The sequence below is a fragment of the Stenotrophomonas maltophilia group sp. SKK55 genome, from assembly GCF_057179845.1.
In genome coordinates this window covers 472599-698251 of record NZ_JBXUHP010000018.1, presented here as the reverse complement: position 1 = coordinate 698251, position 225653 = coordinate 472599, and the positions used below count along the sequence as shown (strand labels likewise).

The window sequence follows — 225653 nt, the reverse complement described above, 5'->3', positions numbered from 1 at the left end:
GTATGGCCTGCGGGCCGGGCTGCGCGCGTGGCGCGGTGGTAGCGTATTGGCCGCCGCCGAGGCGCAGGGCGGCAGCGGACGGAAGGTGCTGCTGACCTGCCTGGCGTTCACCCTGCTCAACCCGCACGTCTATCTGGATACGGTGGTGCTGCTGGGCAGCCTGTCCACGCGCTACCCGGGCGATCTGCGCTGGGCCTTCGCCGCCGGGGCCTGCGTGGCCAGCGTCGCCTGGTTCTGCACGCTGGGCTATGGCGCGCGATTGTTGCAGCCGGTGTTCCGCAGGCCAGGTGCCTGGCGGGTGCTGGATGCCGCCGTGGCGGTCTTCATGTTCTGCCTGGCGACACTGTTGCTGTTGCGTCCGCTCTAGGCCGCGTCGACCGCGCACAGTGGCGCTTCGCCGGGGCGCAGGGTCAGTACGCGTACACCGTTGCGGGTGACCGCCACCGTGTGCTCGAACTGCGCCGACAGCTTGCCGTCGCGGGTGTAGACCGGCCATTCGTCCGGCTGCTGGCGGATGGCCGGCTTGCCCTGGTTGAGCATCGGCTCGATGGTGAACACCATGCCCTCCTCCAGCACCCTGCCGGCGTTGGGATGGCCGTAGTGCAGGATCTGCGGTTCCTCGTGCATTTCCTGGCCGATGCCATGGCCGCAGTATTCCTTCACCACGCTGTAGCCGTGGCTGCGCGCGTGGCGGGCGATGGCGTGGCCGATGTCGCCCAGGCGTGCGCCGGGGCGCACCGCAGCGATGCCTTTCCACATCGCCTGGTAGGCGGTCTGCACCAGCCTGCGCGCGGCGTAGTCGACCTCACCGACCAGGTAGGTGGTGCTGGAGTCGGCGATGTAGCCGTTCTTCTCCAGGGTGATGTCGAGGTTGACGATCTGGCCATTGCGCAGCACGTCGGTGGTGCTGGGAACGCCGTGGCAGACCACGTTGTCGATCGAGGTGTTGAGCACATACGGGAAGCCGTACTGGCCCTTGCTGGCCGGCCGCGCCTGCAGTTCATCGACGATCATGCGTTCGACGAACTCGTTGATCTCCATCGTGCTGCGGCCCTGCAGCGGCAGCCGGTCGAGCGCGGCGAACACCTGCGCCAGCAGGCGCCCGGATTCGGCCATCAGCGCGATTTCGTGCGGCTGCTTGATCACCGCCACGTCAGGCCCGTCCGGGTGCCAGCGCCTGTGGCTGCACGCCGGCGGCGCGCAGTTCGCTGGCGACGATGTCCTGGAAGCTCAGCGTGGGGTTCATTTCGCACAGCATGCCGACCCGGATCCAGAAGTTGGCCTGGGCGTTGATCGAGCGACTGGAGACGGTGCAGGCACGGCGCAGCTGGTCGTGCAGGGTGTCATCGATGTTGACGATGCCCATTGGCGGTCCTGGAGCAGGGAATGTACGAATCGTATATGTTTCGTATATTTGCCTCAAGCCCGCGTTGTTCAGTCCAGGTGGGTGGCAAAGCGCAGGCGGTTGCCGTCGGGGTCGCGCAGCAGTATTTCGCGGCTGCCCCAGTCGGTGTCATGCGGTGGCTGCTCGATCGGCACGCTGGCGGCGCTGAAGGCGCGGTACACGCTGTCGACGTCGTCGACGATGAAGTACACCGCGCTGCCGACCTCGCAGTCACCGCTGTGCTCGGTGAGGAAGATCGTCTGGCCATCGCGGGTGAGCTGGGCGAACAACGGGAAGCCGGCTTCGAAGCGGTGTTCCCAGTCGACCACGAAACCCAGCCCCTGCACGTAGAACGGCAGGGTGGTGTCTGCGTGGCGCATGCGCAGTTGCGGGATGACGGTCTGGGGCATGGCGGCGGCTCCGAGGTGGGAACCCAGTGTAGTGCCGGCCAACGGCCGGCATTGCCGACGCGGTCAGCAGGCCGTCGGTGCGGCGGCGATTGCCGCCAGCAGTTCGCGGTTCACCTGCTGGTGACGCGCCTGCCAGACGGGAAGATCATCGGCGCTGATGTCCGGCTGGCCATCCAGCGACGACAACCAGCGCTTGAAGCGGCTCTGGTAGTTCGCCAGCGAGACTTCGCCGGTGATGTCACTGCCGACCAGGCCACCGGCGCGCAGTGCTTCGATCACCACCAGTGCGTGTTCCAGCTGGAAGCGGCCCTGGTCCCAGTTGCTGCGCGCAACGTCCTCGGCGAATACATCCTTGTCGATCGACAGGTAGGTCGGCTGTGGGGATGTGGCCTGCTCGGCGGCGAACGCGGCGACCAGTGCCTCCGGGTGCTCGAAGCGTCGGAACGCACGGCCCATGCCGAGGCGGTGGCCCCAGCCCACGTCCACGTCCATGCACCAGTACGTCAGGCGTCCACCCATCAGCGGTCGCCAGTGGTTCTCCCAGGCATGACCGGGGCCGATGTCGCTGGAAGTGATGCCGAGCACATGGATGTGCGAGATCTGCGGCAGCTTGCTGGCGGCGTTCACCCACGAGCCGCAGTGCATGCCGAGCGGGAACCGCATGTTGTCCGGATGGTTGTCCAGCACCACCAGCTGGAACGGGGCCTGCCCATGCATGCGGCGCAGCAGTGGCAGGCTCAGGTGGTGGAAGTCGCCACTGCCGAGCATGACGGTTCCGAGCAGGGCCGGCAGCGGTGCCAGCACGTCAGCGGCGAAACGGTCGAGGGTGGCATTGCTGCAGGCAAAGCGCAGCGGGTCATGCCACTGCGGCAGGGCCAGGGTCTGCGCCTGTGGCAGCGGCAGCACGCCACCGTCCAGGTCCAGGATCAGCGGGGAACGCAACGGCATCATTCAACCGCCTCCATCAGGTTCGCCCTGCAGATAGGGTGCCAGCCGGCGCAGCGCAGCGCGCAGCAACGGGGAACGAGCATGGATCGCATGTCGGGTGGAGGTGAAGCGCGCACCCAGTTCGGCCTTGATGCGCGAGTCGGTCCAGCCGGCCACGTAGTGGCTCAGGCCGTGCTGCTGCGCGTACTCGAGGTTGTGCATCCAGCTCACTGCGTACAGGTTGTGCTCGCGCGACTGCGGATAGGCCAGGCCGATGTACTTGTCCACCAGTTTGCCGGCATGCACGTAGCACAGGTTCCAGCCGATCAGCCGGCCCTGGTGGCGGTACAGGAACATCCGTCCCTGGCCCTGGCTGTCGGCCAGCAGGTACTGGAAATAGGGCAGGTCGAGCTGGTCGAAATGCACCGCGCTCTGCGCGTATACGCCGAGGTACAGCGCGTACAGTTCGGCCTGCAGTTGCGGGTCGGCCAGGGCCGGGTTGCCGGTGGCGATGCAGTCGATCTGCAGGTCATCGCGCGAACGCAGCTTGCGACGGATGTTCTTGCGGCGCGAGGATGACAGGCGGCCGAGATAGTCCTCGAGCGAATCGAAATCGATCGCCACCCAGGCCAGCGGCATGCCTTCCAGTTCGACGAAGCCGCGTGCCAGCAGCGCCTGCAGGAAGGCGCCGCTGTGTGCGTTGGCGGCGTCGTCCAGCAGCGGTGAATCGATCGCCAGGTCCTTCACCACCAGCAGCCGGGTATCGCCGATCGCGTGACGTGTCACGTCCTCGGCCAGCGCCTCCGGCGCCACGTGCGCCGGCAACGGGGTGTACTCGGTGCTGGTGGCACCGACGAAGCGCGTCTTCCAGGTGATCCAAGGCCGCCACAGGCGCGACAGCGGCAGGCCGAGCAGCCTGCCGCGCAGTTCGTCGTCCATCGTGGTGGTCAGGTCCAACGGGGCACGGAAGGTCGGCAGGCCGCTGGGAAGGCGACCCGCCTCGAATCCGAGCGGCGGGTGGGCCAGGAAGCCCTCCAGCAGCGCGGCCGGTTCCAGCGCGGTGCTGGATGCGCGTGACGTCATTTCCATCGGCACGGGAACCGGCAGCGCATCGACCTCAGCCCTTGGCCTTGGTCAGCGCCTGGTCGAGCAGGGTGATCGCCAGGTCGATCTCTTCGTAGCTGATGTCCAGCGACGGCGCGAAGGTGATCACGTTCTTGTACCAGCCACCCACGTCGAGCACGAGGCCCATGCGTTTGCCGTCGTGCAGCAGGTCACCGGCCAGGCCGATGTCGACCATGCGGTCCAGCAGCTCCTTGTTCGGGGTGTAGCCGTCGGCCTGGCAGATTTCCGCACGCAGCGCCAGGCCCAGGCCGTCGACGTCGCCGATTTCCGGGTGGCGCTTCTGCAGGCCGCGCAGGCCGTCGAGGAAGTACGCGCCCTTCTCCGGCACGGTGCGCTCGTAGTCCATTTCCTTGCCCAGCTTCAGCACTTCCAGGCCCAGGCGGGTGCCCAGCGGGTTGGAGTTGAAGGTGGAATGGGTGGAGCCCGGCGGGAACACGGTCGGGTTGATCAGCTCTTCGCGCGCCCACAGGCCCGACAGCGGGTTCAGGCCGTTGGTCAGCGCCTTGCCGAACACCAGCACGTCCGGGGTGACACCGAAGTGCTCGATCGACCACAGCTTGCCGGTGCGCCAGAAGCCCATCTGGATTTCATCGACGACCATCAGGATGCCGTACTTGTCCAGCACGCGCTTGAGGCCGGTGAAGAAGTTGCGCGGCGGAATGACGTAGCCGCCGGTGCCCTGGATCGGCTCAACGTAGAACGCGGCGTACTCGGCCTGGCCGACCTTGGGATCCCACACGCCGTTGTACTCGCTTTCGAACAGCCGCTCGAACTGCCACACGCAGTGGTCGGAGTACTCGTCCGGGGTCATGCCCTTCGGGCGACGGAAGGGGTACGGGAACGGGATGAACATCGCGCGCTCGCCGAAGTGGCCGTAGCGGCGGCGGTAGCGGTAGCTGGAGGTGATCGACGACGCACCCAGGGTGCGGCCGTGGTAGCCGCCCTCGAAGGCGAACATCAGGCTCTTGCCGCCGCGCGCGTTGCGCACGATCTTCAGCGAGTCTTCAATGGCCTGCGCACCGCCAACGTTGAAGTGCACGCGGCCGTCGAGGCCAAACTTCTCGTGCATGTCCACGGCAATGGTCTTGGCCAGCTGCACGCGGGTCGGGTGCAGGTACTGGCTGGCGACCTGCGGCAGGGTATCGATCTGGTCCTTCAGTGCATCGTTCAGGCGCTTGTTGCTGTAGCCGAAGTTGCACGCCGAGTACCACATCTGCAGGTCGAGGTAGGGCACGCCTGCGCCGTCGAACATGTAGCTGCCTTCGCCGCGCTGGAAGATCTTAGGCGGATCGACGTAGTGGACGGTATCGCCGAAGGAGCTGTAGCGGGCTTCGTCGGCCAGCAGCTGCGCATCGGAGGCAGCGTTCTTGTCAAAAATGTTCATGCAGTTCGGTTCCGTGAAGGACGTTCGAAAGGGGTAACAGGGGAGCGCGCCTGGAAGGGAGTGCTCAGGCGGTGGCCAGCAGCAGGGGCAGTGCGGCGGGCTGCGGGCTGGCGTCGAGGCGACGTGGCTGCAGCAGGCTGCCATCGAGCAGGCGCGGCAGCAGTGCGATTGCATCGTGGAAGGTGTCGATGGCGGCATGCTCGATGCCGGCATGGGTGCAATGGGTGATCAGGCGGCGCTTGGCGAACACGAAGTCGGCATCTTCGGATACACAGAAATCCGAACTGCCGTCGCCGATCATCAGCACGCGCGGTGCTTCGTTGGCGCGCGCCTGCGCGGCGCAGGTGCATTTGCAGGTGCCACTGCGGCAGCCTTCGGCCTGGTAGGGCGATTCCAGTTCCCAGTGGTCATCGCACCAGCGCAGGTGGTTGGCCACCACCGGCAGCTGCGCCAGGCCGTGGTTGGCGAGAATGCGATGGATCGCATAGTCCAGGCCGTCACTGACGATGCGCAGCGGAACGCCCAGCTGTCCGGCACGGCTGACAAAGGCGGCGAAGCCCGGATCGATCTGCACCTGGTCCAGATGGGCATCGAGCGTGGCCGGGTCCAGCTTCAGCAGCCGCACCTGGCCCTGCATGCATTCACGCGAGCCGATCTTTCCCGCCTTCCACTGGTCTTCCAGTTCCTGCCAGCCCGGCTGGCCGTACTTTTCCAGCAGCGAGTCGATGACATCTTCGAGGCTGATGGTGCCGTCGAAGTCACACAGGATGCTCCAGCGCATGGGCAGGTCCGTCGATGAAAGAAGCGTCCGGCACGATGCCGGGGCAGGCTCAATGTAGGCAGGCCGCCTTTCTCGTTCCTTTCCTGTTGAAAGGCTTTTTTTACGGGCTGGGAAAGCGTTCAGGAAGATGCATGGATGAATGCGCGGCGCGCAGGCCATGCATGCACGTGCGGGTCAGGCACGGGCCAGGACCTGCAGTATTTCGGCCGTCTCCTCACGGGTCTGCCAGGCGCTGTTGCCAAGGGTGAGCATGCGTGCGGCGAAGTCACGTGCATTGGGCACGTCCTCCTGCGGCACGATGCCACGCAGGTAGGCGTAGTCGGGCAGGGCACGGATGAACATACGGCTGGCGCCGAGGCCGCGCGGCCACAGTGTGTCCAGTGCGGCGTCACGCGCGCGCTGGCTGGGCAGCAGCAGCATCAGCATCGGCCAGGTGCCGCCGCTACCGGCCAGGCCATCGACCACCTCCACCGCCGGCAGTTGTGCCAGCTGCACGCGCAACTGCAGTGCGCGCAGGCGCCCGGCCTGCAGGAACGCCGGCAATCGCCGCGCGGCATGGGCACCGATGTTCTGCCGCCATCGGCTGACCCGGTGCTGCGGTATGTCCAGCGGGAAAACATCACCGACCGCGTCTTCCAGATCGCCACGCTGCAGTGCGTTGCGCAGCGGATTGCCGTACACCAGCGACAGCAGCGAGGGGCGATAACAGGCGGCAAGGCCAAGCAGCTGCACGCTGCGAAGCAGCTCCCAGCGCAGGTTGAAGCGCACGTGTTCGGCGGCATGCTCGGCCAGTTCGGCGCGCAGTTCGTCATCGCGGCTGACCAGCAGGCCGCCTTCGTGCAGGCTCAGCCCCTTGCCGGCGGCCAGGCTGAAGAATCCGATGTCGCCACGCAGGCCGACACTGCTGTTGCCCACCCGTGCGCCCAGCGCCTGTGCGGCATCTTCGATGACCCAGGCGCCGGCGCCGCGCGCGATGTCGCAGGCCCGTTCGACATCGGCGATGCGACCGCCGAGGTGGGTCGGCAGGATGGCCAACGTACGCGCATCGGCCAACCGCTTGAGCTGGCCGGGATCGAAGTCGAAGTGGCCGCGCCGGGTATCGCACAGCTGCACGCGCAGGCCGAGGCTGTGCACCGCGATCGGCACCAGCGGACAGGTGTAGGCCGGCATGATCACCGTGTCGCGCCTGGGCGCGCGCTTGCGCAGGGTGCGCAGGGCGATCAGCAGCGCGTGCGTGCCGGAACAGGTCAGCTGCAGCGGCGGCGTGCCCAGCTGGTTGGCCAGGATCCCGCGCAGGTCACCACCACCGGGAAGGAAGTCGCTGGCCTGCATCGGCAGGCCGGCGGTCGGTGGCAGTTCGCGCGCGAACAGGCTCATCGCAGCCCGCTCACGAGGTGCTTTCGGCGGGACTGTGCGGGTCGTCCGCTTCCGCGCGGCCGAGGCAGACGATGCCGGCCACGATCAGCACCGCACCGACCAGGTGGTGCAGGGTGAGCGGCTCTTTCAGCAGCCAGGCCGACAGCAGCAGCACACTGATCACTTCCAGGTGCGAGGCCGCGAATGCCGGGCCGATCGGCGCATGCCGCAGCAGGCTCATCCAGGTGAAGAACGCACCCACGTAGCCCAGGATGGCGCCGTACACCCATGGTTGCGACAGCACGCGCAGCAGCCAGGTGGTGTTGGCCTCGACCGGCAGCGCAGCATCGCCGGCGTACTTGAAGCACAGCTGGGCCAGGGTGTCGAAGGCCATCAGCAGGGGGAAGCCGATCACATACAGGCGCCTCATGAGCCGGCCCCCACCACCGCCACGCCTGCTGTGACCAGCAGCATCCCGGTCACCCGCAATGGCGTGAGCTTCTCGCGGAACAGGATGCGGCCGGCGATCATCAGCGCCACGATGTTGATCGAGCCCAGCAGCACGCCCTTGGACAGCGGAACCAGTGACAGGAACGCGATCCAGGCGACAAACTCAAGCACGTAACAGGCGATGCCGATCCACAGCCAGGGGCGGCTGAGCATGTGCTTCCAGCGCTGCAGTCCCTCGCCCTCCTGCGGGTCGCTGGCGGCGGCCTTGAAGGCGAGCTGGCCACCGGTATCGAGCACGACATTGGCCAGCCACAGCAGCGTGGCAAGTGCCCCCATCTCAGGCCACCGCCTTGAGGACGCCGCTGTGTTCACCGATCCCGGTGAAGAAGCGCGCGCTGCGGCGGATCACCTCGCGGCGTTCGCGGTCGATCGTGATCATGTGGTAGCTGTCCTCCAGCACCACCAGTTCCTTCGGGCCACTGACCCGCGACATCACCAGTTCGGCATTGCCCATGCTGGCCACGTCGTCTTCGCGGGCGTGCATCACCAGGCACGGGGCGGTGACCTGGTGCAGGTGGCGGCGGGTCCAGTTGCTCAGCGCACGCATCTCAGCCAGCGCATGCCAGGGATTGCCCGGAAGGCCTGCCGCCGCGCTGTCGCCGGACAACATGGCGGCGCTGACCTGCGCACGCAGGCGCTCGTCGCGCAGGCCGTACGGCGGTTCTTCCATGAACATGCGGTCGCGGCCGATGTTGAAGCGCTTGAACCACGGTAGCAGGAACGAGAGGCGGGCGACGGCGGGTATGTTCCAGCCGTCGTAGCGGAACGTGGCGCCATACACGCCGACGCCGGACACCCAGTCCGGTCGTCGAGCAGCAAGTGCCAGGGACAGCACCGCGCCCATCGACAGGCCACCGACGAACAGCTGGTCGACCTTGCCGCGCAGGCTTGCCGCCGCATCTTCCACGCCCTGGTACCACTGTTCCCAGGTGGTCGCCAGCAGGTCATCCACGGTGCCGCAATGGCCGGGCAGCTGCACGCCGTGTACGGTGAAGCCGGCGTTGTTCAGCCCTTTGCCCAGCATGCGCATTTCCGCCGGGGTACCGGTCAGGCCGTGGACCAGCAGCACGCCCTGCGGGCCACCGGGGAGGAAGAAGTCGTGCGAGTCGGTCACCTGGCGGCTCCGGGACGGCAGTGGGGAGGGTCAGGATCGCAACCGCGATTTTCGCCAGCCTTTCAGCGCCCCGGTCCGGGTCAGGGGCCCTTCAGCAGCGGCAGCGTGATGGCGACCTTGAGCCCGCCGCCGGGGCGGTTGAGGAAGGTCAGGCGCCCGCCGAAGTGCTCCACCGCCTCGTGGGCGATGGCCAGGCCCAGGCCGGTGCCGCTGGCGGTGGTGCCGGGGGCGCGGAAGAAGCGCTCGCCCAGCCGCGGCATCACGTCCTCGGGTACGCCGGGCCCGTTGTCCTCCACGTACAGTTCGACGTCGTTGTCATCCAGCGCGTGCACGCCGACGGTAACGGTCGCATCGCGGCCGGCATAGCGCAGCGCATTGTCGATCAGGTTGTCCAGTGCTTCCTGCAGCTGGGCACCGTTGCCGAGCACGCGCAGCGGCTGGGGGCTGCCGCGGTAACCCAGATCGATGCCATCGCGGATCGCTTCAGGCACGCGTGTACCGACCCACTGCGGCACCCGTTCGCACAGGTCCAGTACCTCCACCGTCTCCGGCACGGTCTGGGCCCGGCTCAGCGCCAGCAGCTGGGTGCTGACCCGCGCGGTGCGCTGGTTGAGCCGGCGGATGTGCTGCAGTGCCTCGCGCACCGTGTCCGGGTCGCCATGCGCCAGTGCCTGGTCCACGTGCAGGGCCATGCCGGCCAACGGCGAGCGCAGCTGGTGCGCGGCGTCGGCGATGAAACGGTTCTGCAGGGTGATCATTTCCGCCTGGCGGGCAAACAGATCGTCGATGGTGCTGATCAGTGGCTGGATTTCTTCCGGCACGTCGGCGTCGGAGATCGGCGCCAGTTCGCCTCGGCGCTGTGCCAGGCGGGTCCTCAGCGGAGTCAGGATGCGCAGGCCGTAGGTCACGCCGAACCAGACCAGCGCGGCAGTGCCCAGCGCCAGCATGGTCATCAGCGGGATGATGATCATCAGGATCTCGCGCGCGCGCTGGCGTCGTTCGGCCATGCTTTCGGCCACGGTCACCGCCAGCTGGTCCTGCGGATCGTTCATCGCACGCGTGCAGACGGTGGCCATGCGCACCGGCTGGCCGTTGAGAATGCCATCGTACAGGGTGGGGTCCACGCCGGTGCATTCCTGCGAAGGCGCGTAGGCACTGAAATCTGCGTTGCCGCTGAGCGTCCCCTGGCGGCTGCTGTCGACGTTGAAATAGCGATGGCCGTCGGGTTCGTACTCGATCAGGAAGCGTGCCTGCGGAGACAGGTCGCTGGTCACCGGCATGGTGCTCAGCATCTGTGCGAACGAGTGCGTGTCGTCGATCAGGTTGCGGTCGTGGATGCGGTTGGAATAGTCCAGCGCAACGTAATAGGCCAGGATCGTATTGAAGGTGAGAAGGCCCAGCATCGGCAACGCCAGGAAGGCGAGCAGGCGCCGGCGCAGGCTGGGCGGTCCACTGATCACGGCGCGCTGTCGTCCTGCGCGTCTTCCAGCATGTAGCCCAGCCCGCGCACGGTGCGGATGCCCATGCCGCCCGGCTGCAGCTTGCGGCGCAGGCGGTGCAGGGCGATGTCCAGGCCGTTGTCGGTCAGGTCCTGGCCCCAGTCGCACAGCGCTTCCACCAGCTGCGCGCGTGACACGATGCGCTCTGCACGCACCGCCAGCGCCGACAGCAGGCCGAACTCGCGTGCGGTCAGTTCAAGTGATTGGTCGTCGATCCATACGCGGTGCCCGGCCAGGTCCAGGCGCAAGCGGCCGATGCGCAGGTCCGGATTGCCATTGCTGGTGACCCGCCGCAGCTGTGCACGCACGCGGGCTTCGAATTCGTCCAGTGCGAACGGCTTGACCAGGTAGTCGTCGGCACCGAGGTCGAGCACGCGCACCCGCTCGGCCAGGCCGTCGCGCGCGGTCACCACCAGCACCGCCAGGCCATCGCCGCGCTGGCGCAGTCGTTGCAGCACGTCGCGGCCATCCAGTTGCGGCAGCCCCAGGTCCAGCACCAGCAGTGCATACTGGGTCGAGCCCAGTGCTGCATCGGCGTGCGCACCGTTGTCGACGTGGTCGACCACGTGCCCCTGCCGGCGCAGCGAGGCGCACAGGCCGGAGGCGATGTCCGGGTCGTCTTCAGCAATCAGAACGCGCATGCGCGGGGCTCCTGTAACGGTCAGGCCCACCGGCTGGACGGGGCGGGCCTCTCGGCTGCCGAAGGGTAGCCGCAAACCGGGTGAAGGTGGAGCGCGCCGGCACCTCCCGGCGCCGTCACGCTGTCCCTCCATTCAGTCCTGCAGCCCCGGCTCACCCAGCGCCAGCGGCATCCGGGAGCCATCCAGCAGGCCACGGCTGAGCTTGCCCTCCTCGATGAACAGCAGTTCGCCGTTCTCGCCGTTCTTGATGCTGCTGTCGATGGCGATCACGCGGTCGCCGTGGAAGCTGCTGACGTGTGGCATCGAGGTATGGCCGACCACGATGCGCTTGAGCTGCAGGCGGTCGAGCACGGCCTGCACACCCGCGGTGTCGAGGCGGCCATCGAAATAGCCGCGGTACCAGATCGGGCTGGTCTTGCCGTCATACAGCGGTGTGGTGGCCGGGTCGGCCTTCACTTCGGCCTTGGGCAGGCCCAGCGAGGCCTGGTAGGCCGCGTTGGTGCGTGCCGGGTCCAGCGCCAGCTGCACCGCCTCGGGCGAGATGCCGCCGTGCAGGAACAGGGTATCGCCGATCTTCAGCAGGACCGGTCGGGTGCGCAGCCACTGCCCGATCACCGAGTCGGCGCCATACAGCTGCGGGTAGCTGCGGCCCAGCAGCTGGGCGCTGCGCAGGTACTTCGGGTTGACGTAGCGCAGGTCGTCGTACAGCACCATGGTTTCGTGGTTGCCGAGCACGAAGTGCACGGCGCCACCGGCGGCGGCCGCCTGCTGCTGCAGGCCGTAGAGCAGCCAGAACGCCTCGGTCACCTGCGGGCCGCGGTCGAACACGTCGCCGGCGATGACCAGGGTGTCCTTGCCCAGCGCCCAGCGATCCTCCGCGTCGATCACGTGGTGGGCACGCAGCAGGCGCACCAGCAACCCGTACTGGCCGTGGATGTCGGACAGCGCGACGATGCGCGGTGTGGCCGGCAGCACCGACACCGAGGCTGCATTCGGCGCAGCCACATGCACGGTGTGTTCGTAGCCGCAGCGCGGTGCGATATCGGTCCCTGTTGCTTCGGAGGCAAGCGTGCGCGATTCGACCTTGTCGGCGCAGATCCATTGGGCCTGCACCTGGTCGCCCTGGCGGAACACATAGGGGCCATCGGCCTGCACGTGGTCGGCGGGTGCGGCCACCTCGCGGGCCTGCGTGGTTCCGGCGCTGCAGGCCAGCAACGGCAGCAGCAGGGCGGTCATCAGGGAAGGGCGATAGCGCGACATCGTCGGTATCCGGCGGCGGAAACATCCGATGCTAACCGGCGCGACCGGGTCGCGGTGTGCGCGAATGGGCGGGTCAGGCGCTGTGCCCGTCGTCCCTGAGCTTGCGCACACGGGTGGCGGCGGCCTGCAGGGGCCGACCGTCGCGCCCGCGCGGCTGCATGTACGGCAGCGGGCGACGTGTGCTCGATTCGATCAGCTGCGAATGGGCCTCACCGGCAGCGAAGCGATGGCGTTCGCCCCACTGGCGCAGCGCGACCAGCAGCGGGAACAGTTCCTGGCCGGCGGCGGTGAGCACGTATTCCTGGTAGGCCGAGCCGTCGGAGGCCGGTTGCAGTTGCAGGATGCCGGCCTCGACCAGCCTGCGCAGGCGATCGCTGAGGATGTTGCGGGCGGCGCCCAGGCTGCGCTGGAAGTCGCCGAAGCGGCTGACGCCGTCGAAGGCATCGCGGATCACCAGCAGTGCCCAGCGATCACCGAGCAGGTCGGCGCTGCGGGCAACGGGGCAGGGGCTGTCTGCGTGCACGGCGGTCTCCGTCCTATGTGGTTGCAGTTTAAAACCAAAGTGGCTAGCCTGCATCCGGTTTCAATATGAAACCAGATGACGAATGCCATGCCGATTCCACGCCCCCTGCTGGTGCTGCTTGCGGTTGCCGCCGGCGCCAGCGTTGCCAACGTCTATTACGCGCAGCCGCTGCTGGATCAGCTTGCACACGCCTTCGCGCTGGAGCCGGCGGTTGCCGGCGCGGTGCTGGCCGCGACCCAGGCCGGCAGCGTGCTGGCATTGCTCGGGTTGCTGCCGCTGGCTGATCGCGGTGACCGGCGGCACCTGCTGCGTCTGCAGCTGGCGGCACTGGTGGCAGCCCTGCTGTGGCTGGCAGCGGCACGCACGGCCGGTTGGCTGTTGTCGGGCATGCTGCTGGCCGGGCTGTTGGGCACGGCGCTGACCCAGGGCCTGATCGCCTACACCGCCACGCTGGCACCGCCCGAGCAGCGCGGTCGCATGGTTGGCGTGGTGCAGGGCGGAGTGTTCATCGGCCTGCTGCTGGCGCGCGTGGTGTCGGGTACGGTGGCGGCGGCCTTTGGCTGGCAGAGGGTCTACCTGCTGTCCGCGGTGGTGATGGCGGCATTGGCGGCGCTGCTGTGGCAGCGCTTGCCCGCAGTACCGGTGCCGTCGGTCCCTCCACCCTGGCATGAGCTGCTGGGCTCGATGCTGGGCATGCTGCGCCGAGATCGAACGCTGCGCGAGCGCGGTCCACTGGCGTTGCTGCTGTTTGCCGGACTCAACGTGTTCTGGGCGGCGGCCCCCTTGCCGCTGTCGGCCCCACCGCTGCAGTGGTCCACTGCGGCCATCGGTGCGCTCGGCCTGGCCGGGGTGGCAGGTGCATTGATGGCGTCGCGGGTCGGGCACTGGATGGACCGCGGTTTTGCCGATCGGGTCAGTCTTGGCGCGCTGCTGTTGATGCTGGTCGCGTGGTGGCCGCTGCTGGGCCTGCCGCAGTCGCTGTCGTTGCTGCTGCTGGGCGTGATCGTGCTCGATCTGGGTGGGCAGGCGCTGCATGTCTCGAACCAGGCGCTGCTGCTGCGCGCGCCGGGCGAGCAGCATGGACGCCTGGTGGCGCTTTACATGCTCTTCTATGCGGTGGGTAGTGGTGTCGGTGCGGCTGCCGGGCCCTGGATGCAGGCCCGGCACGGCTGGCCTGCCGTGTGCCTGCTGGGCGCCGGCATCGCGCTGCTGGCGCTGCTGTGGTGGGCGGCGTGGCGGAGGCGGGCGGTGAAAGCAGCGGCTGGCGCGCGAATCGGTAGAGTCGACTGTTAGTCGACTGCTCCTCGTTCCGACGGCGAAAAGCTCCGCGCTGCGCGCGGTAGTCGACTAACAGTCGACTCTACCCGCCACCGGGATTTTTCATTTCCGCCAGTTCAGCGCTGCAACGCGCGCCGCCCCGGGGCTTCCTGCAGGTCCGCGCTGGCCACCACCACGCGGTTGCGGCCGCTGCGCTTGGCCTCGTACATCGCCGCGTCGGCACGTGCCATCAACCGCTCGTAGTCCGGGTGGCCATCATGGCCGGCCACGCCGATGCTGGCAGTCAGCGACAGAGCCTGGCCGTTGGCCAGTGCCACTGGCGACTGCGCGATCTGCCGGCGCAGGCTCTCGGCGATCACCGTGGCCTGTGACTCACTGGCGGCAACCAGCACCACCACGAACTCCTCGCCGCCGTAGCGGAACAGGTAGTCGCTGCCGCGGGTCAGCTGGCCGAGCAGGCCGGCGACGTGCTGCAACGCGCGGTCGCCGGCATCGTGGCCGTGGCCGTCGTTGATCGCCTTGAAGTGATCCAGGTCGAGCAGCAGCAGCGAGAACGGCGTGCGGTTGCGCGTGGCCAGCTCGATCTCCCTGCGCAGCACGGTAGGCAGGAAGCGGCGGTTGAGCAGGTTGGTCAGGGCATCGCTGCCGGCATCCAGTTCACCGATGCGTTCAAACAACAGCGTCATCAGGGTACGGATGGCGGCCAGGTCCTCGCGGATGGCCGGCAGCACCGCCAGTCGTTGCGCCGGGGTGTCATGGCTTGCCCGCTGCAGGTTGCCGTCGATGCGGGCCATCAGTTGGCCGACCTGCTGGGTTTCGCTGCTCTCGCCGAAGCTGGGGATGCCCTTGTGGGTGAACCACAGGCCGAATTCCGAGGTCGCCAGGCTGGCGCTTTCGCTGGCCTGCACGTGGCCGGCGAGTGCGTACAGCAGGGCGTTCTCCCAGTCCAGCAGCAGTGCACGCTGGCGCTCGCGTTCAGTACCGACATTCTGCACCAGCGAGAACAGCCGATAGGCAGCATCGGCACGGGTGGAGCGCTCGCGTGCATGGGTGTAGGCCAGGGTCATGCCTTCCATGGCGATGTCCATGATCGCGCTGAGGCAGTCGATGGCGGCGAACGCGGTGGCGCTGTCGGGCGCGTCGTCGCGCAGGCGCACGAACAGCTCGTGCTTGAGTACGCGCGCGCCGCGGGTGACCAGGTCGACCGGAATGCCGACCCGGGCATGCACATCGCCGATCACCCGTTGCGAGGCAACGGTGGCGGCAATGCCGTCGGCATCGGTGGTCAGCAGCTGCACCAGCCAGCGCTGCATGGCCGGTTGCAGGCGTTGCTTGACCTGATCGTGGGACAGGAAGCGGCGTGCACGCCCGTCCTGCAACAGCACTTCGTAGAAGCGTTGGGCCAGCGCCGGCGGGGCATCGGTTGCGGCGGCGTGCAGCAGCGCGGTGGCGGCAGGGCCGGCCTGTTGCAGGCAGTGCTGCCAGGCCTCGGCCAGCGGTTGGCTGGCATCGTCCAGTTGGGGTGGTTCCACGTCGATCTCTGACTGCGTACGGCAAACCACGGGTATCGGCCGCGGTGGCGTGCGGTTGATGGTGGGCAAGCCGGCCAGTTTAAGCGCGATGCAGGGTCGTCCGGCGCGCAGGGCACACCACGCCTGCGGTATCAATGAGCGAACGCATTTGAGAATCACTCTCATTGATGGGAGAATGCGCGCACGGATCGGGCCGCAGGCGACTGCAGCGACGCTCCGCCTCCCCCTCGTCGTTGCCTCAAGCCCTTTGCCAGAGGCCCCGTTGCCCTGCCAGAAGGTCCAGATCATGTCTCCTGCCGTTGTCCTCTCGCCGCGCCCGCTGGCGCTCGCCGTTGCCGCCCTGCTGGCGGGCAGCGCCCTGACCGCCCAGGCTGAAGCCGACGCCACCGATATCGACACGGTGCACGTCACCGCCTCGCAGATTGCCCGCCAGGCGTTGGGTACCTCGACCATCACCGCCGAGGACATCGCCAGGCGCCCACCGGCCAACGACATCGCCGAACTGCTGCGCACCATGCCGGGCGTCAACCTCACCGGCAACAGCGCCTCGGGCCAGTACGGCAACAACCGCCAGATCGACCTGCGCGGCATGGGCCCGGAAAACACCCTGATCCTGGTCGACGGCAAGCGCATCGGTGCGCGCGATGCGGTGCGCATGGGCCGCAGTGGCGAGCGCAACACGCGCGGCGACACCAACTGGGTGCCGGCGGAGATGATCGAGCGCATCGAAGTGCTGCGCGGACCGGCGGCGGCACGCTATGGCTCCGGTGCGTCCGGTGGCGTGGTCAACATCATCACCAAGCGCCCGACCGGCGACCTGACCGGTGCGGTCGACCTGTACGGGCTGGTGCCCGAACACAGCGCCGAAGGTGGCAGCGAGCGCGTCGGCCTGCAGCTGAGTGGGCCGATGACCGACACGCTCTCGTTCCGCCTGTACGGCAACCTCAACAAGACCGACGCCGATTCACTCGATCTCAACCGCCGGTACGCCACCCAGCCGAACGCAGTGCCACCGGCTGGCCGCGAGGGCGTCAAGAACCGCGACATCAACGCGCTGCTGCGCTGGGACGTGACCGCCGACCAGGTGGTCGAGTTCGAGGCCGGCACCAGCCGCCAGGGCAACATCTATGCCGGTGACCGCGCGGTCAGCACCACCGGCACTTCGACCGGCATCGATCTGGCCGCCCTGGCCGACGGCAAGGCGGAAACCAACCGCATGTACCGCAACACCGGCGCGATCACCCATCGTGGCCGTTGGGGCGATGTGACCTCGCGGGTGACCGCCGCGGTGGAGGCGGTGAACAACTCACGCATCAATGAAGGCCTGGCCGGTGGCCCGGAGGGCAGCTTCAACGGCACCGACTGGTCGACCTCGCGCCTGCGCAACTACCAGCTGGATGGCGAAGTGAGCTTTCCGACCACGCTGGGCGGCGCCGAGAACATCTGGACGCTGGGCTTTGAATACCTGGACAGCCGCCTGACCGACCCGTACTCGATGAGCCAGTCCAGCAGCAGCGGCGGTGGCATCCCGGGGCTGTCGGCCGATCGTGCGCGCGGCAAGGCCGATGCGCAGACCACGGCGGTGTTCGTGGAAGACAACATCTACCTGGGCGAGCGCTGGATCGTTACCCCGGGCCTGCGCTTCGACCACCACAGCCAGTTCGGCAACAACACCAGCCCCAGCCTCAACGCGCAGTTCCGCATCAGCAGCGACTGGGTGGTGAAGGGCGGCATTGCCCGCGCGTTCAAGGCGCCGAACCTGTATCAGTCCAATCCGGACTATCTCTACTACACCCGCGGCAACGGCTGCCCCAATGCGCTGCCGAGCCTGGGCGCCGGTTGCTACATGCGCGGCAACGCGGACCTGAAGGCGGAAACCAGCCTGAACAAGGAACTGGGCATCGAATGGGCACCGCAGAGCGGCTGGCAGGCGTCGTTGACCTACTTCCACAACGATTACAAGGACAAGATCCAGGCCGGCTACACCCAGATCGGGCTGACCGCCGACACCAAGGGCCGCATCTTCCGCTGGGAGAACGCGCCGAAGGCGATCGTGCAGGGGCTGGAAGGCAACCTGGTCATTCCGCTGCTGGGCGAGCAGGGCAACCGCCTGAAGTGGAGCAACAACTTCACCTACATGGTGGAAAACGAGAACAAGACCACGCACCAGCCGTTGTCGGTGATTCCGAAGTACACGATCAACACCATGCTGGACTGGCAAGCCACCGACAGGCTGTCCGTGCTGCTGACCGGCACCTTCTACGGCAAGCAGGAACCGGCCACGACCAACATCAACAACGACCCGCGCTGCACCGGCAGCTGCGATGCATCGATCGCGCTGCAGGATCGTGGCGCGTACAACATCTGGGGCGTGAGCGCGCGCTACAAGGTGACCGAGACGGTCAGCTTCGGCTTCGGCGTGAACAACCTGGCCGACAAGCGCCTGTTCCGCGAGGCCAACAGCAGCGATGCCGGTGCGGCGACCTACAACGAACCGGGCCGGGCCTACTGGGCCAGCCTTCGCTTCGGCTTCTGACCGCAGGCCGGCGTCGGTCTGCAGCCCTCGCCGGGCCATGCCCGACGAGGGCTCGTGTGGCCTGCAATGTTATAAACATCGTAATAGTCTCCTCCGCCGGCACCGCGTAGCCTGCACCGCATCGCAAAGGAGCTGTTGCCATGGGCCACGACCACGATCACCTGCCATCCCAGATCCGCCACGAGAAGCCCTTGTGGTGGGCACTCGGCCTGACCACCACCTTCCTCGTCGTCGAAGTGGTGGGCGCGTTCTGGACCAACAGCCTGGCGCTGTTGTCCGACGCCGCGCACATGGCCACCGATGCGCTGGCGCTGATGATCGCGCTGGTCGCGGTACGGTTGAGCCGGCGCCCGCCGGATGCGCGCCGCACCTACGGCTATGCACGGCTGGAAGCGTTGGGCGCGATGATCAATGGTGCCATGCTGTTCGTGGTCGCCGCCTACATCCTGTGGGAGGCGGTCGGCCGCTTCCGCCAGCCGCAGGAGATCGCCTCCTCCGGCATGCTGGTGATCGCGGCTGCGGGCCTGGTCATCAACCTGATCTCGATGCGCCTGCTGCAGGCGGGCAGTGGCGAGAGCCTCAACGTGAAGGGCGCCTACCTGGAAGTGTGGGCCGACATGCTCGGCTCGGTGGCAGTGATTGCGGGCGCATTGTTGATCAAGTGGACCGGATGGAAACCGATCGACCCGATCCTGGCCGTGCTGATCGGCCTGTGGGTGCTGCCGCGTACCTACGTGCTGATGCGTGAAGCGATCAACGTGCTGCTGGAAGGCGTGCCCAAGGGCATGGACGTGGACAGGTTGCGCGACAGCCTGTCCGGCCACGCCGCAGTCCTGGACGTGCATGACCTGCACGTGTGGGCGCTGGCTTCCAGCACCCCGGCGCTGACCGCGCACATCGTGATGCGCGAGGGCACCGATGCCGATGCGCTGCGCCGTGAGCTGGGCGGACGCCTGCATGATGACTTCGGTATCGAGCACGTGACACTGCAGATCGAAGCGGACCACTGCGGCGAAGCCTGTGGCGGGCCGGCGCCGGCCAAGGGCGGCGGACACGAGGGCCATGAAGGCCACGACCACGGCGAGGACGCGCAGGGCCATCGTGGCCATGTGCATCGTTGATCGAAGATGACGCGCGCGCCGGGAGACGCCCGGCGCAGCTATTCGTCCCGCCGCGAGGCCAGCCGATCCGCCAGCCGGGTTGGCTCCGGCAGCCGATAGCCACGCAGGGTGTGCTGCACCCAGCCCAGCGCGGTATCGGCACTGATCCGATGGCCACCGGCCACGAACAGCGGCTTGCAGCGAACCTTGCTGCGCAGCACCCAGCCCAGCTGCTCTTCGCCGTCCAGCAGTGGTGTATGCGCGCCGGCCTCGGCGCCCGGTTCGACGAACCTTCCCACCAGTTTCGATTTCGCCACGCCGATGCTCGGCAGGTCGGTGACCACGCCCAGATGCGCGGCCACGCCCAGCCGGCGCGGATGGCTGATGCCGTGGCCATCGACGAACACCACGTCCGGTGCCCGCGGCAGCAGCGCCAGCGCGGCCAGCAGCGCCGGCAGCTCGCGGAAGCTGAGCAGGCCGGGGATATAGGGCATCACCGTGGGGATGCGCGCGATCTCCTGCGCCACGGGCTGCAGCGTCCTTGCATCCAGCAGCACCGCCGCGGCGCGGGTAATGGCACCGTTGTCCTCGAAGCCGACGTCCAGCCCGGCCAGCCAGCGCACGTCACGGGGCAGGCGGTCCTGGCGTTCCACGCGGGCGGCCAGTTGCAGCTGTTGCGCGCGGGCAGCGGTGACGCTGCCTTCCCAGCGCCCGGGGTCGATCACCGTATTCATTGGCTCCAGCATCGCATGCGCGGCGCCACGGCACGGTGAGCGGCCACCGGGGCTACAATGGCGGCCTGCCTTTCCTCGCGTTGGAGACCCTGCAGTGACCCGTAAACTCGTACTGTTGCGCCATGGCCAGAGCCAGTGGAACCTGGACAACCGCTTCACCGGCTGGGTCGATGTCGACCTGACCGAGCAGGGGCGACGGGAAGCGGCTGCCGCCGGTCGCCTGATGCGCGAGGAAGGCCTGCAGTTCGACGTCGCCCATACCTCCGTGCTGAAGCGCGCCATCCACACCCTGCAGGGTGCGCTGGCCGAGCTGGAGCAGGACTGGCTGCCGGTGAACAAGTCCTGGCGCCTCAACGAGCGTCACTACGGCGGCCTGCAGGGCCTGGACAAGGCCGAGACCGCTGCCAAGCACGGCGAAGAGCAGGTGAAGGTGTGGCGTCGTTCGTACGACATCCCGCCGCCGCCGATGGACCTGGAAGATCCGGGCCACCCGATCCATGACCGCCGTTACGCCGGGCTGGACCGCAACGCGCTGCCGGGCACCGAATCGCTGGCCACCACCCTGGACCGCGTGCTGCCGTACTGGCACGACGCCATCGCGCCGCAGCTGAAGGACGGCAAGACCGTGCTGGTCACCGCCCACGGCAACTCGCTGCGTGCGTTGTACAAGTACCTCAACAACGTCTCGCGCGAGGAAATCCTCGAGCTGAACATCCCGACCGGCATCCCGCTGCTGTTCGAACTGAACGATGACCTGACCGTGCAGTCGTTCCGCTACCTCGGCGACCCGGAAGCGGCGCGCAAGGCCGCCGAAGCCGTAGCCAACCAGGGCAAGGCGAAATAAGAAGCAGAAGGCCGGCGCAAGCCGGCCTTTCTTTTTGTAGAGCCGAGCCCACGCTCGGCTGACGCTGTCGCAACCCCGGTAGAGCCACTTCATGGTGGCTGCATGTTCCGGCTACGACGGATCCAGCAGGCGCACCTTCGGCGACTGCAACGCAGCAATGTCGATGACGTGGTCCTGGCATATCACCTGGTAATGCGTGAATGGGCCCGGGTAACGGGTATCAGCGAAGGTGGCACGGCCCAGATATTCAAGGAACTTCGAATGGCTGTAGCGGCGGAACAGGTTGCCGCTCCAGGCTTCGGAGTCGTCCCAGCTCTGGTAGGACTCGTTGTGCACGGCGTAGCTGATGTAGTGGTCCCAGATCAGTTCAAACCGCTGCGAGTGGGGTACCACCTCTATCGCACGCACGTCATCGATTGAACGTCCATGACCGAGCTCCACGCGGGAGGGCTTACCGACCACCCGGCCCTCCTCGACGACCAGGCGCAGACGATTCGCTTCCGGCTCGCCAATCTCAGCAAGAAACAGAAACTCACAGGTGTCGAGGGCCAGCAGCAGCGCAGGTTCGTCCATGGTCATGAGGTCCAGTGATCGCAGAGGCCAGAGCATACCGGCGCGCGGCGGGAGCTGCGCCGTGGGCTCTGTGACCTTTGGCCGGTCCCCAACCTCACGCCCCCGGCTACCCTGTGAAATTACCCGCAGGAGAGCCTCATGAACGTCCGCAACCTGGTCCCGCTGGGCCTGACCATCGCCATCGCTGCCTCGCTGGCCGCCTGTGGCAAGAACGAAACCGCACCGGCGGCCAGTGCCGACGCCAAGCCGGCCTTCGACCTGTCGCAGATCAAGACGCCGCTGATCTCGCTCAACAGCGCCGACCTGGATCCGGCCATTTCGGCCTGTACCGACCTCAATGGCTTCGTCAACAGCAAGTGGCTGAAGGCCAACCCGGTGCCGGGCGACCAGACCACCTGGGGCAGCTTCGAGATCCTGCGCGAGCGCTCGCTGGAAGTGCAGCACGCGCTGGTGCAGCAGGCCGCCGCCAGCCAGGCCAATGCCGGCTCGGTGAAAGCCAAGATCGGTGACATCTGGAAGACCGGCAACGACGAGGCCAAGATCGAAGCCGCCGGCCTGGCGCCGCTGCAGCCGCAGCTGGACAAGATCACCGCGCTGAACGACACCGCCGCCATCACCCAGTACCTGCGCGACAGCCAGGCCGAAGGCAAGGGCGTGTTGTTCTCGCTGTTCGCCAATGCCGACTACAAGGATTCGGCCAACGTCATCGCCTATGTCGGCCAGGGCGGCCTGGGCCTGCCGGAGAAGGGCTACTACTTCGACGATGCGCAGGCCAAGATCCGCGACGCCTACGTGGCCTACATCGCACAGGTGCTGACCCTGTCCGGCGTGGACGCGGCGCAGGCCGCCGAGCAGGCCAAGGCCGTGATGGCCTTCGAAACCCGCCTGGCCAAGGCCTCGATGTCGCGCATCGAAATGCGTGACCCGGCCAAGCGCTACAACCCGCTCAGCGCCGCCGACGCCGACAGGCTGACCCCGAACTTCAGCTGGACCGCGTTGTTCGACACCCTGAAGGTACCGGCCGCGCAGAAGTTCTCGCTGGCCCAGCCGGGCTTCTTCGGTGAAATGGACAAGATGCTCGCCGACGTGCCGGCCAGCACCTGGCAGGCCTACCTGCGCTTCCACACCATCGACGATGCCGCGCCGTACCTGAGCAGCCAGTTCGAGAAGGCCAACTTCGATTTCTACGGCACCACCCTGCGTGGCCAGAAGGAAATGCAGCCGCGCTGGAAGCGCGTGCTGGAGTCGGTCAACGGTGGCATGGGTGAGGCCCTGGGCCAGCTGTACGTCGACGCCGTGTTCCCGGCCGAGTCGAAGGTGGCCATGCAGCACCTGGTGGAGAACCTGTCGCAGGCATTGAAGGCGCGCCTGGAGCAGCTGCCGTGGATGGGCGAGGAAACCAGGAAGAAGGCACTGGAAAAGTGGGCCAGCTTCACCCCGAAGATCGGCTACCCGGACAAGTGGCGTGACTGGTCGGGCCTGCAGACCAACGGCGACAGCTACCTGGGCAACATGCAGGCAGCACGTGCGTTCAACTACCGCTACATGCTGGACAAGATCGGCAAGCCGGTGGACAAGACCGAGTGGGGCATGACCCCGCAGACCGTCAACGCGTACTACAACGCCACCAAGAACGAGATCGTGTTCCCGGCGGCGATCCTGCAGGCGCCGTTCTTCGACGCCAAGGCCGATCCGGCGCTGAACTACGGCGGCATCGGTGCGGTCATCGGCCACGAAATGATGCACGGCTACGACGACTCTGGCAGCCAGTTCGCCGCCAACGGCAACTTCGACAACTGGTGGACCGACGCCGACCGCAAGGCCTTCACCGAGCGTACCGACCAGCTGGTCGCGCAGTTCGACGGCTACGAGTCGGTGCCGGGCGTATTCGTGAAGGGCAAGCTGACCCTGGGCGAGAACATCGGCGACCTGGGCGGCCTGACCGTGGCCTACGACGCGCTGCAGATGGCGCTGAAGGAAGACCCGAAGGCCAATGTCGAAGTTGACGGCTATAGCCAGGATCAGCGTTTCTTCATGAACTGGGCCACCGTGTGGCGCCGCAACTTTACCGATGGCGAGCTGCGCGTGCGCCTGAACACCGATCCGCACGCGCCGGCCAATTTCCGTGCCAACGGTGCGCCGTCGAACATGCCCTCGTTCGCTGCTGCATTCCAGTGCAAGGCGGGTGATGCGATGGTGCGCGCCGACGACAAGCGTGTGGTGATCTGGTGATCGATCACCCGTGACGCGTGGAGCGAAAGGCCCGGCGAACGCCGGGCCTTTCGTTTGCCCGGCCGATCTCAGGCCAGCGCCGGTTCCCGCTCCAGCATGCGATGGAAGCGTTGCAGCACGTACGGATCCACCAGCCCGCCGGCCTGCTCGTCGATGATCCGCAATGCGGCCTCATGCTCCATCGCGTCGCGATACGGGCGCACGCTGGTCATCGCATCGTAGGCATCGGCGATGGTGACGATGCGCGCGCCCAGCGGGATGGATTCGCCGCGCAGCCCATCGGGGTAGCCGCTGCCATCGAAGGCCTCGTGATGGGCGCGGATCAGCCGCGCCACCGGCAAGGCGTCGCTGCGGCCGGTGGCCAGGAAGATGTGTTCGCCGCGTACCGGATGCTCGCGCATGATCGCGCGCTCCTCGTCGGTATGCCGGCGGGGTGCCAGCAGCACGTCATCGGGTATGCCGATCTTGCCGATGTCATGGAAGCGCGCGGCCAGGCCGATCTGCGCACGGGCCTCGTCATCAAGATCGCAGTGCGTGGCCAGGCGCTGCGCGAGCAGGCCAACGCGGTCGCAGTGGTGGCGGGTGTAGGCGTCGCGCATCTGCAGCGACATCGAGAGGGCATCGATCAGGCAGGCCTGCGCGTGCAGCAGGTCGGGGGCGGGTACGGCGTCAGGTACGGCGTCAGGGAACATGGTCATCCGCCCGCACCGGGTGGGGACCGGTGCGGGGTGTTCGGGGGGCGATCAACCCGGGGCGAGGGTGGTCAGAAGGGCGCGGGCCGCATTGAAGCGGTCTTCCGGCAACGGCAGCGGGTGCTTGATGCGCAGCTTGTCCGGCCCTTCCATGGCATAGAGGTTCGGTTGTTTCTGGATCAGCTGGATCACCGCCATCGGATCGATGTTCGGCTTGGACTCGAACACGATGCGGCCGCCGTTCTCGCCCAGGTCGAGCTTGCGGATGCCCAGCGTATTGGCTTTCAGCTTCAGCTCGGCGATGGCGAACAGGTGCTTGGCTGCATCCGGCAGCAGGCCGAAGCGGTCGATCATCTCCACCTGCAGTTCGCGCAGCGCATCGCTGTCGCGCGCGCTGGAAATACGCTTGTACAGGGTCAGGCGGGTGTGCACGTCCGGCAGGTAGTCTTCCGGGATCAGCGCCGGCACATGCAGCTCGACCTCGGCGCCGCGCACTTCCTCACCGGCATCCAGGTCAGGCAGCTTGCCCTGCTTGATGCTGCGTACCGCGCGTTCCAGCAGCTCGGTATACAGGCTGAAGCCGACCTCGGCCATCTGCCCGCTCTGGTCCTCGCCAAGCAGTTCACCGGCGCCGCGGATTTCCAGATCGTGGGTGGCCAGGGTGAAGCCGGCGCCCAGCTCGTCCATCGAGGCGATCGCTTCCAGGCGCTTCTCGGCGTCGGGAGTGATCGCGCGGCGGTCGGGGGTGATCAGGTAGGCGTAGGCACGGTGGTGCGAACGGCCGACGCGGCCACGCAGCTGGTGCAGCTGGGCCAGGCCGAAACGGTCGGCACGGTTGATGATGATGGTGTTGGCGTTGGGGATGTCGATGCCCGATTCGATGATCGTGGTCGACAGCAGCACGTTGAAGCGCTGCTTCTGGAAATCCAGCATCACCTTTTCCAGTTCGCGCTCGGGCATCTGCCCGTGGGCGATGCCGATGCGTGCCTCCGGCACCAGCTCGGACAGCTCGCGCTGCATGCGGCCGATGCTCTCCACGTCGTTGTGCAGGAAGTACAGCTGGCCACCGCGCGCCAGTTCGCGCTGGAAGGCTTCGCGCAGCAGCGCGTTGTCCCACTGGGTGATGAAGGTCTGCACCGCCAGCCGGTTTGGCGGTGGCGTGGCGATGATCGACAGGTCACGCAGGCCGGCCATGGCCATGTTCAAGGTGCGCGGGATCGGCGTGGCGGTCAGGGTCAGCAGGTGCACATTGGCGCGCAGCGCCTTCAGCGCTTCCTTCTGGCGCACGCCGAATCGCTGCTCCTCGTCGACGATGACCATGCCCAGGTCCTTGAACTTCACGTCCGGCTGCAGCAGGCGATGGGTGCCGACGATGACGTCGATGGTGCCAGCGGCCACCTTCTCCAGTTCGGCCTTGATTTCCTTGCTGGTCTTGAAGCGCGACAGCACTTCGACCTTCAGCGGGTAATCGGCGAAACGGTCGCGGAAGTTGCGGTAATGCTGCTCGGCCAGCAGCGTGGTCGGCACCAGCACCGCCACCTGCTTGCCGGCACTGGCCGCAGCAAATGCAGCGCGCACCGCCACCTCGGTCTTGCCGAAGCCGACGTCGCCGCAGACCACGCGGTCCATCGGCTGGCTGCTGGCCAGGTCGCGCAGGGTGGCATCGATCGCGGCCAGCTGGTCGGGGGTTTCCTCGAACGGGAATCCGGCGGCGAACGGCTCGTACATCGCGCGGTCGACCTGCAGTGCCAGGCCGGCACGCGCCTGGCGGCGGGCCTGGATCTCCAGCAGTTCGGCGGCCACATCGCGCACCTTCTCGGCGGCCTTGCGCTTGGCCTTGCTCCATTGCTCGCCACCGAGCGAATGCAGCGGTGCGGTTTCCGCCGAAGCGCCGGAGTAGCGGCTGATCAGGTGCAGCTGGGCGACCGGTACATACAGGCGGTCGCCCTTCGCATATTCGATCTCGAGGAACTCGCCGGGCATGCCGCCGACGTCCATCGCGATCAGGCCACGGTAGCGGCCGACGCCATGATCCTCGTGCACGATCGGCGCACCCTCGGTCAGCTCGCCGAGGTCGCGGATGATCGCCTCCGGCTCGCGGCCGGCACGGCGCGTGCGGCGGGTGCTGCCGGCGCGCTCGGGGAACAGCTGGCGCTCGGTCAGCACCGCGATGCGCGGATCGTCCAGCGCGAAGCCATCTTCCAGCGGCGCCACCGCGATCGCGAAGCGCGCATCGCTAGCGAGGAAACTGGGCAGGTCGGCCACCACCGGCGGCTTCAGCTCGGCGGCCTGCAGCACTTCCAGCAGTGCCTCGCGGCGGCCGGGCGAATCGGCGGCGATCAGTACCCGGCCCGGATAATGGCCGAGGAAGGATTTCAGCGCATCGCCGGCGGGGGCTTCGCGTGCGGCCACCGGCAGCGGGGGCAGCGGCTGGTCGCCCAGCGCGTGCGCGTCTGCGATGCGTGCGTGGTCGGCGGCCCATACCTCGATGCGCGGGGCGTCATTCAGGCGCTCGCGCAGCAGCTCCGGCGACAGGTACAGCGCCGACGGCGGCAGCAGCGGCCGTTCCACATCGTGGCGGCGCTGCTCATAACGCTCGCCGGTCTGCGCCCAGAACGCCTCGGCGGCTTCGCCGGCACCGGCACAGACCACTGGCAGGCTGCCGCTGGGCAGGTAGTCGAACAGGGTTGCGGTGCGCTCGAAGAACAGCGGCAGGTAGTACTCGACGCCGGCCGGCGCCAGCCCGGATTTCAGATCCTGGTACAGCGCGCTGCGCCGGGTATCGACATCGAAGCGCTCGCGCAGCGTGGCCAGCACGCGGGCGATGCTGGCCTCGTCCATGGGCACTTCGCGGCCCGGCAGCATGTGCACGGCCTCGACCTTGTCCAGCGAACGCTGGCTTTCCGGATCGAAGGCACGGATCGAATCGATGTCCTCGTCCAGCAGTTCCACCCGCAGCGGCTCGCCGGCGCCCATCGGGAACACGTCGAGCAGGCCACCGCGCACGGCGAAGTCACCCGGGTCCATCACCTGCGGCACGTTGCGGTAGCCGGCGCTTTCCAGGCGGCGCTTCTCGGCTTCCAGATCCAGGCGCTGGCCGACCTTCAGGTCGAAGCTGCCACCAATGACGTAGCTGCGCGGGGCCAGCTGCTGCAGCAGGGTCTGCACCGGCACGATCACCAGGCCACGCTTCAGCGTGGGCAGGCGGTGCAGGGCAGCCAGGCGCTGCGAGATGATGTCCGGATGCGGGCTGAAGCGGTCGTAGGGCAGGGTTTCCCAGTCCGGGAAGGCGACCACCGGCAGGGCCGGGTCACCACCGAGCAGGGTCTGCAGGTCGGCTTCGAGCTGGTTGGCGCCGTGGTTGTCACGGGCGATCACCAGCAGCGGAGCGTCGTGCACGCGCGCTGCCTGGGCCAGGTACCAGGCCAGTGCGGTGGGCGAGGCGGGGGCGCGCCACCAGGCGCGGAGCTGGCCGGCGCGCGGCAGCGGCGGGGCGGGGTATGAGGTACGCGACATGGACCCCGGATTTTAGCAGAAGCCCGATCCGGCTCCTGTGCGTCGTGCCGGCCGGTTGCCGGCAGCCTCATGTGCCGTTGGCGGAGCGGAATGCCGGCCAGCGGCTGGCACTACCGGGAGACGTGGCCGGGCAGGGCCCGGCGCATCCGTCAGTTGTCCAGCTCCAGCACCATCCGGACCAGGCCTTCGGCGCCGGTCGGGTGCGGCACCGGCTTGAAGCCCAGCGACGCGGCCAGCTGCTTCATCGGTTCGTTCTCGGCGGCAACGTCGCCGTACAGGCGGTCCAGGTACTTGCCACGGCCCCACTTCACCAGCTTGCGCATCAGCTGCCGTCCCAGGCCTTGCCCGATCAGGAAGCGGCTGATCAGGATCGCGTACTCGGCTTCACGGGTGCCGGGGATGATCGAGGCCCGGGCGACCGCGCCGACCACCGCTTCGCCAGCGGGCAGGGACTCGGCTGCGACCAGGGTGATCTCGGTCTTGGGGTTGGGGTGGGTCAGGCGCTGGGTGGTTTCCGGCGACAGCTCGGTCACCGCCTGCAGGAAACGATCACGGATTTCTTCCGGCCCGAACAGGCTGAATGCCGCTTGCAGCGGTGCGCCATCTTCCGGGCGGATGGGGCGGATCAGCAGCTCGTGGCCGCTGGGAGCCTTGAAGATCTCATGCCAGGGCGGCATGCGGTTGCGAGTGGCCATACCGGGTGATTCCTTGGTGGTCCATCGATTGTGGCATCACCGGGGCTGCGTTCCGTGAACGAAAGGCTCACGGCGGTACAGCCTCGTGAAGGCCGTTATTCGGGGGCTTTGAGCCAGTCCAGGCGGGTGCTGGCCCCGGGTTCGCCCAGGTGCTGGCGCAGCGCCGGCAGGGCCGGACCGACCACGCGGTCGAACTGCCACGGCGGGTTGAGCAGCAGCATGCCGCTGCCGTTGAGGCGCAGCGGCGAGTCGTCCGGGCGCACCAGGAACTCGATCGTCATCGCCGATTTCACCGGCAGGGCGGTGGCCTTGCGCAGGAAGTGCAGGATGGTGCGGCGCTGCTTGATCGGGAACCAGACCGCACAGGTGGCCTGCGGCCAGCGTGCCAGGGTCTCGGTCAGGGCGGCCAGGATGTTCTGGTATTCGGCGTCTTGGGCCTCGTACGGGGGGTCGATCAGCACCAGGCCTCGGCCGATCTTGCTGCCGTTGAACCTGGGCGGCAGCAGCGAGCGCAGCAGGGCGTAACCATCGCCGGGGCGCACGTCGACGCGGCTGTCATGGGCAAACAGGGCCTTCAACGTGGCCGCTTCGGCTTCCTGCAGCTCGCAGACCGCCATGCGGTCCTGCGCACGCATGGCCTGTGCGCTCAGCAGCGGCGAGCCCGGGTAGTTGGTCAGTGCGCCCACGGGATTGTCGGCCTGCACCGCCTTCAGGTAGCGCTCGACCACCTCCGGCAGCCTGGGCTGGGCCATCAGCCGCATGATCCCGGACTCGGCCTCGAGGGTCTTGCGGCTCTCTTCGCTGGCCAGCAGGTAACGGCCGGCACCGCCGTGGGTATCGAGCACGAAGAACGGGCTGTCCTTGCGCTTGAAGCTGTCGATCAGGGCCAGCTGCACGATGTGCTTGAGCACATCGGCGTGGTTGCCGGCATGGAAGGCGTGGCGATAGTTCATGGGCGGCAGTGTACGGGGCGGCGGCCGCAGCGGCTATGCTGCGCGCCATGACAGCTCCTGTTGCCCATGTCCTGGTCGTCGAAGACGAAGCCGCCATCGCCGAAACCGTGCTTTATGCGCTGCGCAGCGAGGGCTATGCCGCCAGCCACTGCCTGCTCGGTGGCGAGGCCCTGAAGCGCCTGCAGGCCGGGGATATCGACGTGGTGGTGCTGGACGTGGGCCTGCCCGACCTGGGCGGCTTCGAGGTGTGCCGGCGGCTGCGCGCGCAGCCCGGGCCGGCGGCCCAGCTGCCGGTGATCTTCCTGACCGCCCGCAACGATGAAGTGGACCGCGTGCTGGGCCTGGAACTGGGCGCCGACGATTACATGACCAAGCCGTTCTCGCCGCGTGAGCTGGTGGCGCGGGTGCGTGCGCGCCTGCGTCGCGCCGCACCGGTCGCGGCAGCCCCCGGCGCCGATGCGGGCTGGCAGGAACATGGTGCCTTCGCCATCGACCGCGAAGGCCGGCGCATCCGCTTCCGCGGCCACGCGCTGGACCTGACCCGCTACGAGTACGCGTTGCTGGAAGCGCTGCTGCAGCGGCCGGGCGCCATTCTCAGTCGCGCCCAGTTGATGGATCGCGGCTGGGACAGCAGCGCCGACAGTGCCGACCGCACCGTCGACACCCATGTAAAGACGTTGCGCGCCAAGCTGCGCGCAGCCGGTGCCAGCGACGATCCGATCCGCACCCACCGTGGCCTCGGCTACGCGCTGGAGGTCTAGCCGATGCGCCTGGTCCTGAAGCTGTTCCTCGGCTTCTTCCTGATCACCGGCATCGCCGCGTTCTTCGTGATGCGCGTGTTCGTCAACGAAGTGAAGCCGGGTGTGCGCCAGGCGATGGAATCGACCCTGGTCGATGCCGCCAACGTGCTGGCCGAGATGGCGGCGGCCGATGTCAAGGACGGCACCATCCGTAGCGGCAGCTTCACCCGCAACCTGGCCAAGGCGCGGCAGCGTGACCTGAAGGCGATGGTCTGGCGCTTTCCCAAGCGCTCACTGGACTACCGGGTGACCATCACCGATGCCAAGGGCATCGTCATCTACGACTCGCTGGGCCGCGACCTGGGGCGTGACAATTCGCGCTGGAACGATGTCTACCGCACCCTGCGTGGCGAGTACGGCGCCCGCTCCAGCCCGGAAGTGCCAGGCGAAGAAGGCGATACGGTGATGCATGTGGCGGCGCCGGTATACGACCCGGCCGATGGCCGCACCCTGATCGGCGTGCTCAGCCTGGCCCAGCCCAACCGCAGCATCGATCCGTTCATTGCGGCCAGCCAGCGCGCCATCATCGAGCGCGGCGCCTGGCTGATCGGATTGTCGGCGCTGGTTGGCGTGCTGGTGACGATGTGGCTCACCACGGGCCTTGGCCAGCTCAGCCGCTATGCACGGGCGGTCAGCGCCGGCGAACCGGTGCCACCGCCGCGGCGTCGCCGCGACGAGATCGGCGACCTGGGCCAGGCACTGGAAACGATGCGCCGCAAGCTGGAGGGCAAGGCCTACGTCGAGCAGTACGTGCAGTCGCTGACGCATGAAATGAAGAGTCCGTTGGCGGCGATCCGCGGTGCCGCCGAGCTGCTGCAGGAGCCGCTGCCGGAGGCCGACCGCGTGCATTTCGCGCGCAGCATCGTCGATCAACAGGAGCGGCTGACCGAAACGATCGACAAGCTGCTGGCGCTGGCCGAAGTGGAACAGCACGGCTGGCTGCAGACCCGCGATCCGATCGCGCTGCCAACCTTGCTGGCCGACGCAGCGGCGGCCGCGCAGGTGCGCGCGCAGGCGGCAGGCGTGCAGGTGCGCATCGGCAGCGTGCCCGACATGCGCGTGCAGGGTGATGCCTATCTGCTGCGGCAGGCGTTGCACAACCTGATCGACAACGCCATTGCCTTCTCACCGCCCGGCGCGGACATCGCGCTGCAGGCCGAGGTGGACGGGCCGGGCGTGCGCCTGCAGGTAGCGGATCGCGGTGCCGGCATTCCCGACTACGCGCGCGAACGGGTGTTCGAACGCTTCTATTCGCTGGCACGCCCCGGCAGCGGCCGGCGCAGTTCCGGCCTGGGCCTGCCGTTCGTGCAGGAAGTGGCTCGCCTGCATGACGGACGCGCCAGCCTCGACGCCCGCGATGGCGGTGGCACGGTGGCAAGCCTGTGGCTGCCGTTGGGTGCTGCGGGCCAGCGCCCGCGCCGCTGACTTCACACTCGCTTCAAATTCGCCACAAACCCTGCTCACCGCAGCGGTGCATCCTGCAGCCCTCTCCAACGAGGATGGACCATGAAATCCCTGAAGATGCTGCTGCGGTTCGCCATTGTCGGCGGGCTGATCCTGTTGTTGCTGGTGCCGCTGATGATGATCCGCGGGGTGATCACCGAACGCAGCCAGTACCGCGACGAGGCCTTTGCGCGGGTGGCCGACAGCCGTGCGGGCACGCAGCAGCTGGTGGGCCCGGTGCGGGTGGTGCCGTGGGTGGAACGCAAGCAGGTTGAACTGGTTGACCCGCTGGGCGTCAAGAAGACCGAGGTGCAGGTCACCGAGGGGCACTGGCTGCAGATGCCGGCGTCGCTGGAGGTGGGCGGTGAGATGCTGCCGAGCCAGCGCGAAGTCGGCCTGTTCAAGGTGCCGGTGTACAGCTGGAACGGCCAGATGAAGGCGAGCTTCGCCGCTGACGATTATCCGGTGAAGGCAGGGCGCACGTATGGCCAGCCGTATGTGGCGGTGGGAATTTCCGATGTGCGCGGCCTGGTCGGTACACCGAACCTGCGCGTGGATGGCAAGCAGCTGCGCCTGCTGCCGGGCGTCGGCGTGGCCAGCGAAGTCGGCCGTGGCCTGCATGCGCCGGTGGCCGGTTTCGCTGCGGATCAGGGCGGCACGCTGGCGGCCAGCACCGTTGAACTGGAGCTGCGCCTGGATGGCAGCCGCATGCTGTCGGTGGTGCCGGTAGGCGATGACACCCACATCGCGCTGCGTTCGAGCTGGCCGCATCCGTCGTTCAGCGGTGCGTTCCTGCCCAACGAGCGGCGCGTTGATGCCCAGGGATTCGACGCGCGCTGGGCGGTGTCCTCGCTGGCCTCCGACGCACAGCGGCAGCTGCGCAATGAAGGTTCGGTCGACTCGCAGGCAGTGACGGTGTCGCTGGTCGATCCGGTCGATACCTACACCCAGGCCGACCGTGCGTCCAAGTACGGCGTGCTGTTCGTACTGCTGACCTTCGTCGGCTTCATCCTGTTCGAGCTGATCAAGTCGCTGCGCATCCACCCGCTGCAGTACCTGATGGTCGGCCTGGCGCTGGCGATCTTCTTCCTGCTGCTGATCAGCCTGTCCGAACACATCGCGTTCTGGAAGGCCTACCTGGTTTCGGCGGTGGCCTGTATCGGCCTGCAGGCGGTGTACCTGGCCAACGTGCTGGGCCATTGGAAGCGCGGCCTCGGCTTCGCGGCCCTGCTGACCGTGCTGTACGGCGCGCTGTATGGCCTGCTGGTGTCGGAGAACAACGCACTGCTGATGGGGTCGCTGCTGCTGTTCGTGATCCTGGCGCTGGCGATGTGGGTGACCCGCCGGGTCGACTGGTACGCGCTCGGCGCGGACCTGAAGTAAGGAGCACGCCATGGGCTGGCGCCAGGGATTGCGGCAACGGGCACAGCAGGGCATTCCGGCCCTGCTGGAAGTGGATGCACTGCTGCAGGCACATGGCGTGCTGGCGGCCCTGCCGGGGGCGCGGATCGCCCCCGGCCTGGTCCGCTTCCAGCTGGCGGCGGTGACCCGCGAAGGATTGCAGGGGCAGGGATTGCGTTGGCTGCAGGGTGCGCGGCAGGGACGCGGCGCGGTGGCCGGCCGGGTGCCGCGCTATCGGCCCTGGAAGGCCGGCGCGGAGGCATTGGCCGAGATCGGCATCGGCGGTCTTCCGGATGACTGGCCGGCACACGCGGCGGTGTACGGCTGCAGCAGCATCGACCGGCGGCACTGGTTGCTGTTGCTGCCGGAGCGGGCGCAGTTGTGGTTGGGATGGAGCGGGTGATTCGGCTTTGCGGGTACGAACCAACACTCTCCTGTGGGTGCGAACCTTGGTTCGCATGCTTCCGCGCCGTCCATGACCGATGGGACGGTATCGCCGCGCCCCGGCTGGCTAGACTCGATGGGTTGACGATCGAGCCGAAGGGCAGGGGTGCGATGTGTTGAAGTGGGGCGTGCTGGCCGCAGCGCTGGTGCTGGGTGGCAATGCAGGGGCGCAGCAGCGCGAGACGGTGGACCTGGACATGGTCAGCCGCATCCGCCAGGAGGCGTTCCACCGTTCGCAGGTGATGGACACCTTCAGCTATCTCACCGAGCGCATCGGCCCGCGCCTGAGCAATTCGCCGGCGATGGGCCGCGCCAATGCGTGGACCCGCGGCAAGTTCAACGAATGGAAGCTGGACAATGTCCACGACGAAGCCTTCGATGACTTCGGCCGTGGCTGGGAATTCACCTCTGCCAGCGTGGAAATGCTGGGTGACCGCGTGCAGCCGCTGCATGCGCTGCCCAAGGCCTGGACCCCCGGTACGAAGGGCCCGGTCGAAGGCGAACTGGTGCAGGTTGACATCAAGAAGCCCGAAGACATCGAGAAGTACCGCGGCAAGCTGCGCGGCAAGATCCTCCTGCTGGGCGAGGCACGCGAATACAAGCGGGGCACCGAGCCCGATTCGCACCGCCACGACGCCACCTCGCTGGAGGGCCTGCAGGAGTTCACCCTGTCCAAGGACAAGGACGCCACCGCCGAGCGCGCCAAGCGGGTCAAGGAGTACCAGGAGCGCCAGCAGCTGGCGGCCAAGGTCAATGCGTTCTTCGTCGAAGAGGGCGCGCTGGCCTCGATCAGCATCAGCAGCTGGGACAACGGCATCATCCGCGTTGCCGGCGGCGGTTCGCGCAAGGCCGGTGAGCCGGTGGGCATCCCCGAACTGGCGATGATCAGCGAACACTTCAATCCGCTGGTGCGCGCGCTTCAGGCCAAGCAGACGGTGCGCCTGCGCGTGGATGTAGCGGCGCGCTTCACCGACGAGGCCGACCAGCCCGGCTACAACACGCTGGCCGAGATCCGCGGCAGCAGCAAGCCCGATGAAGTGGTGATGATCGGTGCGCACCTGGATTCGTGGCACAGCGGCACCGGTGCGGCCGACAACGCCGCCGGCGTGGCGGTGATGATGGAGGCGATGCGCATCCTCAAGGCCACCGGCGCCAAGCCCAGGCGCACCATCCGCGTGGCGCTGTGGAGCGGCGAGGAGCAGGGCCTGATCGGCTCGCAGGCCTACGTGGCCAAGCACTTCGGCAAGTTCCCGGAGCCGACCGACCCGGCCCAGAAAGCGCTGCCGGCGTCGCTGCGCGAGCCGACCGGTGCACTGCAGAAGACCCGCGATTACAGCAAGTTCCAGGTCTACTTCAACATGGACAACGGCTCGGGCCGCTTCCGTGGCATCTACGCGCAGGAAAACCTGGCGGCGATGCCGATCTTCGAAGCCTGGCTGGCGCCGTTCCATGACGTGGGCGCCACCACCGTGGCCACCCGCAACACCGGCAGTACCGACCACATCAGCTTCGATCGCATCGGCCTGCCGGGCTTCCAGTTCATCCAGGACCGGCTGGACTACTTCACCAACGTCCACCACAGCCACCTGGACACCTGGGACCACGCCGAACCGGAAGACCTGAAGCAGGCCGCGGCCATCGTCGCTTCGTTCGCCTACAACGCCGCAATGCGCGAGCCGTCCTTCCCGCGAAAGGCAGAACCGTAAAAAGGGACGGAGGGGATCAAGTCGTATCTCCCCTCCACTGCCCGGTTGCAGCCCCCCGGGCTGGGCAATCGCGACTTGATCCCCTCCGTCCCCTTTTTCCGTCGGGGGCGGTGGGCTGGTAAAATCGGGGGATTCCCGTTCCTCGAGCCGTCCATGACCTGCCGCACCCGCTTCGCCCCCAGTCCCACTGGCTACCTGCACATCGGTGGTGCCCGCACCGCGCTGTACTGCTGGCTGGAGGCCCGTCACCGCGGCGGTGAGTTCGTGCTGCGCATCGAGGACACCGACCGCGAACGCAGCACCCAGGGCGCAATCGACGCCATCCTGGAGGCGATGGAGTGGCTGGGCCTGGACTACGACGAAGGCCCGATCTACCAGACCGACCGCGTCGCCCGTTACCAGGAAGTGGCCGAGCAGCTGATCGCCGAGGGCAAGGCGTACTACGCCTACGAGACCCGCGAGGAGCTGGATGCCATGCGCGAGGCCGCCATGGCCAGGCAGGAAAAGCCGCGCTACAACGGCGCTGCGCGCGATCTGGGCCTGCCCTACCGGGACGACCCGAACCGCGTCATCCGCTTCAAGAACCCGCTGGAAGGCACGGTGGTGTTCGATGACCTGATCAAGGGCCGCATCGAGATCGCCAACAGCGAGCTGGATGACATGGTCATCTTCCGCCCGGACGGCTACCCCACCTACAACTTCGCGGTGGTGGTGGACGACTGGGACATGGGCATCACCGAGGTCATCCGCGGCGACGACCACATCAACAACACCCCGCGCCAGATCAACCTGTATGAAGGCATCGGCGCGCCGGTGCCCAGGTTCGGCCACATGCCGATGATCCTGGACGAGCAGGGCGCCAAGCTGTCCAAGCGCACCGGTGCGGCTGACGTGATGCAGTACAAGGACGCCGGCTACCTGCCCGATGCGCTGCTGAGCTACCTGGCCCGCCTGGGCTGGTCGCATGGTGACCAGGAGCTGTTCAGCCGCCAGGAACTGATCGACCTGTTCGACGTGAAGGACTGCAATTCCAAGGCCTCGCGCCTGGACATGGCCAAGCTGGGCTGGGTCAACCAGCACTTCCTGAAGACCGAGGAGGTGGCCGTGATCGTGCCGCACCTGGTCTACCAGCTGCAGAAGCTGGGGCTGGACGTGGCCGCCGGCCCGGCTCCGGAGGATGTGGTGATCGCCCTGCGTGAACGCGTGCAGACCCTGAAGGAAATGGCCGAGAAGGCCGTGGTCTGGTACCAGCCGCTGACCGAATACGATGACGCGGCGGTGGCCAAGCACTTCAAGGCCGGAGCCGAGGTGGCGCTGGGCAAGGCCCGCGAGCTGCTGGCCGCGCTGCCGGAATGGACCGCCGAGTCGGTGGGGGTGGCCCTGCATGACGCGGCCGCAGCGCTGGAAATCGGCATGGGCAAGGTCGCCCAGCCGCTGCGCGTGGCCATCACCGGCACCCAGGTCAGCCCTGACATTTCCCATACCGTGTACCTGGCCGGCCGCGAGCAGGCCTTGAAACGCATTGATGTGGCCATCACCAAGGTAGCAACGGCCTGAGGCATCCTTGCCAGGCCCGAACCGGAGAACACGCATGCCCGCCAAGACCGCCACTGCCTGTACCGCCCCGCACCACCACGTCCACGACGCATCGGATTTCGTGGCGGTGGTCGAGCGTGTCTCGCGCGAACGCGGGCTGCGACTGACCCCGATCCGCGCCAATGTGCTGAAGCTGATCGCCGAGGCCGGCAAGCCGGTCAAGGCCTACGAGCTGCTGGAATGGGTGCGCAACGGCAAGGGCGTGGGCGCTGATGCTCCGCCCACCGTGTACCGCGCGCTGGACTTCCTGATGGCCAATGGCTTTGTGCACAAGCTGGAGTCGGTGAATGCCTTCGTGGCCTGCCATCATCCAAGCAGCGCTGCGCATTCGGTGCCATTCCTGATCTGCAACAGCTGCCACAGCGCAGTGGAGCTGGAAGACCGCGAGATCGTCAGCCAGCTGGAGAAGCGGGCCAAGGAACTGGGCTTCCAGCCGCAGGCACAGACACTGGAAGTGCACGGTCTCTGCGCGCGCTGCGCGGGGTAACGCAATGGTAGTGCCGGCCGCTGGCCGGGATCCTGAGTGGGGTCAGATCCCTTTGCCATTGGCAAAAGGGATCTGACCCCGTTTCATGACAAGGGCTAGTCCTTCGGTTTGCCTGCCGTATCCACCCGCACGATCACCGACATGCCGGGCCGCAGCTGCGCGGCCAGCTTCTGGCCGTCATCGATCGATATCCGCACCGGCAGCCGCTGCACCACCTTGGTGAAGTTGCCGCTGGCATTGTCCGGGCGCAACACGCTGAACTCCGATCCGGTGGCGGGCGCGATCTCCTGCACGCGGCCCCTCAGCACTTGGCCCTGGAAAGCGTCCACCGAGAACGTGGCCGGCTGGCCGATCGCCATGCCCCAGGTCTGGCCTTCCTTGTAGTTGGCCACCACCCACAGTGTGTCAGGTACCAGGAACAGCAGCTGCGAACCGGCGGCGACATACTGGCCCACGCGCACGCTGGCTTCACTGATCTGGCCGTCGCGCGGTGCGTGGATCACCGTGTTGGCCAGGTCGATGCGGGCCAGTTCCAGCTGCGCCTGTGCGCTTTCCACCTGGGCCTCCAGGCTCTTGCGCGCGACCTGGGTCGACACCAGTGTTTCCTCGGCGATGCGGATCTGCGCCTGCGACTGCTGCACGCTGGCCTGCGCCGAGGCTTGGCTGGTGCGGAACTTGTCGCGGTCATTGATCGACACCAACTGCTGCGCGGCCAGTTCCTCGTAGCGCTTCAGCTCGTTGCGCGAGCGCTGCAGTTCGGCCTGGCCGGCCGAGAGCGTGGCGCGCGCCGAGGCGATCTGCGCACGGTTCTGCGCCTGCGACTGGTCGGAGTTGGCCAGCGCCGCGCGCGCACTGTCGAGCGTCGCCTGCGCCTGGGCGACGCGTTGGGCATAGATGCGGTCATCGATGCGCAGCAGCGGCTCGCCCTGCCTCACATGCTGGAAATCCTTCACCAGCACTTCGGTCACATAGCCGTTGACCTGTGGCGCCATCACGGTGATCTGGCCGCGCACATAGGCGTTGTCTGTCACCATCACGCTGCTGGTGAACGGCCACAGGTGCCAGGCGCGCAGGATCAGCGCAATGCCCAGCAGGGCCACCACCACCATCACCACCACGCTGCGCGCGCTGGGCTTGAGATACTTCGGCGCGACTGCCGGTTCAACGGGCGTGGGCGCAGGTGCCGCGTCGGTCGGCGGCGGTGGCGTCACATTGTCGGCGTCGTCGGATCGGGGCGGAACGGGGGGCATGGCGGAGGACTCAGCGGTGCGCGGCCGGGGTGGCCGCAACGGGTGAAGTGGGGTGGCGCTTGCGCCATTGCTTGAGCAAGGCGGTGCGCAGCGACAGCAGCAGCAACCAGCACAGGAAACCGATCGCCAGCCAACCGCTCAGGGTGAACACATCATTGAAGCCGCGCACATTGGCTTCGCGGCGCGTGGTCTGCGCCAGCTGCGCGCTGCCCTGCGCGCTGCGCAGCACCGGGTCGGTGATCTGTGCGCTGTACAGCTGTTGCTGGATGCGCAGGCGTTGTGCCACCACCGGATCGGCGGGGTCGAGCTGGCTGGTCAGCGCGCTGGAGTACAGTTGCTCGCGATGCAGCTGGAAGGTGCCCAGCACTGCCGAGCCGGCCAGGGCGCCCAGTGTCTGCGTGATCGACAGCGTCACCAGGAAGGTGATCATGTGGTCCACGCCCTGTTTCAACGCAGCGGAAATGCCGAGCATGATCAACGGGCCCATGAACATGCCGGCGCCGACCGAGGCCAGGAACTGGCTGGCGTAGAAATCGTGCGGCCGATCCATGCTGGTGCGGTGCTGGTCGAAGAAGGCGGCAGCGCCCAGCAGCAGGATCGCCATCAGCAGCTGGGCGATCAGCCGCTTCGGGCCGAAGGTCAGCGAGGCACCGGCGATGCCCACGATCACCCCGGCCAGGATCACCACGAACAGCGGCCGCATCTGGTCAGGCCCCATGCCGAGCGTGCGCATCAGGTTGACCACGCCATAGGACTGCTCGGTGGTCAGGAAGCGGATCAGGAAGGCGCCGACGATGAAATGCAGCACCGGCAGCGTCGACAGCCAGCGGATCTGCAGCAGTGGATTGCGCCGGTAGTGCTCGATGATCAAGGCGGTGGTGGACAGCACGATCGAGGCGACCAGGGCCCAGCCCAGCCACGGCGTGTTGAGCCACCAACGGGTGTAGCCCTGCGCCAATACGATCACCAGCAGCGCAACCGCCGGCGCCAGCAACGCGAAGGTAAGGAAATCCAGCGGCTCGAAGGCCTTCACCTGGATGCCGGGCGGCAGCTTCAACACCACCACGGCGGCGAATGCGCACAACGCAAGGCCGGCCTCGAACGAATACAGCTGGTGCCACTGGCCGGTATCCACCAAGCCTGGGGAAACGATCCAGGCGATCGGCACCGCGAGCTGCGAAAGGCCGACGCCGACCACCAGCAGGTTGCCGGTAAAGCGGCGCGGCAGCGCCTGCAGCATGTACAGCGTGCCCAGTGTCGAACAGGCCGCGCCGGCGAAGCCGCTGGCGGCACGGGTCAGCATCGTGGTCTCGAAGCTGCCGACGAACAGGTGCAGCACCGCCAGCGCCGCATACAGCCCCAGCCCGATTTCGGCGAACAGGCGGATGCCATACTGCTGGCGGAACTTGAAGGCCAGCAGGTTGGCGGTGACGTTGACCATGGCATAGGCCGCCACCAGCCAGCTGCCCTGGGTCGGGGTCAGCGCCAGCTGGCCCTGCAGGAACGGCAGGTTGGCGGTGACCAGCGCATTGCCGAGGCCGCCGGTGATCGCCACCAGCAGCGATACCAGCGCATAGGCCGCGCGCCGGTACGGCGGGTGCCAGGGCATCGACGCCGAGCCGGGCATGGTCGGCTTCTCATGCTCCTCCCAATCCGGAACCGGCTTCAGATACGGCTGGACCATCAGCGCGCCTCGCTGGTTGCTCCCTGGAGACCCCCGCGCAGCAGCTGCAGGGCGCGCCCGGCGAGGTGGGCGCGCTCGTCGCGGGTCTTGCCGCGCAGGGCCGCACCCAGCATGCCCGAGATCAGTGAAATATCCGTCTTCTCCAGATCGGCACGGCACAGTCCGGCGGCCTTGGCGCGGGCGATCGGCTCCTCCAGCAGGTCGCGCACGGTCTCGCGCGCCGCGCGCATGGCCGGCACGTCCGAATCGACCGCGCGCCAGTAATCGGCCAGTGCGGGCGAATCGATGATGCGCTGGGCCATGCCCTCGAACACCTCGAACAGGGCGTCGTCGCGGTCACCGAGCTGTTCGACCTGGCGCCGGATGCGATCAACCGTGCGTTGCAGCAGCGCCTGGATCAGCGCGGTGCGGTCGGGGAAGTTGCGGTACAGGGTGGCGCGGCCCACCTGGGCGCGTTCGACCACCAGGTCCAGTGGGGCAGTGACACCGTGTTGGCCGAACACATGATCGGCGGCGTCGAGGATGAGGGCACGGCGGGCAGCGGCATCGGCACGTTGGGCAGTCATGGAATTATTTTCGGACAAAAATGTCCGATTGGCGAGACATTGGGTGACGGGATTGTCCGCTTGTTGTGGTACGCACATCTTTGTGACGGGTGTGTGAGCGAGGGCGCCGCGACCTCGCTCACGCATAAAGGAACGGGGGGCCAGACGGCCCCCCGGGAGAGAGAATGGTATTCGTGGTGCGGCCCCGCCATGCGTGGAAGGGCGAGTGGGGGCAGAGCCCTTTCCCGCGGAAAGGGATCCGCCCCCCTGCATCCGATCAGAAGAACGCGCGGATGCCGAATGCGACCCCGCGGCCCGGCAGCGGCGAGTAGTCGCGCAGCAGCGAGGTATGCGGGCGCACTTCCCGGTTGGTCAGGTTGCTGCCATCCAGGAAGACTTCGTAGCTGTTGCTGGCGTTGCGGTCCCAGCGGTAGGCCAGGTGCGCATCGACCAGGGTGTAGCCATCGCTCGGTGCTTCGTTCTGCGCGACGTCCTTCTGGCGGCTGTAGCGCACCGCACCGACCGAGGCGCGCCAGCCGTCCTTCGACCAGCGCAGGTCGGCGCCGACGCGGGCCGGGGCGATGCGCGGCAGGTAGCCGGTGTTGGCCAGTTCCACGCTGTAATTGTGGTTGTGGTCGCCGTGCGGCACGGCGATGTCAAGGTTGCGGCTGCCGCTGCCATCCAGCTTGGCCTTCACGTAGTCGCCGAACAGGCGCAGGTCCCAGTCACCGGCGCCGCCCTCGAACAGGTGCACCAGCGCTTCGGCCTCGGCGCCGCGGAACACCGCGTCCTGCTGGGTCCAGGCGCGCACCGGCAGCCCCTCGGTAACGCCGGTGTCGGCCAGGTAGATGAAGTCCTTGAACTTCGTCTGGTAGACCGAGGCGGAGAAGTCCAGGCGTTCGCTGTGGGTGTGGATACCCAGTTCCACGCGCTGGCCGCGCTCGGTCTTCAGGTTGGCATCGCCGATTTCCAGCGAGCGGGTGGCAATGTGCGCGCCGGCGGCATACAGCTCTTCGTTGGTCGGTGCACGCTCGGAGCTGTCCACGCCGATGCGCAGGTCAACCGCATCGTTGAGCTTCCAGATGCCAGCGGCCGACAGGTTGGTGGCGCCGAACGTGCGGCGGCGATAGTCACCGCTCGGGTCCAGCTTGACCTGGTCGTGGCGGCCGCCCAGTTCCAGCTTGAACGGGCCGAACTGCTTTTCCTGCAGCACGAACAGGCCGATGTTCTTCGTGCCGGTATCCGGCACGAACGCCTCTTCGCCCTTGGCGCCGAAATCACTGTTGCCGAACTGCAGGCCGAAGGCGCCGTCCCAGCCACCGATCTGCTGCTGTACGGCTTCCAGACGCGCTTCGATGCCACGGTTGGTGAAGCGGGTCGACGGCGTGCCGGCTTCCAGCTCCACGTGTTCGTAGTCGGTGTAGGCCACGCGTGCGTTGATGTTCTTCAGGAACGAGACCGGGTCGTAGATGCCGGCCTTGGTCTCGAAGCGGTTCTGCACCATGTCGATGCGCACGTCGTGCTCGTCGCCGCCTTCTTCTTCATCGCCATGGTCGTGACCGTGGTCATGGCCATGATCATCACCATCGGCGTGCACGTGCGCGCCATTGGGAATGCCGTAGTTGGTACGGTAGGTGCTGGCCGATACGCCGAAATAGCCGCCGTCGCCCAGCCAGGTTGCGCCGACGCCGCCGGCGCGGGTACGGATGGAGCTGTTGTCGAGGCGGCCGCGACGCGGCTCTTCGCCTTCCTCGCCCGCGTGATCATGGTCGTGGTCGTCGTGGTGGTCTTCCAGGCTGTCGATCACCGCATAGCCGGGAATGCGGTAGTCGTCGCCATTGCGGACCAGGCCATCCACGTGCAGCACGACATTGCCGCTGACGCCATCGAGGCGGAACATGCCGCTGCGCTCGTTGTTCACCGAATTGCCACGCAGCTCGGCGCGGCCGCTGAGCGGGCGCTCGGGCAGCTCGCGCGCGATGCGGCCATCGACCACGTTGACCGCGCCACCGATGGCACCGCTGCCGAACAACAGCGTGGCCGGCCCCTTCAGCACTTCGATCTGGTCGGCCAGGAACGGCTCGATGCTGGTGGCATGGTCCGCACTGACGGTGGAGGCATCCATGTTGCCCATGCCGTTGGACAGCACGGCCACGCGCGGGCCTTCCTGGCCGCGGATGATCGGGCGGCCGACGCCGGGCCCGAAGAAGGTGCTCTGTACGCCGGGCAGCTTGGCCACGGTATCGCCGAGGGTGCCGGCCTTCTGCTCGTCCAGGCGTTCACCGGCCAGCACCTCCACCGGGCGTGCAAGGGATTCGGCATCGCCCTGCAGCGGCGACGCGGTGACCTGCACCGAGGACAGCTCGGTCAGGTGGCGGTCACGATGGGCGGTGTCCTGACCGGCTGCAAAGGCGCCGGACGGCAGCAGGGCGGCGAGGGCCAGAGCCAGGGAATGCGGCTTGAGCCGTGCGGTGTGGGTGGGCATGGATGGGTCCTTTGTTACACTGTATCAATCGCTGGGCGCACGAATCCCGTCGAGGGACGGGGAGAGGGAAAGCGTGCGGGTCAGGAGGGGATGTTATATTATTCCATAATGATTCGCCGACCCTGCTGGAAGTCATGTCCTTGTCCTCACGCCTGCGCCACCTGCTCGACCGTTTCGGTGCCACCGGTTCGATGCTGTGCGCGGTGCATTGCGCAGTCATCCCGGTGCTGCTGGCGGCAGCGCCCTCGCTGGGCCTGTCGTTCTGGCTGAGCGACGGCGTTGAACAGGCGCTGGTGCTGTTCGTGACCCTGCTTGGGCTGTTCAGCCTGGTCTGGGGTTACCGCCGCCATGGCGCGCTGCGTGCGCTGGGCTTCCTGATCCCCGGCCTGGTCGCGCTGTGGGCCGGCGTGCTGTACGAGCCGCTGCATCACAACGCCGTGCCGCATGCGGTGGTGATGACCATCGGCGGCCTGCTGGTGGGCGTTGCCCATCTGGTCAACCTGCGCCTGAACCACGGCCACGTACACGACGCCAGCTGCGCGCACTAGGCGCTCCGTGATAGGATTTTCGATCGTGCGCGGGGGCGCCCAGCAAGGCGGCCCCGCCGAACCCGTGTCAGTACGGGGTAACCAGATTTCACACTTGAGGAGTTGAAGACATGGGTAAGGGTGACCGCAAGACCGCCAAGGGCAAGCGCTACAACGCCAGCTACGGCAACGCCCGTTCGCACACCGCGAGCAAGGTCGCCGTAGGCGCCGCCGCCCCGGTCGCCAAGAAGACCGTGGCCAAGGCTCCGGCGAAGAAGGCCGTAGCGAAGAAGACCGTCGCCAAGGCCTGATCCGGCCGACCGACCGGTCCAAAGAAAACGCGGCGCCTGGCGCCGCGTTTTTTTATGCACGTTTTTGTAGAGCCGAGCCCATGCTCGGCTGGCGCAATGCAGCCGAGCGTGGGCTCCGCGCTACAACCGGATCAGCGCAGCGTCTGCTTCAGCGTTTCCGGGTTGCCGTCGTTCGGCGCGGCCGGCACCTGCAACAGGTGGGCCAGCAGCGGGTAGACGTCCACGTTGTCGAACCCGTCAATCACCAGGCCCTGGCGGAACGACGGGCCGCCGGCGACGAACACCGCACGCATGGACGGCAGCGCGTTGTCGTAGCCGTGCGAGCCGCGGTCCTGCTGTTCGCGCTTGGCCATCTTTTCCTGATGCAGGGCATCCCAGCCTTCATCCATCATGCAGACAATGGCGGGAATGCGCGGATGGTTGCCGTAGTGCAGGCGCGCCGGCAGTTTTTCTTTCTTCCAGCATTCGTAGTGCGCGTGGCGGCCGAGCAGGGCGCGTTCGGCGGCAGCTTCATGGCCGACCACCGGTGCGAAGCCGACCGACTGGCCCTGGCTGACATTGCGCGCAATCGCAGGGTCGACCATCGATTCGGTGGCGATCACCTGGCCGACCGGCACGCTGGCCATGCCATGGTCAGAGACCACGATCACGTTGGTGGCCGAGGCCAGGCCGCGCTGCTGCAGCCCATCGAGCACCTGGCCGACGATCTGGTCGGCGCGCACGATGGCGTCGGCGTACTGCTTCGACTCGGGGCCGTAGTTGTGACCTGCCTTGTCCACGTGTTCCATGTACAGCGTGGTCAGGCGGGGGGCATCGGCGTCGGTCTGTGACAGCCAATCGAGCACGATGCCAGCGCGCTGTTCCAGCGGTTCCTTGCCGTCGTAGATGCGCCACTGGCTGGGGCGTACGCCACGGATCTCCGATTCACTGCCCGGCCATGACGTGGTGGCCGAACGCACGCCAGCATTCTCGGCGCCGACCCAGATCGGTTCGCCGCCCCACCAGCCACTGGTGGTAACCGCTTCGCGATTGCTCAGCTCGAACCGGCCCAGTGCTTCATCGTCCATGCTGTTGTTGACGATGCCGTGGTGGTCCGGGCGCAGGCCGGTAACGAGGGTGTAGTGATTCGGGAAGGTCAGCGACGGATAGGACGGGGTCATCCAGCGTGCGCGCACGCCGCCGTCGATCAGTCGCTGCAGGTTCGGCGTCAGGCCGCGATCCAGCGCGTCGGCACGCAGGCCGTCGATGGAGATCAGCAGCAGCTTGGGCGGCGCCGCTGTTGCAACAGTGGTGGGAACAGAGGCGGAAGGGGCGGGTGCGGTGGTGCAGGCGGCCAAGGGCAGCAGCAGCGCCAGCGCGCAGGTCAGGCGTACGGAAGTCATCCGCGCATGATAGTGCGAGGTAATGACGCGCCCAAGACACGGCGCACTTTCGCGCGCCGTCTCCGCGCATTTTTCCTTATCCCCGCGCCTGTCGGCGCGCCCCCTTCAACAAGAAGGGGGCTTTTCTCCAGACACGTCCCTGATGCCCCATCCACGCATGGCGTGGATCTACCGTGTCGACCAAGGTCGACATCTACCAACAGTTGCGCAGAATGACGTTCGGACAGATCGCCGGAACCTGTCGAAGGCGGGGTGGGTCCGGTTGCGGGGGTGTCCGCGGCATGGGCCCGAGGCATGCCTCGGGCGGGTTGGGCAGGACGCCCAACCCCGGTCTTGCCGTGTGCGCAGGACAGCGCACACGAGCAAGCCGCGGCCAAGCCCCCATGGACGGGTTGACGGCGTCCCCCGCAGCCGGACCCACCACGCCATGCTCCGGAACGCTGCTGTTGCTTCGGCCGTTGCGGTTGCCTCTGCGGGTGCCGGGCGCAGCCCGGCCAGCCCTCTCAGGCGAACAGCGGTGCCTGGCGCTGTTCCAGCCGCAGCAGCGCGGCCTTGGTTTCCAGGCCGCCGCCGAAGCCGGTCAGTGCACCGTTGCTGCCGATCACGCGGTGGCAGGGCAGGATGATCGGCAATGGATTGCGGCCATTGGCCGCGCCCACCGCGCGGGTCGCGCTGGGCTGGCCCAGGTGCTGCGCCAACTGCAGATAGCTCCAGGTCTGGCCGAACGGAATCAACGCCAGCGCCTGCCAAACACGCAGCTGGAAAGGCGTGCCCCGTGGTGCCAGCTGCAGGTCGAACCGGCTGCGTTCACCGTGCAGGAACTGCAGCAGTTGTTCGCGCGCTTCGGGCAATGCGCCCGGCGCGTGATGCCAGCCGTCGCGCCCGCGCGCGGGGTGGCGGTTCTCCGGGAACAGCACGTGCGCAAGACCACGCTCGTCACCGGCGATGGTCAATACGCCGATCGGGCTGTCGAAACGATCGAACAACAGGGTCATGTCGGTTCTCCAACGAACGTGCCGGACAGGTGCCACAGGTGCAGCACCGCGTAGGCGCGCCAAGGGCGCCATGGTTGCGAGCGCGCTTCGGTCGCGCGTTCGCTGAGGCGCTGGCCCTGGGCGTGGCCGAGCACCTGCTGCAGTACAAGATCGCCGGCCGGGAAGGCATCGGGCTGGCCGAGTCCGCGCAGGGCAATGTACTGAGCGGTCCAGGGGCCGATGCCGGGCAGTGCAACGCAGCGGGCCACGAATTCCTCCAAGGCCTGGCCGGGCCCGAAGTCGAGCTGGCCGCTGGCGCAGGCGGCGGCCAGGGCGCGCACGGTGGCCGCGCGGCTGCGCGGCAGGCCGATGGATTCCAATGGTGCCTCGGCCAGTACCTCGGGCGCGGGGAACTGGCGATCGAATTCCGATGGCATGCCCGGCAGGTGCGCGCCATAGGCGTCGACCAGGCGCCGCGCGAAGGTGGTGGCCGCGGCCACGCTGACCTGCTGCCCGAGCACCGCGCGTACGCCCACCTCGAAACCATCCCAGCCGCCGGGTACGCGCAGTCCGGGGCGTTCGGCGATGCCACGCGCGAGCAGCGGTTCTTCGCCCAGCGCGGCATGGACCTGCTGCAGGTCGGCATCCAGATCAAACACCCGACGCACGCGGCGCACGATGTCGGGGATCAGGCGCGGATCCACCGCGCCCAATTGCAGGCGAAGCTCCGGGCGCTTCGAATCGGCGGTGACGCGCAGCAGGGTGGGGCGCTCCGGCGTGCCCAGTACGCGCTGGTAGCTGTCTTCGCCGATCAGTTCGATGCCGGGCAGGCTGCGTTTGCGCAGGAAGGCCAGCATGCGTGGGAAGTCCAGTGGTGGACGGTAGCCCAGGCGCAGCACCAGGCCGCCATCATCTGCAGCCAACGGTTGATGCTGGCGACGCAGGGCGGTCGGCGCCATCCCACAGCCCTGCAGGAACGCGGTATTGAAGCGGCGCAGGCTGTTGTAGCCGGCAGCCAGCGCGACGTCGGTCACCGGCAGCGTGGTCTCGGTCAGCAGCTGCTTGGCCAGCAGCAGGCGATGGGTGGCGTGGATCTGCCCGGGCGTCGCGCCCAGGTGTTCAACGAACAGGCGCTGCAGCTGGCGCGCGCTGAGGCCGATCTTTTGCGCGAGGTCGGCAACGGGCTGCTCCTGCAGGAAGCCGCCGTGGATCAGCGCCAGTGCCCGCTGCACGGTCTGTCCGGCCAGGGCCTGCTGGGCCTGCGGTGCCAATTCCGGGCGGCAGCGCAGGCAGGGGCGGTACCCGGCGGCCGCAGCGGCCGCGGCGGTCGGAAAGTAGGTGATGTTGCGCGGCTTCGGCGGCGGTGCCGGGCACACCGGGCGGCAGTAGATGCCGGTGCTGCGCACGGCGGTGAAGAACACGCCGTCGAAGCGTGCGTCGCGGGCCAGGCGGGCGCGGTCGCAGGCGGCGGTGTCGAGGGCGAGGGCGGTATCCATGGCGCCAGTCTAGGCCCGTGCGGGCGGCGATACTCGCCACATTCGGACATGGATGCTGAAGAGGGTTGGGCAGGGCTGCGCCCTGCACCCGCAGAGGCAACAGCAACAGCAACAGCAGGCTTCCTGTGGGAGGGCGGGGTGGGGCCGGTGGCAGGGGGCGCTGCAAGTACGTCCCTGTAGCTCGGTCGCGCCATCCATGGCGCTCACGCCCCTGCCATCGGACCCACCCCGCCTTCGACAGTTTCCCGCGGCCTGCCGGAACGGCATCCCGCTCTGGGTGTCGACCTTGGTCGACACGGTAGATCCACGCCATGCGTGGATGGAGTGGTGCAAGACGCTGTAATGAAAAGGTTGGAGCCAGAGGGTCAGAAGGGGTTCAGTGCCACGCGCTGAATGCGTCCCCCGGACGGGTAGACTGTGGCTCCTGCTCACGTGAAGACTGGTTGCCCGATGTCCGCCAAACGCCGCTGGTTGCCCCTGTTGTGCCTGGCCCTGGCGGGCTGCAGCCAGCTGGAAAATCCAGGCAATGTGACCGCTGCTGACAAGGCGGCGCGGGCGCCGGCCAGCGATGGCGAGAACATGGTGTCGATCAATGCGGCCGATGCACCGCCACCGCCAGCGCCGCCGCGCAGCCAGGCGGATCGGCCGTGGCCGCAGGCGCAGCTTGAGAATGGCCGTGCCTGGGTCAGCTGCAGCACGGAATATGCTGGCGATGCCGGTGACGGTGTCGAGCTGGAAGGCCTGCAGCGCGAGCAGATCACCCAGGCGCTGGCGCCGTGCGCCGAGCGCGGCCTGATGCGCGTGCGTTACGCCGGCAAGATCAATCCGGGCTTCGCCGAGATGATGTGGCGACTGGCCGTGGTCGCTGACGAGCAGAAGATCCACAAGCGCATCCTCGATCTGGATTCCAGCGGGGGGCAGGTGGAGTCGGCGATTGTCGCCGGTGACAGCATCGGTGAATCGGGCTGGACCATCTGGGTGCGCGAAGGCTCGATCTGCCACAGCGCCTGCGTGTTCGTGCTGGCCGCCGGTGACAACCGCCTGCTGTCGGGCAAGGTCGGCATCCACCGCATGATGCGCATCAGTTCCAAGGCCACCTCGCGCGCCGAGCTCAACCGCGAGCTGCACGAGGTCTACGACAACGTGAAGGACTACCTGCAACGCAACGGCGTGGCGGTGGGTGTGGCCGATCTGATGATGACCGTGCCCAACCGCAGCCTGCGCCTGCTGACTCCGGACGAACTGCGCCAGTACGGTCTGGATGGCACCAATGCGGTGCAGGACGATCTGGAACGGATCAAGCAGATGCGTGCCTGCGGTGACGATTTCGTGCAGCGCAAGGACGCCTTCCTGGTCGCCTTCGACCAGCAGTGCAAGCGCGAAGGCGCCGACATGGAGTCGATCAACAGCTGCGGCCAGGCGTTGAAGCAGCGCTTCGGCTTCCCGGACGCGGTCTGCCCCGACGAAAGCCCGCTGTCGGAGATCGATGTGGCGACGCTGCCCCCGGCACCGCCGGAACCGCCGATGGCCGAGCAGGCAGCCGACGATGCAGGCAAGTCTGCGGCGCAGGCCGATGCGGCGGCGGTGGAAGGCAACGCCCACGCGCGCTGACGAACCGCTCACTGCGCTGGCGTAGACTGCGGTCCTTTCCTCCAGAACCGGCGGTGTCCATGAAGCGCGTGCTCCTGCTGCTGTCCCTGCTGCCCCTGACTGCGTTGGCGCAGGCACCTGCGCCGGCCACGCCGGCACCGGCTCCGGCACGCCCGGCCCCGGCATCGCCGGCGGCCGCGAAGCCCGCCACTGCCGGTGCCCCGGCGTTGACCGCTGCGCAGCAGGCCCAGGTGCAGAAGCAGGACGCGGAAATGGGCGCGGCTGCGTTGAAGGCGGCGCAACTGGTCGATGCCAACCGCGCCGGCGAATTGTGGGATGGCGCTTCGGCCGTCGCGCGCCGTGCGGTGCCGAAGGCCACCTTCGTGAGCCAGCTGACCACCGAGCGTGCGCGCCTGGGTGCGTTGGCCGGGCGTGGCCAGCCCACCATCACCCGGGTCAAGTACAGCGCCGGTGCTGCGGTGCCGGAAGGGCTGTACATCAACGTCAGCTTCCCGACCCGTTTCGCCAACAGCGCACAGCCGGTGCGCGAGCTGGTCTCGTTCCGTTTCGACGAAGACCAGGTGTGGCGCCTGGCCGGTTACAGCCTGCGCGCGTCGGCGCCCTGAGGAGATGAGCGATGGCAACTGAACTGACGATGCTGGCCTGGTCGGTGCTGCTGGGTTTTGTCTACATCTTCGCCACCTCCACCGTGGTCACCCGCGAGCGCGGGATGAAGTGGAATGCCTCGGCACGGGATGGCGATTCAAAGCCGCTCAGCCCGCTGGCCGGGCGCCTGCAGCGTGCGCAGTCCAACTTCCTGGAAACCTTCCCGTTCTTCGCCGCTGCCGCCATCGCAGTGGTCGTGGCCGGGCGCAGCAACGACACCACGGCGCTGGCTGCGCAGGCCTACGTCTGGGCGCGTGTGGTCTACCTGCCGCTGTATGCCGCGGGCGTGCCCTACGTGCGCAGCCTGGTCTGGCTCGTATCGCTGCTGTCGATCCTGGCGCTGGTGTTCGCACTTCTGTAAGTCGGCCTGATCCAGATCAAGGCCGCTCAGGCGCGCGGCGCTATGCTGGCCCGGACTGAATCAACGGCAGGAGGCGCGCATGCGCAGGATGGACGTGGTGGTGGTCGGCGCCGGACCGGCGGGCCTGTGCTTCGCGCGTGCGCTGGCCGCCAGTGGCCTGCAGGTCGGGCTGGTCGAAGTGCAGCCGCGCCAGGCCCTGGCCGACGCCGCCTTTGATGGCCGCGAGATCGCGCTGACCCATGCCTCGCGGCAGAGCATGGAACAACTGGGGCTGTGGCAGCGCCTGCCGCAGGCCGAAGTCGCCGAGCTGCGCGATGCCAGGGTGATGAACGGCGGCTCGCCGTTCGCGTTGACCTTCGCCAGCAGCCAGGTTGATGGCCAGCCGCTGGGCTGGCTGGTGCCCAACCACCTGATCCGCCGCGCCGCCTGGGATGCCGTGCAGGGCCAGGATGGGCTGGAGCTGTTCGACGGGCGCAAGGTGCTGGGCGTGCAGGCCGATGCGCAGGGCCAGCTGGTCAGACTCGATGACGGCAGTCAACTGCACGCGCGGCTGCTGGTCGCGGCTGACAGCCGCTTCTCCGCCACCCGCCGCATGCTCGGCATCGGTGCGCAGATGCGCGACTTCGGCAAGTCGATGCTGGTGTGCCGCATGCAGGTCGAGCGCGACCATCACCACACGGCCTGGGAGTGGTTCGGCTACGGCCGCACCATGGCGCTGCTGCCGCTCAACGAGGGCCAGGCATCGGCGGTGATCACGCTGCCGCCGCGGCAGATCGAAGAACTGCTGGCGATGGACGAGGTGGCTTTCGGTGAGGCCATCAGTGCCTGCTTCGAGCATCGGCTGGGCCGCATGCAGCCGGTGGCCACACCGCAGGCGTATCCGCTGGTGGGAGTGTACGCGCACCGTTTCGTCGGCGAGCGTTCCGCGCTGATCGGCGATGCCGCGGTGGGCATGCACCCGGTCACCGCGCACGGCTTCAATCTGGGACTGGCCAGCGCACAGCGGCTGGCACAGGGCATCGTCGCGCAGCAGCGGCGCGGTGCGGACATTGCCGCCGCCGGCATGCTGGCCAGCTACCAACGCGGTCATCGGTTGGCGTCGCGGCCGCTGTACGAGGCCACCAACGCGATCGCCAGCCTGTACACCGACGATCGTCGCCCGGCACGCCTGCTGCGGGCCGCGGGCCTGCGCCTGGCGCAGGGCGTGGCGCCGTTCAGGCAGCTGATCGCCTCGCACCTGACCCAGCGCGTGGCCTGAACACTCTCGGATCAGCCAGCGGCCAGCACGCGGATCTGGCTGTCGGCGAACTCGACCACCTGGCCTGCGCGGATCTTGCAGGCCTTGCGCAGTTCGACCTCACCGTCGACCCGCACCTGGCCCTCGCTGATGACCATCTTGGCCTCGCCGCCGCTGGTGACCAGGTCGGCCAGCTTCAACAGCTGCTTGAGTTCGACGTAGTCGCCGTCGAGGTCGAATTCGAGAATCTGCATGGAGCGAGGGGTCCTGGAAAGAGGGCGCAGGCCAGCGGCCGGGCCGGGGAGAGGGCGCGTATTGTGCGCCAGCACGGGGCACGACGGCACGCGTATGGAAAGCTGTACGCCTCGTTCAGGATCAATGCGGTATCATTCCGCTCTGAGCGAGTGAAATCTCCTCCGACCGAGCAGCGCCAGGGCACGCGATAAGAAGGGCGCCCAAAGCGCGGACCATCACCCTTTTTATCGCACTGCCAGGAAGACGGCAGTGCCTTCGGAGTTCCCCATGTCCCAAGATTCCCAAGCGCCGCTGCAGTTCGCGCAGCTCGGCCTGTCCGAGCCCGTGATGCAGGCGGTCACCGCCATCGGCTACGAAACCCCGTCGCCGATCCAGGCCGCTACCATCCCGGCGATGCTGGAAGGCCGCGACGTGCTGGGCCAGGCGCAGACTGGTACCGGCAAGACCGCTGCGTTCGCACTGCCGGTACTGTCCAACATCGACCTGCAGCAGATCAAGCCCCAGGCCCTGATCCTGGCGCCGACCCGTGAACTGGCCATCCAGGTTGCCGAGGCGTTCCAGTCCTATTCGTCGAAGATCCCGGGCTTCCGCGTGCTGCCGGTGTACGGCGGCCAGCCCTACGGCCAGCAGCTGTCGGCGCTGCGCCGTGGCGTGCACATCGTGGTCGGTACCCCCGGCCGCGTGATCGATCACCTGGACCGCAGCACCCTGGACCTGTCCGAGCTGAAGACCCTGGTGCTGGACGAAGCCGATGAAATGCTGCGCATGGGCTTCATCGACGATGTGGAAGCCGTGCTGAAGAAGCTGCCGGAGCAGCGCCAGGTGGCCCTGTTCTCGGCCACCATGCCGCCGCAGATCCGCCGCATCGCGCAGACCTACCTGCAGGACCCGGTGGAAGTGACCATCGCGGCCAAGACCACCACCTCGGCCAACATCCGCCAGCGCTACTGGTGGGTGAGCGGCATGCACAAGCTGGACGCGCTGACCCGCATCCTGGAAGTCGAGCCGTTCGACGCGATGATCATCTTCGCGCGCACCAAGGCCGGCACCGAAGAACTGGCCAGCAAGCTGCAGGCGCGTGGCCTGGCCGCTGCCGCCATCAACGGTGACATGCAGCAGGCCCAGCGCGAGCGCACCATCGCCATGCTGAAGGAAGGCAAGCTGGACATCCTGGTCGCCACCGACGTGGCCGCCCGCGGCCTGGACGTGGAGCGCATCAGCCACGTGCTGAACTACGACATCCCGTACGACACCGAGAGCTACGTGCACCGCATCGGCCGTACCGGCCGTGCCGGCCGCAGCGGTGAGGCGATCCTGTTCGCCACCCCGCGCGAGAAGGGCATGCTGCGCCAGATCGAGCGCGCTACCCGCCAGCCGATCGAAGAGATGCAGCTGCCGAGCGTGGAGGCGGTCAACGACACCCGCATCAACAAGTTCACCTCGCGCATCAGCGAAACCCTGGGTGCCGGTGGCCTGGACTTCTACCGCCAGCTGCTGGAGCGCTTCGAGAACGAGCAGAACGTGCCGGCCATCGAGATCGCCGCCGCGCTGGCCAGGATGCTGCAGGGCGATACCCCGTTCCTGCTGCAGCCGCCAGTGCGTGCCCCGCGCGAAGAGCGCGCACCGCGCGAGCGCTTCGACCGTGGTGACCGCCCGGAACGTGGTGATCGCTTCGACCGCAACGAGCGGGGGCCGCGCTTCGAGCGTGGCCCGCGTCGCGACGACGCCGAAGGTGGTTTCGAGCAGCGTCCGCGCCGCGAGGTTCCGCCGCGTGGTGCACCGGAGCAGGGCATGGAGACCTACCGTATTTCGGTCGGTCACCAGCATGGCGTGAAGCCGGCCAACATCGTCGGCGCCATCGCCAACGAAGCCGGCCTGGAAAGCCGTTTCATCGGCCGCATCGACATCCACGACGACTTCTCGCTGCTGGACCTGCCGGCACAGATGCCGCCGGACGTGCTGTCGCACCTGCAGAAGGTGTGGGTGTCCGGCCAGCAGCTGCAGATGCGTCCGCTGGCGGCCGGTGAAGAGATCAACCCGGCCCCGCGTCCGTTCAAGCCGCGCTTCGACAAGCGTGGTCCGGGCGGCCCCGGTGGCCCGCGTCGTGGTGGTCCGGGTGGTCCGGGTGGCCATGGGGGCGACCGCGGCGGTGACCGCGACAGCCGCCCGCCACGTCGTGATGGCTTCAAGCCGCGCGGCCCGCGCAGCTTCTAAGCCGCACTCACAGCCGTCCAGAGCAACGCCGGCCCCCGGGCCGGCGTACAGGAAAAGGGGACGGAGGGGATTAAGTCGTATATGGCAGGCCATGCGCTTATGCCGAAAACGACTTAATCCCCTCCGTCCCCTTTTTCGCACGGTCAACACATTGCCGGTCATAGGCTGGTCCGGTTCCAAAGGAGGTTGTCACCGCAGCACATTCTGGGGGATCCGGGATGGGTAGGAGTGGCACGGACCAACAGAGCCGGCGGGTGCCGATGACCCGGGGGCTGGGACTGCGATTTGCGTTGTTGACCGGCATGGCGATCGGACTGGTCGCACTGTCGGCGTTGATCCAGGAACTGCAGGCGGCCTCCACCGCCTGGATCGCCGGCCAGGGATACTGGTCGCGCGGTCAGCAGGATGCGACCGCCGCGCTCAGTCGCTACCTGGCGCGCGGCAATGTCCAGGACCTGGACGATGCACGCCAGGCCCTGCAGGTGCCGTTGGGCGATCTGCAGGCGCGCTTGGCGCTGGAACAGGCGGAGCCTGACGAAGAGAAGGCCCGGCAGGGCTTCCTGCAGGGGGGCAACGCGCACGCCGACATTCCGCGCCTGGTGTTTTCGTTCCGCTACGCGCGCGATATCGGTGCTTTCCGCGAAGCGACCGCGTTATGGCGGCAGACCGACGGGGACCTGATGGCGCTGCAGCGCCTGGTCGATGAGTTGCAGCGGCGGCACGAGGGTGGCCCCTTGCTGACAGCCACGCGTGACCAGTACCTGCAGCAGCTGCGTGACCTGGACCAGCGGATGAAGGTACAGAGCCAGGCGTTCTCGCAGGCGCTGCTGCGGATGGCGACGCTGGTGAGGCTGGCCACGCTGATGGTCGCGGGCCTGTCGGTGCTGGCGATCAGCCTGATGGCGGTGGCCCTGGCGCGCCGCGTCGGCAAGGACCTGACCGAACACGAGAGCCGCTTCCGCGCAGCGTTCTACCAGGCCAACGTCGGCATGCTCAAGCTCGATACCGAAGGCAAGGTGATCGAGGCCAACCAGGCGATGGCCGACATCCTCGATCATCGCCGCGACGTGCTGCTGCAGCTGTCGCTGGCTGACCTGCTGATGGACGGCGAGCTGGTCATTGACGGGGTGGGGCGCATCGATTGGGACCGCCAGCTGCGCCCGAGCGAACTGCGATTCCGCCGTCGCGATGGCAGCCTGGTCTGGGGCCGCTGGAGCGGCACCGGTGTGCGCAGCGCCGGCGGCGGCCTGTCGGTGTTCGCGATCATCGAAGACGTCAGCCAGAACCATGCACTGGCGCGCGAGATCGAGCACCACGCCAGCCATGACCCGCTGACCGGCCTGATCAACCGGCGCGAGATCGAGCGACTGCTGGAACGCGCACTGCTGCAGGTGCGCAGCGAAGGTGGCACGCACGCGCTGTGCTACATCAACCTGGACCATTTCAAGCTGGTCAATGACAGCTTCGGCCATGCCGCCGGCGACCAGATGCTGCGCAGCTTCGCCGAGTACCTGGTGGCGGCGGTGCGCGATGGTGACTGGGTGGGCCGGCTGGGTGCGGACGAGTTCGCGGTGTTCCTCGCCCATGCCGGGCAGGACGAGGCCAAGCGCGTGCTGCAGCGCGTGATCCGCAATCTGGGGCAGGCGACGTTCCTGGTGAGCGAGGGCAGCCCGCAGTTGAGCTGCAGCATCGGCGTGGTCGAGGTCACCGCCGATGCACCGGATGTGAACTGGTTGATGAGCGCCGCCGACAGTGCCTGCTATGCGGCCAAGCAGGCCGGGCGCAACCGCGTGCACTGCTTCAACGAGAACCGCATGGCGCTGGAGGAACGGCGCCGGGAAGCCGAGCGGCTGCAGGGCGTCAGCCTGGCCATGGCCGAGAACCGCATGGTGCTGTATGCGCAGCGCATCGCCCGCGTCGGCGATCCCACCTACCTGCACTATGAGGTGCTGGTGCGCATGCGCGGCAGCGATGGCAGCCTGCACCTGCCGGGCCAGTTCATGCCGGCGGTGGAGCGCTATGGCATGGCCGTGGCGCTGGACCGGCACGTGCTCGGCCTGCTGTTCCGGCACCTGCAGGTGTGCCCGGCGCATGTGCGGCAGCTGGGACTGTGCAACGTCAACGTGTCGGCGCAGTCGATCGCCGAACCCGGCTTCCTCGCCTTCGTCTGCGACCTGCTGGAGCGCAATCGCGCGCTGGCCTCCAAGCTGTGCTTCGAGATCACCGAGACCGCCGCGATCAGCAACCTCAGCCAGGCGCGCGCGTTCATCGATGCGGTGAAGGCGCGCGGCTGCCGGATGGCGCTGGACGATTTCGGCTCCGGGCTGTCCTCGTTCGGCTACCTGCGCCAGCTGCCGGCCGACATCCTGAAGATCGACGGGGCCTTCGTGCGCGACATGGATACCGATCCGGTCAGCCACGCCACCGTGCGCGCGATCAGTGAACTGGGGCGAGAGCTGCAAATGGAGGTGGTGGCCGAATGGGTAGAGACCGCCGAAGTCGCCGCCGCGCTGACCCGGCTTGGGGTGCAGGGCCTGCAGGGCTATGCGGTCGAGCGACCGCAGCCACTGGAACGGATGACCCTGGCCGACCTGCGGCCGGTGCGCCTGGTGGCCGTGAAAGGTCCTCCCGCCGCAGGCTGAGTGCTCTGCGGCGACTTTGGTCTACACATGCGTTGCAGCCGCGGCTGCGATAATGCCCGCCAGGGGCGACGCGCAGTGGGCGCGGGCGTAAGCAGGAACAGGACGTGGCGTGGGCGGCAGGCAGTGGCAGTACGGAACAGGGGCGGTGCTGGTCGTGCTGCTGGTGTGGTTGGCAACGCCGTGGCCACTGTGGGCCGCCGCCGCCGAAGCCGGCCGCGATTACCTGCTGGTCGGCGCAGCCACCGATGAACCCACTCCACATCGCGCATGCACGCCGGGCATGCTGGCCGGTCACCGGCAGCAGGTGCAGGTGCCTGCGCCGCCGGGCGGCTGGTCGGGGCAACCGCAGGCCCTGGACGTGTTCAATGTGTTCGCTGGCGAAGTCCGCGTGCAGTATGGCGATCGCGAGATCTGCGGCAACATGCACGATGCCCGTACCCGAGACTCACGCTTCCGCGCAGGCATCGGGCTGGTGGCGGTGCCGCCAGCGGGCAGCCACGATCCCTTCCTGGTGTCGTGGCAGACGCCGTTGAAGGCGCGCTGGGTACCCACCCTTCGGCTGGGCGCGCCCAGTCCCGTGCAGCAGAACGATACCGCCCGCCTGCTGGTGCGCGCGGCCTGCATCGCCGTGGCGATCGCACTGGCGTTGTCGGCACTGATGGCCTTCCTCACCACCCGCGACCGCAGTTTCCTGGTCTACATCGCCGGCACCACCGTGCTGGTGCTGTGGCAGGCCATCCTCGGTGGCCTCAGCGGCTATCCGGAACCCTGGCTGCCGGTGGGCGAGCGCGGTGCCTGGTGGCTGCTGGTATTGACTGCGGCCACGCAGGCCCTGGTGCTGCCGGCGCTGTGGCGGCTGAATGGCGGTGATCGCCTGTTGCCGCGTTCGCGTCCGTTCCAGCTGCTGGCACTTTGGGGATTGCTGGTGTTGGCTGCACTGGTGCCCTGGCTGCCATGGGACAGCCTGGCCTGGGTGGCGCAGGGCCTGCAGGTGTCCTATCTGCTGGGCTGTGGCCTGGCGTTGATGGTCGGGGTGTGGGCGCGGCTGCGCGGTGACCGCTGGGCGCAGGCGGGGCTGGCGGCGCTGGCGCCGATGCTGGTGTTGATCCTGGCCGACGCCTGCCGCGCGGCGTGGTTGCTGGAATACCGCGTGGAGGCCCTGCAGCTGGCGGTGACCTGGCTGCTGATGATGGCAGCCTACGCACTGAACCAGCGGCTGGGCCGCCTGCGCCAGCAGCGCGATGAACTGCGCCAGCTGGCCGAGACCGATGGCCTGACCGGCCTGCCCAATCGCCGTGCCGGCCTGCAGCAGCTGGCCCGCCACCTGGAGCGGGTTGACCGCGAGCGTGGCCCGCTGGTGATCGGCTTCCTCGATATCGATCTGTTCAAGGACATCAATGACCGCCATGGCCACGCCGTGGGGGACCAGGTGCTGGTGGCGGTGGCGCGCGCGTTGCGTGCCGCGGTACGCAGCCAGGACCAGGTAGTGCGGATGGGGGGCGAAGAGTTCCTGCTGCTGATGCCGGGCATGCCGCGGGAGGCGGCGTCGGCGCGCCTGGATCGCCTGCGCCGGCACATCACGGAGGCGGCCCGGGCGCTGCAGGTGCCCGGCCTGGAGGTCACCGCCAGCATCGGCCTGGCGCAGTGGCGGCCGGGCGAGGATGATCTCGCCGCGCTGCTGCGCCGGGCCGACCATGCCATGTACGTGGCCAAGCGTGCCGGCCGCAACCGGGTGTTCGACGGCGAAGAACTCGATCCACCCGGCCTGGCATGAAGCGCGGCGGGCGGCGATGCCGGATAATAGGGCGATGACCACCCGACTCAACAAACACATCGCCGACACCGGCTTCTGCTCCCGCCGCGAGGCCGATCGCCTGATCGCCGCCCGCCGGGTCACCGTCAACGGCCATCCGGCCGGCACCGGCGCGGTGGTGGGCGAGGAAGACCAGGTGCTGGTGGATGGCCAGCCACTGCGCGCGCGCGTGGCCCGCAAGCCCGGCGCCCGCCGCCACGTCTACATCGCGCTGAACAAGCCGGTCGGCGTCACCTGCACCACCGAGACGTCGGTCAAGGGCAACATCGTCGACTTCGTCGGCCATGAACAGCGCATCTTCCCGATCGGCCGCCTCGACAAGGACTCCGAAGGCCTGATCCTGATGACCAGCAACGGCGACATCGTCAACCAGATCCTGCGTGCCGAGAATGGCCACCAGAAGGAGTATCTGGTGGCGGTCAACAAGCCGGTCACCGATGAGTTCCTGCGCGGCATGGCGCGTGGTGTGCGCATCCACGACCAGATGACGCTGCCATGCAAGACTTCGCGCATCGCCAAGTTCGGTTTCCGCATCACCCTGCAGCAGGGCCTGAACCGGCAGATCCGCCTGATGGCCGCCGAGTTCGGCTATCGCGTGACCCAGCTGCGCCGCGTGCGCATCGACAACATCAAGATTGGCGCGCTGAAGCCGGGCCAGTGGCGCAACCTGACCGAGCAGGAGCTGCAGGGCCTGCTGCCGAAGCAGCTGGACTGGTAAACGGCTTCTGTAGAGCCGAGCCCATGCTCGGCTGCTCTTTTGTCCGGGTGCAGCCAAGCATGGGCTCGGCTCTACATCGGCTAGACTCCGCAGTGACCTGCCGGAACGTGACGCTGCATGATCAAGCCCGACAAGCCTGCCAACGAAGCCCTTCGGCTCGAGGCGCTGTACCGCTACCGGATCCTTGATTCGCAGCGCGAGAAGTCATTCGACGACCTGGTGGCGATTGCCAAGGCGGTCTGCGGTACCTCGATGGCGGCGGTGACCCTGATTGACGTCGAACGGCAATGGTTCAAGTCGATCCAGGGCATCGACGCGGCGGAAAACCTGCGCAGCGAATCGATGTGTGGCCACGCCATCCTGCAGCCGCACGAAATCATGGTGGTCGAGGATGCGTTGCAGGACATCCGCTTCCACGACAACCCGGTGGTGACCGGCGACCCGCACATCCGCTTCTACGCCGGCGCGCCGCTGATCAGCTCCGACGGCTTGCCGCTGGGTACGCTGTGCGTGTTCGACGCACAGCCGCAACGCCTGGCCAGCGACAAGGCCGAGGCGCTGGCCGCACTGTCGCGGCAGGTGATGCTGGTGATGGAGTTGCGCCGTTTCGCGCTCGACATCCAAAACCACATGCTGGAACGCGATGATTACGAGCGCCTGCTGTCGGAGTACCACGACGTGCTGCTGGCGCAGAACGCCGACCTGGCCGAGCAGAGCCGCAACGATGCGCTGACCGGCCTGCCGAACCGCCGCGCGATGGCGGCGGCGCTGGACGAGGCAGTGGCGGTGACCGGGGATCAGCCCGCTGTGGCCTGCGTCGCGCTGCTGGACATCGACCACTTCAAGCACATCAACGATTTCCAGGGCCACGCCACCGGCGACCGCGTGCTGGCCGAGCTGGGCACGCTGCTGCGCTCGCACTTCGCCGGCCGTGGCATGGCCGCGCGCTATGGCGGCGAGGAGTTCGTGGCGGTGATGCCGGCGACCGACCTGCAAACCGCCGAACTTCAGTGCGAGTTCCTGCGCCTGGCCGTTGCTGATCTGCCGCTGGGGTTCCCGGTCACGATCAGTATTGGGGTGGCCCAGCACCAGCCCGGTGAAAGCGTGGATGAGACGCTGGCACGTGCCGACAAGGCGCTGTACCGGGCCAAGGGCAAAGGTCGCAACCGGGTGGAAGTAGCGGGCTGAAGCGCCCCGCCCGGTAGATCCACGCCATGCGTGGATGCTCTTCCCGATTCACATCGCGTCGCAGCGCCTGCGATCAAGAGCGGGCAGCATGACGCCCTGTTTCCCCGGACGCCGCCCATGCTGCAGACCCTGGCCATCGCCCACTATCGTTCGCTGCACGGGCTCGTACTGCCGCTGCAGCAGTTGAATGTGGTGACCGGCGACAATGGCAGTGGCAAGTCCAGCCTCTACCGCGCGCTGCGCCTGCTGGCCGAGACCGCGCAGGGTGGCGTCGCGGCGGTGCTGGCCCGCGAAGGTGGGCTGGGCTCGGCGCTGTGGGCGGGCCCGGAAAAAATAGACCGTCGGGTTGCTGCCGGCGAAATCCCCTTGCAGGGCGGCCCACGCCAGGAATCGGTGGGATTGAAGCTCGGCTTCACCACCGACGAATTCGGCTACGCCATCGATCTCGGCTACCCGCCGCCCAGCCGTTCGGCGTTTGCGCTGGACCCGCAGATCAAGGCCGAGGCGATCTGGGCGGGGCCGTTCCTGCGCAGCGCCAACCAGCTGGTCGATCGTCGCGGGGCGATGGTGCGGCAGCGCCATGCGCGCGGTTGGGATCTGGTGGATGACCGGTTGTCGCTGTTCGACAGCCTGTTCACCCAGGTCGGCGATCCGCAGCGCATGCCCGAAACGATCACCCTGCGTGAGTACATCCGTTGCTGGCGCTTCTATGACCATTTCCGCAGCGATGGCGATGCCCCGGCGCGGCAACCGGCGATGGCCACGCGCACGCCGGTGCTGCATCACGATGGCCGGGACCTGGCGGCGGCCTGGGTGACCATCCTCGAGATCGGCGACCCGGTTGCGTTGGCACGCAGCGTCGACGACGCGTTCCCGGGCGCCACGGTCGATTTCGAGGCGCTGGATGGACGCCTGGCGCTGCGCTTCCACCAACCTGGGTTGCTGCGGCCATTGTCGATGGCCGAGCTCTCCGACGGCACGCTGCGCTTCCTGCTGCTGGCGGCGGCGCTGCACACACCACGCCCACCGCCGCTGATGGTGCTCAACGAACCGGAGACCAGCCTGCACCCGGACCTGCTGCCGGCGCTGGCGCGGCTCATCATCGCAGCCAGTGCGCGCAGCCAGGTATGGGTGGTGTCGCACGCCAGCCGGCTGATCGCGGCGTTGGAACAGGCGCCAGGGTGCCATTCGCTGCATCTGTACAAGGAACAGGGCCGCACGCTGTTGAGCGGGCAGGGCCTGCTGGATGCGCCGGCCTGGCATTGGCCGCAGCGCTGATGCGGCCATCCACGCCATGCGTGGATGCACTCAATCGGCGATGTTGCGCGCTTCGGCCGTGCCGAGGATTTCCGGATGCTGCACCGGCTTGCGGCGGTTCAGCAGCGGATGCAGGAACACCGCGCCGACGATGATCGCCACGCCCAGGTAGAACCACGGGGTGACTTCGTGCTGCTCGCGCAGCAGCACCACCGCCAGTACCACCGCATAGACCGGCTCCAGGTTGGTCACCAGCTGCACCGTGTAGGCGCTCAGGTGGCGCAGCGCGACCAGGGCCAGGGCGAACGGCAGCAGCGTGCAGAACCCGGCCAGCACCAGCAGCAGGATCCCGTCGTGCAGATTCGGGACCACCCATAGCGGGCTGGCCAGCGCCGGCAGCAGATAGGGCATCAGCGGCGCCAGCAGGGTCAGTGTGAGGGTGCCGGCACCCAGCTCCAGCGCGGTGACCGTGAGCGGATCGGCATGGCTGACCATGCGCTTGTTGAGCGAACCGAACACCGCCACCAGCAGCGCCGAGATCGCGCCGATCAACACACCCAGGCGCATGCCATCGGGCACGCCACCGACCACCAGCGCAACACCCGGCAGCACCGCCAGGCCAAACGCCAGCTCACGCAGCTGGAACGGCCGCTTGGCCACCCACGGCTCGATGATCGAGGTGAACACCGGTGCCAGTGCGATGCAGGTGGCAGCCACCGAGGCATTGGCCAGCTTCACCGCGCCGTAGAACGTCAGCCAGTGCAGGGCGACCAGCGCGCCGATGCCGGCGTAGCCGGCGACCAGCCGCAGGGGCAGGGTACGCAACCCGCGCCAGACCCGCGGCAGCAGGGCCAGCATCGCCGTCACCAGCAGCATGCGCCACCACACCAGCGGCAGTGCGGGCAGGGTGATCAGCTTGCCGAGGATGGCCGTGATGCCCCACAGCAGGACACAGAAATGGATCTGCCACAGCGCTTTGCGGGTGTCGGGTGTGCTCATCGGCCTATTGTGAGGCAATCTTACGGTCGCCGGCGACGCCTGTGGCATGCTCGCGGAAACTCCCCAGGGGAACCCTGCAATGGCTGCCAACCGCTGCGCCCTGCGTGCATGGGCAGGCCTGACTGCACTGGTGGCCGCCACCGCGTTGCTGCTGCAATACCTGTTGTTGCTACGCGGCCCCGGGGCGGCTGCCGGGGTTGGCATGGCGACGCTGCGCTTCGTTGGTTACTTCACGATTCTCAGCAACCTGGCGGTGTGCCTGGGATGCGTCAGGCTGATCCGTGCGGGTGTGCTGAACACGACTGTCGCCGCGGTAATCGGGTTGTGCATCGGGGTGACCGCGTGCATCTACGTGCTGGCGTTGCAGGGGCTGTGGCAGCCCACCGGGCTGCAATGGTGGGTCGATGCCGGCCTGCACTACGCTGTGCCGGCGCTGTACCTGCTCGGGTGGTGGTGGCTGTTGCCGCACGGCGCGCTGCGCTGGCGCGCGCTGGGCGGCGTGCTGCTGGTACCGCTGGTCTACCTTGGCTGGGCGATGCTGGTCGCTGCAATGACCGGACAGGCGCCGTATCCATTCCTCGAACTGCAACGCCTGGGGCTGGCGGCCTTCCTGCTCAACGTGCTGCGCGTTGCGGGCGTGTTCGTGGTGGGCTGGACCCTGCTGTGGGGGCTGGACCGCTGGCGCCGTCGATGAGGCGCTGCAGGGCCATCGCTGCGGCCGGGTTGCGGGCCTTGCCGGCACCGATGCACAGCAGGTAGACCTCGCGCGGGGTTTCCGGGGCGGGCCCGGCCAGGCAGGGCAGGTCGTCCACCGGCTCGCCGCGTGACCAGCGTCGTGCGCGTTCAGCCCAGCGCTGCTGCACGGACGCAGGCAGGCCCTCGTTCAAGCGGGCCTGGCTGCGCTTGATCCGCGCGTAGACGAAGCCCGCACTGACATCGCCATGCAATGGCGCCTCGTCGCTGTCCTCGATCACCAGCGCCACGCCGTGGCGGCGCGCGGCGGCGACCAGAGCCGGTCCATGTGCCTCGGCGTTGCGCACTTCCAGAGCGTGCTGCAACGGCACGCCCTCGAGCTGCTTCGGCAGCTGCGCCATCAGCGCTTCCAATGCATCGGCGTCGGCCGGATGGCGCGGATCGAACTGCCACAGCAGCGGGCCGAGCCGGTCACCGAGCGCAAGTGCCGCCTGCAGGAACGGCGTGGCCGCTCCCACGGTGCTGGCCAGGTCGCGGCGCTGCACCAGGTAGCGTGGCGCCTTCATCGAGAAACGGAAGCCTTCCGGCGTCTGCGCGGCCCACTGCGCGCACTGGGCCGCAGTCGGCGTGCGGTAGAAGGTGCCGTTGATCTCGATGCAGCGCAGGGCGCGGCTGGCATGGGCCAGTTCCTCGCGCTGCGGCAGTCCCACCGGATAGAACATGCCGCCGCGCCACTCGGGAAACACCCAGCCACCGATGCCGCAGCGGATCTCCGCCTGCCGGGCGGTCGCGGTCACTGGTCGTGGTCCTCGCGCCAGGGGTCGTAGCTGCCGAACCACCACAGGTAGCCTTCAGGATCGGCACAGGCATAGCCGCGGCCGCCGTAGTCCTGGTCGGCAATGTCGATGACGATGCACGCCCCAGCCGCCTTGGCCCGCGCATAGTGCGCATCGACATCGGTGACGATCACGCAGGCACTCTGGGTCTGGCGGCCGCCGACTTCTCCGGGCAGGACCGCGTGTTCGCTCCATGCGCTCTGGTTGTTGGCCGAGCCGAGCATGATCATGCCGTTGCCGAAGGTGAGCTGGGCATGGAAGACCGTATCGCCATCGGCATACACGGCCTGGGCATGGAAGCCGAAGGCCCGTTGCAGCCAGTCGATGGCGGCCAGCGCGTCGCGGTAGCGCAGGCACGGAATGATGGTGGAGCCGTTGCTTGGTTGGCCGTTGCCGCCCATGACACCCCTCCTATGGCACGGGGCAGGGTGCATCGGCGACCGTTACCATCCTGCGAAACCCCGGTGACGGCCTGCACATGGCCGCGACCCCTGTTCGGAGATGGTGCTGGATGAAAACCTGGATCGGAGGAGCCGTGCTGCTGGCGTGCACGACCATGGCCAATGCGGCGACCCCGCAGCAGCTGCAGGACCTGGATGCGACCGTCGAGCGCGTGCGCACGCAGTTTGACGTGCCCGGCATCGCCGTGGCCGTGGTCAAGGACGGCCAGGTGGTGCTGGAACGTGGCTGGGGCGTGCGCGAGCAGGGCAAGCCGGAACCGGTGCAGGCCGACACCCTGTTTGCCATCGCTTCCAATACCAAGGCGTTCACCGCCACCTCGCTGAACCTGCTGGCCGAGGACGGCAAGCTGAAGATGGATGACAAGGTGATCGACCACCTGCCGTCGTTCCGCATGTCCGATCCGTTCGTGACCGGGCAGATGACGATCCGCGACCTGCTGTCGCATCGCAGCGGGCTGAGCCTGGGCGCCGGTGACCTGCTGTTCTGGCCGGCCACCTCCTACAGCAACGCCGAAGTGGTGGAGCGACTGGGCAGGGTGCCGCTGAAGGGCGGCTTCCGCGAAAGCTATGCCTACGACAATATCCTGTACGCGGTCGCCCAACAGGTGATCGAGCGCGTGTCCGGCATGAGCTACCAGCAGTTCCTGCAGACGCGCATCTTCGACAAGGTGGGGATGGCCGGCACGCGCTACAACGCCGACCACCTGAAGCCAGGTGACAAGGCGGCGGTCGGCCACGCCAAGTACGATTTCAAGGACCTGCGCACCGTTGCACCGCTGACCTGGTCGAACAATGCCGGCGCCGGTGGCATCTATTCCAGCGCGCACGACATGGCGCGCTGGATGCAGGTGCAGCTGGCCGAAGGCAAGCTGGCTGACGGCACGCCGTTGTTCAGCGAGAAGAGCCAGCAGCAGATGTGGCGGATGATCACCCCGCAGTCGATCCCGGCGCCGAGCGTGCCGGAGCTGGCACCGGCGCGGGCCAACTTCGCTGGCTACGGCGAAGGCTGGAGCCTGAGCGACTACCGTGGTCAGAAGCTGGTCTGGCATACCGGTGGCTGGCCGGGCATGGTCTCGCGGTTGACCCTGGTGCCAGGCGAGAAGCTGGGCGTGGTGGTGCTGACCAACCAGGAAGTGGGTGCGGCGTTCAATGCGATCACCCTGAGCGTGCTTGACGCTTACCTGGGCGGAGAAAGGCACGACTGGGTGGACGCCTATGCCAAGGCCGTGGCCAAGGGCCAGGACAAGGCCGACGAGGCCTGGGCCAAGCACCAGAGCGCACGCGACAAGGGCAGCAGGCCATCGCTGGCGCTGGCTGGCTACACCGGCAGCTTCCGTGACCGCTGGTATGGCGACATGCAGATCAGCGCCGAAGGCAAGGGCCTGCACCTGCGCTTTGCGAAGACCGCGCAGCTGAGCGGGCGCCTGGAGCACTGGCAGCACGACACCTTCATCGTGCGCTGGGACGACCGTTCGCTCAACGCCGATGCGTTCGTGAACTTCAGCCTGGACCCGGATGGCAAGGTGCGTGAGGTGCGCATGCAGCCGATTTCCGACCTGACCGATTTCAGTTTCGATTTCCAGGACCTGCTGTTCACCCCGGTCAAAGAATGAGGGTAGCGCCGGCCGCTGGCCGGCAACCTCATGATCCCTGGAAACGTCGCGAGGTTGCCGGCCAGCGGCCGGCACTACCGGCGCCACGGCATCGTCGGCCGGCGTACACATCCGGCGTGGGATACTCCGCCGGCTATTGATGGCGAGGGAATGCGATGTTCCGTTGGTTTGAATCCCTGATCCCGGTTTTCCCGCCCGTGGATGGGCGCATGCCACCGCGCAAGGTGCTGCCGTTCTACCTGCACTACCTGCGCCCGGTCTGGCCGGTGCTGCTGGCGACCCTGATTGCCGGCCTGCTGCTGGCGCTGGTGGAAGTGGCCATGTTCGACTACCTGGGCCGCATCGTCGACATGGTCGCCGAGCAGCCCGGTGCCGATTTCTTCAAGCGCCATGCCAATGAACTGGGCTGGATGCTGTTCATCACGGTCATCGCGCGGCCGATCCTGGTGGGCCTGCACAACCTGCTGGTCAACCAGGCGATCGTGCCCGGCCTGAGCAACCGCTCGCGCTGGCTGATGCACAACTACGTGGTTCGGCAGAGCCTGAGCTTCTTCCAGAACGACTTCGCCGGCAGTGTCGCCAACCGGGTCATGCAGACCGGTACCTCGCTGCGCGAGTCGGCGGTACAGATGGTCGATTCGCTCTGGTACATCGTGGTCTATACCGGCACGGCGCTGTACCTGTTCGCGCAGGCGGACTGGCGGTTGATGGTGCCGCTGGTCCTGTGGCTGCTCGCCTATGCGGTGATCATGGTCTACTTCGTGCCGCGCGCGAAGGAACGGGCCTGGATTGCGTCCGAAGCGCGCTCCAAGGCAATGGGCCGCATCGTCGATGGCTACACCAACATTCCCACGCTGAAGCTGTTCGCCCATGGCGGGCGCGAGCAGGCCTACGTGGCCGAGTCGATCCAGGAACTGGCGGTCAAGCACCGCGCGCAGACCCGGGTGACCACCGGCATGGACCTGACCATCGCCATCGTCAACGGTTTCCTGATTGCCGGTACCTGTGGGCTCGCGCTGTGGCTGTGGAATGGTGGCCATATCACCGTGGGCGCGATCACCCTGGCGACCGGCCTGGTGATCCGCATCCACAACATGTCCGGCTGGATCATGTGGACCATCAACGGCATCTTCGAGGACATCGGCACGGTGCAGGATGGCATCACCACCATCGCCCAGCCGCTGACCGTGCAGGACCGCGAGGACGCGGTGCCGCTGCAGGTGACCCGTGGTGGCGTGCAGTTCCAGGACATCCACTTCCATTACGGCAAGAAGGGCGGCGTGATCGCCGGCCTCGACCTGGTGGTGAAGCCGGGCGAGAAGATCGGCCTGGTCGGTCCTTCCGGTGCCGGCAAGTCGACCCTGGTGAACGTGCTGCTGCGCTTGTACGACCTGGAGAGCGGCCGCATCCTGATCGACGGCCAGGACATCGCCTACGTCACCCAGGAAAGCCTGCGCCAGCAGATCGGCGTGGTCACCCAGGATACCTCGCTGCTGCATCGCTCGATCCGCGACAACCTGCTGTATGGCCGCCCCGATGCGACCGAGGAGCAGCTGCGTGCTGCCGTAGACAAGGCGCGTGCCGAGGCCTTCATCGATACGCTGGTGGACGGGCAGGGGCGCCGTGGCTACGACGCGCATGTCGGCGAGCGCGGCGTGAAGCTGTCCGGTGGCCAGCGCCAGCGCATCGCCATTGCCCGCGTGCTGCTGAAGGATGCGCCGATCCTGGTGCTGGACGAAGCGACCTCGGCACTCGACTCGGAAGTCGAAGCGGCGATCCAGGACAGCCTGGATGAGCTGATGGGCGGCAAGACGGTGATCGCAATCGCGCACCGGTTGTCGACCATCGCGCGCATGGACCGGCTGGTGGTGATGGACCAGGGCCGCATCGTCGAGACCGGCAGTCATGCCGAACTGATCGCGGCCGGTGGCCTGTACGCACGCTTGTGGGCGCGACAGACCGGTGGTTTCGTGGCTGCGGAGCAGTGATTGCTTCAAGGCTTTTTGAACGGGGCACGGAGGCGGAGCCCAGGCAATTGCTTCGACGCATCGAGATCTGATGCGGACGTAAAGCGCCACGCTGTGGTGCAATCCGCGCGTTGCTTTCGCACAACTGACGCTAGATGTTCGGCTCGTCTTTCGTCCTCAATTCAGCGGGAGGGAGTGGAAATGAGAATCACGGATTTCCTGGTGATGGACGGTGAGGGTGACCAGATCCCTGCTGATCCGCATGGCAACCATGTGGCTTTCAACTGTTTCGAGTGCGGATACCCGGTCGTGGCTGGCTCATTGGAAAACGAGCGTGGCAGTGATGAGGATTGTCCTGCAGCCTGTCGTGGCTGTGGTGCCGAGTACTTCGTGGATCTGCGGCTGGGCTCAAAGAAAATGTACATCCATCTGCTCTGATCCGGCAGCAGCCCAAGCAGGGGCGAACAAAGAAAGCGGCCCGGGTTTCCCCGGGCCGCTCCGCTTCATCTCACACCGTCCCGATCACTCGATCGGCTGGTCCAGCATCAGCTGGCGGGCGAAACGCACCGGCGGCGCGCCGTAGGACAGCACCTGGTCGTGGTACGCCTTCAGGTTGAACTTGTCCCCCAGCTTCTCCTGCACTGCCTTGCGGGTGTCGAAGTGTTCCTGCGCACCGACGAAGTAGGTCGGCAGCTGTGCCGACGTCAGCTGCGCGCGCACCCACTTGCCGGCCGCTTCGCTTTCCTGCTGGAACGCGTCGTGGGTCATCAGGTGCATCGCCTTTTCGCGATCCCAGTTGTCCACGTGCACGCCCTGGTCGAGGATCGCGTTGGAGATCGTGCGCAGGTAGAACTTCAGCTGCACCAGGTGGAACAGCGGATCGTTGTTGAGGTAACCCTGCTCCTGCATCATGCGCTCGGTGTAGACCGCCCAGCCTTCGGCGAACAGGCCCGAACGCAGCACCGCACGCAGGGTCGAGGGGAACTTGGCCGAGTGCCAGCCTTCCAGGTAATGGCCCGGAGTACCTTCATGGATGCTGAGCAGGTGGATCATGCGCGAGTTGTACTCACGCAGGAACGAGTCGACCTGCTTCTCGTTCCAGTCGTCCGGAATCGGCGACACGGCGTAGAAGGTCTTCAGGTTCTTGTCCAGCGGGCCCGGCGAATCGCAGTAGGCCACAGCCACGCCGCGCTGGAATTCCGGCATCAGGATGATGTCCACCGGCGCGTCGGGCAGGGTCACCAGGTCGTGCTCGCGCACGAATGCGGTGGACTGCTCCAGCGCGGCCTTGGCATCGTCGACCACCTTGTCGCGTGCCGGCTTGTCGGCGTAGGCCAGTTCCAGCGCGGCCTCGATCGCCTTCTGCTGCTGCTCGTCGGTCGGCTGGGCCGGCATTTCCGGCGCACCCGGCTTGTCCTTCAGCACGGTCTGCGCGATGCCGTACATGTCCTCGCGGACGCGCTTGAGTTCTGCACGTGCACGCTCACCGATCTCCTGGCGCGACAGCGAGGAGCTCAGCGCGAACTTCAGCTTCTGGTCGTACTTTTCCGCACCGATGCGGAAATCACCCTTGGCGTTCGGCACCAGGGTCTTGTCCAGCCAGGTCTGCTGCTCGTCCACGGCCTTCTTCAGACCGTCGATGGCGGCCTGCAGGCGCTGCTGGTCGGCCTGCGGCAGTTCACCGATATGCGGGGTGATGAAAGTATCGACGATGCTGAGGATGCCCTTGTTCTGCTTGGCCACCGTCTCGGCATGGATCTTCGGCACGCGGGCCGGATCCAGGTTCTCGCGTGCCTGGGCGAAGATCGCCGGCAGCTTTTCCATGCGCGCGGTCGCCGCCTTCAGGCGCTCCGGCAGCGGCGCGAACTCGCGCGCCATCAGGCCGTAGATCGCGCTGCCGGCGATGCCGTTGTACAGCTGCGGGTCCCACTTGCCGGACTGCAGCACTTCGGCGTTCCAGATTTCCGACTGCAGCTGGTTGCGCAGGATCGCCGCGTCCACCTGGTTCTCGCGGCCCAGCTTGGCCACTTCGATCTTGTCCAGCTCGCCCAGCAGCGCCTTGTAGGCGGCCACGGTCTTCTGCTGGCCGGCGGCGCTCAGGTCGTCCAGCTCGCTGTCGTAGCGGTGGTCACCGATCTGGGTGGCGCTGACCGGCGACAGCTGCATCCAGGTGTCCAGGGCGCGCTTGGACAGATCGGCGAAGGCGGCATCGACCGCCGCGTCACCGGCCTGCTGGCTGGCGGCCGGGGTGGAAGCGGTGGTCGGGGCGTCGGCCGGCTGGCAACCGGCCAGCGCGGCGACCAGGGCGAGGGCAAGAAGATGCGGGCGCATCGGCATTCCTGTACGGGGTCAAACCCTGAGCATAGGGCCCCGTTGCTGCTTTGTCCCCGTGCCATAGGATTACCATGGGCGGATTCAAGGACCCTCCAAAGGAGCGCAGGACATGGAATACCAGGGAAGCTGCCATTGCGGCAGGATCGCATTCACCGTGCAGGCCGAGGCGCCGATCAGCGACGTCATCGACTGCAACTGTTCGATGTGCCGGCGTCGCGGCAGCCTGCTGTGGTTCGCTCCGCGTGCGGCGTTCCAGCTGGCCACCGATCCGGCTGACGTGGCCACCTACCACTTCAACAAGGCCCACATCGACCACCACCACTGCCGCCAATGCGGTATCGCCCCCTACAGCGAAGCGGTCGATCCGCGTACCGGCACACCGATGGTGGCGGTGAACGTGCGCTGCGTGCCGCAGGTCGATCTGGCGGGCCTTTCGGTGACCTCCTACGACGGAGCGGCACTGTGAGGCCGGTGCGAGCGTGGACGCGCAGGGCGGCGCTGCCGGTACTGCTGCTGGCGCTGGGCGCCTGCGCCAAGCAGGGCGACATGGTGGGGGATGCGGGCGCCACGGCCGCCGAGGCTGCCATCGCTTCGCCGGAAGGCGCATTCCTGGCCTACGAACATGACGTGCAGGTGCAGCTGGAGGCGGCGCAGATCGCACCGCGCATCCAGCAGATCGCTCAGGCCTGCCAGAGCGCGAAGTTCGGCGACTGTGCAGTGTTGCAGATCGAGCAGCACGGCGGCGAGCGGCCCAGCGGTGAAGTGAAGGTGCGCATCGCGCCGAAGGGTACCGAGCCGCTGATCGCGATGGCTGGTGAAGGCGGCAAGCTGCAGTCGCGCAATACGCGCGCCGAGGATCTCGCGCAGGCGGTGGCCGACACGGCATTGACCAAGGCACGGCTTGAGAAGGAGCACGCCCGCCTGCTGTCCTACCAGGACCGCAAGGACCTGAAGATCGAAGACCTGATGGCGATCACCACGCGCCTGTCAGAGATCGAGGCGGGTGTCGAGCAGGCCAACAAGGATGCTGCGCAGCAGCGCCGGCGCATCGATACCCAGCTGGTGGCGATCCACTTCGACACCACCTCTGGCCAGCGCAGCCGCAGCGAGATCGGTGAGGCGCTGAGCGAGTCGGGCGGCATCCTCAGCACCAGCATCGCGTTCCTGATCCGCGCTGCGGCCGCACTGCTGCCGGTGGCGGTGCTGGCCTTGATCGCAGCCTGGGGTGTGCGGGCATGGTGGCGTCGCCACCGTCGCAAGCTGCCGCCCAACCGCTGAGGTCAAGGCTGATGCGGGCCGTCAGCCGGCATCAGCCCTCGTCGGTCTCGTACTCGACGAACACATCCAGCTCCAGCGCCAGTTCCTGCACCGCATCGCGCACCTTCTGCGCGGTGCTTTCATTGCCGACTTCCACTTCCAACTCGTGGATGCCCGGGCCGATGTCATCGGACAGCCCGGCCGAACTGGAATCGTCGTCGTCCATGTGCGGCATCAGGTCGTCGGTTTCCTCGACATGTTCGATGCCGTCCAGGCCGAGCAGCAGGTCGCTGATGGCGCGGGCGTCGTCTTCGGTTCCGGTGATGCGCAGTCGCAGCATGGCCATGGCATAGGTACGTTGTGGGTTCGTCAGCAGCCTAGCCAGCGTGAGGCAAAGAACGGGTGAGGGCGCAGTCAGGCGTGCGTCGCCGGCCGCCCGAGCAGGCTGTCCGGCAATGCCGGGATCGGCGTGTGCTCGTCCTGCGCCTGTTCCAGCAACCAGTCGATGAACAGGCGCGCGGCCGGGCTCGGCGGTTGCCCTTCTGCGTGCACCACGTGGTAGGCATAGCGTGCCTTCAATGCCGGACCGGGCAGGCGCACCACCTCGTAGCGCTGCAGGTAGGGCTGGGCGATGTGGGTGCGCGCCAGCACCGCGCCCATGCCATACACCGCCGCACGCATCGCGTCGGTGCTGTCGGCGAAGGTGTGCATCGGCGGCAGGGGCGACGGTGGGCGCACGCCGGCGTGGCGGAACCAGTCACGCCAGCCCTGCGGCGACAGGTCGGTCAGCAGCGGCAGGTCGGCGATGCGCGCCGGATCAACCAGTGCTTCGACCCCGGCCAGCGCCGGTGAGGCCACCGGGAACAGGAAGTCATCCATCAGGTGCTGTGCACGCAGGCCCGGCCATTGGCCCAGCCCGTAGCGGATGCCGACTTCCGGTCCGTTGTCGTCGTAGCGATCCAGTCCGCTGCCGGTGTGCAGCTCGATGCGGATGTGTGGATAGGCCTGGGTGAAGCGTGGCAGTCGCGGCAGCAGCCAGCAGTACGAGAGCGAGCGCAGCGTGGTGATCCGCAGCGGCACGCTGTCGGCATCCGGTTGCAGGTGATGGGCCACCGCCGCGACATCGGTGAAGGCGGCGCTGGCGGCGTCGGCCAGCTGCCGGCCCTCGGCGGTCAGGCGCACGCCGCGGGCGTGGCGCAGGAACAGGCGAACTTCAAGTACTTCTTCCAGGCGGCGCACGTGGTGACTGACCGCGCTGGCGGTCAGGTGCAGCTCCTGCGCGGCCTGGGCGAAATTCTGGTGCCGTGCGGCGACCGCGAACACGGCCAATGCGGGGAGCAGGGAAGGGCGTAGCTGCATGTCGAGCCTCAAACCATATTTGTGGCTGACAGCGATACTACGCGCTTGTGCGGCGGGCGTCTGCGCCTGATCCTGTCTGCCTTGGCGAGGAACAGACGATGGACGGAGGCAGGACATGAATGCGATCCCACAGACGGCCGAGCGCGACTGGCGCACGCCGCTGGAATTGACCCTGCTGGGCGCCATCTGGGGCTGCTCGTTCCTGTTCATGCGGGTGGCGGTGCCGTCGTTCGGCCCATTCGCGCTGGTCGAGGTGCGGCTGGTGCTGGGCGCGCTGGTGCTGCTGCCGTTTCTGTGGCGCGCCCGCGCGCAGTTCCCGCCGCGCCGCTGGCTGTGGCTGGCGCCGATCGGCCTGATCAATTCGGGGCTGCCGTTCGTGCTGTTTGCCTATGCCGCCGAGCAGGCGCCGGCCGCGATCGGTGCGATCTGTAATGCGATGACGGTGCTGTTCGCCGCGCTGATCGCGTTCCTGTTCTTCGGCGAGAAGATCGGCATGCGCCGTGCCGGTGCGTTGCTGGTCGGCTTTGCCGGGGTGGTGGTGCTGGCCACGGCGAAAGTGTCCGGCCTCAGCATCGGTACCGCAGTGCTGGCCGGTGCGGCGGCTTCGCTGCTGTACGGCCTGGGCGTGAACCTGGTGAAGCGGCACATGACCGGGTTGCCGTCGGCCGCCGCCGCGGCGGCAACGCTGTCGTGTGCCTCGCTGTGGATGCTGCCGATGGCGGTGACCCACTGGCCGCAGGCGGCGATTCCACTGAAGGCCTGGGGCGCGGCGATCGCGCTGGGCGTGGCCTGTACTGGCTTGGCGTTCCTGATGTTCTATCGCCTGATCGGTCGTATCGGCCCGTCGCGGGCGTCGACGGTGACCTACCTGATTCCGCTGTTCGGTGCGGCGTTTGCGTGGTTGTTCCTGGGTGAGGCGGTGACGCTGCAGATGTTGATTGCGGGTGTGTTGATTCTGGGTAGCGTGGCGGTGAGTCAGAAGGGCTGAGACGTTTTTGCACGTGGCACGTGCTGAAGGTGCTTCACTGTTCATGGGCGTTACTTTTCTTTTCGCGCGAAAAGAAAAGTAACCAAAAGAAACGCGCCGCCAGGTCGCGAGCCGCCGTGCTTCGCACGTCGGTCCCCTGCGCTTCTCGGTGAATCAGGGGACGGTGCCGAACTCGCTGCGCTCAGACATCGGCACCTCTTTGCCCCTGATTCCCCTGCGATGCTCGGCTCGCTCAAGGCGGATCCAAGGTCAAGAGCCACAGCTGCACGACGATGTTTGGTAGTGCCGGGCCGGGCCGGGCCGGGCCCGGCGAGCGGAGCGACCGCTTCTGCCTTTGATCTTGGATCCGCCTTGAGCGAGCCGAGCACCGCAGGTCCGGCGAGGGCGAAGAGGCGCGGGTGTCTGAGCGCAGCGAGTTCCCGCGCCGTCCCTCGACGGGCCGAGGAGCGCAGGGTACCGGTGCGCAGCACCGGCTCGTGACTGGCGGAACGTTTCTTTTGGTTACTTTTCTTTGCGTACAAAGAAAAGTAACGCCCATGAACAGTGAAGCACCTTCAGCACGCGCCACGCGCAGAATCCGCGACGGCGTTACTTCACCGGCACCGGAATATTGCAGAGGTCGATATGCCCCGCCGGGCGCTTGTAGAAATCATCCACGCGATTGCGTCGCGCCTCCACCGTATCGGCGAAGGTCTTCGAGTCGGTACGCAGTACCTGGATCGGTGTGCGCTCGGCCACCGGCACGTCGCTGGCACGGCGGATCGACACGATCGGCGTACGCAGCTTCGGGTCGGTGTAGAAGCCCATCGGCGCCGGTCCGCGCGGCGTTGCGCTCAGCAGCTCCATGCCCTTCAGCACGCGACCCACCAGCGTGATGTTGCGGTCCAGCTGGCGCGGTGACTGGCCGGTCACTACGTACAGTTCGGCGCCGATGCTGCTGTCTTCCTCGTTGCTGCGGCCCGCGCCCAGCATGCCGTAGCAATGGGCCAGCCAGGCCTTGCCGGCCTGTGGGTCCTGGCCGACCGGGAAGCCGTCGACGAAACCGGTCTGCGCGGCCCAGCCATCGCGATCCGGCAGCACGCTGACCTTCAGGCCGGCGCTGGCGCGTTCGAACTCGGCCGGCAGCTTGCGCGCGGCGCTGCCGAACGGCTTGGCCTTGGCTGCGTCATCGGCGTCGGCATCGCCGAACTGCACCACGAAGTTGTCCTGCGAACGGTAGATGCTGGTGCCGTCCCAGAAATGTTCGTGGGCGAAGGTCTGGATGTTGGCCACATGCCGCGGGGCGAACTGCGGCGCCAGCTCGATGATCACGCGCCCGGCGGGCAGGTCCATGTACAGCAGGTTGGCCGGGTCGGGGGTACGCCAGTCGCTGGCCGCCGAAGCATCGAGGATCTGCTGCGGGCTGCGGTAAGGCGTGGCCGCGCTGGCCACGGCGGGCAGCAGGCAGGCGAGGGCGGTCAGGGCAAGGCGACGACGGTGCGGCATGGGAACCCCGGAACATGAACGAGGGTTCGATTCTGCGCGACTAGAGACCACATCGCCAAGCGAGATGTAGGGCAATCGCGTCAGCCTGCGCGCCGCCTCTTGGACAATCCAATGGGTCTGGAATCAACGCCTATCTTTCTTCTGCAATTAGACCGGAGTAATGGCCGAAGACAGGAACAGGTTCATAGTTGCCTGTCGGATCGTGCGTAGTTGAAGACTCTTCCAGATGATGAGGTGAAAAATTCTCCCTGGTTATCGTAAGCCGACCATCTTCATTGAAGAGGTAGCTTGTCCCTTCGGCAATGCCGTCACTCTTCTCATCGAACGTTCTATGTACCGCCATGCTCAGGAACAGATTTCCCGGCGCTACCTGCTGGAATTGATACGTCAGGCGCTCCCTTAGATGTTCATCCAGAAAGTCGACGCCAATCATTTCTTTGTCCAACAGCACATCGATAATCGCGGATGGCGTGGTGGGGGAGCCAACGAGAACCGTATAGCGAGCCTGGCTCTCATGTCTCGATTTGGCTTCGGATTCACTGATTATGTTTCGGGCGGACTTCTTTGCGCCAAACCAGAAGTCGCAATAATAAAACTCAGTCATAAGTGGATACTCCCGGGACCGTCGTGCTCGCAGGAGCTGGATCAGCCGCTGCGCTGTTGGAAGACGACGGTATGCCGCGGCTCGCAGAGGGGCAAGCAAGCCAATGGGCCTGCCGGCCAGATGGTCGGCCGACCCTCGCCAACCGGCAGAGTGACTAACGACACATTCGCTATACCGAACTTCGCACTACTGTGGACTTCAACGTAGTGGAGGGCCGGCCATGTCCGAGGACGATGTCCACCTGAAGAAGTTCCAGAAGGAGCTCAGCGCCGGAACAGTGTCGCTGGCCCTGCTGGCGGTGCTGGCCCGGGCCGGGGAGCCGCTGTACGGCTACCTCATTGCCAAGGAGCTGGAGCGGGTGGGCGAGGGCGTGCTGAGCGGCAAGCAGAGCGCGCTGTACCCGGTACTGCGCAACCTGGAGGGCGCCGGCCTGCTGGAAAGCCATGTGGAACCGTCCAGCAGCGGGCCGCCGCGGCGCTACTACCGCATCAATGAACGTGGCCGCGAGGTGCTGGCGCAGTGGCGCCAGGCGTGGCAGGCCACCCGTGATTCCGTCGATTCCGTGTTGGAGGGGGTACCGCAATGAACGACCCGAGCCTGGCAGGCCGCGCCCTGCCGACCACCATTCCGCAGTACCTGGCGCAGCTGCGCGCTGCGCTGGAAGGTGCCGATCCGGCGATGGTGCAGGACGCGTTGTACGACGCCGAGGAATACCTGCGCTCGGAGCTGGCGGCGCAGCCCGGCCGCAGCGAGGCCGAGGTGATCGCCGATGTGGCCGGCAGCTATGGCGCGCCGGACGAAGTGGCCGACATCTACCGCGAGACCGAAGTGACGGTGAACCGCGCGCTGCGTACGCCGCGTGCGGATACCGCGCCGGTACTGCGTGCCGCTGCCGAAGCCAGTGGCATCGAACCGGCCGCGCCGCCGCCGGCGCCGGTGCAACGCTCGCTGCTGGCGCGATTCTTCGGGGTGGTGGCCGATCCGCATACCTATGGCGCGCTGTTCTACATGCTGCTGTCGCTGGCCACCGGCATCTTCTTCTTCACCTGGGTGGTGACCGGCCTGTCGCTCTCGCTCGGCCTGTTGATCCTGATCGTCGGGATTCCGCTGACCGTGCTGTTCTTCGGCTCGGTGCGCGGGCTGGCGCTGCTGGAAGGGCGGCTGGTGGAAGCATTGCTGGGCGAGCGCATGCCGCGCCGTCCGCGCTACACCGACCGTAGCCGCACGTGGCTGCAGCGCATCGGCGACATGTTCACCGATGGCCGTACCTGGCTGACCCTGCTGTACTTCGTGCTGATGCTGCCGCTGGGCGTGGTCTACTTCACCATCGCGGTGACGCTGCTGTCGCTGTCACTGGGGTTCATCTGGGCGCCGGTGGCCGCGCTGTTCAGCGGTGACATTCCGGGCGTGTACGTCGACGGCGTGAACGTGTTGCCGATGGCCGCTTCGCCGCTGGTGGGCATCGTGATCGCAGCTGTGGGCGTGCTGCTGCTGCTGTTGACGATGCACCTGGCACGCGGTATCGGCAAGCTGCACGGGCTGATTGCCAAGAACCTGCTGGTGCGGTTGTAACAGGCCAGGGGTCGGATCCCTGTTCGCAGAACAGGGCTCTGACCCCGGATCCCATCATGCTGGGTCAGAGCCCTTTCCTTTGGAAAGGGATCCGACCCCACGGCGGGGAGTTACCCCGCCTTTCGCCGCAACGGAGTGACGTTGCTCTTCTTCTTCGTGGCCTTCGCCGCCGGTGCCTCGGCATGCGCAGCGAAGAAGTCGCGCACCTTCGGGTACACCACTTCGCGCCAGCGACGGCCGCTGAAGATGCCGTAGTGGCCGGCGCCTTCGACGATGAAATGCTCGCGGCGGTCAGCAGCAATGCCGGTGCACAGCGCCTGCGCTGCTTCGGTCTGGCCGAGTCCGGCGATGTCATCCAGTTCGCCCTCGATGCTCAGCAGCGCGGTATCGCGGATCGCCGACGGATCGACCTTCTCGCCATTGACCACCCACTCGCCACGCGGCAGCAGGAAGTCCTGGAACACCACGCGGATGGTATCCAGGTAGTACTTGGCCGGCATGTCCAGCACCGCGTTGTACTCGTCGTAGAAGCGACGGTGCGCGTCGGCGTCTTCCAGGTCGCCCTTGACCAGGTCGGTGTAGAAATCCCAGTGCGAGCTGAAGTGGCGGCTCGGGTTCATCGACAGGAAGCCGGCGTGCTGCAGGAAGCCCGGATACACGCGGCGGCCGGCGCCGGGGTAACTGGCCGGCACGGTGTGGATGACGTTGTTCTCGAACCACGACAGCGGGTTCTGCGTGGCCAGGTTGTTCACTGCGGTCGGGCTGCAGCGTGCATCGATCGGGCCGCCCATCATCACCAGGGTGCGCGGTGTCGGCTCGCCACGGCTGGCCATCAGTGAAACCGCGGCCAGCACCGGTACCGTCGGCTGGCACACGCTGACCACGTGCAGGCGTTCGACGCCCAGATGGCGGATGAACTCCTGGATGTAGGCGATGTAATCGTCCAGGCCAAACTCGCCTTCGCTGGCCGGCACCATGCGCGCGTCCACCCAGTCGGTGACGTACACACGGTGGTCGCGCAGCAGCGTGCGCACGGTATCGCGCAGCAACGTGGCGTGGTGCCCGGACAGCGGTGCCACGACCAGCACGAACGGCTGGTTGAGCATGGTGTGCAGCTGTTCGGCTTCATTGCTGTGGCGCTTGAAGCGCAGCAGCTTGCAGAACGGCTTGCTCACTTCCTCGTGCACGACGATCGGCACGCGCTCGCCGTCGACCTCGATTTCGTTGATGCCCCACTCGGGCTTCTCGTAATCCTTGCCGATGCGGTGGAACAGCTCATTGACCGCCGCCAGGCGATCGGCGCCGGGCATCTGCGACCACCAGTGGCCCGGGTTGGCGAAGAATCTGGCGTTGGCCTGAGCCTGGTGCACCCAGGGGGCGAGCAGGTTGCGGGTCAGTTCGTGCAGTTGATAGAGCATGACGACCGAATATGTATGGTCATATGTTGCCGCGCAGCATATCCCATCCGGGTGTCCCGCAGGTTAAGTTGGCTGAAAATAATGAATCTGGATTCACATCCGTTCCAGCGCGGCGGCGTCGCCTGCCAGGGCGGGGCCGAGCCAGCAGTGCGACCCGACCGGCTGCAGGCCGTGCCGGGCCAGCGTCCGCCGATACCAGCGTGCCGGGCGGGCCTGGAAGCCCTCGTGGTCGCCGTCGAACGCGTCTTCGGCGGCGAAGGTCTCCAGGAAGGCCACGCCGCCGGTCAGCTCGGCCACGCCGGCCAGGCCGGCGCGCAGCTCGCGGTCGGGCACGTAGTGCATCACGTCCGAACACACCAGCAGGTCGACCGGCGCGCAGGGCCGCAGCCAGGCGAAGTCGCCGAAGCGGGCCAGGTGCAGGTTGCGGGTGCGGCCGTAGCGGCGCACAGCGTACTCGCTGCTGTCGAAGCCCAGGTATTCGACCTTCGGACGCAGCTTCAGCAGCGGCGCACGCCAGGCGCCTTCGCCGCAGCCGATGTCCAGCACACTGCGGATCGGTCGTTCCAGGTAGTACTCGGCGCTGGCCACGGCCAGGGCCACCTTGCGCGCCAGGCGGGCGCTGCCGCCGATGTCGGCGCGGCGGTACCAGCGTTGGAAGTAGGCGGCGTCGTAGGTCTTGTCCATGGGGCGGTGCGCGATCGGGGAAAACGGCGCCTATCGTACGGTGTTGCGCCCCCGGGTGTGGCGGACCCGCAGTAGAGCCACGCCATGCGTGGCCGTCCTGATGCGGCGATTGGACGCGGCAGCCACCCAGGAGGTGGCTCTACTGCGACAATAGGCGCCCATCTACGCCAGCCGCCGGAGCGAGCGCATGCAGAGCTACTACTGGGTCAAGACCTTCCACATCGTATTCGTGGTGGCGTGGATGGCCACGGTGTTCTACCTGCCGCGCATCCTGGTCAACCTGGCCGAGACCGCAGGCCAGCCGGCGGTGACCGAGCGCCTGCAGCTGATGGGCCTGCGCCTGTACCGTTTCGGCCACTCGATGTTCGGCCTGGCCTTTGTGCTGGGCCTGGTGCTGTGGCTGGGCTACAAGGTCATCCCGGATTTCCCGACCATGGTCGCGCCGGGCGGCGCTGGCTGGCTGCACGCCAAGCTGGGCCTGGTGGTGCTGCTGCTGGTGTACTTCGGCTGGACCGGTCGCCTGCTCAAGGGCGTGGCCAAGGGCCGGGCGCTGCCGTCGTCGCGCGCGCTGCGCTGGATCAACGAGATCCCGCTGCTGGCGTTCATTCCGATCGTGTGGCTGGTGCTGGCCAAGCCGTTCTGAACGGGGCGCGCTGCGCGCGCGGCGCATCGCACAGATGCATCCACGCATGGCGTGGATCTACTGGGTGCAGCTGTGGCTTTTGATGTCCAGGTCCGCCATGAGCGAGCCGAGCATCGCAGGTGAAACAGGGGCGAAGAGGCGACGATGTCTGAGCGCAGCGAGTTCGGCGCCGTCCCCTGATTCACCGAGAAGCGCAGGGAACCGGTGCGTGGCACCGGCTCGCGTTCGGCGGCGTGTTCTTTGGTTACTTTCTTGCACGAGCAAGAAAGTAACAAGCCGATGAATCAGGCTGCTTCGTACGTGCCGTAACTGCGCAGGCGCGTGTAGCGCTGCTCCAGCAGTTGCTCGGTGGAGAGCTTTTCCAGCGCGTCCAGCTCGTTCAGCAGCACGGCCTTCAGGCGCTTGGCCATCTGCGTCGGGTTGCGGTGGGCGCCACCGGTCGGCTCGCGCACGACCTTGTCGACCAGGCCCAGGCTCTTCAGGCGCGGGGCGGTCAGGCCCAGTTGCTCGGCCGCTTCCTTGGCCTTGCCCGCGTCCTTCCACAGGATCGAGGCGCAGCCTTCCGGGGTGATGGTCGAGTACACCGCGTATTCCAGCATCACGGTGCGGTCGCCCACGCCCAGTGCCAACGCACCGCCGGAGCCGCCTTCACCGATCACGGTGCAGATGATCGGCACCTTCAGCTCGGCCATCTCGATCAGGTTGCGCGCGATCGCTTCGGACTGGCCGCGCGACTCGGCGTCGATGCCCGGCCAGGCGCCGGCGGTGTCGATCAGGGTCAGCACCGGCAGGCCGAAGCGCTCTGCCATCTTCATCAGGCGCAGCGCCTTGCGGTAACCCTCCGGCTTGGGCATGCCGAAGTTGCGCTTGATCTTTTCCTTGGTGTCGCGGCCCTTCTGGTGGCCGATCACCATTACCGCGCGGCCATTGATGCGGGCCAGGCCGCCCATGATCGCCTTGTCGTCGGCGAAGGCGCGGTCACCGGCCAGCTCCTGGAACTCATCGAACATGACGCGGATGTAGTCGGCGGTGTACGGACGCGACGGGTGCCGGGCCAGCTGCAGCACCTGCCACGAGGTCAGGTTGCGGAAGATCTGCGCGGTGCGCATGCGCAGCTTGTCCTGCAGCGCGTGCACTTCCGCCTCGACATTGACCGCCGGCCCGGCACTGGCGTTGCGCAGCTCCTGGATCTTGGCTTCCAGGTCGGCGATGGGTTGCTCGAAGTCGAGGTAGTTCGGATTCATCGGAAGCCGTCGTGTAAAGAAGGAGGCAATTCTAGCCGAATGCGTGCAAACCACCCGTACGCCTTCGTCTGGAAGGCGACGGTAGCGCAGCCGGGCAGGCGGCGCCAGTCAGCTCAGGGCACTACCAGGGCGCTGCGGCCCATCAACTGGCTGCGCCGGGAAACGAAGTCGTTGTAGGCCTCGTTGGCCTCCCGGCCCAGGCCGCTGCCCAGGGTGGCGGTGGCCGAGGTGAAGGCCATCTGCGCAGCGAAGTCCTGCTTGCGCAGGGCCTTCTGTTCATCGGCGGTGGTGGCCTTCAGCCACTGCGCGTAGACCTCGCGCAGCGGCGCGGCATGCGCCTCGAAGGCCGGTGCCAGCGCCGGCAGGCTGGCCGGTGCCGGTTCAAGGCTGTATGCCGGGGCCACGTAGCCGGCCGGCTGTTCGCGCTTGAACGCGCCCGGCTCGCCCATGCCTTCCTCGACGTAGGCGATGAAATCCGGTGCCGTGAACACCTTGGCGACGATCTGGCCACCACTGGAATCGACGTGGGCGACCACCTTTTCCTTCGGGAACGGTTCGCGCACGCCGTAGGTCCAGGTCTTGTCGATGAACAGTTCGTGGCTCTTCTCGAACGGGCCCTCGAAGTCGACGCCGCCCAGCTCGATGCCAGCCTTGCCGGTGCCGAAGTTCTTCAGCTTGCTCTCGTCGGTGACATAGACCTCGCGAGCGATCACGTACTCGCTCAGGGTCGGGTTGATCAGGCCGCCGCGGCCATCGACGTAGACGATGAAGCGCACATCGCCGAGCGTGTCGGTGTGCAGGCGATGCTCGCCAATGGCCAGGGAGACCGGGCGCGAGCCGTGCGCAGCCACTGGCAGGTCCTGGCCGTCGATGCTCAGCGCCAGCGGCGTGTCGGTCGGGTTGTCGATCTGGAACTCGATCTTCGACGGCGAGCAGGCGGCCAGCGCCAGTGCGGCAACGAACGGGAACAGCAGGGTCTTCATCGGCAATCGTCCTTGATGACTGGAACGGGAAAACAGGAACACGAAGGAGCCAGCCTCAGCTGGCCCACGGCGGGCTGTAGCGCACCTTCAGCGTGCGTACGGCCGGGTCGGCGCGCAGCGCCTCCATCAGCTTGGAATCGATGCGTACCGCGCTCTGCCCGGAGACATCCAGCATGCCGGCGACACCGCCGTGCGGGCCCTTCAGCAGCAGGTCCAGGCGCAGCGGCGTGCGCCCCGGGCGATGGCGGTCGAGCAGGGCATTGATGCGCTCCCAGACCGGGCGCTGCTGGCGCAGGTCCAGGCGCAGCGACAGCCGCGTGGCGTAGTTGGCGCAGACTTCGTCGAAGTCCCAGCACTGGCGGATGCGCAGCGCGTAGCCACCGTTGAACTCGTCCTCGCGCAGGCCGCCCTTGACCACCAGGATGCGGTCCTTGGTCATCAGGTGGCCGAACTCGGCCATCGCATCGGAGAACGCGCTGCACTCCACCCGGCCGCGACCGTCCTCCAGCTGGATGAAGATCTGGCTTTCGCCCTTGCGGCGCACGCCGACCACCTGGCCGGCCAGCACGGTCTGCACTTCCGGGCGCCAGCGCTTCTCGCCGCCACCGCCGCCGCTGTTGGCGCTCCAGATTTTCTCCACCGAACCCAGGTCGTTGCCTACCAGATCGCGCACATCGTCGCGCCAGGGATCGAACGGGTGGCCGCTGAGGTAGAAGCCCAGCGTATCGCGCTCGCCGTTGAGGCGCTGCAGCAGCGGCCATTCTTCGGCTTCCGGCAGGTCCAGCTGGATCGAAACGGTGCTCGGGTCGGGCCCGCCAAACAGCGAGTTCTGTCCGGACGCACGCTCGCGTGCCATCTGGTCGGTGGCCTTGATCACTTCCGGCAGCTGCAGCATCAGCGAGGCACGGTTGCGGCCGAGCTCATCGAGCGCGCCACAGTTGATCATCGCTTCCAGCGTGCGCCGGTTGAGCTTGGCCGAGCCGACGCGGGTGCAGAAGTCCAGCAGATCCTTGAACGGTCCGCCCTTCAGTCGTTCCTCGACCACCGCTTCGCAGGCGCCCTGGCCGACGCCCTTGATCGCGCCCAGGCCGTACTGGATCGTGTCCGGCGTGACCGCTTCGAACATGAAGGCCGACTGGTTCACCTTCGGCGGCAGCACGGTCAGGCCGAGGTTGCGCACCTCGTCGAGGAAGCCAACCACCTTGTCGGTGTTGTCCAGGTCCGAAGACAGCGTGGCCGCCATGAACTCGGCCGGGTAATGGCGCTTCAGCCAGGCGGTCTGGTAGCTGACCAGTGCGTATGCAGCGGCGTGCGACTTGTTGAAGCCATAGCCGGCGAACTTCTCCATCAGGTCGAAGATTTCGTCGGCCTTGGGGCCGTCGACGCCGCCCTTGGCTGCACCTTCGCGGAAGATCTCGCGGTGCTTGGCCATTTCCGCCGGCACCTTCTTGCCCATCGCGCGTCGCAGCAGGTCAGCGCCGCCCAGCGAGTAGCCGCCGACGATCTGCGCCATCTGCATCACCTGCTCCTGGTACACCATGATGCCGTAGGTGTCCTTCAGGATCGCTTCGGTGCGCGGATCGGGATAGATGATCTCTTCCTGGCCGTGCTTGCGCGCGTTGAAGGAGGGAATCAGGTCCATCGGGCCGGGGCGATACAGCGACACCAGCGCGATCAGGTCTTCGAAGCGGTCGGGGCGCGCGTCCTTCAGCAGGCGGCGCATGCCCGAGGATTCGAACTGGAACACCGCGCCGGTGTTGCCGTTGGCGAAGATGTCCTTGTAGGTGGGCGCATCGTCGAGCGGGATCGCGGCAATGTCGACCGGCGGAATGCCCGCGCGTTCGTGGCGCTTGTTGATCGCCTTCACTGCCCAGTCGATGATGGTCAGCGTGCGCAGGCCGAGGAAGTCGAACTTCACCAGGCCCACTTCTTCCACGTCGTTCTTGTCGAACTGGGTGACCGGGTTCTTGCCGAGCCCATTTTCGTCGTGTTCGGCGTACAGCGGGCAGAACTCGCTCAGCGGCTCGGGCCCGATCACCACGCCACCGGCGTGCTTGCCGGCGTTGCGGGTCAGGTCTTCCAGCTGCAGCGCCAGATCGATCAGGTCGCGGACATCGTCCTCGGTCTCATAGCGCTGGATCAGTTCGGCCGAGGCCATTTCCGAGCTCGGGCCTTCCTTGCCCTTGCCCAGCGCATCCTTCAGGTGGATGCCCAGGATGTTCGGGATCAGCTTGGAAACACCGTCGACCAGGCCATACGGGAAGCCGAGCACGCGGCCGGAGTCGCGCACCACCGCCTTGGCGGCCATGGTGCCGTAGGTGATGATCTGGCTGACGCGCTCGCGCCCGTACTTGCGGGCGACGTAGTCGATCACCTCGTCGCGGCGGTCCATGCAGAAGTCGATGTCGAAGTCGGGCATCGACACGCGTTCCGGGTTCAGGAATCGCTCGAACAGCAGGTTGTACGGCAGCGGGTCCAGATCGGTGATCTTCAGCGCCCAGGCCACCAGCGAGCCGGCACCCGAGCCGCGGCCGGGACCGATCGGGATGCCCTGGTTCTTGCCCCACTGGATGAAGTCGGCCACGATGAGGAAGTAGCCGGGGAAGCCCATCTTGATGATGGTGTTGAGCTCGAACTCCAGGCGCTCGAAGTACTCCTCACGGGTCTTGCCCGGCGCCAGCGGATTCTTCTCCAGGCGCTCTTCCAGGCCGTCGCGCGACATCTTCTGGATCCAGGTGTCCAGGGTCTCGTCGTCGGGCACCGGGTAGTTGGGCAGGAAGTAGGTGCCCAGCCGCATCTCGATGTTGCAGCGCTCGGCCAGCGCCAGCGTGTTGTCGATCGCATCGGGGATGTCGGCGAACAGCGCGCACATCTCCTCGGCCGACTTCAGGTACTGCTGGTCGCTGTACTCGTGCGGACGCTTGGGATCGTCCAGCACGCGGCCGGTGGAAATGCACACGCGCGCTTCGTGCGCGCTGAAATCCGACGGCGACAGGAAGCGCACGTCATTGCTGGCGACCACCGGCAGGCCGCGCTGGCCAGCGGCCATCAGCGCGAACTGGTTGAAGGTTTCCTCGCCCTCGCGGCCGGTACGGGTCAGCTCCAGGTGCAGGCCATCGCCGAATACGCGCTGCCAGTCGGCCAGCTGCTGCTCGGCCAGTTCATGCTTGCCGTCCAGTGCCAGGCGCCCGGCCAGGCTCTGCCGGCCGGCCAGCGCGAACAGGTTGGCGTTGCCGGCCTTCAGCCAGTCCGGGTGGATGGCCACACCGCCTTCCGGGCGATGGCCTTCCATCCAGGCGCGGGTCAGCAGCCGCGACAGGCTCAGGTAGCCCTCGCGGTCGCGGCACAGCAGGGTCATCCGCCACGGGTCCTGGCCTTCCTCGGCGATCAGCACGTCGGCACCGGCGATCGGCTTGATGCCCACGCCTTCGGCGGCCTTGTAGAACTTGACCAGGGCGAACAGGTTGTTGAGGTCGGTCACCGCCAGCGCAGGCAGGCCGAGCTCGACCGAGCGCGACAGCAGGTTGGCCTGCTTGGCCTTCTTCGGGTCCGCCTGGTCCGGCTTGGCCGGCACGCGGATGGTCGAGTCCGCCAGCGAGAACTCGGTGTGGACGTGGAGATGTACGAAGCGGGAGTTGGACATGCCGGACCAGGTTGGAGCGCGCGGGCCCCGGGTGCTGACGGAGGTTCGTCGCCGGGGTCGGGAAGCGCTGGAATGCCCGGTCAGGGTAGCGAGGGCAGGGGGTTGCCACAAGGCTTGACAGGCCCCGGAGGACGACCGGGTTCAGGCGTGCGGGAGCCCGTTTCCTGTAGAGCCGAGCCCACGCTCGGCTGCTGCGGAAAGCCGAGCATGGGCTCGGCTCTACAAGGTCAACCGAGGCACTCCCGCACCGGGGCGAAGCTGCGCCGGTGCTCCACGCAGGGGCCGTGCTCGCGCAGGGCGGCCAGGTGGGCCGGAGTGCCATAGCCCTTGTGCTGCTCGAATCCATACTGAGGGTGGCGGGCGTGCACGGCCTGCATGTAGCGATCGCGCGAGACCTTGGCCAGGATCGAGGCGGCCATGATCGCGCGGTCGATGCCATCACCGCCGACCAGCGCCTGCGCCGGCAGTACCAGGCCCTTGGGCACCACGTTGCCGTCGATGCGGGCGAAGCCGGCCACATGGGCGACCGCTGCAACGACGTCACGCATGCCCTGCAGGGTGGCCTGGTAGATGTTCAGGCGGTCGATGGTGTCCACGTCCACCAGCACCACATGCCAGGCCAGGGCGCGCTCGATGATGCGGTCATGCAGCTGCTCGCGGCGGGCAGCGGTCAACTGCTTGGAATCATCCAGGCCGTTGATGCGTGGCCGTGACGGATCGAATACCACCGCCGCCACCGCCACCGGCCCAGCCAGCGGGCCACGCCCGGCCTCGTCGACACCGGCGACCAGGCGCTCCGGCTCGATCACTGCCGTACCGTCGAACAGGGTCAGGCTGGCTGCTGCGGCGTGGCGGCGGCTCATGCCTGCGCCTGGTCGCGCATCAGCAGCTCGCCGACGGCATCGGCGGCACGCGCCGACGCGTTGCGTCGCAGTCGCTGGTGCAGGCGCACGTACGTGTCCTGCAGGTCGCTCACCCGCTGCGGGTGGTCGAACCACTGCTGGATGGCCGCGGCCAGCCTGTCCGGCGTGCAGTCGTGCTGCATCAGTTCCGGCGCCAGGTCCTGGCCGGCCAGGATGTTGGGCAGGGCGAAGCGGTCGACCTTGATCAGGCCAAGCGCCTTGACCAGTCGATAGGTCAGTTCGTTGACGCGGTAACCGACCACCATCGGCCGCTTCACCAGCATGGCTTCCAGGGTCGCGGTGCCGGAGGCCAGCACCACCACGTCGGCGGCGATCATCGCGTTGCGCGCCTGGCCGTCAAGCACGTGCGAGTAGGCCACCGGCAGCGCCGAGCGCGACAGCTGTTCTTCGATCAGCTGCCTGCAGGCCGGGTTGGCGGCAGGCACCACCACATGCAGGCCCGGAATGCGTTCGGAAACCTGCCAGGCCGCTTCGAAGAACGGCTCGCCCAGGCGCGAGATCTCGCCGAGGCGGCTGCCCGGCAACACCGCCAGCACCTTGGCCGAGGCCGGCAGGCCGAGCGCGGCGCGTGCTTCCTCGCGGTTGCCCTGCAGCGGAATGTCATCGGCCATCGGGTGGCCGACGAAGCGCGCGTCGATGCCGTGCCGGGCATAGATCGGCGGCTCCATCGGGAACAGGCACAGCACCAGGTCGGCGCTGCTGCCGATTTTCTCGGCGCGCTTTTCGCGCCAGGCCCAGACCGACGGGCTGACGTAATGCACGGTGCGCACGCCACGCTGCTTCAGCCAGCGCTCGATGCCCAGGTTGAAGTCGGGGGCGTCGATGCCGATGAAGACGTCCGGCTGCCAGTCCAGCGCACGCTGGCGGAACGCCGAGCGCAGCTTGAGCAGGCGCGGCAGGTGGCGCAGCACTTCGGTCAGGCCCATCACCGCCAGCTCGCTGGCATCGTGCCAGGTCTGGCAGCCGGCGCTGCGCATGGCATCGCCGCCGATACCGGCGAACTCGGCATTCGGGAAGCGCGCCTTCAGTTCACGCACCAGGCCCGCACCGAGCAGGTCGCCGGAGGCTTCGCCGGCAACCAGCGCGATCCGCAACGGGCGCTCGCTGAGCACCCGCTGCGCGGGAACGCTGCCGGCCATCGAGGCCAGCGGGATCACCGCGGCGCCGGCCGGCGCCTGGCCGGTCGAGCTGCTCATCGCAGCAGGGGCCTCTCGGCGTGCTCGATGAAGTCCAGCATCGCCTTCACGTCGTCGCTGTCACGCGCCTGTTCGGTCAGCTGCACCTTGGCCTCTGCCAGCGGCAGGCCCGCAACGTACAGCGTGCGGTACGCACGCTTGATGGCCGAAATGCGGTCAGCGTCGAAGCCGCGCCGCTTCAGGCCTTCGCTGTTGATGCCACGCGGGCGTCCCAGCGAATCGGTACCGACCATGGTGAACGGCGGTACATCACCATTGGTCAGCGCGCCCATGCCGAGGAAGGCATGCGCGCCGATGCGGCAGAACTGGTGGGCACCGGCGAAGCCGCTGATGATCACGTAGTCGCCCACGGTCACGTGGCCAGCCAGAGTGGTGTTGTTGGAGAACACGCAGAAGTTGCCGACATGGCAGTCGTGCGCCACGTGCGTGTAGGCCAGCATCCAGTTGTCGTTGCCGATGGTGGTGATGCCGCCGCCGCCGCCGGTGCCACGGTTGAGCGTGACGAACTCGCGGAACACGTTGCGATCGCCGATCACCAGTTCGGTGCGCTCGCCGCCGAACTTCTTGTCCTGCGGCTCGCCACCGATCGCGGCATGGCCGACGAAGCGGTTGTCGCGGCCGATCCGGGTCGGGCCGTGGATGCTGCAATGAGGGCCCACCACCGTGCCGGCACCGATTTCAACGTCGGGGCCGATCAGGGTGAAGGCGCCCACCTGGACATCGTCGGCCAGGCGTGCGGCCGGGTCGATGACGGCGGTGGGGTGGATCCGCGGTGCGTTGTCAGTCATTGCTGCCTCCAGTGGATCAGCCCTTGGCGCCGGCACACATGACCTCGGCCGACGCGACGACTTCGCCGTTGACCTTGGCTTCGCCGTAGTACCAGCCCATGTTGCGGATCAGGCGCTTCATCTGCACGTCCAGCATCAGCACGTCACCGGGCACGACCTGCTTGTTGAAGCGGGCGTTTTCCACCTTGACCATGTAGAACAGCTTGGACTGCGCATCGCGGCCGAGCGTGAGCTGGGTCATGACACCGCCAGCCTGCGCCAGCGCTTCGATGATCAGCACGCCGGGCATGATCGGGCGGCCCGGGAAGTGGCCCTGGAAGAACGGCTCGTTGATGCTGACGTTCTTCTGCGCCAGGATCCGCTTGGCCTCGACGTCGAGTTCAAGCACCCGGTCCACCAGCAGGAACGGGTAGCGGTGCGGAAGCAGTTCCTGGATCTGGCAGACGTCGATCGGAAGCTGCAGCGAATCGTTCATTCTTTCTCCTTGCCAGCAGCCAGAACGCGGCGAGCCAATGCATCCAGCTGCTTGAAGCGCGCGGCGTTCTTGCGCCACGTGCGGTTGTCGGTCAATGGGGTGCCGGACGAGTACTCGCCCGGCTCATGGATGGAGTTGCGGACCACCGACTTGCCGGTGATCACGACCTTGTCGCAGATCTCGAGGTGGCCGACCACGCCAACGTGGCCGCCGAGCAGGCAGTAGCGGCCGATCTTGGCGCTGCCGGCGATGCCGGTGCAGCCGGCAATGGCCGAGTGCGCGCCGATCTGCACGTTGTGCGCGATCTGCACCAGGTTGTCCAGGCGCACGTCTTCGTCCAGCACGGTGTCTTCCAGCGCACCACGGTCGACGCAGGTGTTGGCGCCGATCTCGCAGTCATCGCCGATGCGGACGCCGCCGAGCTGCGGCACCTTGATCCACTTGCCGGCGTCCATCGCCAGGCCGAAGCCGTCGGCGCCGAGCACGGCACCGGGATGCACGCGCACGCGCTTGCCCAGCCTGACCCGGGTGACCAGGGTCACGCGTGCGATCAGCTCACAGCCGGAATCCAGGCTGCAGTCCTCGCCGATCACGCTGCCGGTGCCGATGATGCAGTTCTCGCCGACGACGCTGCGCGCACCCACTGAGACGAACGGGCCGATATGGGCGCTGGCCGCGACCTGGGCGCTGGGATCGATCACTGCGCTGGGATGGATGCCGGGCGGGCGGGTCGGCGCGATGTCGAACAGTGCGGCAATCTTGGCGAATGCGGTGTACGGGTCCTTGGCGACGAGCGCGGCGCCGGGGGCGGCCTCGACGTCATCGGCACGCAGGACCACCAGCGAGGCCTGGCTGTCGGCCAGCTGGGCGCGGTAGCGCGGGTTGGCAAGGAAGGTCAGCTGGCCAGGTCCGGCATGGGCGAGGGTAGCCACGCCATGGATGGCGGTAGCGGGATCGCCATGGACCTGCAGGCCGAACTGCTCGGCGAGTTGCTGGGCGGTGTAGGTGGGAGTATTCACGGCGGGAGTTTAACGTGTGACGCCATTTCGGTCATGCGGGGGGCATATGCAGCCAACGGCAGGGCCCCTCGCGGCCGGCAGAGCCAGTGTCATGGGCTGGGTCGGACGGGGCGGGACTGCGGGGGGCGGCGCAAGTACGTCCATGTAGCCTTGGTCGCCGCATCCATGCGGCTCACACCCCCGCAGCCCCGCCCCATCCGACCTCCGACGGCTTGGCGCGAGTGCCAGCCACGGAAAAACAGAAAAGATCAAAAGCAGAGCGGGCGCTTCCGGCATCCAGGCCAAACGAAAACGCCGGGCAGAGCCCGGCGCTTCGCACCCCGTTTGGTGGAGAGCCCCCCTTTGTTAAGGGGGGCGCGCCAGCGGCGCGGGGGATAGGTGAAATGCGCGGGCAATTCACCGGAGGTGGATCAGTTCTGAGGAACAGAGTTCCTCAGAACTGGCCACCGAACGTGAATTGCAGGCGCTCGATCTTGTCATCGTCTTCCTTCTTCAACGGGAAGGCGTAGCTGATCGAGATCGGGCCGACCGGGGCGCGCCACAGCAGGGCCACACCGGTGGATACGCGCAGCTCGTTGGCCTTGAAGTTGTCCACGCCAGTATACACGTTGCCGAAGTCGACGAAGGCCGACACGCGCGCCGACGGGCTGTCGAACAGGCGCGGGAAGTAGGCTTCCACCGAACCGACGGTCTTCAGCGAGCCACCCAGCGGCTGGCCTTCCGGATAACCAGTGGTGACTTCGCGCGGGCCGAGGGTGTTGTCCTCGAAGCCGCGTACCGAGTTGGTACCACCGGCGTAGAAGTTCTCGAAGAACGGCAGGCCGCTGGCGGTGACGGTGCGGGTGGTGCCATCCGGATTGGTCAGCGTACGGGTGTAGTCCTTGCCGTAGGCATCGCCGTAGCCGATTTCGGCGCGGGTGTTGATCACCAGCGACGGCATGATCGGCCAGTACTTGCTGATCTGGTAGTTCAGCTTGTAGTACTCGATGGTCGAACCCGGCAGTGTGGTTTCCAGGCCCACGCGCTGGTAGGTACCGCGGGTCGGCATGAAGTAGTCGTTGCGCGAGTCGCGCGCCCAGCCCAGCTCGGTGCGCCAGGCATGGAAGGTGCGCTTACCGACGGCGTTGATGTAGTCGATGATCGACTGCGGGGTCGAGCCCTGGTAGGTGGTGATCTGGTTGCTGTCGATGCCGAACATCAGCGAGACGGTATCGGTCTCGGTCAGCGGCACACCGAACACCACCTGCGCGGCACCGTTGGTGCTGTTGTACTGCGCGGTGTTGAAGTCGGAGTAATCCAGTTCGCGCCAGGACAGGTTGTAGCCCAGCGACACGCCGTCATCGGTGAAGTACGGGTTGGTGTAGCTGAAGCCGTAGCGCTGCAGGTAGCTGCTGCGCGAGGCTTCGACCGACACGCGGTTGCCGCCGCCGAGGAAGTTGTTCTGCGACAGCTGCACCGAGGTGGTCATGCCGTAGGACTGCGAGTAACCCAGGCCGAACACGAAGCTGCCCGAGGTGGTTTCCTTGACGTTGTAGACGACGTCGACCTGGTCGTTGCTGCCGCTGACGGCCGGGGTCTCCACTTCCACCGATTCGAAGTAGCCCAGGCGCTGCAGGCGGATCTTGGAGCGGTCGATCGCGGCCTGCGAGTACCAGCTGTTCTCGAACTGGCGCATTTCGCGACGCATCACTTCATCGGACGTGCGGGTGTTGCCGCGGAACAGGATGCGGCGCACCGACACGCGCGGGCCGGGCACGACCTGCATGTTGATGGCCACGGTCTGCTCGGCGCGGTTGGTGGTCGGGATCGGGTTCACCTTGGCGAACGCGTAGCCGATGTTGGACAGCGAATTGGTGATGGTGTCCGAGCTGAACTCCAGCAGGGCACGCGAGAACGTGTCGCCGGACTTCTGGATCACCATGCGCTCGACGTCCTCCTGCGGGAGGATGGTGTCGCCGCTGACCTTGATCTCGGAGATCTTGTACTGCGCGCCCTCGGTCACGCCCGCGGTCAGGAACATGTCGCGCTTGTCGGGGCTGATCGAGACCTGGGTGGAATCGATGCTGAAATCGACGTAGCCGCGATCCAGGTACCAGGAGTTGAGCTTTTCCAGGTCGCCGGACAGCTTTTCCTTGGAGTACTGGTCGTCACGGCGGTACCACGACGCCCAGTTGTGCTCCTTGGACTCCCAGGTCTCCAGGATGTCCTTGCTCTCGAACTTTTCGGTGCCCACCAGGTTGACGTGGCGGATCTTGGCGGCCTTGCCTTCCTTGATGGCGATGGCGATGTCCACGCGGTTGCGGTCCAGCGGGCTCACCGTCGGGGTGATGTCGACGTTGTACTTGCCACGGTCGTTGTACTGGCGGCGCAGTTCCTGGGTCACGCGGTCCAGGCTCAGGCGATCGAAGGTGCCGCCCTCGGTCAGGCCGATGTCGGACAGGCCCTTGAGCAGCTGGTCGGACTTGATGTCCTTGTTGCCGGTCACGGTCAGCTTGTTGATCGCCGGGCGTTCCTTGACGGTCACCACCAGGATCGTGCCCTGGCGGTCCAGCTGCACGTCTTCGAAGAAGCCGGTCTTGTACAGGGCGCGGATCGTCTCGCCGACCTTGTTGTCGGTGATCGTCTCGCCGCGTTCCACCGGCAGGTAGGTGAACACCGTGCCCGAGCTGATGCGCTGCAGGCCATCGACGCGGATGTCGCTGACAGTGAAGGGCTCGGCTGCCTGGGCCAGGGCGGGAGCGCCGGTGACGGCGGCGAGGGCGAGGGCCAGCAGGCGGCGATTGGGGAGTCGCGTCATGTCACGTCCGGTAGGAAGGTCGATTTCATTGGTGCGGGATGCCGACGCTGTAGACGGCAACAACGTGGAAAAGTTCATCGCGGGACCAGGCCGAGGATGTCGTTGTAGAACGCCAACCCCATCAGCCCGGCCAGCAACGCCAGGCCGATGTATTGGCCGGCGGCGATGGCACGCTCGCTCAGCGGGCTGCCCTTGACCAACTCGATAAGGTAATACAGCAGGTGGCCGCCGTCCAAGATCGGGATCGGCAGCAGGTTGATGATGCACAGGCTGAGCGACAGCAGGGCAAGGAACTGCAGGAACCAGTCGAGGCCGCGCTTGGCCGAGACATTGGCCACGCGGGCGATGGTGACCGGCCCGGAAACGTTCTGCAGCGAGGCCTTGCCGGTCACGATGCGGCCCATCATGCCCAGCGAGTCGGCGGCCAGGCGGCCGGTCTCGCGCACCGCCACGGTCACCGCATCCAGCGGGCCATAGCGCAGCAGGGTGTCATAGGAGGGGCTGTAGCTGGTGGGGAAGCCGACGCCGATCTGCCAGACCGGATTGCCCTTGCCGTCCTTGCCCTGGCGCGGGGTGACTTCCAGCGCCAGGCGCTCGCCGCCACGCAGGACCTCGATCATTCCCGGCCCGCCGGCACGGCCCAGGGCCTGGATCTCGCCGATCACCTGGTCGACGCTGTCGATGCGCTGGCCGTCGATGGCCACGATCAGGTCGCCTGGCTGCAGTTGCCCTGCCACCACGGAGTCCGCAGTCAGCGACTCCACTTGCGCCGGCTGCAGCCACGACTGCCAGTGCAGGCCAGCCAGGATCGGCACCCGCCGCTCATCGAAACCCGCCGGCAGCTGCGACAGCGGCAGGGTGCGCGTGCGTACCTGGTCGGCCGTATCCAGCACTTCCAGCTTCACGTCGCGGCGGTCCATCGCGGCTGCGGTCAGCGCCATGCTGGCCTCGCCGAGGGTGACCACCTGGCGGTCGTCCACGCGCAGCACGCGGTCGCCGCTGGCCAGGCCGGCACTGGCGGCGATGCCGCTGACACGGCCGATGGTGGGCGAGTAATCCTGCTTGCCGATCACGAACATCGCCCACAGCAGCAGGATGCACAGCAGCAGATTGGCGATCGGGCCGGCGGCAACGATCGCGATGCGCTGCCAGACGGTCTTGTGGTTGAAGGCCTGGCCGCGCTCGTGCGGGTGGACTTCGACCTCGCGTTCGTCGAGGAACTTCACGTAACCGCCCAGCGGGATGGCGGCGATGGCGAACTCGGTGCCGTGCCGGTCGCGGCGCGACCACAGCGGCCGGCCGAAGCCGACCGAGAAACGCAGGATCTTGACCCCGCACAGGCGCCCGACCCAGTAATGCCCGAACTCGTGAAAGGTGACCAGCAGCCCGAGGCTGACGATCATCCACCAGACCGATCCGATGAAGTCAGTCATGCAGGCTCACAGTGGTGGGCAAGGGCGGCGGCGTCATGCTGGGCGAGGCGGTCGTTCAGGCGGCGTCGATGGCGTTCAGGGTGAGCTGGCGTGCCCGCTGGTCGGCGGACAACAGGACCTCCAGTGTATCGGCTGGCTGGGTCGGCAGTGTTGAAAGAGCGTTAGCAACCAGCTCCGGGATCGTCAGGAAACCGATCCGGCCCTGAAGAAACGCTGAAACCGCCTCTTCATTGGCGGCGTTCAGCACTGCCGGCGCGGTGCCGCCGGCCTGCATCGCCTGCCAGGCCAGCGCCAGGCAGGGGAAGGCGTCGGTATCCGGGGCCTCGAAATCCAGGCGGCCCTGGGCCAGCAGGTCCAGCCCGGCCACGCCCGATTCGATGCGCTGCGGCCAGCCCAGGCCAACGGCGAGGGTGGTGCGCATGTCCGGCAGGCCCATCTGGGCCAGGGTCGAGCCATCGACGAACTCGACCAGCGAATGGACCAGGCTCTGCGGGTGCACCAGCACCTCGATGCGCTCGCCTGGCACGCCGAACAGGTGGTGGGCCTCGATGACTTCCAGGCCCTTGTTCATCAACGTCGCCGAATCGACCGAGATCTTCGGCCCCATCGACCACTTGGGGTGGGCAACTGCCTGGGCGGGGGTGACCTGGGCCAGCTCGGCGTGGCTGCGGCCACGGAATGGGCCGCCGGAGGCGGTCAGCAGGATCCGGCGCACGCCGGCGCCGTCGACACTGGCATCGCGCGAGCGCAGGCACTGGAAGATCGCGCTGTGCTCGCTGTCGATCGGGATGATTTCGGCACCGGCACGTTCGGCCGTCCGGGTCAGCAGTTCGCCGGCCAGCACCAGCGATTCCTTGTTGGCCAGCAGGATGCGCTTGCCGGCGGCGGCGGCGGCCAGGGTCGAGGACAGGCCGGCCGCGCCGACGATGGCCGCGACCACGGTATCGCAGGCATCGCTGGCGGCCAGCTGGTCCAGCGCGGCCTGGCCGGCATGGGCCTCGGTGGCCAGTCCGGCCTCGCGCAGGCCGTCACGCAGCTCGGCGAACAGCGATGCGTCGGCGATCACCGCGTGCGCGGGTCTGTGCTGGCGGCACAGCGCCAGCAGCGCCTGCACCTGGCGGCCGGCAGCGAGCACCGTGGCCTGGTAGCGGTGCGGGTGGCGGGCGATCACGTCCAGCGTGGAGGCGCCGATCGAGCCGGTAGCGCCGAACACGGCGACCCGGCGCAGGTCTGCAGCTGCATTCATGGTCAGAACCCGAAGATTTCCTTGCCCAGCGCGAACACCGGCACGGCGGCGAGGACGCCGTCGACCCGGTCGAGCACGCCACCGTGGCCCGGGATCAGGTGGCCCGAGTCCTTGGCGCCGGCATGGCGCTTGATCAGGCTCTCGAACAGGTCGCCCAGGACCGAGGCGAACACCGCCACCACCGCGGTGATCAACAGGCCGGGCAGGTGTGCGGCATCGATGCCAGCCAGCCAGCCCAGGCCGAGGGCCACGGCGACACCGGCCAGCAGGCCGCCGAACAGGCCTTCCCAGGTCTTGTTGGGGCTGATCCGCGGCGCCAGCTTGTGCTTGCCGAAATGGCGGCCAGCGAAATAGGCGCCCGAGTCGGCCGCCCACACCAGCGCCAGCGCAGCCAGCAGCCACAGGTGGCCCTGCTGGCCCGGCGGATCGCCGCCGGCATGGATCAGCACCAGCGCGGCCCACGCCGGCACGATGGCCAGGGTACCGGCCAGCATCTTCAGGATCCGCGAGGGTGCCGACGGCTGCGCACCGAAGTTGAAGAAGCGCAACCAGACCAGCGCGGCCAGCCACCAGGCAACGCCGGCCAGCGTGGTTATCTGGAACAGGACCAGGGTGCTGCCATCGGCCCAGACCAGCAGCACCATCAGCAGCAGGTTCAGCACCAGCAGCACAGTGCGCGCCAGGGTGTCTTCGATACCGGCCAGCTTCAGCCATTCCCACAGGCCGATCAGCAGCACGGCGGCGGCGGCGGCGGCCAGCCATTGCGTAGGCAGCAGCAGGATCGCCGCAATGGCTAGCGGCGCCATGATCAGCGCGGCAAGGACTCGGGTCTTGGTCATGGGCTGGAAGTCTCGGTGGCCAGTGCGGCAATCTGGGCGCTGGTCAGGCCGAAACGACGCTCGCGACCGGCATAGGCGTCGAGCGCCTGCTGCAGCTGCCCGGCGTCGAAGTCCGGCCACAGGGCCTCGGTGAACCACAGTTCGGTATAGGCGAGCTGCCACAGCAGGAAGTTGCTGATGCGGGTGTCGCCGCCGGTGCGGATGAACAGGTCCGGCGGCGGCAGGTCGGCCAGGGCCACCTGGCTGCCCAGCAGCGATTCATCGATCTGCTCGGGCAGAAGGCGACCGGCCGCCACTTCGACGGCCAGGGCGCGCGCGGCGCGGGCGATGTCCTGGCGGCCACCGTAGCTGGCGGCGATCGACAGGGTCAGGGTGGTGTTGTCGGCGGTGCGCTGCTCGGCCAGCTGCATGCGGCTGACCAGCCCGGCGCCGAAGCGCTCGCGTTCGCCGATGAAGCGCACGCGCACGCCACGCCGGTGCAGCTCGTCCACTTCGCGGTCGAGTGCACCGAGGAACAGCTTCATCAGCGCGTCCACTTCCTCCTGCGGCCGGCCCCAGTTCTCGCTGGAGAAGGCGAACAGGGTCAGCGCCGGAATGCCCAGTTCAAGGCAGCGCTCGATGGTGCGGTTGACCGCGCGCGCGCCGGCACGGTGGCCGATCACGCGGGGGCGACGGCGCTGCTGTGCCCAACGCCCATTGCCATCCATGATGATGGCAATGTGGCGGGGCAGGGAGGCAGGCAACGGAGGCGGGACTGAAGGCATCGACTTCAGACCGACAGCAGTTCTTTTTCCTTGTCGGAAACGACCTTGTCGACGTCCTTGATGTTGGCGTCGGTCAGCTTCTGGATGTCGTCTTCGCCGCGCTTCTTCTCGTCTTCGCTGATCGCCTTGTCCTTGACCAGCTTGGCGATTTCCTTGTTCGCGTCCTGACGGATGTTGCGGATCGCGATCTTGGCGCCTTCCCCTTCCTTCTGCACCTGCTTGACCAGCTCCTTGCGGCGCTCTTCGGTCGGCGGCGGCATGTTGATGCGGATCGCGGTGCCCAGCGTGTTCGGAGTGAACTCGGCGTTGTAGAGACCCTTTTCGATCTCCTTGATCATGCCTTTGTCGAACGGGGTGACCAGCAGCGAGTGGGCGTCGGCGTTGGAGATCGACGCGACCTGGTTCAGCGGGGTGCTGGCGTTGCCATAGGCGCTGACCGTCACGCGGTCCAGCAGGGCCGGGGTGGCACGGCCGGTCCGGATGGAGGTGAGGGTGTGCTTCAGAGCGTCAATGCTCTTGGCCATGCGCGTCTGCGCGTTGTTCTTGATGTCGTTGAGCATCGCCCGGTCCTGGATGTATCTGGAATCGGGCGATTATAGGCGAATACGGGACGCTGCCGGGCCTGAATCGGCCCGGTTGTCGCTTTGCGCTCAGGCTCAGGCCGGGTCGCGGCCCTGAACCAGGGTGCCGATGTTCGCGCCGTTGAGGATCTTCAGCAGTTCGCCCGGCTGGCCCATGTCGAACACGCGCATCGGCAGGTCGCTGTCGCGGGCCAGAGCGAAGGCCGCCGTGTCCATCACTTCCAGGCCGCGGCGGATCACTTCGTCGTAGCTCAGGCTGTCGAAGCGGACCGCATCGCTGTGCTTGTTCGGGTCCTTGTCGTACACGCCATCGACCTTGGTGGCCTTCAGCAGCAGGTCAGCGCCGATCTCGATCGCGCGCAGCGCGGCGCCGGAGTCGGTGGTGAAGAACGGGCTGCCGACGCCGGCAGCGAAGATCACCAGGCGGCCCTTTTCCAGGTGGCGGATGGCGCGGCGGCGGATGTAGTCCTCGCACACGTCGTTGATCTTGATCGCGCTCATCACCCGGGCCTTGGCACCCAGCTTCTCGAGGGCGTCCTGCATGGCCAGGGCGTTGATGACGGTGGCCAGCATGCCCATCTGGTCGCCGGTTACGCGGTCCATGCCGCCGGCGGCCAGACCGGCGCCGCGGAAGATGTTGCCACCTCCGATCACCAGCGCGACCTCGGCACCGGCCTGCTGGGCTTCGATGACCTCACGGGCGAGGCGGTTGATGATCTTCGGGTCGATGCCGTAGTCCTCGTCTCCCATCAGCGCCTCCCCGGACAGTTTCAGAAGGATGCGGCGATAGGCGAGCTTGGACATGGGGACCTCGGGTGCGTGGAAATCGCGGGCGATTCTACGCGCATGCGGCGTTGTGCCAAAGTGTTTTGTGCACTGCGGCGCAGAATCCGGTGGTTCGCCCGGTCGGCCGGGGCGTCCCGTTCAGCCCAGTTCGGCGCTGGCCGTGGCCGACAGCTCGTCATGGCCCAGCGCCCCCGGCGAGCGGGCGATCACCCGGTTGCGGCCCAGGTTCTTGGAGCGGTACAGCACGTCGTCGGCCGCGCGCAGCAGGTCCTGGACGTCGGCGAAGCGCTCGTAGCCGCCTTGGGTGGCCACGCCGGCGGAGAAGGTGACGAACAGCGGACCACCCTCCAGCTCGGCCATCGGCGTGGCGACGATGTTGGCCAGCACCCGGCGGATCACGTCCAGGGCCACGCTTTCGCTGGTGTTGGGCAGCAGCGCGACGAACTCCTCGCCGCCGAAGCGGGCCACGGTGTCGCTGTTGCGCAACTGGCCCTGCAGCTTGCCGGCGAAGGCGCGCAGCACCTCGTCGCCGGTCAGGTGGCCGTGGGCGTCGTTGATCTTCTTGAAGTCGTCCAGGTCGATGAAGGCCACCGACAGTGGCCAGCCCTGGCGGCCGGCACGCAGGAATTCCTGCTCCAGCACCGCTTCCAGCTGGCGGCGGTTGAGCACGCCTGTCAATGCATCACGATGGGCCTGGTCGGCCAGGCGCTTGGCGCGCGCCTCGAATTCGTCGGCACGGCGGCGTGCCTGGTCGGCATCCTGCAGTTCGCGCAGGTTGCGCAGCGTGGCCAGTTCCTGCGCGTGATCGATCAGCTCGCGTACCCGCGCCGGCGAATTGAGGCTGGCATCGAACAGGCTGGCGATGTCGGGCAAGGCCTCGCTGATGCGGGCCAGCACCTGGTCGAAGCGCGCGCTGTCCAGCTCCAGGCGGTCGTGCACCTGCTGCAGTGCGCGCTCGCGCGCGGCATCGGCATCGTTATCCAGCCAGATGTCGGCCACTGCGCCGGACAGTTGCACGCAGACCTGGAATGGCGATTCGGCGGCGTCCTCGTCCTCGCTGTGGCTGATGCTCTCCACCAGGTAACGTGGCAGGCCCCATTGCTCGGCCACCCAGGCGCCGACGTCGGCGTGGCTGCAGCCCAGCGCCTCGCGCTCGCGGGAAACCAGGTCGATGTTGTCGCGTGCCTCGCGCAGCAGTGGCAGGTAGCGCTCCGACTCGGCCTGGGCCAGGCACAGCACGCCCAGGTCCTGCAGCAGTCCGGCCAGCATCAGCTCCTCCAGCCGGCGCAGGCCGCGCGCCTGGCCCAGTTGGCTGGCGGCCAGGGCACTGAGGATGCTGCGCTTCCACGCGCGCTGGCGCAGGTCATGATCGGCGCCACCGCCGGTCAGGCCCTGGGTGACGGTGAAGCCGAGGGCGAGGCTGATCGTGGCGTTCAGGCCCAGCATGGTCAGCGCCTGGCCGAGGTTCTCGATGCGGCGGCGGCTGGCATACAGCGGCGAATTGGCGATGCGCAGCATGCGAGCGCTCAGCGCCATGTCGATGGCGATGATGTCGGCGGCGGTGGCGATGTCCGCTTCCGGGTCCTGAGCCAGTTCGATGATGCGCAGGGCAATACCGGGTGGCGAAGGCAGGTTGCGGCAGAGCGCCAGGGCAGCTGTCAGCTCGGGAGGCATGTCGGGTCGTTCAATTCCATTGGGACAAGAATACCTAGGAATGCATCACAGTCCGCGATTTTCGTTCCTGCTAAGTGACTGAGGATTCCCTGCGACTGAGTATCGGCTTGATTCGAGCGCAACGCAAAGGTGCCGGTTGTGCGCACCAACGGTGCGCACTCACCGATGGGCCATGGGTTAATCCCTGGGCCCATGCATAAAAAAAGAGCCGCGGTTTCCCGCGGCTCCTTCTGGTCGCTTCACAGCCGGAGGGCTGGAATCAGACCTGCATCGCCTTGGCAACTTCGGCGGCGTAGTCTTCCACCACCTTTTCGATGCCTTCGCCGACGATCAGCAGCTTGAAGCCTGCCACGTCCGCACCAGCGGCCTTGACCACCTGCTCGACGGTGGTGTCGCCCAGCACGTAGGTCTGGCCGTACAGGGTCACGTCGCTGACGATCTTGTTGATCTTGCCGCTGATGATCTTTTCCAGGATGTCGGCCGGCTTGGCCTTGTCCTTCTCGGTCATCTTGGCCAGCTCGATTTCCTTTTCCTTTTCAACGAACTCGGCCGGAACGTCCGCAGCCTTGTTGTGCGGCGGCTTCAGCGCGGCCACGTGCATTGCCAGGCCACGGGCCAGCTCGACGTCGCCGCCGATCAGGTCGACCAGCACGCCAACCTTGCCGTTGGTGTGGACGTAGGCGCCGATGTTGCCGGTGGTGTCGACCTTGACCATGCGGCGGATCTGGATGTTCTCGCCCAGGGTCTGCACGGCGGTGGCGCGGGCTTCTTCAACGGTGCGGCCATCGGCCAGCGTGGCAGCCTTCACGGCTTCGACGTCGTTGGCGCCCGATGCCAGGGCGGCAGCGGCGACGGCGTTGACGAAGGTCTTGAAGTTGTCGTCGTTGGCGACGAAGTCGGTTTCCGAGTTGACTTCGACCAGCACGGCCTTGCCGCCATCCTGGGCCAGGCCCAGGCGGCCTTCGGCGGCCACGCGGTCAGCCTTCTTGTCGGCCTTGGCAGCGCCGGACTTGCGCATGGCTTCAGCAGCGGCGTTGATGTCGCCGTTGGCTTCGGTAAGCGCCTTCTTGCATTCCATCATGCCGGCGCCGGTGCGCTCGCGCAGTTCCTTGACCAGGGAAGCAGTGATTTCCACGGGATTACCTCACGAAAGAAAGGGGTTGGGCCGGCATGGTGGCCGGCCCGTGTGACACGGTCCTGTCACGCGCCAGGGGCTGCGTGCAGGGAAGGTGGACGCCGGGCGTCCACCCGGGGCCTGGATCAGGCCTGGGCGTCGTCGCCCTTCTTGGCAGCCTTCTTGGCCGGAGCGCGGCGGGCCGGCTTCTCTTCGCCTTCAGCAGCGGCTTCCGCGAACTCTTCCTCGCGCACCGAAGCGGCGTGCGGCGCAGCGGCCTTGCCTTCCAGCACGGCGTCGGCAGCGGCGCGGGCGTACAGCTGCACAGCGCGGATGGCGTCGTCGTTGCCCGGGATGGCGTAGTCCACCAGTTCCGGGTTGTAGTTGGTGTCGACCACGGCGATGACCGGAATGCCCAGCTTCTTGGCTTCCTTGATCGCGATGTCTTCGTGGCCGATGTCGATCACGAAGATGGCGTCCGGCAGACGGTTCATGTCCTTGATGCCGCCCAGCGACGCTTCCAGCTTGTCGCGCTCGCGACGCAGGCCCAGCACTTCGTGCTTGACCAGCTTCTCGAAGGTGCCGTCGGTTTCACCGGCTTCCAGTTCCTTCAGGCGGGCAACCGACTGCTTGACGGTACGGAAGTTGGTCAGGGTGCCGCCCAGCCAACGCTGGTTCATGAACGGCATGCCGCAACGCTCGGCTTCTTCCTTGATGGTTTCGCGGGCGCTGCGCTTGGTGCCCAGGAACAGGACGGTGCCGCGCTTCTGGGCAACCGACGAGATGAAGTTCATCGCATCGTTGAACAGCGGGACGGTCTTTTCCAGGTTGATGATGTGGATCTTGCCGCGGGCGCCGAAGATGTACGGAGCCATCTTCGGGTTCCAGTAGCGGGTCTGGTGGCCGAAGTGGACGCCGGCTTCCAGCATCTGACGCATGGTGACCTGGGGCATTGCAATACTCCTGATATGGAACCAGCGATTCCGCCCGCGGGATAGGTATGCGGGACGCGTGGAAGCGCGATCGGTTCCGGGGTTGGGCTTCCCTGCTGCCTCCGTGGCCGAACTCCTCGCGGAGCACCCCGGCACGGATGGGGGCAGCAGGTGTGGATTCACCGGTGACGTCCGGTGTGGACGGGCTCCCGCGCACGCAGGCGGCAGGAATCCGGTCGATTATAGCCCGCTGGGGGCGTCCGCTGCAATTGCAGGGTCAGATGCGGCCAGATCGACCTCGCGGCCGTCCTGCAGGCGGGCCCGGAAGTGGCCGCCCACATAGCCATCGGGGCGGGCAGGCAGGGGCCAGCGGCGTTCATGGCCTGCGAGGATGTAGCCGGCCAGCCCGGCCACCAGCAGCGACGATTGGCCGTTGGCCGCTGTGAACCGCAGATCGTGCAGGCGGCCATGCAGCGTACTGGAATTGCTGAGTCGCAGCATGGCCTGAGGCCCATGTGCCTCGACGCGGGCCTGCAGCCGGGCATGCAGCGCTGGCGCCGCTGGGCCGCGGAACAACGGCAGCGAGTAGCGGGGCAATCCCGGCAAGGCCGGCGCCAGTACGATCCGATAGGCCTGTTCACCCACCGATGCTGGCGGACCGCCTGGCAGCAGCCAGACGCGCTGGGTGCTGCCAGGGGCCAGGTCCAGCCGCGCGGGGCTGACCCGGATCCGGTCGCTGGGCTGCAGTCGTTCGGCGTCCAGTTGCTGCTCCCAGGCCAGCACCTGCACCTGGCCCTGCCAGCGGCCGGGCCCCGGATTGCGCAGCCATAGTTCGGCGCGGCCGCCTTCGGCGGGTAGCTGCAGGGTGGTCGGCAACAGCTCCAGCGCCGCCGAGGGCTGCGCCAGCAGCAGTCCAAGCAGGATCAGCAGCGCGCGCATCAGTAGATGAGGGTCACGGAGGGCATTGCGCTGTCGTCTGTCGCCGGTGGTGCGAGGTCGCGGACCTGGGGCGGCACCCTGGGGGCGTCACTGCGCTGGTGTGGCGCCGCGCAACGGGGAGCGCCGGCATCGTCGCTGCAGGATTCGACCACGGTCAGCCGGATCTGCAGCGTGCTGCTGCGCGGTTCGGCGCGGGCCGGCGTGCTGGCGACCAGCATCGCCCCGATCAGAAATGCGCGAACCACCTGCCACCCACCGTGCTGAAAGACTCGCTGCGCGGTATCGGCCGGATGCGCCGCAACTGTAGCGCCGAGCCCGCGCTCGGCACGGCCTTCGTCCGGTGGGTGCCGACCGTTGGTCGGTACGCAGGTCAGTAGGTGATCGTCACCGTCACCAGGTCGTTGTAGGTGCCGGCCGGGGGCTGGCCGGTGACCGGCGGTACCCGGCCGTAGATGGTCAGCTGCTGTGCGCTTCCGGTGCCGGTGCTGCTGGCCGTGTCGACCGTCAGGGTGTTGCCCCAGCGCTGGCTTCGTGCCGGATCCCGGTACAGCTCGTAGGGCAGGTAGTAGGTGCCGCTGCCGATGGTGGTGGCCATGCGCCGGGTGGTGGTGGCGGCGGGATTGTTCTGGCCGTTGTTCAGGCCGACCTGGAAGGCGGTGTTCTTCAGGCAGGTCAGGGTCAGGGTGGCGGTCTGGTCGATGTTGGCCGGGATGCCGCCGGTGACGTTGCCGAAATTCATGTTGGTGGTGACGTAGCTGCCGCACTGCGGCAGCACGTTGGCGGTGGCGGTGAAACTGAAGGCCGCGCTCGCGCTGTTGGTACCGGTGGCGCCGCCGTTGCAGGTGGCGGGAACGGTGGCGGTGCCGAGCAGGACTTCGTTCCAGGCCCAGGTCAGCACCACGCTGGCGCCGCTGAAGGTGCTGCTGTACGCGCCGGAGGCCAGGACCTGGTTGGCCGGAATCTGACCGAACAGCTGCACAGTCTGCGCACCACTGCCGCCGGTCAGCAGCGGTACGTTGTAGCTCATGGTCAGCTCCTGCGCTGGCGGCGTGCCGCGCGGGACCAGGCCAGTGACCTGGCCGAAGCTGGCGTTGTTATATAGCTGGAAATTCATCGTGTCGCTGGTGGAGGTGGCCATCGTGCGGAACGTGGAACTGCTGCCGCCGCCACTGCCTGCGCCGATGCCCACGCAGACGCGCACGCCGGTGGTGGCCAGCAGGCTCAGCGCGGCGGTGGTGCAGGTCACCGTGATGTTGAGGTTGGCCGTGCTCGGGCCGGGTGCATTGCTGTTGATGTTGCCGAACGGCAGGGTCGGATTGGCGACCGCCGTGCAGACCGCGGTGGCACCGGCCGGCGCCGCTGCCAGCAGGCCGGCCCACAGCAGCAGGACGAGCAGCAGCACCTTCATGGCGCCACCTCCGGAATGCACTGCTGCGGTGCCGGCTTCGGGCGGGCACCGGACGCCACCACCTTGGGCAGGTCCGGTACCTTCACCCGGCACGGGCCATGGCTGGTGGTGACGTACAGCACGCTGCCGGCGGCGACGTCTTCCAGATAGAGCAGGCCGTCGTAGCCGACCGTGGCCTGGCGACCGTCAGGCAGCTGCACCTCGCTGCCCACCTCCAGAGGCTGGCCGTCCATCGCCAGCAGGGTCAGGCTCAGTGACGACCGCGAACGCAGCTGGAAGGTCACGCGGGTGCCGGCGCGCTGGCGCGGCGTGACCCAGTCCTCGATGCGGTCGGCACGCATGTCTTCGGGCAGGTCCAGGGTGTCGATCGAGACCCGGTTGCGCTGCCAGGACAGCAACGGACTGACCAGCAGCAGGCCGCGATCGTCGGTGACACCGATCAGGCGGTTCTCCAGCCGCACCGGGACGCCGCCGACGCCATTGGTGCTGATCACCGCGAACGCATCGGATACCTCGCGCGTGGCGAAGGCGTGCCCGCCCATCCACACCAGGCTGCCGCTGGCACTGGCGTAGGCATGGTTGAGCCCGCCCTGGCGCGAGGCACCGAAAGAATAGCGGCCGACATCGTTGAGGATGCCGACCTCGGCCAGGCCGCCGTTGCCGTCCTCGCCGTGGCGCAGCTGCGCGCGCCAGCCGACGCCGCCGGCGCTGCCATCGCCGGGCACCGGCTGGGTCACGTCCGCGACCCAGCTCTGGCTGTCGCCGTTGCGCTGGCTGGAGAGGCTGGCCTGGCGATTGTTGCCCAGGCTGGCAGTCATCGACAGGTAGATGCTGCGGTCATCGCTGCGGTCGAGGTTCTGGTTCACTGACAGGTAGGCCGACCAGCGTTGGCTCCAGGTGCGCGACCAGAACAGGCTGGCATAGCGATTGTCGTCGCCGTCGGGGTAGCGCAGGCGCAGATAGCTGGCGCTGAGCGTGCCCAGCCGCAGCAGGTCCAGGCCGACCGTGGCCTGCTCGCTGATGCTTGGTGGCAGGTTGCCCTGCAGCGCGCCCAGGTCGCGGTAGTCGCCGTGGCTGCGCACGCTGCGCAGATTGACGTTGAAGCGACGGTTGTTCCAGCTGTAGCCCAGCGCCCATTGCCCACCCTGCAGGCCGTGGTAGTCACTGTGCGCATAGGCGGCATTGAACACGCCGGCGGCGCCGAGCAACCACCAGCCGCCAATGCCGCCCTGGGCCAGGCCGCCGCCGCCTTCGGCATGCGCCTCGCCGGTGAACGTGTCGGTGACACCGCCGCGCCAGCTGGCGCTGGCCACCGTGCGATCGTCATAGGCGAAGGAGCGCTCGCCGAAATCCCGGCGCAGGTAGCCGACGCCGACCGACCAGTCCGACAGGCCCTTGGCCAGCAGCTGCTGGGTGCCGTAGAAGCTGAAGTCCAGCGTCTGCATGCGGCCGAATGCGTCGGTCACCACCACCTGCGCGTTGCCGGTGCCGCTGATGCCGGGCTGTGCTGCGAGCTGGAAGGGACCGACCGGCACCTGCCCGCTGTACTGGCGCAGGCCATCGACATACAGCTCGACCGTGGAGGGCACCACGGCCTGGCCGAGGAAACTCGGCGTGGGCGTCAGCACGCGGTAGGGCTGCAGGCCATAGTTGCGGCCGATCTGCAGGCCACCCAGGCGCACGGGGCGGGTCCAGTCGACGAACCCGCTGTAGAAATCGCCGATCTCCAGGGTCGTTGCGCTATCGGGGAAATCCAGGCTCCAGCGCGTGTCCAGGCGCACGCTCTCGCCGCGCCAATGGCGGTCGCCGGGTTGCTGGTAGCGGCGGCTGATGGCGGTGTTCTCGAAAGTGCCATTGCCGACGCCGAATACGCGCAGCTCCGAGCTCAGGCTGAGGTTGCCGAGCGTGTCCACCCGGCTGCCGTAGACGTTGTAGTTGAGCAGCACGCCGGGCGAGGCGCTGCCGGTGGGGGCGCGCGTCTGCGGGCGGCTGAGCACGGTGGTCGGCAGTGTCAGCTGGTCCAGCGGCACGTCCAGCGCCAGGGTCTGCATGTGGGCGTCGTAGCGCACCACCGCACCGCTGATCTGGTCCAGGTAGACCGGTGCATCGCCGCTGGCGTTGAAGCCGAGCTGGCGCAGCACTTCGGGGCTGGCCTGCAGCCGGCCACGGTTCTCGGTGAACGGCAGCAGGCCGCGCGGCGTGCTGTTGAGCGACACATCCAGGTACAGCGTCTGGCTGGCGGTCAGTGGGGTGGGGGCGGGCAGGATCGCATCGGCCGACACGCCGGATACATCAGCCGCCGTGGCCACGCCGGACACATCGGCGGCCTCGGTCGCCGCGGGAGCCAGGGCAGCCAGCAACGCGCCCATCAACGCCTCAGCGAGCCGGTGGGGGCGACAGTGGCGTCTGTTCCGACTCGCCATTGAGCTTGGCCGTGATCTGGTCGTTGTCGCGGTCGATCGCCGTGCGTTCGATCGGCCAGCGCATCACCTGACCGGGCAGTACGTAGCCCAGCAGTCCAGGATGGACGATGCGTGGGCGCGTGGCGCTGCCCAGCGCGAGATCGGCGATCTGAGCGTAACTGTTGCCCGAATTGGCTACTTCGACGCCGTTGCGGCCGTCCGCCAGCTTTACCAGCCGGGCCTGCAGCTGCGGCGCCAGCGTGCCGGCCGAGGGCTGCACGAACACCGGGATCGAATAGCGCAGGACGAACTGCATGCCACCCGCGCGGATGGCCAGGTCGGGCACCTCGTCAACGATCAGGCGGTAATGTTGCTGTGCCGCTGGCGGTTCCTTGTCCGCACGCATGACCCGCACCAGCTGCTGCTGTCCGGCGGCCAGTTCCTGCATCGGCGGAGTGGCCATCAACGCATCGGTGGGCAGCAGCTGTTCCTGGCCGTCCTGCTGCACCCAGCGGAACACGCGTACCTGCAGCTTCACCGGTGAGGTGCCGCTGTTGGTCAGCCACAATTCGCCGGCACGCTGGCGGGCTTCCAGCTGCAGGCTGGTCGGGGCCACCTGCAGGCTGGTGGCGCCGGCGGCCGCGATGGCAAGCAGGTACAGGGCGAGCAGCGCCACGCCGGTGGCGCGCCACGGGCGGGATCCGGCCATGCGGGCGTGCTCCATCAATAGGTGATCGTGGCGGTAACCGTATCCAGGTAGCTACCGGCGGCCGGGTTGTTGGTGCTCAGGTTCAGGATCTGGCCGTAGACGATGTAGGGCACGGCCAGGCCTGTGCCGATGCCGGCCTGGGTGTTGGTGCCGGTTGTGGCGCCCCAGACCAGGGTATGTGCGGCATCCTGGTAGAGCTGGTAGCCGACATAGTTGTTGGCGGTCACCGCCGCATTGGTGTTCTTCATCCGCCGGGTGGTGACGTCATTGGCGGTGCTGGCGTTGGCACCTGCATTCAGTGAAATCGTGTACGGGGTCAGTGCCGAGCACTGGGCGGTGACCGTGCCCTGGCCCAAGGTGGGGGTCGCCGTGGTCGAAGCGGCGGTGCCGAAGTCGACGTTGGTGGCCGCCGCCGCGGTGATGGTGCAGGCCTTGGTGACCACCAGGGTGACATTGAAGGTGGTGGTATCGGCGGCCAGTGCCGGGCTGGACAGCAGGAACCCGGCCACGGCCCATGCCAGCGGGGATCGAACTGGGGATCGCATGAACAACCTCCCTGACCCGAAGGTCCGTTGAACAAGGCGAAGACGGCACGTTCGGTGCCGCTTTGACGACGGTGGATCCAGCTTAGGAGGCGTAAGTGTCTGTAATCCGTGATAATTAGGCAGACGAAAGAGCGGAGACCATCACGCTTTCACTTTCCTTGCCGGAACCGTGCATGACCCGGATCGGCAGTTGGGTGGCGTTCGTTCAGATTGCGGCCGGATCGGCGATAATGGGTGCCATGAGCGTGAATCTGAAAACCCCGCAGGAAATCGAGATGATGCGCATCGCCGGCCGCCTGGCCAGCGAAGTGCTCGACATCGTCACCCCCCACGTCAAGCCCGGTGTCACCACCGAGGAACTGGACCGCATCTGCCACGACCACATCGTGAACGTGCAGGGCGCGATTCCGGCCAACGTCGGCTACCGCGGCTTCCCGAAGACCGTGTGCACCTCGGTCAACAATGTCATCTGCCACGGCATCCCCAGCGAAGGGAAGGTGCTCAAGGATGGCGACATCATCAACATCGACGTCACCGTCATCAAGGACGGCTGGCACGGCGACACCAGCCGCATGTACTTCGTCGGCACCCCGTCGGTGATGGCCCGCCGCCTGGTGGAAACCACGTACGAAGCCATGTGGCGCGGCATCCGCGCGGTGCGCCCGGGCGCCACCCTGGGCGACATCGGCCATGCCATCCAGAGCTATGCCGAAGGCGAGCGTTTCAGCGTGGTGCGCGAGTACTGCGGCCACGGCATCGGCAAGGTCTACCACGACGAGCCGCAGGTGGTGCATTACGGCCGCCCGGGCCAGGGCCTGGTGCTGCAGCCGGGCATGACCTTCACCATCGAACCGATGATCAACGAGGGCACCCGCTACAACAAGGTGCTGCCGGATGGCTGGACCGTGGTGACCAAGGACCGCAAGCTGTCGGCACAGTGGGAGCACATGGTCGCGGTCACCGAGACCGGCGTCGACGTGCTGACGCTGTCGCCGGGCGAGTCGCAGGTTTCCTGACGATGCTGCCGGCGAGTTCGCTGCTGGACACGCCGGCCGCGTCGCTCAACGACCCGGACTGGGCTGCTGCGGCGCGGCAGGCGCTGCAGCAGGCCGACGCGCGCCTGTATCGCCGCTTCGACCAGGGCGACAACATTGAGCGCCTGCTGGCGCTGCGGGCGCGCGCGGCCGACCATCTGATCCGCCTGGCCTGGCAGCGTTGCCTGCCGGCCGACAGCGGCCTGTCGCTGTTCGCGGTCGGTGGCTATGGCCGGGGTGAACTGTTTCCGCGTTCGGACATCGACCTGCTGGTGTTCGGCGACCCGCCCGCACAACGGGCGCATGAAGCGGCATTGGCACGCCTGTTCGCGCTGCTGTGGGACTGCGGATTGGCGGTCAGCCATGCGGTGCGTTCTGCATTGCAGTGCCGCGAGGCGGCGGCTGACCAGACCGTGCTGACCGCGCTGATCGAGGCGCGTCCGATCCTGGCTGATGATGCAGCGCGCCGTGCGCTGCGCGAGGCCATCGACGACCGCGAGCTGTGGCCGGCGCGTGCCTTCTTCCTGGCCAAGCTGGAAGAGCTGCGCAACCGCCACCAGCGCTTCGGCGACACTGCCGACAACCTGGAACCGGATCTCAAGGATGGTCCCGGCGGCCTGCGCGATCTCAACACGCTGGGCTGGATGGCGCTGCGCGCCTTCGGCGTACGCGACCTGGAAGCGCTGGTCGGCCTGGGCCACCTGGGCGCCGACGAAGCGGCTGCGCTGAAGCGCGAGCGTGCGGTGCTGGCGCGGCTGCGCTTCGGCCTGCACCTGGTCGCGCGCCGACCGGAAGAACGGTTGCGCTTCGATTACCAGAAGACCCTGGCCGCGCGCCTGGGCTTCGAAGACGATGCCGAGAATCTCGGTGTCGAGAAAATGATGCAGGGCTTCTACCGCGCCGCACTGGTGGTGCGCCGGATCAGCGACCGCCTGCTGCAGCGCTTCGAGGAGCAGTTCGATGGCGAGGCGCAGCCGGAACCGCTGACCGTGGGCTTCTCCCTGCGCCGCGGCTACCTGGCGGCCAACGAGGCCGACTGGCCGCGCGGTGACATCGGCCAGGTGTTCGCCCTGTTTTCCAGCTGGGCCAACAATCCACAGGTGCGAGGCCTGCATTCGCTGACTGCGCGCGCGCTGGCCGAAGCACTGCCGTTGTTGCCGGCCTACGACCAGGCCGATGCCGATGCACGCGAGCAGTTCCTGTCCCTGCTGCGCGGCCAGCGCCCGGTCGACACGCTTTCGCGCATGGCGCGGCTGGGTGTGCTTGGCCAGTGGATCCCCGCGTTTGCCCAGGTCAGCGGGCGCATGCAGTTCGACCTGTTCCATGTCTATACGGTCGACCAGCACACGCTGATGGTCCTGCGCAACATCGGCCAGTTCGCCAGCAGCCGTGCCGACGAACGCTTCTCGATCGCGCACGAAGTGTGGCCCCGCCTGCGCAAGCCGGAACTGCTGCTGCTGGCCGGCCTGTTCCATGACATCGCCAAGGGCCGCGGCGGCGACCACTCGGAGCTGGGTGCGGTGGACGCGCGTGCGTTCTGCCAGGCGCATGCGCTCAGTGGCACCGATACCGAGCTGGTGGCATGGCTGGTCGAACAGCATCTGCGCATGTCGGTGACCGCGCAGAAGCAGGACATCGCCGATCCGGTGGTGATCCATCGCTTCGCCACCCTGGTCGGCAGCCGCGACCGCCTGGACTACCTGTACCTGCTGACCTGTGCCGACATCGCCGGCACCAGCCCGAAGCTGTGGAATGCCTGGAAGGACCGCCTGCTGGCCGACCTGTACTTCGCCACCCGGCGCGCGCTGCGCGAGGGGCTGGAGCATCCGGTACCGGCCGCCGAACGCGTGGCCGAGGCACGTGACAGCGTGCGCGCACTGGTGCGCGAGCAGGGTTACGACGACGCCACCATCGATCGCCAGTTCGCGGTGATGCCGGATGAGGGCTTCATTCGTCTGCGCCCCGAGCAGCTGGCCTGGCAGGCAGCCGCGCTGGTACCGGTGAAGCAGGGCCAGGCGCTGGTGAAGGTGCGCCGGATCAGTGTGGATGACCCGGCGCTGGAAGTGTTCGTGCACTCGCCCGACCGCGACGGCCTGTTCGCCGCGATCGTGATGACCCTGGACCGCAAGGGCTATGGCATTCACCGCGCACGCGTGCTGGACGGTCCGGCCGATACCATCTTCGATACCTTCGAAGTGAACCCGGCCGACACGTTTGCCGATGGCAGCAGTGCCAACCTGGAGGCGGCGCTGCGCGAGGCACTCAGTGGTGACCTGTCGCGCCTGCGGCCGTCGCGCCGTGTGGTACCTCGGCAACTGCGGCACTTCCGCTTCGCCCCGCGCATCGAGTTCCGCGATGAACCGGGCGCAACCCGTTTTGCCCTGGTCGCTCCCGACCGTCCCGGCCTGCTGGCCGATGTGGCGTTCGTGCTGCGCAACCAGGGCCTGCGCGTGCATGATGCGCGCATTGCCACGTTCGGCGAGCGCGCCGAAGACACCTTCGTGATCAGTGACGAACACGACCTCCCCCTGACTGAACCTGCCCGGCAGCAGCTGCATGACGCAATGCTGGCCTGCCTGGACCCTGATCGAAACGCCGGAGACCCCGCCTGATGGCCACCAAGCCCGCCAAGAAGACCGCCGCGACCCCGAAGAGCGCAGCGGCCCGGAAACCTGCTGCAGCCGCACCGGCCGCAAAGAAGGCCACTGCGCCGAAGAAGGCCGCTGCGGTGAAGGCCCCGGCGAAGAAAACGGCTGCGGTCAAGCGTGCTGTGAAGAAGCCGGCCCCGGCCAAGAGCGCCGAAGCCGTCCGCGCCGAGACCATCGCCCGCAAGTCGCTGCGCAAGCCGTCGGCACCCGGCGTGGAAGAACTCAGGTTCGGCATCGAGAGCGCCTTCGAGCGCCGCGCCACCTTGACCCTGCATGAGCTGGAAGGCTCGACCAGGCCGCTGGTCAACCGCGTGATCGACGGTCTCGAGAGCGGTGAATTCCGCGTCGCCGAGCCGGACGGCCAGGGCGGCTGGAAGGTCAATGAGTGGCTGAAGAAGGCCGTGCTGCTGTATTTCCGTGTCAACGACATGGCGGTGGTCGATGCACGACCGGCACCGTTCTGGGACAAGGTCGAATCGCGCTTCGCCGGCTATGACGAAGCGAAGTTCCGCCGTGGCGGCGTGCGCGTGGTGCCCGGTGCGATCGCCCGCCGCGGCACGTACTTCGGCAAGGACGTAGTGCTGATGCCGAGCTTCACCAACATCGGCGCCTACGTCGGCGAAGGCACCATGGTCGACACCTGGGCTACCGTCGGTTCCTGCGCGCAGATCGGCCAGCACTGCCACCTGTCCGGCGGCGCCGGCATCGGCGGCGTACTGGAGCCGCTGCAGGCCAGCCCGACCATCATCGAGGACCACTGTTTCATCGGTGCGCGTTCGGAAGTGGTGGAAGGCGTGGTGGTCGGCCACCACAGCGTGATCGGCATGGGCGTGTTCCTCAGCCAGAGCACCCGCATCTACAACCGCGCCACCGGCGAGATCAGCTACGGCTACATCCCGCCGTACAGCGTGGTGGTGTCCGGCTCGCTGCCGAGCAAGGACGGCACCCACTCGCTGTACTGCGCGGTGATCGTCAAGCAGGTTGATGCCAAGACCCGCAGCAAGACCAGCGTCAACGACCTGCTGCGCGGCCTGGCCGACTGAAGGTGAGTGCGCCGGAGGACCTGGCGCAGTCCGCGATCTACCTGCATCCGTCCGACAACGCGCTCGGACGGATGCTGCCGCGCCTGCTGCAGCTCCGCGCTGGACCCGGTTGCGCCGGGCACTGTCGCGGCGCTGGCCGATGCCGGTGCTGGCCAGCGACGTGCGCGACGTGATCTACGCGAGCTGGTGGGTCGATGTGCGCCATGCCCCGCCAGTGCCACCTGGCCATCACTACGTGGTCCATGCTGGACGCACGCCTTATACCGTTCTCAGCTATCGCCATGGCCACTTCGGGCCGGCGCTGGCGGGACCGCTGCGCTGCTTGATACCGTCGCCAAAGCAGAGCAACTGGCGCTGGTACCTGCGCCGTGACGATGATCCGGGCGGGACCCCGGTGGTGCTGTTCGATCGCAACGTGATGGATCAGCTGGCCTTCGTCGCCGGCGCGCGTGCTTTCAGCGATGCCATGCAGCCCCACCTGTCCGCGCGCTTCGAGCATGTGGTGCGCGCCGATGGCGATGGGTACACCCTGATCGAAGGCGGGCAGGGGAGTGCGCCTGCGCTGCACCTGCAGTGGCGGGCCGCTGCGGGCTGGGAGGACGGGGCGTGGCGGGGGGCCTTCGGTGGCCATCAGGCCCTGCTGCGCTTCCTGACCTGCCAGGATGAGGCCGTTGCGCGCACCTGTGACCGGCGCTGGGCCAGCACCCGCATCGCGCTGCCGGTGGATGTCGACAGCCTGCAGCCGCTGCAGCTGGAAGGCGAACTGCAGTGCCCGCGCCTGCAGGCGATGGACGTGGCGCTGCACGAGGGGATGGCCTTCCGGCTGCCAAGGGTACCGTTCCGGGTCGTGTCCGAGCGCCTGTTGTGAGATTCTGGGCCTCTGTTTTCCAGCATCACAGATGGCCATGAGCACCACTGTCTACGGTTTGAAGAACTGCGATACCTGCAAGAAGGCGACCAAGTGGCTGGACCGCTTCGGCGTGCCGTACACCTTCGTTGACTACCGCGACAACAAGCCGAGCCCGGAAACACTGCTGGCGTGGGCTGAGCAGCTGGGTGGCCTGGCCGCGATGGTCAACAGGTCCTCAACCACCTGGCGGCAGCTGCCGGACAACCGCAAGGCCGCCGATTCCGAGGCCGAATGGAAGCTGCTGCTGCGCGAGTACCCGCAGCTGATCAAGCGCCCGCTGGTGGTCACCGCCGACGGCACGGTCAGCCAGGGTTTCAGTGACAATGGCTTCAAGGCCCGCTTCGGCGTGGGTGACGCGTGAGCGCGGTCCTCGACCTGACCTGCGAGCTGATCGCACGGCCCTCGGTGACGCCCGATGATGCTGGCTGCCAGGCACTGCTGGCGGCACGCCTGAAGCAGGCAGGGTTCCACTGTGACCAGCTGCGTCTGGGTGAGGTCGACAACCTGTGGGCGACCCACGGCCAGGGTGCGCCGGTGCTGGTGCTGCTGGGCCATACCGACGTGGTGCCCACCGGCCCGCGCGAGGCCTGGACCAGCGATCCGTTCACGCCGCAGATCCGCGATGGCGTGCTGTATGGCCGTGGCGCCGCCGACATGAAGGGCAGCGTGGCCGCGTTCGTGGTGGCCGCCGAGCAGTTCGTCGCCGCGCATCCCGATCACCCCGGCACGCTGGCGGTGCTGCTGACCAGCGACGAGGAAGGCGACGCGATCGATGGCGTGCGCCACGTCGCACGGCTGTTCGCCGAGCGCGGCCAGCGCATCGACTGGTGCATTACCGGCGAGCCATCATCGACAGCGGCGCTGGGCGACCTGCTGCGCGTCGGGCGTCGCGGCAGCCTGTCGGCCAAGCTGCGCGTGCAGGGCGTGCAGGGCCATGTGGCGTACCCGGAGAAGGCACGCAACCCGATCCACCAGGCGGCGCCCGCCCTGGCCGAGTTGAGCGCACGGCGCTGGGATGACGGCTACGAGAGTTTCCCGCCGACCAGCCTGCAGGTCTCCAACATCCATGCCGGTACGGGCGCCAACAATGTGATTCCCGGCGAGCTCGAAGTGGATTTCAACATCCGCTACAACCCGCACTGGGATGCGCCGAAACTGGAAGCGGAGATCACCGCGCTGCTGGATCGGCATGCCCTGCAGTACACGCTGAAGTGGCATCGCAGCGGCGAACCGTTCTACACCCCGGAAGGCACCCTGCGCGCCACTGCGCGTGCGGTGCTGGCCGAGCACATCGGCCGTGCACCGGAGGAAAGCACTGGCGGCGGCACGTCCGATGCCCGCTTCATCGCGCCATTGGGCGCGCAGTGCATCGAAGTGGGGCCGGTCAACGCCAGCATCCATCAGGTGGACGAGAACGTGCGCGTGGACGATCTGGAAGCGTTGCCCGGGCTGTACCAGAACCTGGTGGAACGGCTGCTGGTGTGAGGACGGTGGGGTGAGAATGGTGGGTGCCGACCGTTGGTCGGCACGCATCCCGCCGGGGCTGCATCCCTGTAGAGCCGAGCCATGCTCGGCTGGTTTTGCCCGGCAGAAGCAGCCGAGCATGGCTCGGCTCTACTATTCCGAAAAGAGGAAGAACGGCGGCTCGACCGCCTTCTTCCAGTAACTCGGCGCGGCCATGTAGAAGTGCTGCGCTTCGGCCCTGGCGAACCAGTGCGCCGCCGCGTCGGTGTCCTTCTCCATGCCCGGCGCACCGCGGCCCAGCAGCAGCCCGGCGAAGTACTGGCCGAACACATTGCCCTTCGCACCGGCGCGCTGGTACAGCTGCAGCGCACGCGCAGGATCGCGTGGCAGGCCTACGCCCTTTTCCAGCAGCGCGCCCAGATCGACCTGTGCGTCGGCATCGCCACGCTCGGCGCGACGCTGGATCTGCGCAACCCGTGGATGCACGGTGTCACCCTGTGCGGCGACCGCATCCGGCCGTCGTGACGATGAACTCGGATAGCGCTCGTAGATCATTCCGCGCAGGTCCCAGCGCAGTGCCTGTTGCGCGTCGCCTTGCTGGCGATAGGCCTTGGCGAGTTCGTGGAACGCATGGGGATTGCCGTGGTCGGCGGCCGCCAGATAGGCACGTTCACCGCGTCGCCAGGACGCGCGCAGCACCGGTGCCGGGTTGATGTGGGGGCTGTCGGCATGGCGCAGCGTGCCGGAGATCCAGATCCTGCCCAGTGCTTCTTCCGCCCTGGTGTTGTGGAAGGTCCAGGGCGTGACCGCTGCGGCGCGCTCGTAGTAGTCGATGGCGCGCGGATCGTTGAAGTGCTCGAAGGTCTGCGCGGTATCAAAGGCACCCTCGAAGCTGCCGTCGGTGCCGCGTTGTTCCAGGCCCCGCAGCTGAGCCGGCGGCAGGGGCGACGGCCGGAGCAGGGTCTGGCAGGCGGCCAGGCCCAGGCAGGGCAGGGCGGCCAGCGCGGTGTTGCATTTCCATTACTTGTTTCACGGCGGGCCATTATGCGCGCCGGGGAGTGGTTGCCAACGCAACGGTTGCGCCGTGCCGGAAACCGGGGTAGGGTCGATGCCATGTCGATCCGCCTGGCCACCGCCGTCAATAACAACAACCGCAATAATCTGCGCGCGAATAATCGTGCGCGGCCGATGCGGGACTGCGCCCTGGGTAGATAGACAGCAACACACGCCCGGACACCAGAAAGCCCGCATCGGTCGATGCGGGTTTTTTTGTGCCCGGGCGCAGCCCCACCCGGGCCTGGATGGCCGGTCGAACACCCTCCCACCCGTGAAATTCCCCCAACAGGAGCTCCCCCATGTGTTCGATCTTCGGAATCTTCGGCCTGCAGGCCGGTGACGATCTTCCGGCCCTGCGCCGCCATGCGCTGGAACTGTCGCAGCGCCAGCGCCACCGCGGCCCGGACTGGAGCGGCGTGTATCTTGACGAAGGTGCGCTGCTGGTCCACGAGCGGCTGGCCATCGTCGACCCGGCCGGCGGCTCGCAACCGCTGCTGTCGGCCGACGGCCAGCTGGCGCTGGCGGTCAACGGCGAGATCTACAACCACCAGCAACTGAAGGCCGCACTGACCACCGCCTATGACTTCCAGACCGGTTCGGACTGTGAAGTGATCAATGCGCTGTACCGCCAGGGCGCTTCGCCGGCGCAGTGGCTGGAGCAGCTCAATGGCATCTTCGCGTTCGCGCTGTGGGACCGTGGTGCCGGTCGTGTGCTGGTGGCGCGCGACCCGGTCGGCGTGGTGCCGCTGTACTGGGGCCACGATGCCCAGGGACGTCTGCGAGTGGCCTCGGAAATGAAGGCACTGGTCGATACCTGTGCCGACGTCGCCCAGTTCCCGCCGGGCCACTATTTCGACAGTGCCAGCGGTGAGCTGGTGCGCTACTACCAGCAGCCGTGGCGCGACTACGCTGACGTGCAGGGTCGCCAGGCCGATCTGGCCGAGCTGCGCATGGCCTTCGAGCATGCGGTGGAACGCCAGCTGATGAGCGATGTGCCGTACGGCGTGCTGCTGTCTGGTGGCCTGGACTCGTCGCTGGTGGCGGCGGTGGCCGCGCGCTATGCGCGCCGTCGCATCGAGGATGGGGGGCAGACCGAAGCCTGGTGGCCGCGCCTGCACTCGTTCGCGATCGGCTTGAAGGGCTCTCCCGATCTGGCCGCCGCTGCAATCGCCGCCGAAGCGCTGGGCACCGTGCATCACGGCTTCGAGTACACGTTCGAGGAAGGCCTCGATGCGCTGCCGGAGGTGATCCGCCATATCGAAACCTACGACGTCACCACCATCCGCGCATCGACGCCGATGTTCCTGCTGGCACGGCGGATCAAGGCAATGGGGGTGAAGATGGTGCTTTCCGGCGAGGGCAGCGACGAGATCTTTGGTGGCTACCTGTATTTCCACAAGGCGCCGGATGCGCGTGAATTCCACGACGAACTGGTACGCAAGCTCGACGCGCTGCACAACTACGACTGCCTGCGCGCCAACAAGTCGATGATGGCCTGGGGCGTGGAGCCGCGCGTGCCGTTCCTCGACCGTGAGTTCCTCGATGTGGCGATGCGCTTCGATGCCGCACACAAGATGGTCGGTGCCGGTTTTGGCGGCCGCCGTATCGAGAAGGCCGTGTTGCGCGAGGCGTTCGACGGCTACCTGCCGGACAGCATCCTGTGGCGGCAGAAGGAACAGTTCAGCGATGGCGTTGGCTATGGCTGGATCGACGGGCTGAAGGCGCATGCCGAAGCTCAGGTGAGCGACCGTGTGCTGGCAGCGGCCGACAAGCGCTTCCCGCACAACCCGCCGCAGACCAAGGAGGCCTACTACTACCGTCATCTGTTCGAGCAGTTCTTCCCGAGCCGTGCGGCCGCCGAGACCGTGCCGGGTGGCAAGTCCATCGCCTGCTCGTCGCCGGCGGCGATCGCTTGGGATGCCAGCTTCGCCGCAGCTGCAGATCCGTCGGGGCGCGCGATCGCTGGCGTGCACGAGCAGGCACTGGCGTAAGCCCCGAAAAAGGGACGGAGGGGGGCCGGGGCGCTTGTGCCACTAACGACTTAATCCCCTCCGTCCCCTTTTTGTATGATCGCCCCCCTGCACATTGGGGAATGTTCATGGACGTACACAGCGGGGGCCCGGCGCCACCGACGAAGTGGGGATGGCGCTACCTGGCCTGGGCCGGGGTCCCGCTGCTGGCTGGCGTGCTGCTGGCCCGTTATGCCGGGCCGGCGGCGCCCGAGGCTGTTGCCCGCGCTACGGCCACGGCCGAAGCCACCTGGGTGCAGCATCTGGCGTCGCCGCTGGGCCTGTTCCTGCTGCAGCTGCTGGTACTGCTGCTGGTGGCCAAGGGCGCGGGGGCGCTGCTCAAGCGCATGGGACAGCCGGCGGTGATCGGCGAAATGGCCGCCGGCCTGATGATGGGCCCATTGATGCTCGGCAGCCTGTTGCCGCCGCTGCATGGAGCCCTGTTCCCGCCCAGCTCGCTGGGCCCGCTGGGCATGCTCAGCCAGTTGGGTGTGCTGATGTTCCTGCTGGTGGCCGGTGCCGAGCTGGACCTGGCGGCGCTGCGTGGACGCCGGCGTTTTGCCTTTACGGTCAGCCATGCCGGCATCGCGGTGCCGTTCGTGCTTGGCGTCGCCCTGGCGATCTGGCTGTACCCGCAGCACGGTCCGCAGGGCGTGGGCTTCACCGCATTCGCACTTTTCGTTGGCATATCGATGAGCATCACGGCCTTCCCTGTGTTGCTGCGCATCCTTGCCGACCGCGGTATCACGCAGGCGCCACTGGGGCAGACCGCGATTGCCTGCGCTGCATTGGGTGATGCCACCGCGTGGTGCCTGCTGGCGCTGATCGTGGCGGCTGCACAGGCCAGCGGATGGCTGCCGGCCAGCCTCAACCTGCTGTGCGTAGTCGCCTTCGTGGCGCTGATGCTGGGGCTGGTGAAGCCGTGGTTCGCCCGCCAGCAGATCGCGCCGGGTGGTGAGGGACGCTGGCTGCTCGGCATCCTGCTGCTGTCGCTGGCCAGTGCCCTGGTCACCGAGATGCTCGGCATCCATGCGCTGTTCGGTGCGTTCGCGGCTGGCGTGGCGGTGTCGTCAAATGTGCAGTTGCGCGAGCTGCTGATGGCGCGCGTCGAACCGTTCGCGGTGACGCTGCTGCTGCCGCTGTTCTTCGCCATGACCGGGCTGCGCATGCGCGCCGATACGCTGCAGGCCAGCGATGCCCTGTTGTGCGTGGTGGTGATCGCGGTAGCCACGACCGGCAAGCTGCTGGGCACCTTCAGTGCCGCACGCAGTGCCGGCATGCCCACCCGTGAGGCATGGCGGCTGGGTGCACTGATGAACACCCGTGGCCTGATGGAGCTGATCGTGCTCAACCTGGGTTACGAACTTGGCCTGCTCGGTGACCGCCTGTTCGCGGTGCTGGTGATCATGGCGCTGGTGACAACGGCGATGACCGGGCCAGTGCTGAACCTGATCGAGCGGCGTAGAAGCTGACCCGGTAGCGCCGCGCGGGCATTCTGTAGAGCCGAGCCCATGCTCGGCTCCGCGCCAGAAGCAGCCGAGCATGGGCTCGGCTCTACAGCGTGCAGCGCACCCTCGGGCATGTGGGTGCCGCCGTCAGCGCGCCGGCACCAGCGTCATGGTGTGCTGCGCCTTGCCCGGCAGGAACGGCGTCGGCCGGCCATGCACCCAGTCTTCGTGGCCGGCACCCCAGTAGGGCGACAGTGGATGCCCACTCTGGCCGCCGGGCATGTGCACGATGCCGTCCGCCTCGTGGCCCGGTGAAACCACCATGCGCTCGGAAGCGCCGAAGTTCGGCGTCTGCACGCGCGGCATGTCGCGGTCGCCGGGCAGGCGGTTGGCCGGCATGCACAGCCAGCGTTTGGCGATGTCCGGAAGCGCCCGTGCGATGGGATGGCAGATCGCCGCGGTATTGCGTTCGCCCCAGCTGCGTTTGGCCAGCGGTCCCTGCCTGGTCAGCTCACTTTCGGTACGGCGTGCGGCGTCGATCAGCAGTGCATCCCAGCTGTCGAAGGCCGGTGGCAGCAGATTGGCCGGCCGCTGCTGCAGCATCGGCCAGGCCACGCCTTCCAGCTGCGCCAGTCGCGGCTCCAGATAGTCATCGCCCAGCTGCGCATTGGCCGGTGCCAGCAGTGCATCGGACAGTGTTGCCATCACCTGCGTACGGAACTCGCGCACCACCCGGTAGCTGACCGAGCTAGCCGAGGCACGGCCGTCCCATTGATGGCTGACTTCCTTCAAACGCTTCAGTACAGGGTCGTCACTGCGCTCGATGACGTCGTGCAGCAGGGCCCACCAGCGCTGCAGGAACACCGCGCGATCGTCGAGCTGGATCGCCAGCAGGTCGTGCTCGTCGAAGCGCTCCTGGATCGCCAGCAGGTCACGGATCTGCCGCGCCCGCGCACCCAGGTCATAGCCGCCGTTGCCGACGCTGGCCAGTGCCTCGCCGTCGAGGACGCGTCCATTGGCGGTCCACAGGCGATGGTTGGGGGGGGCGATCAATGCCGGCGAGGCATCGCTGCGGATCGGCCACGGCGCGCAGCCCTGGTTGCTGGCGGCATTGAAGCCGGCCGGTGCACAGCCGGGGCCGCGGTCCGGGCGAGCGCCGATCAGGCGCCAGGCAATGCGCCCGCTGCGATCACCGACCACCAGGTTCTGTGCGGGGATGCCGGCACGGTCGGCGAAGTGCAGTGCACCGTCGAGGTCACCGGCGCGGGCCAGGTCAGCGAAATCCAGGCGTACGGCACCGGGCAGGTGTGCGACCCAGCGTAGGGCGTCGCCACTGCCATCGGCATGGGTATGCAGGATCGGCCCCCAGTCGGTTTCGCGCACCGCGAACAGCACGTCGGCCTGGCCGGCCACGGCGATGCGCTCTTCGTGCACGGTCACGGCGGCGCTGGCCGGTTCCGTGCGATAGTCCGCCGTGTCGATGTAGCTGTTGGTGAAACCCCAGGCGACGTGCCCGTTGCTGCCGACGATCACGGCCGGAAGGCCCGGCAGCGAGAAGCCGGTGACGTCGACCTGGCCGCCAGCGGCCTGCGGGTCGGGATAGCGCAGGCGCACGCGGAACCACAGGCTGGGTGCGCGCAGGCCAAGGTGCATGTCGTCGGCAACAATGGCGCGGCCGTCGGCGGTGAGCGCACCGCCTACCGCGAAGTTGTTGCTGCCGACGGCGTCGGCTTCTTCCTGCCCGGTGCCCGGCGTTCCCTTCAGCGTGCGCAGGTCCAGCTGGCTGGCATCGGGCAGCGTGGCGTTGCCGGTCGGTTCGCCGAACAGCGGTGCATCCCATTCAGTGCCGTCGTGGGCGATCAGTGCGTACAGCGCCGACGGCACCACCGCGCGGATGCGGCTCAGCGCAAGCTCGGTCTGGTTGCCGGGATCCTGCAGGTCGGCGTACATGGCCAGCCCGGTCAGCACGCTGTCGCTGGCCTGCCAGGGCTGCGGTGACTGCCGCAGCAGCAGATAGGCCCACGGGCGCACGGAGAGATCGGCCAGGCCCTTGTTGACGCCATCCACGTAGGCGCGCATGGACGCGCCGTTGTCGCCCAGTGCGGCCTGCAGATTCGCCTCGGTGCGTGCTCGCAGCCGGTGCACGCGCATGCGCTTGTCGGCGTCGATGGCCTTCGGCCCGAACAGCGCCGACAGCTCGCCAGCGGCACTGCGGCGCATCAGGTCCATCTCGAAATAGCGCTCCTGCGCATGCACGCGGCCCAGCGCGCGCATCGCATCGGTCTGGCTGCCGGCCGTGATGGTGACCACGCCCAGCGCATCGCGCTCGATGGTGACCGGCTTGGCCAGGCCCGGCAGTGGATGCTCGCCGTCCAGGTCGGCCAGGCTGCCGCGCAGCAGCAGCCACAGGACCAGTGCGGTGATCAGCACGATGGCGATCACTACGCCCAGCATCCAACGCCATGTACGTCGCATCGCACGTCCTTTCCGAACTCGTGGGCCGATTGTAGCCGCAGGCGCAACTGCGACTGATTCCGATTAGATCACCGTATTCTGAAATGCGGCACCCTATGCCGCATCGATTCACAGGAGCCCCCCATGAAAGGCAACCCGGACGTCATCGCCTGCCTGAAGGAACTGCTGCGCGGCGAGCTCGCTGCCCGCGACCAGTACTTCATCCATTCCCGCCGCTACGAGGATCAGGGCCTGTTCGCACTGTACGAGCGCCTGAACCACGAGATGGAAGAGGAAACCCAGCACGCCGATGCGCTGCTGCGCCGGATCCTGTTCCTGGGCGGCGACCCGGACATGCGCCCGCATGCCACGGAGCCGGGCAAAACCGTCGAAGAGATGCTGCAGAAGGATCTCGACACTGAATACGCCGTTCGGAACAATCTCGCCGCCGGCATGAAGCTGTGCGAGGAGAAGGGTGACTACGTGAGCCGCGACATCCTGCTGGCGCAGCTGAAGGACACCGAAGAAGACCATGCCTGGTGGCTGGAACAGCAGCTGGGCCTGATCAAGCGCATCGGCCTGGAGCTGTACCAGCTGAGCAAGATCGACGGCAGCGGCGCCCCGGCGCACTGAGCCGGCACCGCTTTTTGTAGAGCCGAGCCAATGCTCGGCTGCCTCGCTTCATGTAGAGCCGAGCCATGCTCGGCTGCTGTTGGATCCGAGTCGAGCCCGGCTCGACTCTACAAAAGTTCTGTCGCCCGCCAGCACCGGAGCACCGCCAGCCAGCCTTCGCCCGCCAGCCGCTCCACCGCCCGCCAGCCGACAACGAAAAAGCCGGGGAATGCCCCGGCTTTTTCGTGTCCGGGGTCAGATCCGTTTTCGACGAAAACGGCTCTGATCCCATTGGGATGGAAATCGCCAACCGAGGTTGGCGTGTACCGGGGTAATGCGTGTCAACCAAGGTTGACACCCACCTCAACCAAGGTTGACACCTGCCAGGGGCGGTGTCCGGGGTCAGAGCCCGTTCCGTTGGAACGGGATCCGACCCCGGCCTTCACTCCACCGACAACCCTTCCACCTTCTGCCAGCCGCGCGGCAGCAGGTGGCCGCGGGTGGCGCGGGCGCCGAGGTAGGCGTCGAGCTCGTTGAACTTCAGCCCCATCGTGCGCTGGCCGGCGCGTACCTGCAGGGTCTGCCCCGGGCTGATCGCCACGATGGCGACCACGCGTTCGGTGGCGAGCTTGGCCTTCGGGATCTCGATGATCTTGTTGCCCTTGCCCTTGTCCAGTTCCGGCAGGTCGTTGGCGGCGATCGCCAGCAGGTTGCCGGAGCTGGTCACTGCCACGATGCGGTCGGTGGCGACGTTGGCCACTGCCGACGGGGTCAGCACCGACGAACCGGCCGACAGGTTCAGCATCGCCTTGCCGGCCTTGTTGCGGCCGATCAGGTTCTCGAAGCGGGTGACGAAGCCATAACCGTGGCTGGAGGCCAGCACGAAGCGGGTGTCCGGCTCGGCGCTGGCCAGGGTCACGAAGCTGGTGCCCGGTGCCGGCGAGAAGCGGCCGGTCAGCGGTTCACCATTGCCACGCGCGGAGGGCAAGGTGTGCACCGGCGTCGAGTAGGCGCGGCCCTCGCTGTCGAGGAACGCGACCTGCTGGGTGCTGCGTGCGCGCACCGCGCCCTGCAGTCCGTCGCCTTCACGGTAGGACAGGGCAGATGCATCGACGTCGTGGCCCTTGGCGGCACGGATCCAGCCCTTCTCCGACAGCACCACGGTCATCGGCTCGCTCGGCACCAGCTCGGTCTCGTCGATGGCCTGCGCCGCCTGACGCTGCACCAGCGGCGAACGGCGTGCGTCGCCGAACTTCCTGGCGTCGGCGGTCAGTTCGTCGCGGATCAGCTTCTTCAGCTTGGCCTTGCTGTCGAGGATGCCGAGGATCTTCTCGCGCTCCTTGGCCAGTTCATCCTGCTCGCCGCGGATTTTCATTTCCTCCAGGCGGGCCAGCTGCTTCAGCTTGGTTTCCAGGATGTACTCGGCCTGTTCCTCGGACAGGCCGAAGCGCGCGATCAGCGCGGCCTTCGGCTCGTCTTCGGTACGGATGATGTGGATCACCTCGTCCAGGTTGAGGAAGGCGACCAGCAGGCCTTCCAGCAGGTGCAGGCGGCGCTCGACCTTCTGCAGGCGGTGCTGCAGGCGGCGGGTGACGGTGTTGCTGCGGAAGGTCAGCCATTCGCTGAGCAGCATCTTCAGGTTCTTCACCTGAGGACGGCCGTCCAGCCCGATCACGTTGAGGTTGACGCGGTAGCTGCGCTCCAGGTCCGTGGTAGCGAACAGGTGGCCCATCAGCTGGTCGGCGTCGACCCGGTTCGAACGCGGCACCAGCACCACGCGCACCGGGTTGGCGTGGTCGGATTCATCGCGGATGTCTTCCAGCCACGGCAGCTTCTTGGCGCGCATCTGTGCGGCGATCTGCTCGATCACCTTCGACGGCGACACCTGGAACGGCAGCGCCGTGATCACGATGTTGCTGGCTTCCCTGGTGAAGGTCGCGCGTGCACGCACGCTGCCGTTGCCGGTCTCGTAGATGTTGCGCAGGTCATTGGCCGCGGTGATGATCTCGGCGCTGGACGGGTAGTCCGGGCCCTGCACGTGTTCGCACAGGTCGCGCACGCTGGCGTCGGGGTTGTCCAGCAGGTGCAGCAGCGCGCTGACGATCTCGTTGAGATTGTGCGGCGGCACGTCGGTGGCCATGCCCACGGCGATGCCGGTGGTGCCGTTGAGCAGCAGGTGCGGCAGCCGCGCCGGCATCCAGGTAGGCTCCTGCAGGGTGCCGTCGAAGTTCGGTGCCCAGTCGGTGGTGCCCTGGCCCAGTTCGCCCAGCAGCACTTCGGCGATCGGGGTCAGCTTGGATTCGGTGTAACGCATCGCCGCGAACGACTTCGGGTCGTCACTGGAGCCGAAGTTGCCCTGGCCCTCGATCAGCGGGTAGCGGTACGAGAACGGCTGCGCCATCAGCACGAGTGCTTCGTAGCATGCACTGTCGCCGTGCGGGTGGTACTTACCGATGACGTCACCGACGGTGCGTGCGGACTTCTTCGGCTTGGACGCGGCATTCAGGCCCAGCTCGCTCATCGAATAGATGATGCGGCGCTGCACCGGCTTCAGGCCGTCGCCGATGAACGGCAGGGCACGGTCCAGGACCACGTACATCGAGTAGTCGAGGTAGGCGCGTTCGGCGTACTCGCGCAGCGGCAGTTGTTCGAATCCGTGGAACACGGGGCGGGCAAGTTCGGTCATGCGGCGTTGTTACCTATGTCGGGAGGCGGCGACGGTGGCCGCCGCTCGCAATCCTGTGATTATCCGGATGCGGCGGGGGATGCCAAGCCGCGCGCAGGGTCCAGCCCGGTTTCCAGGCCGTGGCCGGCCCGCGCCAGGTAGCGCCCCGGTGGCAGCCCGAAGTGGCGGCGGAACACGGTGACGAAGGCGCTGGCGCTGCTGAAGCCCAGTGCGTGGGCGATGTCGGCGACGCTGCGGCCATCGGTCAACTGGCGCAGGGCTTCGGAGAGCCGGGCCTGCTGCCGCCACTGAGCGAAGCTGAGCGTGGTCTCGTCGCGGAAGTGGCGGGTCAGGCTGCGCGGTGACAGGCCGGCCCAGTGCGCCCATTCGGCCAGGCTGCGTTCGTCGGACGGGTCGGCCAGCAGCTGCGAGGCGATCTTCAGCAGGCGCCGGTCATGCGGCATCGGCAGGTGCATGCGCTGGCGTGGCGCTGTGCGGATCTCGTCCACCAGCACCTCGATGATGTGCTGGCGTTCGGAGGTGGTGTCGTAGCCCGGTGGCCAGTCACAGATGCGCTCGGCGAGCGCCTGCGCCAGCTTGGACAGGCCCAGCACGCAGGGATCGGAGGGCAGGGTGGCACAGACCGGAGCTGCCAGCGCCATGCCCCAGCCACGCAGGGGGCCGTCGAGGGTGACCGTGTGCGGCTCCAGCGGCGGCATCCAGCCGGCCGAGCCCGGCGCCAGCGACCAGGTGCCGTGCGAGGTACGGGTGGTCAGCAGGCCGCGCTCGACGCAGATCAGCTGCGCGCGCTGGTGATGATGCCAATCCACTTCACGGACCAGCCCTTGCGGGCTGTCGAAGCGGAAACCAACCACCGGGGGACCGTCGTTGCGCTCGAACCAGTCCAGTGCTTCGTCCCTGAGCAGGCGTTTGGGGGTAGGGATTTCTGCCTTGTTCATCATGTCTGCTGGCTGAAATGTGTCATCCATTGGCTGGATTGTACTACCGGGCCACCTGACCAGGTCATTAAGGTAGGCGCCTTCACTGATCCAGCCCACTGCTGCAACACAGCATTCGATGCCAGATCGAATATTTCCATTGAGAAATATTTTTTTTGGAAGAGAATGCTCCCCCATGATCTGTCCTGCAACCACTCCCCCCAGCTTCGGCCTGCTGCTGCGCCAGGTGCGCGACGGCCTGGTCCGCCAACTCGACGCGTCCATGGCTGAAGAAGATCTGGGCATCGGCTTCACCCACTACATCGGGTTGAAGGTGCTTTCGAACATGGCGCCGTGCACCGCCAACGAACTGGCCCAGGCCATCGATCAGGTGCCCAGCGCGGTGACCCGGCTGCTGGACAAGCTCGAAGCGCTGGGCTGCGTCCGCCGCGAACCGCATGCGCAGGACCGGCGGGCATTGCAGATCGTGCTGACCGACGAAGGCCGCGCGCTGTGGGCGCGCTTGAAGCTGCGTGGCGACGCGGTGATGGATTACGCCCTGCGTGATCTTTCCGCCGACGAGCGCACGCTGCTGCTGTCCCTCCTTACCCGAATCCGCGATTCACTGACGACCCCATGAACCCGATCCCGCATTCCACTTTCCGCCGGTCCGGGCGCGCGCTGCTGGTGTCAGCGCTGGCCCTGGCCCTGGCCGCCTGTGCCAGCAGTCGTGGCCTCAACCCGCAGGGCCACGTGCTTGACGTGGACAGCCTGCACAGCGAACGCACCCTGGCCGACACCGACCTGAGCGCCACTGGCTTCCCGGCGCAGGACTGGTGGAAGGCACTGGGTGATGCGCAGCTGGACGCGCTGGTCGCAGAGGGCCTGGCCGGCCACCCGAGCCTCGACGCCGCCGATGCGCGCCTGCGCCAGGCCCAGGCCCAGGTCGGTACCGCACGTGCCGACGAACTGCCGAGCCTGTCGGTGTCCGGTGGCTACACCGGCCTGCGCCTGCCCGAATCGATGGTCGGCAGCGAGATGGGCGGCCGTTACGGCGGCAGCAGCCAGGTTGCCTTCGACTTCAGCTACGGCGTGGACCTGTGGGGCGGCAAGCGCGCCGCCTGGGAAGCCGCCGTGGACGGCGCCCACGCCGCCACCGTTGAAGCGCAGGCCGCGCGCCTGAACCTGTCCACTGGCATCACCCAGGCCTATGCCGACCTGGCCTACGCGTGGCAGCTCAACGACGTGGCCGAGGAAGAGCTGAGCCGTTCGCAGAAGTCACTTGAACTGACCCGCCAGCGCCGCAGCGCCGGCATCGACAGTGATCTGCAGGTGCGCCAGGCCGAGGCCCGTGTGCCGGCCGCGCAGCAGCAGGTGCAGGCCGCCCAGCAGCGCATCGACGCCGCCCGCACCGCGCTGGCCGCGCTGGTCGGCAAGGGCCCGGACCGTGGCCTGTCGATCCAGCGCCCGCGGCCGCTGAATCCGGTGGCACTGCAGCTGCCGGGCGTGCTGCCCAGCGAGCTGCTTGGCCGCCGCCCCGACATCGTCGCCGCACGCTGGCGTGTGGAAGCGGCCGACAAGCAGATCAAGGTTGCCAAGACCAAATTCTACCCGAGCTTCAACCTGACCGCGCTGGGCGGCGTGGTCGCCCCGAATGTGGGCGACCTGCTGAAGAGCAGTTCCACCTTCGCCTACATCGGCCCTGCGCTGAGCCTGCCGATCTTCGAAGGCGGCAAGCTGCGCGCCAACCTGGCCAATACCGATGCGCAGTACGACCTGGCGGTGGCCAACTACAACCAGACCGTGCTCGATGCGCTGCGTGATGTGGCCGACCAGGTCAACGCGGTGCGCTCGCTGGCACAGCAGGCGCAGTCGCAGCAGCAGGCGGTGGACACCGCACGCGCTGCCTTCGACCTGGCCCAGCAGCGCTACCGCGCCGGCATCGGCAGCTACCTGGACGTGCTGACCGCGCAGTCCACCCTGCTGCAGTCGCAGCAGCAGCTGGCCGGCCTGCAGTCGCAGCAGGTGCAGTCCTCGGTGCGCCTGAGCAAGGCGCTGGGCGGTGGTTTCCAGCCCACTGACGCCGACCGCGCACCGATCGCCTCCCATTCCGATTCCTCGCATTCCTGAAGATCTCCGACATGAGCCAGACCCAAGACACCGCGGCCCCGGCCGCCCCCAACCGCCGCGGCAACCTGCTGCGCGGCCTGTTCGTGATCGTCGTGCTGCTGCTTGCCGCTTTGGCGCTGTGGTACTTCATGTTCGGCCGTTGGTTCGAAGAGACCGACGATGCCTACGTGCAGGGCAACCAGGTGCAGATCACCCCGCTGGTGGCCGGCACCGTGGTCGCCATCAATGCCGATGACGGCATGCGCGTGGAGCGCGGCCAGCTGCTGGTGCAGCTGGACCCGTCCGACACCGCAGTGGCGCTGCAGCAGGCCGAAGCCAACCTGGCCAAGACCGTGCGCCAGACCCGCGGCCTGTACCGCAGCGTGGAAGGCGCGCAGGCGGACCTGAACGCCCGCCAGGTGACCCTGAAGCGCGTGCGCGAAGACTACGCCCGCCGCAAGGACCTGGCCGCCACCGGCGCCATCTCCAACGAAGAACTGGCCCACGCCCGCGACGAGCTGGCCGCGGCCGAAGCGGCCGTGGCCGGTTCGCGCGAGACCGTCGAGCGCAACCGCGCGCTGGTCGACGACACCGTGATCGCCACCCAGCCGGACGTGCAGGCCGCCGCTGCGCAGCTGCGCCAGGCCTTCCTCAACAACGCCCGCGCCGGCATCGTTGCACCGGTCTCCGGTTACGTCGCCCGTCGTTCGGTGCAGGTCGGCCAGCGCGTGCAGCCGGGCAATGCCCTGATGGCCGTGGTGCCGACCGAGCAGATGTGGGTCGAGGCCAACTTCAAGGAAACCCAGCTGCGCCACATGCGCCTGGGCCAGGAAGTGGAGCTGAAGTCGGACCTGTACGCCGGCGACGTGAAGTACAAGGGGCGCATCCAGAGCCTGGGCCTGGGCACCGGCTCGGCGTTCTCGCTGCTGCCGGCACAGAACGCCAGCGGCAACTGGATCAAGATCGTGCAGCGCGTACCGGTGCGCATCGCCATCGATGCCAAGCAGCTGGCCGAGCACCCGCTGCGCATCGGCCTGTCGATGAAGGCCGAAGTGAGCCTGCGCGACCAGAAGGGCGAAGTGCTGCCGAGCACCCCGGCCAAGGGCACGGTGTTCGACACCGACGTGTATGCCAAGCAGCTGCATGATGCCGACGAGGTGATCCACACGATCATCCAGGGCAACCTGCCGCAGCAGCAGGCGAAGGTGGGCTGAGGTCGTCATGTCCGCACAAGCTCCAGCCGCGCCCGGCGCTCCGGGCGCACCGGCGGCGCCGGCTGCGGCCTCCGGGTTCCTGCCGCCCAGCGTCGCCCTGTGCACCGTAGGCCTGGCGATGGCGTCGTTCATGCAGGTGCTCGACACCACCATCGCCAACGTCTCGCTGCCGACCATCGCCGGCAACCTCGGCGCCAGTTCGCAGCAGGCGACCTGGGTCATCACCTCGTTTGCGGTCAGCACGGCCATCGCGCTGCCGCTGACCGGCTGGCTCAGCCGCCGTTTCGGCGAACGCAAACTGTTCGTCTGGGCGACCCTCGCCTTCGTCATCACCTCGCTGCTGTGCGGCCTTGCGCAGAGCATGGGCATGCTGGTGGTGTCGCGTGCGCTGCAGGGCTTCGTGGCCGGCCCGATGTACCCGATCACGCAGTCGCTGCTGGTCTCGATCTATCCACGTGAGAAGCGCGGGCAGGCATTGGCACTGCTGGCGATGATCACGGTGGTGGCGCCGATCTGCGGCCCGATCCTCGGTGGCTGGATCACCGACAACTACAGCTGGGAATGGATCTTCCTGATCAACGTGCCACTGGGCATCTTCGCCGCTCTGGTGGTGGGCAACCAGCTGAAGGGACGCCCGGAGCAGATCGAGAAGCCGAAGATGGACTACGTCGGCCTGATCACGCTGGTGATTGGTGTCGGCGCGCTGCAGCTGGTGCTCGACCTGGGCAACGACGAGGACTGGTTTTCGTCGATGAAGATCGTGGTGCTGGCCTGCGTGGCGGTGGTGACGCTGACGGTGTTCCTGATCTGGGAACTGACCGACAAGGATCCGATCGTCGACCTGAAGCTGTTCCGGCACCGCAACTTCCGTGCCGGCACGCTGGCGATGGTGGTGGCCTATGCGGCGTTCTTCAGCGTGGCGCTGCTGATTCCGCAGTGGCTGCAGCGTGACATGGGCTACACCGCGATCTGGGCAGGCCTGGCGACTGCGCCGATCGGCATCCTGCCGGTGATCATGACGCCGTTCGTGGGCAAGTATGCGTCGCGCTTCGACATGCGGATGCTGGCCACCGTGGCCTTCATCGTGCTGTCGATGACCAGCTTCCTGCGCTCGAACTTCAACCTGCAGGTGGACTACATGCACGTGGCCGGCGTGCAGCTGATCATGGGCATTGGCGTGGCGCTGTTCTTCATGCCGGTGCTGCAGATCCTGCTGTCGGACCTGGATGGGCGCGAGATCGCGGCGGGCTCCGGCCTGGCGACGTTCCTGCGCACGCTGGGCGGCAGCTTCGCGGCCTCGCTGACGACGTGGCTGTGGGCGCGGCGTACCCAGGTGCACCATGCCGACCTGACCGAGCACATCTCGGCCTATCAGCCGGGCATGCAGGAGCAGGTCACTGCAATGGGGCGGGGCGACCTGCAACATGGCGCGGCGGTACTGAACAACATGATCAATCACCAGGCATCGCAGATGGGTTTCAACGACATCTTCTTCCTGCTGGGCTGGATCTTCCTGGCGATCATCACCTTCCTGTGGCTGGCCAAGCCGCCGTTCGGTGCAGGCGCGGGTGCGGCGTCCGCGGGCGGTGGGCATTGATCGACCATTGGCGTTGAAACGCAGAAAACCCCGCCGCAAGGCGGGGTTTTTCTTTTGGTAGATCCACGCCATGCGTGGATGGATCCCGAGGTCGTGTGGGTTCCCGAATCCCGGAAACGAAAAAACCCGCTTTCGCGGGTTTGATCATCTTGAGTCGTGGTGCCCAGGAGAGGACTCGAACCTCCACGGTTTTACCCGCTAGTACCTGAAACTAGTGCGTCTACCAATTCCGCCACCTGGGCGACTCAGGAGAGGAATTGTGCGGCACGGCAGAGAGTGTGTCAACAACATTTCACACTTTTTTCTGCGGTTGCACGCCCAGGTGGTGCAGCAGGCTGCGCATCGCCGGTGACAGCTGCGCCCACCCGGCGAAACAGGCACACAGGCGGCGTTGTGCCCACGCATCGGCAAGCGGCACCGCAACGGTATGCGTACTGCGTCGATGCTGGCGCGCGATGCTCCGCGGCACGATGCCGACACCGATGCCGTGGCCGACCATGATGCAGACACCCTCGAAGGTCTTCATGCGGATGCGCACATCGAGGCGGCGCCCGATGTCGCGGGCCTGGTCTTCGATGTAGATCTGAAGCGCATTGCCATCGGCGAGGGCAACGAAGGTCTCGCCGGCGGCATCGGCGAAGGTCACGCTGCGCAGTGATGCAAACCGGTGATCGGCAGGCAGCAGCATCACCAGCGGATCTTCGGCCACCACATGCTGCTGCAGGCCGGCAGCGTCGACCGCATCACTGATGATGCCGGCCTCGGCCTGGCCAGCGTTGATCGCACGCACGACTTCGGGGCTGGTGCGCTCCAGCAGTTCCACGTGCAGGCGCGGGCGTTCGGCCAGCCACGGTGCCAGCCGCGAAGGCAGATAGTTGGTCAGCGCAGCGGTGTTGGCATACAGGTGCAGGGTGCCACGCGCGCCGTGCGCGAATGCCTGCAGCTCGCCGCGCAGCTGCGCCTGCTGTTGCAGGATCAGGCGTGCATGGTGGGCGAGGGCGGCGCCGGCTTCGGTCAGGCTGACGCCACGCGGGTGCCGGTTCAACAACGCGGTGCCGGCGTCGGCTTCGATCGTGCGCAGGCGTTCGCTGGCTGAAGCCAGTGCCAGGTTCGCCTGCGTTGCGCCGGCCGTGATGCTGCCCGCCTCGGCAATCGCCAGGAACAGCCGCAGGTCGGCAATGTCCATCCGCATGTGATGCCCTCGTCGCAACGCCCGAGCCTTCGGGTCAGCCGAAGGGTGGGCCGGGAAGACCGCATTGTGCGCCGGGCGACGGCCCGATCCAATGAAGGCATGAATGAATCGATGTACTTCTATGTGCTGCTGGTGGTGGTGTTCGTGCTGGCCGGCGTGGTCAAGGGCGTGACGGGCATGGGGCTGCCGACGGTGGCGATGGGCCTGCTCGGTGGCGCGCTGTCGCCGGTGGCGGCGGCGTCGATGCTGTTCATCCCGACCTTCGTCACCAATGCGTGGCAGCTGCTGTCCGGGCCGTCACTGGGCCACATCGTGCGGCGCCTGTGGCCGATGATGCTGGCCGTGGTGGTGGTGACGCTGGGTTCGGCAGCGCTGCTGGTGCGGGTCGATCGCACTGGGTCGCGCGTTGCCCTGGGCCTGGCGCTGGTGGTCTATGCGGCCTATGCGCTGCTTGCGCCGGTGTTCCGCGTGCCGCAGCGGCGCGAGCGTTGGCTGGGGCCGCTGGTGGGGGCGTTGTCGGGCGTGGTGACTGGCGCCACCGGCGTGTTCGTGATGCCGGCCGTGCCGTACCTGCAGTCGCTGGGGTTGCAGCGCGAAGAGTTGGTGCAGGCGCTCGGGTTGGCGTTCACCGTGTCGACGATTTCGCTGACCACCGGCCTGGTGCTGCACGGTGCGTTCGGCATCCAGCAGCTGGGGCTGAGTGCACTGGCGGTGCTGCCGGCGCTGCTGGGCATGTGGTTGGGGCAGGTGATCCGGCAGCGCATCAGCGCACGGGTGTTTCGGGCGTGCTTCCTTGGCTTCCTGCTGCTGCTCGGCCTTGAGCTGGTGCTGCGGCCATTGTTCTGATGCCAAATTCCCGGCATGAAAAAACCCGCTTTCGCGGGTCTTTCTCATTCTCGACGTGGTGCCCAGGAGAGGACTCGAACCTCCACGGTTTTACCCGCTAGTACCTGAAACTAGTGCGTCTACCAATTCCGCCACCTGGGCGTCGAGGAGCGAGATTATGGGGTGTCGTTATGGGGGTGTCAACACCTTTTGCAGCGCCGGGGTCGGATCCCGTTTCGCTTGCGAAAGGGGCTCTGACCCCAGGGCCAGAGCGCCGGATCGCAGGCAAAAAAAATCCCCGCCGAAGCGAGGAGTTTTTTCGTTGGTGCCCAGGAGAGGACTCGAACCTCCACGGTTTTACCCGCTAGTACCTGAAACTAGTGCGTCTACCAATTCCGCCACCTGGGCGTTCCAGAGGCGCAATTGTGAAGATGAATCCGGGAGCTGTCAACGACTTCCTGAAATTATTTCATCCAACGCCTCCAGGGCGGGCGCTGACCCGTTCTGCACGCCATCAACGGCTACCATGTAGGGCGATGACTACCAAAAAACCAAGCAAGGGCGGGAGCAAGTCCCGCAGCCAAGGCCCGAAGAAGGGCCCGAAGGCGGGCGCAGCCCGCACCACCAAGCCGGGCAAGCCGCTGCCAGGCTGGTTCCCCGAATTGAATGAAGGCGGTAAGCCGCCGCGCGGCCGCAAGGTCCGCACCGCTGATGCGGCAGCACCCGGCCCGGCCCCGGGCCGCAAGCTGCCGCCGACCGGCAAGGTGATCGACGATCCCTATGCCGCCCGCGAAGCCGAGAAATACGAACAGCCCATCGCCAGCCGCGAGGCCATCCTGGCCCTGCTGGAGCGTTGCGAAGGGCCGCAGACCGCCGAGGAACTGGGCGCACGCCTGGGCCTGACCGCCCCGGACCGTGCCGAAGCACTGTCGCGCCGGCTCGGCGCCATGGTCCGCGATGGCCAGCTGGTGCAGAACCGCCGAGGCGGCTTCGCCCCGATCCAGACCCTGAACCTGGTCACCGGCGTGGTGATCGCCAACCCGGAAGGATTCGGTTTCCTGCGTCCGGTCGAGGGCGGCGACGACCTGTTCCTGCCGCCGTATGAAATGCGCAAGGTCATGCACGGTGACAAGGTGCTGGCCCGCGTGACCGGCATCGACCACCGTGGCCGCCGCGAAGGCAGCATCGCCCGCGTGCTGGAGCGCGGCATGACCCGCCTGATCGGCCGCTTCAGCGTCGAGATGGGGATCAATTACGTGGTACCCGATGACAAGCGCGTGCAGCGCAACGTGCAGGTACCGCCGGACCAGACCGGGGGCGCGCGTGATGGCCAGCTGGTGGTCTGCGAACTGACCCAGGCCCCGGACAGCCGCCGTCCGCCGATCGGCCGCATCATCGCCGTGCTCGGCGACAAGCTGACCGCATCGCTGGTGGTGGAGACCGCCATCCACGGTCACGAGCTGCCGTTCGAGTTCCCGCAGGAGGTGCTGGATGAAGCGGCCTCGGTGCCGCTGGTGGTCGAACCGGCAATGATCGGTGACCGCGTCGATCTGCGCAGCACGCCGCTGGTTACCATCGATGGCGAGGATGCCAAGGACTTCGACGACGCGGTGTACTGCGAGCCGAATGCCGACGGTTTCCGCCTGGTGGTGGCCATTGCCGATGTTTCGAACTACGTCCGCCCCGGCACGCCGCTGGACGAGGAAGCGCAGAAGCGTGCGACTTCGGTCTACTTCCCCGGCTTCGTGGTGCCGATGCTGCCGGAGACCCTGTCCAACGGCATCTGCTCACTGATGCCCAAGGTCGACCGCATGTGCTTCGTCTGCGACATGCAGATCGACCGCGAAGGCCTGGTCACGCATTCGCGCTTCTACGAGGCGGTGATGAACTCGCACGCGCGCCTGACCTACACCCAGGTGTGGAAGGCGGTGGGCGAGGACGATGCCGATACCAAGGCCTGGATGGGTGACCTGCTGCCGCAGGTGCAGCGCCTGCACCAGCTGTACAAGGTGCTGTCCAAGGCGCGCGCCAAGCGCGGTGCCATCGAGTTCGAAAGCAGTGAAGTGCGCTTCGTGCTGGACAACCGTGGTGAAGTCACCCAGGCCGGCATGCTGGTGCGCAACGACGCGCACAAGCTGATCGAGGAATGCATGATCGCGGCCAATGTGGAGGCGGCGAAGTACCTGCTGTCGCGCCATGTGCCGGCCCCGTACCGCATCCACGAGAAGCCGCCGGAAACCAAGTACGCCGACCTGCTGGAATTCCTCAAGGAGTTCAAGCTGAGCCTGCCGCCGTGGTCGAAGGTGCGCCCCGGTGACTACACCAAGCTGCTGAAGAAGATCCGCGACCGCCCCGATGCGACGCTGCTGGAGTCGGTGTTGCTGCGCAGCCAGAGCCTGGCGATCTACAGCCCGGAGAACCACGGCCACTTCGGCCTGGCGCTGGAGGCCTACGCGCACTTCACCTCGCCGATCCGTCGCTATCCCGACCTGCTGGTGCACCGCGCGATCAAGCATGCGCTGTCCGGCAAGCCGCTGGACAAGTTCACCTACAACGCCCGCGAGATGGCCGCGCTGGCGCTGCAGTGTTCCGAGCGTGAGCGCCGTGCCGACGAGGCCGAGCGCGAGGTCGACGAGCGTTACCGCGCGGCGTGGATGGAAAAGCACGTGGGCGGCCAGTTCGACGGCGTGATCAGCGGCGTGACCAGCTTCGGCCTGTTCGTCGAGCTGGACGAGTCGAAGGTACAGGGTCTGGTCCATGTGACCCAGCTGCCGCAGGACTATTACAAGTTCGACGCGACCCGCAAGACGCTGACCGGCGAGCGCCGCGGCGGCAGCTACCGGCTGGGTGACCGCGTGCGCATCCTGGTGCTGAAGGCCAGCATGGAAGAACGCAAGATCGACTTCCGCCTGGTGGAACACAAGGGTGAGGACGAGGGCGATGGCCTGCCGCCGCTGCCTGAGCGGGGCAAGCCGGCCAAGCGGAAGAAAGAGAAATATTGATGACCGTGGTAGTGCCGGCCGCTGGCCGGCATCCATGGCACCCTCGGCACCGACGGGTTGCCGGCCAGCGGCCGGCACCACCAGGAGACATCGCATGCAAGGCCAACCCGAATACAGCGGCGGCTGCCAGTGCGGCGCGATCCGCTTCCACGTGCGTGGCACGCTGACCGACAGCTCGATCTGCCACTGCCGCATGTGCCAGAAGGCCTTCGGCGCCTACTACGCGCCGCTGGTGTCGGTACGCGGTGTGCAGTTCAGCTGGACCCGCGGCCAGCCGCGCTATTTCCAGTCGTCCAACGTGGTGCGGCGTGGCTTCTGCGCCGACTGCGGCACGCCATTGACCTACGAAGCGCCCGATGGCGTGGCGGTGGCTGCCGGCGCGTTCGACGAACCCGAACGCCTGCCACCGACGATCCAGTACGGGGTCGAACGCAAGCTGCCCTTCGTCGACAGCCTGGCCAGACTGCCGGTTCGGCGTACCGAGCAGGACATCGCGGCCCTGGACTTCCTGGCCACGATCGTGTCCCACCAGCACCCCGACCACGACACGCCGCACTGGCCACCGCGCAGCCGGTGAGGTTTGTGTAGAGCCGAGCCCATGCTCGGCTGCCTTGAAGCGCGGCCGCCGCCGATGCTCTACCATAGCCACCCCCTTTCCGGTCCCCGCCCGCATGAGCAAGAACAGCCAGTGGATCGTCGGCGTCAACGCCGTCGCCTCCTCCATCGAGAACGACGCCGAGAACGTCCGCGAAGTGCTGGTCGAGGCCGGAGCGAAGAACCCGCGCCTGACCGAGATCGAGGAAAACGCCCGCCGCAAGGGCATCGACGTGCGCAAGGTGAACAGCCAGGCGCTGGACGGTGTGGGCGGCTCGGTGCGCCACCAGGGCGTGGCCGCGCGCTATGCCGCCGCCCGCACCTACAGCGAGAACGAGCTGGAAGGCCTGGTCACTGCGGCCGAGGGCAAGGCGCTGCTGCTGGTGCTGGACGAGGTGCAGGACCCGCACAACCTGGGCGCCTGCCTGCGCTCGGCCGCTGCGGCCGGTGCGACTGCAGTGATCATCCCCAAGGACAAGTCGGCCACGGTCAACGCGACCGTGCGCAAGACCTCGGCCGGCGCCGCCGACCTCATCCCGGTGGTGGCGGTAACCAACCTGTCGCGCTGCCTGAAGGACCTGCAGAAGCAGGGCGTGTGGATTTATGGCCTGGCCGGCGAAGCCACCGCGTCGCTGTACCAGCTGGACCTGAAGGGCAACATCGCGCTGGTGCTGGGCGGCGAAGCCGACGGCCTGCGCCGCCTGACCCGCGAGAACTGCGATGGCCTGGTCAAGATCCCGATGCCGGGCGAGATCGAGAGCCTGAATGTCTCCGTCGCCGCCGGCGTCAGCCTGTTCGAGGCCGTGCGCCAGCGCGGCTGATCTGTAGAGCCGAGCCCACGCTCGGCTATCGCATACCCGATCAGGAAAGCAGCCGAGCATGGGCTCGGCTCTACAGAAGCCGCTACCCCGCGCTGCCACCCAGTGCCTTGAACAGGGTCACGTCGTTGTTCAGCTGGCCCTGGCGCACGCGCGCCAGCGACAGCTCGGCATCGCGCCGGGTCTGCTGCGCTTCCAGCCAGGTGCGCAGATCGGTAGCACCCACGCGATAACGCACTTCCTGCGCGCGCTCCACTTCCACCGCTTCCTCGTACGAAGCCTGCGAGGCAGCGACCTGGCGCGCCAGCTGCTCGCGCGCGGACAGGGCGTTGTCCACTTCCGAGAGCGCGGTGTACAGCGTCTTGCGGAAATTGGTCGCGGCGATCTGATAGCTGGTGCCGGCGATATCGGTATCCAGCTGCGCGCGCTGCAGGTTGAGGAATGGCAGCGAAAGGCCGGCACCCAGCGTGGCCACCGGATTGCGCAGTACATCGCCCAGCGAGGCCGCACTGGAACCGAGGCTGCCGGTCAGGCTCAGCGCCGGGTAGTACTGGGTGGCGGTGACCCTGATGGTCTTCAGGCTGTTGCGCAGGCGGAGTTCTGCCGCACGCAGGTCGGGGCGGCGGCCGAGCAGATCGGCCGGCAGCCCCTCGACAATGCGCGGGCTGCGTGCGCCCAGCAGGTCCTGCGGTTCGTCCTGTTGTGGCCAGGGCGTGCCGTCCAGCAGCACGGCCAGTGCGTTGCGCACCTCCACCCGCTGCTGTTCCAGCGCGCTCTGCGAGGCGCGCTGCGATTGCAGGTTCTGCAGCGCCTGGCGCACTTCCAGGCGCGATACCGCACCGGCGTCGAAGCGGGCCTGCACCAGTTCGCGGGTGCGCTCCAGACGCTCCAGGTTGGCCTGGCCGGTGGCGATCGACTGGTTCAGGTAGGCCAGGTTCCAGTACTGGGTGATGGTGTCGCTGATCACCAGCAGGGCGGTATTCTGCCGGTCTTCCTCGCTGGCTTCGGCTTCCCAGCGGGCGATGTCGCGCTGGGTGCGCAGGCGTCCCCACAGATCCACCTCCCAGCCCAGCGATACGCCGGTGGAGTAGCTGCGGCGCCATTCGTCGGCCTGGTCGGTGGCGCGGCTGGCATTGCCGCTGACGCCCGATGACGAAGGCTGCGGCCACAGCGCGTTGCTGGCCAGGCCGGCCTGCAGGCGCGAACGCTGCACGGCCAGGCCGGCGGCGGCCAGGTCGCTGTTGGCGGCCAGCGCCTGCGCCACCAGGCGGTCCAGGCGCTCGTCGCCGAAGCCGGTCCACCAGGTGTCCTGGCGGATGTCGTGGCCCGGTGTGTCCAGGCTGCTGCGCGGGTCGCCGGCCGGTGCGTTGAGGGTGGCATCGCCACGCCCATACTGGGCCGCCACGTCGGGATCGGCCACCGGATAGCGGCCGACAGAGGCGCAGCCAGACAGGGCGAGCAGAACGGCACCCGCCAGCAGCCGGCGCGAGGGGGCAGGGAAGGGCAGTCGGGTCATCATCTTCATTCGCGTGCCAGGGCCTCTACCGGGTCAAGCTGCGCGGCATTGCGCGCGGGCAGGAAGCCGAACGCCACGCCGATCAGGGTCGAGCAGGCGAAGGCGGCAACAATCGAGGCGGTGGAGAACAGCACCTGGAAGTCGCTGGCGAAGCGGCCGATCATCGAGCCCAGCAGCAGGGCCAGGCCGATGCCGAGCACGCCACCGAGCAGGCACACCAGCACCGCTTCGATCAGGAACTGCTGGCGGATATCACTTTGTCGTGCACCGACGGCCATGCGCACCCCGATCTCTCGGGTGCGCTCGGTCACCGACACCAGCATGATGTTCATCACGCCGATGCCGCCGACCAGCAGCGCGATGGCGGCGATGGCGCCGATCAGCAGGGTCATCGTGCGCGTGGTCTGTTCGATGGTGTCGCGGATCTCCGCGCTGTTGCTGAGGAAGAAATCCTCGGTGCCGTGGCGCATCGTCAGCAGGCGGGTGATCGCTTCCTGAGCGGCATCCATCGGTGTGTTGTCGTCCACGCGCACGGTGATGCTGGAGACATGGCTCTGGCCGAGCATGCGCGACATCACTGTGGTGTAGGGCACCCACACGCTGAGGCTGGTGCTGCCACCGAAGCCGAAACTCTGGCGCTTGGCCACGCCGACCACGCGTGCCGGCACGTTGCCGAGCAGGATCACCTGGCCGACCGGGTCGACATCGGGGAAGAACTGGGTCTGGGTGTTTTCGTCGATCACCGCCACCTGGCCGAGGCCCCTCACGGCATCGGCATCGAAGAAGCTGCCACCGAGCAGAGTCACGCCCTTGACCCGGAAGAACTGCTCGCCGACGCCGCTGACCTGCGCAGTGGAAGACTGGTTGCGGTAGCGCGCGGTGACCGAGGTCGACACGCTGGGGGTGGCGCTGTCCACGTAACTCTGCTTCGCCAGTGCGTCGGCATCGCTGGCCTTGAGCGTCTGCACCCGCGCCGAGCGCATGTCGCCGAAACCGCGGCCGGGGTAGACGTCGATGGTATTGGTGCCGAGCGCGCTGATGTTCTGCAGGATCTGCTGCTGCGAGCCGTTGCCCAGGGCCACCACCGAGACCACCGAGGCGATGCCGATGATGATGCCGAGCATGGTCAGGAAGGTGCGCAGGCGATGGGCGTTCATCGCCAGCAGCGCCATGCGGAACGCTTCGGTGAAGCGGTCGCGGGCCGCCCGCCAGCTGTTGCCGTGGGCGACGCCGGTACTGGCTTCGCGCTGGGCGCGGTAACTCGGCGCATCCGGATTGGCGCGGTCGGCGATGATCTCGCCATCGCGGATCTCGATGATGCGCTGTGCGTGCCGGGCCACGCTCATGTCGTGGGTGACGATGATGATGGTGTGGCCTTCGGCATGCAGTTCGCCGAGGATCGCCATCACTTCCTCACCGGATTTCGTATCCAGCGCGCCTGTCGGTTCGTCGGCCAGGATCACCTCGCCGCCGTTCATCAGGGCGCGTGCGATCGACACGCGCTGCTGCTGGCCACCGGAGAGCTGGCCTGGCTTGTGATGCATGCGGTCGCCCAGCCCCAGTCGCCGCAGCAGTTGCTCGGCACGCGCGTTGCGCACTGGCCCGGGACTGCCGGCGTAAACGGCCGGCACTTCCACATTGCCGCGCGCGTCGAGGTCGCCGAGCAGATGGTAGCGCTGGAAGATGAAACCAAAATGCTCGCGGCGCAGTTCGGCCAGTTCGTCCGGCTCCATCTTTCCGGTTTCGCGGCCGGCCACCTGGTAGCTGCCGCGAGTGGGACGGTCAAGGCAGCCGAGGATGTTCATCAGCGTCGACTTGCCCGAGCCGGACTGGCCGACGATGGCGACCATCTCGCCGGCGTGAATGTCGAGATGGACGTCGCGCAGCACGGCGATCACATCGTCGCCGGCCGGGAATTCACGTCGCAGGTCGCGCAGGCGCAGCAGCGGCGCCGTCGTGCTCATCGGCGCCCCATGCCCGGGCCGCCGACCCGCATCTGCATGCCGCCGCGGTTGCCGCCGCCGGCGCTGGCACCGGCCGCAGCGGCTTCGCCGACCACCACGCGCTCGCCTTCCTTCAAGCCGGACAGGATCTCGGCCGAGGCGCCGTTGTTGATGCCCACGGTGACCTTGCGCGGCTGCGGCTGGCCCTTGTCGTCCAGCACCCGCACCATCCGCTCATCGCCACGGCGCTTCGGTCCCAGTGCCACCGCCGGCACCATCAGCACGCCCTTGGCCTGCTTGAGCAGCACCGAGACCTGCGCGGTCATGTCGATGCGCAGCGTGCCGTCCGGGTTTTCCACATCAAACAGCGCGTTGTAGTAGACCGCACTGCTGGAACTGGAACTGGACGAACTGCTGGAGCTGGAGGAGCTTTCGTTGGCGATCGAGGCCGGCGCCGGATTGATCTGGCGCAGCGTGGCGTGATACTTGCGGTCCGGGTCGCCCAGGGTGGTGAAGTACACCGGCATGCCGGGCTTGATCTTGACCACGTCGGCCTCGGAGATCTCGGCATTGACGGTGACCACGTCCAGCCGCGCCAGCATGACGATGGTCGGTGCGGTCTGGTTGGCGTTCACGGTACGGCCTTCCTCGGCCACCACCGCGACCACGGTGCCGTCCATCGGCGCGGTGATGCGGGTGTAGGCCAGGTTGGCGCGGGCGGTGCCCAGCTCGGTTTCGCGGCCCTTGATCTGCGCCTCGTAGGACTGCAGCTGGGCGCGGGCGGTCTTCAGCTGTGCTTCGGCGGCATCGTATTCCTGGCGCGAGGTGGCCTCGGCGGCCAGCATCTGCTGCTGGCGCGCGAACTCCAGTTCGGCCTGGCGCAGGGTGGCCTGCTGCACTGCGCGCTGGGCGGTGACCTGGTCCAGCGAGGCCTGCGCGTTGAGCACCTGGTTCTGCTGGGTGGTGGCATCGATCTCGGCGATCAGGTCGCCTTCCTTCACGGTGTCGCCCAGCTGTACCTTCAGCGATTTGATCTGGCCCGAGGCCTGCGCGCCGACGCTGACCAGCTTGTAGGCGTCGATCACGCCAGTGGCATCCACCGTTTGTTCGATGTCACCGCGGCTGACCGGCGAGGTTGCCACCGCCGGGGCGGCGGGCTTGCGCAGCAGCCACCAGCCGGTCGCGGCGACGATCAGGGCGAGCAGGGCGATCAGCATCAGGCGACTCCGGCGGGTCGCTGGCAGCAGGCGGAACGTCACGTCGTGGCTTCACTCTCGAGGCCGCGAAGGCGGCGTTGGTGGGCATTGTGAAGACCGGGCGATGGACGGCTCAATCCTCGGGGTATGTCTGTATGTAACACTGTCGGTGAACAGGCGTAACCACAGGTATCCCGCCCGCGGGTGGATACACTGGTACGCATTGCCCCGGATGCGGTTCAGCTGCCGACACGGGATGATCGCGACATGGAGACTGAAAACCCGATGCATCGACTGCTGATCGTCGACGACGACAACGACATCCGCACGCTGCTGGCCGAGCAGCTCGGCCGCGCCGGCTACCAGGTGAGCACTGCGGCCGATGGCACCGCCATGCGCCAGCTGCTGGACCGCGAGCACGTGGACCTGATCGTGCTGGACCTCAACCTGCCGCGCGAGGATGGTCTGACCCTGTGCCGTGACCTGCGTGCGCGTTCCAACACGCCGGTGATCATGCTGACCGCGCGCGCCGAGCCGATCGACCGCGTGCTGGGCCTGGAAATGGGCGCCGACGACTACCTGGCCAAGCCGTTCGAGCCGCGCGAGCTGCTGGCGCGCATCCGCAACGTGCTGCGCCGGACCGAGGCGCTGCCGGCCAACCTGGAACCGCTGGCGGTACGCCGCGCGCGTTTCTCGCGCTGGGTATTCGACCTGGAGCATCGCCACCTGGTCGATCCGGATGGCCGCGTGGTGGTGCTGTCCGGCGCCGAGTTCCGCCTGCTGCGGGTGTTCATCGCCCACGCCAACAAGGTGCTGTCGCGCGAGCAGCTGGTCGCGCTCAGCAGTGGCCGCAACTACGAGGCTCAGGACCGCGCGATCGACCTGCAGGTCAGCCGCCTGCGCAACAAGCTGGGCGACGATGGTGGCCCGGATGGACTGATCAAGACCGTGCGCAACGAAGGCTACGTGCTGGCCTCGTCGGTCAACCTGGAATAAACCGCGATGAAGCGCCTGCGCCATTTCCTGTCCTCGATGGTCGGGCGGTTGTTCGTGATCCTGCTGCTGGGCATGGCGGTGGCTGCGATCGGCGCGACCATGCTGGCCACCTCCAAGCGCCAGCAGGAGTTCGAGCGGCAGAACCTGAACCGCATCGCCGACCGCCTGCAGGGCTACGTCAACCTGCTGGACGGCAATCCGGAGCTGCGCGAGCGCCTGCTGGCGATCGGCGGGCCGAGCGTGCGCGCGCTGCAGCCGGGCGCACGCCTGGGGCGTGCCGACACGGCGCTGATGGAAGTGCTGGAAGACCGCCCCGGGCCGGTGTCGCGCGCGCGCGTGCACTTCGCTTCGTTCCGCTCCTGCATTCCCAAACTGCAGGAGCTGCTGCCGCCGCCGCCGCCGGGCCACCGGCGGCCGCCGCGCGAACGCGACCCCGCGTTCATCCCGCCCAAATGCCGTGCAGTGGACGTGACCCTCAACGACGGCACGCTGCTGAAGCTGGCGCTGGACTCGCCGGCGGTGGCGCACAACGGCATCCTCGCCGTGGACCCATGGTTCCTGACCCTGCTGGTGCTGGCGATTGCCGTGCTGGCCTATATCGTCGCGCGCATGGCCAGCGCGCCGCTGCAGGAACTGGCCGCAGCCGCAGAAGACCTTGGCGATGACCTGCAGCGCGACCCGTTGCCACTGCGCGGGCCGCGCGAAGTGCAGCGTGCCGCCGAAGCCTTCAACGCCATGCAGCACCGCCTGCAGCGGCACCTGGCCGAACGCACGCAGATGCTGGCGGCGATCACCCATGACCTGCAGACGCCGCTGACGCGGCTGCGCCTGCGCCTGGAGAATGTCAGCGACGAGGCCCTGCGTGAGCGCCTGATCGGCGACCTGGCGGCGATGCAGGCGCTGGTGCGCGAGGGCCTGGAACTGGCGCGCAGCGCCGAGAGTGCCGAGCAGCGCGCCGCACTTGACCTGGATTCGCTGCTGGAGAGCATTGTCGAGGACGCCGCCGAAGGCGGCGGTGATGTGGTCTTCGAAGGGGGCAGTGGTTCGGTGCTGATGCTGCGTCCGTTGGCCATGCACCGGCTGTTCTCCAACCTGGTGGACAACGCGGTGATGTACGCGCAGCGGGCACGGGTGCGGGTTGAGCGGAGCGGCGGTGCAATTACCGTGGTGGTGGCCGATGACGGCCCGGGCCTGGCCGAAGAGCAGCTGGAGGCGGTGTTCGATCCGTTCGTGCGGGTGGAGACCTCGCGTTCGCGCGAAACCGGCGGGGCCGGCCTGGGCCTTACCATCGCGCGCGCCCTGGCCGAGAAGGACGGCGCTCGGTTGTGGCTGCGCAACCGTGCCGAAGGTGGCCTGGAGGCGGTGGTGCAGTGGCCTGCCAGTGCCCAGGTGGTGGCACCCGGCCGCGCCGGCTGAGTCGGCGCGCTGCGAACGGTGACGCCGGGGCCGGGGTTTGGCCTATCATCTGCGCATCTCCCCAGTCTCCCCCCGATGAGCCAGCCCGTTCCTGCCGGCATGCCATTGCACGCTGCCCGGCTGTTCCCGCACGCTGCCGCGTCCTGCAGCCGCACCTGGCCGCCGCCGCTGCGGTGATGGGCGGGCAGGGGGACAAGAGGCGCTGGGTGGAGCGCCGCGCATCAGGATTCAGGCGGGCACTGCGGCAGGGCCTGTTGTGGCTGCTGCTGGCCCTTGCGCTGCCGTTGGCTGCGCAGGAAGGCGCGCCCCCGCTGCGCGACTACGCCATCGATGTATGGACCTCGCGCAACGGCCTGCCGCACAACTCGCTGCGCGACATCGCGCAGACGCCGGAAGGCCATCTCTGGTTCGCCACCTGCGAAGGGCTGGTGCGCTACAACGGCCTGGACTTCACCGTGTTCGACCGCAGCACGCGCCCGGGCCTGCGCGACAACGGCATCGGCGCCCTGTTCGTCGACCGCCAGGGCGGACTGTGGATCAGTGATTCGCGCGGCAACGTCAGCCACCGTGGCGGTGATGGCCAATGGCGGGTGTGGGAGCACCAGGCCGATACGCCGCAGGTGCTGATCCAGTCCATGCAGATGGACAGCCAGGGCCGGCTGTGGCTGCTGTACGAAGGCAAGGGCATCGGCTACCTGACGCCGGACAGCGGCATTGTCTACCAGGCGCCGGCGGCGGACCTGCCGATGGCGATGAGCTTCACCAGGCTGGTGGTCGATGCACAGGACCGGGTCTGGGTCGGTACGCTGGACGGGCTGGTGCTGCGCGACAACGATGGCGTGCTCAAGCGCGCCCCCGCCGCATGGGGGCTGGGTGCCGGCAGTGGCCTGTCGTGGCCCTACCGTGCGCCGGATGGCGCGTTGTGGATTGTCGCCGGTGAGCGCCTGTACCGGGTGGAGGATGACCAGCTCGTGCTGGTGCACCGCCTGCCGGGCCAGCTGCACATGACCTCGATGCTGCAGGACCGGCACGGTGACCTGTGGCTGGGCACCGAGAACCAGGGCCTGCTGCGCATCTCCGCACATGGCCTGGAGCGACTGCCGGCCGGCCTGAACCTGCCGGGCGGACGCGTGGTGAGCCTGCGCGAGGATGCCGAAGGCAGCATCTGGGTGGGCGCCAACGGCGGGCTCTATCGCCTGCGCGAAACACTGTTCAGCAGCTACACCGAGCGCGATGGGCTCAGTGGCGACTACGTGCGCACGGTATTCGAGGATCGAGATCGCCAGCTGTGGGTCGGCAGCGCCAGTGGCTTGGACCTGCAGACGCCGGATGGCCGGTTCCGTGCCGTGCCGCTGCACAACCGCGGTGGCAAGGCACCGTCCGTCCTGAGCCTGGCGCAGGGGCCGGACGGTGACCTGTGGGTGGGCACCTTCGGCGACGGGGTCTACCGGCTCGGCCGCGACGGCCACCTGCGCCACAACTACGCGGCAGCCGACGGCATGCCGGGTGGCAACATCCGTGCGATCAGCGTTGATTCGCAGGGCGTGGTCTGGGCCGGCACGCAGAAGGGCGTGGTGCGCATCGACGGCGACCAAGTGCAGGTCTCGAACGTGCCGGGCATGCCCGGCGGCCTGATCACCGCGCTTGAGCATGACCATCAGGGCAACCTGTGGATCGGCACCATCGAAGGCATCCGCGTGCTGCGCGGCGACCACGTGCAGTCGATCGACCTGGCGCCGCTGGGCGGTGGCCGCAGCGTGTTCGGCTTCCACCAGCTGGGCGACGCGATGTGGATCAGCAGTGATCGCGGGCTGTATCGCTGGCGCAACGGCAGGCTGGCGCGGGTGGGGCTCGAGCAGGGCATGCCGGTGGATGCGGTGTTCCAGCTGGTGCCGGATCGCCTTGGTAATGTGTGGATCAGCAGCAATCGCGGCGTGCTGCGCACCAATATGGCCACCCTCAACGCCGTGGCCGATGGCCGCACGCCGCGGGTGGGGGTGGAGCGTTACAACGAGATCGACGGCATGGCCAATGCACAGGCCAACGGCAGCTCCAGCCCATCGGCGATCCTGCGCCAGGACGGCACGTTCTGGGTGGTCACCGCAGGCGGCCTGAGCACGGTCGACCCGCAGCGCCTGCAGCGTTTCCGCGAGCGGCCATCGCCGCCGGCCGCGATCGAGAGCGTGCAGGTGGATGGCGCGCCGGTGCATTGGGAAGGGCCGGATCGCAACCATATTCCAGGGGGGCGCCGGTTGGCGGTGAGTTATGTCGGCCTGAGCTACCTGATGTCCGACCGGATCCGCTACCGCACGCGGCTGGACGGGCTGGATGCCGGCTGGGTCGAGCGCGGCCCGCAGCGCAGCGTTGAGTTCGTCGGCCTGCCGCCGGGCGACTACACCCTGCATGTGGCGGCCGCCCATCCCGGCGGCAGCTGGGGCCAGCAGGAGGCGGTGTGGAGCTTCACCGTGGAGCCGTTCTGGTGGCAGCGCCGCAGCGTGCAGGTGCTGGCGGGGATGCTGCTGCTGGCTGGACTGGTGGCGCTGTACCGGCTGCTGCTGCAGCAGCTGAAGGCCAGCAACCTGCGCCTGGCACGGCGGGTGGACGAAGCGACCTTCGATCTGCAGGCCAAGACGGTGCACCTGCAGGCGCTGAACCAGGAAAAGACCGAACTGGCCGAGCGCCTGGCGCGCCAGGCCGAAGCCTTCGAGCGGCAGGCCCGCGAGGATGCACTGACCGGCCTGGCCAATCGCCGCGCCTTCGACGAAACGCTGGCGCGTGACTTCGCCCGGTCACAGCGCAGTGGTCATCCGCTGTGCCTGGTGGTGCTCGACATCGATCACTTCAAGGAGGTCAACGACCGCCACAGCCACAGCATCGGCGATGCCGTGCTGGTGCAGGTGGCGTCATTGATCGCAGCGGCCTGCCGCGACTCCGACCTGCCGGCGCGCACCGGCGGCGAAGAGTTCGCGCTGCTGCTCAACGACACCCGCCTGGAGGAAGCCGCACAGCTGTGCGCGCGCTTGCGCGGCCTGTTCCATGATCATCCCGATTGGGGCGGCGTGGCGGGCCTGCGTGTCACCTTCAGCGCGGGCCTGGTAGAGCTGGATGCCGACGACCGCACCCCGGCGCTGCTGTACCAGCGCGCCGACCGCGCGCTGTACCGCGCCAAGAGCGACGGCCGCGATCGCACGAGCATCGGTTGATCGCATCCACGCATGGCGTGGATCTACTGGAGTGCCGCACCAACCGGCGGTGCCGACCAATGGTCGGCACCCACCAAAGGAGTACCCACCACAGAGGTCGTCGGCAGCCTCAACGAGCGCAGCGATCCGCTGTTGCTCCTGCTTTTCTGATCTTTCCGGGGCACCCAGCAACGTGTCCGTGGCCGGACGGGTGGGCTGCGCAGGGGCGTGAGCCGCATGGGCCTGAGGCATGCCTCGGGCGGGTTGGGCCGGATGCCCAACCCCGGTCTTGCCGTGTGCGCAGGACAGCGCACACGAGCAAGCGGCGACCGAGCTTACAGGGGTGAGGGCGCTTTGCTTGCGAAGCACTGCTTCGCAAGCGCCCGAACGCACAGCCGCCAGCGGCTGGGCCGGGCCCCGGAGGGGTACTTGCAGCGTCCCCTGCGCAGTCCACCCGTCCGGCCCAACTGATGATTCGCTTCACGCCACGAGGGGCTCCGCCGTTGGCCGCTTCAGCGCGGCCAGGCGTTGGCGATGGTGCAGAACAGCCGCGCGGTCTGCTCGGTGTCATACACCGCGCTGTGTGCCTCGTTGGCATCCCAACCCAGCCCGGCGGCGGTGGCCGCACGCGCCAGCACGGTCTGGCCGTAGGCGATACCGGCCAGGGTGACCGTGTCGAACACGCTGAACGGATGGAACGGGTTGCGCTTGTGGCCGGTGCGGGCCACGGCCGCGTTGACGAAGCCGAGGTCGAAATGCGCGTTGTGGCCCACCAGGATCGCGCGCTGGCAGCCGTACTTCTTCATCGCCGCACGCACCGGAGTGAAGATGTGGTCCAACGCCGCTTTTTCTTCCTTGGCCAGCCGGAACGGGTGGTCGAGGATGATGCCGGTCACTTCCAGCGACTTCGGATCGATTTCCAGGCCCTCGGCTGGGACCACGTGGGCACTGGCGGTCTGGCCGGGGTAGAGCAGGCCGTTCTCGTCCATCTCGATCGGCACCGCGGCGATCTCCAGCAGCGCATTGCGCTGGCTGTCGAAGCCACCGGTTTCCACATCCACCACCACCGGCAGGAAGCCGCGGAAGCGTTGTGACATCGCGCGCTGCGCCTGGGGTACTGCGGAATCGGGAGCGGCGGCAGGTGCGGAGGGGGAGTCAGTCATGCGTGAATTCTAGCAGAGCGACCCTGAGCGCCCGGCCAGCCTTCTGCGCATGGGTTCCCTGCGTGGGCGTGTGTCGACCAAGGTCGACACCTACCGGGCACCGCACGCTCAGGATTCCGGTGCCAACCTTGGTTGGCACACGGCGCACCGACCATGGCCGGCATCTAGCGCACCGCAGGCCGTGCCGTCGTGACCGATGGCTGCCACCGGGCCAACCAGGCGTCCACGCTCAGCTTGCCGGCGCCAGTGAAGATCAGCGGCAGCAGCATGGCCATGAACAGCACCGGCAGCTTGAAGTTGCCGTAGCCCTGGTCGCTGATGGCATACCCCATCGCGAGGTCACCCAGCGAATTCCATTGCATCGGCCAATGCACCGCATAGGTCGCCACCACGGTCAGCACCAGCAGGCTGGCGGCGGCGAAGCGGGTACCGAAACCAAACAGCAGGCAGGCCGCGCCAACCAGTTCGAACCAGGTGGCCAGCTGCCAGTTCAGGGCAGCAGGCAGTTGGTTGAACGGGAACGGGAAGGCGTCCTGCAGGTCGGCGAACCAGTTCTGGCCGTGCAGCTTCTCACGGCCGGATTCGAAGTATTCCCAGGCGAGCAGCAGGCGCAGGCCCAGCGGCGCCACCCAGGGGGCGAGACGGTTCAGCCGGCCGCGCGCGGCGGCCAGGAGCGGCAGGTTCATCGTTGGATCTCCAGTGGAAGAGGCGTCAGGGCGGGGGGGCGAGCGGGCCGATCACGCCGGCCTGCAGGAACTGCAGCAGCAGTGCAGCACCGGGCTCGGCCAGTGCGTCTTCGGCCAGGCCGTGCGAGGTGGCCAGCTGCTGCAGGTACGTCTGTCCTTCCAGGCCGGGCCGTTCGCCGATGCTGACCAGCAGGTGTACCGCCAGCGGGCTGAGCGCGGCGAATCGCACTTCACCGTCGGCTTCGCGGCGGACCAGCAGGCCGGTGGGTTCTGGAAGGGGCTGGGTCGGCGCATCCTCTGCACCGAGACGGTGCACCGGCCATTGGTACAGCAGCGGCCACGCCAGCGGCGAACGCCGCAGCGGCACCCGAAGCGGATCAGTATCGCCAGGCGCAGGAAGCGGTTCGGCCTGCAGCTGGTACAGCGCGGTTTCCACCCACTCGTAGTGCGCCAGTTCGGCCAATGCCGGGTGGGGCAGCTGTGGCTGCGCCTGCAGCCACTGCACAAATTCAGCGGCCAATTCGGTGAACAGCGGTGTCTGGCAGCGATGCGTGGCGAAGTAGTGGTGCACCAGGGCGCTCCAGGCCGGTTCGCCAAGCAGGCGCACGCAGACCGGGAAACCGTTGCTCAACAGGCCGAGCAGGTTGTTGAACAGCAGGTGCCGGTATACCGCGACCCGGCGTGGATCCAGGCCGGCCGGCGCAGGTACCGCCTGCGGGTCGCGCAGGTGTGCGGTGAACGCGTGCTGCTGCGCGCGCAGGGTGTCGGCGGAATCAATCATGTGCCATCCCGGCGTGCGTGGCCTGCAGGCGGCGGATGGTCTGCAGTTCGCCCTGCAGTTCCGCATACGGCGGGAAATTGAAATCGCGTTCGAGCAGGGTGGGGCGCGGGCCGATCCGTGCATAGGTACGCGCCAGCAGCGCCCAGACCGGATCGATCACCGCGCTGCCGTGGGTATCGATTTTCAGGTCCGGGGCTTCATCCAGATGACCGGCCACATGCAGGCAGACGATGCGCCGTGCAGGCAGGCCGGCGATGAAGGCATCGGCATCGTAGCCGTGGTTGCAGGCGTTGACGTAGACGTTGTTGACGTCCAGCAGCAGGTCGCAGTCGGCTTCGGCAAGCACCGCATTGGTGAACGCCAGCTCGTCCATCGCCGGTTCCGGTGCCAGGTAGTAGGACACGTTCTCCACCGCGATACGGCGGCCCAGCAGGTCCTGCACGCGGCTGATGCGCTGCGCGGTATGGCGCACGGCTTCGTCGGTGAAGGGAATCGGCAGCAGGTCGTACAGGTGGCCGTCGTCGCTGCAGTAGCTCAGGTGCTCGCTGTACAGCGGCACGCGGTGCTTCTCCAGGAACCGGCCGACCTGTTCCAGCAGCTGGGTATCCAGCGGTGCACTGCCGCCCAGCGACAGCGACAGGCCGTGGCAGCTCAGCGGATGGCGCTGCGCCAGTTCGGCCAGGGCATCACCGGCCGGGCCGCCGACATGGATCCAGTTCTCCGGTGCGCATTCGAGGAAGTCGAAGTCGCCTTCCGGGGCGTCACGCAGGTCCTGCAGCAGCGCCCGGCGCAGGCCCAACCCGGCGGCCGCCGCACGAAGCGGCGACCGCGGGTGGACGAGGCTGGCGCGGGCGTCAGTGCTTGCCACCGCACTTGCCTTCGCCGCACTTGCCTTCAGCCGACTTCTTGTCGCCGGTCTTGGCAGCCGCTGCACCAGCGGCCTTGCCCTTGTCGGCGCCACACTTGCCTTCGCCGCACTTGCCTTCGGCAGCCTTGCCCTTGTCACCGCCGCACTTGCCTTCAGCGGTCTTGCCGTCGGCGCCGCACTTGCCTTCGGCGTGCTTGGCATCGGCAGCCTTTGCCGCCTGGCCCGCCACCAGGTAACCCTGGGCGAGGTCGCTCATGCTCAGCGCCGAGGCGCTGGCGGTCATGCCCAGGCCGGCGGCCAGGGCGGTAGCGGTCAGCAGGGACAGGGTCTTGTTGGAACTGCTCATCGGTCTTACTCCTGGGTGGTGGGCAGGTGCCCGGGGTGAAACGATGGTGCAGCGATCCTACTCAACGAATCCTCGCCAAGAACTCAAATTTTCGTGAGATTTGTTACAGAGGCATCCGGAAGGTCTGCGCCGGGCAAGCACGGCGCCCACAACGCGGGCGGAACACCGCAAAAAAGGAAGGCCGCTGTCACAGGACAGCGGCCACCTTGGAGTCGACTCCGGTGTTGCAGTGCAGCGTCAGGGCTGGCCGGTGCTGGAGGTCTCGTCACGCTTCTCACGCGGTGGCAGCGGCTGCTCGCCGTGCACCAGGAACCACACGTTCTCGGCGATGTTGGTGGCGTGGTCGCCCACGCGCTCCAGGTTCTTGGCCATGAACAGCAGGTGGGTGCACGGGGTGATGTTGCGCGGGTCTTCCATCATGTAGGTGAGCAGCTCGCGGAACAGCGCCGTGTACTGGGCGTCCAGGCGGGCGTCGTCCTCGCGCAGTGCCAGTGCGGCCTCGGCATCGTTGTCGCGGTAGGCGGCGATGGCACGGCGCACCTGCTGCGCGGCCAGGCGGCCCAGCGCGCGCAGGCCCTGGATCTGCGGCAGCGGCGGCACCTTGCCCAGCGCGATCGAGCGCTTGGCCACGTTCGCTGCATAGTCGCCGATGCGCTCGATGTCGGCCGGGATGCGCAGGCCAGCGAGGATCTCGCGCAGGTCGCGCGCCATCGGCCCACGCAGCGCCAGGCGCATCACGTCGTGGCTGATCTGCTGCTCAAGCGTGTCGATCGCTTCGTCGTTGGCGATGATGCGATGGGCGGCGTTCTCGTCGCGTTTCTCGATCACGTCCATCGCCGCTTCGAGCTGGGCGACGGCCATCTCGCCCATGCGCACGATTTCGGCCACCAGGCGCTGCTGCTCCTCGTCGTAGCTCTTGACGATGTGGTCGTTGGGAAGGTTCATGGTTGTTCCGCTCTGTAGAGTCGAGCCATGCTCGACAGACGTTGTCTGGAGAGTCGAGCCACGCTCGACTGAGGTTTCAGCCGAAGCGACCGGTGATGTAGTCCTCGGTCTGCCGCTGCGACGGCTGCGAGAAGATCACTTCGGTGCGGTCGTGCTCGATCAGGTCGCCCAGGTACATGAAGGCGGTGTAGTCGGACACGCGCGCAGCCTGCTGCATGTTGTGGGTGACGATCACGATCGTGTACTCGTGCTTGAGTTCTTCCACCAGCTGCTCGATGCGGCTGGTCGAGATCGGGTCCAGCGCCGAGGTCGGCTCGTCCAGCAGCAGCACCGACGGGCGCAGGGCCACGGCACGGGCGATGCACAGGCGCTGCTGCTGGCCACCGGACAGGCCCAGTGCGCTCTGCCCCAGCTTGTCCTTCACTTCGTCCCACAGCGCGCCCTGGCGCAGCGCCTGCTCGACGCGGTCGGCCATGTCGGCCTTGCTCAGCTTCTCGTGGTGGCGGATGCCGTAGGCCACGTTCTCGAAGATGGTCATCGGGAACGGCACCGGCTTCTGGAACACCATGCCGACCTTGCTGCGCAGGCGATTCATCGGGTACTTCGGCGACAGGATGTTCTCGCCGTCCAGCAGCACCTCACCGCGCGCTTCCAGCTTCGGGTACAGCGCGTAGATGCGGTTGAAGATGCGCAGCAGGGTCGACTTGCCGCAGCCGGAAGGACCGATCAGCGCGGTCACGCGCTTCTCCGGGATTTCCAGGTTGATGCCCTTCAGGGCGTGGAACTTGTCGTAGTAGAAGTCCAGTCCGCGCGCGGCAAGCTTGACCGGAGCCGGGGTGTGCAGGCTCTCGTGCGAGGACGGCACGGCGATGCGCTGCATCGGCACGGCGTTGGAAAGGTCGTTCATGGCGTTATCCACGGAAAGGTCAGTCATGGGAGATACGGTTGCGCAGCAGGATGCCGCGGGCGGCAAGGCTGACCAGCAGCACGAAGACAGTCAGCACCAGGGCACCGGCCCAGGCCAGTACCTGCCAGGATTCATACGGGCTGCCGGCGAACTGGTTCATCACCACCGGCACCGAAGCCATCGGCTGGAAAATGTTGTTGTTCCAGTACTGGTTGCCGAAGGCGGTGAACAGCAGCGGAGCGGTCTCGCCGGAGATGCGGGCCAGCGCCAGCAGGATGCCGGTGATGATGCCGGCGGAGGCACTGCGGTACAGCACCTGCACGATCACCTTCCACTGCGGGATGCCCAGCGACAGGGCCGCTTCGCGCATCTGCGAGGGCACCAGGCGCAGCATCTCGTCGGTGGTGCGTACCACCACCGGCAGCACGATGAAGGCCAGCGACAGGGCGCCGGCGAACGCCGAGAAGTTGCCCCCGGTCTGCATCACGTACAGCGTGTAGACGAACAGGCCCAGCACGATGGACGGGGCCGACAGCAGGATGTCGTTGACGAAGCGGACCACGGTGCCGGCCTTGCGGGCGTTGCCATACTCGGCCAGCCAGGTACCGGCCAGCACGCCCAGCGGGGTGCCGATGCCGATGGCCAGTGCACACATCACGGCACTGCCGAAGAAGGCGTTGGCGAGGCCGCCGTCCTGCATCGGCGGCGGGGTCATCTTGGTGAACAGATCCCAGTTGATGCCGGCCAGGCCCTTGGCCGCCAGGGTGAACAGGATCCAGCCCAGGAAGAACAGGCCGAACAGGGCGGTGGCGCAGGACGCAGTGATCGCAACGACGTTGCCGATGCGGCGGCGCAGGTACAGCGAATCAGCGGTGGTGGACATCAGTTGCCCTCCTTGCGGGACAGGCGCATCAGCATCAGGCGGGCGATGGCCAGCACCACGAAAGTGACGATGAAGAGGACGAAGCCGAGCAGCAGCAGGGCCGAACGGTAGGTTTCAGTGGCTTCGCCGAAATCATTGGCGATCAGCGCGGCGATGGTGGTGCCCGGTTCCAGCAGCGACGGCGACAGGCGCACGCTGTTGCCGATCACGAAGGCCACCGCCATCGTTTCGCCCAGCGCGCGGCCCAGGCCGAGGAAGATGCCGCCGATGACCGCCGAGCGGGTGTAGGGCAGGACGATGTCCCAGCTCACTTCCCACTTGGTGGAGCCCAACGCATAGGCCGATTCCTTCAGGCGGGTGGGCACGGTCAGGAACACCTCGCGCATCACCGAGGAAATGAACGGAATGACCATGATGGCCAGCACGAAACCGGCGGTGAGCATGCCGATGCCCAGCGGCGGGCCCTGGAACATCGGGCCGATGACCGGCCATTCGCCCAGGGTCTCGTTGAGGAACGGGGTGACGTACTCGGTCATCACCGGCACCAGCACGAACAGGCCCCACATGCCGTAGATGATCGAGGGGATGCCGGCCAGCAGTTCGATGGCGGTACCGACCGGGCCACGCAGCCAGCGCGGCGCGACTTCGGTGAGGAAGAAGGCGATGCCGAAGCTGACCGGCACGGCGATGACCATCGCGATGACGGCGGTGACCAGGGTGCCGTAGATCGGGGCGAGGGCGCCGAACTTGTTTTCGACCGGATTCCAGTCGGCGGAGAAGAAGAAGCTCAGGCCCTGCATCTGCAGGGCATGGCGGCCGCCCCACAGCATCGACAGCGCGGCGCAGGCCAGGGCGATCAGGACGAAGATGACGGTGCCGACCAGCACCCATCGGAACAGTTTGTCGTTGCGGGCATCACGCGTGTCACGCGTGGACGGGGCGGCTACAGGCTGGGCGATGGCATTCATGGGGACGGCAGGGCCAGGAAGGGGCGGGGCGGCACGGCGTGGAACAGGCGGTGCCCGCGCGGGGCGGGCACCGTCGAGTCCATCACTTCAGGTCGGTCGCCCAGTAGGCCTCGATCTGCTTGACCAGTTCGGCCGGCAGCGGCACGTAGTGCAGCTCGTTGGCCTGGGCCTGGCCGTTCTCGAAGGCCCACTTGAAGAAGGCCAGGGTGTCCTGGTTGCGCTTGGCGTCCTTCGGCTGCTTCTGCATCAGCATGAAGTTGGTGGCGGTGATCGGCCACGCCTGCTCGCCCGGGGCGTTGGTGATGACCAGGTTGAAGTCCTTGGCGCTGGCCCAGTCGGCGCTGGCGGCCGCAGCGGCGAAGGTTTCCGCGCTCGGCTCGACCCAGTTGCCGGCGGCGTTCTGCATGGCGGTATACGGCATGCCGTTCTGCAGGGCATAGGCCAGTTCGACGTAGCCGATCGAGCCCTTGATCTGCTTCACGTAGGACGCAACGCCTTCATTGCCCTTGCCACCGACGCCGTCCGGCCACTGCACCGAGGTGCCTTCGCCGACCTTGCTCTTCCACTCCGGGCTGACCTTGGACAGGTAGTTGGAGAAGTTGAAGGTGGTGCCCGAACCGTCCGAACGGTGGACCAGGGTGATCTTGCCGTCCGGCAGCTTCACGCCCGGGTTGGCGGCGACGATCGCCGGGTCGTTCCAGGTCTTGACCTTGCCCAGGAAGATGTCGGCCAGCAGGGCGCCGCTCAGGCGCAGCTTGCCGGCTTCCAGGCCTTCGATGTTGACCACCGGCACCACGCCGCCGATGGCCGACGGGAACTGCGCCAGGCCGGCCTGGGCCAGCTCCTCGCTGCTCAGCGGCTTGTCGGAGGAACCGAAGTCGACGGTGCCGGCCTTGATCTGGGCGATGCCGCCGCCGGAGCCGATCGACTGGTAGTTGATCTTGGCGCCGGTGCTGGCGTTGTAGTCAGCCGACCACTTGGAGACCAGCGGGAAGATGAAGGACGCGCCCGCGCCGGACACTTCGGCGGTCACCTTGGCACCGGCAGCGGCGGGGGCAGCGGCAGCGTCGGCAGCCGGCTGCTGCGCGGCCTGCTTGTCGCCACCGCAGGCCGACAGGCCCAGGGCGATGGCCAGGGAAAGGGCGGCAAGGCCGGCCGAGTGCAGTTTCATGGTCACTCCATAGCGGGGAAGAGCCGACGTGGTCGGCGGATGCGGCTATGAAATGATGTTTTTGTTACAGCCGTATTACGACCATGACAGAGGTGTCGAGGATCACGTTCTGACAAGGCTTTCACAGGGCTGGCGCCGATCCGGCCGGGGCCCGGAAACCCCGGATCTGCGCACCGATATGACGGCGGCTTGGTCCTTGCAGCGTCAATGCGCGACAGCTCCTCGCCCACGGTAGGTGCGGACCGTTGGTCCGCACGCTCCAGAGCGCAGCCGAGCGTCGGCTCGGCTCTACAGGGGCAGGTGCATCCCCGAAAACAAGAAGAGCGCGAGATCTCGAGGATCTCGCGCCCGGGTGGGAGCGGCGGGGGAGAGAGGACCCGCCGCCCCCGTTCCTGCGGGGGAACGCGCTTACTTCAGGTTCTGCGACCAGTAGGTCTCGATCTGGCGGACCAGGCTGTCCGGCAGCGGCACGTAGTCCAGCTGGCGGGCCTGGGCGTCGCCGTTCTTGTAGACCCAGCGGAAGAACTCCTGGGTCGCCTTGCCATTGGCAGCATTCTTCGGCGTCTTCTGCACCAGGATGAAGTTGGTGGCGGTGATCGGCCAGGACTCGGCGCCCGGCGCATTGGTCATCACCAGGTAGAAGTCGCGGGCGTTGGCCCAGTCGGCGCTGGCAGCGGCGGCAGCGAACGAGGTGTCGCTCGGCTGCACGAACTTGCCGGCGGCATTCTTCATCGCCGTGTAGGAGAGCTTGTTCTGCAGCGCGTAGGACAGTTCGACATAGCCGATGCCGCCCTTGATCTGCTTCACGTAGGCGGCAACACCTTCGTTGCCCTTGCCGCCGATGCCGGCCGGCCACTGCACCGAGGTGCCTTCACCGACCGAGCTCTTCCACTCCGGGCTGACCTTGGACAGGTAGTTGACGAAGTTGAAGGTGGTACCCGAGCCGTCCGAACGATGCACGACGGTGACCTTGGCGTTCGGCAGAGTCACGCCCGGGTTCAGTGCGGCGATGGCCGGGTCGTTCCAGGTCTTGATCTTGCCCAGGAAGATGTTGGCCAGCACGGCGCCGTCCAGCTTCAGGGCGCCCGGGGCGATGCCGGCCACGTTGACCACCGGCACCACGCCACCGATCACCGACGGGAACTGCGCCAGGCCTGCAGCAGCCAGGTCTTCCGGCTTCAGCGGCGCGTCGGAAGAGCCGAAATCAACGGTCTTGGCCTTGATCTGGGCAATACCGCCGCCGGAACCGATGGACTGGTAGTTGACCTTGTTGCCGGTTGCGGCGCTGTAGTCGGCCGACCACTTGGACATGACCGGGTAGATGAACGATGCACCCGCGCCGGTGATGTCGGCGGCGTTGGCGGCGAACACGGACGATGCAGCCAGGATGGCGACAGCGGCGCGCGATTTGAAGGCGTGGATCACGGGGAGACTCCTGGGGTGGTGGTCGAAGGGCGGTTGCCCGACGTTTCGGTGCACATTCCATAACGGTTGCGTGACACGTCCGCGTCTGTCATATGACGCGGGCGTGACACGCGTCATGAGGGATGTCATGTCCGCTGTGCCGGCAGGGCGGCACGCGTACCGCTGCAACGACGAAGGCACGGCCGGGGCCGTGCCTTCGCGGTTCAATGCAGGTGGCTGGACTTACCAGAAGAACTGCGCGCGGGCTTCCAGGATGTTGGGATCGTCGTTGACGAAACCGCGCGCCGTGGAGCTGTACTTCTTGCTGTCGACCATCACGTAGTTGAGCATCAGCTTGAAGTTGGAACGCAGGTACCAGTTGGCGCCCACGGTCCAGATGTCCATCTTGCCACCCAGCACGCCATCGACGATCGGCGGGCGACCGGCGACCGGATTGGCGGCGAGGTTGCCGTCATTGAGGTCCATGTGGTCGTAGCGCACGCCCAGCTGCCACTGGCCGCCGGCCGGGTTGTTCGGCAGGCCGGTGCCCGGAGTGCCGCCCTTGTAGCTCCAGGTCTCGCCGGTGACGTTCCACACGCCGCTGATGTAGTAGCCGTCGCTGGTGTAGTTGTCGTGGTCGTAGCGCTTGGCCTTGCTGGTGTAGTACTCGGCCTGGGCCTTGAACGGGCCCTGGAAGTACATCGCTTCGGCACCGATGGTGCTGACGCGGTCGGTGTCGGTCAGGTTGCCGCTGTCGACCAGGCGGGCAGTGGCGAGGTCGGCATTCGGACGCGCGCGCACGCGCAGGGTGTCGGCGTCGGCGTCGTAGTTGACGTAGCTCAGACCGAAGTGCAGGACCTGGCCTTTTTCATTGATCGGGGCCCAGGTGCCACGCGCGCCGTAGCCGCTGCCGTGGGCCAGGTTGCGGGTCAGCTCGCGGCCGAAGGCGCTGGCGGTCACCGACCAGTTGTCCTGGCCGTAGCTGTACGCGCCGCCCAGGCGGCGGGCGATGGCATAGGTATTGGTGACCGCTGCCTTGGAAATGAAATCGTTGTTCTTGGTGCTGGACAGTTCTTCCAGGCTGTTGGGCTGCTTGAACTGGCCCAGCTGCAGGAAGTGGTTGGCGTTGCCCAGCAGCTTGTACTTCACGTTGGTGTCGAGGAACTTGTCGGCCTTGGCGTCATAGCCGACCACCCACTCCACGTTGCCCGGGCCCTTGCCCTTCAGCACCAGCTCGGCGCGACGCAGTTCGAATTCGCTGTTCTTGCCGTTGCCGGCGTCGCCACCGTTGAGGTCGACCACATCGTTGTGGAACCAGTTGCCGTCGGCCTGGACCAGGCCTTCGAAGGTGATTTCCGAACCGCCGATCACGTCGATGGCGACTTCGGCGTGTGCAGCCGGCACATACAGCGCAGCAGCCACGGCCACCGTCAGGAGTTGGTGATGCAGTTTCATGGAGAGGAGCCTTGCAGGCAGGTGGGAAGATGCGCGCAGGCTAGAAGGTAAAGATTGCGTAAATGTGACAGTTCACGCGCGGCAGACATCCGCCGCAGGCCCCGTCACGGCAGGGCCTGCCATTGAAACCGCTTGCGTATGACGCCCGGATTGCGACCCGGTTGCAGTAGATCCACGCCCTGCGTGGATGCTGCCGTCACTCGGCCGTGGTCTTTTCCTTGAACCGGCACAGGTCGGCGATCACGCAGCCCGGGCAATCCGGCTTGCGCGCCTTGCACACATAACGTCCGTGCAGGATCAGCCAGTGATGCGCGTCGAGCAGGAACTCGGCCGGAATCACCTTCACCAGCTTGTCTTCCACTTCGCGCACGTTCCGGCCCGGCGCCAGTCCTGTGCGGTTGGCGACGCGGAAGATATGCGTGTCCACCGCCATCACCGGCTCGCCGAACGCGGTGTTGAGCACCACGTTGGCGGTCTTGCGCCCGACACCCGGCAGCGCTTCCAGCGCTTCGCGATCGCGCGGCACTTCACCGCCATGCTTCTCCAGCAGGATCGCGCAGGTGGCGATCACGTTCTTTGCCTTGGCGTTGAACAGCCCGATGGTGGCGATGTACTGCTTCAAGCCATCCTCGCCGAGCGCAAGGATCTTCGCCGGCGTGTTGGCGACCGGGAACAATCGGCGCGTGGCCTTGTTGACGCCGACGTCGGTGGCCTGCGCCGACAAGGCCACCGCTACCAGCAGCTCGAACGGCGAGCTGTACTCCAGTTCGGTCTTCGGGTGCGGGTTGAGTTCGCGCAGGCGGGTGAACATCTCCACCACGTCGGCGCGTGGCATCGTGCCGCCACGCCGCGCCGGGGCGCGTGCGGTCTTCTTCGTGGTGGCCATTACTGTTCCTTGCCGCGGGCGCGGGCCTTGGCCCGGGCCAGAATCGCGGCTGCCGCAGCGGGCAGGGCGGGCTTCACGTCCGGGGCGGGTGCCGGGGTGCGGCGTGCATCGCGCTCGGCCTCGCGGCGGGCCAGGCGCACCGCACGGGCGCGGTGGCGTTCGCGTGCAGCCCAGGCCGCGCGCAGTTGCTGCTGGGCCTGGCACAGGCGTTGCGGAAGGTCGGGGTGGTCGGGCAGCAACCGGTCGTCGCCGGCACGGACGACGTAGTCCATCAGCCCGGCCTGCAGGGCGCCATCGAGATCGTCTGCCTGGACCCGGGCGAACAACTGCGCGGGGTTGGGTCGGGATGCCATGGCGTCAGCGGTTCTGGAAGGCCGGCGCGCGGCGTTGCAGGAAGGCGCTGGTGCCTTCGCGCATGTCCTCGGTGGCGAACAGCAGGCCGAACTGCGCACTTTCGTACTCCAGCCCGGCTTCCAGGCTGCATTCGCCGCCCACGTGCACCGCGTCGAGCAGGCCACGCAGGGCCAGCGGCGCCGAGCGCGCCAGCTGGCGGGCGACGTCCTGCACGCGGTTGTCCAGCGCGTCGGCCTGCACGACTTCGTTGACGATGCCCAGTTCCAGCGCACGCGCGGCGTTGATCGGCGCTCCCAGCAGGCACAGCTCCAGGGTAGCGGCGCGGCCGCACAGGCGCAGCAGGCGCTGGCTGCCGCCGAAGCCGGGGATCAGGCCGAGGTTGATTTCCGGTTGGCCGACCTTGGCGGTATCTGCGGCGATGCGCAGGTGGCAGGCCATCGCCAGTTCCAGGCCACCGCCCAGTGCGAAACCATTCACGCGTGCGATGACCGGCTTGGGCATGCGCTCGATCTGGCGCGTCAGGGCCTGGCCCAGCAGCGAGAAATCACGTCCCTGAACGGCGCTGAGAGTGTTCATTTCCGCGATGTCGGCACCGGCCACGAACGCCTTGGGGCCCGCCCCGGTCAATACCACGACGCGCACCTCCGGATCGGCGGCGGCGTCCCTGAAGGCATCGGCCAGGGCCTGCAGGGTCGCGGCGTTGAGGGCATTGAGCTTGTCCGGGCGCTGGACGGTCACGGTGCGGATGGCGCCGTCGTCAGCGACAGCGATCAGGGCATCGGCCACGGGGAAACTCCTGAAACGTTAAAAAAAAGTGATATTGAACTCTGCAAACGCAGACGGGTCATAGCCTGCATCGTTAGTAGCGGTTACACGTTGCGCCCGTTATCCTAACCCGTCGCCTCAGGGCGGCGCAGAACGTCCCTGAGTTACCACCCCTGGAGAACTGTTTGATGAAGTTGCGTTCTATCGCGGTCGCCGTCGCGGCCCTGGCCCTGACGGGCAATGCCTTCGCCCAGGACGTCTCGTCCGAAAAGGGCAAGCTGAGCTACTACTTCGGTTACGACTACGGCAACAACCTGGCGGAGCTGACCGGTCGTGGTGAGCAGCTGGACATCAACTCGGTGGTGAAGGGCCTGCAGGATGCCTACGCCAAGAAGCAGCCGGCGATCACCGCCGAGCAGCTGAAGCCGGCCGTTGAAGCGTTCCAGAAGCGCGAGCAGGGCCGTGCCCAGGCCGCCAAGGCCGAGTACGAAAAGGCGGCTGCCGAAAACAAGACCAAGAGCGACCAGTTCATCGCGGCGAACAAGGCCAAGGCCGGCGTGCAGTCCCTGCCGAGCGGCGTCCAGTACCGCGTGATCGAGGCCGGCAAGGGCGCCAAGCCGACCCAGGCCAGCACCGTGCAGCTGGAAGTGGCCGGTCCGTTCCCGTACGGCCAGCGCCCGACCGAAGCCCGCCCGGCCCAGCAGATCCCGTCGATCAAGGTCAGCGAAGTCGAAATGAAGGCCATGCGCGAGACCCTGCTGCAGATGCCGGCAGGCTCGAAGTGGGAAGTCACCCTGCCGCCGGACCAGGCCTACGGTGCCGATCCGCGCACCCCGTTCCCGCCGAACGTGGCTGTGCAGTTCGAGATCAAGCTGGTCAGCGTCAAGTAAATCGAAGCAGCAAACCAAACGCGCCGGTGACCCCACCGGCGCGTTTTTGTTTGCGCAGTGCGCGACCTGTAGCGCTGCGCCATGGGCGTCGTATCGTCCCGCGCAAATTCAGCCCGATCGCGCTACTGTTGGCGGGTGCAAACAATGGAAGAAACGGCGCGTGTTGTCGCAAGTCCCTGCATCGGAGTGTGCACGCTGGATCCGCACCGGCAATGCACCGGCTGCGGGCGGCATATCGATGAGATCGCGCGGTGGTCGTCGATGAGCAACGAGGAACGCAGCCGCATCCTGCATCGCGTGCAGCCCCTGCGCGAACAACTGCAGCAATCGCTGCGTGGCTCGCTGGCCGACCACGAGCGACTGATGCGCGCGCTGCACCCCTTGGCCCGACCACCTGCGGGCGACGGCTGGAACCGCAGTGAGCTGTCCGACCTGCTGCCGCCCGGGCCTCCGGTGGAGGCTGCGGTGCTGGCCGGCATCGTGCCGCGCGCCAACGGCGCACAGGTGATCCTCACCCGTCGCACCGAAACACTGCGCACCCATGGTGGCCAGGTCGGATTCCCCGGTGGCCGCACCGAACCCGATGACCGCGACGCGCTGGCGGCCGCGCTGCGCGAGAGCCAGGAAGAAATCGCATTGGCGCCCGGCCAGGTGCAGGCGCTGGGCTATCTCGATCCCTTCGTGACGATCACCGGCTACCGGGTCACGCCGGTGGTGGCGGTGGTCGATCCGGAGTTCGTGCCGGTGCCGCAGCCCAGTGAAGTGGCCGAGGTATTCGAGGTGCCACTGGATTACCTGATGGCGCCCGACAGCCTGCGCCAGGTCGAAATCAATCATCGCGGCCGGGTTCGCCACGTCCTTGAGTATGGCTGGCCGGGCCAGCGCATCTGGGGCGCGACCGCCGCCATTCTCTACAACCTGCGTCGCCGCCTGGAGCAAGTGCAATGAAGCCGATCGATCCGCCGTGGACCACCCTGGTCGATGTCGCCACCCTTGCCGCTGCGCTGGGCGACGGCGTGCGGGTGGTCGACGCGCGCGCCACCGCCAGCACCGCCGTGCGCGTGGTCGATGCGCGTGCTTCGCTGGCCGACCCGCAGGCTGCGGGCGGCCAGTACCTGGCAGGGCATATCCCGACTGCGGTGCATGCCGATCTCAACCGTGATCTGTCCGATCTCAGCCGCGTCGGCCATGGTCGCCATCCATTGCCGGACAGCGATGCCTTTGCTGCGAAGCTGGGGCAGTGGGGCATCGGCCCCGACACCCAGGTCGTGGTCTACGATGGCAGCGACGGCAGCATGGCCGCCTCGCGCCTGTGGTGGCTGCTGCGCCTGATCGGTCACACCCGGGTGGCCGTACTCGACGGCGGCATCGCCGCGTGGCAGGCCGCCGGCCACGCGTTGGAAAGCGGCCAGGCTGGGGTGAACGCGCTGCCTGATTACCCCGGCCGTTTCGACACCACCCAGATCGCCAACGCCGATGAAATCACCGCGCGGCTGAAGCATGCACCGGGCTGGCTGGTGGACGCGCGCGCGGGTGAACGCTTCCGTGGTGAAGTGGAGCCGCTGGACCCGGTGGCCGGGCATGTGCCGGGCGCGGTCAACCGCCCGTTCGCATTGAACGTGCTCGACGGCCGCCTGCGCGACGCACAGGAGCTGCGCGCCGAACTGCAGGGCGTGATCGGCAACCGCGATCCGCAGCAGGTGGTGCTGATGTGCGGTTCCGGCGTGACCGCCTGCCACCTGCTGCTGGCGATGGAAACGGCCGGCCTGAGCGGCGCACGCATCTATGCCGATTCCTGGAGTGGTTGGGTGAGCGACAGCAGCCGCCCGGTGGCGACCGGCGCCTGAGCCGCGCGGGGGCGGATCCGTTTTCCAACGGAAAACGGCTCTGACCCCATCAACCGAAAATCGGGGTCAGAGCCCGTTGCGCAGCAACGGGAGCCGACCCCGTGTCGATTCGAGGGATCGCGGAGATCTGTCGAAGGCGGGGTGGGTCCGGTTGCGGGGGTGTCCGCGGCATGGATGCCGCGGACAAGCCGCCATGGATGGCTTTACGGCGTCCCCCGCAATCGGATCCACCCCGCCATCCCTCGAAATGCCAGCTCTTGACGTTGACGTTGCCTCTGCAGGTGCAGGGCGCAGCCCTGCTGCTTACTCCAACCCCTGCAGCGGCACCTTCGCCAGCACCCGCGCCCACGGGAACAAGGGCCCCGGATCGCGCTTGCGTGCCACCCTCAGCGTCGGATCATCGCTGGCCGGCATTTGCTCCAGATCCAGCTGGTCGTGCCCGGCAATCCGCCGCAGCGACGGATAGCGCGCCACCAGCGCCAGCAGCAGCCGCTCCAGCGCTTCCAGCTGTGGCTCGGTGTAGGCCTCGTCCATCGCCTGGTGGCGGCTGTCGAACCAGTCCGGATAGCGCCCGCGGTTGACCAGCTCGATGCCCAGCGTATGCGCGTTCATGCCGCGCACGTGATGGGCCACGCGTTCCGGCGCCACGTACTGCACCACGCTGCCATCGCGGTCGATGTAGAAGTGCCCGCTGTTGCCGGCGCCGCTGTCGTACAGCACGCGCTCGCCGTACTCGCGGGCCATCGCCAGATCGGGCAGCTCGGTGCAGTGGATCACCACCATTTCCAGCGAGGCGGGATCCCGCAGCGGCAGTCGGTCGTGATAGGGCAGGGGCTGCAGCTGCAGGCCGGGCAGGAGCGGGTTGGGCATCCGGCGATGCTAGCATTGCGGCATGAACCTGCCTTCCCTTTCCTCGCCGGCCCGCGCCCACGGAGCACGCGCATGAGCCGCGGCCACTGCATCCTCTCCCATGGTTTCGAGAGCGGCCCGGAGGCGACCAAGGTCACCGCGCTGGCCGAGGTGGCGCAACGCCTGGGCTGGACCCACGAGCGCCCCGACTACACCGACCTGGACGCGATGAGCGAGGTCAGCCGGGTGGGCGACGTGCCGACCCGCCTGCGCCGTCTGGTTGAACGCGCCGCCATCGCGGCCCGTCAGGGGCCGGTGGTGCTGGCCGGCTCCAGCCTGGGCGCCTACATCTCCGCCATCGCCTCGCTGCAGGTGCCGGTAGCTGGCCTGTTCCTGATGGTGCCACCGACCACCATGGGCCCGATGCCGGCGCTGGACGCCGCTGCGGTGCCGACCACGGTGGTGCAGGCCTGGCATGACGATGTGGTACCGGCTGCCGGCGTGATTGCCTGGGCGCAGGCGCGTTCGGCGCAGTTGCTGCTGGTTGACGACGGTCACCGCCTGGAGCGCCACGTGGAGGCCTCCGCGCAGGCCTTCGAGCGCCTGCTGCGGCAACTGTGAAGCCAGGGCGCACGGCGCGCCCGCCCGCATTGACTACAATGGCAGCCCCGCCGCCCCCGGCGCGGGCCTGCCGGCCGTGCCTACGGCCCTCCTTTCCGACCGGCCCGGCCCCTGTGCCGCGCCCGACCACCTGCGAACCGATCCCGTGAAATTCTTCGTCTCCTGCGCCAAGGGCCTGGAATACCTGCTTGCCGATGAACTGTCGGCCCTGGGCCTTGGCAAGGCCACCGCCACCATTGCCGGCGTCAACGCCGATGGCGAACTGGCGCAGGCGCTGCGGATCGTGATGTGGTCGCGCCTGGCCAGCCGGGTGCTGTGGCCGATCGACGAGTTCGACTGCCCGGACGAGCAGGCCCTGTATGACGGCGTGCGTGCACTGCCGTGGCACGAGCACATCTCGCCGGAGATGACCCTGGCGGTGGATGCGCACGTGTCCGGCGACAAGATCACCCATGCACGCTTTGCCGCGCAGCGGATCAAGGATGCGATCGTCGACCGCATGCGCGACGAAGGCCTGGAGCGGCCCTCGGTCAATACCGATCTGCCCGACGTGCGCGTCAACCTCTCGCTGCGCAAGGGCCGCGCCTCGCTGTCGATCGACCTCGGCGGTGGCCCGCTGCATCGCCGTGGCTGGCGCGGTGCCGCCCACGAGGCGCCGCTGAAGGAAAACCTGGCCGCCGCGCTGCTGCTGCGCGCGCAATGGCCGCGCCTGCATGCCGCGGGCGGTGGCCTGCTGGATCCGATGTGTGGCAGCGGCACGCTGCTGATCGAAGGCGCGCTGATGGCCGCCGACGTTGCTCCAGGCCTGATGCGGCATGGCAGCCTGCCGCCGAGCCGTTGGCTGGGCTTCGACAAGGCGGCCTGGAAGTCCATCCAGAGCGAAGCACGTGAGCGCGAAGCGGCCGGCCTGGCCGCGTTGAAGCCGGTCATCCACGGCAGCGACATCGACCCGGCTGCGATCCAGGCGGCCCGCGAGAATGCCGAGGTCGCCGGCGTCGCCCACGCGATCCGTTTCACCCGCGCCGATGTCGCCGACCTGGCCGCGCCGGAACAGGAGATCGGTGCGGTGGTCTGCAACCCGCCGTACGACGAGCGCCTGGCCGCCGATCCGGCGTTGTATCGTGCACTGGGCAATGCCTTGCAGAAGGCGGTGCCGCAGTGGCGCGCCAGCCTGCTGTGTGGCAATGACGAACTGGCCTTTGCCACCGGCCTGCGCGCCAGCAAGAAGTACCAGATGTTCAACGGTGCGCTGGAATGCGCGCTGATCGTCTGCGATCCGATCGCTGTGCCAGGCCGTGATCCGGCACAGCCCCGCGAGCTGAGCGAAGGCGCGCAGATGGTGGCCAACCGCCTGCGCAAGAACCTGAAGAAGTTCAAGAGCTGGCGTGCCCGCGAGGACATCACCTGCTTCCGCGCCTACGACGCCGACCTGCCGGAGTACGCGGCGGCCATCGACGTCTACGAGGAAGAGGGTGGCAGGCGGCGTACCTTCCTGCATGTGCAGGAATATGCGGCACCGGCGGCGATTCCCGAGAACGACGTGCGCCGCCGCCGCAATGAGCTGCTGGCCGCCGCGCGCGAAGTATTCGGCGTGCCGCCGGAGCAGGTGTCGATGAAATCGCGCGAGCGCGGCAAGGGCGGCAGCAAGTACGGCCGCTTCGAGCAGCGCGACGAGTTCATCGTGGTGCGAGAGAACAACGCGCTGCTGCAGGTGAACCTGTTCGACTACCTCGATACCGGCCTGTTCCTTGACCACCGCCCGCTGCGCCGGATGATGGCCGAGCAGGTGCGTGGCAAGCGTTTCCTGAACCTGTTCTGCTACACCGGCGTGGCCAGCGTGCAGGCCGCCGTGGCGGGTGCCGCCAGCACGACCAGCGTCGACCTGTCGGCTACCTACCTGCAATGGTGCTACGACAACCTGGCGTTGAACGGACAGGGGGGCAACCAGCACCTGCTGGTCCAGGCCGACGCGATGGCCTGGCTGGAAGGCGACCGTGGCCAGTACGACGTGATCTTCTGTGACCCGCCGACTTTCTCCAACTCCGCACGCGCCGATGACTTCGACGTGCAGCGCGAACAACTGAAGCTGCTGCGTGCGGCGGTGGCGCGGCTGGCACCGGGTGGCGTGCTGTACTTCTCCAACAACTTCCGCCGCTTCAAGCTGGAAGAGAACGCCATCGCCGAGTTCGCCCAGTGCCGCGAGATCACCGCACGCACGATTGGTCCGGATTTCGAGCGCAACGCGCGCATCCACCGCGCGTGGGAACTGAAGCGGTTGGGGTAAGCCCGGTAGTGCCGGCCGCTGGCCGGCATTACCGCATCTGGTCCGTAGATCCACGCCATGCGTGGATCGGCCTAAAGCACCAACAATCGCCCCGGCGCATGGGCCAGGGGCCAATGGCCCTGTTCGTACAGCGCAAGCACAGGCTCCCAGTGTGCCGGCAGGCCGAGATGCATCTCCAGCAGGCGTTGCCGGAAGGCGAACATCGCCCCATCGCGCGCCACCAGCTGCAGGTCATGTGCACCACAGCGCAGTGCCGGCAGATCCAGTGCCGAAAGCGCGCGCATCAACGTGCGGTTGAGTTCGCGTCGGGCGTCGGCGAGTTCGGCGGGATGGGGCAGGGCGCCGTGAAACGGATCCGAATCGCCCAGTGTCGTGGGCATCCATTCGAAACCATCGGTATCGATGGTCCGCAGTGCTTCGGCCAGCGACCGAACGGCGACGACGCCGGCCGCTATGGGCAGTGTTTCACCCAACCGGGAAAAAAAGCCGATTCCAGACATCCGCTGCAGCATGCTATCCATACGGGCATTGTAGATCCACGCCATGCGAGGATGCCGCTGTCCCCGTCCTGCGGCTACAGCAATTCCAGCACCAACCCCAGCACCGGCAGCGCGATCGCCAGCGGCGCAATCCATGTTGGACGATACGGATACAACCCGAACGACAGCGTCACGCCGGCCAGGGTCATTGCCCCCAGCCACAGCACCGGGCCCATCGCCCAGCCTTGGTCGGCCACGCACAGTGCGAACGCAGCCGCCAGCAGCGCCCAGCCCAGCACCCGCCACTGCATCCGCCGTGCGGGTGCGGCCGCGGCCTTGCCATGCAGGTCGTGCTGGTGCTTTTCCATCGACAGCGACAGCGCGGTGAACGCAGAGAACGACAGCGCCAGTGCCAGCAGCATCATGCGCTGGCCTCCGCTTCGGCCGCTTCTGCAGTGTTCACCGATGCCTTCGGCGCAGCCGCAGCGGCCGCACGTTTCTTCTTCTCGGCCGCACTCAGCGGTGGCGTCCAGCGCTGCATGCGCCAGCCGCACAGCGCCAGCATCGCGCCGAACGCGATCATCGAAAGATCGACGCCGGCCAGTACCCAGTCGCCGCTGCGCAGTGTGATGCCCAGATGCGCGTGCGTGGTCAGCGCATTGACCACCGGCACCAGTGCGAACGCGGCCGCACCCAGGTACAGCTGCCACGCCCACATCATCCGCTTCGGCCAGATGAAGGCGGCCAGCAGCGCGCCGCCCCAAGCGTAGAAGAACACGTTGGCCTCGGCACTGGAGCGCTCGGCGATCTGCAGCGGCAGCAGGCGGTTGCCCCAGAAGTACGCCGCGAAGGCGATCGGCAGGCCGGCCACGGTGCCGATATTCAGCGCATCGACCAGGCGCAGGCCGAATCCGGTACGCCCGTTCCTGGCATGCCTGGGACGCTCCTTCACCGCCCACAGCACCACGCCGCTGGCGACCATCAGGCAGCCGACCAGGCCGGACAGGAAGAACAGTGCGCGCAGGCCCCAGTCGGCGAAGCGCGCCAGGTGCAGGCCATACAGCACGCCACGGGTGGCGGTGGCGCCGCCGGACGGCGGCGTCTCTTCCAGCAGCGCACCGTTGACCATGTTGTAGCGCAGCGCCGGGGTGTTGGTGGACAAACGCCTGCCGTCGCGTTGGCGGATGTCGATCACCGCATTGGCAGCGCCCGGGTTGGACACGGTGAAGCCGGCCACTTCCACGCCGTGCCAGTGTGCACGCGCGCTGTCCAGCAGCTGTGCGATCGGCAGCGGCGTGGCGCGGCCTTGTGCCGGCGCGGTCACCTCTGGCATGCCGCCGAAGGCTTCGCTGAAGAACTTGTCCTCGTCCTGCGGGTAGGCGACTTTCACCCCCCACGGCAGGTACATGATCATCAGAGTGACGATGCCGGTGTAGGTGATCATCGCGTGGTACGGCAGGGCCATCACCGCGCTGACGTTGTGGAAATCCAGCCAGGACCGCAGGCCCTTGTCCTTGCGGAAGGTGAAGAAGTCCTTGAAGATTTTCTTGTGGGTGATGACGCCGGTGATGATCGCCACCAGCATGAACATCGCGCAGAACCCGACCAGGTAGCGCGCCCAGTACACCGGGATGTAGTGCAGGTCGAAGTGCAGGCGGTAGAAGAAGTCGCCGCCACGGGTCTCGCGCGCCTTCAATGCCTGGCCGGTGTTCGGGTCGAGCGTGGCGTCGCCGAAGCCACCGCGACGGCCACGACTGGGGTCGGCCAGTTCCGGTGGCAGCCGCCAGAACAGCTGCATGGCCGGGTTGCGCGGCTGCGGCAGGGTGACGAACCAGTTCTCGGCGTGGCTCGCATTGGCCTGCAGGTAGTCCACCGCGCGCTGCGCGGCCACGTCGATGCTGACGTTGCTGGACGGCAGCTCCGGGCGCATCCAGCGACTGATTTCCTCGCGGTAGTAGCTGGCCGTGCCGGCCATGAAGATCAGCAGCAGCAACCAGCCGACCAGCAGGCCCGTCCAGGTATGCAGCCAGGCCATCGACTGGCGGAATCCGTTCTTCATGCCCAGGCTCCCAACAGGCGTGCGACCGCCGCCATCAGCAAGGCGGGGGCGAGGATGCCGACCCAGGCCCGCAGCGCGCTGCGGGTGGCGAAGGCCCACAGCGCGGCGCAGGCAGCCACCAGAATGGCCAGCAGCATGCCGGTCAGCACGGTCTGGCCGCGCGCGCCGGGCAACGCCACCGCGCAGAACACGCTGGTCATCGAGGCCAGCGCATAGCCGCCGAAAATCGCGGCCAAAGCGCGTGACAGCACGCCCCAGCGCGGGTTGGAGAACAAGGTGCGGGGGCTGGCGGGGGTGGGCGAGCGGTCCACGGCGTTCCTGAGGTAGGAGAAGGGATGGAACGCGTCCGCGGCCCCCTTGCGCCCTGCGCATGTCGCCCAGCGTGTCCCATCGACAAAGCACTGCCCGCGCAGACGGGCAGCCCAGAAGTCGGGGCAGTACACGGGCGATGGGCACGTCTTCGTGCCCGTTTGGCTAAGCGTACAACCGATCAGTAAATGATATGTATTCGCATTTTATGAATCAAGCGTGCTGATCGTGGGCGTTGGCCGGGGCTAGAACCTGAACACCACGGTTGCCGCATGCAGCAGCAGGCCGATCAACCCGCCCACCAGGGTGCCGTTGAAGCGGATGAACTGCAGGTCGCGACCCACGCTCAGTTCCAGTTGCTCGACCAGGTGCCGCTCGTCCCAGCCCTTCACGGTCTGCGCGATATGCGTGGTCACGCCCTCGCGCAGGCGGCCGGTCAGGCGCTGCGCACCTTCCAGCAGGTGCTGGTTGAGGGCCTCGCGCAGGGCCGGGTCGGCCTGCAGGCTGCTGCCCAGCGACGCCAGGCTGCGCTGCAGGTGGCCGACCAGTGCCGAGTCCTCGCGTTGCAGGTCGGCGCGCAGGCTGGCATGGATGCGCGCCCACAGCCCCTGCACGTAGTCCTGCAGGGCGGGGTGGTCGATCATGTCCTGCTTGAGCTGTTCGATGCGCTCGGCCAGCGCCGGGTCTTCGCGCAGGCGCTGCACGTAGTTCTGCAGCCAGGTCTCATAGTCCTGGCGCAGCGGATGCTGCGGCTCGGCCAGCACCTGTTGCAGTTCTTCCAGTACCGCCCGCGCCAGGCGCTCGGCCAGGCTGTCGCCGATCTCGTCGATCGGCTTGACCCAGTTCACCGTGCTCGACAGCGTCGGCCATTCGCGCTGGATGTAGCGCACGATCAGCTGCGAGGCGCGTTCCTTCACCTCCGGCTGCTCCAGCCAGCGCCCCAGCCGCTGCAGGCCCTCGTCCAGCACGCGCTGGTGGCGTCCATCGGCGGTCAGCAGGGCCAGCAGTTCACCGGCGGTGGCAGCGGCATTCCACTGCCGCAGCTGCTGCACCACGAAGGCGTGCAGTTGCCGGCGTACCGCGGTTTCGTCGAAGAAATCCAGTGCCTGCAGCGCCCAGCTGCGGGCCATGTCGGCCAGCATCCGCGAGCGTGCCGGGTCGGCCAGCCAGCTGCCGAGACGGCTGGCCGGATCGAACACCTGCAGCTTGGCCAGCAGCACACCTGGCTCCAGGAACTGGTCGCGCACGAACAGCGCCAGGCTGTCGCCGATGCGCTCCTTGCTGCGCGGGATGATCGCGGTGTGCGGAATCGGCAGGCCCATTGGCCGCCGGAACAGCGCAACGACTGCGAACCAGTCGGCCAGCGCGCCGACCGCAGCGGCCTCGCAGAAGGCCGAAACCCAGGCCCAGATGCCGCGTTCGCCGTGCCAATGGCTGACCGCGAATCCGGCCAGCATCAACAGCAGCAGGCCCAGTGCGAGGGCTTTCAGGCGCCGCAGCTGGGCGCGGCGCGGATCGTGGGCAGGCGTCATTGCACGAGTCTAACCGCAGCCCGGTGATGCCTGCCTGTAGAGCCGAGCCCATGCTCGGCTGCCTTGCGTGCGGCAAACCGCAGCCGGGCATGGGCCCGGCTCTACATGAGAGGTTCGCGCCTTTTTAAAGCGCTTCCAGTTGCTTGCGCAGCGCGGCCAGCTGGGCGCGCAGGGTGTCGTTCTCGCGGGTCAACGCGACCACGCGGCGGCGCAGGGCCGGGGCATCCTCGCCCAGCTGTTCCAGCGCCAACAGCACTTCGGCGTCGCGGCTGGCGATCTCGTCCTCGCTGGGCTCCTCGAAGTCCATCTCGGCCGCGTCCGGCTTCGGCGCGCGCGGCTTGCGTTTGGATTCGCGCACGCGCTTGGCCGCCTGCTTCAGCTCGTCCTTGCCACCGGCGGCGGCGGCGCGCTGCTCCTCTTCGGGCAGGTCGGCCACGGCTGCAGCGGCGCTGATCGAGATCACGCCGGCCTTCACTGCCTCCACCACTTCGGGGGCAGCCTGGGCGTGGATGCGCTCGATCATGCCGACCTGGCTGGTACTCAGCTTGGCTTCGCGGGCCAGCTCGGCGCGGCTGAGCTTCGGTGCCGGCTCCCACGGCGGGCTGTCTTCGCCCGCCTCATCGGCAATCTCGGCGGTACCGTCGCTCTCGCGCTGCAGCTGCGCCTGCTCGACCTGCTTGCGGGCGGCCAGGATGTCGCGCTTGCGCAGCGCCAGCACGCCGCGCTGGAAATCGGACACGCTGCGACGGCCCAGATGCTGTTCGATCATCCACAGGTGCACGTCTTCCATGCTCTGGAAGCGCGTGTTCTGCACGGTGTTGAAGGGCAGGCCATGCTTCTGGCAGATGCCGAAACGGTTGTGACCATCGACCAGCACATTACCCCACAGCACCAGCGCATCGCGGCAGCCTTCGGCCAGGATGCTGCGCTCCAGCGCGTCATGTTCGTCCGCAGTCAGCGGGTCGATGTAGGCCTTGAGTTCTTCTTTGACGACGATATCCATGGGCACGGCAGCGAGCAGGAGCGGAACCGCCCATTGTACCCGCTCGCCACCACCGGCCCGGGCTCAGGCGGTGGCCCCGATCATCTCGCCCAGGGTGCCGGTGATCTGGTCGATCTGTGCCTTGTCCACGATCAGCGGCGGCGACAGCGCGATGATGTCACCGGTACAGCGCACCAGCAGCCGGCCGTCGTGGAAGCAGCGCCGGAACACCTCGTAGCCGCGGCTGCCAGGTGCATCGCGGCGCGGCGCCAGCTCGACCGCACCGACCAGGCCGAAGTTGCGGATGTCGATCACGTTGGGCAGGCCCTGCAGCGCGTGCAGCCGTTCCTGCCAGTACTCGCCCAGTTCGATGGCGCGCTCGAACAGGCGCTCCTCGGCGTAGACGTCCAGTGTTGCCAGCGCTGCGGCGCAGGCCAGCGGGTGCCCCGAGTAGGTATAGCCGTGGAACAGCTCGATGGCCTGCGGCGGGGCCTGCATCAGCGTGGCATGCACGGCGTCGCTGGCCAGCACGCCGCCCAGCGGCACCGCGCCGTTGCTGACCGCCTTGGCAAAGGTCAGCAGGTCCGGGGTGACCCCGAAGCGCTGTGCGGCGAAGGGCATGCCGACCCGGCCGAAACCGGTGATGACCTCATCGAACACCAGCAGGATGCCGTGGTGGTCGCACAATTCGCGCAGGCGCTGCAGGTATCCGGGCGCGGGCAGGATCACCCCGGCGGAGCCGGCGATGGGCTCGACGAAGACGGCGGCAATCGTCGAGGCGTCATGCAGCGCGATCAGCCGTTCCAGGTCGTCGGCCAGCTCCGCGCCCTGGCGCGGCAGGCCCTTGCTGAACGCGTTGCGCTGCAGGTCCAGGGTGTGGCGCAGATAGTCCACGCCCCCCAGCTGCAGGCCGAACGCCCTGCGGTTGTTGGGCAGACCGCCCAGTGCCATGCCACCGAAACCGACGCCGTGATACGCCTTCTCGCGGCTGATGAAGCGCGTGCGCTGGCCCTCGCCACGCTGGCGGTGGTAAGCCAGCACGATCTTCATCGCGGTATCCACCGCCTCCGAGCCGGAGCTGGTGAAGAACACATGGTTGAGCAGGGCCGGAGCCAGTGCGGCCAGCCGCTGTGCCAGCGCGAAGGCCGGCGGCGAGCCCATCTGGAAAGCGGGCGAGTAGTCGAGCGTGCGTGCCTGCCCGGCGATGGCCTCGACGATGCGCGGTCGCGCGTGGCCGGCGTTGCAGCACCACAGGCCGGCGGTGCCGTCAAGGATCTGTCGGCCATCGATGTCTTCGTAGTGCATGCCTTCGGCGCGGACCAGCATGCGTGGTGCCGCCTTGTACTGGCGATTGGCGGTGAATGGCATCCAGTAAGCGTCCAGTGACTCGGGGCGCTGTGTGGCCAGGTCGTGCAGGTCGCTCGCGGAACGCTTCATGCCAGCTCCATCGGGTCCGATGCGATGAATGTAGCGCAGCCACGTCACGGCGGAGTCGCGGTGACCCCGGTATAACCAAGGTTCGTTGAATGCTGGAGCTTCCCATGGCCGATTTTCCCGACCGCAGCCATTGGCAGGTGCTGGCCCTCCAGCTGTCGATGCCAGGCCAGGCCTTCATCGATGGCCGCTATGTCGATGCAGCCAGCGGCGCCCGTTTCGACTGCGTCAGCCCGATCGACGGTCGCGTACTGGCGGAGGTCGCCGACTGCGACGCGCAGGACGTGGAGCGCGCGGTAATGGCCGCGCGGCGCAGCTTCGAGGCGGGGCACTGGTCGCAGGCAAGCCCGTCCCATCGCAAACGCGTGCTGCTGGCCTTGGCGGCGTTGGTGGAAAAGCACGCCGACGAGCTGGCCCTGCTGGAAACCCTGGACATGGGCAAGCCGGTGCGTGATGCGCGCCGCATCGACCTGCCAGGCGCGGTGCGCTGCCTGCGCTGGACCGCCGAGGCCGTCGACAAGCTGTACGGCGAGATCGCGCCGACCGGCCCGCACGAACTGGGACTGGTCACGCGCGAGGCCGCCGGGGTCGTGGCCGCGATCGTTCCGTGGAACTTTCCGCTGCTGATGGCTTGCTGGAAGATCGCGCCTGCATTGGCCATGGGCAACTCGGTGGTGCTCAAGCCGTCCGAGCGGTCACCGCTGAGTGCGCTGCGGCTGGCCGCACTTGCGGCCGAGGCGGGCCTGCCAGAGGGCGTGCTGAACGTGCTGCCGGGGTACGGTGCGCGCGTCGGTGAGCCGTTGGCCCTGCACATGGATGTGGACGTGCTCGCCTTCACCGGCTCCACCGCCACGGGCGCGAAGCTGCTGCAGTGTTCAGGGCGATCCAACCTCAAGCGGGTCTGGCTGGAGTGTGGCGGCAAGAGCCCGCATGTGGTGTTCGCCGACGCCCCTGATCTGGACGCCGCCGCGAAGGCGGTGGCACAGGGTATCTTCTTCAACCAGGGCGAGGTCTGTACCGCAGGTTCGCGGCTTCTGGTACAGCGTTCGATCCGCGAGGATTTCGTGCATCAGGTGGTTGCCTATGGCCAGCACATGCACCCCCGCCATCCATTGGACCCCGATGCGCCGATGGGCGCGCTGGTGGATGCCGCGCACCTGGACAAGGTGATGGACGATATCGCGCGCGCCGAAGGCGAGGGCGCCCGGTTGCTGCTGGGTGGGCGGCGCGCCGAAGTGGAAGCCGGCGGCAGCTACGTCCAGCCCACCGTGTTCGACCAGGTGCGCCCGGAGCAGGCACTGGCGCGCGAGGAAGTGTTCGGGCCGGTGCTGGCCGTGCTGGGGTTCGAAGACGAGGCCGAAGCGGTGCGCGTGGCCAATGACAGCCGCTACGGCCTGGCCGCCGGCCTGTGGACGCGGGACCTGGGGCGGGCCCACCGCGTCGCGCGCCAGCTGCGCGCCGGCAGCATCTGGGTGAACGGCTGGGATGGCGGGGACATGACCGCTCCGTTCGGTGGCTACAAGCAGTCCGGCAACGGGCGCGACAAATCGCTGCATGCGTTCGACAAGTACAGCGAGATCAAGGCCACCTGGATCCAGTTGTAACGACGCGATTGCTGGACGGCTGTTCGCTCTCTGTAGAGTCGAGCGATGCTCGACTGCCGTTCGTTCTTCCGTGGAGCCGAGCCATGCTCGGCTGCATCTCGCGAAGAGAAGAACCGTCGAGCATGGCTCGACGTTACAGAGGCGCCTGCCCCCTCGTTGGCATCGGTGTCGGCTGAAACCATCGTGCCGTACCGCCGCCAGCCCGTGGCAGAATCGGGCGATCTGCCATTTCCCATGTTGCCGATGTCCTCGATCACCGCTGCCGCGCCGCCCGTGAATTCCCCCCGTCGTGTGCTGCTGGCCAGCCTGATCGGTACCACCATCGAGTTCTTCGACTTCTACATCTACGCCACGGCCGCGGTGCTGGTGTTCCCGCACCTGTTCTTCCCGGACAGCAGCGAACAGGCAGCCCTGCTGCAGTCGCTGGCAACCTTCGCGGTGGCCTTCATCGCACGCCCGGTTGGCTCGGCAGTGTTCGGCCATTTCGGCGATCGCATCGGCCGCAAGGCCACCCTGGTGGCTGCGCTGCTGACCATGGGGCTGTCCACGGTGCTGATCGGCCTGCTGCCGACGCACGCACAGATCGGTCTGTGGGCGCCGGCGCTTCTGGCGCTGTGCCGTTTCGGCCAGGGCCTGGGTCTGGGCGGGGAGTGGGGCGGGGCAGTGCTGCTGGCCACCGAGAACGCACCGCCGGGCAAGCGTGCCTGGTACGGCATGTTCCCGCAGCTGGGTGCACCGCTCGGCTTCCTGCTGTCGGCCGGCATCTTCCTGGTGCTCGGCCGTTGCCTGAGCCAGGCCGACTTCCTGCAGTGGGGCTGGCGCATTCCGTTCGTGGCCAGCGCGCTGCTGGTCGGCCTCGGCCTGTGGGTGCGGTTGAACATCCACGAGACCCCCGACTTCAAGCAGGCGCTGGAGCGCAAGGCGCCGGTGCGGCTGCCGATGTGGACGGTGCTGCGTGACCACCCGGTGCCGATGCTGCTCGGCACGCTGGGTGCGTTCGCCACCTTCGTGCTGTTCTACCTGATGACAGTGTTCAGTCTGGGCCATGGCACCGCGGTGCTGGGTTACAGCCGCGAGCAGTTCCTGCTGATGCAGATGGCCGGCATGCTGTTCTTCGCGCTGGGCATCCCGCTGTCGGCGCGCTATGGCGACCGCTGGGGGACGCGCCGCACGATGATCGTGGCCAGTGTGCTGATCATCGGTTTCGGCGTGCTGTTCGCGCCGCTGTTCCAGCCGCACAGCCCGTGGCTGGTCACCGCCTTCCTGTGCCTGGGCCTGTTCCTGATGGGCCTGACCTATGGCCCCTGCGGTACCTTCCTCGCCGAGATCTACCCGGTGGAGGTGCGCTACACCGGCGCATCACTGTCATTCAACCTGGCCGGCATTCTGGGTGCGGCACCGGCGCCGTACCTGGCCACCTGGCTGGCCGAACGCTTCGGCCTGGTCGCGGTCGGCTACTACCTGTGCCTGACTGCGGCAGCGACGCTGTGCGCGCTGGTGGCACTGCACCGGCGCGCGCTGCGGTTCAGCCAAAGAAGCGCTTGAGCGTGCGTCCCAGCCAGCCACCGCCCTGGTGCTCGCGGGTGAACTGGTTCAGGTGCGCCTTGACCTGTTCGGCATAGGCCTGATCATCGCCGCGGATGTGGTTGAACAACCAGCGCGAGAGCATGGTGCGCAGTTCGTCGCTGATGTCCTCGCCGGCCTGGAAGCGCAACCGGTACTCGGCCACGCGCTTGATGAAGATCTCATGCACGCGCTTGTGCGCTGCACAGAACGGGTAGCCCGCCTCCTCCATCAGCTCTTCCTCGAACGCGAAGTGCGACATGGTGTAGTCGACGACTTCGTCGATCACTTCACCCACCGCTGCACGCTGCAGGCTGGTCTGCGCCACGTGCAGGTGGTTGAGCATCTCGATGATGCGGCGGTGTTGTTGGTCGATCACATCGATGCCGATGTTCAGATCGTCCTGCCAGACAAGTAGTGCCATCCCCGGCTCCCCTTCATGCGTATGTCGGGGCCGACTGTAGAGCTGCCGTGCGGGAACGGCGTTGATCTGGATCAAAGCGAGCCGGTCAGGTCAGCGCAGGCTCGCGTGGACGCAGCGGGCTGGCCACCGTGGTGCAGCTGACCCGGTTGCGGCCACCGGCCTTGGCCAGGTACAGCTGGCGGTCGGCCTCGGAGATCAGCCGGTGCAGCGCATCGCGCTGCGGGCGCAGGCAGCACAGGCCGATGCTGACCGTCATGCGCAGGGTAGCGGTGCCGATGTCCACCTCCAGTGCGGCGATGCGCTGGCGCAGCTCCTCGAAGTACAGCAGCGCCTCGTCCTGTTCCATGTCTGGCACCAGCAGGCAGAACTCCTCGCCGCCGAAGCGCGCGATCAGGTCGTGGCTGCGTGCATGCGCGGTCACCGCGCCGGCCACCGCGCGCAGCGCGTCGTCGCCTGCTTCGTGGCCATGGGTGTCGTTGATGTGCTTGAAGTGGTCGATGTCGATCATCGCCACCGCCACGCATTGGCCGTGCAGCTGCAGCTGCGGCAGCTGGCGCTGGCTCTGCTCCAGGAAGAAGCGGCGGTTGGGCAGGCCGGTGAGGAAGTCGCGGGTGGCCAGGTCCTGCAGGGTGCCGATCAGTTCCAGCTGGTCCACGTTCTGCGAGACGCGGCAGAAGAACTCCTCGCGCGAGAACGGCTTGCGCAGGAAATCGTTGGCGCCGTTCTTCAGGAAGCGCGGGATCAATGAGGCGTCGGTATTGCCGGAGATGCCGATCACCGCCACCTTGTCGCGCGAGCGCAGGGTGCGGAGGCGACGGGTGAATTCCACGCCTTGCATGCCGGGCATTTCCTGGTCGACCACCGCCAGGCGGATCGCCGGATGCGCCTCGATAGCAGCCAGGCCCTCGTTGCCGTCGGCGGCTTCGTGCACCTCATGCCCATACATCCGCAGCAGGGCGGCGGCATAGCCACGCGCGGACGGCGAATCGTCCACCACCAGCGCGGCGATGCGCCGGTTGCGTTCCAGCCGCTGCACCAGCCATACCAGGTAGTCGATGCTGCCGGGGGTGTTCTTCAGCACGTAGTCGATGATCTGCTGCTGCAGCACGCGCTTGCGCAGGTCCTCGTCGTAAACGCCGCTGACCACCACCGTCGGCAGGTCGCGCTTGAGGAAGAATTCGACCACTGCATCGCGGTCGCCGTCGGCCAGCACCAGTCCGGTCAGCACCAGGAACCAGCCTCCGTCTTCGCTGAGCAGCCGGTCGGCCTCGGCCAGGGTGGAGGCGATCACCACCGGCAGTTCCAGGCGCTGCTCGATGGCTTCGCGCAGCATGCCGGTGAACGCACGGGAGTTTTCGACCAGCAGGATCCGCTGCGGCAGCGGATCGGCCAGGTCGCCATCGACGGCGGCCTGCGGCAGCACGGGCATGATGCGGTGGCTCACGAGGGAGGGACTCGGCACGGATAGCGGCGGTTTCGGGTGTAACTTTAGCGGGGCAGTATGCCCTGCGTGTCGTTCGGCGATCAGGCGGGCGATGCGAATGACGCCGCTGTGCCCGCAATGGATTCGTGCAGGACGAGCCGGAGCCGGTTGCCACGGCAATGCACCGTACCGCCGTAGGCCATTATCCGGCCGGCCAGACGCTCCGTGGCCTGCTGAACGGTCCCACTCGACAGCGTGCAACTGCGGTCAAGCAGGCCCACGACCACCACAATGCCGCGGCGGTCGCCAGCCTGGCCGCTCCGGGCGCGCACGCTGACCTGTCCCGACTCCAGCTCCAGCAGCAGCGACACCGCCTCGATCAGCGAGCGATAGATGGCGAGCTGCAGGTCAACAGTCAGCAGGCAGGGGTTGCCCTCCAGCCGAGGCGGTATCACGCGATGGGAGTTGTCCCAGTTCTCGCATGCGCCGCCAACGCGCAGCGCGATATACAGCCCAACCTGCTCCAGCCCCGTGGGGTAGACCAGACTGGCCTGTTCACGGAACAGCCGCGAGTGCACGGATGAGGCGTGCTGCAGGCTGTTGGCCACCGCGTGATGCCCCTGCGCCTTCAGCCAGCTGACCATCTCGCCGAGCGAGCTGTCCATGCCTTCGCCGAGTTGCTTGAGATGGGAGGCGCGCTCGCGAAGTTCACGCTCACGGATCTGATGCGAACTACGTGCCAAGCGCAATGTGGTTTCCTCAGCCAGTCCACGGGACCGTGCACGCTCGTGGTGTTAGCTGATGCTGGATCCCAGGGCGAGCAGTGCGACACTCATCACGGCCATGTTCTGCTGGGTGGCGAAGGTGCCCAGGTCGAACGAGGACGGTAGGCCGGTGCTGGGAGTGGCGAAATGGAGTGGAAGGTTCAACAGCGGAATCGCGATGGCAGCGCCACGCCACCCATGCATGAAGGTCAGGGCGATCGCCGGTAGGGAGGACAGCAGCACCAGGTGGGTGCGTGTGGTGTGGGCGCTGATGGCCGTAAGCTGCATGCACAGGGCCAGGACCAGCATCACCAGGATGGCCGTGACCGTAGGTGCAGCAAAGCGGCGCGTCCAATTGGGAGCCGCGTCTCGTCGCGACCAGAGGAATGCCAGTGGCACGAGGGTAATGATGGCGGCGAAGTGGCCAAAGATCGTGCGATCAACTGCGCCAAGCAGGTTGCTCGGCGGCGGGTTCGACCACAGGGCGAATGAAATGCCCATATTGAGAGCCGGGACGAACAACGCCGTGCAGAAGGTCAGCGACAGCAGCCAGAGGCCGGCGGCGGACTCCGATGGCATTCTCATGCGGTGCAGGTGGACCACCAGCATCGCCATCGGCATCAGCAGCGTCGAGGCCAGGATGACCCAGGCCAGGCCGTAGCTGTCGATCATGGGGATGCGCAGGGTTGCGAAGTAGGCGTACTCGCCAAGCAGCAGGTAGGGCCACAGGCGGGTCGGGACGATCAGTAGTGCCGCTGCCCGGATGCCCGCAGGCAGGAAGAACTGATCCAGCGAGTACTGACGCAAGGAAAGGCAGCTCAGGGCGTAGACGGCCGCGAGTGCGATTCCGACGGGTCGTATCCGGAAGCTCAGTTCAATCGATTCATTGAATCGCTCCAAGCCCGCGCCTCTCGTCTCCCGGCCAATGATGACTGGCCACTTCCGTAGACATTATCGACAGTCGGAGAAGGGCGCAATCGAGGTGCGTGGCTTCCCCTTGTGCTGCAATTGCCGGCTTCCTGCGCTTCGTGGCCCTACACGGTCAGCAGTGCGTCGGCATAGCCACCAGCGGACGGTGAATCATCCACAATCAGCGCGTCCTCGGTTCGATCACGTTGCAGCCGTTGCACCTGCTACGTTCGGCAGTTGATGCTGTCCACTGTGTTCACTATCGCGCAATCGACAATGTCCTGCTGTTACACGCGCCTGTCCAGGTCATTTGTCGCAGATGCAGCTGACCCGCACCGTGGGCGGGTTTCGCTACGGGTATTGGCGATTTCGGCCGCAGCTTCGGCGTGGCATGGGTTTGTATCGATCCAGTGGATTATGTCCGACAGGCACTGCGGAGTCTGCCCGGTATATGCTGACGTGATTGGCGGTAGCATCCTTCTTGATCCGTATTGCATCCAACCTGGAGGTTAGTGTGAGAAGTTTCCGAATTCATGCATGTGCTGGTGCATTGATGTTGGTGCCGGTATCCGTTTTTGCTTTTGCCCCGAGTGACGACCATGGAATCAAGATGGCCGGCCAAGGACTCGGCCAGTCGATTCCGCAGGCACAGGACCTGAGCGTGGATCCCGGCTGGTTGGTCTATGGGTTCGAGCGCGATGGCATGGATTATTTCCAGGTAAACGATCTCGCGGGCCACGTGCACATCGTGATCGGCAATGCTGCGGGCACGTTCTGGGTACTGCCGGCAGGTGACCCATCTGCGAAGGTGTCGTTGCCTGAGCAGCGCCTGCCTGTTCCCGCCAAAGCCACCAGGACGGTTGTCTATCGGTCCCCCGCATTCACGCTGGTCAGATATGCAAGCGGAGCTGATGTCTTGTGGGCGGTAGAGGCACCCTGATACCGCCTGTTGCCGGGATATCGGAGAGCTTCAGTGTCAGACCGCATGGGCACCCGGATGTTCGCCGGGTGCCCATGACGCCTTTGGCCAGCGGGATGAGCGGGACGTTCATGCGATACCGCTGCGTTGGTTCGATCCGATCGCTTGACTGTGAATGCACTACTGCAGCGCAGAGGGTGCAGGGCAGCTGTACCGTGATGGAGCACTGGGCTGTGTCTCAAGTTTTGTTTCACGGTCGAGGAACAGGATCCTGACCCGGTTGCGATAGCAGTCAACGGTCCCGTCATAGGGCAGGGTTCGCCCGGTCAGCCGCTCGAACGCTGCCATGGTTGTCTGCTGGGAAAGACGCCGACGCGACTCCAGCAGCGACACGACCATGAGAATTCCGCGCCTGGAGCCCATTCCGCCGCATCTTGCACGAATGCGAATCTGTCCACCTTCATGCTTGAGAAGAATGGAGACCGCATCAATGAGTGTCCGGTAAGCGGCCAACTGCAGTTCCACGCTCAGGTTGCAGGGGTCGCCTTTCAGATCAGGGCGGAGAACGCGCTCCGTCAGCTTCCACGACTCACGGATGCCACCAGCCTGCAAAGCCACGTAAAGCCCAAGATGCTCCAGGCCCGAGGGATAGACCATGCTTGTCTGTTCGCGAAAGAGTCTCGAATGTACATTCGAGGTATGCAGAAGGCTGCTGGCCACTGCGTGATGTCCCTGGGCCTTGAGCCAGTCGGCCAGCTCCACCAGTGACGTATCAATGCCGTCGCCGAGCTTGCGAAGGTGCAGGGCACGCTCACGCAGCTCCATCTCGCTGGCCAATTGCGAGCTCCTCGCAAGATGGATGGCGTCCCTTTCCCCCATCTCGCGCAGCCGGTAACGATGGTAGAAGTGGGTGATGCGTGATCCGAGCAACAGCAATACGATGCCGCTGATCGCCATGATCTGCTGGGTGATGAAGGCCGCGGGATCGAATGCGCTGGGATGGGTGTTGGGCGTGGTCAGACCGATGACCATGTTGAGCACCGGTACTGCAAGGGCGGCACCCTTCCAGCCATACAGGCAGGTAAGTGCGGCCGCGGGGAGTGCCAACAGCAGCAGGAGCGTTGCCTTCAGCGCAACCCCGTCTGCGGGCAGTTGAGTTGCTGCTATCCCGATCAGGAGCATCGATGAAAGTGCCGCCAGCATCGGGGTCTTTCGTTCAGCGTTCCATTCCTGCCCCACGTCCTGTCGCGCCCACAGCATGGCGATGGGGGCCACCGTCAGAATGCCGATGAAGTCGCCCACGCTGTAACGCGCCGCACTGGTCAGGAAGGGCGTGGAAGGGGGTGTTGGCCAGAGCAGATGGGAAAAGCTGAGGTTCAGCAGCGTAACTACGACGCTGGAAGCGGCGGCAATCAACAAAAGGCCGATCGTCTGCGACTCCGCCATCAGTCGCCGTTGCAGCTTCACAATCAACATCACTGCGGGCATGAGGAACGCGGAGGCAACAATGACCCATGTCAGGCCGTACTTCTCGATCATTGGCACGCGGGACTGTGCAAAGTACGCATATTCGCCCAGCAGCAGATACGGCCACAGGCGCGGCGGGCACAACAGTACGGCCGCCACCCGGATGCCGGCTGGCAAATAGAACTGATCCAGCGACAGCTGTCGGGTTGCCCAATAGGCAACTGCATAAAGCAAGGCAAGCATCAGGCCAGCCGGACGAATGCGCACCTTCAGCAACAATCCTTCTTTCCACCAGTCCAATCGCACGTCCCCCTCTCCTGCGTGTCCCCTGTCAGCTTCCATTCGCCGCGAGGCCCGGTTTCTCAGGACGTTATCGGTCTGCGAACGATTATGCAATTGCACAGCGGCGCATTTAGGTAATTGACCAACCATCCATCACACATGTTGCGTGAAAATCTGTGACGTGTGCAGCACGATCAGCGCTGCGGTGCGCTTGTCAGAACGTTCAATACAGGTGGAGATGCAGAATCTTCACCACAACGCATCCCGCAGCTTGTACCACGACATCGCCGCCACCAGCAGCGGCGTGCGCAGCAGCCGGCCGCCGGGGAAAGGCGCATGCCGCAGGCGCTGGAACACGTCCAGGCGCTCGCTCTGGCCGGCAATCGCGGCGGCGATGACTTCGCCAGCCAGCCCGGCGGCGGCCACCCCATGGCCGGAGAACCCCTGCGCGAAGTACAGGTTGCCGTCCAGCCGGCCCCAATGTGGAGCGCGGTTGCGGGTGATGTCCACGTAACCGCCCCAGACCTGCTCCAGCGGCACATCGGCCAGTTGTGGAAACACCTGGTGCATGCGCCGCTGCATCACCCCGCGCAGGCCGGGTGGGGGCAGCGCCGAGTAACTGGCGCGGCCGCCGAACAGCAGCCGGTGGTCGTGGCTGAGGCGGAAATAGTCCAGTGCCCACGCGGTGTCGGCCACGGCCATGTTGTTGCCGATCAGGGCGCGGGCGCGCTCGGCCCCCAGCGGCGCGCTGGCGCCGATATAGGTGCCGACCGGCATGATCCGCCGTTCCAGGTCGGGCAGCAGGCCCTGCAGCCAGGCGTTGCCGGCCACCACCAGATGCGCAGCGCGCACGCTGCCCCGCGCGGTATGCAGGGTGGGCTGCGGTCCGCGCTGCACGCGGGTCACTGCGGAGTTCTCGTGGATCACCACGCCGGCCGCGCGCGCTGCATCGGCCAGGCCACGCGCATAGGCCAGCGGGTGCAGGTGCGCGCTGTGCGGATCGAACATCGCGGCGCGGTAGCGCGGGCTGTCCAGCTGTGCGCGCAGGGCATCACGGTCCCACCACTGCATCGGGTAGTCGTAGTGGCGCTGAAGATGCTCGCAGTTGGCGCGCAGGGCGCGCTCATGGCGCTCGCGGATGGCGACGCTGGCGTGGCCCTCCACCCAATGGCAGTCGATACCATGGCGGTCGATGCGCCTGCGCATCGCCTGTACCGCGTCGCGCGACCAGTCGAACAGGTGGCGCGCATCGTTACGGCCGAGCTGACGCTCCAGTTCGTCCACCTCGCAGCCATAGCCGACCAGCGCCTGGCCACCATTGCGGCCGGACGCGCCCCAGCCGATCCGCTGTGCGTCCAGCACCACCACGCGTTGGCCACGCACGGCCAGTTCCAGTGCGGCGGTCAGGCCGGTATAGCCGGCGCCCAGCACCGCAACGTCGGCCTGCACCTGCCCCTGCAACGCGGGCAGTGCGGGCGGTTCGGGCAGGCTGGAGGCATACCAGCTGGGCGGAAAGGCGGCGCTCACTGCAGGCCTCGCGGGTGCAGTGCGGGAGGGCGGAGCAGGGCAGGTCGATCAGCGTTCACCCCGGTAGTTTCGCCTATGCATGGCAGCTGTGGTGTGACGGCAGCGACTTGCCGCCGTTGCCAGGCGACGGGTAACGTGTCGGCACGCCAAGGAGTCTTCCCATGCGCCGCCTGCCCTGGGTGGGCCTGCCCACCGACAGCACCGTGCTCGGCCACCACCGTTTCGCGGTGGCCGGCGAGAAGTACGTGCGCGCGCTGGCCGAGGCGGCCGAGGTGACCCCGGTGGTGTTGCCGAGCCTGCAGCCACCGTTGCCGGCCAGCGACTGGCTGCTTGGGCTCGATGGCCTGCTGTTGACCGGCGCGGTCAGCAATATCGAACCGCAGCACTACGAAGGCGGCCGCAGCTGGCCAGGCAATCCGCATGACCCTGCCCGCGATGCCAATGCCTTCGCGCTGCTGCACAAGGCGCTGGCGCTGGACCTGCCAGTGCTGGCGATCTGCCGGGGCTTCCAGGAGTTGAACGTCGCACTGGGCGGCAGCCTGCATCCGCAGGTGCATGCGGTGCCCGGCCTGGCCGACCATCGCGAAGACCCGCAGGCGCCGGTGGACGTGCAGTATGGGCCGGCCCATGCGGTGACCCTGGCCGCCGACGGCTGGCTGGCGCAGTGGCACGGCAGTGGCCGCGCGCAGGTCAATTCGGTGCACGGACAGGGCATCGCCCGCCTCGCGCAGGGCCTGGAGGTCGAGGCCATGGCCGATGACGGACTGGTCGAGGCAGCGCGCAGCCTGCACCATGGATTTGTGCTCGGCGTACAGTGGCATCCGGAGTGGCGTGTCACGCAGACGCCGTTCTATCACGCTATTTTCCGTGCGTTCGGCCAAGCTTGCCGGCAGCACCAACAGAACCGACTGGATTCCCGATGAGTTCCCGAACGCGCCCGCGCAAGACGGCCACGCCCCCCGCACCGCAGGAAAGCAGCCTGCTGCGCTGGCTGAAGGAGCGGCGCATCACCGAGGTGGAATGCCTGGTGCCGGACATCACCGGCAACGCCCGCGGCAAGATCATTCCTGCCGACAAGTTCTCGCACGACTACGGCACGCGCCTGCCGGAAGGCATCTTCGCCACCACCGTCACCGGCGAGTTCCCTGACGACTACTACGAGCTGACCTCGCCGTCGGACTCGGACATGATGCTGCGCCCTGACCCGGATACGGTGCGCATGGTGCCGTGGGCGGCCGATGCCACCGCGCAGGTCATCCACGATTGCTACACCAAGAGCGGCGAACCGCACGAGCTTGCGCCGCGCAACGTGCTGCGCCGCGTACTGGCGGCTTATGCGGAACTGGGCCTGCGCCCGGTGGTGGCGCCGGAGCTGGAGTTCTTCCTGGTGCAGAAGAACACCGACCCGGACTTCCCGCTGCTGCCACCGGCCGGTCGCTCGGGGCGCCCGGAGACCGCGCGGCAGTCGTACTCGATCGACGCGGTCAACGAGTTCGACCCGATCCTCGACCTGATGTACGACTACGCCGATGCGATGAAGCTGGACGTGGACACGCTGATCCACGAATCCGGCGCAGCACAGCTGGAGGTGAACTTCACCCATGCCGATGCGATGGACCTGGCCGACCAGGTGTTCCTGTTCAAGCGCACCATGCGCGAGGCGGCGATGCGCCACGGGGTGTACGCCACGTTCCTGGCCAAGCCCATGGAGAACGAGCCCGGTAGTGCCATGCACATCCACCAGAGCCTGGTGCGGGTGAGCGATGGCAGCAATGTGTTCGCTGGCGAGACCGATGCCGAGGGCGAGTTCAGCCCGGTGTTCGGCCACTACCTGGGCGGCCTGCAGAAGTACGCGCCGCAGGCGATGGCGTTCTTCGCGCCGAACGTGAATTCCTACCGCCGGCTGGTGTTCGGCGAAGTCTCGCCGAGCAACGTGCACTGGGGCTTCGACAACCGCACCTGCGGCCTGCGCGTGCCGCTGGATACGCCGGAAAACATGCGCGTGGAGAGCCGGTTCGCCGGTTCCGACGCCAATCCGTACCTGGCAATGGCGGCCACCCTGGCCTGCGGCCTGCTCGGCATCCGCGAGCGGCTGGCGCCTGACGCGCCGGTGACCGGCAGCGCGAAGGAACTGGGCTACAACCTGCCGCGCTCGCTGGGCGAGGCGCTGGACGGGCTGGAGCAGTGCAGCGAGCTCCAGGCCCTGCTGGGCGAGCGTTTCTGCCGCGCCTACATCTCGGTCAAGCGCAAGGAATACGAGACCTTTTTCCGCGTCATCAGCTCGTGGGAGCGCGAGTTCCTGCTGCTGAACGTCTGAGCATCTGGAATAGAAAAATCCGCCGCCGGGGGGTAGGCTGGCACCCGTCGCCGGCTCCGCCGGCCCCCCTTCCCGCATTCTGGAGCACCCGATGAAGCTGCGTATCCTCACGCTCGGCCTGGCCTCCGCCATGCTTGCCGCCTGTGGCGGTGGCAACGGCGGCGCGCAGGACAGCCAGGTCCTGAACGTCTACAACTACAGCGATTACATCGCCGAGGACACCATTCCGACCTTCGAGAAGGAGAGCGGCATCAAGGTGACCTACGATGTGTTCGACAGCGATGAGATGGTCGAGACCAAGCTGCTGGCCGGCAACAGCGGCTACGACGTGGTGGTGCCGACCCTTAACTTCTTCGGCCGCCAGATCCAGGCCGGCGTGTTCCTGCCGCTGGACAAGAGCAAGATACCGAACCTGGCCAACCTCGATCCGGCGGTGATGAAGCGCATCGCCACCCAGGATCCGGGCAACCAGTACGGCGTGCCGTACATGATCGGCACCACCGGCATCGGCTACAACGTGGACATGCTGAAGCAGCGCTTTGGCGGCAGCACCGATATCGCCAACAGCTGGGACCTGGTGTTCAAGCCGGAGAACATCAGCAAGATGAAGGACTGCGGCGTGACCATCCTGGACACGCCGGCCGACATGATCCCGATCGCGCTGCATTACCTGGGCCTGGATCCGCACAGCGGCGACCCGGCCGAACTGCAGAAGGCGGCCGACCTGCTGAAGTCGATCCGCCCGTACGTGCAGAATTTCCACTCCTCGCAGTACGTCGGCTCGCTGGCCAATGGCGGCACCTGCCTGGTGGTCGGCTGGTCGGGTGACATCATCCAGGCCCGCGACCGCGCCGAGGAAGCCAGCAATGGCGTGCACGTGGCTTATTCGATCCCGAAGGAAGGTGCGCCGCAGTGGTTCGATATGCTGGCGATCCCGAAGGACGCCAAGCACCCGGAAGCGGCTTACAGGTTCATCAACTATCTGCTGGAACCGAAGGTCGCCGCGGCCAACACCAACTTCATCCACTACGCCAACCCGATCCCGACCGCGACACCGCTGGTGGACGAGGCGATCCGCACCGACCCGACGATCTACCCGCCGGCCGACGTGGCCGAGAAGATGTTCACCTACTCGATCAACACGCCGGAGACCGACAAGCTCTACACCCGGCTGTGGACCGAGGTGAAGACCGGCCGTTAAGCCGGTCTGGCGCCGCCGGGCCTTGCCCGGCGGCCGCCTTGCTTCACCGCTTCACCGTGCTGGAATCGGTACCGTCAGCCTGGTCAAGGTGCCTCAGGATGGCCGGCAGCAGGTCGTGTGCATCGCGGCCGCCGTTGCACAGGAACGACGAACTCATCCGCTGCAGGTTGTGCATGCCGATGAAGAACAAGCCCGGTTGCGGGGAAACGCCAAACTCGCCCAGCGGATAGCCGTGGGCATCCAGCGCGCCCTGCACATCGAGCCAGGGCCATTCGGCGACGAAACCGGTGGCCAGCACCACCGAGCGGATGCCTGCCGTCTGCAGATCCAGTTCATCCGGGGCTATGTCCGGCTCCCAGTGCAGATAGACCTCTTCGGGAATGTAGCGGGCATCGTCGGTGCGCGGCTCGGGCCGCGTGGCGTAGTACGCGCTGGCCAGCGAATCGAGATAGGCGTACTCGGCGCGCGTCGCTTCGATCGCGGTGCGAAGTTGCGGGCGGACATCGGCGAAGCGGGCGGTGTTTCCATTGAATTCCTGCAACCGGCCCAGCAACCTGATCCCTGCGCGGTGCATCGCCAGCAGGCTGATCGAACTGCCCAGGCCGGCGCGTCCCTTGCCGGAAATCAGGGGGAACTCCGCGGTGCGGGCCTTGCGCAGCGCGTCCGGCTCGCCTGCCAGTACGGCCGCCGATTGGCTTACGTGTTGATGGATGCGCCCGGCCATGTCCCACCAGGTCATCGAGTCCTTGCCGCGCAGCCGACGGGTGTGCGAATGACGATCGGCCAATGACCAGTACACGCTGCGACCACCGTCGCGCAGGTCCTGGGCGATCTGCGCGCCGGACTGGCCGCCGCCGATGACCAGCACCGCGCCCTCGGGTAGCTGGCCGGGACTGCGGTAGTCGCTGGAGTGCAGCACGGTGAGGCCTGGTGCGGGCGCGAAAGGGGCCCGGGGCAACCGCGCCCGGCGGTATTCACCGGTGGCGACCACCACCGCCTGGGCATGGATCAGCCCCCGGCTGCTGTCGATGGCATAGCCACCGGACTCCGGCCCGACCCGATGGACCACGCACCCCTCGCTGATCGGCAACGCGCGCTCGTCGGCATAGTCGCGCAGCCGTCGGATCACTTCCGGGGCCCCCATGAACCCTTCCGGGTCATCCCCGGCATAGGCATGGCCATGCAGGGCCATCGTCGCGTTGGCGGTGTTGGTCTGGAACGAATCCCAGCGCCGCCGCCAGCTGGCGCCCACGGTTTCGGCCTCCAGCACGCGATGCTCGACGCGGGCCTCCTGCAGGAGCGCGCTGAGCGACAACCCGGCCTGGCCGGCGCCGATGATGACCAGCGGCAGCCGTGCAGGCAGGCAGCCCGGCAGGCGGGGCGGGAAAGGGGAGGGGCTGTCCGGGGAAATCACCAGGGGCGGTCCATGCAAGGCCTAGATGCGGGGCATTGCGCGGGGAATGTCCGGGGCTTTCAATGGATCCCGTTCTGAAAAATGTTGCAGATCGGGCTGCCGCCCGCAGTGTCTGGCCGGGACGGCCGCAGGATGGTCCAGGGGAGCCGGGGCCTTCGAGCGCACAGGCCACCATGGCGGGGGAAAACCGACACCCCTCGGGGCCCTGGGGCCGCCCACCGGCCGCTTCCACCTGCTCCCGTCATATCCCCTGCGGCCCCCGGCCGTTAGAATGGCCGCCGCTGTCCACCGCCCGCTCCCGGAGCCCCCATGCCCGTTGAAGCCCAGCCGGTAGCCGCCGTCGTCGACACGACCGGTGCGCCCGGCTATCTCTCCATTCGTGATCTGCGCAAGGAATTCGACGGTTTCGTCGCCGTCGACGACGTCAACCTGGACGTGCGCAAGGGCGAGATCTTTGCCCTGCTCGGTGGCTCCGGCAGTGGTAAATCGACCCTGCTGCGCTGCCTGGGCGGCTTCGAGACGCCCACCAAGGGCAGCATCACCGTCGATGGCCAACGCCTGGATGCGCTGCCGCCGTACCAGCGGCCGGTCAACATGATGTTCCAGTCCTATGCCCTGTTCCCGCACATGACGGTCGAGCAGAACATCGCCTTCGGCCTGAAGCAGGATGGCCTGGGCAAGGATGCGATCAGCAAGCGCGTCGGCGAGATGCTCGACCTGGTGCAGATGGGCCACCTGGGCAAGCGCAAGCCGCACCAGCTGTCCGGTGGCCAGCAGCAGCGCGTGGCGCTGGCGCGGTCGCTGGCCAAGGGGCCGAAGCTCCTGCTGCTGGACGAACCGATGGGCGCGCTGGACAAGAAGCTGCGCTCGCAGATGCAGCTGGAACTGGTCAGCATCATCGAATCGTCGGGCGTGACCTGCGTGATGGTCACCCACGACCAGGAAGAAGCGATGACCATGGCCACCCGCATCGCGGTGATGGATGCCGGCTGGATCCAGCAGGTCGGCAAGCCGGACGAGGTCTACGAGCAGCCGGCCAACCGCTTCGTCGCCGAGTTCATCGGTTCGGTCAACCTGTTCGACGGGGTGATCGACGAGGACCTGCCCGAGTACGTGACCGTGCGCTCGCCGCTGTTCCCGGCGCCGATCTACATCGCCCATGGCATCACCTGTTACGAAGGGCAGCCGGTCGCATTCGCGCTGCGCCCGGAGAAGGTGATGATCGGCAAGGACGAGCCGGAAGGGCACACCAACAAGGCGCAGGGCGTGATCGAGGACATCGCCTACTTCGGCAGCCACTCGGTCTATCACGTGCGCCTGCCCAGCGGCGCCAAGGTGCTGGCCAACTTCGCCAACTCGCAGCGCTGGGCCAGTGATGGCTTCACCTGGGGCGACGAGGTGTGGGTGCACTGGCGCGACAACGACGGCGTGGTGCTCACCTCATGAGCGTCGCCGGCCTGAAGCGCTGGCTGCCGGGGCTGCGTGCCACGGTGATCGGCATTCCGTACCTGTGGCTGCTGCTGTTCTTCGCAGTGCCGTTCCTGATCGTGCTGATGATCAGTTTCTCGCTCAGCCGGGTCGGCTCGCCGCCGTATACCTGGCTGCTGCAGTACGGGGACGGCGGGTTCTCGCTGAAGCTGAACCTGGAGAATTACCTGGCGCTGTTCCGCGATTCGATCTATGCGCAGGCCTTCCTGAGCTCGATCAGGATCGCGGCCATCTCCACCTTCCTGACCCTGCTGATCGGCTACCCGATGGCCTATGCCATCGCCCGCCTGTCGCCGGCCGCACGCAACGTGGCGATGATGCTGGTGGTGCTGCCGTCGTGGACCTCGTTCCTGATCCGCGTGTATGCGTGGAAGGCGATCCTGGACCGCAACGGCCTGCTTGACCAGTTCCTGCAGTTCACCGGCCTGCAGACGCTGATGACGTCGATGGGCCTGCCGAAACTGCAGTTGATCGATACGCCGACCGCCGCCTACATCGGCATCGTCTACTGCTACCTGCCGTTCATGGTGCTGCCGCTGTACGCCAACCTGGTCAAGCATGACCACCGCCTGCTGGAAGCGGCCTACGACCTGGGTGCCAGGCCATGGCAGGCCTTCCTGCGCATCACCCTGCCGCTGTCGAAGGCCGGCATCATCGCCGGCTGCATGCTGGTGATGATCCCGGCAGTGGGTGAATTCGTGATTCCGGAAATGCTGGGTGGCTCGGAGACGCTGATGGTCGGCCGCCAGCTGTGGAACGAGTTCTTCAACAACCGCAACTGGCCGGGTGCCTCGGCGATGGCGGTGGCGATGATCCTGTTGCTGCTGGTGCCGATCCTGCTGTTCAACCGATCCCAGCAGCGCCTGCTGGAAGGGAAGCAGGCATGAGCCCGCGTACCGCCAAGGGCCTGGGGCTGGGCGTGCTGCTGCTCGGCTTCGCCTTCCTGTACCTGCCGATCCTGCTGTTGATGTTCTATTCGTTCAACAGCTCGCGGCTGGCGATGGTCTGGGCCGGGTTCTCCACCCGCGCCTACAGCGACCTGTTCGCCGACCGCGCGCTGATGGAGGCGATGTGGACCAGCCTGGTGGTGGCGTTCTGGACCGCCTGTACCGCCACCGTGCTGGGCACGCTGGCGGCGATGGTGATGACCCGCTTCAAGCGCTTCCGTGGCAAGCCGCTGTTCGGTGCGCTGGTCACCGCGCCGCTGGTGATGCCGGATGTGATCCTGGGCTTCTCGCTGATGGCGCTGCTGGCCTCGATGGGTGCGATTCCGGGCTTCCCGGCGCGCGGCCTGGCCACCATCTGGATCGCGCACGTCACCTTCACCCTGTGCTTCGTCACCGTGGTGGTGTCTTCGCGCCTGCAGGAAATGGACCTGTCGCTGGAAGAAGCCGCGATGGACCTCGGGGCCAGCCGGCTGACCGTGTTCACCCGCATCACCCTGCCGATCATCGCGCCGGCGCTGGTGGCGGGCTGGCTGTTGGCGTTCACCCTGTCGCTGGATGACGTGGTGGTGGCCAGCTTCGTCGCCACGCCGGGCTCGACCACGCTGCCGATGAAGGTGTTCGCGTCGGTGCGCATGGGCATCAGCCCGAAGATCAATGCACTGGCCACGCTGCTGGTGTCGGCGGTATCGATCGCCGCGGTGATCGGCTGGTACATCAATGCCCGTGCCGAGAAGCGGCGCCAGCGCGACCTGCAGCTGGCGCGGCAGGACAACGGCTGAGTACACGATCCGTCGACTGTGCCGGCAACACCCGGCTCACGGCCGGCGGCGCACAATGGGGGTCTTCCAGATGGAGATCCCCCATGACCGTCGAGATCGTCGACCCGGCCACCGGCCAGGTGACCTACCGCCATGAACTGATGGGCGCTGCCGACATCGAGCAGCGCCTGCAGGCCGCCGCCGATGCGTTCCCCGGCTGGGCCGAGCGTTCGCTGCAGGAACGCGGCGCGATCCTGCGCCAGATCGCGGCGCAGCTGCGCACGCGCCGCGACGACCTGCAGCAGGCGATGACCCACGAGATGGGCAAGCTCAAGGCCGAAGCGCTGGCCGAGGTCGACAAGTGCGCGGCGGCCTGCGAGTACTACGCCGACCATGCGGCCGACTATCTCAAGCCGCAGCTGATCGACACCGAAGCGCAGCGCAGCTATGTGCGCTACGAGCCGATCGGCTGCGTGTTCGCGGTGATGCCGTGGAATTTTCCGATCTGGCAGGTGTTCCGCTTCCTCGCACCGGCGTTCATGGCCGGCAACGTGGCCCTGCTCAAGCACGCCAGCAACGTGCCGCAGTGTGGAGACCTGATCCTGGCGGTGTGCCGTGATGGCGGCCTGCCGGACGGCGTGTTCGACGTGCTGCACATCGACAACGACCAGGCCGCCGACGTGCTGCGCGACGCACGGGTGAAGGCGGTGACGCTGACCGGCAGCGAGCGGGCAGGGCGCTCGATCGCCTCCAACGCCGGCAGCCAGTTGAAGAAGTCGGTGATGGAGCTGGGTGGCAGCGATGCCTTCGTGGTGCTCGACGATGCCGACCTCGACAAGACGGTTGCGGCAGCAGTGAAGTCGCGCTTCGACAACAGCGGGCAGACCTGCATCGCGGCCAAGCGCTTCATCGTGGTCGAGGCGGTGGCCGATGAATTCACCCGTCGCTTCGTTGAAGCTGCGGCCGAGCGCCAGTACGGCGATCCCGATGAGCGGGGCACCACGCTGGCGCCGATGGCCCGTGCCGACCTGCGCGATGAACTGCACAAGCAGGTACAGGCCAGCGTGGCCAAGGGTGCGCGGGTGCTGATAGGCGGCGAGCCGATTGCCGGCACCCACGCCGGCTATCCGGCCACGGTGCTCGACCAGGTCGGCCCGGGCATGCCGGCCTACGACGAGGAACTGTTCGGTCCGGTGGCTGCGGTGATCCGGGTCGCTGATGAGAGCGAGGCACTGCGCGTGGCCAACGACACCCGCTTCGGCCTGGGCGGCAGCGTGTGGACGCGCGATCCGGTGCGCGGCGAAGCCTTCGCGCAACGCATGGAATGCGGCGCCGCGTTCGTCAACGCGATCGTCAAGAGCGATGCGCGGCTGCCGTTCGGCGGCAGCAAGCAGTCTGGGTTTGGCCGGGAACTGGCCGACCACGGCATCCATGAGTTCATGAACATCAAGACCGTCTACGTGGCCTGATTCCCCTCCTTCTGTAGAGTCGAGCCATGCCCGACTGCTCGTCGCTCTTGTAGAGCCGAGCCCATGCTCGGCTGCTCTCGCCGGCATCAGTCGAAAAAGCTCGACTCTACGGAATGCGCCAAACAGCCAGCCGAGCATGGGCTCGGCTCTACAAGAAGAGGGTTACGTACGCGCTACAGCCAGCCCGAACGCTTGAACAACCGGTACAGGCCCACGCAGACGCCGCCCACACCAATGATCATCAGTGGGTAGGCCCACGGTTGGCTCAGCTCCGGCATGTGGCTGAAGTTCATCCCGTACCAGCTGGTGATCAGCGTCGGTGCCGCCAGCAGCGCAGCCCACGCACCGAGGCGCTTGACCGTCTCGCCCTGCGCCAGCGTCACCAGCGACAGGTTCACGCTGAGCGCGGTGCCCAGCATCTCGCGCAGGGTGTCGATCACATCGCTGATGCGTACCGCGTGGTCGTGCACGTCACGGATGTACAGCTTCACTTCGTCCGGAACCAGCTCGCCCTGGTAACGGCGCAGCTGGGCCAGCACATCCTGCAGCGGCGCCACCGCCATCCGCATCTTGTTCAGTTCGCGCTTGAGCTCGTACAGGCGCACCACGGTGCTGCGCTTGTAGTTCTCGGCGAAGATGTCCTTTTCCAGCAGGTCCAGGGTGTCGCGGAAGCGGTGCACGATCGGCAGGTAATTGTCGACCACGAAGTCGGTCACCGCGTACAGGCAGTACGACGGGCCCATCTTCAGCAGCTGCGGCTCACGCTCGACCCGAGCACGTACCGGCGCGTAGGACAGCGAGGCGCCGTGGCGCACCGTCACCAGGAAGCGCGGGCCGAGGAAGGCATGGGTTTCGCCATACTGGATGCGCTCGTCGACCATCTGCGCGGTGGTCACCACCACGAACATCGAATTGCCGTAGGTCTCGACCTTGGGCCGCTGGTGCGCGTTGCGCGCATCCTCGATGGCCAGGTCGTGCAGGCAGAATTCCTCCTGCAGTTTCAGCAGCACATCGTCGTTGGGGTCGTACAGGCCGACCCAGACGAAGCCATTGCCACTGGCAATGACATCGCTGATGGCGTCCAGGGTGATGTCGTGGCGTTTGCCCTCGTCATCGTAGTGGACGCAGTTGATGACGCAGGCGGGGTTGGCTGAAGCCGGGGCGGAAGCGGAGGCGGGCAATGACATGCCCGCCATCGTGCGTCAGCGCCGTGTTTCGGACAAGTGAGGATGGCGCCCCAGTACCCACGCCAGCGCGACGTGGACGGGCAGCAGCAGCACGATCCACTGCACGTTGTACTGCGCCTGCAGGCTCAGCCAGTGCAGCACCAGTGCCGCCACGGCCTGCACTGCCAGCAGCCACAGCACGACCCTGAACATGCGGCCCGGCACGCGCCGGCGCAGCAGGCGGATTGCTCCGGGCAGCAGCAGCACGGCCACCGGCGAAAGCAGCAGCAGATTGCGGTTGGCCCAGGCGGCGTAGTGGGTGCTGAAGCCCCACAGGAACACCAGCAGGCTGCCGGCGATGGCGCACAACAGCCAGAACGGCAGGGCCAGCCCGGCCAGCAGGCGCGGGCGGTTGCGCAGCACCAGCACGCCGCCGGCCACGGCCAGACCAAGCAGCAGCCACGGCCACCAGCGACGCGCGAATTCCTTCGGCTCCGGATCGATGCGGTGCGGCAGCAGTTCCTGTTCGGACTGCACCAGCGGCCGGCCATCACTGTTGCGTGCCTGGCGCAGCGCATCGGCCAGGCGCATCGGCACGAACGCTTCCTGCCAGCGCGACAGCGGGTGGTCGGCAAACGGCCCCAGGCCGACATCGAAGCCCAGCCACATCCACGGGGCGGGCGAGGCCAGGCGCACCGACTCGCTGCGGTAGGTGTTGCCGCGCGAACGCCCCGACAGCTGCGACTGCAGGCCGCCGCCCAGCGCCTTGTCCACCGTGTCGCGTACCATCGTGGCGCAGTTGGCGGTGTAGTAGTCGTAGTGGTAGCGCGCGTTTTCCGGCTTGGCCCGCTCGGCCAGGTCAGCGGCCAGGGCACGCGCCTGGTCGGGGCGCAGGTCCAGCCACTGCACGCTGGCACCGCGGCCGGTCTCGTCGTAGTACGACAGGTCCTGCTGCAGCGGTAGCGCCACCAGGTAATACATCATGTCGCCGCGCACGAAGCGGCTGATGAAGTCGTCCTCGGACGGATCGAAGTAGCCGAAGTTGTACGATGTCGCTTCGCCACTGGCCGGATCGACCACGACGATGGCGTCATGCCCGAAGCGTTCGAAGAACACGGTGCCCGGCTGCATGGTCACCACGCCGATACGCGGGACCGGGGCCTCGGCGTTGGCAGGTGCGGGCACGGCTGCCGCCGGCTGCGCGAAGGCGGCCAGTGGCAGGGCCATGGTCACGGCCAGCACACACAGTGCCAGCCACGCCGTCAGGATCAGACCGCGGCGCTTCAAGCGTCGTCCTGCGCGTCCGGCGGCAGCACGGTCACGTGGAAGGCCTGCACCCGGCGCGCATCGGCGCGGGCCACGCGGAACATGAAGCGGTCCAGCGCCAGCTCATCGCCGACTTCCGGCAGATGGCCCACGGCCTCGGTGACCAGGCCACCGATGGTGTCGTAGTCCTCATCGGAGAACGTCGCGCCGAAGCGCTCGTTGAAGTCGCCGATCGGGGTCAGCGCGTCGACCACGTACTGGCCGTCGGACTGGATGGCGATCTGCGCGGACGGATCCTCGGCCTCGTCGTGCTCGTCGTCGATCTCGCCGACGATCTGCTCCAGCACGTCCTCGATGGTGACCAGGCCGGCGACACCGCCGTACTCGTCGACCACGATGGCCATGTGGTTGCGCGACAGGCGGAACTCCTTCAGGAGCACGTTCAGCTTCTTCGCCTCCGGGATCAGCACCGCCGGGCGCAGCAGCTCGCGCACGTTGGCCGGGCCGTTGTCGGCGACCACGCCGCGCAGCAGGTCCTTGGCCAGCAGGATGCCAAGGATGTCGTCCTTGTTCTCGCCGTGCACCGGGAAGCGCGAATGGCCCGATTCGACCACCTGCTTCATCAGTTCCAGGAAGGGCGCTTCGACCGGCAGCGAGACCATCTGCGAGCGCGAGATCATCACGTCGCCCACGGTCAGCTCGGCCACCGAAATGGCGCCTTCCATCATCTTCAGGGTATCGGCGGCGATCAGACCCTCTTCCTGCGCGGTGTGCAGGACAGCGACCAGCTCGTCGCGGGTGTGGGGTTCGCCGGAGAAGGCCGAGGTCAGGCGTTCAAGCCAACCGCGCTTCTTTTCACTGTGCTCCGCAGGGGAGCTACTACTGTCGTCTTCTGACATCTCTGGAAAAAAGGCACCCGGCAGGCCGGGCGTTGGCCCAAGTCTAGCAGGATGTGGCGGCCTGTCAGTGACTGCCGGTGGCCGGGGCAGGGGCGGTCGGGGCCGGCTCCTCTTCGGGCAGGTCCAGGCTGTAGGTGCAGCCGGCCAGGGTCTTGCCAGGATGGGAGGTCACGGTGGAGACGCTGAGGATGATCGACTCGATCTGGGCCTCGCCGGTCTTCGGGTCGGTCACGTCGCGGCTGACCAGCTCGCGGCCGGCCATGAACTTGCCGTCCTGGTCGTAGCCGGTCTCCAGCGCCAGGCGCTTGGCCAGCGGGCGTGGGTCGGCCTGGTCGAGGACGGCCATGATGCTGGCGCCGGCCACCGCCACCCGCTCGGTCTGTTGCCCGAAGACGGTGATCGGGCTGGCCAGCCGGTACTCGCTCATGAACTGGTTGCCCTGCGGCAGCGGCTGCAGGCCCTGGGCCACGGCCTTCAGCGGATCGGCCAGCAGCGGCGCCAGCGCGGCCTGCTCGGCCACCCCCTGGCGGCATTCGATCAGGGCCGGCAGATCCAAGGCAGCGGCCGGGGCGGACGCGATGAGCAGCAGGGGCAGGGCAATACGCAGCAGCACAAGGAAATTCCCGTTGTAGAGCCGAGCCCATGCTCGGCTGCATTCGGTCAGGTTTGCGGGGGCGATGCATTGGAGCCGAGCGTAGGCGCGGCTGTATAGGCCTCAGCGCTCGCCGGCGTAGGGATCGGCGATGCCGAGCTCGGCCAGGATGTCGCGCTCCAGCTGTTCCATCGCCTCGGCTTCCTTGTCGTCCTCGTGGTCCCAGCCAAGCAGGTGCAGCACGCCGTGCACGGTCAGGTGCGCGTAATGGGCGTTGAGCGCCTTGCCCTGTTCGTCGGCTTCGCGGGCCACCACCGGTGCGCAGATCACCAGGTCACCCAGCAGCGGGAACTTGACGCCCTTGGGCAGGCCTTCGGGCACTTCGGCCGGGAAGCTGAGCACGTTGGTGGCGTAATCCTTGCCGCGGTAATGGCGGTTCAGCGACTGGCCTTCCTTGGCATCGACCACGCGGATGGCCAGATCGGCCTCGCGGATGCGGCCCTTCAACGCAGCGGCCACCCACTTGCGGAAGCTCACTGCCGCCGGCAGCCCGGTACGCGGCAGGGCATAACTGACGGCGACGTCCAGTCGCACGGGACCACGGGTCATGGCGTTGCTCCAGGCTGGATCTGATGCAGGTCGCGGCGGTCGTAGGCGCTGACGATGCGCGCCACCAGCGGATGCCGGACCACGTCGCGGGATTCGAAGAAGGTGAAGCTGACGCCCTCGACCTCGCGCAGCACATCGATGGCATCGCGCAGGCCGGATTTCACGTGCTTGGGCAGGTCGGTCTGGGTCAGGTCACCGGTGACCACCGCGGTGGAGCCGTAGCCCAGGCGGGTCAGGAACATCTTCATCTGCTCGATGGTGGTGTTCTGCGCCTCGTCCAGGATCACGAACGCATCGTTGAGCGTGCGGCCGCGCATGTAGGCCAGCGGCGCGATCTCGATGACGTTCTTCTCCAGCAGCTTGACCACCTTCTCCACGCCCATCATCTCGTACAGGGCGTCGTACAGCGGTCGCAGGTAAGGGTCGACCTTCTGGCTCAGGTCGCCGGGCAGGAAGCCCAGCTTCTCGCCGGCTTCCACCGCCGGGCGCACCAGGATCAGGCGCTGCACCCGCGACTCGTTCAGTGCTTCGACCGCGCTGGCCACGGCCAGGAAGGTCTTGCCGGTTCCCGCCGGGCCGATGCCGAAGTTGATGTCATGCGTGGCGATCTGGTGCAGGTAGCGGCCCTGGTTGGCGCCGCGGCCACGTACCGTGCCGCGCTTGACCTTGATCGCCACGTCCTGCGCTTCGTAGGAGCGTTCGGCGATCTGCTCGACGTTGGCCTGCGCCAGGCGCAGGTGGATGGCGTGGTTGTCGAAGGTGGTTTCGCCGGCTTCGGCGTACAGCGCTTCAACCAGCTTCTGCGCCTCCACGATGGCTTCGTTGGGCCCGCTGATGCGGAACACGAAGCCACGATTGGCGATCTCCACGCCGAGCTTCAGCTCGATCTGGCGCAGGTGCCCATCGAAGGGGCCGCACAGGTTGGCCAGTCGCTCGTTGTCTTCCGGCGACAGGGTGAAGTCTCGATGATCGATGCTTTTCATTGCTTGGGGTGGGGCGGGGTCGCCGTCCACCGCGATGGACTCGGGGTGACAAGGTTACGCGCGTACCGGGCATGCGGCCAGCGGCGGGCCGATACGCGGTTTTCCACACCCGGTGTGGACGGGGGGCGCGAAAAGCTGTGGATAGGCCTTCGCAGTGCTTGTGCCACAAGGCGTATGAGGTGGTGGTGAAAAAACCGTCACGGTCGGCCGGCGCCTGTGACGGCAGCGCATCTTCCGTTGCCAGGCAGCCAGTACGGCCGCCCCCGTCCGGTTCTCCACACCGGCTGTGGAATGATGCTGAATCAAGCTGTGGATAGGTGGCGAGGAACCTTGCAGCAAAAGGCTTGCCCGCGCGTGGCGAAAAAACCGTCAGGGCTGATCGGAATCATTGAGGGTGCACGGGGCAGGTGGCACCGTGTCGCCGTCGCAGGAGGGGATGGCATGGGCATCGGCAACGGGATGCGTGGACTCGGACTGGCGGGCATCGGCCTGCTGGCGGGCTGTGGGCAGTCAACGCCAACGGCGCTGGGCACGCTGGAGTGGGACCGGATCACGGTGCCGGCGCCGGCGGCCGAGGTGATCGCCACGGTGGAGGTGCGCGAGGGCCAGCGGGTCAAGGCCGGGGCCGTGCTGATGCAGCTCGACCCCGCCCGCGGCGACGCGCAGTTCGCGGCGGCGCAGGCCGACACGGCGCGCGCGCAGGCCCAGCTGGAAGAGCTGAAGCTCGGCCCGCGCCAGGAACAGATCGCACAGGCCCGGGCACAACTGGCCGCGTTGCGCGCGCAGTCTGCTGAAGCCACGGCCTACTATCGTCGGGTGCAACCATTGGCACGCCAGCGCCTGATCGCCGCCGCCGAGCTGGACCGTGCACGGGCGGCCGCCGGCCATGCCGCGGCCAGCGTGCGTGCCGCCGAGCAGGCCTGGCTGGAACGGGTGCACGGCAGTCGCGCGCAGGACATCGCCCAGGGCCAGGCGGCCGCCGACGCCGCACAGGCGCAGCAGGTGGTGCAGGGCGTCAACCTGCAGAAGCTGCAGCTGCGCGCACCGCGCGATGGCGTGATCGATGCCTTGCCCTACCGGCAGGGTGACCAGGCACCGGTCGGGGCGCCGCTGGCGGTGATGCTGGTCGGCGAGCGCCCCTATGCGCGCGTCTACCTGCCGCAGCCGCTGCGCCTGCAGGTCAAGGTCGGTCAGCCGGCGCAGATACAGCTGGATGGAGGGGGCACCGTACTGAAGGGCCATGTGCGCGCGATCCGCAGCGAGCCTTCATTCACCCCGTACTACGCACTGACCGGCGATGACGTCGAGCGCCTGAGCTACCTCGCCGAGATCGACGTGGATGCAGCCAGCGACATGCAGACGCTTCCGGCCGGACTGCCGGTGCAGGTGCGCTTCTGAACACCGGTGCGGACATCGCGGTGCATGCGCAGGGCCTGACCCGCCGCTTCGGTGAGCTGCTGGCCGTGGACAAGGTCGACCTGACCGTCCCGCGCGGGCAGGTGTACGGCTTCCTGGGCCCGAACGGGTCAGGCAAGTCGACCACCATCCGCATGCTGTGCGGCCTGCTGGAACCCAGTGCGGGGCAGATCGAGGTGCTGGGCCTGGCGGTTCCCGAGCAGGCCGAAGCGCTGCGCCGGCGCATCGGCTACATGACCCAGCGCTTCTCGCTGTACGAAGACCTGTCGGTACGCGAGAACCTGGAATTCCTCGCCGCCATCCAGGACCTGCCGCGCAACCACGCCCGGCAACGGGTCGATGCGCTGCTGCAGCAGTACCGGTTGCAGGACCGGCAGCCGCAGCTGGCCGGGACGCTCAGTGGTGGACAGAAGCAGCGCCTGGCCCTGGCCGGCGCCGTGGTGCATTCGCCCGAACTGCTGTTCCTGGACGAGCCGACCAGCGCGGTCGATCCCGAGTCGCGCCGCGATTTCTGGGAGGCCCTGTTCGAACTGGCCGACGCGGGAACCACGGTGCTGGTGTCGACCCATTACATGGACGAAGCCGAGCGCTGCCATCGCCTGGCGATCCTTGATCGCGGCGCACTGGTGGCCGACGGCACGCCGGCCGAGCTCTGTTCACGGCTGCAAGGACGAACGCTGCAGGTCACGTCATCGCAGCCACGCCAGGCCAGCCGCGTGCTGGCCGAGCTGCCCGGCGTGCTGAGCGTGGCGCAGATCGGCACCCATCTGCGCGTGCTGTGCAATGAGGGCGTAGCGGATGTCGCAGCGCTGCGGCGCGCGCTGGCCAGCGCCGACCCGCAAGCGCATATCGAAAGCGTGGCGCCGAACCTGGAGGACGTGTTCGTGGCCGCCACCCGTGGCCGTGGCAGGGAGCCAGCGGCATGAACCTGCGCAGGCTGTGGGCGATCATGCTCAAGGAGCTGCGGCAGCTGCGCCGCGACCGCATCACGCTGGCGATGATCGTCGGCATTCCGGTGATGCAGCTGCTGCTGTTCGGCTATGCGATCAACCTCAACCTGCGCCACCTCGATGCGGGTATCGCCGACCAGGCCAACAGCGCCGCCTCACGCGCGCTGGTGCAGGACATGGTCGCCACCGGGGTGATCACGCCGCGTACTGAAGCGTACAGCCCGGACCAGCTGATGCAGGCGCTGCGCCGCGGCGAGATCAGCGTCGGCATCGTGGTGCCGGCCGACTTCGAGCGTCGCCGCTTCGATGGACGCGAAGCGGTACAGGTGCTGGTCGATGGCAGCGATACCGTGGTGCAGAGTGCGGCGATCCAGCTGGCGCAGGTGCCACTGGATACGCGCCCGACCAGCAATACGCGGCCGTTGCGCGAAGGCAGCATTGCCAGTGGCCAGGTCAGCGTGACCAGTTTCTACAACCCGCAACGGCGCTCGGCGGTGAACATCGTGCCCGGCCTGATCGGGGTGATCCTGACCATGACCCTGGTGATGTTCACGGCGGTGGCGGTGGTGCGCGAGCGCGAGCGCGGCAACATGGAACTGCTGATCGCCACGCCGGTATCGCGCAGCGAACTGATGGTCGGCACGGTGCTGCCCTATGCAGCGATCGGTCTGCTGCAGACCACGCTGGTGCTGGTGCTGGGCACCTGGCTGTTCCAGGTGCCGATCCGCGGCAGCCTGCTCGACATCTACCTGGCCGCAGTGCTGCTCGTGCTGGCCAACCTGGCGCTGGGCCTGCTGATCTCCACGCGCGCGCGTTCGCAGTTCCAGGCGATGCAGATGACCCTGTTCCTGTTCCTGCCGTCGATCCTGCTGTCGGGCTTCATGTTCCCGTTCGCCGGCATGCCGCGGCCGGTGCAGTGGCTGGCCGAAGTGCTGCCGCTGACCCACTTCCTGCGCCTGGTGCGCGGCATCATGCTGCGCGGCGCCTCGCTGTGGGAGCTATGGCACGACGCACTGGCGCTGCTGGCCTTCATCGTGGTGATGATGACCCTGGCGATCCTGCGTTTCCGCAAGCGCCTGGATTGAGGCCTGTCATTCGGTAGTGCCGGCCGCTGGCCGGCATCATTTCCGGTAGGTGCCGACCGTTGGTCGGCACACCTTATTCCGCCACCACGCGCCCACGCAGCGAATTGGTCAGCGCTTCGGTGATCACCACATCCACGAACTGCCCGATCAGGCGCGCAGGCGCCGGGAAATTCACCGACCGCATGTTCTCGGTCTTGCCGGTCAGTTCGTTCGGATTCTTGCGCGATGGCCCTTCCACCAGTACGGTCTGCACGGTACCAACCATCTTCTGCGAGATGCTGGCGGCGTGCGCATTGATGCGATCCTGCAGGCGCGACAGGCGGGCGTGCTTCTCGGCATCGCTGATCGTGTCCTCCAGATCAGCCGCCGGTGTACCCGGTCGACGCGAATAGATGAAGGAGAAACTGTGGTCGAAGCCGATGTCTTCGATCAGCTTCATGGTCTTCTCGAAGTCGGCATCGGTCTCGCCGGGGAAGCCGACGATGAAGTCCGAGCTGATTGAAATGTCCGGGCGCACCGCGCGCAGCTTGCGGATCTTCGACTTGAATTCCAGCGCGGTGTAGCCGCGCTTCATCGCCGACAGCACGCGGTCGCTGCCGGCCTGCACCGGCAGGTGCAGGAAGTTGGCCAGCTGCGGAACGTCGCGGAACGCATCGATCAGCGAATCGCTGAACTCGAGCGGGTGCGAGGTGGTGAAGCGGATGCGGCCGACCCCATCGATCTCGGCGATGGTGCGGATCAGCAGGCCGAGGTCGGCAAACTCACCGTCTCCATACGGGCCGCGATAGGCGTTGACGTTCTGGCCGAGCAGGTTGATCTCGCGCACGCCCTGCGCGGCGAGCTGCGCCACTTCCACCACCACGTCCTCGAACGGGCGGCTGACTTCGGTGCCGCGGGTGTAGGGCACCACGCAGAACGAGCAGTACTTGGAACAGCCTTCCATGATCGACACGAACGCCGAGGCACCTTCGGCGCGTGGCTCGGGCAGGCGGTCGAACTTCTCGATCTCGGGGAAGCTGATGTCTACCTGCGGGCGCTTCTGCTCACGCCGCGCGCGGATCAGTTCCGGCAGGCGATGCAGGGTCTGCGGGCCGAACACAAGGTCCACGAACGGGGCGCGCTTGATGATCGCTTCGCCTTCCTGCGAGGCAACGCAGCCGCCCACGCCGATGATGACCTCGCGGCCCTTGTTCTTCAGGCCCTTCCACACGCCGAGTTGGCTGAACACCTTCTCCTGCGCCTTCTCGCGGATGGAGCAGGTGTTGACCAGGATGACGTCGGCATCGTCCGGGCTGTCGGTCAGTTCCAGGCCATCGCTGGCGGCAAGCACGTCGGCCATCTTGGCCGAGTCGTACTCGTTCATCTGGCAACCGTGGGTCTTGATGTACAGCTTGCCCTTGACCTGGTCGGGCTTGCGCGGACCAGCGGGCAGGGCAACGAGCGGGGTACCGCCCGGGGTGGCGGGCGGAAAGACGTCTGGCGTCCCGGTCATGGCGCTTAATCCATTCGGGTGGCGGGAAAGCGGGCAATTCTACCCGCATCCCGCGCCAGCCGCCGCGCCCTTGTAGAGCCGAGCCCACGCTCGGCTGCTCTTCCCGCTTCCCATGGGGCAGCCTGGCATGGCCTGGCTCTACTGAAGCCAGCCGAGCGTGGGCTCGGCTCTACAAGGAAAGCCGGCCGGCGCTGCTCCGGCGCTGCTTATGCCGCCGCCAGCTCCGCATCGATCTGCCGCGAACGGTCGAAGGCGGTCATCGCGCTCATCCGTGCGATGTAATCAGCCGTGGCCGGCGCAGGCTGCACCAGGCCGAAGGCCGTGGTCCAGGCCAGCGCATTGCCCCACAGCACGTCGGCGGCACTCATCGTCTCGCCGAGCAGGTAGCGACCCTGTGCCAGCTGGGCCTCGACCACCTGCAGCACGGTCTCGGCGTCGTTGTACGGCGACATCAGGCGCGGCGGCGGCTCGCGGTGCATCGCCTTGTCGATCATCGCCGGCTCGAAACAGGCACCGTAGAAGGCCATCCAGCGCAGGTAGGGTCCGCGCAGGGCGTCGCCGATCGGCGGCGCCAGCCCGGCCTCCGGATACAGGTCGGCCAGGTACAGATAAATGGCCACCTGTTCGGTCACCAGCGCGCCGTTGTGGACGATGGCCGGCACCTTGCCCATCGGGTTGATGGCCAGGTAGGCCGGGGCCAGGTTGGCGCCGGCCTTCAGGTCCAGCACCTGCATGCGGTAGTCGGCACCCAGCGCTTCGAGCAGGGCCACGGCGCCGCTCGAGCGGGATCGGGCGGCGTGGTACAGGGTGATCTGGCGTGAGGTCATGGCATTGCTCCTTGCGGTGGGTGGTGAACTGGAAGCCATCCTGGGGCACTATTGCGGACGACTTCTGTCCTCGATTCTTCATGCGCCATACCGCCCATCGACTGCTGCGCCTGATCGCCCTGCTGCAGGCCCGCCGCCAGTGGTCCGGGGCTGAGCTGGCCGAGCGCATGGGCGTGGACCGGCGCAGCATCCGCCGTGATATCGAACGCCTGCGCGAACTGGGCTATCCGGTGCGGGCCTCTTCGGGGGTCGGCGGCGGCTATCAGCTGGGGGCCGGGGCACCGGTATTGCCGATGCTGCTGGACGAGGAGGAGGCCACCACCCTGGCCATCGCCCTGCGTGCCGCGTCCGCGTCCGTCGCCGGCATCGACGACACCGCGCGGGGCCTGTTGTCCAAGCTCGACCCGCTGGTACCGACCCGCCGCCGCCAGCAGGCCGGCGAGGTGCATGCGGCGACGGCCACCCTGTCCGACCTTCCCTCCACCGACGCACGCCTTCTGGGACGGCTGGCCCAGCATTGCCGGCAGGCGTCACGGCTGGCCTTCGAGTACCGCAGTGCGCAGGAGGCGGTGACCCAGCGCGAGGTCGAGGCGCAGCACCTGGTCAACTATGGGCGGCGCTGGTACCTGCTGGCCTGGGATCTGGGCCGGCAGGACTGGCGCACCCTGCGCGTGGACCGGATGGGCGCGGTGCGCGAATGCGCCGGGCCGGGCATGCATCGACGCCCGCCCGCGCCCCCGGACGTGATGGTGCGGCAGGCGGTCAGCCAGGCGCCCTTCGCGCTGCAGGCCATCGTCCGCCTGGCCGGTAGCCGCACCGAGCTGGAAGGGCGCATCCCGCCGTGGTGTGGTGTGCTGGAGGCTGATGGCGCCGACCATTGCCTGTTGCGCATGGGCGCCGAGAGCGGCGGCATGATGCTGGCGCAGATCCTCAGCCTGGACCGGGTGCCGGTGGCGTTGTGGACCACACCGCCGGGCCTGCGCGATGAGCTGGCACAGCGTTTGGCCGGATTGGGCCAGGTGCTGGCTGTGCCACCGGTCACAGGCTGAGCCGCGTCGCTTGGCAAGCCCCGGCGAAGCTGGGACACTCGCGGCATGAAGGGGATACTGGGGACAACGGCGATCATCATCGCTGCGCTGACCGCTGCGCCGGCCAGCGCCGGCACCCTGTACAAGTGCCAGGGCGCCGACGGGGTCACCAGCTACGTGAGCAAGCGAGTGGCCGGCGCGCGCTGCAGCAGCATCAGCTACAGCCGCGATACCCGCCCGGCACCGCGCCCCGTGGTGGCCGCACCGAAGCCTGCGCCGACCTCGGTGGCCAGCATCGAACGCAATCCGGTCGCTGTGGCGGCCAGCGCTGCTGCGCCCGCTGCGGTCGTGCCGACGCCTGCTGCACCCGCGCCTGCCGCGGCACCGACGGCCTCGCGGGCCGGGCGGATGGTCAGCGGCCAGGTCTATTCCTTCATGAAGGATGGGGTGCGCCACTACACCAGTGCGCGGCCGACCCAGGTGGCCAACCTCGGTCCGGTGCGCACCATCCGCTACAGTTTCATGGAGCGCTGCTACGCGTGCGGCGTCAACCCGCGCGTGGACTTCGGTTCGGTGCGCCTGAACACCACCGCGTTCCAGACCGAGATCACCTCGGCGGCACGCGAGTTCGGCGTCGAGGAGGCCGTGGTGCGTGCCATCATCCACGCCGAATCGGCCTACAACCCGACCGCGCTCAGCCGCGCCGGCGCGCAGGGCCTGATGCAGCTGATGCCGCCGACCGCGGCCCGCTTCGGGGTCAGCGATTCCTACGATGCCGCGCAGAACATCCGTGGTGGTGTGCAGTATCTTGCGTGGTTGCTGAAGCGCTTCAATGGCGACCTGACCCTGGCCGCGGCCGGCTACAACGCCGGCGAAGGCGCGGTCGACCGCCACGGTGGCGTGCCGCCCTACAGCGAGACCCAGTACTACGTGCGCCGGGTTGGGCAGCTGGCCGAGCGTTACCGCACCGCCCTGAGTCACCAGTAGGTGCCGACCGTTGGTCGGCACTCCCTTGAACAGGTGGGTGCCGACTGTCAGTCGGCACTCCTTGCAAAGAGCGTTGTGTGGCGCGCGACGGTTCCGCTACACTCGCCCATGATTCAATGCGGCTCTGGCCCCCACCGGATCCGCTGGCAGCCTTAAAGCTACCTAATCAATATCGGAGTGCCGGATGGCCAACGATGGGGTACACGATCCAGTCAACACCGGACGTCGGCGTTTTCTTTCTGCCACCACTGCTGTGGTTGGCGCCGTCGGCGTCGGATTCACCGCCGTTCCTTTCATCAAATCCTGGAATCCCAGTGCCCGTGCCAAGCTTGCCGGTGCACCGGTCGTGGCCGACATCAGCGCCCTGCAGGAAGGCCAGCGCCTGATCGTGGAGTGGCGTGGCCAGCCGATCTGGATCGTCAAGCGGTCCAAGGCGATCCTGGATGCACTGCACGGGCTGGATGGCCGCCTCAAGGACCCCGAGTCCGGCGAGAAGGACCAGCAGCCGGACTACGTGCTGAAGCAGAACCCCGAGCTGCGCTCGATCAAGCCGGACATCTCCGTGCTGGTCGGCCTGTGCACGCACCTGGGCTGCTCGCCGGAAATGGTCGCCGAGATCCGGCCCGAGCCCTATGACCCGCAGTGGAAGGGCGGTTACTTCTGCCCCTGCCACAAGTCGCGCTTCGACATGTCCGGCCGCGTCTTCAAGGATGTGCCGGCGCCGATCAACCTGAAGGTGCCCGCGCACCACTACCAGGACGACAACACCATCATCATCGGTGTCGATCCGCAGGGGGCTGCCTGATGGCCAATATCCTCAGCCGTACCGCCAGCGGCGTCGCCGACTGGGTCAATGCCCGCGCGCCGGGCCTGATGCCGGTCTATCGCAAGCACGTCAGCGAGTACTACGCGCCGAAGAACTTCAACATCTGGTACTACTTCGGCTCGCTGGCACTGCTGGTGCTGGTCAACCAGATCGTCACCGGCATCTTCCTGACGATGCACTACAAGACCAGCGCCGCGGAGGCGTTCGGCTCCATCGAATACATCATGCGTGATGTGGAGTGGGGCTGGCTGATCCGCTACATGCACTCCACCGGCGCCTCGCTGTTCTTCATCGTGGTCTACCTGCACATGTTCCGCGGCCTGCTGTACGGCAGCTACCAGAAGCCGCGCGAGCTGGTGTGGATCCTGGGCATGCTGATCTACCTGGTGCTGATGGCCGAAGCCTTCATGGGCTATGTGCTGCCGTGGGGCCAGATGTCGTTCTGGGGCGCCAAGGTGATCATCTCGCTGTTCGGCGCGATACCGGTGATCGGCAACGGCCTGACCGAATGGATCATGGGCGACTACCTGCCCAGTGACGCCACGCTCAATCGCTTCTTCGCATTGCACGTCATCGCACTGCCGCTGGTGCTGCTGTTGCTGGTGGTGCTGCATCTGGGCGCGCTGCACGAAGTGGGGTCGAACAACCCCGATGGCGTGGAGATCAAGAAGGGGCCGAAGGGCAACCGCTGGTCGCCGAATGCGCCGGCCGACGGTATTCCGTTCCACCCGTACTACACGCTCAAGGATGGTGTCGGCGCCGGCTTCCTGCTGATCATCGCCGCCTTCATCATCTTCTTCGCACCTGGCTTCGGTGGCCTGTTCCTGGAACACGACAACTTCACCGAGGCCAACCGCCTGGTGACCCCCGAACACATCAAGCCGGTCTGGTACTACACGCCTTACTACGCGATGTTGCGCGTGGTACCGAACAAGCTCGGTGGCGTGCTGGTGATGTTCTCGGCCATTGCGATCCTGTTCCTGGTGCCGTGGCTGGACAAGGCCAGGGTGAAGTCGGTGCGCTACCGCGGTTGGATCTCGAAGGTGATGCTGGGCGTGCTGGCGGTGTGCTTCGTGTGGCTGGGCGTGATCGGCTCCGGCCCGGGCACCGACGTGCATGAAACCTACATCGGGCGGGTGCTGACCTTCCTGTACTTCGCGTTCTTCATCACCATGCCGCTATGGACAAGGTTGGACAAGACCAAGCCGGTACCGGAGAGGGTGACCACGCATGACTGAGCGCTGGATGGTCCGGCTGGCCCTGACGGCCACCCTGATGCTGGGCAGTTTCCTGGCCTCCGCCGCCGAGGGCGGCACCAAGCTGCTGCAGGCCGGCAACGACCTCGGTGACCGCGCCTCGCTGCAGCGGGGTGCGCAGCTGTACATGAACTACTGCTCCGGCTGCCATGCGCTGAAGTACCTGCGCTATTCGAGGATGGCGCAGGACCTGGGCCTGACCGAAGAAGAGGTGATGAACAACCTCAACTTCACCGGCTCGGCGATCGGCGACCCGATCCCGGTGGCGATGCCCAAGGAAAACGCGGAGAAGTGGTTCGGCAAGATGCCGCCCGATCTCAGCCTGATCTCGCGCGTACGGGGCAGTGACTGGGTTTACACCTATCTCAAGTCGTTCTATCTGGACAGCAGCCGCCCGCTGGGCTGGAACAACGCGCTGTTCGCCAACGCCTCCATGCCCAACCCGCTGTGGGAGATGCAGGGGCTGCAGCATGCGGTGCACGGCAAGGCGGAAGCGCCCGGCATGGACCCGCCGGTGACCGGCCTGAAGATTGAAACGCCGGGATCGGTCGATGCCGGGCAGTACGACCAGGCCGTGCGGGACATCACCAACTTCCTCGAATACGCCGGCGAACCGGCCGCACTCAAGCGCCAGCAGCTGGGCGTGTGGGTGATCCTGTTCCTGGCCCTGCTGACCTTCCTGCTGTATCTGCTGAAGAAGGAATACTGGAAGGACGTTCACTGATTCTGCCGCCGGCCATCGCATGGGCCTATTGGCTTTTGTGATGGTCGGTTGCACACTCGGGGAGGAGTCGACCGCTGGCACGGTGCCGGCGGCGCCGATGCGGCAGGCGGTCTCCTGTCGTGGGAGAGCCTTTGATGGCGGCGAGCGTACGCATGCGCAATACACTGACGCTGTTTTCCTCGAACGACGACGTACTGTGCCACCGTGTACGCCTGGTCCTGGCGGCCAAGGGCGTCACCTTCGACTTCGTTCCAGTCGATCCGCAGAACCCGCCTGAAGACCTGATCGACCTCAATCCGTACCACTCGGTGCCGACCCTGGTCGAACGCGAGCTGGTGCTGTACGCCGCATCGGTGGTCAGCGAGTACCTGGATGAGCGCTACCCGCATCCGCCACTGATGCCGGTCGACCCGCTGTCGCGTGCGCGCATCCGACTGGCCATGCTGCGCATCGAGCACGACTGGGTGCCGCAGGTGCAGGCCATCCAGCTGGGCAACAAGACCCAGGCCGAGGCCGGGCGCAAGCGCCTGAAGGAACTGCTGACCGCCTCGCTGCCGCTGTTCAAGGCCAGCAAGTTCTTCCTCAATCCGGAAATGAGCCTGGCCGACTGCGCGATGGCGCCGATCATCTGGCGCCTGCAGTCGCTGGATGTGCCGCTGCCGAAGGATGGCAAGGCGATCGAGGACTACGGCAACCGCATCTTCCGCCATCCGGGATTTGTCCGCAGCCTGACCGAGCAGGAAAAGAAACTGCGCGATCTGCCGGTCTGATCCGGCCCCGCGTTACCCGTCTGCAGGCCGACCGGCGTGCAGACGATCCGCCCCGGCGGGGCGCCGGGCGCGTACACTTCACGCATGACCGAAGACTTCTTCCACATGACCAGCCACCGCCCGTACCTGCTGCGGGCGCTGGTGGAATGGATCAACGACAACCAGCTGACCCCGCACATCCTGGTCGACGCCGGCGTCCCCGGCGTGCAGGTCCCGCCTTCGGCGGTCAAGGATGGCCGGGTCGTGCTCAACATCGCCGAACGTGCTGTCGTGCGGCTGATGATCGACAACGAGATGGTCAGCTTCTCGGCCCGCTTCTCCGGAACCAGCTACCCGGTGCAGGTGCCGATCAGCGCCGTGCTGGCGGTCTACGCCCGCGAGACCGGGCAGGGCATGGCATTGCCGGATGACATTCCGGGCAGCGAAACCGCACCGACCAGCGATGAGCTGCTGCACGAGGAAGGCACGCCGCCGGACGATACGCCGCCGGCCAGCCCGCCGCCGAAGGGCCGCCCGAACCTGCGCGTGGTCAAGTAACCATTCCGACGCCGCCCCGATGGGCGGCGTTTTTCTTGGCCCGGCTGGCGGTGGGTGCCGACCGTTGGCCGGCACATCTTCAAACCCTAGGCATCCTCGGCATCCTCCACCTCCGGCCGGATCTGGCTGATCCGCGCGGCACCGGGGCCGGTGAACGAAATCAGCTGGTCGCCACGCAGCACCATGCGGCCCACGTGGCGATCGATGCCATCGTAGGAATACTCGAACTTGAAGGTGCGCTCGAAACCGAGCCGGCCATCCTCGCCACGCGACAGTCGCAGGCCGGTGGCGTGCACCGCCTGGTCCAGCCACTGCACGTCGGCGGCGCGGCAGGCATTGCGTCCCAGCTCGACCGCGCGCTCGGCGGCCGAGCGTGCGGCGTTCCAGAAGAAGTAGATGATTCCGCCGGCAATCAGCAACAGCAGCAGGGTAGGCATGGCGTCAGCCGTCAGAGGTCGATCCGGCAAAGATGGCGGCGAACGCGCGCTGGATCAAGCGCTGCATTCACCGCCGCGGCTGTGGTTCGTCGGGCACTGGCTGCGCGGGCACGATCACCGGTTGCGGCGCCGGAGCGGTCTGTATTGGTGTGGCAGTTGGCGAGGGCATCACCACGGGTGATGTCGCGGTCAGCTGCAGCAGGGCCGCCCAGTCCTGGCGGTTGAAGCTGCATTCGTCCTCGCGGCCCGGCGTGCAGCTGGGGTCGATGCCGGTGCTGTTGCGTTCGCGTGCCGGGGGCAGCTTGATCAGCCCGGTGCGGTCCAGCGGCAGCAACCGCATCGCCACGGTGTTCATCACGTTGCCACCGACCAGGTACAGGGTCTGGTCGCCGCCGAGGTTGGCGGCCACCACCACTTCGCAATGTGATTTCCAGTGGCCCACCGAACCGTTGCCCAGCGCCTGCACCAGCCCGCTGTAGCTGAGCGTCGTGCTGCGGTCGCGCAGGAAGCACAACAGGTCGCCCGGTGCGGGCTTTGCGGTCGCGGGATCGACCAGCCGGTACGGCACGCCCGAGGGGCCGCCCTGGTACGCGGCACGAATGTAGTCGATGTGGCGCGGCGACGTGTTGAAGCCGGGAACGCCGGCCTGCACCATCACCCAGGAAATGAAAGCGGCCGACCACGGATTGTCGATCAGGAAGGCGCGGCAGTCGCTGTCGGTGTAGCGCGTACCCAGCGGTGCCACGCAGCTGCTGGCACCGGCGATGCTGCCCATCGCGTTGAGCGTGCCGCTGTTGCGCCAGTAGCCGGCCACGCGCTGCCAGGCAATCAGCCCGTTGTCGGCCAGGTGTTCGTTCTCCGCCTCGGTGACACTCAGACTCGCCGCGCGGCCATCGCGATCGATGAAGGGCCGGAACCACAGCCGGTGCTCGTTGCAGGCGGTATTGCGGATGGCCACCGCCAATGGGCTCAGGCCGAAGCGGGGAGGGACATCGCAGGCTTCAGCGGCTGCGGCGGACAAGGGGGCTGCCGCGAGCAGCAGACAGGCAGGCAAAAGCATCCGGCGCATGCGCGGCTCCTGTGGGGGATGCCCGCAGCGTCGCAGAGGCTGGCGTAGCCGAGCCGTGAAGGCGCCCCGTCTCGTGTAGAGCCGAGCCTACGCTCGGCTCATCGCGCGAAGCGCGTGCAGGGCGCGCCGCAAATCGAGAAGCAGCCGAGCATGGGCTCGGCTCTACAAGGCCCTGCAGGCCTCAAGCCGGCGGCGGGCCCAGCTTCAACGACAGATCGATGGCCTGCACATGCTTGGTCAGTCCGCCGATGGAGATGCAATCGACGCCATCCTCGGCGATCGAGCGCAGGCCGCCCAGGCCGACGCTGCCGGAGACTTCCAGCGGAATGCGTCCGGCCGTGATGCGCACCGCCTCGCGGCGCAGGTCGGGACTGAAGTCATCCAGCAGGATGCGTTCGCAACCGGCTTCGAGCGCCTGGCGCAGCTGTGCCAGGTCTTCGACCTCGACCACCAGTGGCAGCGCAGGCCACTGCCGGCGTGCGGCGGCCACCGCCGCGGCCAGCGAACCGGCAGCACGGATGTGGTTCTCCTTCAGCATCACCGTGTCGTACAGGCCGAAGCGGTGGTTCTCGCCGCCGCCGCAGCGCACCGCGTACTTCTGTGCCAGGCGCAGGCCGGGCAGGGTCTTGCGGGTGTCGAGGATGCGGGTACCGGTACCGGCCACCGCGGCCACGTAGCGGGCAGTGGTGGTCGCGGTGCCGGACAGCGTCTGCAGGAAGTTCAGCGACGTGCGCTCGGCACTGACCAGGCTGCGGCTGCGCCCGTGCAGCAGGGCCAGCACGGTGCCGGCGGTGACGGCATCGCCTTCGGCGATGTGCCATTCAATGCGCACGTCAGGGTCGAGCGCGCGGTGGGTGGCGTCGAACCAGGGGCGCCCGGCGATCACCGCATCCTGCTTGCACAGCAGGTAGGCGCTGTCGGCCTGGTCGGGGAGCAGGGCGGCGGTGACGTCACCGCTGCCCAGGTCCTCGGCCAGCGCGCGCGCGACATCGGCGGCGACAACGGCCGCATCCGGCGTCGGCAGCGTGCTCATGCGGCCGGGAAGTCGGCGATCTGGGCGGTCGGAACGGCTTCCTCGGCCAGCAGCACCGGGATGCCGTCGTCGACGCGGAACACCTGCTTGCGGTCACGGGTGACCAGCGCCTCGCGCAGCGGCTGCGCCAGCGGGTTGCCATCGGCCTTGGTCACCGTGCCGGCGGAAATGGCCTTGTTGAGGGCTTCCAGGCCCTTGCCATCCAGCAGGGACAGGGGCTGGCGGGTGTCCGGGGACACCAGCAGGTCGAGCAGCTTGCGATCCATGGTTCTTCGTCTTGCGTGGAAGACGGCTAGAATACGTCTTTAAGGCAGGTGACGGCCAATGACCCCCAACCCGATCGCGCCGCTTGTCGGCATCGTCATGGGTTCCCGTTCCGACTGGGAAACCATGCAGCACGCCGCCCAGAAGCTTGAAGCCCTGGGTGTTCCGTTCGAAGTGAAGGTGGTGTCCGCGCATCGGACGCCGGATGTGTTGTTCAGTTACGCCGAGCAGGCGGGCCCGCGTGGCCTGCGCGCGATCATCGCCGGTGCAGGCGGGGCCGCGCACCTGCCGGGCATGATCGCGGCCAAGACCGCCGTGCCGGTGCTGGGTGTGCCGGTGCAGTCCAAGGCCCTCAACGGAATGGATTCCCTGCTGTCGATCGTGCAGATGCCGGCCGGCATCCCGGTCGCCACCTTCGCCATCGGCAACGCCGGCGCCTCCAACGCCGCGCTGTTCGCGGCGGCGATGCTGGCCAGCGACCAGCCGGCGATCGGCCAGGCGCTCGATGCCTTCCGTGCACGCCAGACCGAAGACGTGATGGCCCACGACGATCCGCGCCAATGAGCCTGACTGTCGGCATCCTGGGCGGCGGCCAGCTCGCCCGCATGATGGTCCTGGCCGGTGCGCCGCTGGGGCTTCGCTTCGAACTGTACGACCCGGCCGCCGACGCCTGCAGCGGCCCGCTGGCGCCGCTCACCGTGGGCGCCTTCGATGACCGCCAGTCCCTGGCGGACTTCGCCGCCAAGGTCGATGTGGTCACCTTCGATTTCGAGAACGTACCTGCCGACAGTGCACAGTTCCTGGCCGACCGCGTGCCGGTCTATCCGCCGCCGGCCGCGCTGGCGGTGGCCCAGGACCGGTTGAGCGAGAAGACCCTGTTCCAGCAGCTGGGTATTCCGCTGCCGGCCTTCGCCGACATCCGTAACCGCGACGAGCTGGCGGCGAAGGCGGCTGAGTTCGGCCTGCCGTGCATCCTCAAGACCCGCCGCCTCGGCTACGACGGCAAGGGTCAGTTCCGCCTGCGCAGCGAAGCCGACATCGACGCCGCATGGGATGCGCTCGGTGCCCAGGTGGAGCGCACCGGACTGATCCTGGAGGGCTTCGTGGCCTTCCAGCGCGAGGTCAGCGTGGTGGCCGTGCGTGGCCGCGATGGTAGCTTCGAAGCCTGGCCGGTCACCGGCAACTGGCATGTCGACGGCGTGCTGTCGGCCAGCGTGGCACCGGCGGTGCTGTCCGACGCCGAGCGGCAGGCAGCGATCGGCTATGCCCGCCGCGTCGCCGAGCACCTGCAGTATGTGGGCGTGTTCGCACTGGAGCTGTTCTGTCGCGACGGCGAACTGCTGGCCAACGAGATGGCACCGCGCGTGCACAACTCCGGCCACTGGACCATCGAAGGCAGCGAGACCTCGCAGTTCGAGAATCACTTGCGTGCCGTGCTGGGCCTGCCACTGGGCAGCACCCGCATGCTCGGCCATGCCTGCATGCTGAACTGGCTGGGCAAGATGCCCGATCCGGCGCCGGTGCTGGGTCAGGCCAGTGGCCATTGGCACGATTACGGCAAGGAGCCGCGCGAAGGTCGCAAGGTCGGCCACGCCACGTTGCGCGACGATGATGCCGCTGCATTGGCCGATGCGCTGGACCAGGTCGGCCTGGAGCTGGACCGCCAGGCCCAGGTGGCGCCGGCAGTGCACGCGCTGCGCAACCGATGAGCCCGGGCGTGCCGGCCAATGGCCGGCACAACCTTGTATGCCTGCAACGGTGTGGCGCGCCGGTGCAGGCATCGGCGCACCATTGCCGGTGGTAGCGTGGAGCTCCTTTCACAGGAGTCACGACCATGCTCGACTGGAATGCCTATCGCAAGGAACTGAAGGGCCGCATCGGAGAGATCGGCAAGCTCTCGCCGGACACGGTCAAGGGCTACGCCACCCTGGCCAATGCCGGTGCCCAGACCAACCACCTGGATGCCAAGACCCGTGAGCTGATCGCATTGGCGGTGGCGGTGACCACCCGCTGCGACGGCTGCATCACCGTGCACGTGGACGCTGCGCTGAAGCATGGCGCCAGCCGCGAGGAAATCGCCGAAGCACTGGGCGTGGCGGTGTCGCTCAACGCCGGCGCGGCGCTGGTGTACTCGGCGCGGGTGATGGACGCGGTGGCTGCGCACGAGAACGCGTGACGCTTCATCTGTAGAGCCGAGCCCATGCTCGGCTGTCCGGCCAGCCGAGCATGGGCTCGGCTCTACAGGCAGTCAGCGCAGCTGGCTTTCGGCGAATTCCCAGTTGACCATCTGCCAGAAGGCATCCAGGTAACGCGCGCGATCATTCTGGTAATCGGTGTAGTAGGCGTGTTCCCAGACATCGCAGCACAGCAGCGGGGTGCTTTCGCCGGTCAGTGGCGTGCCGGCGTTGCGGGTGGCCTGGATGCCGAGCTGGCCACCGGGGTGCTGCACCAGCCACACCCAGCCCGAGCCGAACAGGCCCAGCGCGGTGCGGTTGAATTCCTCGCGCAGGCGCTGCGCATCACCGAACTGGCGCTTGACCAGCTCGCCCAGCCGGCCCTGCGGCTCGCCGCCGCCGCGCGGGCGCAGGCACTGCCAATAGAAGCCGTGGTTCCAGGCCTGGGCGGCCACATCGAACAGCGTGCCCTGGGCATGGCGCACGATCTCTTCCAGTGACGCCTCCTCCCACTCGGTGCCGAGAGTGCCGGCGTTGACCGCGTCAACGTAGGCGCGGTGGTGGCGGCCGTGATGCAACTCAACGGTCTGCGCGGACAGGTGGGGCTGCAGGGAGCCGGGGAGGTAGGGCAGGGCAGGCAATTCGACGGGCATGGACAGGTTCGTGGCCAGGGGGACGGCGGCAGCCTGTTCCATCCGCTTACAATGGCGGCTACCGTGGGCAGTCTAGCCGACCATCACGGTCGGTTTGTCCGGCGAAGCAAGGAGTGTGGTTGTGGCGGTAATGCAGCAAATCCAGGCCGAGGTCGATCGTTACCCGCTCGTGCTGTTCATGAAGGGCACCCCGCAATACCCGATGTGCGGCTTTTCCAGCCGCGCCGTGCAGGCATTGATGGCAGCCGGCGCCGTCACCCTGCGCACTGTCAACGTGCTCGAAGAGCCGGAGATCCGCGCCAACCTGCCGCGCTTTTCCAATCTGCCGACCTTCCCGCAGCTGTTCATCAATGGTGAGTTGATCGGCGGCTGCGACATCGTCATGGAACTGTTTGAATCCGGCGAGCTCAAGCGCATCGTCGAAGAGGCGACCCAGGGATGAGTGCCTGGCCGTCGACGTCACCGACTGACGGGGCGATCAATGGCCGCCCGTTGCAGGATCGCGTCGTACTGGTCGCCGGCGCCGGGGGAGGGCTGGGCAGTGCCGCGGCGGTCGCCGCAGCTGCAGCCGGGGCCACCGTGGTCCTGCTGGGACGCAAGCCGCGCCGGCTGGACCGGGTCTATGCCCAGGTCCAGGCGGTCGGTCCGGAACCGCTTCTGTACCCGTTGGACCTGGAAGGCGCCAGCCCCGATGACTATGCCGAACTGGCCCAGGCCCTGCAGCGCGAGCTGGGGCGGCTGGATGGACTGCTGGTCTGCGCCGCGCATTTCCCCGGGCTGACTCCGTTTGAACTGGCTGACCCGGCCAGTTTCGCCCGTGCGGTCCATGTCACCCTGACCGCGCCGGCCTGGCTGGCCCAGGCCTGCCTGCCGCTGCTGCGGCAACGCGAGGATGCCGCTCTGGTGTTCGCGGTCGATGCTCCCGAACGGGTCGGACAGGCCTATTGGGGGGGGTATGGCGTGGCCCAGCACGGCCTGCGTGGCCTGATCGCCAGCCTGCACGATGAACTGGGCCGTAGTCCCATCCGGGTCAGCGGCCTGTACCCCGGCCCCCTGCGCACGGCGCTTCGGGCCCGCGCCTATTCCGTGGACCAGGACCCGGCTGCGCAAGGCCCGGAAGCCGCGGCGGCCGCTGCGGTGACCCTGCTGTCCGCCGCTGGGAGCGTCTGGCGCGGGCAGATTCTCGATGCCAGTGAGACGCCTCGGGAAAGGTGAGCCCCGTGGGAAGACGGAGTGAAGAACCCGTCACGATTGCGTTGCGAACCGGTGCCGTTTGTCGCACAACCGTCACATTGATGGCGTAGCGTGTTAATCTAGTGTTAACCGTTAGGGCTGCCTTCAGCCGAGCGGTAGGGAACCCCAGATAACTCTCCGATCAGCCACCCGCAGGGCTGCTTGGATGCGCTTTTTTTCCGCCATCGCCAACTCGCATCGAGGCTACCGAAAAATGACCCACCCACTCCGGATGTCCAAGCTTACCCTTGGTCTCGTGGCTGCACTTGCTGCCGCTCCCGCCTTCGCCCAGAGCAGCACCTCCGCCGGTGTCGGCGGCCAGGTGATGTCCGCTGCAGGCCAGCCTGTCGCCGGCGCTGAAGTCACCATCACGCACACCGAGTCGGGCACTGTTTCGCGTGCCACCACCGATGCGTCGGGCCGATACAACGCGCGCGGCCTGCGCGTGGGTGGTCCGTACACCATCACCATCACCAAGTCCGGTGAAGGCACCAAGACCGAGGAAGGTGTCTACCTGAACCTGAACCAGGTCAACACCGTCAACGCCAACCTGGGCGGTGATCTGGCTGCGACCAACCTGGACGCGGTGAACGTTGTTGCCACCGCCGGCGGCCTGGACCTGTTCAGTGCCAACAAGATGGGCACCGGCACCAACGTGACCCGCGAAACGATGGATGCGCTGCCGTCGGCCAGCCGCAACATCCAGGACTACGTCCGTCTCGACCCGCGCATCTCGCAGGTCAGCAAGGCGGACGGCGCGATCTCGGCTGGCGGCCAGAACACCCGTTACAACGCCATCCGCATCGACGGCATCAGCGCCTCCGATCCGTTCGGCCTGGGTTCCAACAACCTGCCGACCGAGCGTCAGCCGGTGTCGATGGACGCCATCCAGGAAATCAACATCGACCTGGCCAACTACGACACCACCATCGCCGGTGGCACCGGCGCGGTGATCAACGCCGTGACCAAGTCGGGTACCAATGAATTCCACGGCACCGTGTACGGTTCGTACCGCGACAAGGACATGGTCCGCTCGCGCCTGGAAGGTGACAAGCAGGACTTCAACGGCTTCGAGGACGAGAAGACCTACGGCATGACCTTCGGCGGCCCGATCGTCAAGGACAAGCTGTTCTTCTTCACCAACTATGAAAAGTACGAGCGCTCGGCTGCCGGCGTCGCCCTGAGCGACACGCCGATCGGCCGTGGCACCATCACCCAGCAGCAGATCACCGACGTCCAGAACTTCCTGGGCAAGCTGGGCTACGACCCGGGCAGCCTGACGGCGCCGAACAGCAAGACCGAGATCGAAGAGTATGCGGTCAAGCTGGACTGGAACATCAACGAGAACCACCGTGCGGCCCTGCGCTACAACAAGATGGAGCAGAACGTCGTTCGCTTCCCGCAGGTCAGCAGCAGCGCCATCTCGCTGAGCAACTTCTGGTACCAGCAGCCGACCCAGTACGAAACCTGGATGGGCGAACTGTTCAGTGACTGGTCCGAGAACTTCTCGACCGAGTTCAAGGTCTCGCACAAGGATTACTCGGCCAACCGCGTCCCGCTGGTCGACATGCCGCAGATCCGCATCAAGTCGGGCAACGATTCGCTGTACGTCGGTACCGAACAGAACACCCACGTCAACATCGTCGAGTCGAAGGAACTGAGCGCCTTTGGTGCCGGTACCTGGTACATCGGTGACCACACCGTCAAGTTCGGCTTCGATTACTCGAAGAATGACCTGATGAACTTCTACGGCCGCAACCTCAACGGCGTGTACGAATTCAACAGCGTCAACGATTTCCTGGCGGGCAAGGCTTCGCGCTACCAGCTGCGTGCTCCGCGCGCCGATGGCAGCCGCAGCGACATCCCGGCCGACTTCACCCTGAAGAACACCGGCGTGTTCGTGCAGGACACCTGGGCGATCAACTACAACCTGAACCTGATGTTCGGCGTGCGCATCGACATGCCTGACTTCAGCACCCAGCGCCTGTACAACCCGCGCATCGAGCAGCTGTACGGCTTCAACAACACCAAGCTGGTCGACAAGAACCTGGTGCAGCCGCGCGTCGGCTTCAACTACACCTTCGACAGCGATCGCCCGACCCAGCTGCGCGGTGGCGTGGGCCTGTTCGGCGGCGCCGCCCCGAACGTGTGGCTGGCAGGTGCCTACCAGAACACCGGCCTGAACTACATCGAGTACGACGAGCGCAGCATCCCGGCCGGTGCCTTCACCCCGGACGGCAACAACCCGTACATCCCGGCCGGTGGCCCGGCTTCGGCCCGTCAGAACGTTGACATCATCGCGCCGGGCACCCGCCTGCCGTCGGTGTGGAAGGCCAACCTGGCGTTCGACCATGAGCTGCCGTGGTACGGCATCGTGGCGTCGGCCGAAGTGCTGTTCACCAAGGTCAAGGACGGCATCTACTTCGACCGTCTGGACGTGTCGGCGCCGACCGCCTTCGGTCAGGATGGCCGCGCGATCTACTGGAACGCCGCTGGCCGCAATCAGGCCAATACCCGTATCGACAAGGGTGTCGACTACGGCATGTCGACCGGTACCAAGGGTGCTGTTGACCGCGCCAACCGTCCGTCCGACATCGGCGATGTGCTGGTCCTGCGCAACACCGACAAGGGCCGCGGCACCCAGGCCACCTTCTCGCTGGCCAAGCCGCTGACCGAGAACTGGGGCTGGTCGCTGGGTTACACCTACACCAAGTCGACCGAGGTCAGCCCGCTGTCCAGCTCGCAGAACACCTCGAACTGGAACAACACGCTGATCTTCAATGCCAACGAGAACGTGGCCTACAACTCGCGTTATGCGATGAAGGACCGCGTCACCGGCACCCTGGAGTGGAAGCACAACTTCTTCGGTGACAACGCCACCCGCGTCGGCCTGTTCTACGAAGGCCGTTCGGGCCGTCCGTACAGCTACATCTTCTACAACGATGCCAACGGCGACGGTGCTGCCACCAACGACCTGTTCTACGTGCCGAAGGGTCCGGGCGACGTGCTGTTCACCGGCGGTGCCGCGATGGAGAAGCAGTTCTTCGACTGGCTGGCGCAGAACCCGGAACTCGATGCCTACCGTGGCAGCGTGGTCCCGGCCAACCGCCACCGCGCCTCGTGGGTCAACAGCTTCGACGTCCGCGTCAGCCAGGAATTCCCGGGCTTCATGAAGGGTCACAAGGGTGAAGTCGCCCTGGACATCATGAATGTCGGCAACCTGCTGAACAAGAAGTGGGGCCTGATCGACGACTACGGCTTCTACTCGACCCGTCGCGTTGCCAACTACGCAGGTATCGATCCGGCCACCGGCAAGTACGTGTACTCCTTCACTGGTTCGACCGACAACCCGTCGGTGCAGGAAAACAACAACGACAAGGGCAACACCGCCGTGTCGCGTTGGTCGATGCAGCTGACCCTGAAGTACAAGTTCTGATCCATCAGCGCTTGAAGTGGTAAGTGGAAACGGCCGGGGAAACCCGGCCGTTTTCCGTTCAGGCGAAAGTCCTTGCAGGGCGTGGGGCAACGGCGTAGCATCCAGAAATGTGCGCGGTGCCAACGCCGCCGATGCGGTCCCAAAATGGCGAACGCGGGCAGCACACATCCAACGGTCGGGCTTCCCGGCCGTTTTGCTTTTTAAGGGGGCGGCAGTACAGTCGGAAACCTTGAAGGAAGCGAAAAATTGGATATGACCACGAACGAAAAATCAGCCCGTGCGCTGCCGGTACAGGATGCGCGGATCTACCCGCGCGGTGGGCTGGACGTGCTGTCGCGGGCCGAAGTGGCACGCCTGCGCGATGCCTCCGCCGGCGGCATGCATGAGCTGCTGCGCCGCTGCGCGCTGGCCGTGCTGACCAGCGGCAGCGCCTCGGACGATCCGCGCGCGGCGCGCGACCTCTACCCTGATTTCGACATCCAGGTGGCGCAGCAGGATCGCGGCGTGCGCATCGATCTGGTCAACGCACCGGCGATGGCCTTCGTCGACGGCGAGATCATCCGCGGTGTCGCCGAACTGCTGTTCGCCGTCGTGCGCGACCTGGCCTACATGGCCATCGAAATGGGCCCGGCCTACGCGGCCGAGCTGGAGTCATCCGAGGGCATCACCAACGCGGTGTTCGGCCTGCTGCGCAACGCGCGCATCCTCAATCCGGGTGATCCGAACCTGGTGGTGTGCTGGGGCGGACACTCGATCTCGCGCGACGAATACCTGTACACCAAGCAGGTGGGCTATGAACTGGGCCTGCGCGGCCTGGACATCTGCACCGGCTGTGGCCCGGGTGCGATGAAGGGCCCGATGAAGGGTGCCACCATCGCCCACGCCAAGCAGCGCCGTACCGTGACGCGTTACATCGGCCTGACCGAGCCGGGCATCATCGCCGCCGAGTCGCCGAACCCGATCGTCAACCACCTGGTGATCATGCCGGACATCGAGAAGCGCCTTGAGGCCTTCGTCCGCATCGGCCACGGCATCATCGTGTTCGCCGGTGGCGTCGGTACCGCCGAAGAGATCCTGTACCTGCTCGGCATCCTGCTGCGCGAGGAGAACAAGGACCTGCCGTTCCCGCTGATCCTGACCGGCCCGACGGTAGCGGCACCGTACTTCGAGCAGATTGATCGCTTCATCCGCCTGACCCTGGGCGATGCGGCTGCCGAGCGCTACGAGATCATCATCGGCGACCCGGTGGCGGTTGCGAAGAAGATGGCCACCGGCATCAAGCGCGTGCGCGA

At 67.2% G+C, this 225653-nt stretch carries 200 protein-coding genes, 3 tRNA genes and 3 pseudogenes (2 of these 206 cut by a window edge); 89 read left to right on the top strand and 117 right to left on the bottom strand.

The window, feature by feature from the left end; all coding sequences use genetic code 11:
- On the top strand, positions 1 to 367 hold the 3' portion of the coding sequence (locus tag AC2A1N_RS12290) for a LysE/ArgO family amino acid transporter (RefSeq protein ID WP_484372369.1). 248 nt of this gene lie to the left of the window's left edge; only the last 367 of its 615 coding nucleotides appear in the window; its start codon lies off the left edge, out of view; it ends in the stop codon at positions 365 to 367.
- Here AC2A1N_RS12290 and map (AC2A1N_RS12285) read toward each other — a convergent pair.
- The 15 genes from map (AC2A1N_RS12285) to AC2A1N_RS12215 all read right to left on the bottom strand — a co-directional run bounded on the left by map (AC2A1N_RS12285) (position 364) and on the right by AC2A1N_RS12215 (position 12914).
- Positions 364 to 1146 (bottom strand): type I methionyl aminopeptidase, encoded by a 783-nt coding sequence (gene map / locus AC2A1N_RS12285; RefSeq protein ID WP_484372553.1) that lies wholly within the window; start codon positions 1144 to 1146, stop codon positions 364 to 366. The two genes, AC2A1N_RS12290 and map (AC2A1N_RS12285), sit on opposite strands and share 4 nt — an antisense overlap.
- 7 nt (positions 1147 to 1153) lie before the next feature.
- On the bottom strand, positions 1154 to 1366 hold the full coding sequence (locus AC2A1N_RS12280) for a ParD-like family protein (RefSeq protein ID WP_006425741.1): 213 nt from the start codon (positions 1364 to 1366) through the stop codon (positions 1154 to 1156).
- Between the two features lie 68 nt (positions 1367 to 1434).
- Entirely contained in the window at positions 1435 to 1794 is a 360-nt protein-coding gene (locus AC2A1N_RS12275; RefSeq protein ID WP_484372367.1) for a bleomycin resistance protein, read from the bottom strand.
- Between the two features lie 63 nt (positions 1795 to 1857).
- Positions 1858 to 2742 (bottom strand): arginase family protein, encoded by an 885-nt coding sequence (locus AC2A1N_RS12270; protein ID WP_484372365.1) that lies wholly within the window; start codon positions 2740 to 2742, stop codon positions 1858 to 1860.
- Positions 2743 to 2745: 3 nt separating this feature from the next.
- Complete coding sequence (locus AC2A1N_RS12265; RefSeq protein WP_484372363.1) at positions 2746 to 3810, bottom strand: GNAT family N-acetyltransferase; 1065 nt, start codon at positions 3808 to 3810, stop codon at positions 2746 to 2748.
- 28 nt (positions 3811 to 3838) lie between these two features.
- On the bottom strand, positions 3839 to 5230 hold the full coding sequence (locus tag AC2A1N_RS12260; RefSeq protein WP_180869312.1) for an aspartate aminotransferase family protein: 1392 nt from the start codon (positions 5228 to 5230) through the stop codon (positions 3839 to 3841).
- 64 nt (positions 5231 to 5294) lie between these two features.
- Positions 5295 to 6011 carry an MtnX-like HAD-IB family phosphatase gene (locus AC2A1N_RS12255; RefSeq protein ID WP_061479536.1) on the bottom strand — a complete coding sequence of 239 codons (717 nt, stop codon included), beginning with the start codon at positions 6009 to 6011 and terminating at the stop codon, positions 5295 to 5297.
- Between the two features lie 174 nt (positions 6012 to 6185).
- Positions 6186 to 7388: a DegT/DnrJ/EryC1/StrS family aminotransferase gene (locus AC2A1N_RS12250; RefSeq protein ID WP_061479535.1), complete on the bottom strand. Its 1203-nt coding sequence runs from the start codon at positions 7386 to 7388 to the stop codon at positions 6186 to 6188.
- A 10-nt stretch (positions 7389 to 7398) separates the two neighbouring features.
- A complete protein-coding gene (locus AC2A1N_RS12245; protein WP_032954032.1) occupies positions 7399 to 7797 on the bottom strand; it encodes a DMT family transporter in 399 nt (132 codons plus the stop codon).
- A complete protein-coding gene (locus AC2A1N_RS12240; protein ID WP_021202495.1) occupies positions 7794 to 8153 on the bottom strand; it encodes an EamA family transporter in 360 nt (119 codons plus the stop codon). Before AC2A1N_RS12240 ends, AC2A1N_RS12245 begins: the two co-directional genes overlap by 4 nt.
- A 1-nt stretch (position 8154) precedes the next feature.
- On the bottom strand, positions 8155 to 8991 hold the full coding sequence (locus AC2A1N_RS12235; protein WP_134967856.1) for an alpha/beta hydrolase: 837 nt from the start codon (positions 8989 to 8991) through the stop codon (positions 8155 to 8157).
- An 80-nt stretch (positions 8992 to 9071) separates the two neighbouring features.
- Positions 9072 to 10451 (bottom strand): sensor histidine kinase, encoded by a 1380-nt coding sequence (locus AC2A1N_RS12230; RefSeq protein ID WP_154350434.1) that lies wholly within the window; start codon positions 10449 to 10451, stop codon positions 9072 to 9074.
- Positions 10448 to 11131 (bottom strand): response regulator, encoded by a 684-nt coding sequence (locus AC2A1N_RS12225; protein WP_008265770.1) that lies wholly within the window; start codon positions 11129 to 11131, stop codon positions 10448 to 10450. Before AC2A1N_RS12225 ends, AC2A1N_RS12230 begins: the two co-directional genes overlap by 4 nt.
- Positions 11132 to 11263: 132 nt before the next feature.
- Complete coding sequence (locus AC2A1N_RS12220) at positions 11264 to 12391, bottom strand: metallophosphoesterase (protein WP_484372359.1); 1128 nt, start codon at positions 12389 to 12391, stop codon at positions 11264 to 11266.
- Positions 12392 to 12464: 73 nt separating this feature from the next.
- Complete coding sequence (locus AC2A1N_RS12215; RefSeq protein WP_484372357.1) at positions 12465 to 12914, bottom strand: winged helix-turn-helix transcriptional regulator; 450 nt, start codon at positions 12912 to 12914, stop codon at positions 12465 to 12467.
- A gap of 75 nt (positions 12915 to 12989) precedes the next feature.
- Here AC2A1N_RS12215 and AC2A1N_RS12210 point away from each other — a divergent pair, with 75 nt between their 5' ends.
- Positions 12990 to 14207, top strand: coding sequence for an MFS transporter (locus AC2A1N_RS12210; protein WP_484372355.1), 1218 nt, complete (start codon positions 12990 to 12992; stop codon positions 14205 to 14207).
- A 101-nt stretch (positions 14208 to 14308) separates the two neighbouring features.
- Here AC2A1N_RS12210 and AC2A1N_RS12205 read toward each other — a convergent pair whose 3' ends face one another.
- Entirely contained in the window at positions 14309 to 15724 is a 1416-nt protein-coding gene (locus tag AC2A1N_RS12205) for a GGDEF domain-containing protein (RefSeq protein WP_061479544.1), read from the bottom strand.
- A gap of 286 nt (positions 15725 to 16010) precedes the next feature.
- Between AC2A1N_RS12205 and AC2A1N_RS12200 the strand changes: the two genes are divergently transcribed.
- Together AC2A1N_RS12200 and AC2A1N_RS12195 are read left to right on the top strand one after the other, a co-directional pair.
- A complete protein-coding gene (locus tag AC2A1N_RS12200; RefSeq protein ID WP_180869303.1) occupies positions 16011 to 18260 on the top strand; it encodes a TonB-dependent siderophore receptor in 2250 nt (749 codons plus the stop codon).
- 140 nt (positions 18261 to 18400) lie between these two features.
- Positions 18401 to 19381, top strand: a complete 981-nt coding sequence (locus AC2A1N_RS12195) for a cation diffusion facilitator family transporter (protein WP_484372352.1) — start codon at positions 18401 to 18403, stop codon at positions 19379 to 19381.
- A gap of 38 nt (positions 19382 to 19419) precedes the next feature.
- On the opposite strand, the gene nfi is transcribed toward AC2A1N_RS12195, so the two are convergent.
- Positions 19420 to 20094: a deoxyribonuclease V gene (gene nfi, locus AC2A1N_RS12190; protein WP_134967860.1), complete on the bottom strand. Its 675-nt coding sequence runs from the start codon at positions 20092 to 20094 to the stop codon at positions 19420 to 19422.
- 94 nt (positions 20095 to 20188) lie between these two features.
- On the opposite strand from nfi, the gene gpmA reads away from it, so the two are divergent.
- Positions 20189 to 20938: a 2,3-diphosphoglycerate-dependent phosphoglycerate mutase gene (gene gpmA, locus AC2A1N_RS12185; protein WP_014036448.1), complete on the top strand. Its 750-nt coding sequence runs from the start codon at positions 20189 to 20191 to the stop codon at positions 20936 to 20938.
- Positions 20939 to 21049: 111 nt separating this feature from the next.
- Here gpmA and AC2A1N_RS12180 read toward each other — a convergent pair whose 3' ends face one another.
- On the bottom strand, positions 21050 to 21511 hold the full coding sequence (locus AC2A1N_RS12180) for a hypothetical protein (protein ID WP_231352623.1): 462 nt from the start codon (positions 21509 to 21511) through the stop codon (positions 21050 to 21052).
- A gap of 138 nt (positions 21512 to 21649) precedes the next feature.
- Between AC2A1N_RS12180 and AC2A1N_RS12175 the strand changes: the two genes are divergently transcribed.
- Entirely contained in the window at positions 21650 to 23743 is a 2094-nt protein-coding gene (locus tag AC2A1N_RS12175) for a M13 family metallopeptidase (RefSeq protein WP_134967862.1), read from the top strand.
- Between the two features lie 68 nt (positions 23744 to 23811).
- Here the strand turns inward: AC2A1N_RS12175 and AC2A1N_RS12170 are convergent, their stop codons facing one another.
- The 4 genes from AC2A1N_RS12170 to AC2A1N_RS12155 all read right to left on the bottom strand — a co-directional run bounded on the left by AC2A1N_RS12170 (position 23812) and on the right by AC2A1N_RS12155 (position 29599).
- Entirely contained in the window at positions 23812 to 24441 is a 630-nt protein-coding gene (locus tag AC2A1N_RS12170) for an HD-GYP domain-containing protein (protein ID WP_154350440.1), read from the bottom strand.
- Positions 24442 to 24486: 45 nt separating this feature from the next.
- Positions 24487 to 27951: a transcription-repair coupling factor gene (gene mfd, locus AC2A1N_RS12165; protein ID WP_061479524.1), complete on the bottom strand. Its 3465-nt coding sequence runs from the start codon at positions 27949 to 27951 to the stop codon at positions 24487 to 24489.
- A gap of 149 nt (positions 27952 to 28100) precedes the next feature.
- On the bottom strand, positions 28101 to 28646 hold the full coding sequence (locus tag AC2A1N_RS12160) for a GNAT family N-acetyltransferase (protein ID WP_004150340.1): 546 nt from the start codon (positions 28644 to 28646) through the stop codon (positions 28101 to 28103).
- A 95-nt stretch (positions 28647 to 28741) separates the two neighbouring features.
- Positions 28742 to 29599: a 23S rRNA (adenine(2030)-N(6))-methyltransferase RlmJ gene (locus tag AC2A1N_RS12155; protein ID WP_061479523.1), complete on the bottom strand. Its 858-nt coding sequence runs from the start codon at positions 29597 to 29599 to the stop codon at positions 28742 to 28744.
- A gap of 35 nt (positions 29600 to 29634) precedes the next feature.
- Here AC2A1N_RS12155 and creB point away from each other — a divergent pair, with 35 nt between their 5' ends.
- From creB to AC2A1N_RS12120, 7 genes are all read left to right on the top strand, one after another.
- The gene (gene creB / locus AC2A1N_RS12150; RefSeq protein ID WP_072166850.1) at positions 29635 to 30360 is read left to right on the top strand and encodes a two-component system response regulator CreB; all 726 of its coding nucleotides are present in this window, start codon (positions 29635 to 29637) and stop codon (positions 30358 to 30360) included.
- A gap of 3 nt (positions 30361 to 30363) precedes the next feature.
- On the top strand, positions 30364 to 31824 hold the full coding sequence (gene creC / locus AC2A1N_RS12145; protein WP_005415794.1) for a two-component system sensor histidine kinase CreC: 1461 nt from the start codon (positions 30364 to 30366) through the stop codon (positions 31822 to 31824).
- 81 nt (positions 31825 to 31905) lie between these two features.
- Complete coding sequence (gene creD, locus AC2A1N_RS12140) at positions 31906 to 33225, top strand: cell envelope integrity protein CreD (protein WP_049413546.1); 1320 nt, start codon at positions 31906 to 31908, stop codon at positions 33223 to 33225.
- A gap of 10 nt (positions 33226 to 33235) precedes the next feature.
- The gene (locus AC2A1N_RS12135) at positions 33236 to 33646 is read left to right on the top strand and encodes a hypothetical protein (RefSeq protein ID WP_242890096.1); all 411 of its coding nucleotides are present in this window, start codon (positions 33236 to 33238) and stop codon (positions 33644 to 33646) included.
- 154 nt (positions 33647 to 33800) lie between these two features.
- Entirely contained in the window at positions 33801 to 35393 is a 1593-nt protein-coding gene (locus tag AC2A1N_RS12130) for a M20/M25/M40 family metallo-hydrolase (RefSeq protein WP_061479522.1), read from the top strand.
- A 153-nt stretch (positions 35394 to 35546) separates the two neighbouring features.
- On the top strand, positions 35547 to 36950 hold the full coding sequence (gene gltX, locus AC2A1N_RS12125; RefSeq protein ID WP_242890105.1) for a glutamate--tRNA ligase: 1404 nt from the start codon (positions 35547 to 35549) through the stop codon (positions 36948 to 36950).
- 34 nt (positions 36951 to 36984) lie between these two features.
- Positions 36985 to 37476, top strand: a complete 492-nt coding sequence (locus AC2A1N_RS12120) for a Fur family transcriptional regulator (RefSeq protein ID WP_005415799.1) — start codon at positions 36985 to 36987, stop codon at positions 37474 to 37476.
- Positions 37477 to 37571: 95 nt separating this feature from the next.
- On the opposite strand, the gene AC2A1N_RS12115 is transcribed toward AC2A1N_RS12120, so the two are convergent.
- The 4 genes from AC2A1N_RS12115 to AC2A1N_RS12100 all read right to left on the bottom strand — a co-directional run bounded on the left by AC2A1N_RS12115 (position 37572) and on the right by AC2A1N_RS12100 (position 43440).
- A complete protein-coding gene (locus AC2A1N_RS12115; RefSeq protein ID WP_242890107.1) occupies positions 37572 to 38726 on the bottom strand; it encodes an HlyD family secretion protein in 1155 nt (384 codons plus the stop codon).
- A 10-nt stretch (positions 38727 to 38736) separates the two neighbouring features.
- The gene (locus tag AC2A1N_RS12110) at positions 38737 to 40410 is read right to left on the bottom strand and encodes an MFS transporter (RefSeq protein ID WP_242890109.1); all 1674 of its coding nucleotides are present in this window, start codon (positions 40408 to 40410) and stop codon (positions 38737 to 38739) included.
- Positions 40410 to 40976: a TetR/AcrR family transcriptional regulator gene (locus AC2A1N_RS12105; RefSeq protein ID WP_005415802.1), complete on the bottom strand. Its 567-nt coding sequence runs from the start codon at positions 40974 to 40976 to the stop codon at positions 40410 to 40412. The genes AC2A1N_RS12110 and AC2A1N_RS12105 overlap by 1 nt, the downstream gene beginning before the upstream one ends.
- A gap of 256 nt (positions 40977 to 41232) precedes the next feature.
- Complete coding sequence (locus tag AC2A1N_RS12100) at positions 41233 to 43440, bottom strand: TonB-dependent receptor (RefSeq protein ID WP_154350444.1); 2208 nt, start codon at positions 43438 to 43440, stop codon at positions 41233 to 41235.
- 134 nt (positions 43441 to 43574) lie between these two features.
- Between AC2A1N_RS12100 and AC2A1N_RS12095 the strand changes: the two genes are divergently transcribed.
- Both AC2A1N_RS12095 and AC2A1N_RS12090 read left to right on the top strand, forming a co-directional pair.
- Positions 43575 to 43988, top strand: a complete 414-nt coding sequence (locus tag AC2A1N_RS12095) for a MerC domain-containing protein (RefSeq protein ID WP_005415804.1) — start codon at positions 43575 to 43577, stop codon at positions 43986 to 43988.
- Between the two features lie 110 nt (positions 43989 to 44098).
- On the top strand, positions 44099 to 44278 hold the full coding sequence (locus AC2A1N_RS12090; RefSeq protein WP_010483110.1) for a 30S ribosomal protein THX: 180 nt from the start codon (positions 44099 to 44101) through the stop codon (positions 44276 to 44278).
- 131 nt (positions 44279 to 44409) lie between these two features.
- Here AC2A1N_RS12090 and AC2A1N_RS12085 read toward each other — a convergent pair whose 3' ends face one another.
- The 3 genes from AC2A1N_RS12085 to AC2A1N_RS12075 form a co-directional block, all read right to left on the bottom strand.
- Complete coding sequence (locus tag AC2A1N_RS12085; protein WP_242890111.1) at positions 44410 to 45660, bottom strand: alkaline phosphatase family protein; 1251 nt, start codon at positions 45658 to 45660, stop codon at positions 44410 to 44412.
- 503 nt (positions 45661 to 46163) lie between these two features.
- On the bottom strand, positions 46164 to 46655 hold the full coding sequence (locus AC2A1N_RS12080) for a methylated-DNA--[protein]-cysteine S-methyltransferase (RefSeq protein ID WP_061479516.1): 492 nt from the start codon (positions 46653 to 46655) through the stop codon (positions 46164 to 46166).
- On the bottom strand, positions 46652 to 48130 hold the full coding sequence (locus AC2A1N_RS12075) for a DNA-3-methyladenine glycosylase 2 (protein WP_242890113.1): 1479 nt from the start codon (positions 48128 to 48130) through the stop codon (positions 46652 to 46654). Before AC2A1N_RS12075 ends, AC2A1N_RS12080 begins: the two co-directional genes overlap by 4 nt.
- 450 nt (positions 48131 to 48580) lie before the next feature.
- Between AC2A1N_RS12075 and AC2A1N_RS12070 the strand changes: the two genes are divergently transcribed.
- The 4 genes from AC2A1N_RS12070 (at position 48581) to ubiM (ending at position 52005) form a co-directional block, all read left to right on the top strand.
- A complete protein-coding gene (locus AC2A1N_RS12070) occupies positions 48581 to 49741 on the top strand; it encodes a COG3904 family protein (protein WP_242890123.1) in 1161 nt (386 codons plus the stop codon).
- A 59-nt stretch (positions 49742 to 49800) separates the two neighbouring features.
- The gene (locus tag AC2A1N_RS12065) at positions 49801 to 50346 is read left to right on the top strand and encodes a DUF4019 domain-containing protein (RefSeq protein WP_242890127.1); all 546 of its coding nucleotides are present in this window, start codon (positions 49801 to 49803) and stop codon (positions 50344 to 50346) included.
- An 11-nt stretch (positions 50347 to 50357) separates the two neighbouring features.
- Positions 50358 to 50747: an MAPEG family protein gene (locus AC2A1N_RS12060; protein ID WP_242890130.1), complete on the top strand. Its 390-nt coding sequence runs from the start codon at positions 50358 to 50360 to the stop codon at positions 50745 to 50747.
- Positions 50748 to 50826: 79 nt separating this feature from the next.
- Positions 50827 to 52005 (top strand): 5-demethoxyubiquinol-8 5-hydroxylase UbiM, encoded by a 1179-nt coding sequence (gene ubiM, locus AC2A1N_RS12055; RefSeq protein WP_484372343.1) that lies wholly within the window; start codon positions 50827 to 50829, stop codon positions 52003 to 52005.
- 11 nt (positions 52006 to 52016) lie between these two features.
- Here the strand turns inward: ubiM and AC2A1N_RS12050 are convergent, their stop codons facing one another.
- Positions 52017 to 52238 (bottom strand): RNA-binding S4 domain-containing protein, encoded by a 222-nt coding sequence (locus AC2A1N_RS12050; RefSeq protein ID WP_014036469.1) that lies wholly within the window; start codon positions 52236 to 52238, stop codon positions 52017 to 52019.
- A 268-nt stretch (positions 52239 to 52506) separates the two neighbouring features.
- On the opposite strand from AC2A1N_RS12050, the gene AC2A1N_RS12045 reads away from it, so the two are divergent.
- The 6 genes from AC2A1N_RS12045 (at position 52507) to AC2A1N_RS12020 (ending at position 62092) form a co-directional block, all read left to right on the top strand.
- Positions 52507 to 54453: a DEAD/DEAH box helicase gene (locus tag AC2A1N_RS12045; RefSeq protein ID WP_484372341.1), complete on the top strand. Its 1947-nt coding sequence runs from the start codon at positions 52507 to 52509 to the stop codon at positions 54451 to 54453.
- A 218-nt stretch (positions 54454 to 54671) separates the two neighbouring features.
- Positions 54672 to 57095 carry a putative bifunctional diguanylate cyclase/phosphodiesterase gene (locus AC2A1N_RS12040; protein ID WP_484372339.1) on the top strand — a complete coding sequence of 808 codons (2424 nt, stop codon included), beginning with the start codon at positions 54672 to 54674 and terminating at the stop codon, positions 57093 to 57095.
- Between the two features lie 109 nt (positions 57096 to 57204).
- Positions 57205 to 58869: a sensor domain-containing diguanylate cyclase gene (locus tag AC2A1N_RS12035; protein WP_484372337.1), complete on the top strand. Its 1665-nt coding sequence runs from the start codon at positions 57205 to 57207 to the stop codon at positions 58867 to 58869.
- Positions 58870 to 58903: 34 nt separating this feature from the next.
- Positions 58904 to 59626 (top strand): pseudouridine synthase, encoded by a 723-nt coding sequence (locus AC2A1N_RS12030; RefSeq protein ID WP_019659152.1) that lies wholly within the window; start codon positions 58904 to 58906, stop codon positions 59624 to 59626.
- A 117-nt stretch (positions 59627 to 59743) separates the two neighbouring features.
- A complete protein-coding gene (locus tag AC2A1N_RS12025) occupies positions 59744 to 60814 on the top strand; it encodes a sensor domain-containing diguanylate cyclase (protein WP_484372335.1) in 1071 nt (356 codons plus the stop codon).
- Between the two features lie 117 nt (positions 60815 to 60931).
- Complete coding sequence (locus AC2A1N_RS12020) at positions 60932 to 62092, top strand: AAA family ATPase (RefSeq protein ID WP_061479505.1); 1161 nt, start codon at positions 60932 to 60934, stop codon at positions 62090 to 62092.
- Between the two features lie 30 nt (positions 62093 to 62122).
- On the opposite strand, the gene AC2A1N_RS12015 is transcribed toward AC2A1N_RS12020, so the two are convergent.
- A complete protein-coding gene (locus AC2A1N_RS12015) occupies positions 62123 to 63070 on the bottom strand; it encodes a DMT family transporter (protein WP_061479504.1) in 948 nt (315 codons plus the stop codon).
- Between the two features lie 79 nt (positions 63071 to 63149).
- Here AC2A1N_RS12015 and AC2A1N_RS12010 point away from each other — a divergent pair, with 79 nt between their 5' ends.
- Entirely contained in the window at positions 63150 to 63764 is a 615-nt protein-coding gene (locus AC2A1N_RS12010) for a Pr6Pr family membrane protein (protein ID WP_484372332.1), read from the top strand.
- Here the strand turns inward: AC2A1N_RS12010 and AC2A1N_RS12005 are convergent.
- Positions 63685 to 64560 carry a DUF72 domain-containing protein gene (locus AC2A1N_RS12005; RefSeq protein ID WP_484372330.1) on the bottom strand — a complete coding sequence of 292 codons (876 nt, stop codon included), beginning with the start codon at positions 64558 to 64560 and terminating at the stop codon, positions 63685 to 63687. The genes AC2A1N_RS12010 and AC2A1N_RS12005 overlap by 80 nt on opposite strands.
- Entirely contained in the window at positions 64557 to 65000 is a 444-nt protein-coding gene (locus tag AC2A1N_RS12000) for a VOC family protein (RefSeq protein ID WP_484372328.1), read from the bottom strand. Before AC2A1N_RS12000 ends, AC2A1N_RS12005 begins: the two co-directional genes overlap by 4 nt.
- Before the next feature lie 110 nt (positions 65001 to 65110).
- On the opposite strand from AC2A1N_RS12000, the gene AC2A1N_RS11995 reads away from it, so the two are divergent.
- From AC2A1N_RS11995 to AC2A1N_RS11985, 3 genes are all read left to right on the top strand, one after another.
- Positions 65111 to 66673, top strand: coding sequence for a serine hydrolase (locus AC2A1N_RS11995; protein ID WP_484372326.1), 1563 nt, complete (start codon positions 65111 to 65113; stop codon positions 66671 to 66673).
- 155 nt (positions 66674 to 66828) lie between these two features.
- Complete coding sequence (gene smrA, locus AC2A1N_RS11990; protein WP_484372324.1) at positions 66829 to 68661, top strand: multidrug efflux ABC transporter SmrA; 1833 nt, start codon at positions 66829 to 66831, stop codon at positions 68659 to 68661.
- 180 nt (positions 68662 to 68841) lie between these two features.
- Complete coding sequence (locus AC2A1N_RS11985) at positions 68842 to 69078, top strand: hypothetical protein (protein WP_072166827.1); 237 nt, start codon at positions 68842 to 68844, stop codon at positions 69076 to 69078.
- Positions 69079 to 69162: 84 nt separating this feature from the next.
- On the opposite strand, the gene AC2A1N_RS11980 is transcribed toward AC2A1N_RS11985, so the two are convergent.
- Complete coding sequence (locus tag AC2A1N_RS11980) at positions 69163 to 70971, bottom strand: DUF885 domain-containing protein (RefSeq protein WP_484372322.1); 1809 nt, start codon at positions 70969 to 70971, stop codon at positions 69163 to 69165.
- 112 nt (positions 70972 to 71083) lie between these two features.
- Here AC2A1N_RS11980 and AC2A1N_RS11975 point away from each other — a divergent pair, with 112 nt between their 5' ends.
- Together AC2A1N_RS11975 and AC2A1N_RS11970 are read left to right on the top strand one after the other, a co-directional pair.
- Positions 71084 to 71440, top strand: coding sequence for a GFA family protein (locus AC2A1N_RS11975; RefSeq protein WP_053497067.1), 357 nt, complete (start codon positions 71084 to 71086; stop codon positions 71438 to 71440).
- Positions 71437 to 72252 (top strand): DUF4349 domain-containing protein, encoded by an 816-nt coding sequence (locus tag AC2A1N_RS11970; protein ID WP_484372319.1) that lies wholly within the window; start codon positions 71437 to 71439, stop codon positions 72250 to 72252. Before AC2A1N_RS11975 ends, AC2A1N_RS11970 begins: the two co-directional genes overlap by 4 nt.
- A 31-nt stretch (positions 72253 to 72283) precedes the next feature.
- Here AC2A1N_RS11970 and AC2A1N_RS11965 read toward each other — a convergent pair whose 3' ends face one another.
- Both AC2A1N_RS11965 and AC2A1N_RS11960 read right to left on the bottom strand, forming a co-directional pair.
- On the bottom strand, positions 72284 to 72577 hold the full coding sequence (locus AC2A1N_RS11965) for a hypothetical protein (protein WP_005415831.1): 294 nt from the start codon (positions 72575 to 72577) through the stop codon (positions 72284 to 72286).
- 68 nt (positions 72578 to 72645) lie between these two features.
- Positions 72646 to 73590 (bottom strand): LysR substrate-binding domain-containing protein, encoded by a 945-nt coding sequence (locus AC2A1N_RS11960; protein WP_484372317.1) that lies wholly within the window; start codon positions 73588 to 73590, stop codon positions 72646 to 72648.
- Positions 73591 to 73705: 115 nt separating this feature from the next.
- On the opposite strand from AC2A1N_RS11960, the gene AC2A1N_RS11955 reads away from it, so the two are divergent.
- Positions 73706 to 74578 (top strand): DMT family transporter, encoded by an 873-nt coding sequence (locus AC2A1N_RS11955; RefSeq protein WP_484372315.1) that lies wholly within the window; start codon positions 73706 to 73708, stop codon positions 74576 to 74578.
- Between the two features lie 588 nt (positions 74579 to 75166).
- Here the strand turns inward: AC2A1N_RS11955 and AC2A1N_RS11950 are convergent.
- The gene (locus AC2A1N_RS11950) at positions 75167 to 76063 is read right to left on the bottom strand and encodes a peptidylprolyl isomerase (protein ID WP_484372313.1); all 897 of its coding nucleotides are present in this window, start codon (positions 76061 to 76063) and stop codon (positions 75167 to 75169) included.
- Between the two features lie 130 nt (positions 76064 to 76193).
- Positions 76194 to 76667 (bottom strand): lytic transglycosylase, encoded by a 474-nt coding sequence (locus AC2A1N_RS11945; protein WP_180832682.1) that lies wholly within the window; start codon positions 76665 to 76667, stop codon positions 76194 to 76196.
- 220 nt (positions 76668 to 76887) lie between these two features.
- On the opposite strand from AC2A1N_RS11945, the gene AC2A1N_RS11940 reads away from it, so the two are divergent.
- Both AC2A1N_RS11940 and AC2A1N_RS11935 read left to right on the top strand, forming a co-directional pair.
- Positions 76888 to 77253, top strand: a complete 366-nt coding sequence (locus tag AC2A1N_RS11940; protein ID WP_004150914.1) for a PadR family transcriptional regulator — start codon at positions 76888 to 76890, stop codon at positions 77251 to 77253.
- Entirely contained in the window at positions 77250 to 78239 is a 990-nt protein-coding gene (locus AC2A1N_RS11935; RefSeq protein ID WP_242890170.1) for a sensor domain-containing protein, read from the top strand. Before AC2A1N_RS11940 ends, AC2A1N_RS11935 begins: the two co-directional genes overlap by 4 nt.
- Positions 78240 to 78349: 110 nt before the next feature.
- Here the strand turns inward: AC2A1N_RS11935 and AC2A1N_RS11930 are convergent, their stop codons facing one another.
- Together AC2A1N_RS11930 and AC2A1N_RS11925 are read right to left on the bottom strand one after the other, a co-directional pair.
- A complete protein-coding gene (locus AC2A1N_RS11930) occupies positions 78350 to 79657 on the bottom strand; it encodes a polyhydroxyalkanoate depolymerase (protein ID WP_154350451.1) in 1308 nt (435 codons plus the stop codon).
- Between the two features lie 93 nt (positions 79658 to 79750).
- Positions 79751 to 80341 (bottom strand): class I SAM-dependent DNA methyltransferase, encoded by a 591-nt coding sequence (locus AC2A1N_RS11925; RefSeq protein WP_061480171.1) that lies wholly within the window; start codon positions 80339 to 80341, stop codon positions 79751 to 79753.
- A gap of 187 nt (positions 80342 to 80528) precedes the next feature.
- Here AC2A1N_RS11925 and AC2A1N_RS11920 point away from each other — a divergent pair, with 187 nt between their 5' ends.
- The gene (locus AC2A1N_RS11920; protein ID WP_061480172.1) at positions 80529 to 80984 is read left to right on the top strand and encodes a CopD family protein; all 456 of its coding nucleotides are present in this window, start codon (positions 80529 to 80531) and stop codon (positions 80982 to 80984) included.
- Positions 80985 to 81268: 284 nt separating this feature from the next.
- Here AC2A1N_RS11920 and AC2A1N_RS11915 read toward each other — a convergent pair whose 3' ends face one another.
- From AC2A1N_RS11915 to AC2A1N_RS11800, 24 genes are all read right to left on the bottom strand, one after another.
- Entirely contained in the window at positions 81269 to 82228 is a 960-nt protein-coding gene (locus AC2A1N_RS11915) for an acetyl-CoA carboxylase carboxyltransferase subunit alpha (protein WP_005415839.1), read from the bottom strand.
- Positions 82229 to 82341: 113 nt separating this feature from the next.
- Positions 82342 to 83211: a YajG family lipoprotein gene (locus AC2A1N_RS11910; RefSeq protein ID WP_242890186.1), complete on the bottom strand. Its 870-nt coding sequence runs from the start codon at positions 83209 to 83211 to the stop codon at positions 82342 to 82344.
- A gap of 55 nt (positions 83212 to 83266) precedes the next feature.
- The gene (gene dnaE / locus AC2A1N_RS11905; protein WP_242890189.1) at positions 83267 to 86854 is read right to left on the bottom strand and encodes a DNA polymerase III subunit alpha; all 3588 of its coding nucleotides are present in this window, start codon (positions 86852 to 86854) and stop codon (positions 83267 to 83269) included.
- Between the two features lie 227 nt (positions 86855 to 87081).
- Entirely contained in the window at positions 87082 to 87717 is a 636-nt protein-coding gene (locus AC2A1N_RS11900) for a ribonuclease HII (RefSeq protein ID WP_061480174.1), read from the bottom strand.
- Positions 87714 to 88916, bottom strand: coding sequence for a lipid-A-disaccharide synthase (gene lpxB, locus AC2A1N_RS11895; RefSeq protein WP_235648417.1), 1203 nt, complete (start codon positions 88914 to 88916; stop codon positions 87714 to 87716). Before lpxB ends, AC2A1N_RS11900 begins: the two co-directional genes overlap by 4 nt.
- Positions 88917 to 88969: 53 nt before the next feature.
- The gene (lpxA, locus tag AC2A1N_RS11890) at positions 88970 to 89761 is read right to left on the bottom strand and encodes an acyl-ACP--UDP-N-acetylglucosamine O-acyltransferase (RefSeq protein WP_005415844.1); all 792 of its coding nucleotides are present in this window, start codon (positions 89759 to 89761) and stop codon (positions 88970 to 88972) included.
- A 16-nt stretch (positions 89762 to 89777) separates the two neighbouring features.
- Entirely contained in the window at positions 89778 to 90236 is a 459-nt protein-coding gene (fabZ, locus tag AC2A1N_RS11885) for a 3-hydroxyacyl-ACP dehydratase FabZ (RefSeq protein WP_005415845.1), read from the bottom strand.
- Entirely contained in the window at positions 90233 to 91255 is a 1023-nt protein-coding gene (gene lpxD, locus AC2A1N_RS11880; protein ID WP_061480176.1) for a UDP-3-O-(3-hydroxymyristoyl)glucosamine N-acyltransferase, read from the bottom strand. The genes fabZ and lpxD overlap by 4 nt, the downstream gene beginning before the upstream one ends.
- Positions 91256 to 91688: 433 nt before the next feature.
- Complete coding sequence (gene bamA / locus AC2A1N_RS11875; RefSeq protein ID WP_053497093.1) at positions 91689 to 94052, bottom strand: outer membrane protein assembly factor BamA; 2364 nt, start codon at positions 94050 to 94052, stop codon at positions 91689 to 91691.
- Positions 94053 to 94126: 74 nt separating this feature from the next.
- On the bottom strand, positions 94127 to 95485 hold the full coding sequence (gene rseP / locus AC2A1N_RS11870) for an RIP metalloprotease RseP (protein WP_065197093.1): 1359 nt from the start codon (positions 95483 to 95485) through the stop codon (positions 94127 to 94129).
- Positions 95486 to 95540: 55 nt separating this feature from the next.
- Positions 95541 to 96731, bottom strand: coding sequence for a 1-deoxy-D-xylulose-5-phosphate reductoisomerase (locus AC2A1N_RS11865; protein WP_242890192.1), 1191 nt, complete (start codon positions 96729 to 96731; stop codon positions 95541 to 95543).
- Positions 96732 to 96733: 2 nt separating this feature from the next.
- Positions 96734 to 97570: a phosphatidate cytidylyltransferase gene (locus AC2A1N_RS11860; protein ID WP_061480179.1), complete on the bottom strand. Its 837-nt coding sequence runs from the start codon at positions 97568 to 97570 to the stop codon at positions 96734 to 96736.
- Positions 97567 to 98334 carry a polyprenyl diphosphate synthase gene (gene uppS / locus AC2A1N_RS11855; protein ID WP_049412139.1) on the bottom strand — a complete coding sequence of 256 codons (768 nt, stop codon included), beginning with the start codon at positions 98332 to 98334 and terminating at the stop codon, positions 97567 to 97569. Before uppS ends, AC2A1N_RS11860 begins: the two co-directional genes overlap by 4 nt.
- 5 nt (positions 98335 to 98339) lie before the next feature.
- Positions 98340 to 98894, bottom strand: a complete 555-nt coding sequence (gene frr, locus AC2A1N_RS11850; protein ID WP_061480180.1) for a ribosome recycling factor — start codon at positions 98892 to 98894, stop codon at positions 98340 to 98342.
- A 96-nt stretch (positions 98895 to 98990) separates the two neighbouring features.
- Positions 98991 to 99719 (bottom strand): UMP kinase, encoded by a 729-nt coding sequence (gene pyrH, locus AC2A1N_RS11845; RefSeq protein ID WP_005415854.1) that lies wholly within the window; start codon positions 99717 to 99719, stop codon positions 98991 to 98993.
- A gap of 120 nt (positions 99720 to 99839) precedes the next feature.
- Positions 99840 to 101375 (bottom strand): GGDEF domain-containing protein, encoded by a 1536-nt coding sequence (locus AC2A1N_RS11840; RefSeq protein ID WP_154350457.1) that lies wholly within the window; start codon positions 101373 to 101375, stop codon positions 99840 to 99842.
- 259 nt (positions 101376 to 101634) lie between these two features.
- The gene (gene tsf, locus AC2A1N_RS11835; protein ID WP_061480182.1) at positions 101635 to 102510 is read right to left on the bottom strand and encodes a translation elongation factor Ts; all 876 of its coding nucleotides are present in this window, start codon (positions 102508 to 102510) and stop codon (positions 101635 to 101637) included.
- Between the two features lie 125 nt (positions 102511 to 102635).
- Positions 102636 to 103442, bottom strand: coding sequence for a 30S ribosomal protein S2 (rpsB, locus tag AC2A1N_RS11830; RefSeq protein ID WP_005408748.1), 807 nt, complete (start codon positions 103440 to 103442; stop codon positions 102636 to 102638).
- Between the two features lie 219 nt (positions 103443 to 103661).
- On the bottom strand, positions 103662 to 104360 hold the full coding sequence (locus tag AC2A1N_RS11825; RefSeq protein WP_242890195.1) for a fimbrial biogenesis chaperone: 699 nt from the start codon (positions 104358 to 104360) through the stop codon (positions 103662 to 103664).
- Positions 104360 to 104578: a hypothetical protein gene (locus AC2A1N_RS11820; protein ID WP_154351707.1), complete on the bottom strand. Its 219-nt coding sequence runs from the start codon at positions 104576 to 104578 to the stop codon at positions 104360 to 104362. Before AC2A1N_RS11820 ends, AC2A1N_RS11825 begins: the two co-directional genes overlap by 1 nt.
- Positions 104579 to 104730: 152 nt before the next feature.
- Positions 104731 to 105768: a Csu type fimbrial protein gene (locus AC2A1N_RS11815; RefSeq protein WP_242890197.1), complete on the bottom strand. Its 1038-nt coding sequence runs from the start codon at positions 105766 to 105768 to the stop codon at positions 104731 to 104733.
- Positions 105765 to 108137, bottom strand: coding sequence for a fimbria/pilus outer membrane usher protein (locus AC2A1N_RS11810; RefSeq protein ID WP_242890214.1), 2373 nt, complete (start codon positions 108135 to 108137; stop codon positions 105765 to 105767). The genes AC2A1N_RS11815 and AC2A1N_RS11810 overlap by 4 nt, the downstream gene beginning before the upstream one ends.
- A gap of 7 nt (positions 108138 to 108144) precedes the next feature.
- Entirely contained in the window at positions 108145 to 108894 is a 750-nt protein-coding gene (locus AC2A1N_RS11805; protein ID WP_072166808.1) for a fimbrial biogenesis chaperone, read from the bottom strand.
- On the bottom strand, positions 108894 to 109424 hold the full coding sequence (locus AC2A1N_RS11800; RefSeq protein ID WP_242890218.1) for a Csu type fimbrial protein: 531 nt from the start codon (positions 109422 to 109424) through the stop codon (positions 108894 to 108896). The genes AC2A1N_RS11805 and AC2A1N_RS11800 overlap by 1 nt, the downstream gene beginning before the upstream one ends.
- Positions 109425 to 109654: 230 nt before the next feature.
- On the opposite strand from AC2A1N_RS11800, the gene map (AC2A1N_RS11795) reads away from it, so the two are divergent.
- The 6 genes and pseudogenes from map (AC2A1N_RS11795) (at position 109655) to dapE (ending at position 116544) form a co-directional block, all read left to right on the top strand.
- Positions 109655 to 110440, top strand: coding sequence for a type I methionyl aminopeptidase (gene map, locus AC2A1N_RS11795; RefSeq protein WP_032955117.1), 786 nt, complete (start codon positions 109655 to 109657; stop codon positions 110438 to 110440).
- A gap of 20 nt (positions 110441 to 110460) precedes the next feature.
- Positions 110461 to 113070, top strand: a complete 2610-nt coding sequence (locus tag AC2A1N_RS11790) for a [protein-PII] uridylyltransferase (RefSeq protein ID WP_447905103.1) — start codon at positions 110461 to 110463, stop codon at positions 113068 to 113070.
- A complete protein-coding gene (dapD, locus tag AC2A1N_RS11785) occupies positions 113070 to 114149 on the top strand; it encodes a 2,3,4,5-tetrahydropyridine-2,6-dicarboxylate N-succinyltransferase (RefSeq protein WP_061480189.1) in 1080 nt (359 codons plus the stop codon). The genes AC2A1N_RS11790 and dapD overlap by 1 nt, the downstream gene beginning before the upstream one ends.
- Before the next feature lie 2 nt (positions 114150 to 114151).
- A pseudogene (locus AC2A1N_RS11780) lies at positions 114152 to 115017 on the top strand (hypothetical protein).
- A 31-nt stretch (positions 115018 to 115048) separates the two neighbouring features.
- On the top strand, positions 115049 to 115420 hold the full coding sequence (locus AC2A1N_RS11775) for an arsenate reductase (protein WP_172412123.1): 372 nt from the start codon (positions 115049 to 115051) through the stop codon (positions 115418 to 115420).
- Positions 115417 to 116544, top strand: a complete 1128-nt coding sequence (gene dapE, locus AC2A1N_RS11770) for a succinyl-diaminopimelate desuccinylase (protein WP_242890224.1) — start codon at positions 115417 to 115419, stop codon at positions 116542 to 116544. The genes AC2A1N_RS11775 and dapE overlap by 4 nt, the downstream gene beginning before the upstream one ends.
- Before the next feature lie 132 nt (positions 116545 to 116676).
- Here the strand turns inward: dapE and AC2A1N_RS11765 are convergent, their stop codons facing one another.
- The gene (locus tag AC2A1N_RS11765) at positions 116677 to 117483 is read right to left on the bottom strand and encodes a tetratricopeptide repeat protein (RefSeq protein WP_429001051.1); all 807 of its coding nucleotides are present in this window, start codon (positions 117481 to 117483) and stop codon (positions 116677 to 116679) included.
- Between AC2A1N_RS11765 and AC2A1N_RS11760 the strand changes: the two genes are divergently transcribed.
- The 3 genes from AC2A1N_RS11760 to AC2A1N_RS11750 all read left to right on the top strand — a co-directional run bounded on the left by AC2A1N_RS11760 (position 117376) and on the right by AC2A1N_RS11750 (position 121060).
- Positions 117376 to 117738 (top strand): hypothetical protein, encoded by a 363-nt coding sequence (locus AC2A1N_RS11760; protein ID WP_242890243.1) that lies wholly within the window; start codon positions 117376 to 117378, stop codon positions 117736 to 117738. The two genes, AC2A1N_RS11765 and AC2A1N_RS11760, sit on opposite strands and share 108 nt — an antisense overlap.
- Before the next feature lie 140 nt (positions 117739 to 117878).
- A complete protein-coding gene (gene asnB / locus AC2A1N_RS11755; protein ID WP_242890246.1) occupies positions 117879 to 119570 on the top strand; it encodes an asparagine synthase B in 1692 nt (563 codons plus the stop codon).
- Between the two features lie 101 nt (positions 119571 to 119671).
- Positions 119672 to 121060, top strand: a complete 1389-nt coding sequence (locus AC2A1N_RS11750) for a cation:proton antiporter domain-containing protein (RefSeq protein ID WP_061480193.1) — start codon at positions 119672 to 119674, stop codon at positions 121058 to 121060.
- Positions 121061 to 121183: 123 nt separating this feature from the next.
- On the opposite strand, the gene AC2A1N_RS11745 is transcribed toward AC2A1N_RS11750, so the two are convergent.
- The gene (locus tag AC2A1N_RS11745; protein ID WP_242890249.1) at positions 121184 to 123511 is read right to left on the bottom strand and encodes a penicillin acylase family protein; all 2328 of its coding nucleotides are present in this window, start codon (positions 123509 to 123511) and stop codon (positions 121184 to 121186) included.
- Positions 123512 to 123634: 123 nt separating this feature from the next.
- Between AC2A1N_RS11745 and bfr the strand changes: the two genes are divergently transcribed.
- Positions 123635 to 124123, top strand: coding sequence for a bacterioferritin (gene bfr, locus AC2A1N_RS11740; protein WP_005415872.1), 489 nt, complete (start codon positions 123635 to 123637; stop codon positions 124121 to 124123).
- 421 nt (positions 124124 to 124544) lie between these two features.
- On the opposite strand, the gene parC is transcribed toward bfr, so the two are convergent.
- Positions 124545 to 126788 carry a DNA topoisomerase IV subunit A gene (gene parC / locus AC2A1N_RS11735; protein WP_061480666.1) on the bottom strand — a complete coding sequence of 748 codons (2244 nt, stop codon included), beginning with the start codon at positions 126786 to 126788 and terminating at the stop codon, positions 124545 to 124547.
- 59 nt (positions 126789 to 126847) lie between these two features.
- Complete coding sequence (locus AC2A1N_RS11730; RefSeq protein ID WP_180884620.1) at positions 126848 to 127729, bottom strand: helix-turn-helix domain-containing protein; 882 nt, start codon at positions 127727 to 127729, stop codon at positions 126848 to 126850.
- Between the two features lie 172 nt (positions 127730 to 127901).
- Here AC2A1N_RS11730 and emrR point away from each other — a divergent pair, with 172 nt between their 5' ends.
- From emrR to emrB, 4 genes are read left to right on the top strand one after another with little or no spacing between them, the layout of a single operon-like run.
- Entirely contained in the window at positions 127902 to 128345 is a 444-nt protein-coding gene (gene emrR / locus AC2A1N_RS11725) for a multidrug efflux system transcriptional regulator EmrR (protein ID WP_005415875.1), read from the top strand.
- Complete coding sequence (gene emrC, locus AC2A1N_RS11720) at positions 128342 to 129835, top strand: multidrug efflux transporter outer membrane subunit EmrC (protein WP_242890252.1); 1494 nt, start codon at positions 128342 to 128344, stop codon at positions 129833 to 129835. The genes emrR and emrC overlap by 4 nt, the downstream gene beginning before the upstream one ends.
- An 11-nt stretch (positions 129836 to 129846) precedes the next feature.
- Entirely contained in the window at positions 129847 to 131028 is a 1182-nt protein-coding gene (gene emrA / locus AC2A1N_RS11715) for a multidrug efflux MFS transporter periplasmic adaptor subunit EmrA (RefSeq protein ID WP_021204129.1), read from the top strand.
- 7 nt (positions 131029 to 131035) lie between these two features.
- A complete protein-coding gene (gene emrB, locus AC2A1N_RS11710) occupies positions 131036 to 132625 on the top strand; it encodes a multidrug efflux MFS transporter permease subunit EmrB (RefSeq protein WP_134969116.1) in 1590 nt (529 codons plus the stop codon).
- Between the two features lie 157 nt (positions 132626 to 132782).
- Here emrB and AC2A1N_RS11705 read toward each other — a convergent pair.
- Together AC2A1N_RS11705 and AC2A1N_RS11700 are read right to left on the bottom strand one after the other, a co-directional pair.
- Positions 132783 to 132867 (bottom strand) — tRNA-Leu (locus AC2A1N_RS11705).
- Positions 132868 to 132917: 50 nt separating this feature from the next.
- The gene (locus tag AC2A1N_RS11700; protein WP_242890255.1) at positions 132918 to 133817 is read right to left on the bottom strand and encodes a LysR family transcriptional regulator; all 900 of its coding nucleotides are present in this window, start codon (positions 133815 to 133817) and stop codon (positions 132918 to 132920) included.
- A 99-nt stretch (positions 133818 to 133916) separates the two neighbouring features.
- On the opposite strand from AC2A1N_RS11700, the gene AC2A1N_RS11695 reads away from it, so the two are divergent.
- On the top strand, positions 133917 to 134663 hold the full coding sequence (locus AC2A1N_RS11695; protein ID WP_242890258.1) for a sulfite exporter TauE/SafE family protein: 747 nt from the start codon (positions 133917 to 133919) through the stop codon (positions 134661 to 134663).
- A gap of 56 nt (positions 134664 to 134719) precedes the next feature.
- Here the strand turns inward: AC2A1N_RS11695 and AC2A1N_RS11690 are convergent.
- Positions 134720 to 134804: transfer RNA gene (locus tag AC2A1N_RS11690), tRNA-Leu, on the bottom strand.
- A gap of 161 nt (positions 134805 to 134965) precedes the next feature.
- Positions 134966 to 135050, bottom strand: a tRNA-Leu gene (locus AC2A1N_RS11685).
- 365 nt (positions 135051 to 135415) lie between these two features.
- On the opposite strand from AC2A1N_RS11685, the pseudogene rnr reads away from it, so the two are divergent.
- The 3 genes and pseudogenes from rnr to rlmB all read left to right on the top strand — a co-directional run.
- Positions 135416 to 137644, top strand: a pseudogene (gene rnr / locus AC2A1N_RS11680) (ribonuclease R); the annotation flags it as partial.
- A 94-nt stretch (positions 137645 to 137738) separates the two neighbouring features.
- Entirely contained in the window at positions 137739 to 138221 is a 483-nt protein-coding gene (locus AC2A1N_RS11675; protein WP_242892850.1) for a GFA family protein, read from the top strand.
- 94 nt (positions 138222 to 138315) lie between these two features.
- Positions 138316 to 139059: a 23S rRNA (guanosine(2251)-2'-O)-methyltransferase RlmB gene (gene rlmB, locus AC2A1N_RS11670; protein ID WP_005408775.1), complete on the top strand. Its 744-nt coding sequence runs from the start codon at positions 138316 to 138318 to the stop codon at positions 139057 to 139059.
- 82 nt (positions 139060 to 139141) lie between these two features.
- Here rlmB and AC2A1N_RS11665 read toward each other — a convergent pair whose 3' ends face one another.
- From AC2A1N_RS11665 to AC2A1N_RS11655, 3 genes are read right to left on the bottom strand one after another with little or no spacing between them, the layout of a single operon-like run.
- A complete protein-coding gene (locus tag AC2A1N_RS11665; protein ID WP_242892852.1) occupies positions 139142 to 140581 on the bottom strand; it encodes an efflux transporter outer membrane subunit in 1440 nt (479 codons plus the stop codon).
- Entirely contained in the window at positions 140578 to 142536 is a 1959-nt protein-coding gene (locus AC2A1N_RS11660; RefSeq protein ID WP_242892854.1) for a MacB family efflux pump subunit, read from the bottom strand. Before AC2A1N_RS11660 ends, AC2A1N_RS11665 begins: the two co-directional genes overlap by 4 nt.
- The gene (locus AC2A1N_RS11655; RefSeq protein WP_242892862.1) at positions 142533 to 143774 is read right to left on the bottom strand and encodes an efflux RND transporter periplasmic adaptor subunit; all 1242 of its coding nucleotides are present in this window, start codon (positions 143772 to 143774) and stop codon (positions 142533 to 142535) included. The genes AC2A1N_RS11660 and AC2A1N_RS11655 overlap by 4 nt, the downstream gene beginning before the upstream one ends.
- A 204-nt stretch (positions 143775 to 143978) precedes the next feature.
- Here AC2A1N_RS11655 and AC2A1N_RS11650 point away from each other — a divergent pair, with 204 nt between their 5' ends.
- The 4 genes from AC2A1N_RS11650 (at position 143979) to AC2A1N_RS11635 (ending at position 149476) form a co-directional block, all read left to right on the top strand.
- Positions 143979 to 144707, top strand: a complete 729-nt coding sequence (locus tag AC2A1N_RS11650) for a response regulator (RefSeq protein WP_005415886.1) — start codon at positions 143979 to 143981, stop codon at positions 144705 to 144707.
- A gap of 6 nt (positions 144708 to 144713) precedes the next feature.
- The gene (locus AC2A1N_RS11645; RefSeq protein WP_180869938.1) at positions 144714 to 146123 is read left to right on the top strand and encodes an ATP-binding protein; all 1410 of its coding nucleotides are present in this window, start codon (positions 144714 to 144716) and stop codon (positions 146121 to 146123) included.
- 176 nt (positions 146124 to 146299) lie between these two features.
- A complete protein-coding gene (locus AC2A1N_RS11640) occupies positions 146300 to 149326 on the top strand; it encodes a two-component regulator propeller domain-containing protein (RefSeq protein WP_484372297.1) in 3027 nt (1008 codons plus the stop codon).
- 12 nt (positions 149327 to 149338) lie between these two features.
- Positions 149339 to 149476: a hypothetical protein gene (locus tag AC2A1N_RS11635; protein WP_242892866.1), complete on the top strand. Its 138-nt coding sequence runs from the start codon at positions 149339 to 149341 to the stop codon at positions 149474 to 149476.
- 341 nt (positions 149477 to 149817) lie between these two features.
- Here AC2A1N_RS11635 and rnt read toward each other — a convergent pair whose 3' ends face one another.
- The 15 genes from rnt to AC2A1N_RS11560 form a co-directional block, all read right to left on the bottom strand.
- Positions 149818 to 150402 carry a ribonuclease T gene (gene rnt / locus AC2A1N_RS11630; RefSeq protein WP_005408782.1) on the bottom strand — a complete coding sequence of 195 codons (585 nt, stop codon included), beginning with the start codon at positions 150400 to 150402 and terminating at the stop codon, positions 149818 to 149820.
- A 230-nt stretch (positions 150403 to 150632) separates the two neighbouring features.
- Positions 150633 to 151154 (bottom strand): HvfX family Cu-binding RiPP maturation protein, encoded by a 522-nt coding sequence (locus AC2A1N_RS11625; RefSeq protein ID WP_242892868.1) that lies wholly within the window; start codon positions 151152 to 151154, stop codon positions 150633 to 150635.
- A gap of 25 nt (positions 151155 to 151179) precedes the next feature.
- The gene (locus tag AC2A1N_RS11620; protein ID WP_242892870.1) at positions 151180 to 151935 is read right to left on the bottom strand and encodes an HvfC family RiPP maturation protein; all 756 of its coding nucleotides are present in this window, start codon (positions 151933 to 151935) and stop codon (positions 151180 to 151182) included.
- The gene (locus tag AC2A1N_RS11615; protein WP_061478539.1) at positions 151928 to 152803 is read right to left on the bottom strand and encodes an HvfB family MNIO-type RiPP peptide maturase; all 876 of its coding nucleotides are present in this window, start codon (positions 152801 to 152803) and stop codon (positions 151928 to 151930) included. Before AC2A1N_RS11615 ends, AC2A1N_RS11620 begins: the two co-directional genes overlap by 8 nt.
- Complete coding sequence (locus AC2A1N_RS11610) at positions 152790 to 153149, bottom strand: HvfA family oxazolone/thioamide-modified RiPP metallophore (protein WP_057498351.1); 360 nt, start codon at positions 153147 to 153149, stop codon at positions 152790 to 152792. Before AC2A1N_RS11610 ends, AC2A1N_RS11615 begins: the two co-directional genes overlap by 14 nt.
- A 237-nt stretch (positions 153150 to 153386) precedes the next feature.
- Positions 153387 to 154094, bottom strand: a complete 708-nt coding sequence (phoU, locus tag AC2A1N_RS11605) for a phosphate signaling complex protein PhoU (RefSeq protein WP_242892872.1) — start codon at positions 154092 to 154094, stop codon at positions 153387 to 153389.
- Positions 154095 to 154170: 76 nt separating this feature from the next.
- Positions 154171 to 155001, bottom strand: coding sequence for a phosphate ABC transporter ATP-binding protein PstB (gene pstB / locus AC2A1N_RS11600; RefSeq protein WP_049411272.1), 831 nt, complete (start codon positions 154999 to 155001; stop codon positions 154171 to 154173).
- Positions 155002 to 155020: 19 nt separating this feature from the next.
- Positions 155021 to 155884, bottom strand: coding sequence for a phosphate ABC transporter permease PstA (gene pstA / locus AC2A1N_RS11595; RefSeq protein WP_005415894.1), 864 nt, complete (start codon positions 155882 to 155884; stop codon positions 155021 to 155023).
- Positions 155884 to 156852, bottom strand: a complete 969-nt coding sequence (gene pstC, locus AC2A1N_RS11590) for a phosphate ABC transporter permease subunit PstC (RefSeq protein ID WP_061478538.1) — start codon at positions 156850 to 156852, stop codon at positions 155884 to 155886. Before pstC ends, pstA begins: the two co-directional genes overlap by 1 nt.
- 82 nt (positions 156853 to 156934) lie before the next feature.
- Complete coding sequence (gene pstS / locus AC2A1N_RS11585) at positions 156935 to 158023, bottom strand: phosphate ABC transporter substrate-binding protein PstS (RefSeq protein ID WP_049411267.1); 1089 nt, start codon at positions 158021 to 158023, stop codon at positions 156935 to 156937.
- Between the two features lie 408 nt (positions 158024 to 158431).
- On the bottom strand, positions 158432 to 159448 hold the full coding sequence (gene pstS / locus AC2A1N_RS11580) for a phosphate ABC transporter substrate-binding protein PstS (protein ID WP_005415897.1): 1017 nt from the start codon (positions 159446 to 159448) through the stop codon (positions 158432 to 158434).
- A 222-nt stretch (positions 159449 to 159670) separates the two neighbouring features.
- Positions 159671 to 160882, bottom strand: coding sequence for an OprO/OprP family phosphate-selective porin (locus tag AC2A1N_RS11575; RefSeq protein ID WP_049411264.1), 1212 nt, complete (start codon positions 160880 to 160882; stop codon positions 159671 to 159673).
- Positions 160883 to 161078: 196 nt separating this feature from the next.
- A complete protein-coding gene (nth, locus tag AC2A1N_RS11570) occupies positions 161079 to 161768 on the bottom strand; it encodes an endonuclease III (RefSeq protein WP_053501078.1) in 690 nt (229 codons plus the stop codon).
- Positions 161768 to 162121, bottom strand: coding sequence for a hypothetical protein (locus AC2A1N_RS11565; protein WP_061478535.1), 354 nt, complete (start codon positions 162119 to 162121; stop codon positions 161768 to 161770). The genes nth and AC2A1N_RS11565 overlap by 1 nt, the downstream gene beginning before the upstream one ends.
- A 4-nt stretch (positions 162122 to 162125) precedes the next feature.
- A complete protein-coding gene (locus AC2A1N_RS11560) occupies positions 162126 to 162908 on the bottom strand; it encodes an enoyl-CoA hydratase-related protein (protein WP_242892874.1) in 783 nt (260 codons plus the stop codon).
- Positions 162909 to 163075: 167 nt separating this feature from the next.
- Here AC2A1N_RS11560 and AC2A1N_RS11555 point away from each other — a divergent pair, with 167 nt between their 5' ends.
- The 3 genes from AC2A1N_RS11555 (at position 163076) to AC2A1N_RS11545 (ending at position 165624) form a co-directional block, all read left to right on the top strand.
- Positions 163076 to 163777: an FKBP-type peptidyl-prolyl cis-trans isomerase N-terminal domain-containing protein gene (locus tag AC2A1N_RS11555; RefSeq protein ID WP_005408797.1), complete on the top strand. Its 702-nt coding sequence runs from the start codon at positions 163076 to 163078 to the stop codon at positions 163775 to 163777.
- A gap of 144 nt (positions 163778 to 163921) precedes the next feature.
- A complete protein-coding gene (locus AC2A1N_RS11550) occupies positions 163922 to 164725 on the top strand; it encodes a CoA pyrophosphatase (RefSeq protein WP_242892876.1) in 804 nt (267 codons plus the stop codon).
- Entirely contained in the window at positions 164722 to 165624 is a 903-nt protein-coding gene (locus AC2A1N_RS11545; protein ID WP_072166777.1) for a sulfurtransferase, read from the top strand. Before AC2A1N_RS11550 ends, AC2A1N_RS11545 begins: the two co-directional genes overlap by 4 nt.
- A 303-nt stretch (positions 165625 to 165927) precedes the next feature.
- Here AC2A1N_RS11545 and AC2A1N_RS11540 read toward each other — a convergent pair whose 3' ends face one another.
- Positions 165928 to 166494, bottom strand: a complete 567-nt coding sequence (locus tag AC2A1N_RS11540; RefSeq protein WP_061478531.1) for an N-acetylmuramoyl-L-alanine amidase — start codon at positions 166492 to 166494, stop codon at positions 165928 to 165930.
- A 72-nt stretch (positions 166495 to 166566) separates the two neighbouring features.
- Here AC2A1N_RS11540 and AC2A1N_RS11535 point away from each other — a divergent pair, with 72 nt between their 5' ends.
- A complete protein-coding gene (locus AC2A1N_RS11535) occupies positions 166567 to 167094 on the top strand; it encodes an alpha/beta hydrolase (RefSeq protein ID WP_024958728.1) in 528 nt (175 codons plus the stop codon).
- A gap of 145 nt (positions 167095 to 167239) precedes the next feature.
- On the top strand, positions 167240 to 169378 hold the full coding sequence (rlmKL, locus tag AC2A1N_RS11530) for a bifunctional 23S rRNA (guanine(2069)-N(7))-methyltransferase RlmK/23S rRNA (guanine(2445)-N(2))-methyltransferase RlmL (protein ID WP_061478530.1): 2139 nt from the start codon (positions 167240 to 167242) through the stop codon (positions 169376 to 169378).
- A 71-nt stretch (positions 169379 to 169449) separates the two neighbouring features.
- Here rlmKL and AC2A1N_RS11525 read toward each other — a convergent pair whose 3' ends face one another.
- From AC2A1N_RS11525 to aptA, 7 genes are all read right to left on the bottom strand, one after another.
- A complete protein-coding gene (locus tag AC2A1N_RS11525) occupies positions 169450 to 169923 on the bottom strand; it encodes a hypothetical protein (RefSeq protein WP_065186092.1) in 474 nt (157 codons plus the stop codon).
- A gap of 29 nt (positions 169924 to 169952) precedes the next feature.
- Positions 169953 to 170282 carry a DUF3325 domain-containing protein gene (locus tag AC2A1N_RS11520; protein WP_134969126.1) on the bottom strand — a complete coding sequence of 110 codons (330 nt, stop codon included), beginning with the start codon at positions 170280 to 170282 and terminating at the stop codon, positions 169953 to 169955.
- A complete protein-coding gene (locus tag AC2A1N_RS11515; protein ID WP_242892878.1) occupies positions 170279 to 171916 on the bottom strand; it encodes a PepSY-associated TM helix domain-containing protein in 1638 nt (545 codons plus the stop codon). The genes AC2A1N_RS11520 and AC2A1N_RS11515 overlap by 4 nt, the downstream gene beginning before the upstream one ends.
- A complete protein-coding gene (locus AC2A1N_RS11510; protein ID WP_061478527.1) occupies positions 171913 to 172227 on the bottom strand; it encodes a DUF3649 domain-containing protein in 315 nt (104 codons plus the stop codon). The genes AC2A1N_RS11515 and AC2A1N_RS11510 overlap by 4 nt, the downstream gene beginning before the upstream one ends.
- Before the next feature lie 243 nt (positions 172228 to 172470).
- Entirely contained in the window at positions 172471 to 173757 is a 1287-nt protein-coding gene (locus AC2A1N_RS11505; RefSeq protein WP_242892881.1) for a DUF445 domain-containing protein, read from the bottom strand.
- 124 nt (positions 173758 to 173881) lie between these two features.
- Complete coding sequence (locus AC2A1N_RS11500) at positions 173882 to 174760, bottom strand: hypothetical protein (protein WP_061478525.1); 879 nt, start codon at positions 174758 to 174760, stop codon at positions 173882 to 173884.
- Positions 174761 to 174823: 63 nt separating this feature from the next.
- Entirely contained in the window at positions 174824 to 176176 is a 1353-nt protein-coding gene (gene aptA, locus AC2A1N_RS11495) for an omega-aminotransferase AptA (RefSeq protein WP_061478524.1), read from the bottom strand.
- Between the two features lie 104 nt (positions 176177 to 176280).
- Here aptA and AC2A1N_RS11490 point away from each other — a divergent pair, with 104 nt between their 5' ends.
- Together AC2A1N_RS11490 and AC2A1N_RS11485 are read left to right on the top strand one after the other, a co-directional pair.
- On the top strand, positions 176281 to 177777 hold the full coding sequence (locus AC2A1N_RS11490; protein ID WP_242892884.1) for an aldehyde dehydrogenase: 1497 nt from the start codon (positions 176281 to 176283) through the stop codon (positions 177775 to 177777).
- Positions 177778 to 178020: 243 nt separating this feature from the next.
- Positions 178021 to 179322 carry an MFS transporter gene (locus tag AC2A1N_RS11485; protein WP_242892952.1) on the top strand — a complete coding sequence of 434 codons (1302 nt, stop codon included), beginning with the start codon at positions 178021 to 178023 and terminating at the stop codon, positions 179320 to 179322.
- On the opposite strand, the gene AC2A1N_RS11480 is transcribed toward AC2A1N_RS11485, so the two are convergent.
- The 3 genes and pseudogenes from AC2A1N_RS11480 to AC2A1N_RS11470 form a co-directional block, all read right to left on the bottom strand.
- Positions 179303 to 179764, bottom strand: a complete 462-nt coding sequence (locus tag AC2A1N_RS11480; RefSeq protein ID WP_049416324.1) for a bacteriohemerythrin — start codon at positions 179762 to 179764, stop codon at positions 179303 to 179305. The genes AC2A1N_RS11485 and AC2A1N_RS11480 overlap by 20 nt on opposite strands.
- A gap of 85 nt (positions 179765 to 179849) precedes the next feature.
- Complete coding sequence (locus AC2A1N_RS11475) at positions 179850 to 181193, bottom strand: diguanylate cyclase (protein ID WP_061478522.1); 1344 nt, start codon at positions 181191 to 181193, stop codon at positions 179850 to 179852.
- 95 nt (positions 181194 to 181288) lie between these two features.
- Positions 181289 to 182851, bottom strand: a pseudogene (locus tag AC2A1N_RS11470) (MASE1 domain-containing protein).
- A 562-nt stretch (positions 182852 to 183413) separates the two neighbouring features.
- On the opposite strand from AC2A1N_RS11470, the gene AC2A1N_RS11465 reads away from it, so the two are divergent.
- Complete coding sequence (locus AC2A1N_RS11465; RefSeq protein ID WP_229298531.1) at positions 183414 to 183800, top strand: hypothetical protein; 387 nt, start codon at positions 183414 to 183416, stop codon at positions 183798 to 183800.
- Positions 183801 to 183959: 159 nt separating this feature from the next.
- Here AC2A1N_RS11465 and AC2A1N_RS11460 read toward each other — a convergent pair whose 3' ends face one another.
- Both AC2A1N_RS11460 and AC2A1N_RS11455 read right to left on the bottom strand, forming a co-directional pair.
- Positions 183960 to 185552, bottom strand: a complete 1593-nt coding sequence (locus AC2A1N_RS11460; protein WP_484372288.1) for an MASE1 domain-containing protein — start codon at positions 185550 to 185552, stop codon at positions 183960 to 183962.
- A 225-nt stretch (positions 185553 to 185777) separates the two neighbouring features.
- Positions 185778 to 187055, bottom strand: coding sequence for an NAD(P)/FAD-dependent oxidoreductase (locus AC2A1N_RS11455; RefSeq protein WP_484372286.1), 1278 nt, complete (start codon positions 187053 to 187055; stop codon positions 185778 to 185780).
- A gap of 161 nt (positions 187056 to 187216) precedes the next feature.
- On the opposite strand from AC2A1N_RS11455, the gene AC2A1N_RS11450 reads away from it, so the two are divergent.
- The 3 genes from AC2A1N_RS11450 to AC2A1N_RS11440 all read left to right on the top strand — a co-directional run bounded on the left by AC2A1N_RS11450 (position 187217) and on the right by AC2A1N_RS11440 (position 190573).
- Complete coding sequence (locus AC2A1N_RS11450) at positions 187217 to 187978, top strand: gamma-glutamyl-gamma-aminobutyrate hydrolase family protein (RefSeq protein WP_242892888.1); 762 nt, start codon at positions 187217 to 187219, stop codon at positions 187976 to 187978.
- Entirely contained in the window at positions 187975 to 189372 is a 1398-nt protein-coding gene (locus tag AC2A1N_RS11445; protein ID WP_049416306.1) for a glutamine synthetase family protein, read from the top strand. Before AC2A1N_RS11450 ends, AC2A1N_RS11445 begins: the two co-directional genes overlap by 4 nt.
- 91 nt (positions 189373 to 189463) lie before the next feature.
- On the top strand, positions 189464 to 190573 hold the full coding sequence (locus AC2A1N_RS11440) for a polyamine ABC transporter substrate-binding protein (protein ID WP_019659050.1): 1110 nt from the start codon (positions 189464 to 189466) through the stop codon (positions 190571 to 190573).
- Between the two features lie 43 nt (positions 190574 to 190616).
- Here AC2A1N_RS11440 and AC2A1N_RS11435 read toward each other — a convergent pair whose 3' ends face one another.
- Positions 190617 to 192005 carry a flavin-containing monooxygenase gene (locus tag AC2A1N_RS11435; protein WP_242892890.1) on the bottom strand — a complete coding sequence of 463 codons (1389 nt, stop codon included), beginning with the start codon at positions 192003 to 192005 and terminating at the stop codon, positions 190617 to 190619.
- A 291-nt stretch (positions 192006 to 192296) separates the two neighbouring features.
- Between AC2A1N_RS11435 and AC2A1N_RS11430 the strand changes: the two genes are divergently transcribed.
- The 4 genes from AC2A1N_RS11430 (at position 192297) to AC2A1N_RS11415 (ending at position 196649) form a co-directional block, all read left to right on the top strand.
- Positions 192297 to 193433: an ABC transporter ATP-binding protein gene (locus tag AC2A1N_RS11430; RefSeq protein WP_005415926.1), complete on the top strand. Its 1137-nt coding sequence runs from the start codon at positions 192297 to 192299 to the stop codon at positions 193431 to 193433.
- The gene (locus AC2A1N_RS11425) at positions 193430 to 194362 is read left to right on the top strand and encodes an ABC transporter permease subunit (RefSeq protein WP_069137955.1); all 933 of its coding nucleotides are present in this window, start codon (positions 193430 to 193432) and stop codon (positions 194360 to 194362) included. Before AC2A1N_RS11430 ends, AC2A1N_RS11425 begins: the two co-directional genes overlap by 4 nt.
- Complete coding sequence (locus AC2A1N_RS11420; RefSeq protein WP_021203562.1) at positions 194359 to 195201, top strand: ABC transporter permease subunit; 843 nt, start codon at positions 194359 to 194361, stop codon at positions 195199 to 195201. The genes AC2A1N_RS11425 and AC2A1N_RS11420 overlap by 4 nt, the downstream gene beginning before the upstream one ends.
- Positions 195202 to 195284: 83 nt before the next feature.
- Positions 195285 to 196649 carry an NAD-dependent succinate-semialdehyde dehydrogenase gene (locus AC2A1N_RS11415; protein WP_242892892.1) on the top strand — a complete coding sequence of 455 codons (1365 nt, stop codon included), beginning with the start codon at positions 195285 to 195287 and terminating at the stop codon, positions 196647 to 196649.
- Between the two features lie 173 nt (positions 196650 to 196822).
- Here the strand turns inward: AC2A1N_RS11415 and AC2A1N_RS11410 are convergent, their stop codons facing one another.
- The 6 genes from AC2A1N_RS11410 to AC2A1N_RS11385 all read right to left on the bottom strand — a co-directional run bounded on the left by AC2A1N_RS11410 (position 196823) and on the right by AC2A1N_RS11385 (position 202164).
- Positions 196823 to 197845, bottom strand: coding sequence for a magnesium and cobalt transport protein CorA (locus AC2A1N_RS11410; protein WP_242892894.1), 1023 nt, complete (start codon positions 197843 to 197845; stop codon positions 196823 to 196825).
- Between the two features lie 6 nt (positions 197846 to 197851).
- Positions 197852 to 199102 carry a lipoprotein N-acyltransferase Lnb domain-containing protein gene (locus tag AC2A1N_RS11405; protein ID WP_242892896.1) on the bottom strand — a complete coding sequence of 417 codons (1251 nt, stop codon included), beginning with the start codon at positions 199100 to 199102 and terminating at the stop codon, positions 197852 to 197854.
- Positions 199099 to 199980, bottom strand: a complete 882-nt coding sequence (locus tag AC2A1N_RS11400; RefSeq protein WP_005408827.1) for a CorC family transporter — start codon at positions 199978 to 199980, stop codon at positions 199099 to 199101. The genes AC2A1N_RS11405 and AC2A1N_RS11400 overlap by 4 nt, the downstream gene beginning before the upstream one ends.
- A 64-nt stretch (positions 199981 to 200044) precedes the next feature.
- Positions 200045 to 200593, bottom strand: coding sequence for a hypothetical protein (locus tag AC2A1N_RS11395; protein WP_061478511.1), 549 nt, complete (start codon positions 200591 to 200593; stop codon positions 200045 to 200047).
- A gap of 102 nt (positions 200594 to 200695) precedes the next feature.
- Entirely contained in the window at positions 200696 to 201181 is a 486-nt protein-coding gene (gene ybeY, locus AC2A1N_RS11390) for an rRNA maturation RNase YbeY (RefSeq protein ID WP_061478510.1), read from the bottom strand.
- On the bottom strand, positions 201178 to 202164 hold the full coding sequence (locus AC2A1N_RS11385) for a PhoH family protein (RefSeq protein WP_005415936.1): 987 nt from the start codon (positions 202162 to 202164) through the stop codon (positions 201178 to 201180). The genes ybeY and AC2A1N_RS11385 overlap by 4 nt, the downstream gene beginning before the upstream one ends.
- 441 nt (positions 202165 to 202605) lie before the next feature.
- Between AC2A1N_RS11385 and AC2A1N_RS11380 the strand changes: the two genes are divergently transcribed.
- Genes AC2A1N_RS11380 through AC2A1N_RS11370 form a run of 3 tightly spaced genes read left to right on the top strand, consistent with a single transcriptional unit; the run spans position 202606 to position 205615 of the window.
- The gene (locus tag AC2A1N_RS11380) at positions 202606 to 203562 is read left to right on the top strand and encodes an HlyD family secretion protein (RefSeq protein ID WP_484372280.1); all 957 of its coding nucleotides are present in this window, start codon (positions 202606 to 202608) and stop codon (positions 203560 to 203562) included.
- A gap of 20 nt (positions 203563 to 203582) precedes the next feature.
- On the top strand, positions 203583 to 204506 hold the full coding sequence (locus AC2A1N_RS11375) for an ABC transporter ATP-binding protein (protein ID WP_484372278.1): 924 nt from the start codon (positions 203583 to 203585) through the stop codon (positions 204504 to 204506).
- Complete coding sequence (locus AC2A1N_RS11370; protein WP_484372276.1) at positions 204503 to 205615, top strand: ABC transporter permease; 1113 nt, start codon at positions 204503 to 204505, stop codon at positions 205613 to 205615. Before AC2A1N_RS11375 ends, AC2A1N_RS11370 begins: the two co-directional genes overlap by 4 nt.
- A 73-nt stretch (positions 205616 to 205688) precedes the next feature.
- On the opposite strand, the gene miaB is transcribed toward AC2A1N_RS11370, so the two are convergent.
- Positions 205689 to 207107 carry a tRNA (N6-isopentenyl adenosine(37)-C2)-methylthiotransferase MiaB gene (gene miaB, locus AC2A1N_RS11365; RefSeq protein WP_484372274.1) on the bottom strand — a complete coding sequence of 473 codons (1419 nt, stop codon included), beginning with the start codon at positions 207105 to 207107 and terminating at the stop codon, positions 205689 to 205691.
- A gap of 206 nt (positions 207108 to 207313) precedes the next feature.
- Positions 207314 to 207934 carry a glutathione S-transferase family protein gene (locus AC2A1N_RS11360; RefSeq protein WP_061478505.1) on the bottom strand — a complete coding sequence of 207 codons (621 nt, stop codon included), beginning with the start codon at positions 207932 to 207934 and terminating at the stop codon, positions 207314 to 207316.
- An 80-nt stretch (positions 207935 to 208014) separates the two neighbouring features.
- Here AC2A1N_RS11360 and AC2A1N_RS11355 point away from each other — a divergent pair, with 80 nt between their 5' ends.
- From AC2A1N_RS11355 to AC2A1N_RS11325, 7 genes are all read left to right on the top strand, one after another.
- On the top strand, positions 208015 to 208983 hold the full coding sequence (locus AC2A1N_RS11355; RefSeq protein WP_061478504.1) for a helix-turn-helix transcriptional regulator: 969 nt from the start codon (positions 208015 to 208017) through the stop codon (positions 208981 to 208983).
- A gap of 45 nt (positions 208984 to 209028) precedes the next feature.
- On the top strand, positions 209029 to 209949 hold the full coding sequence (locus AC2A1N_RS11350) for a lytic transglycosylase domain-containing protein (RefSeq protein WP_242892948.1): 921 nt from the start codon (positions 209029 to 209031) through the stop codon (positions 209947 to 209949).
- Positions 209950 to 210133: 184 nt separating this feature from the next.
- Positions 210134 to 210754 (top strand): ubiquinol-cytochrome c reductase iron-sulfur subunit, encoded by a 621-nt coding sequence (petA, locus tag AC2A1N_RS11345; RefSeq protein ID WP_004151998.1) that lies wholly within the window; start codon positions 210134 to 210136, stop codon positions 210752 to 210754.
- Positions 210754 to 212013, top strand: a complete 1260-nt coding sequence (locus tag AC2A1N_RS11340) for a cytochrome b (protein ID WP_005408840.1) — start codon at positions 210754 to 210756, stop codon at positions 212011 to 212013. The genes petA and AC2A1N_RS11340 overlap by 1 nt, the downstream gene beginning before the upstream one ends.
- On the top strand, positions 212006 to 212755 hold the full coding sequence (locus AC2A1N_RS11335) for a cytochrome c1 (RefSeq protein ID WP_005415947.1): 750 nt from the start codon (positions 212006 to 212008) through the stop codon (positions 212753 to 212755). Before AC2A1N_RS11340 ends, AC2A1N_RS11335 begins: the two co-directional genes overlap by 8 nt.
- A gap of 134 nt (positions 212756 to 212889) precedes the next feature.
- A complete protein-coding gene (locus tag AC2A1N_RS11330) occupies positions 212890 to 213525 on the top strand; it encodes a glutathione S-transferase N-terminal domain-containing protein (RefSeq protein ID WP_005415948.1) in 636 nt (211 codons plus the stop codon).
- Positions 213526 to 213609: 84 nt separating this feature from the next.
- Positions 213610 to 214062 (top strand): ClpXP protease specificity-enhancing factor, encoded by a 453-nt coding sequence (locus tag AC2A1N_RS11325; RefSeq protein WP_019659028.1) that lies wholly within the window; start codon positions 213610 to 213612, stop codon positions 214060 to 214062.
- A gap of 86 nt (positions 214063 to 214148) precedes the next feature.
- On the opposite strand, the gene AC2A1N_RS11320 is transcribed toward AC2A1N_RS11325, so the two are convergent.
- From AC2A1N_RS11320 to AC2A1N_RS11305, 4 genes are all read right to left on the bottom strand, one after another.
- Complete coding sequence (locus AC2A1N_RS11320; protein WP_154350501.1) at positions 214149 to 214499, bottom strand: DUF3301 domain-containing protein; 351 nt, start codon at positions 214497 to 214499, stop codon at positions 214149 to 214151.
- A gap of 67 nt (positions 214500 to 214566) precedes the next feature.
- Positions 214567 to 215568: a DUF2272 domain-containing protein gene (locus AC2A1N_RS11315; RefSeq protein ID WP_134969051.1), complete on the bottom strand. Its 1002-nt coding sequence runs from the start codon at positions 215566 to 215568 to the stop codon at positions 214567 to 214569.
- 181 nt (positions 215569 to 215749) lie between these two features.
- Positions 215750 to 216601 carry a carboxylating nicotinate-nucleotide diphosphorylase gene (gene nadC / locus AC2A1N_RS11310; RefSeq protein ID WP_005415952.1) on the bottom strand — a complete coding sequence of 284 codons (852 nt, stop codon included), beginning with the start codon at positions 216599 to 216601 and terminating at the stop codon, positions 215750 to 215752.
- A complete protein-coding gene (locus tag AC2A1N_RS11305; protein ID WP_061478499.1) occupies positions 216598 to 216867 on the bottom strand; it encodes a Trm112 family protein in 270 nt (89 codons plus the stop codon). Before AC2A1N_RS11305 ends, nadC begins: the two co-directional genes overlap by 4 nt.
- Before the next feature lie 58 nt (positions 216868 to 216925).
- Here AC2A1N_RS11305 and purE point away from each other — a divergent pair, with 58 nt between their 5' ends.
- The 3 genes from purE to AC2A1N_RS11290 all read left to right on the top strand — a co-directional run bounded on the left by purE (position 216926) and on the right by AC2A1N_RS11290 (position 219041).
- Positions 216926 to 217429, top strand: coding sequence for a 5-(carboxyamino)imidazole ribonucleotide mutase (gene purE, locus AC2A1N_RS11300; protein WP_005412808.1), 504 nt, complete (start codon positions 216926 to 216928; stop codon positions 217427 to 217429).
- Positions 217426 to 218574 carry a 5-(carboxyamino)imidazole ribonucleotide synthase gene (locus tag AC2A1N_RS11295; RefSeq protein WP_242892950.1) on the top strand — a complete coding sequence of 383 codons (1149 nt, stop codon included), beginning with the start codon at positions 217426 to 217428 and terminating at the stop codon, positions 218572 to 218574. Before purE ends, AC2A1N_RS11295 begins: the two co-directional genes overlap by 4 nt.
- 125 nt (positions 218575 to 218699) lie before the next feature.
- Positions 218700 to 219041, top strand: a complete 342-nt coding sequence (locus AC2A1N_RS11290) for a carboxymuconolactone decarboxylase family protein (RefSeq protein WP_019659022.1) — start codon at positions 218700 to 218702, stop codon at positions 219039 to 219041.
- Between the two features lie 72 nt (positions 219042 to 219113).
- Here the strand turns inward: AC2A1N_RS11290 and AC2A1N_RS11285 are convergent, their stop codons facing one another.
- Positions 219114 to 219692 (bottom strand): superoxide dismutase, encoded by a 579-nt coding sequence (locus tag AC2A1N_RS11285; protein WP_061478549.1) that lies wholly within the window; start codon positions 219690 to 219692, stop codon positions 219114 to 219116.
- Between the two features lie 121 nt (positions 219693 to 219813).
- On the opposite strand from AC2A1N_RS11285, the gene grxD reads away from it, so the two are divergent.
- The 4 genes from grxD to ppnN all read left to right on the top strand — a co-directional run.
- On the top strand, positions 219814 to 220134 hold the full coding sequence (gene grxD, locus AC2A1N_RS11280) for a Grx4 family monothiol glutaredoxin (protein WP_005415957.1): 321 nt from the start codon (positions 219814 to 219816) through the stop codon (positions 220132 to 220134).
- Positions 220131 to 220907 carry an SDR family NAD(P)-dependent oxidoreductase gene (locus tag AC2A1N_RS11275; RefSeq protein ID WP_242891954.1) on the top strand — a complete coding sequence of 259 codons (777 nt, stop codon included), beginning with the start codon at positions 220131 to 220133 and terminating at the stop codon, positions 220905 to 220907. Before grxD ends, AC2A1N_RS11275 begins: the two co-directional genes overlap by 4 nt.
- Positions 220908 to 221139: 232 nt before the next feature.
- Entirely contained in the window at positions 221140 to 224361 is a 3222-nt protein-coding gene (locus tag AC2A1N_RS11270) for a TonB-dependent receptor (protein WP_082783292.1), read from the top strand.
- 252 nt (positions 224362 to 224613) lie between these two features.
- Positions 224614 to 225653 carry the 5' portion of a nucleotide 5'-monophosphate nucleosidase PpnN gene (gene ppnN / locus AC2A1N_RS11265; protein ID WP_019659018.1) on the top strand. 349 nt of this gene lie beyond the right edge of the window, so only the first 1040 of its 1389 coding nucleotides appear in the window; it begins with the start codon at positions 224614 to 224616; its stop codon lies off the right edge, out of view.

What these genes read in the sequence shown, in the direction of transcription:
- pstA (WP_005415894.1), bottom strand. Translation starts at nt 155,884, where the DNA reads ATGTCCACCACCGCTGATTCGCTGTACCTGCGCCGCCGCATCGGCAAC.
- AC2A1N_RS12045 (WP_484372341.1), top strand. Translation starts at nt 52,507, where the DNA reads ATGTCCCAAGATTCCCAAGCGCCGCTGCAGTTCGCGCAGCTCGGCCTG.
- AC2A1N_RS11315 (WP_134969051.1), bottom strand. Translation starts at nt 215,568, where the DNA reads ATGCGCCGGATGCTTTTGCCTGCCTGTCTGCTGCTCGCGGCAGCCCCC.
- AC2A1N_RS12155 (WP_061479523.1), bottom strand. Translation starts at nt 29,599, where the DNA reads ATGAACTATCGCCACGCCTTCCATGCCGGCAACCACGCCGATGTGCTC.
- purE (WP_005412808.1), top strand. Translation starts at nt 216,926, where the DNA reads ATGACCCCCAACCCGATCGCGCCGCTTGTCGGCATCGTCATGGGTTCC.
- AC2A1N_RS12120 (WP_005415799.1), top strand. Translation starts at nt 36,985, where the DNA reads ATGCCCGCCAAGACCGCCACTGCCTGTACCGCCCCGCACCACCACGTC.
- emrC (WP_242890252.1), top strand. Translation starts at nt 128,342, where the DNA reads ATGAACCCGATCCCGCATTCCACTTTCCGCCGGTCCGGGCGCGCGCTG.
- uppS (WP_049412139.1), bottom strand. Translation starts at nt 98,334, where the DNA reads ATGCCTTCAGTCCCGCCTCCGTTGCCTGCCTCCCTGCCCCGCCACATT.
- gltX (WP_242890105.1), top strand. Translation starts at nt 35,547, where the DNA reads ATGACCTGCCGCACCCGCTTCGCCCCCAGTCCCACTGGCTACCTGCAC.
- AC2A1N_RS11860 (WP_061480179.1), bottom strand. Translation starts at nt 97,570, where the DNA reads ATGACCAAGACCCGAGTCCTTGCCGCGCTGATCATGGCGCCGCTAGCC.
- AC2A1N_RS11995 (WP_484372326.1), top strand. Translation starts at nt 65,111, where the DNA reads ATGAAAACCTGGATCGGAGGAGCCGTGCTGCTGGCGTGCACGACCATG.
- AC2A1N_RS11545 (WP_072166777.1), top strand. Translation starts at nt 164,722, where the DNA reads ATGAAGCCGATCGATCCGCCGTGGACCACCCTGGTCGATGTCGCCACC.
- AC2A1N_RS12225 (WP_008265770.1), bottom strand. Translation starts at nt 11,131, where the DNA reads ATGCGCGTTCTGATTGCTGAAGACGACCCGGACATCGCCTCCGGCCTG.
- AC2A1N_RS11960 (WP_484372317.1), bottom strand. Translation starts at nt 73,590, where the DNA reads ATGCAGCTACGCCCTTCCCTGCTCCCCGCATTGGCCGTGTTCGCGGTC.
- AC2A1N_RS12115 (WP_242890107.1), bottom strand. Translation starts at nt 38,726, where the DNA reads ATGCCCCCCGTTCCGCCCCGATCCGACGACGCCGACAATGTGACGCCA.
- petA (WP_004151998.1), top strand. Translation starts at nt 210,134, where the DNA reads ATGGCCAACGATGGGGTACACGATCCAGTCAACACCGGACGTCGGCGT.
- rseP (WP_065197093.1), bottom strand. Translation starts at nt 95,485, where the DNA reads ATGACTGACTTCATCGGATCGGTCTGGTGGATGATCGTCAGCCTCGGG.
- smrA (WP_484372324.1), top strand. Translation starts at nt 66,829, where the DNA reads ATGTTCCGTTGGTTTGAATCCCTGATCCCGGTTTTCCCGCCCGTGGAT.
- ubiM (WP_484372343.1), top strand. Translation starts at nt 50,827, where the DNA reads ATGCGCAGGATGGACGTGGTGGTGGTCGGCGCCGGACCGGCGGGCCTG.
- nfi (WP_134967860.1), bottom strand. Translation starts at nt 20,094, where the DNA reads ATGAATACGGTGATCGACCCCGGGCGCTGGGAAGGCAGCGTCACCGCT.
- AC2A1N_RS12065 (WP_242890127.1), top strand. Translation starts at nt 49,801, where the DNA reads ATGAAGCGCGTGCTCCTGCTGCTGTCCCTGCTGCCCCTGACTGCGTTG.
- AC2A1N_RS11945 (WP_180832682.1), bottom strand. Translation starts at nt 76,667, where the DNA reads ATGACTGAGTTTTATTATTGCGACTTCTGGTTTGGCGCAAAGAAGTCC.
- AC2A1N_RS12160 (WP_004150340.1), bottom strand. Translation starts at nt 28,646, where the DNA reads ATGGCCACTCGCAACCGCATGCCGCCCTGGCATGAGATCTTCAAGGCT.
- AC2A1N_RS11675 (WP_242892850.1), top strand. Translation starts at nt 137,739, where the DNA reads ATGCAAGGCCAACCCGAATACAGCGGCGGCTGCCAGTGCGGCGCGATC.
- AC2A1N_RS12100 (WP_154350444.1), bottom strand. Translation starts at nt 43,440, where the DNA reads ATGCCCACCCACACCGCACGGCTCAAGCCGCATTCCCTGGCTCTGGCC.
- miaB (WP_484372274.1), bottom strand. Translation starts at nt 207,107, where the DNA reads ATGACCGGGACGCCAGACGTCTTTCCGCCCGCCACCCCGGGCGGTACC.
- AC2A1N_RS11520 (WP_134969126.1), bottom strand. Translation starts at nt 170,282, where the DNA reads ATGATGCTGCTGGCACTGGCGCTGTCGTTCTCTGCGTTCACCGCGCTG.
- AC2A1N_RS12040 (WP_484372339.1), top strand. Translation starts at nt 54,672, where the DNA reads ATGGGTAGGAGTGGCACGGACCAACAGAGCCGGCGGGTGCCGATGACC.
- AC2A1N_RS12110 (WP_242890109.1), bottom strand. Translation starts at nt 40,410, where the DNA reads ATGGTCCAGCCGTATCTGAAGCCGGTTCCGGATTGGGAGGAGCATGAG.
- AC2A1N_RS12015 (WP_061479504.1), bottom strand. Translation starts at nt 63,070, where the DNA reads ATGAGCACACCCGACACCCGCAAAGCGCTGTGGCAGATCCATTTCTGT.
- pyrH (WP_005415854.1), bottom strand. Translation starts at nt 99,719, where the DNA reads ATGTCCAAGCTCGCCTATCGCCGCATCCTTCTGAAACTGTCCGGGGAG.
- AC2A1N_RS12240 (WP_021202495.1), bottom strand. Translation starts at nt 8,153, where the DNA reads ATGGGGGCACTTGCCACGCTGCTGTGGCTGGCCAATGTCGTGCTCGAT.
- AC2A1N_RS11330 (WP_005415948.1), top strand. Translation starts at nt 212,890, where the DNA reads ATGGCGGCGAGCGTACGCATGCGCAATACACTGACGCTGTTTTCCTCG.
- AC2A1N_RS12270 (WP_484372365.1), bottom strand. Translation starts at nt 2,742, where the DNA reads ATGCCGTTGCGTTCCCCGCTGATCCTGGACCTGGACGGTGGCGTGCTG.
- AC2A1N_RS12250 (WP_061479535.1), bottom strand. Translation starts at nt 7,388, where the DNA reads ATGAGCCTGTTCGCGCGCGAACTGCCACCGACCGCCGGCCTGCCGATG.
- AC2A1N_RS12175 (WP_134967862.1), top strand. Translation starts at nt 21,650, where the DNA reads ATGAACGTCCGCAACCTGGTCCCGCTGGGCCTGACCATCGCCATCGCT.
- AC2A1N_RS11900 (WP_061480174.1), bottom strand. Translation starts at nt 87,717, where the DNA reads ATGAGCCGCCGCCACGCCGCAGCAGCCAGCCTGACCCTGTTCGACGGT.
- AC2A1N_RS11490 (WP_242892884.1), top strand. Translation starts at nt 176,281, where the DNA reads ATGGCCGATTTTCCCGACCGCAGCCATTGGCAGGTGCTGGCCCTCCAG.
- creC (WP_005415794.1), top strand. Translation starts at nt 30,364, where the DNA reads ATGCGCCTGGTCCTGAAGCTGTTCCTCGGCTTCTTCCTGATCACCGGC.
- AC2A1N_RS11335 (WP_005415947.1), top strand. Translation starts at nt 212,006, where the DNA reads ATGACTGAGCGCTGGATGGTCCGGCTGGCCCTGACGGCCACCCTGATG.
- AC2A1N_RS11825 (WP_242890195.1), bottom strand. Translation starts at nt 104,360, where the DNA reads ATGCGCGCGCTGCTGATCCTGCTTGGACTGCTGCTGGCGCAGCCCTCG.
- AC2A1N_RS12275 (WP_484372367.1), bottom strand. Translation starts at nt 1,794, where the DNA reads ATGCCCCAGACCGTCATCCCGCAACTGCGCATGCGCCACGCAGACACC.
- creB (WP_072166850.1), top strand. Translation starts at nt 29,635, where the DNA reads ATGCTGCGCGCCATGACAGCTCCTGTTGCCCATGTCCTGGTCGTCGAA.
- AC2A1N_RS11610 (WP_057498351.1), bottom strand. Translation starts at nt 153,149, where the DNA reads ATGAGCAGTTCCAACAAGACCCTGTCCCTGCTGACCGCTACCGCCCTG.
- AC2A1N_RS11915 (WP_005415839.1), bottom strand. Translation starts at nt 82,228, where the DNA reads ATGAATCCGAACTACCTCGACTTCGAGCAACCCATCGCCGACCTGGAA.
- AC2A1N_RS11810 (WP_242890214.1), bottom strand. Translation starts at nt 108,137, where the DNA reads ATGGGCGCGTTGCTGGCTGCCCTGGCTCCCGCGGCGACCGAGGCCGCC.
- AC2A1N_RS11275 (WP_242891954.1), top strand. Translation starts at nt 220,131, where the DNA reads ATGAGTGCCTGGCCGTCGACGTCACCGACTGACGGGGCGATCAATGGC.
- AC2A1N_RS12075 (WP_242890113.1), bottom strand. Translation starts at nt 48,130, where the DNA reads ATGGATACCGCCCTCGCCCTCGACACCGCCGCCTGCGACCGCGCCCGC.
- AC2A1N_RS11370 (WP_484372276.1), top strand. Translation starts at nt 204,503, where the DNA reads ATGAACCTGCGCAGGCTGTGGGCGATCATGCTCAAGGAGCTGCGGCAG.
- AC2A1N_RS12025 (WP_484372335.1), top strand. Translation starts at nt 59,744, where the DNA reads ATGATCAAGCCCGACAAGCCTGCCAACGAAGCCCTTCGGCTCGAGGCG.
- AC2A1N_RS12260 (WP_180869312.1), bottom strand. Translation starts at nt 5,230, where the DNA reads ATGAACATTTTTGACAAGAACGCTGCCTCCGATGCGCAGCTGCTGGCC.
- lpxB (WP_235648417.1), bottom strand. Translation starts at nt 88,916, where the DNA reads ATGGCCGGCAGCGTTCCCGCGCAGCGGGTGCTCAGCGAGCGCCCGTTG.
- AC2A1N_RS11400 (WP_005408827.1), bottom strand. Translation starts at nt 199,980, where the DNA reads ATGTCAGAAGACGACAGTAGTAGCTCCCCTGCGGAGCACAGTGAAAAG.
- AC2A1N_RS11410 (WP_242892894.1), bottom strand. Translation starts at nt 197,845, where the DNA reads ATGGCGGGCATGTCATTGCCCGCCTCCGCTTCCGCCCCGGCTTCAGCC.
- AC2A1N_RS11540 (WP_061478531.1), bottom strand. Translation starts at nt 166,494, where the DNA reads ATGCCCAACCCGCTCCTGCCCGGCCTGCAGCTGCAGCCCCTGCCCTAT.
- AC2A1N_RS11820 (WP_154351707.1), bottom strand. Translation starts at nt 104,578, where the DNA reads ATGCTGGTCGCCAGCACGCCGGCCCGCGCCGAACCGCGCAGCAGCACG.
- AC2A1N_RS12280 (WP_006425741.1), bottom strand. Translation starts at nt 1,366, where the DNA reads ATGGGCATCGTCAACATCGATGACACCCTGCACGACCAGCTGCGCCGT.
- AC2A1N_RS11500 (WP_061478525.1), bottom strand. Translation starts at nt 174,760, where the DNA reads ATGGATATCGTCGTCAAAGAAGAACTCAAGGCCTACATCGACCCGCTG.
- frr (WP_061480180.1), bottom strand. Translation starts at nt 98,894, where the DNA reads ATGCTCAACGACATCAAGAACAACGCGCAGACGCGCATGGCCAAGAGC.
- map (WP_032955117.1), top strand. Translation starts at nt 109,655, where the DNA reads ATGGGTGCCATGAGCGTGAATCTGAAAACCCCGCAGGAAATCGAGATG.
- AC2A1N_RS12255 (WP_061479536.1), bottom strand. Translation starts at nt 6,011, where the DNA reads ATGCGCTGGAGCATCCTGTGTGACTTCGACGGCACCATCAGCCTCGAA.
- AC2A1N_RS12070 (WP_242890123.1), top strand. Translation starts at nt 48,581, where the DNA reads ATGTCCGCCAAACGCCGCTGGTTGCCCCTGTTGTGCCTGGCCCTGGCG.
- mfd (WP_061479524.1), bottom strand. Translation starts at nt 27,951, where the DNA reads ATGTCGCGTACCTCATACCCCGCCCCGCCGCTGCCGCGCGCCGGCCAG.
- aptA (WP_061478524.1), bottom strand. Translation starts at nt 176,176, where the DNA reads ATGAAGCGTTCCGCGAGCGACCTGCACGACCTGGCCACACAGCGCCCC.
- AC2A1N_RS11555 (WP_005408797.1), top strand. Translation starts at nt 163,076, where the DNA reads ATGAAGTTGCGTTCTATCGCGGTCGCCGTCGCGGCCCTGGCCCTGACG.
- emrA (WP_021204129.1), top strand. Translation starts at nt 129,847, where the DNA reads ATGAGCCAGACCCAAGACACCGCGGCCCCGGCCGCCCCCAACCGCCGC.
- AC2A1N_RS12210 (WP_484372355.1), top strand. Translation starts at nt 12,990, where the DNA reads ATGACGAATGCCATGCCGATTCCACGCCCCCTGCTGGTGCTGCTTGCG.
- AC2A1N_RS12030 (WP_019659152.1), top strand. Translation starts at nt 58,904, where the DNA reads ATGACCACCCGACTCAACAAACACATCGCCGACACCGGCTTCTGCTCC.
- AC2A1N_RS11305 (WP_061478499.1), bottom strand. Translation starts at nt 216,867, where the DNA reads ATGGATCGCAAGCTGCTCGACCTGCTGGTGTCCCCGGACACCCGCCAG.
- AC2A1N_RS11930 (WP_154350451.1), bottom strand. Translation starts at nt 79,657, where the DNA reads ATGCTCTATCAACTGCACGAACTGACCCGCAACCTGCTCGCCCCCTGG.
- AC2A1N_RS11340 (WP_005408840.1), top strand. Translation starts at nt 210,754, where the DNA reads ATGGCCAATATCCTCAGCCGTACCGCCAGCGGCGTCGCCGACTGGGTC.
- emrR (WP_005415875.1), top strand. Translation starts at nt 127,902, where the DNA reads ATGATCTGTCCTGCAACCACTCCCCCCAGCTTCGGCCTGCTGCTGCGC.
- AC2A1N_RS11290 (WP_019659022.1), top strand. Translation starts at nt 218,700, where the DNA reads ATGCTCGACTGGAATGCCTATCGCAAGGAACTGAAGGGCCGCATCGGA.
- AC2A1N_RS11805 (WP_072166808.1), bottom strand. Translation starts at nt 108,894, where the DNA reads ATGGAGCACGCCCGCATGGCCGGATCCCGCCCGTGGCGCGCCACCGGC.
- AC2A1N_RS12090 (WP_010483110.1), top strand. Translation starts at nt 44,099, where the DNA reads ATGGGTAAGGGTGACCGCAAGACCGCCAAGGGCAAGCGCTACAACGCC.
- AC2A1N_RS11380 (WP_484372280.1), top strand. Translation starts at nt 202,606, where the DNA reads ATGGGCATCGGCAACGGGATGCGTGGACTCGGACTGGCGGGCATCGGC.
- AC2A1N_RS11635 (WP_242892866.1), top strand. Translation starts at nt 149,339, where the DNA reads ATGGCGTGGATCTACTGGAGTGCCGCACCAACCGGCGGTGCCGACCAA.
- asnB (WP_242890246.1), top strand. Translation starts at nt 117,879, where the DNA reads ATGTGTTCGATCTTCGGAATCTTCGGCCTGCAGGCCGGTGACGATCTT.
- AC2A1N_RS11650 (WP_005415886.1), top strand. Translation starts at nt 143,979, where the DNA reads ATGGAGACTGAAAACCCGATGCATCGACTGCTGATCGTCGACGACGAC.
- creD (WP_049413546.1), top strand. Translation starts at nt 31,906, where the DNA reads ATGAAATCCCTGAAGATGCTGCTGCGGTTCGCCATTGTCGGCGGGCTG.
- AC2A1N_RS11695 (WP_242890258.1), top strand. Translation starts at nt 133,917, where the DNA reads ATGAATGAATCGATGTACTTCTATGTGCTGCTGGTGGTGGTGTTCGTG.
- AC2A1N_RS11465 (WP_229298531.1), top strand. Translation starts at nt 183,414, where the DNA reads ATGTTGGTGCCGGTATCCGTTTTTGCTTTTGCCCCGAGTGACGACCAT.
- nadC (WP_005415952.1), bottom strand. Translation starts at nt 216,601, where the DNA reads ATGAGCACGCTGCCGACGCCGGATGCGGCCGTTGTCGCCGCCGATGTC.
- AC2A1N_RS12265 (WP_484372363.1), bottom strand. Translation starts at nt 3,810, where the DNA reads ATGGAAATGACGTCACGCGCATCCAGCACCGCGCTGGAACCGGCCGCG.
- AC2A1N_RS11940 (WP_004150914.1), top strand. Translation starts at nt 76,888, where the DNA reads ATGTCCGAGGACGATGTCCACCTGAAGAAGTTCCAGAAGGAGCTCAGC.
- AC2A1N_RS12180 (WP_231352623.1), bottom strand. Translation starts at nt 21,511, where the DNA reads ATGGACGAACCTGCGCTGCTGCTGGCCCTCGACACCTGTGAGTTTCTG.
- AC2A1N_RS11285 (WP_061478549.1), bottom strand. Translation starts at nt 219,692, where the DNA reads ATGCCCGTCGAATTGCCTGCCCTGCCCTACCTCCCCGGCTCCCTGCAG.
- AC2A1N_RS12095 (WP_005415804.1), top strand. Translation starts at nt 43,575, where the DNA reads ATGTCCTTGTCCTCACGCCTGCGCCACCTGCTCGACCGTTTCGGTGCC.
- AC2A1N_RS11565 (WP_061478535.1), bottom strand. Translation starts at nt 162,121, where the DNA reads ATGGCATCCCGACCCAACCCCGCGCAGTTGTTCGCCCGGGTCCAGGCA.
- AC2A1N_RS11450 (WP_242892888.1), top strand. Translation starts at nt 187,217, where the DNA reads ATGCGCCGCCTGCCCTGGGTGGGCCTGCCCACCGACAGCACCGTGCTC.
- AC2A1N_RS12010 (WP_484372332.1), top strand. Translation starts at nt 63,150, where the DNA reads ATGGCTGCCAACCGCTGCGCCCTGCGTGCATGGGCAGGCCTGACTGCA.
- phoU (WP_242892872.1), bottom strand. Translation starts at nt 154,094, where the DNA reads ATGAACCTTCCCAACGACCACATCGTCAAGAGCTACGACGAGGAGCAG.
- AC2A1N_RS11910 (WP_242890186.1), bottom strand. Translation starts at nt 83,211, where the DNA reads ATGAAGACCCTGCTGTTCCCGTTCGTTGCCGCACTGGCGCTGGCCGCC.
- AC2A1N_RS11575 (WP_049411264.1), bottom strand. Translation starts at nt 160,882, where the DNA reads ATGAAACTGCATCACCAACTCCTGACGGTGGCCGTGGCTGCTGCGCTG.
- dnaE (WP_242890189.1), bottom strand. Translation starts at nt 86,854, where the DNA reads ATGTCCAACTCCCGCTTCGTACATCTCCACGTCCACACCGAGTTCTCG.
- AC2A1N_RS11415 (WP_242892892.1), top strand. Translation starts at nt 195,285, where the DNA reads ATGACCGTCGAGATCGTCGACCCGGCCACCGGCCAGGTGACCTACCGC.
- AC2A1N_RS12220 (WP_484372359.1), bottom strand. Translation starts at nt 12,391, where the DNA reads ATGTCGCGCTATCGCCCTTCCCTGATGACCGCCCTGCTGCTGCCGTTG.
- AC2A1N_RS12000 (WP_484372328.1), bottom strand. Translation starts at nt 65,000, where the DNA reads ATGGGCGGCAACGGCCAACCAAGCAACGGCTCCACCATCATTCCGTGC.
- AC2A1N_RS11475 (WP_061478522.1), bottom strand. Translation starts at nt 181,193, where the DNA reads ATGCCCGTGCTGCCGCAGGCCGCCGTCGATGGCGACCTGGCCGATCCG.
- AC2A1N_RS11745 (WP_242890249.1), bottom strand. Translation starts at nt 123,511, where the DNA reads ATGCGACGTACATGGCGTTGGATGCTGGGCGTAGTGATCGCCATCGTG.
- AC2A1N_RS11620 (WP_242892870.1), bottom strand. Translation starts at nt 151,935, where the DNA reads ATGATTGATTCCGCCGACACCCTGCGCGCGCAGCAGCACGCGTTCACC.
- AC2A1N_RS11980 (WP_484372322.1), bottom strand. Translation starts at nt 70,971, where the DNA reads ATGCGCCCGCATCTTCTTGCCCTCGCCCTGGTCGCCGCGCTGGCCGGT.
- AC2A1N_RS11515 (WP_242892878.1), bottom strand. Translation starts at nt 171,916, where the DNA reads ATGAAGAACGGATTCCGCCAGTCGATGGCCTGGCTGCATACCTGGACG.
- AC2A1N_RS11985 (WP_072166827.1), top strand. Translation starts at nt 68,842, where the DNA reads ATGAGAATCACGGATTTCCTGGTGATGGACGGTGAGGGTGACCAGATC.
- AC2A1N_RS11645 (WP_180869938.1), top strand. Translation starts at nt 144,714, where the DNA reads ATGAAGCGCCTGCGCCATTTCCTGTCCTCGATGGTCGGGCGGTTGTTC.
- AC2A1N_RS11445 (WP_049416306.1), top strand. Translation starts at nt 187,975, where the DNA reads ATGAGTTCCCGAACGCGCCCGCGCAAGACGGCCACGCCCCCCGCACCG.
- pstS (WP_049411267.1), bottom strand. Translation starts at nt 158,023, where the DNA reads ATGAAACTGCACTCGGCCGGCCTTGCCGCCCTTTCCCTGGCCATCGCC.
- AC2A1N_RS11935 (WP_242890170.1), top strand. Translation starts at nt 77,250, where the DNA reads ATGAACGACCCGAGCCTGGCAGGCCGCGCCCTGCCGACCACCATTCCG.
- AC2A1N_RS11865 (WP_242890192.1), bottom strand. Translation starts at nt 96,731, where the DNA reads ATGAATGCAGCTGCAGACCTGCGCCGGGTCGCCGTGTTCGGCGCTACC.
- AC2A1N_RS11920 (WP_061480172.1), top strand. Translation starts at nt 80,529, where the DNA reads ATGCAGAGCTACTACTGGGTCAAGACCTTCCACATCGTATTCGTGGTG.
- pstB (WP_049411272.1), bottom strand. Translation starts at nt 155,001, where the DNA reads ATGAACGACCTTTCCAACGCCGTGCCGATGCAGCGCATCGCCGTGCCG.
- rnt (WP_005408782.1), bottom strand. Translation starts at nt 150,402, where the DNA reads ATGTCACAACGCTTCCGCGGCTTCCTGCCGGTGGTGGTGGATGTGGAA.
- AC2A1N_RS12245 (WP_032954032.1), bottom strand. Translation starts at nt 7,797, where the DNA reads ATGAGGCGCCTGTATGTGATCGGCTTCCCCCTGCTGATGGCCTTCGAC.
- AC2A1N_RS12105 (WP_005415802.1), bottom strand. Translation starts at nt 40,976, where the DNA reads ATGACTGCCCAACGTGCCGATGCCGCTGCCCGCCGTGCCCTCATCCTC.
- nth (WP_053501078.1), bottom strand. Translation starts at nt 161,768, where the DNA reads ATGGCCACCACGAAGAAGACCGCACGCGCCCCGGCGCGGCGTGGCGGC.
- AC2A1N_RS11505 (WP_242892881.1), bottom strand. Translation starts at nt 173,757, where the DNA reads ATGACGCCTGCCCACGATCCGCGCCGCGCCCAGCTGCGGCGCCTGAAA.
- AC2A1N_RS11440 (WP_019659050.1), top strand. Translation starts at nt 189,464, where the DNA reads ATGAAGCTGCGTATCCTCACGCTCGGCCTGGCCTCCGCCATGCTTGCC.
- AC2A1N_RS12170 (WP_154350440.1), bottom strand. Translation starts at nt 24,441, where the DNA reads ATGACCATGTTCCCTGACGCCGTACCTGACGCCGTACCCGCCCCCGAC.
- AC2A1N_RS11700 (WP_242890255.1), bottom strand. Translation starts at nt 133,817, where the DNA reads ATGCGGATGGACATTGCCGACCTGCGGCTGTTCCTGGCGATTGCCGAG.
- AC2A1N_RS11535 (WP_024958728.1), top strand. Translation starts at nt 166,567, where the DNA reads ATGAGCCGCGGCCACTGCATCCTCTCCCATGGTTTCGAGAGCGGCCCG.
- AC2A1N_RS12050 (WP_014036469.1), bottom strand. Translation starts at nt 52,238, where the DNA reads ATGCAGATTCTCGAATTCGACCTCGACGGCGACTACGTCGAACTCAAG.
- AC2A1N_RS12085 (WP_242890111.1), bottom strand. Translation starts at nt 45,660, where the DNA reads ATGACTTCCGTACGCCTGACCTGCGCGCTGGCGCTGCTGCTGCCCTTG.
- rlmB (WP_005408775.1), top strand. Translation starts at nt 138,316, where the DNA reads ATGAGCAAGAACAGCCAGTGGATCGTCGGCGTCAACGCCGTCGCCTCC.
- bfr (WP_005415872.1), top strand. Translation starts at nt 123,635, where the DNA reads ATGAAAGGCAACCCGGACGTCATCGCCTGCCTGAAGGAACTGCTGCGC.
- AC2A1N_RS11480 (WP_049416324.1), bottom strand. Translation starts at nt 179,764, where the DNA reads ATGGCACTACTTGTCTGGCAGGACGATCTGAACATCGGCATCGATGTG.
- dapD (WP_061480189.1), top strand. Translation starts at nt 113,070, where the DNA reads ATGGCCACCAAGCCCGCCAAGAAGACCGCCGCGACCCCGAAGAGCGCA.
- AC2A1N_RS11660 (WP_242892854.1), bottom strand. Translation starts at nt 142,536, where the DNA reads ATGAGCACGACGGCGCCGCTGCTGCGCCTGCGCGACCTGCGACGTGAA.
- AC2A1N_RS12020 (WP_061479505.1), top strand. Translation starts at nt 60,932, where the DNA reads ATGCTGCAGACCCTGGCCATCGCCCACTATCGTTCGCTGCACGGGCTC.
- AC2A1N_RS11750 (WP_061480193.1), top strand. Translation starts at nt 119,672, where the DNA reads ATGTTCATGGACGTACACAGCGGGGGCCCGGCGCCACCGACGAAGTGG.
- AC2A1N_RS12060 (WP_242890130.1), top strand. Translation starts at nt 50,358, where the DNA reads ATGGCAACTGAACTGACGATGCTGGCCTGGTCGGTGCTGCTGGGTTTT.
- AC2A1N_RS12080 (WP_061479516.1), bottom strand. Translation starts at nt 46,655, where the DNA reads ATGACCCTGTTGTTCGATCGTTTCGACAGCCCGATCGGCGTATTGACC.
- AC2A1N_RS11270 (WP_082783292.1), top strand. Translation starts at nt 221,140, where the DNA reads ATGACCCACCCACTCCGGATGTCCAAGCTTACCCTTGGTCTCGTGGCT.
- AC2A1N_RS11425 (WP_069137955.1), top strand. Translation starts at nt 193,430, where the DNA reads ATGAGCGTCGCCGGCCTGAAGCGCTGGCTGCCGGGGCTGCGTGCCACG.
- AC2A1N_RS11975 (WP_053497067.1), top strand. Translation starts at nt 71,084, where the DNA reads ATGGAATACCAGGGAAGCTGCCATTGCGGCAGGATCGCATTCACCGTG.
- rpsB (WP_005408748.1), bottom strand. Translation starts at nt 103,442, where the DNA reads ATGCCCCAGGTCACCATGCGTCAGATGCTGGAAGCCGGCGTCCACTTC.
- AC2A1N_RS11320 (WP_154350501.1), bottom strand. Translation starts at nt 214,499, where the DNA reads ATGCCTACCCTGCTGCTGTTGCTGATTGCCGGCGGAATCATCTACTTC.
- AC2A1N_RS11385 (WP_005415936.1), bottom strand. Translation starts at nt 202,164, where the DNA reads ATGAAAAGCATCGATCATCGAGACTTCACCCTGTCGCCGGAAGACAAC.
- AC2A1N_RS11925 (WP_061480171.1), bottom strand. Translation starts at nt 80,341, where the DNA reads ATGGACAAGACCTACGACGCCGCCTACTTCCAACGCTGGTACCGCCGC.
- pstC (WP_061478538.1), bottom strand. Translation starts at nt 156,852, where the DNA reads ATGAATGCCATCGCCCAGCCTGTAGCCGCCCCGTCCACGCGTGACACG.
- AC2A1N_RS11525 (WP_065186092.1), bottom strand. Translation starts at nt 169,923, where the DNA reads ATGGCGTGGATCTACAATGCCCGTATGGATAGCATGCTGCAGCGGATG.
- AC2A1N_RS11295 (WP_242892950.1), top strand. Translation starts at nt 217,426, where the DNA reads ATGAGCCTGACTGTCGGCATCCTGGGCGGCGGCCAGCTCGCCCGCATG.
- AC2A1N_RS11840 (WP_154350457.1), bottom strand. Translation starts at nt 101,375, where the DNA reads ATGCCTCCCGAGCTGACAGCTGCCCTGGCGCTCTGCCGCAACCTGCCT.
- AC2A1N_RS11965 (WP_005415831.1), bottom strand. Translation starts at nt 72,577, where the DNA reads ATGGCCATGCTGCGACTGCGCATCACCGGAACCGAAGACGACGCCCGC.
- AC2A1N_RS12135 (WP_242890096.1), top strand. Translation starts at nt 33,236, where the DNA reads ATGGGCTGGCGCCAGGGATTGCGGCAACGGGCACAGCAGGGCATTCCG.
- AC2A1N_RS11355 (WP_061478504.1), top strand. Translation starts at nt 208,015, where the DNA reads ATGCGCCATACCGCCCATCGACTGCTGCGCCTGATCGCCCTGCTGCAG.
- AC2A1N_RS12195 (WP_484372352.1), top strand. Translation starts at nt 18,401, where the DNA reads ATGGGCCACGACCACGATCACCTGCCATCCCAGATCCGCCACGAGAAG.
- lpxA (WP_005415844.1), bottom strand. Translation starts at nt 89,761, where the DNA reads ATGACTGACAACGCACCGCGGATCCACCCCACCGCCGTCATCGACCCG.
- AC2A1N_RS11350 (WP_242892948.1), top strand. Translation starts at nt 209,029, where the DNA reads ATGAAGGGGATACTGGGGACAACGGCGATCATCATCGCTGCGCTGACC.
- AC2A1N_RS11640 (WP_484372297.1), top strand. Translation starts at nt 146,300, where the DNA reads ATGGGCGGGCAGGGGGACAAGAGGCGCTGGGTGGAGCGCCGCGCATCA.
- AC2A1N_RS11360 (WP_061478505.1), bottom strand. Translation starts at nt 207,934, where the DNA reads ATGACCTCACGCCAGATCACCCTGTACCACGCCGCCCGATCCCGCTCG.
- AC2A1N_RS11485 (WP_242892952.1), top strand. Translation starts at nt 178,021, where the DNA reads ATGTCCTCGATCACCGCTGCCGCGCCGCCCGTGAATTCCCCCCGTCGT.
- AC2A1N_RS11775 (WP_172412123.1), top strand. Translation starts at nt 115,049, where the DNA reads ATGGCCATGAGCACCACTGTCTACGGTTTGAAGAACTGCGATACCTGC.
- AC2A1N_RS11955 (WP_484372315.1), top strand. Translation starts at nt 73,706, where the DNA reads ATGAATGCGATCCCACAGACGGCCGAGCGCGACTGGCGCACGCCGCTG.
- AC2A1N_RS11430 (WP_005415926.1), top strand. Translation starts at nt 192,297, where the DNA reads ATGCCCGTTGAAGCCCAGCCGGTAGCCGCCGTCGTCGACACGACCGGT.
- AC2A1N_RS11800 (WP_242890218.1), bottom strand. Translation starts at nt 109,424, where the DNA reads ATGCGATCCCCAGTTCGATCCCCGCTGGCATGGGCCGTGGCCGGGTTC.
- fabZ (WP_005415845.1), bottom strand. Translation starts at nt 90,236, where the DNA reads ATGAACGATTCGCTGCAGCTTCCGATCGACGTCTGCCAGATCCAGGAA.
- AC2A1N_RS12200 (WP_180869303.1), top strand. Translation starts at nt 16,011, where the DNA reads ATGTCTCCTGCCGTTGTCCTCTCGCCGCGCCCGCTGGCGCTCGCCGTT.
- AC2A1N_RS11665 (WP_242892852.1), bottom strand. Translation starts at nt 140,581, where the DNA reads ATGAAGATGATGACCCGACTGCCCTTCCCTGCCCCCTCGCGCCGGCTG.
- AC2A1N_RS11550 (WP_242892876.1), top strand. Translation starts at nt 163,922, where the DNA reads ATGGAAGAAACGGCGCGTGTTGTCGCAAGTCCCTGCATCGGAGTGTGC.
- bamA (WP_053497093.1), bottom strand. Translation starts at nt 94,052, where the DNA reads ATGACGCGACTCCCCAATCGCCGCCTGCTGGCCCTCGCCCTCGCCGCC.
- AC2A1N_RS11950 (WP_484372313.1), bottom strand. Translation starts at nt 76,063, where the DNA reads ATGCCGCACCGTCGTCGCCTTGCCCTGACCGCCCTCGCCTGCCTGCTG.
- ybeY (WP_061478510.1), bottom strand. Translation starts at nt 201,181, where the DNA reads ATGACCCGTGGTCCCGTGCGACTGGACGTCGCCGTCAGTTATGCCCTG.
- AC2A1N_RS11730 (WP_180884620.1), bottom strand. Translation starts at nt 127,729, where the DNA reads ATGATGAACAAGGCAGAAATCCCTACCCCCAAACGCCTGCTCAGGGAC.
- parC (WP_061480666.1), bottom strand. Translation starts at nt 126,788, where the DNA reads ATGACCGAACTTGCCCGCCCCGTGTTCCACGGATTCGAACAACTGCCG.
- AC2A1N_RS11420 (WP_021203562.1), top strand. Translation starts at nt 194,359, where the DNA reads ATGAGCCCGCGTACCGCCAAGGGCCTGGGGCTGGGCGTGCTGCTGCTC.
- emrB (WP_134969116.1), top strand. Translation starts at nt 131,036, where the DNA reads ATGTCCGCACAAGCTCCAGCCGCGCCCGGCGCTCCGGGCGCACCGGCG.
- AC2A1N_RS11625 (WP_242892868.1), bottom strand. Translation starts at nt 151,154, where the DNA reads ATGAACCTGCCGCTCCTGGCCGCCGCGCGCGGCCGGCTGAACCGTCTC.
- AC2A1N_RS11325 (WP_019659028.1), top strand. Translation starts at nt 213,610, where the DNA reads ATGACCGAAGACTTCTTCCACATGACCAGCCACCGCCCGTACCTGCTG.
- AC2A1N_RS11815 (WP_242890197.1), bottom strand. Translation starts at nt 105,768, where the DNA reads ATGAAGGTGCTGCTGCTCGTCCTGCTGCTGTGGGCCGGCCTGCTGGCA.